Source organism: Chitinophaga solisilvae, assembly GCF_009928525.1.
Classification (GTDB): domain Bacteria; phylum Bacteroidota; class Bacteroidia; order Chitinophagales; family Chitinophagaceae; genus Chitinophaga; species Chitinophaga solisilvae.
The window spans coordinates 173,015-403,700 of sequence record NZ_JAABOK010000003.1 but is presented as its reverse complement, the minus strand read 5'-3'; the positions used below and the strand labels follow the sequence as shown (position 1 = coordinate 403,700).

Genomic DNA, 230,686 nt, shown 5'->3' with positions numbered 1-230,686 from the left:
CCTGCTGGTAGCGGGTTACTTCCTTTTCCGTACAGAGGCAGGCATCCAGTTCCATTATAATATGGTGCACATCCAGGTGCTGGCCAATAATGACGAGTTCGTTATACCGGTCGGCAAAGCGCTCGTCCCACCGCTGAGTAATCAGCATGCGGGTTTCTTCCTCCACATTCCATTCCCGGCGTGGGATAGCACACCACCAGTAGCCGGCTTTTTCAGCGCGCAGGGAACCGCCGGCCTGGCTCCAGTTAACAGCGATGCGGGGACGGGAAGCCAGCCAGAAAAGCCCTTTGCTGCGGATCACATTACCCGGCCAGCGTTCATTGATGTACTGCCAGAACCTTTCCGGATGAAAGGGTTTACGGCTGCGATATACAAAGGAAGATATCCCGTATTCCAGCGTTTCCGGTGTATGCTCCTGCTCCAGTTCTGCCTGCCACCCGGCGCTCTGTGAAGTGGTGTCGAAATCAAACAGGCCGGTGTTCAGTATTTCCGGCAGGGGTACGCGGCCAAAGGCAGATTCAATAATACGTGCGCCGGCGTTGAGTTTCCGCAGCAGCGCTTTCAGACTGCCCAGCTGAACAGCATCTACCAGGTCGCATTTATTCAGGATGATAACATTGGCAAATTCTACCTGGTCAGTAAGGAGGTTAACAATGGTACGCTGGTCGGCCTCATCTTCCGTCAGCCCCTGATCCTGCAGCAGGGAGCTGCTGCTGTAATCTTTCGTGAAGTTATAGGCGTCTACCACCGTTACCATGGTATCCAGCCGGCTAACTGCGCTGAGGTCAATACCATTGGCTTCATCCTGGTAGCAGAAAGTCTGCGCTACCGGAATGGGTTCGGAAATACCGGTGGATTCTATCAGCAGGTAGTCGAAACGCCCTTCTGCAGCCAGCTGCGCCACTTCCTTCAGCAGGTCTTCGCGCAGGGTACAGCAGATACACCCGTTACTCATCTCCACCAGTTTCTCCTCCGTTTTATGCAGGGTATTTTCATTCTTCACCAGCTGCGCATCGATATTCACTTCGCCCATATCATTAACAATAACGGCCACACGCAACTGTTCGCGATTGTGCAGCACATGATTCAGGAGCGTAGTTTTCCCTGCGCCGAGAAAGCCACTCAGCACCGTAACAGGTAATTTTTTCATGATGATATTGTTAGTGTTTGTGTACCCTGCAATGCCTGCTTTGCCGCAGGTTGATAAGATGCGCTGCGATGATGCCGGCGGCGCCGAAGCAGATCAGGTAATATTCAGCCAGCGCCGCCTGCGGAATAAAATGCCCTGCCAGCAACAGGGCGAAGCCTGCGGCAAATAACAGCAGTGGCATAAGCCTCCGGTGATGCCGGATATATCCGCGGCCCAGCGATATGCAGCCTATCAGAAACGATAACAGCAATAAGCCGTATTCCAGCATCTCATTTTCTGCCAGCTCAAATCCCAGTAATGGCAGCGCGCCCAGCAGCAAGGGCAGTACGGCGCAATGCACCGCGCACAACAATGATGCGCTGATGCCTAAAGTATCCAGATTCATCCTGCGTGATATATTCTCTCCCATACCTCCGTTTTTTCTTCTCCCTTACAAAGCTAAAATAATTTGCAACAATGTTGCAAATTTATTTTTATCTTTGCAGGGAGAAAGAGGTTTTTATCGGCCACCAACTTCACTTCCGGAGGAAAAATATCCGGCGGGGAAATGAAGAAATTCTTCATATGAAAATTTTAACAAACTATAAACAGCTGTCATACCTGCGAAAGAAGTGCAAGCAAACCTGTATGGTGAGCATCTGTGAACTATGTGCTACCTTTGTATATTGAATCAAAACAGGGGATATTTTACCTATGTCTAGTAAAGCGAAATTATTGATAGCATTTTTTGCATTGTTGAGTGTGGCGTTTCTGGGGTATGCCGGTTATCTGATTAAACAGGAGCGGGGCACCTTCCTGGGTAAGGAGAAATTACCGATATTAGGAGCGCCGGGACATACCGTTCAGGGATTTTCGTTTACGGACCAGGAAGGTAAAACCAAAACCAAGGCAGATGTACAGGGCAAAATATATGTGGCGGAATACTTCTTTACTACCTGTACGGGTATTTGTCCGAAGATGAATGCCAATATGGAAAAAGTATACGCCAGATATAAAAATTCACCCGACTTCCTGATTCTGTCACATACCGTGGATCCGGAACACGACAGCGTACCGGTATTAAAGGCATATGCCGAAAAACACGGTGCTGACGCTAAAAACTGGTGGTTCCTGACAGGCGAGAAGAAAGAATTATACCGCCTGGCCAGACAGGGCTATCTGGTAGATGACGGCACTTATACCGGCGACGAAGACTTCGTTCATACCCAATGGTTTGCACTGGTAGATAAAGCAGGGCAGATTCGCGGCCTGTACGAAGGCACCAAACTGCAGGATGTAAATAAACTGATGAACGATATAGACCGATTAATGGAAGAATAAAGTTTTTTCATCATGGCCACAAAACAACAAATTACAGAAAGAATAGGCACCTTGCTGCGTGACAGTAAACTGAGCGTAACCGAAACCCGGACCAAGATCCTGGAACTGTTCATGAAAAGTAACGGCGCACTGGAACACAGCGATTTTGAAAAGCTGGCAGGCAAATCATTTGACCGGGTTACGGTTTATCGTACCCTGCAAACATTTCTTGACAAAGGCATCATTCACAAAATACCCACTACAGATACGTCCATACGCTATGCAGTATGCAAATCGGAATGCTCCGAACACGATCACCACGATCATCATGTTCACTTCAAGTGTGAGGAGTGCGGCACCACCATTTGCCTGGACGATACTGATATTCCGCAGATACAGCTGCCTAAAGGCTATGCAGCCAGCAATGTGGAAGTGATTGTAAGCGGCGTATGCAAGTCCTGTAAATAAATTTATTGCTGTTATATCAAAGCCGCAGGGAGCAATGCTTCCTGCGGCTTTTTGTTACCTGTTATGCCTGTCAATAAAAAAGCAGGTTTGCCGCAACAAACCTGCCTTATATTTTTTAGCCGGAAGACTAGAGTTTTTCTATTTCCTGTTTCACAAAATCGGCCAGCTCCTTTACATAAGCCGGAGAGAAATCGAACCTGATACCTGCTGCTTTGTACAGTTCAGGTAAAGTTCTGGTATTACCTAAACTTAATGCCTGTACGTAGTTATCAAGCGCCTGCTGTTTATTCTCTTTGTATTGCTTCCACATGGCAATAGCGCCCAGCTGGGCTATACCGTATTCAATATAGTAGAACGGTACTTCAAAGAGGTGCAGCTGCTTCTGCCAGGTGATAGCCTTGTAATCTTCATGACCGCTCCAATCCACAACGGAAGGAGAGAATTCATTCAGTATTTCCACCCATTTAGCTGTACGTTCTTCAACCGTATGTTGCGGATGCTCATAGATCCAGTGCTGGAACTTATCAATAGTAGCTATCCACGGGAAGATGATAATAGCACGTTCCAGTTGCTGTAGTCTGGCGCGGCGCAGCTGTTCTGCATCATCAAAGAAGATGTTCCAGTAGTCCATGGTGAACAGTTCCATGCTCATGCTGGCTACTTCAGCAATTTCCATCGGGTATTCCTTGAAGGCGCTGAGCGGAAGATTATGGCTCAGGAAGGAGTGTACCGCGTGGCCGCCTTCATGGACCATGGTAGTCAGATCTTTCATCTGACCGGCGGCGTTCATGAAAATAAATGGTACGCCGGTTTCAGCAAGCGGACAGTTATATCCTCCGGGGGCTTTACCAATACGGCTTTCGAGATCCAGGCGTCCCATGGTTTTCATTACCCGCAGGCAGTCGCCGAAGAAGGGGCCCAGTTCATCGAAGGTAGCGATAGCTTTGTTTACCAGTTCATCGCCGGTCTGGAATGGCTCCAGGGGCTTAATACCGGCTGGTTCGGCTTCTGTATCCCAGGGTTTTAATTTATCTACTTTCAGTTTGGCTTTTTGTTTCTCCAGGATTTGCTGCACCAGTGGCACAATATGCGCTTTGATAGCATCATGAAACTGGAAGCTGTCTTCTTTGGTATAGTCAAAGCGGCCCAGTTCTTCAAACTTATAATCGCGGTAGTTGGCGAAGCCTGCGTTTCTGGCCACCTGATCGCGTTTCTGTACCAGGCCGGTGTAGAGTTTATCCAGCGCGTCTTTATCCTGCAGCCTGCGGGCACCTGTTTTCGTGAATACTTCTTCTCTCAGTGCGCGGTCTTCCTTTTCCAGGAATTTGGCCGCCTGCTGCAGCGTGTATTCCTGCCCGTTAACAGTGATCGTCATTTTACCGGCTATCACTCCGTATTGCTGGGCCATAACACTCAGTTCAGCCTGTATGGGCACATTCTCTTCGCGGAACAGTTTCACCTGTTTCTTTACATTGCGGAGATATGTTTTGTAGAGTTCCTGATCGAGGTCTTTCAGGAAGGGGCTGTCCAGCAGTTTTTTATTGAGCGCATCCGCGTAGGGTTGCAGCCTGGGCTGGATTTCCATACAGAAGTAGGTGAATGCTTCTTCCAGTTCTTTACTGGTAGTATCGCATGTCATGCGTATCTGGCGCCAGCAGGCATCTTCGCTTATTACTGCTTCCAGTTCGCTCATATCTTTCAGCCACTGTTCCAGCCCGGTTACGTTGTTGATTTCGCGCTGCTGCAATTTTTCAAAGTAAGGTTGCAGCGCATCCCAGGTAGTCACTGTAAATGACTCAGGCAAAAAGTGACGGGGAAGTTTTTTTATATCTGCGTTCATAATTAATTGTTTTCGGATTTCCGGAATTTGGAAATTACTGATTTTTAAGTTTCCGGCAGCACATTTTGTAAACAATCCAGGCTCCTGGTAACCGGAAATACCGGTGACACAGAAGCCTGGATTATTTAGTTATTTGGTTATTTTATTATTTGAGATTTTGAAAAATGCAGCAGAGATTTAAATTCTTAATTCATAATTTAAATCTCCGCTGCATTTTTTTAAATCTCAAATAACTAAATGAATAAATCTCAAATGATCATTATTCTTCGGTTTTTTTCTTGCGAGGTTTGGCTACTTTTTTAGGTTCTTCACCTTCAGCAGCTGGCGCGTCTTCTTTTTTAGCTTTTGCTTTCTTAGGTTTCTCTTCAGCACCTTCTTCAGCAGCCGCTTTTTTGGCGCGTGGTTTCTTTGGTTTTTCTTCTGTAGCTTCTTCAGCAGCATCAGCAGCCGGTGCGGCTTTTTTCTTTTTCTCCGCAACTGGTGCAGCTTCTTCAGCTACCTCTTCAACTTCTTCCTCACCGTCGGCCAGGATTTCCTCAAATTTCAGCAGATCATTTGCTTTGAGGATACCGAACCATTTCACCATTTTCTTCATATCGCTCACATATACCCTGTCTTCATCGAATTCAGGAAATACGTTCTTGAAATAAGCTTTGATAGCATTATTATCAGCTTTACCATCAGCCGGTGGGAAAGCACCTGCTTTTTCCTCCATAGCTTTGAAAACTTCTGCCAGGTTTACGTTCTCGCCGGTGGTGAAAACTTCAATACTTTCCAGTGGAGTAAAATTATGCACGCGGGAAGATACAAACCTTGTACTTTTATCTTCCAGTGACCTAACGATGGCGCCATCTTGTTTACTGGCAATTAACTGAAACAAACCGCCCAATCCGGTTACTGCAACAATTTCTCTGTACTGCATGTTCAAATTTTTAGGAAGCGCAAATATAAATAATTATAATAGATTGCCCGCTGACAAATTTTCACAAAAAAATGCCATTAGCAAGGGGCTGGCATCAACTCAACTTTCGTGCCATGACCAGACTCTGTTTCCAGCGTTTCACCCGGCCTTTGAGGTTAAATATCTCTATTAAAAATATATAAATCCCTGGCGGCAAAAGTACTGCATTTTCTCCAACTCCGTTCCAGGTCATACAACCTTTATTTCCGAGCATGATATTTCTGGCAAGATAGCGTACGGGCCTGCCACCAGCGTCAAAAACTGTCACATTGCCAATCCATCCGGGCTCCGGTAGCTGATAGGTGAGCCGGGCTTCATCATCAGTACCGTCGTTGTCGGGCGAGAAGAGCGCCGGCGTCAGGGAAACAAAAGTATCCGCTTCCCGCCATTGTTGCGAGTTTTCATAACCGGGCGTTGCGTAACCCGCTGTTCCTGCGGCAGACAACCAATTACCCGGCTCCGCTGCCGGTTTATTATTATCCAGTCTTTCCAGCGATACGCCTTTCTGTTGTGTAGCCAGTTCCAGGTGCATGGCCGCTGTGTATTGTACGGCGTCTATCACCTGGCTGTCTGCCCGCAGCAGCAGCAATGCTCCTGCCGCCGCAGGCATGGAAGGCAGGCTGCCTGTTTCCTGTATCTGTTGCCGTTGCCGGCATATGTAGTAATCGCAAAGCTGATCCGCCGCGGTAGTACAGGCCAGGTATTGACCTGGCATCAGGATACGGCTGCCGGCAGTTATTTTCTTTACAGGCCCGGGACTGCCGTCTGTCTTTCTGGCGCACAGGCGCAGCTGTCCGGCATCTATCGCCTTGTTACTGCGGTTATACACCTCTATGAATTCCGGAACGCCGGAAGGCGCATTAAACAGTAGTTCGCTGATGACAACATCCGCCGGTGCAGGCATCTGCGGGCGGGCAAATGACAGGTTGTTTTGCAGGAGGCTTTCATTGCCTGTACAATCGGTAACACCGGTAGCAGTCAGGTTACAAACAGCAGTACCAACCGGAGCGGCCAGTTCCAGTAGTACCTGTTTGAAAAGCGGAGGGATGACCGTCGCGGATTTTATGGAGGCACCTGTTATGTTGTACCGTAACGGATTTGCAGCCACGGCACTATCCAGTGTTTTACTGAAGTGCAATATCAGGTGAATACTGTCGGGCATCTCTGTAAAATACAGATCCGGCCTGGTGGCATCTGTTATTTTTTCTGCCACTGTATTATAGCGGCCGGGAGTGCCTCCGGCGGCTGCCAGGGAGGGCTGCCAGTTAAGCCGGCCGGAGCAGGGCAGGGACACATCTTTCATTTCCAGGCTGTAACCACCACCGGCCTTTTTCGTTTGTCCGTACCAGTGCTGCTGATAGGCCACTGCGTGCATCACCTGCCGGGAGGCATTATACAGCGCTACAGTGCCGGAATCATCTGTCAGTGCAGGGAAGCGGTCAACCGCCAGCACATTGGGAATATGAAAGCTGTCTGCCGCAGCAGGAGCGCACAATACCACCATACTATCCGGCGGCAGCAGACAGGCCGGCAGCACGGCTTCCCGTTTATTTATAACCAGGCGCCAGTAGTGCAGCTGCAGTGTATGAGTGCTGCTATTCCGCAGCTCTATATATTCGAACGGAGGCAGTCCGGCTACGGGTGTTGGTTTAGGCATTATCTCGTGAATCACGGCATCATAGATGTGGGGCCGGGTAGTATCGGGAACTGGCAGACAAGCCGCCATCCAGCAAACAATGGTCAGTAACATATTTTACATTTTTGGGGTATTCAAACATACTGATATTAACGTGTCCGGATGTTAATTACATCTTAATGGAATAAATAAATCACTTTACTATGAAAAGAGGGTTGTATATATTAATTTTGGGTCTCCAAAATTTAAAATGTAAAACAAAATGAAAGTTGCCGTAGTAGGAGCTACCGGACTGGTAGGCTCAAAAATGTTACAGGTGTTAACGGAAAGAAATTTCCCCGTCACTGAATTGATTCCCGTGGCTTCTGAGAAGTCCGTTGGTAAGGAAGTAACATTTAAGGGCAAGCAGTGGAAGGTGGTGAGTGCTGATACGGCTATTTCCATGCAGCCTAACGTAGCTATTTTCTCTGCCGGCGGCAGCACTTCCCTGGAATGGGCGCCTAAGTTTGCGGCTGCAGGTATTACTGTAATCGATAACTCCAGCGCCTGGAGAATGGACCCTTCCAAAAAGCTGGTGGTGCCTGAAGTAAACGGCGCTGCACTGACTCAGGAAGATAAAATCATTGCCAACCCTAACTGCTCTACCATCCAGATGGTGCTGGTACTAAAACCACTGCATGAAAAATATAAAATCAAAAGGGTAGTGGTATCCACCTATCAGTCAGTAACCGGTACCGGCGTGAAGGCTGTTACCCAGCTCATGAACGAAAGACAGGGTATCAGCGGCGAAATGGCCTATGCTTACCCGATAGATCTCAACGTTATTCCCCAGATCGATGTATTTCTCGATAACGGCTATACGAAAGAAGAGATGAAGATGGTGAATGAGACGAAGAAAATTATGGGCGATGACCAGATCCTGGTAACGGCCACGACTGTACGTATACCAGTTATGGGCGGCCACAGCGAATCTGTAAACATCGAATTCGAAAATGCATACGAGGTAAACGATGTACGCGGCTTACTGGCACAGACGCCGGGTGTTATAGTGGTAGATGATCCTTCCAGGGCATTGTACCCGATGCCGAAGGATGCGCATGATAAAGACGAGGTATTCGTTGGCCGTATCCGCAGGGACGAAACGCAGCCTAACACCGTGAATATGTGGATTGTGGCAGACAATCTGCGTAAGGGCGCTGCAACTAATGCGGTGCAGATTGCAGAATATTTGCAGCAAAAAAACTGGTTATAATCATACTGTTGTGCTATGTAATTAGGGCCTCTAATGACCTGTAAACGTATCCATCGTATATGACTATACGAAAACAAATTCATAACTCATTAAAAGCAAGCGTCTTACCGCTTGCTTTTTTTTACACTTTTCATAAAACCATAACATTCAAAGTGTAAAAATTACACGGAAGTAGTATTGATTTGTGGTTTATAAAATCCAATTTTGAAAGTAATAATCCTATGCCAACTAAGCTTTTTGCAAAAAGAGTAGTCCAATTTTAGAGTGATGCAGAGTATTTTCGTTATTTTCTAATCAGAAAACACCCTTTAATCCTATGAAAACCAACACCAATCGTGAGCTTTTGTTAATGCACAAGTTTACCGAAGAGTGGAGCACAAATTTCTCCTCACAGGTATCCCGTATAATGAACATCGTTGATCAGCAGGATACACTGGATGGAATCATTCCTATTATTGAGGTGGCTAATGTGTATAATCAGCGCTTTGCCCATGCGCGTACGGATAAAGAAAACCTGTTAAAGAACCGGAAGGCTCGTCCGTTCGAATTTCTCATCCACAAAAACTGATTCATTTGTTTATTTGTTTATTTGAGATTTATTCATTTGAAATGCAGCTGAGATAACAGCGGATATTGTTCTAAGCATTTCCGCCGCATTTCAAATGACCAAATCTCAAATAAGTAAATAAAAAAACAAACTCAGTCCATGGCCCTGTTCAGGAATTGAATAACGGGTTGCATCAGTGAAAATGATTTCAAAATATCCCTTACCAGGGAAGGCTGTACGCAGGCATCATCAGTGAACGGATGAGACATCAGGAGGCTTTTTAATTTGAGGTAAGCAATGGCGGGGTTGTCGGCCTGATAACCCTGGGGGACCGTTTTCAGGGCTTCTCCTTCAATTTTACCAAAGTGCCTGATAAACTCCTTACCGGAAATGATTTGTTCAAATTCCTCGAAGTTATAGTCTATTTCCTGCCGCACTTTTTTCAGCTGCGGTGCAGGTGGCATCCACAGGCCGCCCCCGGCGAAGCTGTTGCCGCCCGGTTCCAGGTGAAAGTAATAACCTGCCAGCGTAGATTTCTTTCCGCCGGATTGAAACGAGGCGGCGAGGTGTGCCTTATAAGGCGTTTTATCTTTTGAGAACCTAACGTCCTTATATATACGAAAAACACAGTCTTTCAGCTGCAGACCTGCCATCGCAGGGTCCTGTTTCGCCATACCATCTATCAGCTGCTGTACCATATTCTCAAAATCAGTTTTCGCTGTCAGGTAGGCCTCTCTATGCTCGTCAAACCACACCTTGTTATTATTCAGCCTGAGTGATTTCAAAAATTTCAACGTGGAAGGTTGTAACATCGCTTTTGTTTTTATAGCAAGATAATGCACATGAAGTTATGATGAAAATCGAATGGGACAAATATACTGACGGGAAAAACCATCCGTCTGGATGGTTCTCCGGTTGAGGTTTCCGTTGCTATTCTTTCAATATATACGAGCCCTTGTAAATACTAGAAATGATACACAGCCGCCAGCAAAACATTAGAAGTAATCCGGGAAGGGCTGCCGCCAGATCTGGTAAAAATATCCGCAGAAGCCTTATCCAACCTGAATTCCGGAATAATAGTCAGGTTTCCTGCCTTATAGGAAAATGACAAGGTACCTGCAATAACATCACCACCAGCAGGCACTGCCCCAAAAACTTTCAGTCCATCCTTATCACTGAAATATTCCCCACGCACCGTAAGTCCGAATTTATCCGTAAAATCACAATTCACATACAGCGCTGATCCCCACCAGCTGACGTTACTACGCTCTTCTTTGCTGGTGCGGGTGTCCAGGTAGGTACTGTAGGTACCATTATATCCCAGCCCCAGCACTTTGTTAACCTGATAGGTAGCTACCACATCTGCCTGATGATTCTGCACTCCCAGCGTATCCTTGCCCTCCAGGTAGTTGAGGTATAACTTCACAGGCGTTTCTGCAGGCGCAAAACCTAATTGCGCTCCGATATATTTATGACTGTTTAAGGTGACTGATTTAAGATCGGTAGGATTAAAAACGCCTACCATAGCGCTCAGGGAAGAAGTTAATGTAATATCTGCCTTAACCCCGGTATGAAAAAAAGGGCCGTAACTGAACATGTAGCTCATGCTGTAATTCCGGTTCAGATAAGCATCTACCAGCTCATACCCCACGTGGGTGGCGTAGCTACCGAGGCTCAGCTTAATTTTTTCTGTCAGCTGATAAGAAACAAACAGCTGCTTAATTGCCATCGATAAGCCGGTAGAAGGCGCCGGTACGTCGTTGTAGGAAAAATCGCCGGCTCTTTTACCAAAGCCCACATCTGCCACGATGCTTCCTTTCTTAAACCCATGCTCCACCTTGAGTGATACCATACCCAGTTCAAAGGAATTATGTGAATTGGTGAAGCTGGTTTTATTGTCTGTATAATTATTGTTCAGGTTATACTTGTAATACACATCAGCAGATCCGGATAACCTGAAACCCGGCGCCGGCAAGGAATCGGCAGATTGAGACCAGGCAACGGCAGCGTTACCCAAAGCGAATAAGGTCGTTAGCATTCGTTTCATGTACTTATGAATTTGGTTGATAAAATGGTAAGTAATGATATGCGGCCTTTTCTTGCGTGTTGTTTTGGGGAGCGTGCATGCGCAGGAATAGAAGGAATGGATAATCAATAACGGTAAGTTTAACAGCAGGTTTCACCGGTTACAGCAACATCGCTATTAATTATCCATTCCAGATCTTTCAAAACGTATATGGTTGCTACGTTTTAATAAAGTTTATACAGATCAGCATCGGACTCAAAGAACATTTTTTCACTATAAACTGATAAAGCAGGTGCTTTTCAGGAATGAACCAGTTCATCCTCTTCTTTGAGTGAGCCGGTTCCGGTAACCGACATCAATGCAGGGTGATAGTTTTCGTTGTGCTGCGTAAGATCCAGTCCAAGTGCCTCTTCATCTTCCGATACGCGCAGCGGGTGTATAAAATTGATCAGTTTGAAGATACCCATCGATACTACAAAACTGTAGCTTACCACCAGCAATAACCCCAGCACCTGATTCTTGAACAGTTCAAAGTTGCCGTAAAGCCAGCCGTTGTTACCGGCGTCGTTCATCGCTTTGGTAGCAAAGATGCCGGTGAGCAGCATACCTACCATACCTCCCAGGCCGTGGCAGGGGAACACATCCAGCGTATCGTCGATGCTGGTTTTAGATTTCCAGTGTACAGCCACATTGGAGATAATGGCAGCAATAAATCCGATGAATATACTTTGCGGGATAGCAACAAATCCGGCAGCAGGCGTAACAGCCACAAGGCCTACCACTGCGCCGATACAAAAACCAAGCGCCGACGGTTTTCTTCCGCGCAGCACATCAAAAAATACCCAGGACAAACCAGCGGCAGCAGTAGCCGTGTTAGTGGTTGCAAAGGCTGTTGCAGCCAGGGCATTAGCGCCCAGTGCAGAACCGGCGTTGAATCCGAACCAGCCAAACCACAGCAGGCCGGTACCTAACAGTACAAAAGGAATATTGGCAGGCTGCAGCTCTTTCTTCTCTAAATGATCTTTCCTGCGTTTCAGTACGAGCGCACCCGCCAGTGCTGCACAACCGGCAGAAATATGTACCACGGTACCACCGGCAAAGTCCAGCACACCAAGTTTGAAGAGTATACCCTCCGGATGCCAGGTCCAATGCGCAATTGGCGCATACACCAGTAAGCTGAACAATACCATAAACAATACATAAGAGGTAAAACGGATTCTTTCCGCTACCGCACCCACTACCAGCGCCGGCGTAATAATGGCAAACTTCATCTGGAAGAGCGCAAACAGCAGCAGCGGAATAGTGGGGGCCAGGCTCCACGGGGCGCCCGACCCTACATTTCTGAACATAAAAAAAGTGGTGGGGTCACCGATAATACCATTATATGATTTTCCAAATGCCAGACTGAAACCAACTACTACCCATACCACACTGATCAGCCCTGTGGCTATAAAGCTCTGCATCATGGTAGAAATTACATTCTTCCTGTTTACCATGCCTCCGTAAAAGAAGGATAAACCGGGAGTCATCAGAAATACCAGGGAAGAGGCAACCAGAATCCAGGCGATGTCAGCAGTATTATATTTACTTACATCTGAAAAATTGGGGATAGCCGGAATAAAAATTCCAATTATTGCTACTATCGCCAGAAAAATAAAGGGTAGATAGTCTTGGAATGCGTTTTTCTTCATAGCATTTGATTTTTAAATTTCTTAAATAAAAGTATATCCGGAATTTAAAACATCAAATAGAAGGCCTTAAAAATAGAAAAAATTGAATTTAGAGGGTATAAATTAGGATTAAGTCAATTATATAATATAAAATAATAATATTAATTCTATTCAGAGAGATTATATTGAAATAATGCAATCGATAACATTAACTCTTGTTAATTGATTATCAAATAAATATGAACAGTATGAATAGAAGTTAGCATTTTTCAAAAATCAGGTGGGCAAGATGTTACAGCAATGTAGAAACATGCTGTCTTATTATTTGTTTTATAATACTTTATATATAATCACAATAATATTTCATTATTTAAAATCACAATATGATATTATAAATAATTCTATATAATGTTTTGAAAGAAGTATCACTTATTGCTTCATCTCCTGCAGTTCCCGCTCCATAGCAAACATCTGATCGCGTAACCGCGCGGCCTCCATAAAATCAAGATCACGGGCAGCCTTCTCCATATCTTTCTTCACCTTCGTAATAGCCTTCTCCAGCTGCGGGATCGTCTTAGCCCCCGCAGAAGCACCTTTCGCATACTCCATCGCATCCTCAGCCACCAGCGTTACTTCATCATGTACAGCATATGGCGACTGCTCATCAAAATGCTTGATTTCCAGTACGGATGTCTGTCCCAGGATCTGTTCCTTCGTCTTACGCACCGTTCTTGGTACAATATTATGCTCTACATTGTAAGCAGCCTGCTTTTCCCGGCGACGGTCTGTTTCATCGATCGTCCGCTGCATACTGTCCGTCATTTTATCTGCATAGAAAATCACCAGCCCGTCCACATTACGCGCGGCACGTCCGGCGGTCTGCGTCAGTGAACGCTCATCACGCAGGAACCCTTCCTTATCAGCATCCAGAATAGCAACCAGCGATACTTCCGGCAAATCCAACCCCTCTCTCAGCAGGTTTACTCCTACCAGCACATCAATATTTCCCAGCCGCAGGTCGCGCAGGATCTCAATACGTTCCAGTGTATCCACCTCAGAGTGGATGTAACGGGATTTAATATTGATGCGTCCCAGGTACTTATCCATTTCTTCGGCCATACGCTTGGTAAGGGTAGTCACCAGTACGCGGTCGCCCTTCTGTACGCGTTTGTCTATCTCTTCCAGCAGGTCGTCCACCTGGTTTACACTGGGCCTCACTTCAATAGGCGGCTCCAGCAGCCCCGTAGGGCGCACCACCTGCTCTACTACTATACCTTCGGTTTTCTTTAATTCATATTCTCCCGGCGTGGCGCTTACAAAAATAGCCTGCGGTACCAGGTTCTCGAACTCATAGAAATTCAGCGGGCGGTTATCCATAGCGGAAGGCAGGCGGAAACCAAATTCTACCAGGTTCAGCTTACGCGAGCGGTCGCCCCCGTACATACCGCCTATCTGCGGGATGGTCACATGGCTTTCATCTATTACCAGCAGGAAATCTTTCGGGAAGAAGTCCATCAGACAGAACGGGCGGTCACCCGGCCGCCGGCGGTCCAGAAAACGGGAATAGTTCTCGATACCACTGCAGAAACCCAGTTCCCGGATCATTTCCACATCATAGTTCACGCGTTCGGATAAACGCTGTGCTTCTATCAGCTTGCCATTGGCCTTGAAATAATCTACCTGTGCATGCAGCTCGTCCTGAATTTCATACAGCACCTGCTGCATAATATCTTTCGGCGCCAGGTAAAGGTTGGCCGGGAAAATGGCTGCATTCTCCATGGTACTGATACGTTTTCCGTTCTGCACATCTATGCTTTCTATTTCTTCGATTTCATCTCCGAAAAACGTAATTCTGTAACCGAAATCAACATAAGGCAGGTTAATATCTACGGTATCGCCTTTCACCCGGAAATTTCCTCTGTTGAAATCGCCGGTAGTACGGGAATACAGGGAATTTACCAGTCCGTGCAGGAAAGCATTGCGGCTGAAAGTCATCCCCCGTTGAATACGGATGATACCTTTCTCATATTCCGTCGGGTTACCCATACCATAGATACAGGAAACGCTGGCCACCACAATGATGTCTCTCCGGCCGGAAAGCAGGTTAGACGTGGCTTTCAGACGTAGTTTATCCAATTCCTCATTGATAGCCAGATCTTTTTCAATATAGGTATCGCTGACAGGCATATAAGCCTCCGGCTGATAATAATCGTAATAGGACACGAAATACTCTACCGCATTATCCGGGAAGAACTGTTTCAGTTCCCCATATAACTGGGCTACCAGGGTTTTATTATGGGTGAGCACAAGGGTAGGACGTTGTACATTCTGGATAACATTGGCAACTGTAAAGGTTTTTCCGGAGCCGGTCACCCCCAGCAGGGTTTGGTATTGTTCTCCACTGTTCAGCCCCTCGGTTAATTGTTTGATTGCTTCCGGCTGGTCACCAGCAGGAGCATAAGGCGCATGTATCTGAAATGACATAATTGATGAATCGTTTGAGAAGTATGTAAAAATACTAAAGAACCGGCATCTTAAAGTGTTAAAAAAAGATGCTTTAATTTTGCAGCTTCAATCAAGGACTTACTTATGAGAAAAAAAATGCTGACTGGCCTTGTAGTGGCCTTTTTACTGCCGCTGGCCAGCTTTGCCTGGGGGCCGAACGGTCACCGCATTGTAGCGGAAATTGCCTGGCAACACCTGACTCCCAAAGCCAGGAAGGCAGTAGCCAACATCCTGGGCGGACAAAGTCTTGCGATGATCGCCAACTGGCCTGATTTCATCAAATCGGACACCACGCATCAATACGACAATACCAACCGCTGGCATTACCTGGATTTCCCCGGAGGCGTTGACAGGACTACCTTTGACGGTATGCTGAAAGCTGCCACCGGCGAAAACCTCTACACCCAGACGCAGGCCATGATGAAAGACCTGAAAAATACGCGCCTGGCGGCAGATAAGAAATGGTTTGCCCTCACTTTTCTGGCACATATGATCGGTGATATGCACATGCCCCTGCATGTTGGCAGAGACGAAGATCAGGGTGGTAACAAAATCAATGTGATGTGGTTCGACAAGCCTTCCAACCTGCACCGGGTATGGGATGAACACCTCATTGATTTTCAGCAGCTCAGCTACACCGAATACACCAAAGCCATTGATATTGCCACCCCTCAGCAGGTGAAAATCATGCAGAGCGGTTCCATTGCAGACTGGATGTTTGAATCTCATCTGCTGGCAGACAGGATCTACGGCTATACCAAACCGGATTCCAAGCTCAGCTACCGTTATAACTACGTATTCCTGAACGATCTGAATCAACAGCTCCTGAAAGGTGGTGTAAGACTCGCCTCCATCCTCAACAGCATTTTTATTTAGTTATTTGGTTATTTGAGATTTTGAATAAAATAGAGAAGCCCCCTGAGCAGTTCAGGGGGCTTCTCTATTTTATTCAAAATCTCAAATAACCAAATAATGAAATGGTACTAAACCAGGTCGATGTCAAAGTTTACCAGCTGAACAAATTGTTCGAGGCGGGCAGAGATTTCTTCCTGGGTTACTTCTCTCAGACGTTCAGTACCGAATTTTTCCACGCAGAAAGACGCCATGGCAGAACCGATGATGATGGCTGTTTTCATGTTCTCGAAAGAAACATCCTTTGTTTTAGCCAGGTGACCGATAAAGCCGCCTGCGAAAGTATCGCCGGCGCCGGTTGGATCGTATACATCGTCCAGCGGCATAGCAGGAGCAAAGAAAACATGGTTCTCGTGGAACAACAGCGCGCCATGTTCACCTTTCTTGATAATCAGGTAACGGGGGCCCATGGTCAGGATTTTGCGGGCAGCTTTCACGAGGGAATATTCACCGCTCAGCTGACGCGCTTCACTGTCATTCACCATCAATACGTCCACTTTCTTCAGCACTTTCAGCAGGTCATCCAGCGCTACTTCCATCCAGAAGTTCATGGTGTCCATCACAATCAGCTTAGGTCTTACCTTCAGCTGATCCAGTACGCTCATCTGCACCTGTGGCGTTAAGTTACCCAGGATCAGGAATTCGCTTCCCTGGTAGCTTTCAGGAATAACCGGGTTGAAATCGGCCAGCACGTTGAGATCTGTTACCAGTGAATCGCGGGTGTTCATATCCATATGATATTTACCGGACCAGTAGAAAGATTTTTCGCCTTTCTTGATCTGTACGCCATCCAATGCAACGCCTTTGGCAGTCAGTGCATCCAGTTCGGACTGCAGAAAGTCTTCGCCAACTACAGAAACCTGATTGATAGGCTTTACAAAGTTGGAAGCTGCCCACGCGATATAAGTAGCAGAACCACCGATAATTTTACCTGATTTCCCAAAGGGCGTTTCAATTTCATCGAACGCCATAGTGCCTACGACTGTGAGTGACATATTGTTTTTCTGGTGTTTATTAGTGTTAGGTTTAATGCAAAATCAGGCAAAGGTAATTACTTATGCAGAAAGCGTAAACTAAATCTTTATATGTTTCCAGGTACCTCTGCGGAACAGGAAAATGCCCACCACAGCTACGGTTGACTCAGAGATGGCGATGGCCCAGAATACGCCCTGCGGGCCTGCATTGAACCATATAGCCAATATCCAGGCCAGGGGCATCTGCCACATCCAGAGGGAGAACAGATTAATCAGTGTAGGCGTTTTCGTATCACCTGCACCGTTAAAGGCCTGGGTGATAACCATGCCATAGGCGTAAAACACGTAGCCAAGGCTCATCAGCCGCAGGCATTGCACGCCATAGTTTACAACTACCGGTTCTTCTGTGAACAGCCTTATAATAACCGGCGCTGCGGTGAGAAATACAATGGCAACAATACCCAGAAAAATCATATTCAGGAATGCCGCCCGCCATACAGAGCGTTCAGCGCGGTCTGGCTGCTGTGCGCCCAGATTCTGACCGACCAGCGCAGCCGCAGCGTTGGCCATTCCCCAGGCAGGCAGAATAGTAAATATCACTACCCTGATAGCAATCGTATAGCCAGCAACAGCATCCTTGCCGAAGTGGGAGATGATACGCACCAGGAAAATCCAGCTGGCAGAAGCAATCAGCATCTGCGCTGTTCCGCCGGCCGCAATCTTCAGGATAGCAGCCATCACTTTGCCGTCGGGTAACAGATGCCTGCGGGCAATACGTATCAGGTTTTTACCACCAAACAGATGATACAGCTGATAGGCAACACCTGCACCACGGCCAATGAAAGTAGCCAGGGCTGCGCCTTTCAGGCCCAATGCGGGTAAAGGACCCGGGCCTGTAATCAGCAATGGGCAGAGGATAATATTCAATCCGTTTGCAATCCAGAGCGAACGCATCGCCAGCGCAGCATCGCCGGCTCCCCTGAAAATACCGTTGATCAGAAACAGCAACACAATAACAACATTGCCACCGATCAATATTTTCGTATATACGTGACCGTAAGCTATGACTTCTTGCGAAGCCCCCATTACAGCAAGAATATTTTTCGCAAACAATATTCCTGCAATACCGATGACAACCGTAATAGCCAGTGCAATATAAATGGCCTGCACGGCAGCATGCGCGGCTTCGTCCGGATTCTTCTCGCCGGTTCTTCTCGCCACAACAGCAGTAGCTGCCATACTTAAACCCATACTGCAGGTATACACCAGGGTGAGTACAGACTCTGTTAAACCTACGGTAGTGATGGCATTGATACCAAGGTGGCTGACGAAAAATATATCCACCACGGCAAATAAAGATTCCATCGCCATCTCCAGGATCATAGGGATAGACAGCAGAAAAATGGCGCGGTTAATACTGCCGGTAGTAAATTCCTTTTCAGTACCGGCAACGGCTATACGAAATAATTTAATAAACGCTGAAATACGTGATACTATTGATGTGGACACGGGCATATAAACTCATTAAAGAAAATGAATGAAACATTGCAGGAAGCGCTGCAATACAAGATCAATAAAGTGGAAATGTGGTTAACGGGAGGACCGTTAGCAAATTAACAGAGCATATGCCGATAGTTTTTTGCACCTCAGTGCGGAACAAATGTAAAAGTTTTTTTTATACCCGCTAATTTTTTTACATAAAAGTTTAAAGTTGCAACATCAACCGTAGGTTATTCGATACCAGTGAAAAAATATTTCAGTATAAAATCAGCCCCAGCAAAGCATTTCACGACACACCATGTTGATATTTTCTTTTTTTATTACACGTACTGTAACTTTTTATTTTTAGCGTCGTTTAATATGCAGTAAGCGCCGAAAAACCTTGATTGTAATAAATGCCAAACTAATCGCAATCTTAAAACCTATATAAAAAACAGAAATCATGCTTATTTCCAACAAACGTGCTCTCAAAGTGGGAGTCATGACTGCCGCCGTATTGGGTATTGCCTTCACTTCCTGCAAAAAAGACGACGCTGTTACACCGCCGCCGCCGGCAGCACGCAGCAAGACTTTCCAGTTGAGTGGCGCAGGTGCTGATGCTGCCAAAACATTAGGTACTGTTACCATCCTGGAGAATAACGACAAGACGGTAAACGTTACACTGACATTGGCTAAAAGCACCAAAGATGCTGCACATCAGCTGTACTTCGTATTTGGTCCTAAAACAGCACCTACCACTGATACACTGTTAGCAAAAGAAATTAAAGGAACCGGCGCTGAAATGAAGGAGATTGAATTATTCAGCAAAGTAAGCACTATCAAGGTTCGCCAGGCTGCAGGCGCCAGTAAGGATACCGCCTTTAAGTTCGATAATGCTGTTGCCTATGCAGCACACCTGAAAGTAATGCAGAACAAGACTTCCACAGACACGCTGGCTATCGGCAACTTCGGTAAATCCGCCAACTAATTCATCTCTTTTATAACGTTTACGATTATACGTTTTTATCATGAAACGTAGTTACTATCGTATGCCCATTACGGAGTGATGATAAAAGAAATAGCCGGCATAACGCCGGCTATTTTTCCGTTTTGATTATAGGATATGGAAGTACCGGAACGGGTTCCGGCTACTTAAATGGTTTATTGTGTTGACTGTGTACTACCGCTGTCATCATTACTGGCTGGCACCTGTACCTGCCTGCGGAGTACCTTGAACTCTGTTCTTCTGTTCAGCTGACGGCCTTCAGGATTATCCTTATGGTTAGGCAGTGAGTTCGGCGCAACCGGGCGTGATTTGCCGTACCCTTTTGCAATCAGGCGGGCAGGTGAAATACCTCTGCTGATAAGATAATCCACGCATGACTGCGCACGGTCCTGTGATAATTTATCATTGAATTTCACAGAGCCTACGCTATCTGTATGCGCACTCATTTCAATAGTCATTTTGGGGTTATCATTGAGAATGCCCACTACAGTATCCAGTACAATTTTGGATTCAGGACGTAAGGTAGCCTTACCAAAATCGTAGTAGATATTATTCAGCACAATTGGTTTTTCAATTTCATAATGTTTGATACAAACAGTAGGATTATCCATAGAATCCACTCTGTTTAAAGTATCTGTATTGAAGTAAAATGCTTTGGTGAAATAGTTTTCCTTTTCGGCTACTACTTTATAGTAGCGCTGTACATCTACTTCGAAGGTGTATCGGCCACTAGGTCCGAGCGTTACCTTATTGATATTTTTCCTCCGTACTGTGTCTATCAGGGTAACGGTAGCACCTTCCAGCGGTTTCCGGGTATCGCAGTCGATAATCAGTCCGCTCGCTATTTTGCGTACCCTGTTCACGCCAAATACTTCCAGGCAGCAAACAGATTCTCTGTCGGAGCTGATGAAGCCTGCTGCAAAAGGATGTGAATTATCCAATGCGGTATAGTAGATATCATCTTTGGGAGAATTGAGTGGCATACCCATATTTACCGGTACAGACCAGGTACCGAAATCGCCTTCGCTGGAGAAGAAATCAAGTCCGCCGAGGCCTACACGGCCATCTGTGCTGAATACCAGCAGATTTTTCTCCTGGTCATAAAAGGGGGCTTGTTCTTCATCCTTGGTATTGATTGCTGTCCCCATATTACGGGCGCTTCCCGGCGTATTGCCGGTCATCACGCAATACCACAGGTCATTTTTACCCATGCCCCCTGGCCGGTTAGAAGTAAACAACAGGTATTTGCCGTCCGCTGTAATGAAAGGCTGCATGGAGTTATATCCTTCTACGTTCACGTTGCTGCCTAATACTTTGGGTTCTGCCCAGGCGCCATTCTGTTTAATGCTGATATAAACAGAAGCATGTCTTTCTCCATTTTTGGTATTCCACCGGGTAAGGTAGAGGGAATTACCATCCGGCGATAATGCAGATACGCCCTGATCTACACCTTTAGACAGGGGAATATTTAATTTCCTGCTGTTATCATACGTATTGTTGCTGCCGGTAGCGGTGTATAAATCGTTTACATAGGGAGTTCCTTTCCGGTTGGTGTTCTTTTTGTCGGCCGCCTTACCGGATGTAGGTAATGGTGGTGTTTCCGGGCGGGAAGAGGTAAACATCAGGGTATTCTGATCCAGCAGTACTGGTGCGTAGTTAGCGCCTCCTTCGTTCACATTTCCGGATGTTTTCTGTATCGTAAAACGCGGTTGTTTTTTAGATTCGTTGACTGCAAACTCACAGTTAGCAATTTCCAATGGTACGCGGGTGGCGATTTCATCGGATGTTGTATAATTTTTCTTGAACTCGGTAAACTGCTGCAGGGCCTGGTCGTATTTACCGTTGGCCCTCAGACATACGCCGTACCAGTAGCGGGCCTGCGGATAGGCGGGATTATTGAATCCTACCACCTGGGCATACCATGTTTCCGCGTTACCGAAGTCATTGTATAAGCGGTAGGATTCTGCCAGCCGGGCTACCACCTGTTGATAGTCCTTGAATTTACCTTTGGGTGCTGCCGCTTCACCAACGGAATAGGGCAGTACCTGCTCCGGCTTGATTTTAAAGGTACCCAGGGCTTTATTGTAATACTGTGCTGCCGAATAATAATCTTTTGCGCCGTAATAGACATCCGCCGTATGCTTGTAATCATACACATACTGCGCTTGTATGGAGTTAATTATGCCTGCAAAAATTACGAGTACAATGAGTGTAATTTTTTTCATGAGGGTTCCATTTCTATGTTCTGTATAAATATTTTCCTCCATTCTCATCAGTTCCAGCTTTTATAATCTTGGGCAGATAAAGTATTCTTCACCAAGTATTCTTCTTTTACGGCTGATAAAGGAAAGGGATACTTCAAAGCTCTGGCTTCCATTTACCAGGCGACGCATATTGGATGTGTTGGCATCGTAGCTGAGGCCCAGTACGAAACCTTTAAAGTGGAATCCGGCAAATGGAATTACAGCATCATTGAAGCGGTAGTTACCGCCCACCAGGAAGTCGAATTCCGGGTTAACCATCAGTGACGCATATGCGCCGGCCACTATTTCTTCTGCATTTCCCTGCCGCATGTATAATCCGGTAGGGGTGATGCTTACCGCGTCGTTTAATTTAATTCTGGTACCGCCATGTACCTGGTATCTTACGGGCAGTTTCTTTTCTTCTCCGTTAGAAGCAAACGGATCTTTCGGACTGGTAAGGTGTGCCGCAGCAAAGCCCACAAACGGGTTCAGTGTGTGGTTAGGGTTACCGTCGAAGAACATGGCGCCTGCACCGGCATCGAATACCGTGGAGGAGGTGGTGGTAACGTTCTCCCCGTTAGCGATGCTGGGATCATATCCTATCACCGGCTGATACTGGCTGCCTGTCTGGAATTTTGCAGGATCCACGCGGCGGTTGATGATACCACCCTGAATACCGAAGGTAATCTGGCTGGTTTTAGTAGCGCCAAATCTTACGCCCGTATAGGATACGCTTGCCATGGCATTGAAGTAATTATATCCTGCATCCCCGGCAGCCATATTGATGACATTCAATCCTACGCCGAGATTTTTGTTGGTAGCGGCATCTACGGAAATACCTGCAGTGGAGAACGGTTTACCATAGTTAGCCCATTGATTGCGGTAATCGCCGCTAATCCTGTAATCACCATCAATCACACCTGTCAGTGCAGGATTTAGCCACAGCGGATACGCATAATACTGTGAAAAGTGCGGGTCCACCTGGGCTTCGGCCAGCCTGGGCAACAAACTGCTCCAAAAAAGTATTGCAACAATAAAGATCCTTTTCATAGGAACATTTTTTACTTGTTCAAGATTAACCGGGATACAGGCAGATGCAACCTGCATCCCGGCTATAATTAATTCATTTTGCTTTCATTCTTTCCGTGACTATCTCATGAGGGTCACGTTACCTTTCTTCATAACTACAGTACCGTCGCGCATGGTAGCCTTCACGATGTATACGTATACGCCTACCGGTTGTTTCACTCCGCTCATGGTACCATCCCATCCCTGACGTTGATCTTTGGATGTGAATACCAGCTGACCCCACTGATTGTAGATCCTGAATTCCAGCTGAGCAATAGCGGTGCTGTATACATATTCGATATCATTCACACCATCTCCGTTCGGACTGAAGAGGTTCGGCACGTAGATGTTATTGCCCTGCGGGTTGGTAGTGGTACCGGTTACACCGTTAGACAAGGTGCTTGCCTGACAGTCTGCGTTTCCAATGGCTCTTACCCTGATCGTTGCCGTCTGATTAGGCTGCAGGCCGGATACGGTATGAGTGGTACCGGTGTTGCCGGAGCTTGGCGGGATGAAGGTGACACCATTATCGAGTGATACTTCATACCGTTGAGCATCTGGAACAGGGTTCCAGCGGAAGGTAATGCTGGTAGCTGTTGTATTATCCACCACTACGTTCGGTGTAGCCAGCGGTTGCAGGATGGTTACTTCTGCTGCCGTTCTTACTGTGCTTACACAACCTCCGGTAGTGAATACTTCCACATAGTAGGTAGTATTTGCTGTCAGTGCGTTGGTAGTAAATGTTGCTCCTGTGAACAACGGATTACCGCCTGTTGCTGCGCTGTACCAGCGGAAGTTTGCACCTGCAGTGGTTGATGTAGCCGTTAGTGTGGCTGTTTTGCCAGGGCAGATACCTGTTTCGTTACCTGTTACGGTCGGTGCTACAGGTGATCCGGTAGCAGTTACGCTGACAGCGGTGCGCGTTGCACTTGGGCAGCTGTTGCTGTTCACCGCTTCCAGGTAGTACATCTGGTTAGCAGTTACCGGCGGCGTAGTGTAAGTAGCGCCGGTTGCTACTGGTGTACCGCCTGTTGGCGTTGTATACCATCTGTAGGTGAGTGTAGCGTCAGGGTTGAGTACATTCAGCGTTGCGCGCTGGTTCAGACAGGTAGCAATGGTTGCATTGGCTACTGCCGGAACAGCAGGTGCAGGGTTTACGGTTACGATTACCGGTGTTCTGCTGGCGCTGGTGCATCCGCCGCTGGTAGCTGCGCCCAGGTAGTATGTGATGCCTGTATTTGGCGTGATGGTAAAGTCTGCGCCTGTGAATACCGGTGTACCGCCTGTGGCTGTAGTATACCAGTTATAGATGACACCTGCCTGTCTGCCTTTCACACTGAGTACTATTGTCTGGCCTGCGCAGGTAGTTGCCGGATCAGCAAGCGGCGGATCGATAGTGCTTACCACTGTTGCTGTCAAGCCTTTACGTACGCTGCTGCAGCCTGCACTGTTGATTGCTTCCAGATAGAAGGTAGTAGTGAGTGCCAGCGGTCCGGTGGTATAGCTGGTGCCGGTTGCCAGGAGCGTACCGTTGGATGGTGCGCTGTACCAGCGGTAGGTAACCGCAGGATCCGGGTTCTGAACGGCGAAGGTAGCTGTACCGCCTATGCAGGTTCTGACATTGTCTGATGATACTGTTGGTGTTGCCGGTGAAGGATCTACCGTTACTGTAACGCCTGTTCTTGTTGCGCTGGAGCATCCGGTACCTACATTGGCCTGTACATAGAAGGTAGTGTTGCTGTTAACAACCGGTACATTATAAACCGGACCGGTGAAGAGCAACGTACCACCGGTAGCTGCGTTGTACCATTGGTAGGTGATACCTGCCTGCTGGTTCTTCACGGATACTGTTACACCTGTACCTGCGCAAGCTCTCAGCGTGGTTGCTGTTACTTCCGGTGCTGCAGGCGCTGTTGTTACGGTTACTACCGCTTTCACCCTTGCAGACGGATTGCCACATTGGCCGGAATTTCCGGTAGCTTCTACATAGAAGTCCATGGAATTGGTGAGCGGATCCGTTGTGAATGTCGGGCCGGTGAATATTGCCGTACCACCTGTAGCTGTAGTATACCATCTGTAGGTTACATTATTGGCTGCAGATATTACACGCAAGGTTGCCTTACCACCCTGACATACTGTTACATTATTGGCTTCAAGTATTGGTGTTGGCGCCTGACCTACACCTATGGATACTTTCGCTCTAACCGTGCCTGCGCAGTTGCCGTTGCTGGCTTCTACATAGAAATCAGTGTTAGCTGTCAGCGCTCCGGTTGTGAAGCTGGTGCCTGTTGCCAGGAGCGTACCACCTGTTGCTGCATTATACCAGCGATAGATAGTGCCTGCCACCGGATTCTTAATACCCAGTGTTACGGTGCCGCCTGCACATACTGACAGGGAAGAAGCAGTGATTTCCGGAGTAGCCGGTACTGTATTCACTGTTATTGTTGCCACTGATCTGGTAGCGCTTGGGCAACCACCGCCAACAAGTGCCTGTACGTAGTAGGTCACGTTGCTGTTTGCAATTACATTGTAAACCGGACCGGTAAATACCAGGGTACCACCTGTAGCTGCAGTGAACCATTGGTAGGTGACGCCGGCCTGCGGATTCTGTATAGCCAGGCTTATGTTCTGACCGATACATGTACTCACGTTTGGCGTTACGATTACTGGCGCTGCCGGAACCGGTACAGCATTAACGGTAGCCGTTGCACGGGCTGATGGTTTACCACACTGTCCGGTACCTACTGCTTCCACATAGAACTGGGTAGTAGTATTAACTACAGGAGTGGTAAAGATTGGTCCGGTGAACAGGAGCGTACCGCCGGTTGCTGCTGTATACCATTTGTAGGTGATGCCGGTTGTGGAAGATGTTACTTTCAGTATGGCTGTACCACCCTGACAAACTGTTACATTATTGGATTCGAGGATTGGTACAGGAGCTGTACCAACACCTATGGATACTTTAGTTCTTGCCGCACCTGCACAGCTGCCGGCAGATACTTCTGCATAGAAGTCTGCGGAAGCAGTGAGTCCTTTCACTACATACACCGGTCCGGTGAACAGTGGCGTACCACCTGTTGCCGTGCTGTACCAGCGGTAAGTGAGTGATGGCAATGCATTTTTCACAGTAAGTGTTGCGCTGTCGCCTGCACAGATACTGATACTGGATGCATCAATAACCGGCGCTGGCAGACTTGTTACAGATACGGTTACCGCTTTGGCATTACCTGCAGTGTTTGCGCAGCTGTTGCTTCCTTCCACTGTTACGTAGAAAGTAGTGGTGGCTGTGATAGTACCGGTAGTATAAGTGGCGCCGGTTTGCAGCAGTGTTTTCAGCGCTGCGTCAGCGTACCATTTGAATACCGGGTTGGTAACTGTAGTGGAAGATGCTTTCAACGTTACTGTTGTCTGCGCACATACCGTTGTATCTGCTGCGATGATGTCGGTTGCGGCAGATGCTTTATTAACGGTTACTTTCACCGCTTTGAGTGCGCCTGCTGCGTTTTCACACTTACCGGCGTTGCTTACGCTCACATAATAAGTGTAGGTACCTACTGCAAGACCAGGGATGGTGAGTACGCCTGTAGCGCTTACACCGGTAGTGATTGGTCCTGTCTTATCAGGGTTAGCGTACCATTTGAATACAGGATTCTGAACTGTAGTGGTAGTTGGTGTCAGTACCGCAGTTCCGCCTGCGCAGATCACCTGGTCTGCCGCATTGATGTCTGCAGCAGTAGCTGCGCTGTCTACACGGAGAGTAATCTTCGCACGGGCGCTGTCATTGGTACAGTTGTTACCATTTACCGCTTCAATATAGAAGTTGTATGTACCTGCTGCCAGATTAGCCGGCGTTGTGTATGTATTGGTATTGGATGCCAGTTTAGCACCGCCGGTAGCTGCATCGTACCAGTTGAAGGTTACACCTGCTACCGGGTTTACGCTCAGTGTAACCGGCGTATTCAGACAGGTGGTAGCATTGTTACCGTTGGTTGGTACCGGCACTCCGGGAGCACCCAGTACTCTTACCTGAGCAGGAGCAGATGCTGCACCCTGACAACCGTTTCTGGTAGCTCTTGCGAAGTAAACGTAAGTACCGGAATCCAGTGTGGCCGGTGTCACATACGCTATGCTATCCAGCAGGCGGTTGCCTCTGTTGTCGAACCAGCTGTAGGTTACACCCGGAGCCGGGTTCACCACTTTCAGCGTTGCTCTTCCACCCTTACATACGCTGGCGCTGCTTACCTGTACAGTTGGTTGTACGAGGGCGCGTTGAGCGTAGTTAAATCCTATTTCTGTCAGAGCGCCCAGAATACCTGATTTCAGTTTCACTTCCACACCATCAAATGGTTTGGTTGGAACGAAGGACAGGAGCGCGCCTCTGTTACCGCTGAGTAATTCCAGGTGTAACAGCGGGTTGGACACCAGGATGGAGTCTCCCCGGGTGCTGCCGTTATAACTGGTCAGCTGAACACTTGCCAGTACTGCGGCAGAGAGTATTACACTTGGGTTGGACAGCAATACTTTCACGGTATCGCCCGGAGCAGATACACCACCGGAGAAGGTAGCCTTTTCCCAAACGGAGGCATTCAGTGCGCCCAGGTTGATGACCAGGGAAGCAGCCGTATTGGCGCTGTTATCTACAGCCAGTTGCGGGTTATAAACGTTACCCAGAACCAGCAGGCCGGAGCCGCCGATTGTCTGACCGGTTGCACCTTCACACGGTACCGGATCATTTCTGTCTGGTATGGTGATGGCCGTTGCAGGTACTCTTGCAGACTTACAAACAGTAGCACCCGGCAGGGCAGCTTCCACCCAGAAGGTTACAGTACCCGGAGTCGCTGAAGCAGGCGCCGCATAAACAGCTCCCTTGAAGAGCGTATCGGTGCTGGTCTGTGTTCTGAACCAGTAGAACACGGTATTGGCAGTAGCTGCACTTGCAGTGAATATCGCCTGCTGATTCACCACTACGGTGTCTGTTGCAGGAGTCACTTTCGGAACATCCAGTGCCGCAGCAGTGCTTACTTTCACCGCTGTTCTGGTGGCAGATATTGTTTTACAGCTATCATTCACTGCTTCTACATAGTAGGTAGCAGGTGCTGTTACATTCATTACTCTGAATACAAAGCCGCTGTCGGTATTCAGTTTGGTACCGCCGGTGGCTACATTGTACCAGTTATAGGTGTAACCTTTCGCCGGAGTAGCTATAGCCAGGTCGGCATTAGCGCCTGTGCAGACTTTAACATCTGCAGACAATACAGCAGGAGCTGCAGGAGCCGCTGCTACTTTCACGCTAGCCATCGATTTTCCTTTGCTGGCGCAACCATTACGGAATGCTTCCACAAAGAAGGTAGTATCCTTACTGAGCGCACCGGTAGTGAATGACGGACCATCTTTACCTGCCAGGTAGGTACCGTTGGATGTATACCAGCGGTACGTGATACCGGCAGCCGGATTCTGTACATTCAGTGTAGCGGTGTTACCTGCGCAGACAGCCACCTGATTAGCCTGTACTACAGGTTGTACCAGTGCACGCTGTGCGTAGTTGAAGCCTACTTCTGTCAGTGCGGCTACAATGCCGGACTTCAGTTTCACCTCAACTGCATCAAACTGTTTGGTTGGAACGAATTCCAGCAGTGCCTGAGAGTTGTTGCTCAGAAGCGTCAGTTTAATCAGCGGGTTGTTGGCCATCAGGGAATCACCCGGAGTGGTACCATTATAAGTAGTGAGCTGTATGCCACCCAGCAATTGTGCGGAGAGCACCACACTTGGATTGGAGAGTAATACCCTTACAGTATCACCCGCTACAGAAACACCGTTGAATTTAGCTCTTTCCCATACCTGTGCGTTCAGTGCACCCACATTGATAACCAGTGAGGATGCGGTTGTAGCATCATTATCTACAGCCAGCTGCGGGTTGTATACATTGCCCAGCACCAGCAGGCCGCTGCCGCCGATAGTCTGGGATGTTGCTCCCTCGCACGGAACAGGACGCGGGTTGCCGAAGTTGCCGTATACTACAGTAGCAGGTACACGTATTGACTTACAGGTTGCCCCTCCGCCAAGAGATGCTTCCACCCAGTATACTACAGTACCTGGTGTATTCTGCGTTGGCGGTGAATAGGTCGGACCTGTAAACAGACTATCATTTCCATTCTGGCTGCCATACCAGGTGTATACCAGGTTGGTGCCACTGTTAGAAGCAGTAAGTACCGCCTGTACACCCAGATTCACAGAATCAGGATTAGGTGTAACAATCGGCGCACTGAGAGAAGAAGATACTTTCACAGCGATCGCCTGTCTCGGAGACGCTACACCGCAACTGTTTACTGCTTCCACATACAGGATGGTATCCTTACGTACGTTGATAACATTGAATACAAATCCGCTGTCGGTATTCAGTTTGGTACCACCGGTTGGTGCATTGTACCAGCCATAGGTGTAATTGCGGTTAGGTGCATCCACTGCCAGCTGCGCATTGGAACCAAGGCAAACATTTACGGTTGCCGGCTGGCCCGGTGCAGGAGGTGCAGGTGCTATCACCACTTTCACCGCTTTACGGCGCGGATTCGGACAGTCTATATTTGATTTGGTAGCCTCAGCATAGTAAGTAGCGCCGTTTGTCAGTGCTGCCGCCCTGAAGGAAGTACCAGTACCCAATGCCACACCGCCGGATGCCTGGCTATACCATTTATAGGTAACACCTGCCACCGGATTCTTAATAGAGAGTGTAGCGGAATCGCCGGCACAAGCTATTACGGAATCAGCAGTTACTTCCGGTGCTGCCACAAAGCGGTTCGCGTAATTTACGCTCACTGCATTCAGGAGGGAAGCCAGGCCGGAGTTGAGCCGCAGTTCTACACGATCGAATACTGCATTAGGTTTAAAGCTCAGCACCGCCTGCTGGTTACCACTGAGTAATCTCAGCGTGAGCAGAGAGTTGCCGATAGACACACGGTCATTATTATAGGTAGCACCGTTGTAGGTAGCTACATCAAAAGAAGAGAGGAGGCCTACATCCGCCAGGGCAACCGGGAATGCCAGGTGAACATTCACACTGTCGCCCGGATTGCTGGCAGTCGGGAAGATCACGGTTTGTTGTACGTAACCACCCAGCAGCCCTGCAACAACGTGGAGAGTACCTCCGGTGGTGGTGCTGCCATCTACAGACAGTGCAGGATTATCTACATAACATCCTATACAGATACCGTTTGCGCTATTGGTTTCAGTGGTAGCTGCATCGCAAGGCACATCGTTGGTACCACCGCCCAATACATTCACTGTTACAGTGATCGGCGCGGATGCGCAACCGCCGGCATTAACGGCAGTTACTGTGTATGTGGTGGTTACCTGCAGCGGGCCTGTATTAAATGCAGGACCGGTGAAGACGCTGTCTCCCGCAGCATTGTACCATTTGAATATGATACCGGAACCGGTGCTGGAAGCATTGATCAGCGCTCCCTGTCCGCGGCTCACGGTGGTAGTTGTCGGCGTTACGGTGAAGTTGGCCGCAGCAGCTGTTACCGTTACCGGTACTCTTGTGCGTGTACTGAGACAGCCATTGTTATCAGCAGCTACATAGTAAGCTGTATCAGCAGTTACTGTTGGTGTCACGAAAGACGTACCTGTAGCCAGTATCGCTGTATCTGTGCCGCTCTTGTACCAATGGAAGATAACGCCTGGAGGCGCAGTGGCCACCAGCGTTGCTTTACCACCGGCGCAGAGTGTTACACCCGGAGCAGTCGGTGCGGCAGGGCCGGCGCCAACTGTTACCAGTACAGGCACTCTTACAGGGTTAGCACAATTGTACTTGCCTGATTGTACATAATAGGTTACTGAGCTTGTCAGCGCAGGAGTGATAAATATGTTGCCGGTTCCCAGTTGTGTACCGCCAACTGCCGCATCAAACCAGGCGATGTCAGCACCTGCAGGACCTGTTACTTTCAGGGTATCAGGCTTGCCGGCACAAGTGCTGTAGGTGGTCAGTTCAGGTGTTGGCCGTGGCGGGAATGCTGCGGCAAAGTATACTTTCACACTGGTGAGTAAGGATACTGCGGCACCATTGATACTGATCAGTACGCCGGTGAAGGCTTTGGTTACCGGGAAGGTGACTCTGAATTTATTACCGGTTGACAGTAATTCTACCCTTATCAGCGCAGCGTCCAGGAATCTTGCATCGCTATTGGCTGTGGCACCGTTGTAGGTTTCTACCCTGATACCGCCTAACAGGCTGGCGCCAATTACCTGACCTGGTACTTCCAGATCCATGGTAATGCTGTCACCTGCTGCATATGCATTCTGGAAGGTCAGCAACTGACCGATATATCCTACTGCACCCACCGTTGCATTAATAGTGGATGCAGAGTTAGCATTATTATCTACCGCGAGGGCAGGATTATCTACAGCACACAGCAGACATACGCCATTGATGATGGGGCTTTGCTGTTGGGTTGCAAAACTACACGGTACCGGTTCAGGAGACAGGTTAATGTCTGCTGTTACCTTCGTACGCTGTGAGCTGGCGCAGCCGGTAGCCTTATCCACTGCTTCCACATAATAAATCTTGGCAGCAGTCAGCGGCGGCGTAGTAAACGAGGTTACCTTGCTGGCCACCTGTGTACCGCCTGATGGCGCATCATACCAGTTGTAATCGTACTGCGGATTCGGATTGGTTACTGTAAAGGTTGCAGTGGCACCACTGTTCACGCTTACAGATTCCGGCGCTACAATCACTTTTGGTAAGCCTACCATTACATATACAGCCTTCCTTGCAGGATTAGCACAACCTGCTCCGGAAATTGCTTCTACATAATAAACCGCATTCGCAGTAACATTCGGAACAGATAAAGTTGCTCCGGTGCCAACAGGAGAACCGCCTGTTAACTGTGTATACCAGCGGAAGTTGGTACCCGGACCTGTAGCTTTCAGGGAAGCCGTAGCACCGCTACAAACGTATACGGTATCCTTTTCTACTGTTGGAGGTCCGGCAAATATCTGCGCATAATACACATTCAGGGATGTCAGTAATGCAGCCACTCCTGAATTCAGACGGATCACCACCCTGTCAAAGTCTGCACCTGTATTACCTCCGGGTTTAAAGGATATTACGCCTTTGGAGCCACTCAGTAATCTGAGATTAATCAGCGGATTATCCAGGGTAATCGCATCGTTATTGGAAGTAGCGCCTTTAGCAGAAGAAATCTGTATGGATGGCAGCACACCTACATCAGCCAGGCCAACGTTGGTAGACAATCCTATTCTCACGCTGTCGCCGGATTTTCCGCCTGTCGGGAAGATCAGTACCTGTTCTGTGTAACCACCCAGTAAACCTGCTACCACATGCATGGAAGAAGAAGTAGTGGTGTTATTGTCTACAGCAGAATCCTGTTTCTCAACGAAACAACCGATACATAATCCGTTGGCGCTGCTCAGCTGGGTAGTAGCTCCACCGCAATCAATGTCTCCAGGAACAGGCGTTCCTGGTCCGCCACCGCCGTTCAGTGTAACCGGCACTGGTGTACGCAGACTCTTACATGTACCATTGGTTTTACTTACCGCCTCAACATAGTAGGTGATATTGGCATTCACCGGCGGCACTCCGAAGGTAGTACCTGCAAATACCGGTGTACCACCGGTTGGTACGGTGTACCAGTTGTAAATATTATTAACATCAGGATTCACTACATTGAATGTTGGTGTTGATCCCTGCGCTACGTTGGCAGAAGCAGGTGTTACAGTTACGCTTGGCAAACCGGTAGTAACGGTAACAGGCGTACGGAATTCGCTGCCGCAACCATTTGCTCCTACAGCCTCTACAAAGTAGTTGGTAGTTCCGGTAACAGCCGGTGTGGTATAGCTGGGTGTGGTAGCTACCGGCGTACCACCTGAAGCAGTGGTAAACCAACGGAAAGAATATCCGGCCGGTCCGTTGGCAGTAAGTGTTGCCGGCTGACCACTACAAACAAACACGTTGGAAGCAGCTACTTTGGCTACCGGGGTAATCACCTTCACATAGTACACATTCAGTGCCGAGATAAGACCTACCGTACTGCCAAAGGCAATTCTCACAGAAGTAAACGGTTGTCTGGCCGGCAGTGTAATTGTTCCGGTGGTTGATCCGTTGAGCAGCATCAGCAGCGAGGAGTCCACTGTAATCGGACTTGGATTCGGTGTGGCTCCGTTGTAGGTGGTTACAACAATACCATTGGCGAGTCCCAGCAGCGCACCTCCTGATCCGATTTTGATACGGATACTGTCTGTGGCAGCTCCTGCCTGTGCAAATGGTATCTGCTGGTAGTATTTACCGGCAACGCCTACTCCCACGTTAATAGTGGAATATGTATCCGGAGAGCCATCGGTGGCCAGTCCGGGGTTAGCTACATTACAAAGCAGGCACAGGCCTTCCGCACCATCCGTGGATGGGCCGGTTCCTCCGCCGCAACCGACTGTTCCCGGTCCTGCAGCATTGGTTACCTTAACGGTAACGGCAGTACGTACCAGGCTTATCAGACCATCTGCCGGAGAAGTGGCTTCCACATAATAAGTGGTTGCCTGTGTCAGCGGTGGTGTTACAAAAGTATTGGTAGTGGCTATCGGCGCACCACCGGTCGGGGTGGTGTACCAGTTAAATGTAGCATCCGGAATTCTCGGAATAGATGCGTTGAAGGTAGCCGTCTGGCCAGATACGATAGTAGTATCAGTAGGTGTCACTACTAATGTTACCGGAATGCTGGCAGCTACTTCATAGATACTCAGAGAATTGCTGACACCTACCAGAGAGCCCAGGTCAACCTGCGCGGCATCAAACGGATTCTTAGCCGGGATAGCTACCCTGAATTTACGCTCGCCATTGGTGCCGAGGCCCAGCAGGCTTAATCCTACCGCATTATTGCTGAGAGTAGTCGGATCATTATTTTCAACGCCTCCATTGGAAGTTTTCACGGAAATGCTGCCCAGCAGTTGTACGCTGGCCAGCGGATCGTTACCGGGCACGCTGAGGAAGAGAATGATGCTGTCTCCTGCCAGATATGAACCCGGGAAGATGATTTTCTGTCCGACACTTCCTCCTATTGCAGCCGGCACAACCAGTTTGGATGCAGTGGTTGTATCACCGTCGATAGCTTTCATGGAATCGGTAACAGTACACAGTACGCAGGCAATACCACCTGTAATCGGGCTTTGCTGATCTGTACCGAAAGACCACAACGGACCAGCACCACCTTTCACTTTCACCGGTACGGCTGTACGGGTAAAGCTCTTCTTACCGGCAGGGTCAGTTGCTTCTACGTAGTAAATGGTATTCCTTGAAAGGTTAGGCGTAGTGAATGTGGCGCCCGTACCACCCGGAAGCGGCACGCCGCCGGTTGGTGCGCTGAACCACTGGAAGGTAGCGTTTGGCACCCTGATGGCAGCATTGAGTGTTGCCGTTTTATTATACTGAGCTGTAGCCGGAGACGGTGTTACCGTAATCGGAATAGCTGCTGTTACTTCATACAGGCGAAGCACGGAGGAAGCTCCCACCAGTGAACCCTGGCCAACCTGTACGGCGTCAAAGGTTTTTGTGGCCGGAATAGTTACCCTGAATTTGTTGGCACCGCTCAGCCCAACACCTAATACCTGTAACCTTACCAGTCCTGTATTATTGAGTAAAACTTCGTCATTATTATCAACCGGAGAACCGGAGATGGCATTATTGAAGGTTCTTACTTTAATATTCGGAATCAGTTGTGCATTGGCAATCGGATCTCCGGGCAGATCCATTATCAGCACAATGCTGTCGCCGGGCTGATAAACACCCGGGAATATTACCCGCTGGCTCAGCGTAGTACCAACACCTATACCGGTGATGAATTTGGAAGCAGTAGTACTATCGCCATCAGATGCCAGTTCAGGATTTTCTATAGTACAAGCCAGGCAGGCAAGGCCGGAAGTAAATGGTCCTGTCTGATCCTGACCGAAGCTCCAGATAGTACCTGGGCCACCGCCAACCTTAATATCCACAGGAGTCCGTACATAACTGTTCAGCCCATCTACCGGAGAGAATGCCTCTACATAGTAAGTGATATTGCGGCTTAAAGGCGGTGTAGTGAAGTTGGTACCTGTAAATACCGGTGTGCCGCCGGTTGGCGCTGTATACCATTTGAATGTCGGGTTAGTGACCCTGGTCAGGTCAATCGCCGGCGTGAGGGTAACCGTACCACCGGAAGGTGCAGTTGCCGGAGAAGGTGTTACGGTAACAGGAATAAAGGCAGTAGCTTCATAAATCCGCAGCGAGCCAAATTCGGCGAAAAGTGCTGCGAGATCTACCTGTACTGCATCAAAGTCCTTCGTTGCTTTCAGAATCACCCTGAACTTAGGCGTACTGCCGATACCCAGCCCGAGGGCCTGGAGTCTTATCAGGGAGTTATTCAGCGTAACAGGATCGTTATTGTCCACACCACCTTTCAGGGTGTGCATGGTGATAGCTGATAATAATTGTTTGGTATAGATCGCTCCCGGAATCTGGAGATCCAGTGCGATGAAGTCGCCGGCTTTGTAGTTACCGGGGAACTTCAATACCTGTCCGATAGAACCGGCAACCCCCACTGGTAATACCAGTTTAGAAGCCGTGGTTGTATCGCCGTCTACCGCCAGGTTGGCACTGTCTACAAAGCAAAGTGCGCAGGCCAGGCCGCCGGTTACCGGACTTTGTTCCTGGTCTGCATGTGTCCACAGCGGGCCAACTCCATTGGTTACAGTAACCGGAGCAGGTGTGCGGACAAAGCTTTTCAGGCCATCAGGGCCGGTTGCTTCTGCATAAAATACAGTGCTTCTATTAACAGGAGGAGTAGTAAAGTTCGGGCCGCTAGACAATGGCGTACCGCCCGCAGGGGTACTGAACCACTGTATAGAAGCTCCTGGAACGCGGCTTATATCGCCGGCGAATGTTACAGATCCACCACGCACCACGCTGCTGGAGTCCGGTGTGATCTTAATTGGTATGATGCCTGCAGCATCATATATTTTGAGGGAACCAAATGCGGAGAATAAAGAAGACAAGCTAACCTGTACTGCATCGAAATCTTTCAGCACAGGGAATATTACACGGAATTTATTGGTACCGCCTGTTCCAAGGCCCAATAACTGTACCCGTACCAGCGCCGGGCTGAGAGATCTGTTATCAGCATTGGAAATTTCATTATTGAATGTTTCTACCTGTATACCTGATAATGCCTGAGCAGAGAACAGTTTTCCTGGTATTTCAAGATCGAGGGAAACGTAATCGCCGGCCTTGTAGCCACCAGGGAAACGTAACCGCTGACCGGCAGAAGTAGCCACACCCACCGGCAGCACTATGGTAGACGCGGTGGTAGTATCTTCATCCACGGCCAGTTTCGGATCATTTACAAAGCACAGTGCACAACCGACACCGCTTGTAACCGGACTTAACTCATCATCTGCAAAGCTCCATAAAGAGCCGGCAGCCCTTCTTACTTTAATATATACCGGTGTGCGGACAAAGCTGCTCAGCCCATCCACAGCGGTAAATGCTTCTGCATAGTAGGTGGTGGTATCGTTCAAGGCAGGAGTTGTAAATGTAGCTCCCGTACCTACCGGCGTACCGCCTGTAGGGGTAGTATACCAACGGAACACCGGATTGGCAATACGCGGGTTGATGGAAGCCGTGAGCGTAGTGCTCTGGCCTTTGGTAATACGCAGTGTATCAGGCGTTACTTTCACCGGCACAAATGCAGTTGCTTCATAAATTTTCAGTGCGCCGAATTCTGCGAAAGCAGCAGCAAGACTAACCTGTATTGCGTTAAAGTCTTTTGTAACCGGCAGTACCACCCTGAATTTGCTGATACCGCCAGGCCCTACACCGAGCGCCTGCAGGCGGATCAGGGATGTACCGATAGTAGTTACATCTCCATTGGAAACATTATTGTTGAAAGATTCTATCTGTATACCTGACAATGCCTGTTTGGTGTATACCTTATCCGGTATTTCCAGGTCGAGGGCAACATTATCTCCCGCTTTATAACTACCGGAGAAAATAATACGCTGGCCTACAGAAGTAACTATACCTACAGGCAATACAATCCTGGAAGCAGTAGTAGTATCGCCGTCAATGGCCAGGCCCGGGTTATCCACAAAGCAGAGGGCGCAGGCAACACCACCGGTTACGGGGCTTACCTCTTCAGAACCGAATGTCCAGAGTGGTCCGGCCCCACCGCTTACTTTAACGCGAACGGGCGTACGAACATAGCTCTGGCCTCCCAGTGTTGCACCCGGAACAGTAGCTTCCACATAATAATCTGTTGTTCTGGTCAGAACAGGTGTCGTAAATGTGGCGCCGGTTCCCAGCTGCGTGCCGCCGGTTGGGCTGTTGAACCATCTGAAGGTAACATTGGGCACCCTTGGCATGGAGGCTGTCAGCGTTACGGTGCTGCCTACAGGAGTAACTGCCGGCGTATTCACGGTAACCGGAATAACAGCGGCCGCTTCATAAATCAGTAATGCGCCGAATTCAGCGAACAATGCGCTCAGATCTACCTGCACAGCATCGAAGTCTTTGGTTGCCGGGAACATCACCCGGAATTTAGGTGTGCTGCCCAGACCTATACCCAGCGCCTGGAGGCGGATCAGGGAGTTATCCAGGGTAATGGCGTCGTTGTTGTCAACGCCGTTATTTTTAGTATGAATTTTTATAGCAGATAATAATTGCTTGGTGTAGAGTTTATCCGGAATCTGAAGATCCAGCACCACGTAATCGCCTGCTTTGTAGCTGGCGGGGAATTTCAGCAGCTGACCTGCGGTGGTTACCAGGCCTACCGGCAGCACTATTCTGGAGGCTGTAGTAGTATCGCCGTCAATGGCAAGTGTCGGATTATCTACAAAGCACAATGCGCAGGCAACGCCACTGGTTACCGGGCTTTGCTCTTCAGCAGCATAGCTCCATAAAGCACCTGCGGCATTTCTGACTCTCACGTAAACGGGGGTACGAACAAAGCTCGTTAATCCGTCAGCCGGAGTAGTAGCTTCCACATAATAGGTAGTGGTAGCATTCATTGGAGGGGTAACAAAGCTACTGCCTGTGCCTACCAGCGAACCTCCGGTTGGAGCGTTGTACCAGCGGAAGGTAGCATTAGCCATGCGTGGATTGATAGCAGCATTAAGGGTAGCCGTCTGTCCTTTGGAAACAGCAATGGAGTCAGGTGTTGCTTTCACCGGAACGAAGGCGGTAGCTTCATAAATCTTGAGCGCGCCAAATTCTGCGAAAGTAGCTGCGAGGCTCACCTGCACTGCGTTAAAGTCTTTGGTCACCGGTAATATGACCCTGAACTTATTGATACCACCGGGGCCTACACCCAGCACCTGCAGGCGTATCAGGGATGTGCCGATAGTAGTTATATCTCCGTTGGAAGCGTTGTTGTTAAATGTTTCTATCTGTATGCCTGACAATGCCTGTTTGGTGTATACTTTATCAGGAATTTCGAGGTCGAGGGCAATATTGTCTCCGGCCTTATAGCTTCCGGAGAAAATAATACGTTGCCCTACAGAAGTAATTACACCTACGGGCAGTACTATTTTAGAAGCGGTGAGTGTATCGCCGTCAATAGCATAACCGGGGTTGTCTACATAGCAGAGTGCGCAGGCGATACCGCCAGTAACCGGGCTTACTTCCTCAGCACCGAAGCTCCAGAGCGGTCCGGCGCCGCCGCTTACCTTAACGTGAACGGGGGTACGTACATAGCTCTGTGCGCCCAGGGGAGCACCTGCCACACTGGCTTCAACATAATAATCAGTTGTTCTGGTAAGGGCAGGGGTGGTGAAAGTAGCTCCTGTAGCCAGCGGGGTACCACCGGTAGGGGTACTGTACCATTTGTAGGTAGCATTAGGCACCCTTGGCATGGAAGCCGTCAGGGTTACGGTGCTGCCTACAGGCGTTACAGCCGGCGGGGTTACTGTTACCGGAATAACAGCCGCAGCTTCGTAAATCTGTAAAGCGCCGAACTCTGCGAATAATGCGCTCAGATCTACCTGTACCGCATCAAAGTCTTTGGTTACAGGGAACATCACCCTGAATTTGGGTGTGCTACCCAGCCCTAAGCCCAGGGCTTGCAGGCGAATCAGGGAGTTATCCAGTGTGATAGCGTCGTTGTTGTCAACGCCGTTATTCTTCGTATGGATTTTTATAGCGGATAATAATTGTTTGGTGTAGAGTTTATCCGGAATCTGAAGATCCAGTACTACATAATCGCCGGCCTTGTAGGTAGCCGGGAATTTCAGCAGCTGGCCGGCAGTAGTTACCAGGCCTACCGGCAGTACTATTTTAGAAGCGGTGGTTGTATCGCCGTCAATGGCAAGTGTCGGATTATCTACAAAGCACAATGCGCAGGCCACGCCGCCTGTCACAGGGCTTTGTTCTTCTGCAGCATAGCTCCAGATGGCGCCTGCCGCGTTTCTCACTCTCACGTAAACGGGGGTACGCACGAAGCTGGTTAATCCGTCACCGGGGGTAGTTGCTTCCACGTAGTAGGTAGTGGTAGCGCTGAGGGCAGGTGTGGTGAAGCTGCTGCCGGAGCCTACCTGCGTACCTCCGGTGGGAGTGGTGAACCAGCGGAAAGTAGCATTGGCCATCCGGGGATTGATGGCAGCAGTCAGCGTAGTTGTTTGTCCTCTGGAGATAGCGACGGTGTCGGGTGTTGCTTTCACCGGAACGAAGGCGGCGGCTTCGTAAATTTTCAGTGCGCCGAATTCTGCGAAAGCAGCAGCCAGGCTTACCTGTACCGCGTTAAAGTCTTTGGTAACAGGCAGCACCACCCTGAATTTGCTGATTCCGCCGGGGCCAACGCCCAGGGCTTGCAAACGGATCAGTGAAGCGCCGATGGTAGTGGCATCTCCATTGGAAATATCGTTATTGAAGGTTTCTATTTTAATACCTGACAGTGCCTGTTTGGTATATATTTTATTAGGAATTTCCAGATCGAGCGATACGTTATCTCCTGCCTTGTAGCTGCCGGAGAAATAGATACGCTGACCGGCAGAGGTGAGTACGCCGGCGGGCAATACTATTTTGGAAGCCGTGAGGGTATCTCCGTCTACTGCCAGATCGGGGTTGTCTACAAAGCAGAGCGCACAGGCAACACCGGAGGTTACAGGGCTTAGTTCGTCAGCACCGAAGCTCCAGAGAGCGCCGGCGCCGCCGCTTACCTTAACGTGAACGGGCGTACGAATATAGCTTTGTAAACCGGAAGTGATTGCTTCCACATAATAGGTAGTGCTTCTGGTAAGAACAGGAGTGGTAAAAGATGCTGATGATGACAGCGGGGTACCTCCGATAGCGGTATTATACCATTTGAAGGTAGCGCCGGACACGCGAGGCAGAGAAGCGTTCAGGGTTACATTACCACCTACGGGGATAGTAGCCGGTGTGTTTACAGATATGGGAATAACCGCTGCTGCTTCATAGATCAGTAATGCGCCAAATTCCGCAAATATTGCGGAAAGGCCTATCTGTACTTCATCAAATGCTTTTGTGATGGGGATGGTTACCCTGAATTTGTTGGTGCTGCCGGGGCCTACGCCGAGGAGCTGAACTCTGACGAGCTGATTATCGAGTTTTACAATATCATTATTGGCAACGCCTGCATTGAATGTTTCAATCTGTACGGCAGACATCAGTTGCTTGGTATAAAATTTATCGGGTATTTCCAGGTCAAGTACTACCTGATCTCCGGCCTGGTAGCTGCCGGGGAATTGCAGTTTCTGTGCGATACCACCCAGTACGCCTACAGGCAAAACGAGTTTTGATGCCGTGTTGAGATCGCCGTCGATGGCGAAGGTTGGATTCTGGATATCACATAAGAAACAGGCCCCTCCAAACGTTACTTTACTTTGTCCGCCTGCATAGGACCATAATGGTCCGGCAGCGATGGTCCTGGCCCCAGGTTTGTATGTAACCAGGGGGGAGTGGGGGTGCCATTTCTGATAGTTGCGGATAAATGTCTCCCTGACAGGAAAGGCCATAGGTATGTTCTTTGTATAGGCTGACACGAAGTTGCTGATTGCAGCAATCAGCATGATCAGTACAAAGGAACAGGAAAAAACAAGCAAGGATCTTTTAGGAGTAGCGTTTGAATGCATAGCATCAAATATTTGAATAAACGATATTCATTTTCAATGAATTACAACGTACTCTGTGGGAAGGCAAGGCTAAGACGTGATTTTAGGGGCGGAGGCATGCAGGTTGATAGTGCTTACTTCCAGCTAAAACTGTTAAATGTTTGCAAAAAACAGTACGAAAGTATATTGTAGGTGTAAAATTCAGATGGTTCATTTTCGTTCATTTTCAACGATTCATCCAAGTTGTTCATTTGAAAATAAAACTGTTCAGTTTGTTCATTTAATAACCTCACCCGATGGGGGGATAATTGTTACCCCACTTATCACGGGAAGGAGTCCTTTTAAAAAAATTTTCAACTTTTTTTCGATTTATAAATAATTTTTTGGTCACTGCGCCCGTAGCGTACTGCCTACGCATTCTCCCGGTATATCCATCTGTAATTCTCATATTTATATATGAGAAAGGTTTTTACATTATCTCCCGGGACTTTTTTATTATCAATATTCATATATATAACCGCGCATAATATTACCTGTTCATTTTGTTCATTCATCTTTTCAAAAATCTAAACCCCTGAATCATACGTACTTAAAAAAGTATCGAAAAATTCCATAATCCATTTATTGTCCCCTATGATTGATCTATCCTATGACTTCATCATGACACTCCAGAAGGAAGTTCTGCGCAGATACGGTGTTGAAGTCATGTCCTCAGCAGATTGTAAGAATCTGGCTCAGTCCATATTGGATAACACCACTAAGCTGGTCAGTGAAACCACGCTTAAAAGGGTATTTGGGTTTGCTGTGACACAACACAGTTTTTCACGGTATACACTCAATACTCTTTCCCAATATTGCCGGTTTAAAGATTGGGAAGACTTCCAGCAGCATCATTACCAGTTACTGAATGAAGCAGGAAGAGACCAGCAGAAACTGGATACCAGAAAATGGGACGAGCTGAAAACCAAGGCGGATGCGGTTTCGCACTACACTATCCTGACGCTTAAAAACCGTTCCGGGATCTCTTTTCCGTTTACTGTACCCCGCCTTTTCTGTAATGCGCATATAGAGCGCTTCCTGGAAAGCGATTATGCTGCAACGGCGCTCATCGCCCCTTCGGGATGGGGAAAGTCTGTGGCACTGGTACATCTGGCGGAACATTTCTGGTTCTGTAAAGACGCCCGTTTCAAACATGATGTCTGCTGGTTTATTCATGCCCATGCTGCCGGAAGCCTGCTGCTGAAAGGCTTCTCCCTGGCTAACTGGCTGGATAACCAGATGGATCTGGGCAAAGGAGAAAACTTCCGCGAGTACTTCGCCAGTCACTTTAATAATAAAGGCGGACGCCTTATATTAATTATTGACGGGTTTGATGAGATTGCCGTATCCGGTGATAAACTGAAACTGCTTTACACCAAACTGGAAGATTTTGTATACTCCAATGACCGCTACCCCTGGGTAAAAGTTATTCTGTCTATCCGCAGCAGCACCTGGTCCGAAATATTCCAGCACTCCCATCAGTACCCGGCCTTCCGCCGCTACTGGTACCTGGGACCTGAAATGGACGAGGAAACCAATATCAATCTTCCTGCCCTCACCGAACAGGAAGTGAAATCTATCCTCTATAATCATCAGTTTGATCCTTCTACAGTCAGGATGTTTTCGGAAAGTTTCCTGCAAAAGCTACGGAATCCTTACTATCTGCAGCTGTTCTGTCAGCTGAATACGGGCCCGGATCAGACTTTTGTGGATGAACATCTGAGCCTCTTTGAAATTGTATCCCGGTTTGTACAAAACAGGGTATTTAATTCCCAGACCAATTCCTTCAAGATCAAGATCATTGAGAAACTACTGTCATTGCTCGATCTGGGCAGGTGTGGCATTTATACGGACAAGCACCTGTTACTGAACCAGAATGCAGAACTGTTTCCTGCCTATAAGGAGTTACTGGCAGATAATATTCTGGCGGAAGAGAATCTCAGCCAGGAAATCATGTTCCATGTGAAGGTACGGTTTGCCCATACCTTCCTGCTGGAGTACTTTGTAGCGATGCATTACCTGCAGAACAGCAACCAGGAAATCAATGAAAGCCTGCTGCGCAATATCCTGGATCACCTGCCGCAATCGCCCTACAGAATAGGCGTGTTCCGCTGGCTGCTCCGGTATGCCATTACCACCCGGCAAACGGAAGGCATTATCAAAATGCTGCATCTGCCGCTGGCTAACATTGAAAAATCCCATCTGCTGGAATACCTGATCCTGCATTATCAGCACGAAGGCAATAACCAGGTGGAACTGAAATCCATCTTCCCGGCAGGATTCTTCAAAAAGAATCCGCTGAGCCAGATCATCAATGACGAATTCATTCATTTCCGCAAGCGGAAAGTGCTGAATGCCTTACTCGGACTGGCGGAAGCGAAGGAAGACAAGCTGAAAATAAGAAACATGCTGTTCACCGTAGCGCTCCTCCAGCTGGATGCAGAACAGTGTGAACTGGAACTGAACAGCATCAAAAAATTATACAGCGCCGGAGAATTTGATGATGAATTGTGGGTAACACCGTATGAAATACTCCTCTTTATATATGAGTATCTGAAATTCGGCTTTATCAATGAAAGCATCCGTGCAAAAATTTATACGTACCAGCAGTATTGGGGCAACAGCACCCGGCAGCAGCTATCAGTGCCGCATGAAATTGTGTTCAGGAATATGTGTACTGTATTTCTGCTGCTGGAAGATTATGAGAACCTGCTGAACTTTACCCAGCGGCTGTTCCAGACATATCCGTCGCTGCCATACAAAAAAACGGATTCCTTCCGGCTCATGCTGCTGTGCTGGCAGGCGCAGGGGCATCTTGGCCTGGGAAACATCAAATCTGCCGAGCGCATCTGCCGTCATGCAGATCAGGTTCTCAAGAAATACTCTTCCGATTATTTCAGTGGCAAATACCTGGAATCTTTCCAGAAGCTGCTGTCTGCTACCGTATATTTCAACGAACACGAATTCCACAAAGCTATACGTACAGCCGAAACGGCGATTGAGAGTGCACAAAAGCTGGATATGAAAATATTGTCACTGATGAATTTCGGGCTTCTGAACAAAATCTACCAGGAGCTTAATATGGACAAACAACAGAATGATACCCTGCAACAGATTGAGCTGATCCGGAACAGTACCTCTTTTAAACAGGCGGTTCCCAATTTTGCGAAGTGATTCTGGCATAATTTTGCTTTATTGCATAATATAATGGCCATCGATGAAAGCAAATACTCAGCGTCGCAAAAATTTCTGCTCAATTTATTGAGTCTGTTGACGTTACTACCACTTGCACCTTATATAAACCGTTTTCTTCCGCCTATCGTTGCGGGAGGATTTCATATAGACCTGGCGGTTGCCGTAGTCATCAGCCTGTTGCTGGTATACGCCATCCGCTGGGTTTTCAGACCACTCATATTTCCCGTGTTCCTGCTCACCTGCGGTATGTTGCTGGTGAACAAATACCGCGACAGCTACACCTTCACCAATGTACTCAATGATTATAAAGGTATGGTGCAGGGGAACTGGGGCACCAAAGACAGTAAGCAGCTGGACATCCTCAGTCTTTATCCCCGGCGTGTGGAGAGTTACCGCGACAAAACCGTGCGGGGTATGCGGGAAAAAATCAATTTCCAGGATTCCGTAGTGCGCAATTTTTCTGTTCGTCATTCCCTGGAGTATTACGATGAATACTTTTACAAATACGGGAAGGTAACACGTTTCCTCTCTTTATTCCGGTATATCAACAGTCATTTTAAGTATGTATTGGATTCCCGCAGGGATGAGTATTTTGCCACACCGCAGGAAACCATTCAGAACGGGCTGGGAGGAGATTGTGATGACCATTCCATCCTGATGACCTCCTGCCTGCAGTCTATCGGCGCGCGTTGCAGGATTGTATTGATTAAAGGTCATGCCTATCCGGAGCTGTATTGTGGTGATAAAGAGGATTTTGAAATTATGAAACAGGCTATTATCACGCTTTTCCCCAAACCGGCCATCAAGGAAATCTATTATCACGAGCTGAAAGGGGAGTACTGGATTAACCTGGATTATACGGCCAGGCATCCGGGAGGTCCGTACATGAACGATAAAGTTTATGCCCTGATTGAGCTGTGATCCCTAAATTTGCTGCATGAGTCAATTTAGCCGCATCCGGAAATATCATAGCTTTTTCAGGTTTAAAAAGGATTTTGAGCAGTACAGCATGAAAAAAGCCAGAAGTTATGAGTTGATCATTCACTGGCTGCACAGCAAATTAAACAGGAGTCAGTTTCTGCTGTTATCGGGTATTATTGTGGGATGTGCCGCTGGTCTGGCAGGTGTAATCCTCAAAATGCTGGTGCATTATATTCACTATGTTATCACTTACAAGGTACATTTCAGCACACAGGTTATCTTCTATATTGTATTTCCATTTCTGGGGATAGTGCTCACGACCCTAATTGTGGTATTATTTTTCAGGGGGCAGTCCAGGAAAGGCATTCCGGCTATTCTGCACGAAATAGCGCTCAACTCCAGTTTCATTCCTCCGGTAAAGATGTATTCCCAGATATTGCAGAGTGCTGTAACAGTCGGGCTGGGAGGGTCTGCCGGGCTGGAAAGTCCGATTGCCGTTACCGGTGCGGCGCTGGGCTCCAATTACGCACGTACCTATCATCTGGGATATAAGGAACGTACCCTGCTGCTGGCAGCAGGAGCTACAGCGGGGATCGCTGCGGCTTTCAATGCACCGATAGCGGGGATGATGTTTGCATTTGAGATATTGCTGACCGGCGTGGTGTTTTCAGATTTCATGCCGCTGATAGTCGCCGCCGTATGCGGGAGTCTTCTTTCCAAAATAATATTGCAGGAGGAAGTCCTGTTTCATTTCGAAACGCGAACAGCCTTCAATTATTATAATGTACCATTTTACATAGTGCTGGGGGTGCTATGCGGATTTTATGCGCGGTATTTTGTGGTGGTTTCCCGGAAGGTAGAGCATTTCTTTAAAGGGCTTTCCTGGAGTGCATTGCGGAGAGCGATGCTGGGCGGTGTGCTGGTGTCTGTATTGTGCGTGGCGTTGCCGCCGTTATTCGGGGAGGGATATACAGCAGTAAAGGCGCTGGCTACCGGTCACGGGGAAACTATTCTGCAGAATAGTTTCTTCGGGTATTTTCCGCCGCAGAGCTGGATGTTGCTGGTGTTTACCGGTTGTGTATGTTTACTGAAAGCGTTTGCCACTTCCATTACCATACAAAGCGGCGGTAATGGCGGCAACTTTGCGCCATCGCTGTTTGCCGGCGGCTTCCTGGGCTTTTTCTTTGCCATGCTGTGTTCCCGGCTGGGATTCACTGAAGTGCCTGTTACCAATCTGGTCATTGTGGGTATGGCAGGGGTGATGGCCGGGGTAATGTATGCACCGCTGACGGCTATTTTCCTGATTGCAGAATCCAGTTCGGGCTATGACCTGTTTATTCCGCTGATGATCGTATCCACCACATCTTACCTGATGGCCAAGTGGTTTTCCCCGATATCACCGGAAATAAAGGAGCTGGCAGAAGAGGGGAAAGTGTTTACCAGGGCGCACGACAACAATATTCTATTGTTACTGAAGATGAATGAGCTGATTGAGACAGATGTACCGGTAATTGGTATAGACAAGAATCTGCGGCAGCTGGTAGAAGTTATCCGGGGGGCTGACCGGAATATTATAGCGGTGGTGAGTCCGCAGCAGATACTGGAAGGTATTATTACGCTGGATGATCTCAGGCCGGTGATGTTTAATCCTGAACTATATGACCGGCTGACTGTTAAAAAACTGATGAAAGCTCCGCCGGCAGTGGTGAGCCTGCATGACAATGTGAACCTGATTCTGAAGAAGTTTGACGAGGCCGATGTGTGGCACCTGCCGGTGGTACAGGACCGCAGGCTGGTAGGGTTTATTTCCAAATCCCGTATTTTAAATAAGTACCGGTTATTATTGCAGGAATATTCCGAAGGATAGTTCCATTTTCATTTTCACTTCATCTTCAGAGATTAATTTAGTTATATGGCCAGGGTCCTCATCAATTTTGCTCATCCCGCGCTGGAGAAATCCAGGATGCACCGCCAGCTGCTGATGGCGGTGAAGGGGATGCAGGGCATTACCTTTAATGATTTGTATGAGCAGTATCCGGAGATGGATATTGATGCGGCGAGGGAGCAGGATTTATTGCTGAAGCATGATGTAATACTCCTGCAGCATCCGTTTTACTGGTATAGTGCACCGGCGATTGTGAAGCAGTGGATGGATCTGGTGCTGGAACATGGATGGGCCTACGGCCATACCGGCAATGCATTGCAGGGAAAGTACCTTACGAATGTAATTTCAGCGGGCGGGGCGGAATCGTCGTATCAACGGGGCGGGCATCATGAATATACGGTACGGGAATTCCTGTTACCCTTCCTGCAGTCAGCAATATTGTGCAACATGCATTATGCTGCGCCATATGTGATTTACGGTGTACACAAAATGGATAATCAGGATATAAAGGAAGAAGCGCAGCGTTACCGGAAGATGCTGGAATTGCTGCGGGATGATAAAATTCCGCTGGCAGGTTTACCTGCGCTGAATACGATGAACCAGGTACTTCAACTTCCCACTACACAACCCGATAAAGTATGAACCAACATTCCCTGTTATTTCAGTCAATGATATACCTGGCGGCGGCTATCGTGTTTGTGCCTATTGCCAAGAAAATGGGACTGGGCGCGGTACTGGGCTATCTCCTGGCAGGCGTCATCATTGGTCCGTCTATCCTGGGCTTTATTGGCAAGGAGGGGGAAGACATCATGCATTTCGCAGAATTTGGTGTGGTGATGATGTTGTTTCTAATTGGAATGGAACTGGAGCCGACGTTACTATGGCGGCTACGCTCTTCCATACTGGGGCTGGGCGGACTGCAGGTAGTGGTGAGCGCGGCCGCTATTGCCGCACTGGCCTATTTCCTGGGACAGCCTGTCAATGCAGCACTGGCACTGGGCATGATATTATCCCTGTCATCGACCGCGATTGTGTTGCAAACGTTGAATGAAAAGGGGTGGATGGGCACCTCAGCAGGACAAAGCGCCTTTTCCGTACTGCTTTTCCAGGACATCGCCGTAATTCCTATGCTGGCCATTTTCCCGCTACTGGCAACGCAGGTGGCAACGGATGCGGAAACACATAGCCCGTCGTTACGGGACGGCCTCCCGGGATGGGGACAGACGCTGGTAGTACTCGGAGCGGTTGGTGTCATCATCATAGCGGGCAGATATCTTGTGCGGCCGCTGATGCGCATCATTGCCCGTACCAGGGTACGAGAACTGTTTACCGCCATGGCATTACTCATGGTGGTGGCCATCGCGGTACTGATGAGCCTTGTAGGACTCAGCCCTGCACTGGGCGCATTCCTGGGTGGCGTGGTGCTGGCCAACAGTGAATACCGCCATGAACTGGAAAGCGATATAGAACCATTCAAAGGACTATTGCTGGGATTATTCTTTATTGCCGTAGGCGCTTCCATAGATTTCAAACTCATCATGGAAGAACCCCTGCTGATATTCGGTCTGGTACTGGGATTGATGGCGCTGAAAGCCCTGGTATTACTGATGCTGGGAAAGATTTTTAAACTGAGCACCGATCAGAACCTGCTCTTTGCCTTCGCCCTGGCAGACATAGGCGAATTCGCATTTGTACTGCTTTCCTTCAGTAATCAGACCCAGCTGCTGGACGCCAGGCTCACCGATATGCTCACCGCCATTGTAGCCATCAGTATGGCGCTGACCCCACTCATCATGCTGCTCTATGAAAAAGTAGTACAGCCTTACTTTACCCGGTGTGTACCTGATGCCGAAGAAAGAAAGAATGACGAGATCAATGAAAAGAATGCCGTTATTATAGCAGGATTCGGAAGATTCGGAAGCATGACCGGCCGCTTTCTCCGTGCTAACGGTATAGCCTGTACGATACTGGATATGGATTCAGACAGGGTAGACGCCCTGCACAACCTGGGCATTAAAGTATATTACGGGGATGCATCCCGGTATGATATACTGGCAGCAGCAGGCGCCAAAGACGCCAGGCTGCTCATCATTGCCACCGATAACCATGAACAGACGCGTGAAATTGTTTCCCTGGCCAAAAAATACTTCCCCCATCTGCAATTACTGGTAAGAGCCGCACAGATGGAAGATACCTTCGACCTGATGGACCTGGGCGTACTGCACATCTACCGCGAAACCGTAGATACATCACTGCGCATGGGATCAGATGCCCTGCGCATGCTCGGAGTAAGAGCCTACTACAGCGAACGGGCAGCCAGAACATTTTTCCGCCAGGATGAAAGGGCACTGAAAGGGCTCTCCGCTTTACGCGATGATAAAAAACAGTACGTCAATATCATGAAGGAGCGTATTGATGAAATGGAGAAACTGATTTCCTCAGACCGTATCAAAACCTGGCTGGACGAAGGACAGGGCTGGAATCCGGAATCATTACGGGAGGAGATACGTGGAGAAGCCGACGATACGGTGCCGCAACCTTAATAGTTAACCGTAATACGTAACAGTAATAGTTAGCTTTAATAGCTCAGCTTAATAGTTAAGTTTAATAGTTAACAGCAGATATATGCAGGAAGAGAAAAATATGTTCGAGATAGGTCGGCAGCTCGCTATCATCTACCTCAAAAACATGGATGTCCTATAAAAGAAGCTGGTAAAATAACTATCTGACTCTGAAATAACTATATCTGACTCAGAAATATAGTACAGCAGTAATTAGTGGTTAGTACCCTGCAGTTAGGCATCTGTTAACATGTTCATCAGCTGATATGCTGAATAATAAGTTCTGCAACATGATGTAATAAAGCAACATCTACCGGGCGGGTGGTTTCGTGCATCGGCTTGTCAGCAATAGCGCGTACATAACCTTCTTCATCAGGCTCGTAGGTAATTTCATGTTCCTCAATAGCCACTTTATAAACAGTTTTATAAGCCTGGTGCATGGTTTTTACTTCCAGGATATGCGGATGACCTTTATATTCAAACTTCAGCGTGAAAATATCTGACATAATTAACGATGGTTGTCCGGCGGAAACCTACGCTTCTTTTTCGCTGTGCTGCTGATGATAATAACGCCTGATCTTATCCTTCTCATCTTTCGAAAGCTGATGAATAAACCACAGGGAAAAATATGCGAGTCCGCTAATAATGAATATGTACCCAAGGAAGCCCAGCGTGTGAAATACTTTAAACCACATCCAGTCATTGGTGTACGCGTACTGCGCTAAGGTAGCTAAAATCACTCCTGCTATCACCAAAAAGATTGCAATTTTTTTCATCGGGGGTTGAATTTTGGGATAAAAAATATTTGTCCATGAAAAGGGGTTCCAAACCAGATGCCATGATATATCTACGTGAAACACATGAACATAGATTCATGGTCACGTAGATATTTTTCTACATAACGTTACTATAACGGAGAAGTATATGGGATAGTTACAGCTGTAAGCGAATACCTGCTTTATTTAATCCTTTAACAAGCAACAGCATAGCGGCTGCGAAGAAAATGCACCAGATCACGCCGGGTAATCCTTCTCCCAGCACTGCCGGCAGACCTACGCCACACAGCATCATCCCGAAATAAACAATATCAGGCAATATATAGGTGAGCAGGGGGTTGGAGCCTGCAGGTCTGAAAAAGGTTGTCCAACGGCTGATATGCTTTACATCTATCAGGTAATATAATATTGAAAACACCGCTACGCATATAGCTGCGCTATACAGGCACCAGCTGGGAGTTGCATGGATCTTTGATATTTTATATGCCGGTCTCATCATCGCTGCGGCAATCAGCAGGATAGCCAGAAATCCCGTCACCCGTGCTACCAGCCGGCTACCTTTTAATCCGAGGCTTTCATCAAAATAAAATAATGTCAGCAGCATCCCGCACAAAACAACTGACGTGTGCGCCGCATTACCGGCCTGCCCGTCCAGCCAGCTCCATTGGCCATCCCTGATAAATGGTTGCTGACAAACAACATAATATCCTATGCAGACTACGATCATCAGCAGTATACCGGTAGGGTGCCCGTGAAAGAACTGGTAAATAATACAGGAATATAAATAAGCCCAGCCGATAAGTCCGAGAATACCCCACCATTGCGGTGCGAGATATGTAGTACCACTCTCTCCCCCACGATATATCAATGCCAGCACAATCAACCCTGCAACACCCGCTCCCTTGAAGCACCAGGCAAGCCACGACTGCCTGAAACGATAAACATTCCAGACGAGGATCACGCAGAGATAGAACAACACCGCCCACAACGCCCTGGATATGCCGGTGGCGGCCGGATTCAGATCCCCGGTATTTACCATAAACAGACCCAGTACCAGCAGGCCCAGGGTACGCCACAGGATATGTTTCTGCAGCTGCCAGAAGTTATCTCCCTTCGCCAGGCGGCTGTTAACCGCAAAAGGGATAGACATGCCAACGATAAAAAGAAATGCCGGGAATACCACATCCACAAAAGTCATCCTGTCTTCATTGGCATGGGCATGTTGCATCCACCCAGGAATGCCCTGCACCGCGGCAACGCTGTTAACAAAAATCATTACGAGAATGGTGATACCGCGAAAAGCATCAATGGACAGGATCCGGCCGTTGGATAGTTTGTTGATCATAAGGGATGAAAGTAGATTGACAATCTTACAAAATACAATATATAAATTGTATTCCTATACTCTTATCATGACAGATTAAGTGCTTTTTAATCGCTTCAATCGCCAAAAAAATTTACCTTTCCTGATAACAATACCCAGACAACTTATGATGAAATATTTATTTACCGGCATCGGAATGGCCAGTATGGCCTGTTTCGTAGCCTGTAACCAAGGGCACACTGACAGTCAGACATCTTCCCCGGATGCATTGTCAGTAAACGTAGACAGCACTGTAAATCCCGCCAACGACTTTTTTGATTATGCCAACGGCGGATGGATAAAGCGCAATCCTATTCCTCCGGAATACAGCGCATGGGGCATCGGTAACCTGGTACAGGAAGAACTGTACAAGCGGCTCCGGACTATCAATGAGCACGCGGTTGAAAAGCCTACCGACGATATCTCCAAAAAAATTGCCGCCTTCTGGAAGAGCGGTATGGACTCCGCAGCTATCAATGCCGCCGGTATCAAGCCGCTGGAAGCCGATCTCAAAGCTATCGACGCCGTTACCAATACCCAGGAACTCGTAGCACTGGCCGCTGCCCAGAATGTTATCAGCGGTGCTATGTGCAGTCCTTATATTGGCCAGGATGCCAAAAACAGCGAGGTGATGGCCCTGCAGTTCTACCAGGGCGGGCTCGGACTGCCTGACCGCGACTATTATTTCAATACCGACGCGCGGACAACAAAAATCAGGGAAGCCTACCCGGCGCATATCGCCAGGATGCTGCAGTTCACCGGCATGGACAGCTCTGCTGCCAAAGCCGCTGCCAGCAACATCTTCAAACTGGAAACCCTCCTCGCAAAATCCAGCCGCAAACTGGAAGCGCTCCGCGATCCCGAAGCCAACTACCACAAAATGCCGGTAACGGAACTGAATAAAATTGCAGGAAATATAGACTGGAGCAACTTTATCAGGCAACAGGGTATCACTGCACATGCAGATACCATCATCGTTGGCCAGCCCGAATTTTATACTGCCCTCAGCAATGCCATTAAATCCCAGCCGCTGGAAACATGGAAAAACTACCTGAAATGGCAGCTGATCGCCAGCAGCGCACAGGGCCTCAGTGATGAAATTGCCACCGCAGATTTTGAATTCTACGGCAAACTGATGAAAGGTCAGGAAAAACAGAAACCCCGCTGGAAGCGCGTTCTGGAAACAGAAGAAGGCGCTATGGGTGAAGCTCTCGGCCAGCTTTTCGTAAAAGAATTCTTCAACGCTACCGCGAAAAAAAGATATGAAACGCTGGTGGAAGATATTCGCGCGGCCCTTAAAGTCCGCATCGAAAACCTCACCTGGATGAGTGACAGCACCAAACAGAAGGCGTTGTACAAATTATCTAAAATCACCAAAAAAGTAGGATATCCTGACAAGTGGAAAGATTTCTCTGCCATGGAAATCAAGGAGCAATCCTATGCTGCCAATATCGCGGCCGCCCGCAAATGGTGGCATCATTATCAGCTGAACAAGCTGGGTAAGCCGGTAGACCGCAACGAGTGGGACATGACACCACAGACCTATAATGCCTACTATAATCCCAGCAACAATGAAATTGTGCTGCCGGCAGGTATCTTCACCGTACCGGGAAAACGGGATGAAGAACTGGACGATGCACTTGTATATGGCTACGCCGGCGCTTCTACCATCGGTCACGAAATCACACATGGTTTTGATGACGAAGGCCGCCAGTTCGATGCTGCCGGTAACCTGAAAAGCTGGTGGACAAAGGATGATGAAGCCAAATTCAATCAGCGTGCAGCCGTTATGATAAAACAATTCGACGGATACGTGGTGGTTGACAGCCTGCATATCAATGGTAAAGCAACCCTCGGCGAAAACATCGCTGACCTGGGTGGTATCCTCCTCGGCTGGGACGCGTTCCAGAAAACCGAACAATTCAAAAAAGGAGCACCCATTGCCGGATATACTCCTGCGCAACGTTACTTCATGGGCTACTCCCTCGGCTGGCTCAGTCATACTAAAAAAGAAGACCTCGCCAGACGTGTGCTCGTTGACGTACATTCACCCGCCAAATTCAGGGTGAACGGACCATTCAGCGATGTAGACGCTTTCTATCAGACCTATAACGTGAAAGAAGGCAACGGCATGTGGCGCCCTGACAGCCTGCGGGTACGCATCTGGTAATATTCCTTTTTTAAAACCCGGAGAAGCAGGACCATTTTTTTATTTAATTATTTGAGATTTACTAAGCGCGAAGACCTGAGCAGAATAATAACTGCTTAGGTCTTCGCTTTTAAGTAAATCTCAAATAATTAAATAAAAAAATACATTTATTATCTTGGCACTTCATAACCCATGACACAACTGCTGCATAGAGAGAAACTGCAGCCTGTTTAAATTATTTGCTTATCATGCTATATTCATCGTATCGTTATCTTCACAGGCTGATGGCTTGCACCATCAGTATCTTCGGTTTTCAATACTGTCAGGCTCAGGTCTTCTCTGAATCATTCAAACCATTTACTGGCACTCCTGAGCATTATGTCTGCTACCATATTACAGATAGTATTACGATAGATGGGAAATTAGATGAAGCCGCCTGGCAACAGGTTAACTGGACAAACGATTTCGTGGATATCGAAGGCAGCAAACGTCCCCAGCCACCTTTACAGACAAGGGTGAAAATGATGTGGGACCAGCAATACCTGTATATAGCAGCCACCCTCCGGGAGCCGCATATCTGGGCTACCCTGCGGGATCATGATGCTGTCATATTTCATGATAATGATTTTGAAGTATTTATTGATCCGGATGGAGATACCCACCAGTACTATGAGATAGAAATTAATGCCTTCAATACGGTAATGGATCTCTTTATGAACAAACCTTACCGTAATGGCGGCGCGGCCATGCTTAACTGGGATACCAAAGGGTTGAAAACCGCTGTGCATGTAAACGGCAGCATTAATCAACCCGGTGATACCGATAAAGAGTGGACGGTGGAAATGGCCATCCCATTCCAGGCTTTCCGTTACTTCAACAGTCCGGAAAGGCCGCAGGACAGCAGCATCTGGCGCATTAACTTCTCCCGGGTAGAGTGGGATACCGATATCCGTAACAACCAGTATGTTAAGCAACGCAAGCCTGAACATAACTGGGTGTGGTCTGCACAGGACATCATCAATATGCATGCGCCGGAAAGATGGGGTTACCTGCTGTTTACCACCCAACCTGCCGGCAACAACCATGTTCAGTTCCGGATGCCGCCCGCAGAACAGGCCAGACAGGTATTGTGGCAGCTGTATCACCAACAGCAGCAATACCGGCAGCAACACGGCAGATATGCCGCATCGCTGCAGCAACTGCAGCTACCAGCCAAACAAACCGCTGCCAACGGCGTTGTATATACGCTGGAAGTGGAAGGCATCTCTTCTCAATACAATGCCCGTATACAGGGCAGTAACTTCAAAGGATATATCAACATCAACCAGGAAGGACGCATTTACGAAAGCAGAAACTAACAAGTATGAATAAACGTCATTTCATCAAGGCGCTGGGCATAGGCGGACTTGCTATCTCCGGGCCTTCTTTACCTGCTATCGCCACAGGCAAAAAAGAGACAGCCCCGCAGAAAAAAGGGGTACAACACCGGGTATGGATCAATCCTGACCACAAGGACACTGCTGCAGAGCTGCAGCAGCGCTATGCCGCCTACCGCAAAGCCGGTATTGCTGACATCTTTTTTGAGGCAGACAGCGAACTGCATTTCAAAACGGCTAAAGCCAACGGCATCAAAGCTCACCGCTGGATGTGGACCATGAACAGAGGAGAAAAAGACCTGCTGGCGAGTCATCCGGAATGGTATGCCAAAAACAGGAAAGGAGAGTCCTGCGCGGATCATCCGCCGTATGTTGACTACTACCGCTGGTTATGCCCTTCCAAACCGGAAGTGGTTAACTATCTGAAAAATCAGGTAGAACAAATTCTTTCCAAGGATTATGTAGATGGCATTCACCTGGACTACGTACGCTTCTGCGATGTTATCCTGCCGGTGAACCTGTGGAGTCATTACGGTATTGACCAGTCAAAGGAACTACCGGAATACGATTTTTGCTATTGCGAACAATGCCGGGATGCCTATAAATCCAGCTACGGCGTTGATCCGCTGCAGATAGAGCATCCGGATCAGAGTCCCTCCTGGCGCAAGTTCCGTTACGACCGCGTTACCAACGTTGTGAAGAACCTGGCGCAGGTAGCGCAGCAACACAAAAAGCCTATTTCTGCCGCCGTATTTCCTACACCGGAAATTGCCAAACGTATTGTACGCCAGGATTGGACCAACTGGCCGCTGAATGCCGTATGTCCGATGATATATCATGGCTTCTACCGGGAAAATATTGTGTGGATCGGAGATGCCGTAGCAGAAGGAGTTAAAGCGCTCCACGGCGCATTCCCATTATACGCAGGGTTGTTCCTCCCGGATTTCAAAGGTAACTACGCCGACCTGCAGGAAGCTGTAAAACTGGCTGTGAATAACGGCGCTGCAGGCGTCTCTATTTTCGGGGATGTCAACGCAGAGGTGTTAAAGGTGCTGCAGCAAACCGCAAAAATGTAGTTATTTTTTTATTTGAGATTTGGAAATTTGATTGACGGATTTGGGAATTTTTTGATTTAGGAATTTATAAATGCAGCGAAGACCTGAGCGTAAATATTTGCTCAGGTCTTCGCTGCATTTATAATCTCAAATAATTAAATAACTACATAACCCCATTTCAAAGTGTGTTGGAGGGCCGGTCGGTAGTGGCTTTTCCGAAGTTGTAGTTAGGTTTGTTACCCATTTTCACTACCATTGTTCCACCTTTTACCAGATCCTGGTGAGTGATGAAACTTTTCGTATATGGCTTACCGTTAAGTGTAATACTCTGGATGTAAATATTTTCTTTGCTGTTATTCAGTGTCTGAACGGTGAAAGACTTACCACCGGCAAGTTTCACGGTAGCTTTCCCGAACAGGGGGCTGCCCAGTACGTAAACGCCGTTGGCGGGGTTTACCGGGTAGAAGCCCAGTGAGGAGAAAATATACCAGGAAGACATGGCGCCGCAATCTTCGTTGCCGGCAAGCCCTTCCGGCTTATCGAAATAAAAGTCCTGCATTACCTGTCTTACCTTTTCAGCTGTTTTCCACTGCTGGCCGGCAAAGGCATACATATAAGTGACATGGTGACTGGGTTCATTACCATGTGCATACATACCAATCAGTCCGGAGATATCGTCAGATGCCTGTGCGCCCATATCGCCCTTCGCGGTAAAGAGGCTGTCGAGCTTGCGGGTAAAGGCTTCGTCGCCCCCCATCAGGCTGATGAGTCCTTCTACATCCTGTGGTACCAGCCAGGTATATTGCCAGCCGTTGCCTTCTGTGAAGTCGCCTTTCTCATGGATGGAGTTGAAGGGATCGTATGGTGTTTTAAAGCTGCCATCGCTCATGCGCGGACGCACGAAGCGGATGGTGCTGTCAAAATAGTTTTTGTAGTAGCCGGCGCGTTTTTTATAGTATGCGTAATCTTCCTGTTTGCCCATTTTTTTGGCCATAGCAGCGATACACCAGTCGTCAATAGCGTATTCAAGCGCTTTGGATACAGATTCATATTCCTTATCGGCCGGGATGTATCCTCTTTCCTTCACATATTTTACACCCAGGTCATCGCGGGTGGAGGAAGCCTTCATGGCTTCAAATGCTTCTTCTGCACTGAAACCGGAGAATCCTTTCAGGTATGCATCTGCAATAGTGGGTACTGCGTGATAGCCCACCATACAATTGGTTTCGCTGCCTACCAGCGGCCATACCGGGAGCTTACCCTGTTGTTTGTGAATGGCAATCATGGAATTCACGAAGCTGTTCACCTTATCGGGATGCAGGATAGTGCTGAGCGGAGCGCAGGAACGGTAAATATCCCACAGGGAGAACGTAGTGTAATTGTCAAAGCCGGGATTGGAATATACTTTCTTATCGGTACCACGGTAGCTGCCATCATGATCATTGAACAAGGCAGGTGCAATCATGGTATGATACAGCGCAGTGTAGAATACGCGGCGGGTGGCAGCATCTTTTGTATCGATACTGATCTTGGACAATTCCTTATCCCATTTGGTATTGGCGTTGTTTACCACTTTTGCGAAATCCCAGCCGGGCATTTCCGCATTGATATTGGCGAGTGCATTTTCACTGCTGACAGGGGAGATGCCTACTTTAAGCATTACCTGTCCGGGAGATTTTTCAAAAGAGATCACACCTTTGACATCTTTTGCCTTCAGTGACTTACCTGACTGTTGTTTATCTCCTTCAAACACCATAAACTGTTTCAGGGGAACGGAAGATTTAATGGCGAACCAGAGGCGTTGATCTTCGGACCAGCCTTTGGAGAAGCGGTATCCTTCGAGGGTATAGTCATCCACCTGGCGGATGAATGTTTCTACCGGTGCATCCCATCCGATACCTTCTTTCAGGTCGATAATAATATGGGACGGCTGATCTTTCGGGAAGGTATATCTGTGCAGGGCAACTCTTTCCGTAGCGGAAAGTTCCACCTGTACGTTGTAATCATCGAGATGTACGGCATAATAGCCGGGGCGCGCGGTTTCCCGTGCATGGGAATAACGGGAGGCATAGCCGGAAGCGGGATTTTCCTGTGTACCGCGGAAAGTTTTCACTTTACCGGTGTAAGGCATTATCAGCACGTCTCCCAGGTCGCCGATACCTGTGCCGCTAAGGTGTGTCTGGGAAAAGCCGATTACCACACTATCAGAGTAATGATAACCAGAGCACCAGTCCCACCCTTTAACAATATTGGTAGGCCCTGCCTGTACGGCGCCATAGGGTACACTGGCACCTACAAATACGTGCCCATGACCGCCGGAACCGATAAGCGGATCTACAGCAGCTACTGATTTACTTTCAACAAAGCCTGTCGTTAGCGGTTGTTTTTTCTGTGCGTTGGCATTATTACCCAGCATCACCGCAGATAACGCGAGTGCGCTACCAATCCTGAATCGCGATTTCATCATCAAAAAAAGTTAAACAAGCAATATACGATATCATGACAACTTTTTCAGCCGGTTTTTTACAAATGGCTGGCTGGTTGTAGCACCGGCACAGGTTTTAGCGGCTGATGCGGAAGATCCAGGAATTTCCTGGTGAAGATCTCGTATGCTATTCGCAGATATAGAACCAGGCATGGCAAGGCTTTCAGCGCATAAGGCACCGCAATGTTCTTTCTTACCCAGGGCGTTACTACGTCTGAATGAGAGAAACTCACCAGCAGTATGGCGAAAAACAGGAATATGTTATTCCATTTCGACTCCGGCTGCATCACATACCAGATACAGATTGCCGGAATAGCGATGATATAGGTAGGTGATTCAGAGCTGGTGCTGAACAACACCGGGAACATCAGTACGGAACAAAGGATATAAAGGCGGTAACGTGAGTTATAGCGATAACTCAGAAGGCTGTACTGCGCCAGGAAAATAATCAGGGCAGGCAGCAGTACAGCGGTATTACTCAGCCATGGGATATGGAAAACACGTTTGATAAGGCCGCCGGCTGAAAGATCCTGAAACACAGTGGTTTCCATCACATTCAGCTGGTTTTTATATACCAGCGCCTCATACCAGTCAAAATAGGAGGCAATGATATACTGTGGACTGGAAATAAGCATGGGCAGCACAAACAACACCGCTCCCCAGATGAAAAGCCCTGCTATAAAGCGTTTCTGGTTACTGCTGAAGAAGAAGAAAGCCAGTCCGACTATGCCGTAAATTTTTGTAAGGGTTCCTGCTACAATCAGGAAGGCGGCCCACATATCCTTCCCTTTAAGAACGGAAGTGAATGTGAGGATAATGAACGCACCGATAAACTGATTCAGCTGAAACCAGCCACTGGCTCCCATCATTTCCTGGGCGCACAGCAGCAGGATAATATTCTGATGAAGCCGGGTAAGCGGCAGCTGCCGGATAGCGTAATAGAGGGTGGCTGCGCCGGTAAGCGACCATAATAAAGCCCCCAGCCTGGTTTCCAGGCCGGCAAAAGGCGCAATCATCACACTGAAGAGCGGCCCGTAATGGTTCACATCCAGGTACTCGTCAGGGTACGCCTCATATAAAGGCAGCTGGTGGATGACATGAAAGAAAACGTTCTTAAATATCAGGTAGTTATTGATATTATTCCTGGAAATCTCTGTGATGGCACCTATAAACGCCAGACCAAACCAAAGAAAGAGGATCAACCACTCTTTTTCTGCCAGAAAGGCCAGCACATTCCTTTTTTCGCGCATATCAGTATATTCTTATTGGCTAAATCAGTACGCTGATATAACGCATGAAACAGGCCCTTCCCCCTATAGAACTATATATTTAGTCCCGGGATGACCACTGTGCAGACTTAATATTAATGGCCGTAATACATCCGGCGATAGTCAGTACGATACCGATTACTGCAATGACAATGAGTGCTACCATTTACCTAGTTTTTTGCATTCTTTACAAACAAATATAATCTATTCCTGAAAAAACCCTCATCCGCCGGAAGGTTCGTAAAAAGGATTCCGGCGTGCCGGAAAAATATGTAAATTACTATTATGAGTTCAAAAGGAAGCCCAAGGAAGAAACGTCCCGGAGATGAAGATAAGTTAACCTTCAAAGAAAGACTGGCCGCACTACGTAATTTACCTGCCTTTTTCAGGATGGTATGGCAAACCAGTCCCGGTTTAACGATAGCCAATATACTGTTGCGCATTGCCCAGTCGGCCATGCCGCTGTCATTACTCTACGTGGGTAAGCTGATTATAGACCAGGTAGTGCTGCTGACGAAAGACGGGGAGCATTCTGCCCGCTTGCTGTGGGAACTGGTAGCGCTGGAGTTCATTATTGCCTTGTTGTCTGATGGACTGAGCCGGGTGATCTCGCTGATGGACAGCCTGCTTGGCGACCTGTTTGCCAATCATACCTCAGTAAAAATCATGGTACATGCTGCTGCGCTGGACCTGGATCAGTTTGAGGACTCCGAATTTTACGATAAGCTGGAACGCGCACGGCAGCAAACGTTCGGCAGAACGGTGCTGCTTTCGCAGGCGCTCAGTCAGATCCAGGACCTGATCACAATAGGGTTTCTTGCCGCAGGGCTTATCCTCTTTAATCCGTGGCTGATAGGCCTGCTGCTGATAGCTGTAATCCCGGCCTTCCTGAATGAGTCCCGCTTCAATGACCTCTACTATAAACTGCAGTGGGGGCAGACCTCAGACCGCAGGGAGCTGGATTATATACGCTACATCGGGGCCAGCGATGAAACCGCCAAAGAGGTAAAGGTTTTTGATCTTTCCAATTACCTGATACACCGGTTCCGTATTATTTCAGATAAATTCTATGCAGATAAAAAACGTCTGGAGGTGCGTCATGCTATCTGGGGTACCGTTTTCGCCGTGCTGGGAAGCGCCGGTTATTACGGCGCCTATATCATTATCATTCTGCAAACCATCAACGGCAGCCTGACTATTGGTAGCCTGGCCTTTCTGGCGGGTTCCTTCCGGCAGCTGCGCACTACCTTCCAGGGTATCCTGATCCGGTTTTCCAGCGTTACGCAGGGGGCCATGTATCTGCAGGATCTGTTTGACTTCTTCAAAATAAAACCGAAGATGACTTCTCCGGTTCATCCACGGCCTTTTCCCAATCCTATTGTACAGGGCTTTACCTTCGAAGATGTCGGGTTTAAGTATGTCAACTCTGAGAAATGGGCTATCCGCCACCTGAATTTCACCCTGCATGCCGGCGAAAAGCTAGCATTGGTAGGAGAGAACGGCGCCGGTAAAACCACGCTGGTAAAACTGCTGTCAAGGCTCTACGATCCTGTGGAAGGGCGTATCCTGCTGGATGGCGTGGATCTTCGCGAATACGATCTGGCGCAGCTGCGTGTAAACGTTGGCGTTATCTTTCAGGATTTCCAGCGTTACCAGATGACGGTGGCGCAGAACATTGCAGTGGGCAATATTGATCAGACGTATAACCAGCCGCTCATTGAAGATGCGGCCAGGCAAAGTCTGGCGGCGCCGCTCATTGAAAAAATGCCGCATGGCTATGAACAGATGCTTGGCCGCCGCTTTAACCAGGGCATAGACCTGTCCGGCGGCGAATGGCAAAAAATTGCGCTGGCCCGCGCCTATATGAAAGATGCACAGCTGCTTATTCTTGATGAGCCTACCTCTGCGCTCGATGCCCGTGCGGAATACAACGTCTTTCTCCGTTTCGCAGACCTCACCAGGAATAAAACCGCCGTGCTTATCTCTCATCGCTTTTCCACCGTACGTATGGCCGACAGAATACTGGTGCTGGAAAAAGGTGGTCTTGCGGAATTAGGAAGCCATGAGGAGCTGCTGGAAAGGAAAGGGAAGTATGCAGAGCTGTTTGAGTTACAGGCGTCAGGCTATAAATAAAGTTCCTTATTACCTATAAAAATTTCAGACAAATAAGAGACGCGATGGCGTCTCTTATTTGTTAGCGATCCTACCTGATTACATACCAGGCCACTCCCTGCCATCCTTCAGGATGATGAACTGATGCCCTCATATAACTATTGTTCAGGTCAAACCAGGGAAAGGAACTTCTCCCTGAGGGGTGGTACATGGTAGGATAGGCTTTATCGCCTGTAACTTCATACCATGGCTGCGGCTGGGGACCGGCGGCATGATGTACGGTAGTAAAAATCCTGCCGTCGCGCAGTTCATATTCTGCTTGTCCGCTCCATCCTTCCGGATGATGTAAGGTTCTGTAAAGGTACATGTGTTAAAATTTTTCTGGGGTTAAAAACGTATAATAAATTTACGTGAAAATTAATTGCAGGGAATAAAATAGTTAGCGTCATTTTCTTGTTCTCAAATACTAAAAACCAGCGGAGGAGACATAAAGACTTTTTTACATCCTTCAGAACATAATACCATACATCATTTCAGAGGATTTATTTTTTCACTCATCTTCTCCAGAAAAAAAATTTTTTGGAGATATTAAAAAAATATCTCCATCTTTGCATTGTTAAAAAAATCACAACATGTACCGCTTAAATAAACATACAGCATCAATAGGTGAGTACCTCTTCGCAGGAAGCGGTATCATCGGCGGGGCATGTTATGCTACAGAATAGTTGAACTGACGAATTCTATATAACATAAGCCCCGCAAGAGATTGCGGGGTTTTTTATTTTTACCGGAAGATGAAAATTTTATCGATAAATCACATATGGATTTTTAAGCTGCACAATGGCGGCAGTTATCCCTATACCCAAATGTATCAGCGACAATGGTATATTTCTGCGTGACAACATCACGCGTGAAAAGAAAAAACCGGTCGCTGTAAACGACCGGTTTTTTTGTTTTAATGGCCTGTAGCTCAATGGTCAGAGCGTCTGTCTTATATGCAGCGGGTTGCCGGTTCAAGCCCGGCCGGGCCAACAAAACGATGCTTGTAGCCAGCACCCTGCCGTGAGTGCCGCGAAGATGGTGTTTCGCAATGGACTGTAAATCCATCGCCTTCGGGCTTAGCAGGTTCGAATCCTGTCACTCACACATGGCGAAAGCCAGAACTGCTTCCTGTCAGGAAGATGAGAGCAGTGTCCCTGCATCGCAAACCAGGCGTAGGTTTCATGAAGCCCCGCAGTGCAACGGCAGTAGCCGGTTGTATGCTGTTGCGTCATGGCGCGTTCTCATAATTTATCTATGGGTCAAAGGTTCGATTCCTTTACAACGGATGCGTTGTTAGCTCAGCAGGTAGAGCAATAGACTTCAATCATGGTCTGAAAAACCAGCAAGCGAAGTACGCCGCTTCTCAAATGGCGACCACCGGGCCGGACTGCTGCCTGCCATGCGGTATCAAAAGGATGCCGCCGCCTTCAGCCGTTCACCAGCAGGATGTCTGCACCGGCGATGTACAACTATCACTTAGCACTTCCGCCCTAACTGATACGCCTACACGCCGGAATGACCACCTCCGTTAACCGCCGATGAAGCACCGGTACGGCCTGATTTTTATTAACCCCCAAAAGCAAACAACATGAAAAGAGTAACCATCAACGCGTACGAAAGAGGCCTGGTATTCAGGCGGGGCGTTTACCAGCGGATGCTCAGAGAAGGCCGCTACTGGCTGGATTTCGGAGAAGAAGTGAAAATATTCTTCATCATGACGCCCTTCGAAGCACCGGTAGAACTGAATATCCTGTTGCAGGATACCACCCTCGCAGAAGCGCTGCATGTCATCACCGTGAAGGAAACAGAGATTGTACTCATGTACCAGAACGGTTTGCTGCACCGCGTGCTCACCGCCGGCAGATATACCTTCTGGAAAAGCCAGATCAATTACGAATTCATCCGCGCTGACATCAGCAGCATCGACATTCCGGAAACAATTTCGCGGAATACACTCAGTCACAGGCTGGTAAACAGTTTCGTCAGAACTTATGTAGTTGAGTCTTACGAAAAAGCGCTCCTGCTGGTAGATGGTCACTATGTCCGGACATTGAAAAACGGCATCTACCACTGGTGGAGAAATGAAACCAGCATACAGGTATTGAAAGTGGATACCCGACAGCTGCAGGCAGAGATGAACGGACAGGAAATACTGACCCGCGATAAAGCGGCGCTGCGCATCAACGCGTGGATGCAATACCGCGTCAGCAGCATCGAAACGGCATTACTGCAAAACAAGGATTACGAAAGACAACTATACATCCTGTTCCAGCTGGCTTTGCGGGAATATGTAGCAGGGCTTTCCTTCGACGAATTACTGGAGAAGAAAGAAACCCTCGCCCCGTATATCCTGCAGGCAGTAAGCGATAAGGCAACCGCCCTCGGCGTAAGTGTTGCCGGCTTTGGTATCAGGGATATCATACTGCCGGGAGATGTAAAGGAAATTATGAACCAGGTGCTCGTGGCAGAGAAAAAGGCGCAGGCCAATATTATCACCCGAAGGGAAGAAACTGCCAGCACCAGAAGTTTGCTGAATACAGCCAAACTCATGGAAGATAATCCGATGCTCTTCCGTCTCAAAGAAATGGAATATGTGGAGAAGATCTCTGAAAAAATCAGCAACATCAGCGTCAGCGGAAACGGTGCATTGCTGGATCAGCTCAGGCAGATCTTTACCAGCAGATAAAAAACAGAAAAGAGTTAACTTTGCGGTTGACTCTTTTCTAATTTATCATATATGCACGGACGTAACCGAAACGATATATACACCGGCCTGGAAGTGGCTATCATCCTGAAAAAAGACCAACGTACCGGCAAGTTGACCTACGGTATTGTACAGGATATTCTCACTTCCGCACCCTATCACTCCCGTGGTATCAAGGTGAGGCTGGAAGACGGACAGGTAGGAAGAGTAGCGGAAATCAATGTAACAGAAGAAGACTGATAAACGCTTGTTATTGTTAAACCTGCTGCCGGAGCGCGGTAACCCATCCGGATCACCCGGAAAATGTCGTACTTTGAAACATTTTCCGGCGGACAAACAAAAATGCGAAATATATCCACCCTGAACGATGTTCATCAACAATTTGCCGAGTACTTCCAGATACCGGTACTGAAGCCATATGCCTGGCTGTTGTCGAAAAAACTAAGCGAAGGACATATATGCCTGGACCTGCATAGCATCCAGGCAGAAGCCGATGCGCTTCCCGCATTCTATACCATTTCCGAATCCGGCCCCGCACCGCTTTCAGCCGTGCCGCTGGTAGGGAAAGACGGCAACGACACGCAGCCGTTTGTACTTTATCAGAACAGGCTTTACCTGCAGCGGTACTATCGGTACGAAACCAGTTTCCTGCAACGCATTCAGGACTTCCTGGCAGCGGAAAACAATGCGCTGCCCGCCAGGACTGCCCTGCTGGAACAACAGCAGGCCCTTATCCATCAACTTTTTCCGGCCTCCGGCCCGCTCAATGAAGGTGACGATCCGGTGGACTGGCAGCTGGCCGCAGCCATTACCGGCGTCCTGAATAATTTCACCATCATCACCGGAGGGCCCGGCACCGGTAAAACCACCACCGTTGCCCGGATACTGGCTATCCTATATGCCACAGACCCCGGTCTGAAAGTAGCGCTGGCGGCTCCTACCGGCAAGGCCGCCGCCCGTATGGCGGAAAGTCTCCGCAACACCTCTATTCCGGTGGAACCAGCCATAGCAGGTAAGTTCCAGGAACTCACGCCAGCCACTATACACCGGCTGCTCAAACCCGTAAAGGACAGCCCGTACTTCCGCCATAATAAAAACAACCCGCTCACCGCCGATGTAGTCATCATCGATGAGTGCTCCATGATAGATGTAGCCCTGTTTGCCAAACTGCTGGATGCCATCAGTCCGCAGACCAGGCTCATTCTTCTTGGCGATAAAGATCAGCTGGCCTCCGTGGAAGCCGGCAGCCTGTTCGGCGACCTCTGTCAGGCACAGGAAAGGCTGAACGAATTTTCTGCCGCCCGCAGGCAACTCATCAATCAGTTCATAGCGGATCCGGCCAATAAAATCCCGGAGCGTTTCGAGGCGGCAGAGAATCACCATCCTCTATTCCAGCATCTGATAGAACTCAGGCGCAGTCATCGCTTTACCGGCCATACTGGTATCGGGAAGTTCAGCCGCGCCGTCATCAGCAACAACCAGGCGGTGATCAGGGAATTTTTTAAAGCAGATGCCGACCCGCAGATCTTTATTGACCACTCTTCTTCAGAACGGCTGTTTGAAAAATTCATTGACGGATACGAATCGTTTATCCGGGAACCTGATACGCTCACCGCACTGAAAAAACTGAATACCCAGCGCGTGCTGGTAGCCATCAGGGAAGGCGCCCAGGGATTATACGCCATCAACAGAAATATAGAAAAATACCTGCACGATAAAAAACTGATCAACGCAGGCACTACCTTTTATCAGAACCGACCCCTGATACTTACCCGTAACTATTATGAACATGGATTGTTTAACGGAGATACAGGTATTATCAGGAAAGATGAAAACGGTGTGCTCATGGCCTGGTTTGAAGACAGCAGCGGCGGCCTGAAAGGCGTATTGCCAGGCTATCTTACGCAGGCCGAAACAGCTTTTGCCATGACCATCCATAAAAGTCAGGGCTCTGAATTCGGTAAAGTACTGATTGTATTGCCCGACGCAGCAGATGTGCCTATTCTCACCAGGGAATTGCTGTATACTGCCGTCAGCCGCGCCCGGCAGAAAGTGTATATACAAGGTGCTGCCGACGTTATACTCATGGCGGCAGAACGCTTTGTGGAAAGAGCTTCCGGCATTGCAGCACGCTTCAATGCCATAGCGGACATCAAAACAGGGGAGTAAAAAAGATGGGATTATACTTAAAGGTTTCCAATTCACTTAACAGCCTGGCCGCAGGCTTGTCTGACGACCTGAAAGCAGCCGGCAACGGGGTTTTTCAGCCACACTACCTCATCACCCAAACAGAGGGGATGAACAACTGGCTGAAACTGCAGCTTGCCTACCGGATGGGCATTGCCGCCAACTGCCGTTTCATGAAACCCAATGATCTCCTCTTTCATCTCTACCTGCTGCTGGGCGGCCCCTTTACAGATGTACTCTCTCCGCAGAACCTCAGCTGGCTCATCTTCAAACTGCTGGGTGAACAGGAATTCATTTCCCGCTATCCGGCAGTAGCAGAATATTATCTGGACAACGGTCCGGAAAGCGATATTAAACGTATGGGCCTCGCAGAGAAGGTAGCCGATCTCTTTGACCAGTACCAGGTATACCGCCCGGAAATGATCCGGGAATGGAGTAATGCCAACCCCGACGCCCTTGCGGACGCCGACTGGCAGGCATGGCTCTGGGCCATGGTGAAAGCCCTTTCCGGCAACGCACTGCCAGACAAAACGCTGGTAGGCAACTACATCCTGGAAACGCTGGCCCGTAAAGGATATGCGGTGAATCTCTCCGCCAGGATGCCCGCAGTGCATCTTTTCGGTCTGTCTATCATCACGGCCTATCACGTGAAAATATTACATGAGCTTTCCCGCTTCATCGATATTCATTTTCATATCATCAATCCCGCACCGGTTGTATTCTGGTTCGAAGACCGTAGTGAAAAGCAACTCGCCCGCTGGCGGCAGAAAGGGCTGCAGCAACCGGACGAACTGCCCAACGCCGGCAACGCCCTGCTGACCGGCTGGGGAAAAGTGATTCAAAACAGCTTCGGGTTGTTCTTTGAATATGAAGATTTCTTCAACGCCTATGAAGAAATCGGTATCGAAGCGCCCGTTCCCGATACGCTGCTGCATAAAATACAACACGATATTTTCTCTGCTGCCACCCGCGACCGTAACCAGCTTTCCCTCGCCGATGTACGCGATGGGTCCATCACCGTTAACGCCTGCTACACCATTGCCCGCGAAGTGGAAGTACTGTATAACTACCTGGTGCACCTGGTAGACCAGAAACAGGAATCCCTTTCCCCGCGCGATATTGTGGTGATGGCCAGCGATATAGATGCCTATGCTCCCTATATCAAAGCGGTATTCAACAACGCACCCTACCGCTTTCGCTATACCATTGCCGACGAAAGCTATACTGATAACGATAACCTCTTTAACGCTCTGCAGGCCATTCTCAGCCTGAATGAAGAAAATTTCACCGCGGAAACGGTCATGCAGCTGCTGGACTTTTCATATATCCGTAACCGTTTCAGCCTGCATGATCCGCTGCGGACAAGAGCTGTTGTGCAGGCAGCCAATATCCGCTTCGGGATTGACGGCAACAAGGATGACGAAACCCACTTTGTCAGCTGGCGCTATGGCATACAACGCATCATGTACGGCATCTGTATGAGCGGAGAAGAAGAATATGGCAGGGGAGAAGACAGTTTCTTTCCGCTGGATATGCTGGAAGGTAACGACGCACACGAAACCATCCGCTTCTGCCATTTTGCCGAAGTGCTCATGAGCTCCATCCAGGAGCGCAGCCAGGCCCGCAATATAGCCGACTGGGTAAAATATGCCGAATCCGTTATCCACAACCTGGTATTTGAACAGCAGGAAGAAATTGATGAAGACTATACCGCCCTGCTGAAACAGCTGACGGATTATAACTCCCTCAATGAGTACATGCACGACAGGGTGACCTTCGAAGTATTCAGCCACAGCTTCCTGCAGGCGCTCACCCGCAGCACCCGCGCGGGCCTCTTCGTAAACGGCGGTATCACCTTCTGCTCGCTCATTCCCATGCGTAGTATCCCATTCAAGGTAGTAGCGCTCCTGGGGCTGAACTACGATAAATTCCCGCGCCGGGAAAACAAATCCAACTTCAACCTGATGGAAAAACAGCGGCAGCGGGGAGATCGTAATGTAAAAGAAAACGATAAGCACCTGTTTCTTGAAACCGTGTTGTCTGCCCAGCAATACCTGTACATCAGCTATGTAGGCCGCAACCCGAAGGATAACAGCATTATGCCACCCTCCGCCATGGTAGACGAACTGATTGATTATATAGAAGCCGGGGTACCCGATGAGCCGGAAGCCGTACGCGCGGAAATCATTACCCAGCAACCGATGCAGGGCTTCAGCCGTAAATACGGACTGGAAGACGAACGCCTGTACAGCTATCTGAATACAGGCCACACTTCCGGCAGAATTGTCATCAACCCGCTCAAAAAGCCCGATCCGCTTACCTTTGAAGAAATCACCCTGGACGAGCTGGTGAACTTCTTCAGAAATCCGTTCAAGGCATACTATAATAAAGTGCTCGGTATTTATTACAGCGATGAGCAGATCCTGCTGAGCGAAACAGAGCTGTTCAGCCTCAATAAGCTGCAGCAATGGGATATTAAAAATAAACTGCTGACCGTCAACGGCGGCGATGTAATTTCCCTGAAGTCCAGTCTGGTAAAGAAAGGCAGGCTGCCGCTCAGCAATATGGCCTACGTTGCCATTCAGCGCGTGGAAGATACGGTAACGCCTATACGTACCTTATACGAAACCGTTACCCTCGGCGCAGCAGAAAGGAAAGCCCTGATTGAACTGAAAATAGGGGATACCCTGCTCAAGGGCAGTATCAGCAACATCTTCCATGACAAACTGTTACAGATAAGCTGGTCGAAACGGGAAACAAAATACCTGGTAGAAGCCTATATCCGTTACCTGGCAGGCATCGTAGCCGGAGAACTGGCCGGTATGAACTTTATTTCCGCCAGCCAGGAAAACATCTACAGCAGTGTGAGGATTTCCAGGGAAACAGCGTATACCCGTCTGAGTGAGCTGATAAAAATTTATAAAGAAGGATTTTTTAATATACTGCCTTATTACCCGGACTTCGAGACAAAACCAAAGGACCTCGAAACGCTGGATAGTATTGAATTTAAGAACCTGGTAGAAAAAAGACTGAATAATTACGAATATCCCTGCAATGACAAATACATCATGCAGGAATATCAGAAAGGATATTTTGAAGATGATATTGTGCTGACGGTATACAAACAGATATGCCTGACCTTACTGGTACCGATGTCCGAAATTATTCCCGGATATTATGAATAGCATCATGGAGAACAGATATAAACACTTTGACGCAGCCACTGTAGCCCTGGAAGGGAGCAACCTGATAGAGGCCAGCGCCGGAACAGGCAAAACCTATTCCATCGCTATCCTGGTGCTGCGCCTGGTGCTGGAGAAGAAAATTTCCGTCAAGGAAATTCTGATGGTAACGTTCACCACCGCGGCGGTGGCGGAACTGCACGACCGTATCCGCCTGTTTATCCGCAAGGCTTACAAGGTGAGCTTTGGCTATGAAATAGATGACGACAACATCACCTCGCTGGTACTGAACGCCATAGAGCAATCCGATCCGGTTACCATCAACCAGCTACTCCGCGATGCCGTACTGCTGCTGGATGAAACTGCCGTGCTCACCATCCACAGCTTCTGCCAGCAAACGCTGAATGAATTTGCCTTTGAAACAGATCAGCTCTTCGACGCGCAGATGGTGCCGGATACTACCTCCATGGTAGAACATGAACTGAACAAGTTCTGGCGCAAATATGTGACCACACTCAGTTCTGCACTGCTGAACCATCTCTGGACAGAAGAGATGAAAGACAATATCCAGAAAGTATTGCAGGAACATCTCAGCGGAAAAAAATACCTGGGCTTTGATGAAAACGAAGATTATACCATCAGCGCCCGGCAGCAGGAAGACTGGATGCTGCAACTGCAGGTACTTTCCGATCAGCGGCTGGCGGCCGCAGAATCCCTGCAGCAGTATTTCGTTACCCATAAGGAAGACCTGACAACGGCCTGCGAAAGTAACGCCAATGCCCGAAAATCATTCCTGGAACTGGTTTCCAGGCCGAAAGACTTTATAAAGAAATTACGGGAAACCAAAGCCCAGTACGTACAGAAATTATTTCCGGACCTGCTGGAGCTGATAGCCCAGGTAGATAGCGCCGGCGATGCCATTGAAACGCACAACCAGGCTATCCGCCGGCAACTCAACTACCTCGCCATCCGGGAAGTGGAACAGGGTGTGAAGATCTACAAGGAACGCAATAACATGCAGAACTACGACGATCTGATCACCAACCTGAACACCGCGCTGGTAGAGCGCGAAAATCCTAATCTGGTAGCGGCGCTGCAACAGAAATACAAAGCTGTATTTGTGGATGAATTCCAGGATACGGACCGCGAGCAGTATGAAATATTCAACCGCGCATTCGGCGAAAATACCATTCTGTTCTACATCGGCGACCCCAAGCAAAGTATTTACGCCTGGCGTAAAGCAGATATATTCACCTATTTCAATGCCCGCAACAGCGTTCAGCACCTGTATGACATGAATCATAACTACCGGTCTTCCGAAAATATGATTGCTGCCATGAACCTGTTCTTCAAGCCCACACCGGATTTCGACACGTTCGACTTCACGGGGGAGCATGACAGCATAGCGTATATACCTGTAGAAAGTCCGGATAACAACAGCAAGGGATTTTTATATAAGGGAGAAGAGAAAGCTGTTCCTCTGACGGTTTTCACCTGTAAAAACAAGGATGAGATTGTCACCGGCGTAGCCACACAGGTAGCGCAGCTGTTGCTGAATCCCGGCTACCGGCTGGTAAAGGAAACGGCTACACGCCAGCTGTCGCCCGCCGACATTGGTATCCTGGTGCGCACCACCAGGGAAGGCCGGGAAATAAAGCATAAACTGGCGCTGATGGGTATTCCGGCGGTCAACATTGATGAGGCAAAAGTGCTGGACACCGCAGAAGCCCAGGAAGTGCTGTACCTGCTGGAAGCCATGGAAACGCCGGAGCGTTCCACCATCAACCGGGCGCTGCTTTCGCCGTTCACCGGCTTCAGCATACAGGACATCCTGCAGCTGGATGATGAAACCACCCTGAACCGCTTCGGCAAATACCGCGAACAATGGCTGCAGCATGGCGCTTATACCGCGCTGATGGCCTTCATCGCCGACTTCGGGGTAAGAAATGTATTACTGGAAGATAATACCGAAAACGGTGAACGTATTATCACCAACCTCCTGCAGCTGACAGAGCTGGTACATCAGGTGCAGAGCCGCAAGAACCTTTCCATGCGGGATCTTATCTCCTGGCTGAAACGTGGTATAGACGGCATGGCCACTGAAGGCGACGAATACGCGCAACGCGTGGAAAGCGATGAAGAAGCCGTGAACATCGTTACCATCCACAAAAGCAAGGGGCTGGAATATAAGATCGTACTGGCGCCCTTCCTGGATCTGGTAGAAAACAAAAATATTGAATTCATCTCTTTCCGTGATCCGGATACCGGCGATTATCTCAATGCAGAAAAAAGCAGGCTGACAGCAGAACAGCAGCACATCTACCGGCAGCAGCTGGAGCAGGAAAACAGGCGGCTGCTGTATGTAGCCATTACCAGGGCGGTATACAAATGCTACCTGTATAAAAACACTTACCACACTTACAAAACCTCCACGCTGGCCACATTTCTGCATGCATTGGGAGCTACCGTACCGGACCCGGCGCTGATAGACCTTACCGGACAGTTGCCGGAGAAACCTGAACAGCTGTACCGGAGAAGCAAGCTACCGGCAGGCAACGGCAGCCAGGCGGCCGTGTCATTCAGTTTGCAGGAAGAGAACTGGCGCAAGATGAGTTATACCATGCTCGCCGCCAAACCGGAACAGAAGCCGCGCATACGCACCCTGCAGCAGGAGGACGCCTACGATAACTTCATCTTTAATACGCTGCGCCGGGGTGCCAAAACAGGCAATCTGCTGCATTTCATTTTTGAAAATATCAACTTCTCCGACAACGCACAGTGGGAATACTGGCTGGATGAAGCCATCCTGCGCTTTGTTCCCGGCCAGCGGGAAATATATCTTCCCATGTTATACCAGCTGCTCGAACATGTCATGCATACCACCATTGAGATCGACAATACCCGTTTCCAGCTGGCCTCGGTAGGGCGTCATCAGCGGATGGCGGAATTTGAGTTCGATTTTCCGGTGCCGGTATTTCAGGCTAATCTGCTCAATGAGTTATCTGATGATGAGCTGACCGTGAACATCCGCCAGTTCCCGGAATACAGCAACTACAACGCTGAGCTGGAAGGTATTATGAACGGTAAAATTGATCTCTTCTTTGAATACAACCGGCGGTATTATATACTCGACTGGAAATCCAACTACCTGGGCAGCACGGTGGAAGACTATGCGCCACCTGCACTGGCGGCGGCCATGAATGAAAACAATTATCATCTTCAATATCTTATCTACACCGTAGCGGTGAAGAAATACCTGGAAAGCCGGCTGGAAGAATTTGACTATGAAACGCAGTTCGGGGGCGTGATATACTGCTTTGTGCGGGGTGTCCGGAATACCGGCAACTACGGCATCTTTACCGCGAAACCTGCTGTAGAACGCATTGCGCTGATAGAAGATATGCTTACCGAGAAAAACAGCAGGCTGTTATAGGCGTATGCCCGCTCCGGATATAACCTGAACGGGCATACGATATGATCACAGTAATTTCAGGTCTTTTGTTATCTTATCGATCTCTGTATTAAGATTAGGTCCTATAGCGCAGCAGGTTTTAGTAGGCACCCCGCCGAATTCCGTCAGGCCCGAATCTGTGATGAGCGTGGCATTCAGACCATCTTCCAGCGCCTGTTTGTATACGCGGTCTAGTTCCTCTTCAGAATCCACAGACAGGCAGATTTTAGTGAAGCCTTTCGTCATCCATTCGCTGACTTCTTCCGGGTTGCGCAGGGTAGTCTGCAGCTGATTGCCGTTCACAGCCGCGTGCCGTGTCAGGAATGCAATGGAGGCATGCGCACCCTGTGCTATCATTTTACCTTTCCGCATGTTCAGGTCTTTACGCATAATGATGACCTGTTTAATAATCCGCGATGACATAATAGAATATTTCAGCCGCTAAGCTACTGAAATTAAAATATTACGTACCCCACGCTGAGGCGTATATTAGGAATATCTTCCCAGCTGTTCTCCCGGTTATTCTTACTGAACTCCCATCCGAAGCGGCCTTCGAAGCTGATGCGTTTTCCCCAGTTGCGCTGAATGCCCCAGGCGGGAATCAGCATTACTCCGGCTCCGGGATCGGCGCCACTGTATGCCAGTGACTCAGTACGGAAGCCGGCGGTGAAGCTAAAGAAGTTCCCGGCATTGTTGCGGGAAGTTTTTCCTTTAGCCTGACGCCTGGCGAAGTTGTAATACTGCCGGAACTCCGCGGAGAACATAGGCGTAAGGGCGTAGCTCCAGTGAGAGCCGTTGTAATCATTGCCGGAATACCCCAGCGACGTGGAAATCTGCGCTTCCAGGTTTACGGTAGCGCTGTTGTAAATACGTTGTTCGTAGTTCAGACCAGCGCCCAGGAAGGTCAGGTTTCCTTTCAGTTGCCTTGCTTTCAGTGAAGCGGTGGAATCCTGTGCAAAGAGATAGTTGCAGGTAAGGCAGGCCAGCAGCCAGCATAGATGAAATTTCATAAGTACAGTTGTAGTATTGATTAACTTTTCCGGGATGCCAAAGGTATGATTTGTAAGATTAAAAAGAGCGGAAGACGGGACTCGAACCCGCTACCTACAGCTTGGGAAGCTGTCGCTCTACCAGGTGAGCTACTTCCGCAGGGTATGTACTAAGGTATTAAAAAAAGTAATGGGGAACAACACTCAGAAGTGGATTGTAAAATGATGCATCTGCTCCTGAAATCCGTACGTGATACGCCAGCGGTAACGGTGGCAGATCTGCTTTACCAGCGTTAATCCCAGACCGCTGCCACCGGTTTGCCGGGATACTGTTACAAAGCGACGGAATAACTTATCCTGATCGAGGGCTTCCGTGCCGCTGTTGGAGATACGGAAATAATGGGGCGCGAGGCGGATATTCAATATTCCTTCTTCCGGCGTGTATTTGGCGGCATTCAGCAGCAGGTTGTTAAACAATATCTCCAGCAGTATCCTGTTACCTTCAACAACCACATCTGCCTGTATCTGCTGATTGATAAACAGTTCTTTGAATGAAAACAGGTCTATCAGCGGATCAGTGCTTTCCGCTATCAGGGTGCTCAGGTCTATGATCTCGGAAAATACGAATTCATCATTTTCTATTTTGGTTAACAGCAGCAGGTTCCGGCTGATGTGCGTAACGCGCATCAGGGCTTTGACGGCATCTTCTACCAGATCCGACTGCTCAGCTGTTAATGGCTGATATTGCAGGAGCAGGTCCAACCGGGATTCTACGATCGCCAGCGGTGTTTGCAGTTCGTAGGCAGCATTTTCTGTAAACTCCCGCTGTTGCTGATATATCATCACATTGTTCATAGTCAGCTTATGCAGGCTTTCGTTCAGGGCATCGAATTCCTCGATGTCTGTTTTCTCCGGAAGGATAGGCTTCCTGTCATTCAGATCGAAGTCGGTAACCTTTTCCAGGGAATGATAGAACGGCTGCCACAACCAGCCTGACACCCATCGGTTCAGGATGATAAAGCCTGCCAGTAGTAACAGGAAAAACACGATAGTAGCGAGGGTGATGGCCATCATGGTATCGTGAGTTTCATCCTGGTTGGTTTCCACGGCCAGGCTGTAGGCTTTACCATCAACGGCAAACCAGGTAATCAGTCCCTGAAAGCGGCTGTGGTTCTCTATACGCTGATACAGGCTATCTGCCTTCAGCGTAGCAGCCGGGCGGATAATGGCATGTGGTTGTAACAGGTTCCAGGTATTGATATCGCGCTGCAGCGTGTTCCCGTTCTGGTACAACCTGATGATATTATTGCTGGTGGCGGTGGCAAACAGCTTGTTATGTTCCTGTATTTCGCGCTGCCAGATATTATCTACAATGAAGTAATACACAGGGATGCTGCAAAGCAGCACAAAAAAGGCATATAGAGAAAATACGGTCAGTGACCTGCTGAGTAACTTTTTCATACTGTCCGATCAGGATTCCCGAAGCTGGCAATTTATGGTATTGACAGTGATTTCATATGAAGATTAACAATCGGTCAGGATAATATCTTCCGAAAAATTTTTCGATACTTCACCTCTTCCGAAGCCTTCAGGATTTACGGGATGAATACTTTTTTTATTGAGATCAAATATTTTTCTTCCGAGGTAGATGGCTCGCTGGAGCAGCAGATTTTCCCTGAGCGGGCCGGCTTCGATACGATGAAAGCGGCGGTTATCGCTGGATTGCAGCTGCCCGTCCGGGCAGATGTAAAGTTGCATCCAGGCTTCTCCATTCTTTCTGAACAGCCGTATTTCATTGTCCGCCATTTCGTATTTGCCGTTGTAGAGATATTTCGGCATGCAGTCTTCATTGCTGACCTGCTGCCGGAGTAAGTCTTTCCGCACATAGAATCTTTCTGCTATATTATTTTCCTGCAGGTAAATAATTTCAGAGGCTTTATCGGCGCAGGCGATGAACATGTCTTTTGTTTTCCGGGCAGCCAGTCCGTCGGCAATACGGATATCATCATCATGGCAGATAGCGTGCAGAAAGGGTTCCGGTTTAATCAGCATTTTTCTTCTGCCGCCGGTTATCATCCGGTGTTTGAGATCCTGGTCTTCATAGCCGTATTCCAGTACTTTTTCATCGTAGCCTCTGAATTGGAGGAAATCTTCGCGGCGCAGGCAAATCCTGCCCTGTACATCCCACCACTTTTTTCCGGGGCCTATACCGACAGGAGAAAGGAAGATACCGGGTTCCCGGTTGAACATCTCATTCACATAGGCTGCGAAGCCGGCGCCGGTAAAATTATCCGCATCTATATTGCATAGTATATCGCCGGTAGCGAGGCGGAACACCATATTCTTGGAATGGCTCATATGAAAATGGCGGGGGGCGGTAGTACGCCAGTAGACCAGCTTTCCGTCGTTTATAAAAGATGACAGTTCCTTTCTGGCCCAGGGGTAGAGGTCATCGCGGGAGCCATAGTCCAGCAGCACAAATTCCACCTGCGGGTACTCCCTGTTATCCATGATATTCTGCAGAAGTGTTTTCTTCAGATGCATGGTGCGGTTCATACAGACAGTGCATAATGATATTTTATAATTTATCATTAGTCCTTAATGGTTAGAGGTTATGATTCAGGGTGATTTATGGATAACAACTGCTGAGCGCATTTGTTGACGGGAGAGGTGGGATTAACAACTACTTTACTTCATTATTTGTTAACGTTTTGCTGCTGAACTTAATCAGGCGGGGAATTGTTGTCATTATCTGTCTAACCGTAAAAAATTATTGGATTATGGCAAACAAAGTAAACATCGTATTAGTACATGGCGCCTGGGGAGATGGTGGCCACTGGCACAGTGTCATTCCTATTCTGCATGGTGCGGGCTACACGGTAGTAGCCTCACAGCATCCGTTAACCTCTCTCGCAGATGATGCAGAAACGGTCCGCCGCCTGGCGGAATCCCTCGAAGGGCCTACCTTGCTGGTAGGGCACTCCTATGGTGGCGCTGTAATTACAGAAGCTGCCAGCAAATGCCCCAATGTGGTGGGGTTGGTATTTATCGCCGCCTTTGCACCGGATGTAACAGAAAGCCTGGGTATATTGCTGGGCCGTACCGACCCGCCTCCGGGAGGCGCCAATATAGCGCCGGATAAGTACGGGTTCCTGTGGATCAACAGAGAAAAATTCGGAGAGAGCTTCTGCCAGGATCTGGACAAGGATTCTATCACCGTTATGGCGGCAGCACAGAAGCCTATTTCCGGCAAATGCTTTGAAGACAAGCCAACCAACGCAGGCTGGAAAAACCTGCCTAACTGGTACCAGATTTCGGAGCAGGACAGAATGATACCTCCGGCCACCCAGCAATTCCTGGCTGAAAGAATGAAAGCTACTACTATTTCGCTGGATACCAGCCATGCTTCGCTGGCTACAAGGCCCAAAGAAGTAGCAGAACTGATTCTGAAAGCAGCTGCAGAACTGGGAAAATAGTAAATGATAAAAATATGTGATGCCCGGCCAGCATAGGTTATCCGGACATCTTTACAACACGTAAAGGCAGCCGGTATGGCTGCCTTTACGATTTCCGGCAATAACAGTTATCGTATAGTCCTATACGATAGTATCCTGCTCATACCGCGGATCTGAAAAATTTCGATGGAACTACCTGCACTATCATACACAGTTATAAGTGACAGGGCAACCGGAAACATAAGTAGGCATGCAGTCAAGACAGGTAAGATCTCTAAAAGTAGGACAGTACTGCGTTAAGATTCTTGATCCGCCTTCAATGGCTGCCTGGGCATTGTTACTCAGCGGAGCTACAGTCATTTTTTTCAGGGTAATTTTCCTGGCGTTGTGCTTTTTTTTCATACGGGGATTTTTAGGGATTATAAATAATAGATATCGGGTATCTATGAAGATAAATAATATTTCAGGTACTTTCTTCCGGCAGTGAAAAAAAATCTCTCTCTTCATTTCCAGCCAAATAGATCAGTTATACTTTACAAGTAAGTTAGTTAACCTAAGCATAATACAGCAGAAGGAGGGTATACGTATTACTGCTGTATTTTTAGCATACCCTATAGGAGTCAGGTACCTGAAAACCCGTTATTATTTTAATTACCAGATTAATTATTCACAATGAAAATCAAACATCTGTTATTTGTAGCCATTAGCTCCGCTTTTATTGTTAGCTCATGTAAGAAAGATCAAACTGTTGAGACACCTGAGCAAATAACCCGGTTCAGCGATTTAAAAAAAGTACCTTCCCCGGTGGTAACAATCAATACCGGTGGTGGCCTTAGCTTACAGGATATCCTGAAAAACAATAAGAAAAGCGAAATTGAGTTCCTCAGAGACAGCGCCTGGGCGGGCAATGCCGGCAAAACGCTGATTTTCTCTTCCAATGAACAGGTAGCTCCAGACAACCAGCTGAGGCTGATCTATCCGGGCTCCCTCATTCAGGCAAGCGGCGTAGCTACGCTGAAATATGTGCCCATCGCCACGTATCAGTCAAAAGTGAAACCCATTACCGTGTCTATTTCTGCCCCCGGTAAATCTGTTTCCGGCGTTATCAGCAAACCCAGCGCCTCCGCTACGAGGGATTTCATCGGTAACATCTTCACCAATGTTTCCGGTACTGAACTCGCTGGTTTTCAGTTCGACATGAACCAGTTCACCTATTACGATGAGCTGAAACTCGCATTCGGCGCTAACGTTAACGTAGGTTCCGTTTTCTCTGTAGGCGCTTCCTATGGTAAAGACAAGGTAGAAAAAAGAACAGGTCTGGTAGCTAAGTTCATCCAGAAAAACTTCACCCTGGATATGGATATTCCGGATGGCGGCAACCTGCTGGATTCTACCGTTAACCCGGCTGCCTTAGGCCCTTACTCACCGCTGTACATAAGTTCTGTTACCTACGGAAGAATGGGTATCCTGAAAGTAGAATCTGATTACAGCTATGATGAAGTAAGATTCGCTTTCAACGTAGCCTTTAAAGCTGGCATCGTTGGCGGTACCGTTACTGTGGATGCCAAAACCAAAGAGATCATCGAGCACTCCAGCATCATGGTGAAAACCGTTGGTGGTGAAGGCGATGAAATTACCAAAGCTATTAACGGTTACGATGAATTCAGGAAGTACATACAGTCCGGCGGGAACTACTCTTCCCAGACACCGGGATTCCCGCTGTATTTCACCCTGAGCTATCTGAGCGATCATTCTGTTTACAGCACTGTTTTCAATGTTAATCTTCCGAATAAATAAGTAGCCCCATGTCCAGCAAGCAAATACTCATCCTATTTCTTGCACTCATAACGGCGGGCTGTAAAAAGAACAACGAAGTTATCAGCAATGACCGGCTGGCGGCCTTTTCGCGCACGTCGCTACCGGTCATTGACCTGACTACGCGCAACTATATTCCTGATGGAGCCGGCACGGTGAAATTCGGGACCGGCGATGCTGCGTTGTTTTCCGCCAATGATGTGTTCAGGAATCAGAAAGAAAGCACTGTAGAACTCCGCGACAGCATCTGGACAGATGGCTTCGGGAAAACAGTGATCGGCGTGGCCGATGAAATCAGTATCTCACAGAGCACGCATCAGCAGAGGGCTTTCGCCGGATCGCTGATACAGGGCAACACTGTCAGTGATCTGACTTTTAAACCTATCGCCACCTATCAAAGTAAAGTAAAGCCCCTGAAAGTATCTGTTTCTTTCCCTGCCAAAAAGGTAAGCGGCACTATCAGCAAAATCAGCTTATCCGGCACCCGGGAATTTATTTCAGATATCATGTACAATAACCAGCTGGGTAATCAGCTGGCAGCGTACTCGTACAGCATGGAGCGCTTCACCTCCTACGATGAACTCAAGCTGGCCTTCGGTTCCAATGTAAATACAAGAGCCTTGTTCTATAAAAGCTCCAGCTCTTCTTCTACCGAAGAACACCGGATTTCAAAACGCTCCGGCGTTTATGTACGCTTTATCCAGCGCAACTTCACCATCGACGTTGATTTACCCGATGGCGGCAACCTGCTGGATCCATCCGTGAATCCTGCTGATCTGCAGGACCTGTCGCCTGCCTACGTCAGCTCTATCACCTATGGCAGACTGGGCATCATGTCTATCGAATCTGATTCTTCCTACGAATCTACCTACGAAGCCTTTAACAAAGCCTACAAGGCGCTCTTCGTGAGTGGTTCCAGCTATCTTACCGAAAGCGAAAAAAGAATTATAGATCAGGCAGACATGAGGCTGTTTCTTGTTGGAACAGACGGCAACGCCACAGTACAGTCTGTAAACGGATTTGATGCTTTCGTGCAGCTGGCGCAATCCGGCAGAACATTTTCCGCAGATCAGCCCGGCGTACCTATTTACTTCTCCCTGAGTAATTTATATGACCACAGCCTGGTGAAACAGGCTTTCAGGGTGAGCGTTTACACAGATCCTATCTATGCCAGAATAGAGACAGAAAATGTAAAGGATCAGCGTACGAATTTCGGAGGAGAGCCATGGGGATACGAAATCAATACTACGGGTAACGTTTATATCCGTACGTATGCGGATGCCCTGGCTACCCAGCCAACCAATCCGCCTTTATATGTGCGGTTCAATCACCGGCTGCTGAAAAAAGTAATCTACAACGTGATGGGCGCGCCTTACGGCGGCGGCGGTTATTCTGAAGATACCAAAGAAGAAAAAGGTTTCAGGTATAATGTTTTCAGAAGTACCAACATACCGCTGGGCGTTCCGATGATGCTGAAAAATTTCAGCACCATCAGCAGAACCTATACGGATGATACCATGACGATGACAGAAACAACTGAAACCACCAATGAGCATACGTATGAATTGCTTCCGGGCGATTTCTACAAAGTGCTGGCACCGAAAAGACGCTGATATTGAATACGGGGATGCTACATGCATCCCCGTATTTATTGCTTTTAAATTAAGGAGAGATGAAAAATTATTTGTTGACCTTACTGCTTTTACTCACCGGCATATTTGCCTGCAAGAAAAATAATGCCACCGAAACACCGGCAACCAGGGAAACAGCTGTTATCCGCGTAGAAAAATCAGCTGACACCGTTGTACCAGGGCAACCACTTATATTCACCGCAGTATTGAAAGACAGTTCATTGCCCGTGCGCTTCTTCTATTCCCTCAAACAAGCCGGCAATATTATCTTCACACAGGAGCTGGCTACATCATCCTTTACCTGGAAGGCGCCTGCAAACAGCAAAGGCGCCTACACTATGGAAGTAACCATCCGGAAAAACGGGCAGCAGGAAAGCAGTGCGGAGACCGTATTCCAGGTGATTGCTCCCAACTTCGGAGTAGCGCTGACAGGCACGGAAAAATCCACGCTGCTAGCGATGGAAAAAGAGATAAACAGCCAGGAACCTGGTCAGCCTTTTGAACTCTTCTCCCGTTATCATCAGCAGAAAGGGATAGAAGTATTGTACTACCGCAACAAATGCGGGTTTAAAGAGTATGCCTACTTTATTAAAGATAACCGCTTGATAGGCGGCGAGGGATACTATGCTGCGCCGGATGACAACATCTATCAGTTCTTCCGCGATCAGCTGACAGGTGCCGACCTCCGGTGGTTCAGCACGGCCCCCGTACAGTCCTATGTATGGATACATAATATCATCAGCACCACGCAGCTTAACAGCTGGCTGCAGGCAAAAGACTATACATCCGTTTCAGGTATTGTCAACACAGGGAAATTCAGTGAGCGCTACCAGTGGAACGGCAAACGTGATAAAGCGCTTATCTCTGTATTCTTCCGGAACAACGCAGAAAAGGGCGTGGTCAACAAAATCTATCTGCAGGCAGATTATTCCTTCATTTCCCTTTAGTGAAAAAGTATGATGATAACCTTTTGTAACAGCAGGAAAAAATTATGGGTGCCTGTATTACTCCTGTATATCATTGCCTGCCGGAAAGATTCGCCGGCGCCGGCTGTCGCAGACCGCACCAACACGCTGCTGGCCGATTCCATCTTCCTGTATGCAAAGCAGGTATACCTCTGGAACGATCAGTTGCCGAAGCAATTCAACACAGCGCCATATCTGGCTGCCGATGGCTCGCTGAATTACAAGGCAGAGCTATCTGCCATCACCAGCATTGCTATCAATCCCGCTACCGGCAGGCCCTATGAATTTAACCGGTTAAGGCCATCCCTCCCTAAATACAGCGCAGTTTTCGGTCAGGCAGATAAAGCAGAAACAGATGCCGGCAGCCGGATGCTGAATATATCCGGCCGGTTTGGTATCAGCCTGGTAGCCATGGGAGAGCAGGAGCTGCGCATCAAATACATTGTAAAGGGCAGCGATGCCGCCCTGGCCGGTATGAGGCGCGGTATGCGCATACTCGCCGTTAATGGCAGGCCCGTGGAAATATCCCCTGCCTATTACAGGTATGTGGAAAAGATTTTCAATGAAGAAAACCGGCTGACATTATCCTGCTCAGATGGCGCTACTTCCAGGGATTTCAGTCTGCTGTACAGCAGAACCAATTACTTTGAACCGGTACTCGGCGACGCGTTGTTCGAGCCCTTGCCAGGCCATAAAACCGGCTACCTGGCATATCTGAAGTTCATAGACGTAACGCACGCCTACCGGGACCTGGATGAAATACTGACCGGTTTTTCGCGCCAGGGAATAGCAGATATCATCATAGATCTCCGGTATAACGGCGGTGGCAATCTTGCTGAACTGGATAAATTCGCCAACCTCTTAGTGCCGCAGCCGGCACACGGAAAGGTGATGAGAAAGGAACGCTATAATGCGCTGATGCAGTCGGGCCGGGCGAGCCTGCTGCAGCTCCAGCCGGTACTGGATAACAACGGACTGCCTTTTTACCAGAATGGCAAGCTCGTAACCTATGCCGATATCGATTACACCGAAGCAGGGAATACCGTGTACTTCAATAAGGTCAGCGGACCAGGCGCACTGAAGAAAGCTATTTTTATTGTCAGCGAAGAAACCGCATCGGCGGCGGAACTGCTTATCAGCTGTTTAAGCCCTTACCTCGAAACACAGATTATAGGGGTGCATGCAGGTAATGCAGGCACGGTACGGACCTACGGCAAACCAGTAGGATTTTTCCCGTTAAAAACCGGCAGCCTGACAGTTTACTATGCCCTGTTCAGCAACGTAAATGCACAGGGTGCGGGCGACTATTATGAAGGCATGACCGCCACCGTATCTGTATACGACGATCCCCGCTACAATTTCGGGGAAAGGGGAGAACCGGGACTGGAAGCCGCATTGGCCCTGATTGCAGGCAAAGGCGCACGCAGGGCATTGCCGGAATTGTTGCAACCACCTGTGCAATGGCAGGATGTAAATATTCATCCTGAAAAAACAGGTATGATAAAGTCCGTATTCAGGCTGAAAAGCGGCGCGCAGGTAACCACTGAGTAAACGCCGGATAACGGCATCAGGTATTGCCTAATACATTGGAAAGATGATTGCATTTTTCAGAGAAAGATGGGAAGGAAGGAGCCATTAATATTTTTGACGGAAAGCCTGCAATGATGCAGGCTTTCCTGTTGCTGACCATTAATCATTCCTGTTGCTTTTCCACATACATACGGGCAGTACTACAAATACCGCCACCCAGGAGAACAGCAGCCCACCGGTAGTACCTATCGCCAGCGGGTACCAGAACGGTTCCGGTTCAGCTTCCAGCAGGAAAGGCAGCATGCTGCCCATAGTGGCAATGGTGGTGAGCAGGATAGTGCGTCCCCTGTTAAAAATCACTTTCGTTAAGGCAAAATTGTAATTGGCAAATGATTTACGCTTCTTATTAAAATCGTGAACAATAAATATTCCTGCGTTTATGACCAGGCCTCCCAGCAGGATAAAAGCCGCAAATCCGCCCTGGTCAAAATCTGCCCCGCTGAAGGCAAAAGCCAGGAAAAGCCCGATAAACGATGCCGGCACTGTAATAAGTATATAAAATGGTTGCCGCAGGCTTTCAAACAGCATACTGCAGACAATAAAATTCCCTGCCAGCAGCAGTAATATCAGCCAGTAACGGCTGAGTGCCGACGCTGCTTCCTCCTTTTCATCATTGTCTTTAACGGCGTACCCCGGCGGCATTTCAGTCTTCATTTCTTCCAGGCATTTATCCAGAAATTTTTTCCCGAAAGAGGCGTCACCTTTATAGTCAAAGCTCACGGTGCCCACATACCTGCGGTCAATTTTTGCAATATCCGGCGTGATTTCCTGCGCCACCAGGCGCCCCAGCTGATTCAGTTTAACGATCTTCTTTCCGTTGATATTATTTCTTCCTTCCATGAGGTGCCAGCTGGTATAATCCCTGGCCTGCTGTTCCTGTAACAGCACCGGATAGGTTCTGTCTTCGCGCTTCAGGGAGGCGATCTGCATCTCGGTAGTATTCTGCTGCAATCCTTTAAAAAGCGCGCTGTTACTGATGCGGCTTAATGCCAGCTGCTGATTATCGATTTTCAGGTTGAGCAACCGCTGGTTGTCGGCGGGCTTATTGATATCTACCTGCTGGATTCTCTTGTGCCGCAGGAGTTTATCGGCCAGCAGCTGTTCCTGCTGCAACATTTCATCATAGTTATACCCCGTTACCATGACACTAAAAGAATGGCGCGCATCATTTACACTATTACTGAATGCATTGCCCTGTCCGTATATATCCCATTCCACGCCTCCCCATTGCTCTGCCATACTTATCATGCGGGATTTTACCGCGTATGGGATTCCCTGTATAGCGGCATTATCTGCAAAAGTAATTTCTATGTTTCCGGATTCTCCTCCGCTGATGTGCGTTACAAATCCAGTGATACCTTGTGTATTTTTTATTCCGGCTTCCATATGTAACATGATTTCGTTCATCATGGATATATCGCTTCCGAAGGGTAGCCTTGCCTTTACCATCAGTTTATCCGGCCCGTTGCCGCCTTGTCCGCCACCGCGGATCATTCCCCTGTAAAACAGGCCCATGCTACCTCCCAGCCATTTGTCCAGTACAGGCTTCACCTGTTTATGATAGATGACAGCATTGTTCATTTCATTGTACCACTCCTGCTTCTCCCACCGGTCGGGCAGTAGAAAGAAGGGTACGCCGAAAGCCAGTATCAGCAGGCACAGGAACAGTTTTCTGCGCCTGGCCAGGAAAGCGATACAACCGGCATAGCCATGCACGAACTGCAGCAGGCGTCTGGTACTACGCTTAATACGCGCTGTTTCAGCAGTTGCCGGCCGGAACAGATTATACAAACCCACAGTAAACCACAGGTTAGTGATAAGAGATGTAAACAGCGAGATACATATGATGACAGCGAAATCCTCCAGCTTCACCTTTTCACTCTCCGGCAACAGGAATACGAGCAGCAATGCCATGACAGTTGCCAGTGTAGCGGTCAGCAAAGCCATAAATACCCGCCGGTTGCGGTACTGGTGATAATAGTCGATTATTATTACTGCATGATCTATCATAATGCCGAATGCTACTGCAAGCCCTGACAGGGTATACATATGAATACGTATTCCCAGCAGGTATACCAGCAGTAAGGTAAGGCAAACATTCACCAGCAGGCTGAGTAACAGGTTCAGTACATGCTGCCACCTTCTGTAAAACAGGAATGATGACAGCAGCAGTATACTTACCGCCAGCAGAGTACGGTACTGATTTTTTTCCAGTTCTGTTTCAAGGTCGGCGGCCAGGTCTTTTCTCAGGCTGAGGTTATATCCGGATGGTAGTCCGGAGGCGATGGTATTCATGCAGTGGCGCACCTTCCGGGCAACCGTAATCATATTCCCCGTCTCATGCAGCAGCAGGGATATGGTGACAGAGTTATTGCCGTTAATACGGTAATACTCCGTAACATCGGGTTCTCCGGTAGTTATGGCAGCAATATTTTTCAAATAGTATACCTCCTGTAACTTATTTGACACGGGTATATCTCCGAGTTGCTCCACATCCGTGAGCGGGGCGTTCAGGCGTATAAAAAGCTGATCCGCGCCGGTAGTACTTACTGCGCCGGGGTAGGAGTCTTTTATCCGTTCCTGGATAGCGGCAACAATATCTGTTTGCTGCAGATGCAGCGCCAGCAGCTTTTTCCGGTCAAATAAAATCACCACACGCGCTTCTCCGGCGTTGGAGATACTTACTTTTTTAACACCCTGGATCAGGGAGAGCTCTTTAGCGAAAAATTCCTGCGCGTCTTTACTGACCGTCATAGCGGTACCTGGTCCGTTGATAGTATATACCAGCTGCGGCTCTTCCCTGTCTCCTTCTGCCGATCTGTCTTCCAGCAAGGGATAGGACATACCTGGCGGTCTTTCGCGGAAGTGCCTGCGGATAAGCGCCGCTACTTCAAAATGTTTCAGCTGCATATCTGCCCCATCTTCAAATTTCAGCGCAACGGTGCCGGCATTATTCAATGACCGCGAAGAAATACTGCTAAGCTGAGGCAGTTGTGCACAAACGGATTCAATGACGGATGTTCCATACTGCTCTACTTCTTCCGGTCCTGCATTGGTGAACGAAAAGCTGATATTAATGGTATTGGTGGACATTACCGGGCGCTGTGTTACCTGCAGGTAAGGGATCAGCAACAGGCATAACATACAGGCTGCTGAAAATATCAGCACTGTTCTGATAGGAGAAATCATGCAATATTATTCTATGGTTGGTGGTGTCTGGGATGCATTACTTAGCAGCTCTTTAATCTGTGCAATATCTTTACTGATATTCATCAGTAACATCTCTCCTTCCGCTTGTTCAGCAGGATGTATATCATTTTCTGCCAGTATAAGATTTATAAACTGTGTAAGTGACAGCTCATATAATTGCGCCAGCAATACCATTTTCGACAGTGGCAGATCTCCCGTATTCTGTTCCCACGAAACGTAGGTGGGACGGCTTACATGGACGTAATCTGCTACTTGTTGCTGGGTATAACACTTGCGTTTTCTTAGCCAACTTAATGTTGAACTGTAATTAATTTTCATTGCCTGTAATGGTTGTGCTCTTAAATAAGGTTCGGGACTGCCATCGGATTAACTGCTACTAAATAATACTCAATGGTCGGTTGGTTTTGTAAATAATTATGGACACAATGTAAAAAAAATCTACATAAATACAATCATACATTCAATACTTTTATGACCTGCGATTTTATTATAGCGTACGAATGAAAAAAAACTGAGAAACAAATAGCCCTTACCTATGCAACAACGTTGGTGGATAATATTACTCATATTATTGCAGATGTCCTGTGCCCCTGAAAAACCTGTATTCCTCAAAGGGAACCTGCAACAGGCTTTTATTACAGCCGCCAGGGAAAATAAATTATTATTTGTTATTCATACTGCCGACGGATGCCCTCCCTGTGATGATTTCATGCGGAAGATCACAACGGATAAAACATTAGCGAAGGAGTTATCAGACAAAGTACTGTTTATAAAAGCCAGTAAGAACAAGCCGGACGACCAGGCATTCCTTTACTCTTTCTACAGTATGGCAACTCCCTCCAGCTACCTGTTTTCACCTGATGGCAGATTGCTGACCATCATCACCGGTGATGCCCCTGTTAACTATGTTATCAACTGCACCGAAAGCTGCCTGTCCGGGAAAACGATACGACACGAATTTGATACCAGGCTTCAAACGAAGCAAGGGCAAGCCATACAGCTGTTTAACCGGATACTGAAAGCACAGGATATGATTATGCAGACAACTGCAGACAAATCAACACTTCAGGTGGCATTAAACATACTGGATACCACGCTGCAAAAGGAAGCCTTTTTTTACAATACTTATCTGGCAGCCAAAGCATATTACAAACTGGGAGATACCGCACATGCCAAAGAGCTGGCCATAAAAGCACTGGAATTCAAGAACAGTATGGATCTGGCATTATATGCGCCGCTGCGTAATGAAATGAAATTCACTGCAGACAATTCCTATTCAGCTGATAGTGACGCATTTATTACCCTGAGTGAAACAGCGCATCAGTACGGTACGGTAGCCACCGGATCCTACACTGTAGCGAATGTCCGGTTCCGTAACAGTGGCAAAAAGCCGCTGCTGATTCATCAGATGGTGGGATCATGCGACTGCATGACTTTCAGCTGGCCGAAAGAGCCTGTGCTGCCCGGCAGGGAAGACAGTGTAAAGATTACTTATCATGCCAGGGAAGAAGGAGAATTTTCCAAAATGGTATTTGTGAGCAGTAATGCTTCCAATGCACAAGTGCAGATTAATGTAAAAGGATTGGCAGAATAAATGAACTTATCAACTTAATATCCTGTGCAGATACGATAAATAATATCTCAACATAAGAAAGGATTTTTTTTCACCCTAAATTTTACGAAACATGAGAAGAGCATTCTCCGTATTTATCCTGATGACAGGCATTGCCTTAGTAACAGTTTTATCATGGCCTAAAAATGCCACAGCGGACGGCTTCTGCCAGACAGGACAGAATGGTTACTATGCAGATCCTACTGACTGCAGCAAGTTTTACCGTTGCATGGATGGAACCTATTATCCGTACACCTGCATGCCCGGAACTGTTTTCAATCCGGCTACAGTGCAATGCGACTGGCCGGAGAATGTTCCTGGTTGCGAAGCTGGCGGCGGCACCAAACAGTGCTATAAAAATCCCAACGACAGCAAAAACGACGGGAACTGCACAGTAAGACAGGATTCAGGCGGCTCCGGCGCTTACATCATGGAATGCAGAACTTCCTGGAGCAAGCCTAACCCTTGCGAAACAGGCGCCAGCATCTGATATTTCGTCATCAGCTGAGGTAAACTCATCATCTGCTTAATGCAGAAAGTTCAGCAGCAGTTTTCATCTGACAGTCATGGTGATAACTGCTGCTGGTATAAGTAGTTAATATGGATCCATTGCATTAAACAGGTATAGAAAGTTTCCGGATAAATTGGTAAAGCGGTTCTTCCACCGATATAGCATAAGATTTTTTTCACCTTTAAAATGTTAAACCATGAAAAAACTACTTTCATCTATTATCATGTTTATTGTACTGGTAATGGCCACTGCTTCCACTGTCAGCGCTATCTGCGAACAGGATGGGTATTATGCCGATCCGGATTACTGCAACACATTTCATGTATGCAAGGATGGCGTAATTATCACTACAGGTCATTGCCCTGACGGCACTTATTATAATCCGGAAACAATGATATGTGACTGGGCTGACAACGTAAACTGCACTGGCGGTCCAGGTAAACAATGCCTCAAAAACCCGGATGATAGCAAGAATAATGGCGATTGTTATTTAAGACAGGATACCAGTGGCAGTGGCTTTTATGTACAGGTATGCGAAACTTCCTGGATAAAATTCAAACCCTGCCAGACAGGCGCCAGTAAATAAATACGCTCATCTCCGGCAATCATTATTCACTGTCCGTTCCGGATATTAATTCCAGGTTACAACTCCCTATATACACAAGTCTTTTCTTTCACACTTAAAATCAAAAAACATGAAAAAACTGGTATCCATGATCGTTATGTTCATCGTTATTGTGCTGGCGTCAGCCGCAACGGTGAGCGCATTCTGCGATGAAGGTCAAATGTTTCCTCATCCGGAAGACTGCAACAAATTCATTAAATGCCATAATGGAGAAGCAGTTGAATTAACCTGCCCGGCAATGCTCCACTTCAATCCGACAACGCAGACCTGCGATTGGCCGGAGTCTGCTGGCTGCTCTTCCGGTGGCGGTACCAAACAATGCTATAAAAATCCCAACGACAGCAAAAATGATGGTAACTGCTCATTAAGACAGGACTCTGATGGCAGCGGTGCATACATCATGGAATGCAGAACTGCAAGCTGGAGCAAACCCAGCCCCTGCGAAACCGGTGTCAGCATCTGATGCAACATCATAAAATCCTTCCTGCGCATCCGTGTGCAGGAAGGTATTTTCAACTTCTATATCTATTTATTTCAACGATCAGCCATGCCCTTTTGTAAATCATCTTTAACTTTATTTTTATCCGGTATCCTGCTTACTTCCTGCCTGCAACGGAAAAATTCCTTCACTGAAACTATGCAGCTCGAAGCCGGGAAAGAATTTATCCTTCACCTGGACAGTGTTACGGCACCTTCCGGCGTGTGCCTGCAATACGTTAACGGCACTGATTCCATGCCGGGAAACTTCCTGGCGCAATACAACCCGGAAAACCGTGATATCAATATCTATGATTTTTCACAAGGCACCCTCCTCAAAAAAATTGCTTTCCCCCTGGAAGGCCCTAGCAGCCTGCCGAAAGTAGATGGCTTCCATTTCATTTCCCCGGACTCGCTGATACTGTATAACTACCCTACCAAGTCGTTTACCATTACTGACCTGAAAAAAAATACCCGTCTCCGGTTATACCCGCTGAATTCATTTAAAACCTACTTCGCTGACAGTTCTGCCATACTCCCGGCTGATCCGGTTGTATCTACCAACCAGCCTGTATGCTATCTGAACCAGCAGCTGTATACCTCCGGGCATATTCTGTACATAGGCCCCGGCATGGACAAAAAAACACTGAGCAGCGTTTGCCGCATTGATCTTAAAGATTCAATGGCTACCAACCTCTGTGTATCTGAAAAATACTTCAAACATAAAATGTGGTGCGGAGAACATTACAATATTTTCCAGACCATCAACAAAGAAAAACAAACGCTGGTGTTCAGTCTGCCGATGTCCGACTCCTTGTTTACCCTGGACATAAAAACCGGTAAAATCAGCAGCCATTACGCCGGCAGCCGGCATTTTACGGAAACAGACATACTCCCTTTCCGCAATGACCTGACGGGCAATAACATACCTGGTCAGCTGGCAGATCTGCAGTTTTTCTTTGATCACCCTTCCTACTGTATGGTAACCTACGATCCTTACCGGAAGGTGTATTACCGCATGGCCATCAAGCCAAGCGGGGCCACCAGCCGCGCGGGCCTGCAGCTGGCTACCTCCATCGTTATTATTCTCAATGAAAAATTTGAAAAAACAGGCGAAATAGTATTACCGGATACCTACTACGCTTTCAGCGGACATTTCATTACCCCGGAAGGATTATATCTGCGTAAGAAGGAAACAGAAAATGAAGATATCATGCGGTTCACCTGCTTTACCCTGAAGAAAAAATAATTATGAAATCATTATATATACTGCTGCTGCCCGTTGCAATGCTTGCCTGCAACAGCCGGCAGCATAAGGAACCGGAAGACAAGCTGGCAGCATTTATCAACACGGCCTTTCCCGGAGACGGGCCAAAAAACGTGATTGTCATCCCCGGAACAGGATGCGGCGGCTGTATCACCGGTGTAGAAAAAGAAGTGGTGAACCTTTGCCGTAAAGGCGATGTGAAAGTAATTTTCACCGGCATCAGATCACTGAAAATATTGAAATCAAGAATAGGAGACAGTGTGCTGCATCATAAGAATGTGTATGTAGACCAGGAAGATAAATTTTACAAGGTTACCACAGACAAACAGGATCTATGGCCTTATCCGGTCAGGGTTACCGTTGATGGAGATAAGCTGACAGGCATCTCCAAAGACAATGTATTACCCTGACAATAAAAAATATTTCAACAGGCCGGTATGGATATTCCAACCGGCCTTTCATCATTAGTATTGCTATAACATGTTAAGAATATTGCTGACAGGAATGGTGCTGATGCCTTTATTATCTGTTTCCTGCAGACAGGCCGCTGCAGACCAGCGGCACGAAGCCCCCGCCAGACAATACACAGAGCCGGAGAATATTACCGCCGTGAAAGTGCTTGTATTGCGCAAAGCGATGTTCAGTTATTACATTGAAAGTTCCGGTAAAATCAAAGCCAGGCAGAAAGAAGTTATCCATGCGGAACAGAGCGGCCCCCTGCGTATCTGTAATGTCTGGAACAATAAAATACTGGAAGCCGGGGAAACAGTCATCGCATTTGATCAGCGGGCGATTACCCTTCGCCGCGAACGCGCCTCGGAAGAACATTTCAACGCTTCCATCAACTACAAAAGCGAGTTGCTGAATCAGGCCAGCCTGCTCGAATCCAAATCGCAGCAAATCAAGGATACCGTTTACCATAAGCTGAAAAGCAATACTGGCCTGACAAATGCGGAATTAACCCTGAAAGAACTGGCGCTGGAACTGGAGAAAATGAGTATCAAAGCACCTTTCCGCGGGATGGCCGCCGATGTTAAAGTACAACAGGGTAGCACCGTAAGGGCCGGAGATGAATTATTTACCATTTATACCCCTGCAGATCTTTACCTGGAAGCCAGCATTCTGGAAAGCGATTTCAACATGATGAAGGCAGGCCAGCCTGCCACCCTGCAAACTGTTGCCGGCAGCCGGCACCACGCGGTTATCACGGAAATGAATCCTATTGTGGACGATAATGGTATGATGCTGGTAAAGCTGAAAATCATCGATCATCAGTCGCTGGTACCGGGTATGAATGCGATGGCTAAAATGGCTATCCCCTTGCAGCAGGTGCTGGCAGTGCCCAAAGAAGCAGTGGTGATGCGCAGCGGCAAACCGGTGGTATTTACTGTTCAGAAAAATCAGGCCAGGTGGCAATATGTGAAAACCGGCAGAGATAATGGCACTACAGTAGAAATCACCGAAGGGCTCAGCGATGGCGATAGCGTCATCATTTCCAATAATGTTCAGTTAACCCACAACTCTGCTGTCAGTATTATTCGTTAGTTCATGATCCGGTTCATTATCAGACGGCCGATTGCCATGTTGATGTCTTTCGGCGTACTTATTATCCTGGGAATCCTTGCGCTGCTTCACATTCCGGTGGCGCTGCTCCCCGACATTGACGTACCTGGAATTACCATTAAATGCATCTATCCGGGGAATACCGCCGCCGCTATTGAAGCCAATGTTACCGGTGTGCTCCGTGAAAACCTGGCAACGGTTGCCGGGCTGGAAGATATTGAAACCACTACCAGCAATCATACGGCATCCCTGTACCTGCGCTTCGGCTACGGTACCAATACCAACCTGGCCTATATGGCCATCAATGAAAAACTGGACCGGCTGGTGAATAGTCTGCCGGCAGATATGGAACGCCCGGTTGTTATCCGCAGTAACATGTCAGACATACCGGTGGCCCGCATCCAGGTTGTTCCCGTAAATATGACCGACTACCAGGAGTACTCCAATCTCAGTGAAAAGATTTTCAGAAAGCGGATAGAACAGCTACCCGGTGTATCTATGGCAGATATCAATGGGAAAAGTACGCCTGCCATTACCATTACGCCGGATGTACAGGCGCTGGCTGCAGTTAAACTGGATGTTATTTACCTCGCCAATGCCATACAGTCCGCCAACATGGACCTGGGAACAGTAACCGTTAAAGACGGCCACTACAGCCTGCGCGTAAATGTGAATAACCAGCTGCTCTCCATCGCACAGATAAAAAATATTCCGGTAAGCATTAATAACAACACCGCTGTGATGCCCTTGTCCCGCTTCGCCACAGTGGAGCACAGCATCAATGACCCCGATGGTTATCATTTATACGGCGGCCGGCAAGGGCTGGTACTGAATGTACACAAACAGTCCGGCGCCCGTATGCACACGCTCATGCCGGCAATCGACTCCCTGGTGAAGGAATTCAACCGTAATTATCCGAAGGCCGGGTTTTATATCTCCCAAAATCAGAACTACCTGCTGGAAGCAGGTATTGACAACCTGCAGCAGGATTTAATGTACGGCGGTATTCTCTGTGTACTGGTACTGTTCCTGTTTCTCGGCAATTTTATATCTCCTGTACTCATGAGCATCAGCATCCCGCTGTCGCTGATACTCACATTTATCTTTTTCTACCTGTTCGGTATTTCCTTCAATATTATCTCCCTTTCCGGGCTGGCATTGGGTATAGGCATGCTGATAGATAATTCTATTGTGGTGCTAGACAATATTTCCAGGAAAAGAAAAGAAGGGCTGTCGGTAGAAGACAGTTGTGTAGCCGGTACCAATGAGGTAATAGTACCGGTTATCAGCCAGGTGCTTACCACGGTGGCAGTATATCTGCCTTTAATATACCTGAGCGGGCTTGCAGGAGCCATCATCACCGACCAGGCTATCGCACTCACCATTTCCCTGGGTGTTTCGCTGCTGGTAGCATTTTTCCTGAATCCGCTGCTATTCCGCCTGTTCATTTCAGACAAAGCCGCGTCTATGCGGGAAGATACCCGGTTGTATAAATGGATATCCGGAAAATATCACCGGATGATACATCATATCTTCAGCAGAAAGAAACGCTATTTTTTCTTTACCATTGCACTGATGCCCGTTGGCATCATACTCTACCAGTTTATTCCCGTATCCGCGCTGCCGCATATCACGCAAACGGAAACATTACTGACCATCGACTGGAACAGCCCTGTAGACCTGGCAGAAAATCATCGCAGAATCAAGCAGCTGGAGGCGGTTATAGACAGCCACACGGTAGCGTGGGAAGCGGATCTTGGATTGAAACAGTTTCTGCTGGGGCAGCAGCACACCACATTACAACAGGCCGACATTTACTATAAATGCAAAAAGGAAGCTGACAAGCTACGGCAGGATGCCCTTATTCAGCAGTGGTTACAGCAGCACTACCCCGATGCCGTATGGAAGCTGGAAGACGCACCCAATGCGTTCACACAACTGTTCCGCGATAACAGCCCCTATTTTGAAGCCAGGCTGAAACCCATGAATCCCGCTACAGACAAGGGGTCTTATGCCGGTATATTGAAAGCCCTGCAAATGCTGCCGGCTCCTGCCTGGAAAAAAGGCGCCGCCTTCCAGGAAGAAACCAGCATCACATTTACGCCTGATACCTATAAAATGCAACTCTATGGTATCAGTATGGCCACCCTGAAAGAAACGCTGCAACGCCTGTTCGGCCAGTACACTATTTCAGAAATAAAGCGATTCGGAGAAATCAAAACCATCAGGTTTTCCAGGGACAATACCGACATCGCTACCGCCCTGAGTCATACCATTACCGGGAAAAATAATATCAGCTATCCGCTGTCCGCCATTATTTCCTGGAACAAAGACCATAGTCCGCGGTACATTACCGGCGACAAGACAGGTGCTTATCACGGTATCGTATACACGGAGCAGCTGCATTCCGACTACAACCGCCTGCAGGAAAGCATTACCGCCATAGCGGCCAGAGAGGGTTACCGCGTTAATTTCTCCGGCAGGTATTTCACAGAAAAACACCGTTCTCATGAAATTCTGATTACCGTACTGATAGCCATACTGCTGCTGTATTTCATACTGGCCGTACAGTTTGAGAACCTGGTGCACCCGCTTATCATTATGCTCACCATGCCGCTGGGCATTGCCGGTGCGCTGCTCATTGTTTACCTGGCAGGAGGTACACTGGATATTATGGCTGGCGTGGGCTTCGTAGTGGTGCTCGGCATTATTGTAGATGACCCTATTCTGAAAATGGAAACGCTGCGCCGGCTCCGGAGCCAGTATGAAGCTGCCGGTCTGAGCAAACGGGAAGCCATGACCAGGGCCATTCACGAAGCAGGGGAAATATGTCTGAAACCTTTGCTGATGACATCTCTTACCACCAGTCTGGCATTGATGCCCGTATTGTTTACCGGCGGTATCGGCAATGATCTGCAGAAGCCGCTGGTATATGTTATTGCCGGCGGGCTTACCATCGGCTCCTTTTTCACCCTCTGGTTTATTCCGCTGGCATACTGGTTCTTCACCAAGAAAGATTAATACATGAAAAGATATATACTGCTCACCGTTTTACAGCTTTGCTGTCTGCCGCTGCTGAAAGGTCAGCTACGCCGGCAATATCAGCTACAGGACTTTATAGCAACCGCGGCAGAACATTCCATTAACAAGAAACTGGCGGCCAGCACACGGCAGGCCAGCCATTACGAATATGATAACTTCAGGGCGTCCGTTAAACCTCAGCTGCTGCTGACAGGTACCCTGATTGACTACAGTAAGGATTACCTGGCCGTGCGGCAGCCTGATGGGAGCAGCTTATATCAGTATCGTATACAGAATACCGTTACAGCAGGGCTCAGTTTATCACAGATCATTACCGCAACGGGGGGAACTTTATCTGTCAATTCCTCCCTTAACCGTTTTGATGATATAGAGCGGAAATTCGGCCAGTTCAGTACTATACCAGCCAACATATACCTGCAACAGCCCCTGTTCGGATTTAATGCCTATAAATGGCAGAAAAAGCTGGCGCCGCTGCGACTTGAAGAAGCCAACAAAAACTATATACAACAGCAGGAAAATATTTCTGCGGATGTTGTCCGGTACTTCTTCGATGTGCTGGATGCACAGGTGAACCTTGACCTCTCCGGCAAAAATCTCCAGCATCAGCAACAGATCTATGATATAGAACTAAAAAAAGTGGACCTTGGCACCGCCTCCAGAGAGAAATTACTGCAGATAAGGCTGCAGATACTGAACTCCATACAGGATCAGAAACAGGCTGTGGTACTGCTGCAAACCGCTTTATTTAACCTTAACAGCTATACCGCTAACCCGGATACCACCAGTATGGAGCTGTTACTGCCCACGGAGCTGCCGGTACTGCATATTTCCATGGAAATCGCTTTACAGGAAGCCATACGTAACCGTGCCGCCTTCACCGGATTTATTCGCCGCCGCGAAGAAGCCATGCGCGATTTGCAACAGGCCCGTAAGGAACGCCTGACCGTTAACCTGACAGCCAGCTACGGCCTCAATAATGCCAGCCAGCAGTTCAGTAAACTATACCAGCAGCCCAACTCCCAGCAAAATGTAACGCTGGGCGTAGCCATACCTATCGTAGACTGGGGCCGGAACCGGGGGAAAGTAAACCTGGCCAGCAATAACCTCAAAACAACAGAATACACGATTGCCCAGGAAGAAATGAATATCCGCCAGGTAATTGTAACACTTGTAAAAAATGCAGACCTCATCAGGGATAATATCGAAGTCTCCCATCAGACAGATATGATCGCACAGGAAAGATATGCGCTGGCACAGGAACAGTTTAAACTGGGGAAGCTGTCCGTTACCGATCTGAATATTGCACTGCTGGAAAAAGATCAGGCCCGTAAGAAATATATTAACGCACTACGCACCTTCTGGGATGCATATTATCAGCTGAGATGCCTGACATTGTATGATTTCGCAACGGACAGAAGGATCTTGTGATTTGGTTATTGGGTTATTTGAGATTTGGTTATTGGGGATGCAGCGGAGATCTCAGCGTATGGAAGATTAAATCCTGATAATAAACTGCTTATTATATTCATAATATAGCAGGAAAAGGCCGTTATGAAAGCAGGCAGAAGTTAGATATACATTACAATCATTTACACATATAAATATTTACGCACACATCATAATACCCCAGTAGCGTCAAATCAAAATACGTCTCCGTAAATCGAATTAATTTATATTTAAGATCAGTTTATAAATTTCATCAGGTGATATTATAGACAAAAAGTAATGTAAAACCACTAAACTATTGGGCATGCATAACGCCATCCCGGATTGGAGGTAGTAGTACAGAAGGCAGAGGGGGGCGAATTTATCAGATTCGGAACCGGTTATGAACATGGATATAATTGATAATGTAAATAAGCTTTTCGGGGATGATCTTAAAGCTGCAATTAAGGACAAATCCAGGGTTAAAATAGCTGCTTCATGCTTTTCCATTTATGCCTATGAAGCGTTGAAGGCCGAGCTTTCCGGCATTGAGTCCTTTGAATTTATTTTCACTGCCCCTACATTCATCGCCAATGAAGTGACCGATAAAGTCCGGAAAGAACGTCGGGAATTTTTCATCCCTAAATCTAATCGTGAAACCAGTCTTTATGGTTCTGAATTTGAAATCCAACTTCGCAATAAGCTGACGCAACGGGCAATAGCAAGAGAATGTGCCTGCTGGATAAGGGATAAAGCTACCTTCCGTTCAAATAAGACAAGAGCCCAGATGCAGCAGTTTGTTTGTTTAACAAAAGGTGCTGATCGAATCTCTTATCTGCCCCTGCATGGCTTTACGGCAGTTGATTTAGGCTATCAGCAAGGGGATGCGGTTTCTAATTTCATTACCCGCCTGACTGATGAAAGCTCTACTGCGCAATACCTGAAGCTGTTCGATCAGATATGGAACGACCCCTCAAAGGTACAGGACGTAACTGAAGCCATCTGCGATCATATTGAATCCGTTTATCATGAAAACTCTCCCGAACGGATTTATTTTCTGATGCTGTACAGCTTTTTCAAAGAATTTCTGGAAGATATTAATGAAGACGTATTACCAAATGACCGCACCGGTTACCAGGATAGTCTTATCTGGAAGAAACTTTTTAACTATCAGCGGGATGCCGCAGTAGGCATCATCAATAAACTTGAAACATATAACGGGTGCATCCTGGCGGATAGCGTCGGATTGGGCAAAACCTTTACTGCGCTGGCTGTCATTAAGTATTATGAACTACGTAATAAATCTGTCCTGCTCCTGTGTCCGAAGAAACTGGCAGATAACTGGCTTAACTATAATAAGAATCTCAAAACAAATATTTTTGCGCAGGATCGTCTGGGATATGATGTGCTTAGTCATACTGATTTATCACGGACCTCAGGCGAATCTTTCGGGATACCCCTTAATCGCGTGAATTGGGGCAACTACGATCTTGTAGTCATTGATGAATCGCATAACTTCAGAAATAATGACGCTTACAAGGAACGGGAAACCCGGTACCAGAAACTTATGAACAGTGTTATCCGGGAAGGTGTAAAAACCAAAGTGCTGATGCTTTCTGCCACACCCGTAAACAACCGTTTTACTGACCTGCGGAACCAGCTTGCGCTTGCCTATGAAGGTGATTCCGATAAGTTGAATGAAAAGCTGAAAACCTCCCGCAGTATAGAGGAAATATTCCGTCGTGCTCAGTCTGCATTTAACCAGTGGTCAAAACTGCCGCCGGAAGAACGAACGGCAAGAGCCATACTGGATACACTTGATTTTGACTTCTTTGAGTTGCTGGACAGTGTTACCATTGCCCGTTCACGCAAACACATTGAAACATTCTACGATACAAAGGATATTGGCAGATTTCCCGAACGCCGGAAGCCATTATCTTTTCATTCGCCGCTGACAACACGCAGCGATGTAATGAACTTCAATGAAATATTTGGTGAGCTTTCCTTACTGAAACTCGCTGTATATGCACCCATTAGTTACATATTGCCCAGCCGCCAGCGGAAATATGAAGAAATGTATGATACCCGTGTGAGTGCAGGTGGTGGCAGATTCCGCCAGATAGACCGTGAAATCAGCCTGCAGGCACTGATGACAACCAACCTGCTGAAACGCCTGGAAAGTTCAGTTGAATCCTTCCGTATTACGCTCCGGTCTTTGAAGGAAAAACTACAGCATACCCTTCAGGTAATTGCAAATTTTGAATCCGGTCAGCACCTCAGCGTCAGCGATTTTACCGAGGGGATGGAAACATTGGAAGCCGAAGAAGATGATTTTTCTGATCTCGAGAGTACAACGGTTGGTGGTAAGATAAAGATTGCGCTTTCTGATATGGATGTGGAGCGGTGGAAGGGTGATTTAAACAACGACCTGCAGCTGATTGACGGCCTGCTTGATTCAATGAATAAAGTCACGCCCGAAGATGACAGTAAACTACAGCATCTCAAACAGCTGATTACTGACAAGATCAGCCATCCTATCAATCACCAGAATAAAAAGGTCCTCATCTTCACCGCTTTTGCCGATACGGCAAGCTATCTCTATAAAAATCTGGCGCAAGGTAGTCCGCTCCCTGACAACGACATTCATTTTGGCATGGTCACAGGTAAGGATAGCCCCAAATCCACATTAGGCACAGGCTTCGACTTTCAGTCTGTTCTGACGCTATTCTCACCCAGGTCGAAAGAAAAACAACTGGTGATGCCGGAAGTAACCGGCGAAATTGATATTCTCATAGGTACAGACTGTATTTCCGAAGGCCAGAATTTGCAGGATTGCGACTACCTGATTAACTACGATATTCACTGGAATCCCGTGCGGATCATCCAGCGCTTTGGTCGTATTGACCGTATCGGTTCTCCTAACAGATTCATTCAGCTGGTGAATTACTGGCCAGATATTTCCCTTGATGAGTATATCCGCCTGAAAGAACGAGTGGAGGCCCGCATGGTCATTGCTGATGTATCCGCGACGGGCGATGACAATGTATTAACGGCTAAAAGCAGCGATATTGCTTATCGCAGGGAGCAGCTCCGTCGTTTGCAGGAAGAGGTGATTGAACTGGAAGAACTCAAAACAGGCGTATCTATCACTGATCTCGGGCTAAACGATTTCCGGATGGATCTGATTAACTATGTCAAAGAACACGGCGATCTGGAGTCTGCTCCCAGGGGGATGCACGCCGTTGTGCCTGCACAGCCGGATCTTGGACTGATGCCGGGAGTTATTTTTGCACTGCGTAACCGCAATGGCGGGGTTAATATAAATCAGCAGAACAGGCTGCACCCATATTATCTCGTTTATATAGGTGACAATGGCGAAATTATTGCCAACCACACCGATGCGAAAAGGTTGCTCGACCTGGTGCGTACCAGCAGCAAAGGGCATAGTGAGCCGATTGTGCAGGTGTTCCGCCATTTCAATGAGGCCACGGATGATGGACGGAAAATGGGGAAATATTCCGGGCTTCTCAATTCCGCCATACGTTCGATTATAAGCGTGAAAGAAGAAAAAGACCTGGACAGCCTTTTTACCGGAGGTAAAACCTCGGCGCTGGTAAATACCATATCCGGGCTGGATGATTTTGAACTTATTGCTTTTCTCGTGGTACAGGAGGCCTCTTCCAGATGATACTTTTTGACTATCCCAGGCAATCATACTTTGGCCGCACATTGCCCAAGGCAAAGATTTATGCTCATACAGCAGCCAGTACCCGGCTTAAAGAGCTTTTTGTACGGCAGATAGATCAGATCGTCTGGAAGTTCAAGCTCGCCCCGGAAACAATCAATATACCCGCGACGGAAATAGTGTCTGAAATTCAGATATTTGCAGTCACGCTGAAAACAGGTGAACTTCATCCCGACGTTTTGCGAAGCATAGACATAGCCATTCCTTTTCCGATTGTCTATGAAGTCAGCTATGAAGGGAAAGTAAAGGTCATGGCCTGTTACAAACGTCCGCATGAATCCGGCGGAGAAAAATGGATATCCGGCGCCTGGCTGATATCGGATTGGATGCCGGAAAATGCCGGCAGGCAGGCTTTACCGGTAAAACTGGATCTGGCCGCCTTATATGACGAACTGCTGGGCACTTTGATACCTTATCCGCCCAGGCAGGGAGAAAGCCTGCAGCAACGCATCAGACGGGCAGAAGCCATTTCCCGGCAGCAAAAAGAACTGACGAAAATGGAAGCAGCACTGGAAAAGGAAAAACAATTCAACCGCAAGGTTGAAATCAATGCCGGTATCCGGAATACGAAACAACAAATTGACAGGCTCAAAGCCCTGACAGAAGAATAAAGCATGGAAAAATTAAAAATGCATACACCTGACCTGACACAAGACAATATCGCGCGTATCCGCGAATTGTTTCCGTCATGCGTTACCGAAGCAAAAGACGCACAGGGCAATACTAAATACGCTGTTGATTTTGACCAGCTTAAACAGGAACTGAGCGGCCAGATTGCCGAGGGACCGCAGGAAAGGTATCAGCTCAACTGGCCTGGCAAACGCGAAGCACTCCTGACAGCAAATGCTCCGATTGCTAAAACCCTCCGCCCGGCACGGGAAGAGAGCGTGGATTTTGACACCACAAAAAATCTCTTTATCGAAGGCGATAACCTCGATGCACTGAAACTTCTACAGGAAACATATCTTGGAAAAATCAAGATGATCTATATAGATCCTCCCTATAACATCGGGAATGACTATATATACAAAGACGATTTTGTTGAAGACGCTGAGGACTTTTTAATACGTTCCAACCAGAAAGACGAGAAGGGAAACCGCCTGGTATCAAATACGGAAAGTAATGGCAGATTCCATTCGGACTGGTTAAGTATGATCTATTCCAGAATCAAGCTGGCCCGCAATCTCCTCAAGGATTCAGGTGCATTGTTTATTTCCGTAGGAAATGACGAAATAGCGAATCTAAGACGGATTTGTGATGAGATATTCGGCGAAAATAATTTTGTTGAGTGTATTACCTGGAATAAAAGAATTCCAAAAAATGATAAAGGCATAGGAAACATCCACGAATACATTCTTATTTATCTGAAAAATTCGGCTGTCAGACAAGAATTTGTGATGCGGAAAGATGGGCTGGAAGATATCTACCAACTGGTAGAAAAACTCAAAAAAAACCAGGAGCCTATCGACCAGGCCGAAAAAGAAATTAAGAAGCTCTATAAAAAGCAGGGGTATGACCGGGGCATTACGCTCTATAACTCACTGGATACAGCATACCGGCTTTGGGGGAAAATTAATATGAGCTGGCCTAATGCCACCACATTCGGGCCGCGGTACGAAGTACCCCATCCCAAAACAGGGAAGCCTGTGGCGATACCCGACAGAGGCTGGCGCTGGAAAGAAGATACATTCAAAGAGGCGGCTAACTTTAAAAACGGAACATATCAGCAGATGACAGCGCTGCATGACGGCAGTTTCATGTGTGGCAAAATCTGGTTTGCAAAAGATGAAAACACCCAACCCAGCTCTATTACCTACCTCGATGAAGTAAATACCTTTTTGCTGAGGTCTGTATTATCATTAAAAAGTGATGGCGGTATTGAAGTAGAAAAAATTTTTGATGGGAAAAATTATTTCTCCTACCCGAAACCCACCACATTACTCCGTCTGCTGCTCAGCTCCATCAGCATGGAAGAAGGTGATATTGTCCTGGACTTTTTTGCAGGATCCGGTACCACCGCACATGCAGTTATGCAGACAAATGCAGAAGATGGGAAGAACAGGAAGTTCATTGTGATTCAACTGCCGGAAAAACTGGATACCAATCTTCCGGAACAAAAAATGGCTGCTGAACTATGCCGGAAAAAAGGAGTGCCCGAAAATATTGCAGAAATAAGTAAAGAACGTATCCGCAGGTCAGCACAAAAAGTGAAGGAAGACAATCCTGATTTCACGGGTGATACGGGCTTCCGCGTGCTTAAAGTGGACACGTCCAACATGGCGGATATTTACTATATCCCGGACAATGTAATACAAAAGAGACTGCTGGATGCCGTAAACAATATTAAGCCGGACCGCAACAACCCGGAAGATCTGTTGTTTCAGGTGCTGCTGGATTGGGGCGTGGACCTGACACTCCCTGTCCGTAAAGAAAAAATACAAGGCAAAAACGTATTCTTTGTGGATGAAGATGCGCTCATCGCCTGTTTTGATACAGGCATCTCTGAAGATCTGGTGAGTGAGCTGGCCGAAAAGAAACCGCTCCGCGTGGTATTCCACGACAACGGCTTTGAATCTGATGCCGTGAAGATCAATGTTGATCAGATATTCAGGCAATTGTCACCATCCACCGAAGTAAAATCCATCTAACGCCGCCGATGAAACTTAAATTCAAAGTTCAGCCGTATCAGACTAATGCCGTTGAGTCGGTAGTGGATTGCTTTGCAGGGCAGCCCCTTATCACCAATGCCAGTTTTCGTCTGGATCCGGGGAAGCAGGCCCAGGCCCGTCTGGAATTTGAGACCGGGTTTCGCAATGCAGATATCCAGTTATCAGACGCACAGCTTATCAGGAATATCCTGGATATTCAAAAGCGGCAGAACCTACCCCTTTCGGAGCAGCTGGTATCCGGTAAAGACATCAGGATCAACCTGGACGTGGAAATGGAGACCGGAACGGGAAAGACGTATTGCTATATCAAGACCATCTTCGAGATGAACAAGCGTTACGGCTGGAACAAGTTCATCATTATGGTGCCGAGCATTGCTATCCGGGAAGGTGTTCACCAGTCTTTTAAAAATACGGCAGAACATTTCAGCGAAAGCTACGGTAAAAAGGCACGGTTCTTTATCTACAATTCCAAACAGCTTCATCATCTTGAAAGCTACTCATCTGATGGCGGCATCAATGTGATGATCATCAACATACAGGCATTCAATGCCAAAAGTGCGGAAAACCTCCGTATTAATGCTGAGCTGGATGATTTTCAGTCGCGCAGACCTATTGACGTTATTGCCAGTAATCGTCCTATCCTGATTCTGGACGAACCGCAAAAGATGGAAGGCAAGGCCACTACAGACGCATTGCCGAAGTTTAAGCCGCTGATGCTTCTTCGCTATTCTGCCACACACAAAACCACCTATAACAAAGTTCACCGCCTGGATGCACTGGATGCCTACAATCAGAAACTCGTGAAGAAGATCGGCGTACGTGGCATCACCGTCAAAGGGCTGGCAGGTACGAATGCCTATTTATACCTGGAGTCCATTGAAGTGTCCAGGCAGGCGCCGGTGGCAAGGGTAGAAATGGAGATCAAACTGCAAAGCGGCGCTATTAAACGGGTGGTGAAACGCCTCGGCAGAGGGGATGATTTATTTGATCTCTCCAACGGACTTGATCAATACAAAGGTTATGTAGTTTCGCAGGTAGATGCCGGCAGAGACACCATAGAATTTATCAACGGCGCCATACTGATGGTAGGCGATGCTACCGGCGACGTAACAGAAACCGCCATCCGTCGTATTCAGATCAGGGAAACCATCAAGGTACATCTTGAAAAAGAGAGAAAGCTTTTCGCGGAAGGCATTAAGGTCCTGTCCTTGTTCTTCATCGATGAAGTTGTTAAATACCGGGATTATACCCGATCTGATGAAAGAGGGGAATACGCCCGCATTTTCGAAGAAGAATACGAAGCGCTGAAAAATGAAGTCCTGGCTGAAATGGTATTCAGCGAACAGGAAGCAGCCTATCATCATTACCTGAAAGGATTTGATGCCAGGAGTATTCATAATGGCTATTTCTCGATTGATAAAAAAACCAAACGCCTGACCGATCCGGGCGTGGTAACACGCGGGGAATCGGCGGGGCAGTCCGACGATGTAGATGCCTATGACCTTATCCTGAGAGACAAGGCCAAACTGTTGTCTTTTGAGGAGCCTGTCCGTTTTATCTTTTCCCACTCTGCTTTAAGAGAGGGCTGGGATAATCCGAATGTGTTCGTCATGTGTATGCTGAAACATAGCGACAATACCATTTCACGTCGTCAGGAAGTGGGGCGTGGCCTGCGTTTGTGTGTGAACCAGCACGGCGACCGTATTGATGATCCGGCCATTGTTCACGATATAAATGTGCTGACCGTCATTGCCAGTGAAAGCTATAAAGAGTTTGTCCGCAACCTGCAGAAAGAAATCAGTGAATCGCTTTCTGCCCGTCCGCGCAAAGCAGACGAAGCGTATTTCACCGGCAAAGTGATTCAGACCGCCTCCGGAACGATGGAAATCACCGCTGCCATGGCGAAGCAGATTTACAAGTATCTGCTGAAGCATGATTATACCGATGACGCAGACCAGATCACAGAAGCCTATTACACGGCACAGAAAGACGCCGCATTAGCGCCATTGCCGGCAGAACTCGCGCCCCATGCGGAACAGGTTTTCAAACTCGTTGACAGCGTATTCAATGAAAATCAGCTTCCGGAAGTAGATGATGACCGTACATCGAAGGTAAATCCGTTGAACGAAGACAGCTTCAGCAAAAAAGAGTTCCAGGAACTGTGGAAGCGCATTAACCGGCGCGCGGTATACCGCGTAGGCTTCGATGCCGCAGAACTGGTTAAAAACTGTATTAAAACGCTGAATGCAGATCTCCGTGTAACGCCCCTTCAATATACTGTGCAGGCAGGTATACAGGGTACCCATATTACCGATACGCAACTAAAGCAGGGAGAAACATTTGAAACCAAAGGCACTGTAACGGGTAGTCTGAGCGCTTCGGTGCACTCAGCCGTTACCTATGACCTGCTGGGGAAGATCGCAGAAAATGTGCAGCTCACCCGCAAAACGATAGCAGCAATTCTGACAGAGATAGATCCCATTGTGTTCAGTCAGTTTAAAAAGAACCCGGAGCATTTTATCGCGGAGGCCTCCCGCCTCATTCAGGAACAAAAGGCAACGCTTATTATTGAACACCTGTCCTATGACGAAATAGCCGGGACACATGATGTAAGCATATTTACAGCAGACAGGTCTAAAAAGGATTTCTCGAAGGCCACCAAACGGCTTAAAAAGCATGTTTACGATTTTGCCATAACCGACTCCAAGGTAGAGCGCGACTTCGCAGAAGAGCTGGATGCGAGCGATGAAGTAGTTGTTTATGCGAAGCTGCCCGGCAAATTTCTCATTCCCACCCCTGTCGGAGATTATAATCCGGATTGGGCCATATCATTTGTGACAGGCGCTGTCAGGCATATCTACTTCGTGGCAGAAACCAAAGGCTCCATGTCATCGCTGGAATTGAGAGGTATTGAAGATGCGAAGATAAAATGTGCGCGTAAGTACTTTGAAGCTATTAATACGAAGATAGCACATGATAAAGTGAAGTATGATGTTATCAGTGATTATTCAAAACTGATGGAGATAGTAGGAGGGGAGTAGGGAATTATTCCGCTAAAAATCAAGAAGGCCGCTTGTGCGGCCTTCTTGATTTTTAGCATACTTCTCAGGTAGAAAAAAACTTTAATAGACTGTCTGCTTTAATAGACTGTCTGCTTTAATAGCAACCTAAAGAAATATGAATACAATTGGAAAATTTAAGATCACTGATACTTTTAAACATAGACATGAAGATTAAAAGGGAATCCTTGTAGGAAAAGTTGTTGAAGGTTCTATTACTGCTGGTAGTTACATATACCTGCCGCTTCAAATGGGAGAGGCTATATTTAAGATACAGGCTATAGAAAAAATCATGACAATATCAGGAATTTCCTTTATAGGGCTGCTTTTTGAATTTGAAGATAAATTCGTGTTTGCTGAACTTAGGCCTTTAAGAGATACGGAAGTTGATATTAAAAATCATGTTTCAGCTTGATAGAAATATAACATATCTAAAAAGCTTGCAGTATTGCAAGCTTTTTACTCCTACCGAATAGTTATTAACCCTTTAGCTTTAATAAAAGCTGAAGAACTATTTACATTTTACAGGTTTACACTGAGTTCTGCACTTAGGGGCAAGACATCGTTTGGGTTTTGTTGGCTTTGCGAGATACTCGACATTGAATGTTTCAGCGTAAAGATTCTTCGTTTCCTCAAATGCATTAATCAACTTCTGTTCATCTTCCGGCCCATTCATTCCGAAGTAAGGATAATGATGCAACAAAAACCCAAATATTGCTTCACAATCTTCCGCATATTTCTTTGTATCAAGAATGTGCTGATGCCAGAAAAGATCAACATCTCTGTGCGGTACAATATCCTTTTCCGGGTATTTTCTTTTCAGCGCCAGAAATCTCTTATATTCAATTTCTGCGTTGTCCGCTTGAGCTGCAGACCAGCCATACCCTTCATAAGGAGGCTCTTGTAGCTTCAATTTTACCATTGTAAAATTAATTCCATTAATATCTTCCATAAATGGAGCAACAAATGGATTTGAAGAAATTATTGTTTCCATTGTTAAATTGATTGGAGAGTTAATAAAATAACACCTTGTATTCCAATCCAAAGTAAAAAGGTCTTACAAATAACTTTTACGGTAAACCGTAATAAGGTAGGCTCAAAAGTTTAGATAATGATTATGCTGTAATAAAGTAGAGTTGGTATTTCTTTTTTGTCATAGATGCTCTGGTAGTATTCCAGCTTTTGGGGTAGACTTTAATTTCTGTGCGTGTGCGGTAACATGAATTGAGAAGAATTTTCATGATAAGCATTTTTTTGTTCCGGAAATTGTTCCGTTTTGGGAAAAATGCTAAAAGCATAGAGAGAGATATTAAAAAAGAAACCCCGCATGGTGCGGGGTTTCGTAGTTGCTCCCCCTGCTGGACTTGAACCAGCGACCCTCTGATTAACAGTCAGATGCTCTAACCAACTGAGCTAAGGAGGAGTGTTGCCCGTATCGTTTGTTCGATTTGGGATTGCAAAAATAGGTAAATTTTCATTTTTGCAAAATCTTATTTCAACTTTTTTTAAAAATTTTTTGAATCATTCCTAAAACCAGCCACCACAGCTGGTTTTACGGAATAACTTTTTTTACCCGGATCAGCATTCTTTCTCCTAACGTACTGTTACGCGTCGCTTTACGCACAAAAGGAAGATCTAATTTGCTCACATAAAAGTTGGGAAAGGACTGCAGCAGGGTATAGCTATAGCCCTCCTGCTGCAAGGCAGGCAAATGTTCCGGCGTCGTCAGCAATACCCCTTCCCGCGCACTGTCGGTACGCGTTACCGGAGCATGCAGGTAAAATTCAAAGGAGTAGGTGTTGGTATTATACATGCTCACCGGCGTTTCCGGCAACGTGGCATTGGCATACAATGCAGCCTGGCTTCCGCTCTGGTACTGCATCATATCAGGATACAAGATAGTATTCACGTACAGATTCAGTAATATGCTGACCGCCGCAGTGCGATAAAACACCGCTTCCCGCGTGTTTTTATCCAGCCAGTAATGCAGCAGCAGGTACAATACAATCAGGGCGGCAGCGGGTATCAGCCAGGCGTAACCCATTGCTGGCTTATATAACAGGTCTATCACCACCCCGGCGATAGCCAGCAGGAAAATTATCACGTACTGCGTTACCCGGAAAAATTTCAGCTCCCCGGCAGTTTGTAAAGACAAGATATATTTTGCTGTAAGTATGGCGAAGAAAGGAAAGATGATGTTTAGATAATGCGGCAGCTGGAACCGGGACAGGGAAAAGAGCAGGAAGGTAGCCAGCGCCCCGCAGATGCAGTAATACTCCGGTTGCTGCTTCCACTTTTTTATGAAGATGAATATGGCAGCATACAACATCACCGGCCAGGGCAGAAATGCCCATAACAACGTATGAAAGAAAAAGAACGGATCGCCGGAACCCTTGATAGGCCCGGTGTTCATAAAGCGTCCGAATTGGCTGTCCCAGAAGAAAAACCGTAACCCCGAAACATGCGAGGTACCGAATACTGTCTTCTCCGGGTGCATATCAAACTGACGATACAGCGCATATAATTCCGGCGTGATGAACAGGGCCGTCAATATCCCCGCCAGCAGCCATTTCCAGGAGAATACCGCTTTCCACTGCCCCGTAAATGCCAGGTGCCCGCCAATAGCGGCGCCTACAGGCACCAGCGCAAATATGCCTTTGGTCATGACTGCACAGGCGGTAAAAATAGCGCCCGCTACCAGGTGCATCATGCCCATACGGGGTAACAGGCTGCGGTAAAAATGATAGACTGCAGCTATAATCAGCCCCGTCAGATAGGGTTCTGCACGCACGTCATTGTTGGAAATCACCAGATGCTCTGCAGTCAGCAGTATGCAAACACTCCATCGCGCAACGGTTTCGCCATACAGGGCCAGGGCAAACCGGTAGGTATACCAGGCGCCCATGAGCAGAAAAAGGATGGCAGGCAGCTTGTAGGACCAGGTATGAAACCCAAACAGCTGAAAGCTCAGCGCGGTCATCCAGAAAGGAAAATGAGGCTTATCCAGCCATTCATGACCATCTGCATACAGGTTCAGGTAGTCATGCTGCTGCACCATGGTTTTGGCAATGCCGGCATACAAAGCGCCGTCAGGCTCCAGGATGGGCACCTGCAGGGCACTGAACTGTAATAATACCAATAGTGAAACGAAGAAAAGCCAGATCTGCTTTTCCGTGAAGGCAAAAGGTTTTGCAGTTGTAGGTGTGACTAACATGGGTAAAAGTTACTGCATCCGGTGATGTGTTAACCTTGTACCGGCCTATTTAACAATTAAATAAACCTACCACAGCCACCCGCTCTTTTCCATCCCTACGTAGGGGCCGTCTTCCCTTTGCTCTATGGGATAGGTCTTCAGATAATAACCCTCCCCGCTGCAGTTGTAGCCGTTCTTCATACTGAACTTGTAACGGTGCAGCGGACAAATCACATTACCGGCCGCATCTATGAACCCATCGGCCATGATACCGCCGGCATGCGGACATTTATAGGCGAAAGCAAAAAGCTGGCCCTGATGCAGGGCACAGCATATCTTTTTGCCGTTTACCTCCTGCACCCGGATGGTGTTTTCGGCAAGCGGCAGGTATCCTTCGTCCAGTTTATACCAGGAGTATTCTTTTGCCATCAGTAGAAGAATTCTGTTTTATAAGGATAACGCTCCTTATACAGCTGGCTAACCTTATCCATAATGGTTTTACGCAGTTCTTCCACATTCCTCTTTTCCAGCGCGGCGATGAACACGGTATTACCCTGTGTTTTCACATCCCAGTTCTGTTTGAGAGAGTCGAGAATATCTTTTTTGACATCCTCTTCCAGCCATTTGTCAAAGGTGCTGGCTTCGTACAGGTCCATCTTATTGAAGACCATAATCGTTGGCTTTTCAAAGGCTTTCAGCTCCTGCAGGGTGCGGTTAACCACTTCTATCTGCTCTTCATACTGCGGATGGGAAATATCTACCACATGCAAAAGAATATCGCTCTCGCGGACTTCATCCAGCGTGGATTTGAAGCTCTCCACCAGGTGGTGCGGCAGCTTGCGGATGAATCCTACCGTATCGCTGAGCAGGAAGGGCGTCTGCTCAAATACTACCTTACGGGTAGTGGTATCCAGCGTAGCAAACAGTTTGTTTTCTGCAAATACTTCGCTCTTGCTGAGCATATTCATGATGGTGCTCTTACCTACGTTGGTATATCCTACCAACGCTACACGGATAAATTCACCGCGTTCCTTTCGCTGGGTCAGCGACTGTTTGTCAATCTCCGCCAGCCGCTTACGTAACAGGGCAATTTTGTCCTTTACGATACGGCGGTCCGTTTCAATCTCCGTTTCACCGGGGCCCCTGCTACCGATACCGCCCCCCTGGCGTTCCAGGTGACTCCACATACCACGCAGACGAGGCAGAATATACTGGTACTGCGCCAGCTCTACCTGCACCTTGGCCTGCGCTGTACGGGCACGGCGGGCAAAAATATCCAGGATCAGGTCACTGCGGTCTATCACTTTTACCTTCAGCACCTTTTCTATATTCGCTATCTGCGAACCGGTCAGCTCATCATCGAAGATGACCAGCGATATATCTCTTCCGGCTATATACTGATGTATTTCTTCCAGCTTGCCCTTGCCTACAAATGTGGCCCTGTCAGGGTGCGACAGCTTTTGGGTAAAACGCTTCAGAGTGGTGGCCCCGGCAGTTTCAGCCAGGAATACCAGTTCGTCCAGGAACTCCTGCACCTGCCGCTCTGTCTGGTCCTTCGTAATAACGCCTACGATGACCGCCTTTTCCTCTTTTTGAACTACTTGTTTCTTTTCAATCAATGTTTCTCAAAATTTGATGCAAAAATACTTGAATTTGACCAAAGCAGGATTAAATCCCATCCCGCTGTTTACACTGGCCATTTTATTCCTACATTTATACGATCCAAAACAATGCAGCAAATCATGTATAAACCATTTTTACTGACAGGATTATTAATTTCAACTATGGCATCAGCCCAGGAAAAGATGACTCCCGAACTGCTCTGGCAGCTGGGAAGAGTGAGCGGCGAAGCGGTAACGGCAGACGGTAAATCCGTTATCTACGGCGTTTCCCGTGTTAACATGGCAGATAACAAAAGTGAGAAGAATCTCTTTGTAGTACCATTGACCGGCGGACAATCCCAGCAACTCACCCGGACTCCCGGCGGAGAAGGCGATGTAGCCATCCTCCCCGGCAACCGGATTGGCTTCTCCCTCAAAGGCCAGTGGTGGGAAATGAATGCCGACGGCTCCGACGCGGTACAGAAAACCAAAGGCGCCGGCGATATGCAAAACATCCGCATCTCCCCGGATGGTAAACATATCCTGTTTTCCAGAGAAGTGAAGATCAAAAAAATTTCCGGCAGCGACCACTACACAGACCTGCCCAAATCAAACGTCCAGATCTACGACAACCTGAACTACCGCCACTGGGATACCTGGGAAGATGGTAACTTCTCCCACGTATTCTATGCCACCTACACCAACGGGGAAATAGGCACTCCCGTAGATATTATGGCAGATGAGCCATACGACTGCCCCCAGATGCCTCACGGCGGTGCGGAAGACATGATCTGGAGCCAGGACGGCAAAAGTATCGTATACGTATGCAAGAAAAAATACGGTAAGGATTATGCTGTCAGCACCAACACCGACATCTACGAATACGACCTGGCAGCCAAAACCACCCGTAACCTCTCCGAAGGCATGATGGGATACGATATGGCTCCCGCCTTCAGCAACGACGGCAAATTTATCTCCTGGCTCAGCATGGCCCACGATGGCTTCGAGGCAGACAAAAACGATATCATCCTCCTCAACCGCACCACCGGCGTAAAAACCAATCTCACCAAATCCTGGGATGGTACCGCCTCCGCTGTACGATTCAGCAACGATGGTAAAAAAATATTCTTCCTCGCCGTAGTAAAAGGTACCGAACAACTGCTGGAAATAGCCCTGCAGAAAGATCCGGCGCAGACTACGGACAAGCATATACGTCAGATCACCAGCGGCGACTTCGATATCAGCAGCATGGTAGCTCAGACCGGCAACACCATGGTGGTTACCCGCACCGACATGAATCACGCTGCGGAAATATTTACAGTAGACCTCCTGAAAGGCGCCGTACAACCCCTCACAAACGTCAATAAAGAAACCTACGATAAAATCGGCTCCTGCAAAGTGGAAAAACGCTGGGTAAAAACCAGCGACGGCAAGGAAATGCTTACCTGGGTGATATTTCCGCCTGACTTCGATCCGGCTAAAAAATATCCTACCCTGCTGTACTGCCAGGGCGGCCCTCAGTCCGCATTATCCCAGTTCTACTCCTACCGCTGGAACTTCCAGCTGATGGCCAACCAGGGCTATATCGTGGTGGCGCCCAACCGGAGAGGAATGCCCGGCCACGGCGTAGAATGGAACGCTTCCATCAGCAAGGACTGGGGCGGACAACCCATCCGCGACTACCTCGCAGCTATTGACGATGTGAGCAAAGAAAGCTATGTGGACAAACAACGCCTCGGCGCTATAGGCGCCAGCTACGGCGGATACTCCGTTTACATGCTGGCCGGGGTTCACGAAAACCGCTTCAAAACCTTCATCGCCCACGATGGCCTCTTTGATCTCAAAAGCTGGTACGGCACCACCGAAGAACTGTGGTTCGCCAACTGGGATATAGGCGCCTACTGGGATCCGGCCAACGCTAAATCCTACAGCCAGTTCAATCCCAGCGAACACGCCAATAAATGGAATACCCCCATCCTCATCATCCAGGGTGGTATAGACTTCCGTGTTCCCATCGAACAAGGCCTCCAGGCCTTCCAGCTGGCTCAGCTCAAAGGCATCAAAAGCAAACTGCTCTACTTCCCCGAAGAAAACCACTGGGTACTGAAACCCCAGAACGCCATCGTTTGGCAAAGAGAGTTTTTCTCCTGGCTCAAAGAAACGCTTTAATGGGAATTACGAATTACGAATTGCGAATTACGAATGAGGAACCCATTTTGATCAGGCAGGAATTGGAATTAATTATGAATTATGAGTTATGAATTATGAGTTAAAGCGAAGATCAGCGCGGTTGAACAACTGATATGATCCACGCTGATCTTCGCTTTAACTCATAATTCATAATTCATAATTCATAATTAATTCCAATTCCTGCCTGATCAAAATGGGTTCCTCATTCGTAATTCGTAATTTGTAATTCGTAATTAAACCTGATAACATATGTTTACCTCTTTAACCTTGGATTCCGCCAATGGTATTGCTACCATTACCTTAAACAGACCCGAAGTATATAATGCCTTTAATGATGCGCTCAGCTATGAGTTACAGGATGCGCTGAAGCAGGTGGAGCGGGACAAATCCGTGAGGGTAGTGGTATTAACCGGTGCAGGGAAGGCCTTTAGCAGCGGCCAGGACCTGAAAGCGTCTATGGAGGCAGGTAAGCGTAACCTCAGCGAATCACTGCATAAACGTTATAATCCTATTATACGGGCCATCCGCAATATGCCCAAGCCGGTGATATGCCGGCTTAACGGCGTGGCTGCCGGCGCTGGATGCTCGCTGGCGCTGGCCTGCGATATGATTATTGCCAGCGAAGCAGCTACCATGATTGAGATATTCGTAAATATAGCACTGGTACTGGATTCCGGCTCTTCCTATTTCCTGCCCCGTACAGTAGGCTACCACCGCGCCTTTGAGCTGGCAACAAAAGCCTCCAAAGTATCGGCTGCCGAAGCCCTGCAAATGGGACTGGTCAACAAAGTAGTACCTGCAGACGCGCTGGACGCCGCCGTTCAGGAGGAAGCCGCCTATTACGCCGCCGCCCCTACGAAAGCCATCGCCCTCATGAAAAAAATGCTGACCAAAGGCATGACAGAAAGCCTCGACGCCACCCTCGACTACGAAGCCTACTGCCAGGAAATAGCGGGCAACTCCGCCGATAACAAAGAAGGCATCACCGCCTTCCTCGAAAAACGCAAACCCGCCTTCCAGGGCGAATAACCAATTAAATTTTATTATTTAGCTATTTGAGATTTTGAATAAATAGAGAAGCCCCCTGAAGTGCTCAGGGGGCTTCTCTATTTATTCAAAATCTCAAATAGCTAAATAATAAAATTATAGACCACTGAGGCAGATACCAATCTGGTAGGGTCTGATATCCATGCTGCTGTTATCTTTCAGCATCGCGTTCAGGGAGTATGCGCCGAAAAGGGCGAAGTTACCGTAACCTACACGGGCAGTAGCGGAAAAGCGCCACGGATTAAAAAAGTTTTTGTTCAGGTCCTTGTCAAAGTTCTTACCGTTAGGAGTAGTGTTTTTACCTTTGGTATGAGCGTTTACCAGCGCGCCCACTTTCAGACCCAGCGCAGCTTTGAAGCCTTTATTGGCATTGTCGGGTACGCTGCGGTAACGTATCTCAATAGGAATTTCCAGGTAAGTAGTGGCCACCTTATACTTTTTGTAGGCACTGCTGGCCGGGAAGGTAGGCGTGGTAGGGTTTACCCTGCCGGAAATATCGAAAGTATGATCTTTCAGGTAAACGCCGCTGGTGCTGATACCCAGACCCGCAGCCACACTGAACGGAGATTTCTTAAACGGGAAATCATACATCAGTGCAATATTAAAGCCCCTGTTAAAGCCCGTTTTAATACTATCCGGAGCTCCGGCCCAGCCATCATAGGATAACTGAATCATCAGAAAATCCCTGGAATGGGTGGCCCTGTTAACTGCCTTGTTCATCGGAGAACCGCCATCCTGTGCAAAAACGCCGATAGAAACAGCTATCAGACCAAGGGTAAAAATTATTTTTTTCATAAAATACTTAATACTTAGGAAAAAGAATATTAGGCAAATATATTGGAATGATTGTAAAAGAATTGGTTAAAATATTGCAAAACATGATTTTCCTGATATACCTACTGGCGGGAAAGTTACATAAAAAGTCAAATTGATACCCATAATCTTTACATGATCGTACCGCCAATATGTACAAGAAGAATGACCGATTTGGCATAAATAATCCTTAATTTCAGGAAAGCAAATGCTTCCGCGGAATAATAACCCGCATCATCAAAATAACTGTTAAGTATTTATGGAATGTTATCGCCAAAGTCTCAAACCGCGTCTTGTGAAACCTTAGCATCAACATGAAAAAAATCGAACACGCCGTTATTATCCTGGTTATGGCATTACTGATGGCGCTCATTGGATTCATATTCTATGCCTGGATGGTGGAGAAACGAACCAGAGACGCAGCCAGCCTCGTTCAGAATGCCAGGCAGACCGTTAGCCAGGTCAACACACTGGTCAGACTGGATGATAAAATCACCGCCGGACTGAAAGACGGGCTGCTGCGCGGCGCCAACCCATTACGCCTGCCACAGCCGCTCATGGACAGTATCAACATCACCATGCAGCTGCTGCAACAGCAATCAGCCCCCGATGTACTCCAGCAAAAGAAATTCCCCGTTCTACAGCAACTCATTACCGCCAAAACCGCCATCTTCCGGCAGGTAGTACTGTCTCCGCCCGCAACAGCCGGCGCCATCATTTCCGGCAACGCCAGCCAAAGCCTCAGCGACTCCCTGAAACGGCTCACGGAAAGCTATATCCAGGTGGAACGCGATCATATCAATCAATACATCTCCAAATCACTGATATATACCCGGTACTCCTTCTGGGCCGCCCTCGTCATCTGCCTGTTGACCCTCACCCTCTTTATCGGGGAAACCCGGCTGATCTTCAGAACCCTCATCGGGTTCAGAGACTGGGCCCATCGCATGCAAAAAAGCGAACAATCCTTTAAAAGACTGGCGGAAGAAGCAGAACCCGTCATCTTTAAAGCCAATACCAACGGCATCTTTACGTATGTCAGCCAGCGCGCTGCAGATATTACCGGCTATTCCAGCCAATCCCTGATCGGCAAACACTTTTCCATATTCCTGGAAGAACATGAATTTGACCGGCTGCAGGCATTTTACCTCAACCAGCTGCAAAATAATGAAGACTACTCCTCCATACAGTTCGAAATCATTACCAGGGCGGGCGACAAAAAATGGGTGGAACAACTTGCCTTCGTCACTACTTCCGATGACGGAACGGTAAAGGAATTTCAGTGTATCGTAAAGGATATTGATAAGGAACGCCGCCAGGATGAAAGCATCCATTACCTGCAACACAGGATGGAAGCCATTCTCGATTATATGCCGTCCATGATGTTTGTAAAGGATATGCCCGGCAGATATCTGCTGGTTAACAACAGATTCATGGAAATAATGCAGATACAGAAAGAAGAAATTATCGGCAGAACAGACGAAGAACTGGATTACGAATGGATCTCCCGCTACGCGGAGATGGATAAGCGCGTACAGGCTACCGGTGCTAAGGAAAAACTGGAAGAAACCTTTGTGGTGGACGGAAAAACCTACCACTTCCTGCTCACCAAATTCCCGCTGCGCAACGCTGATAACGAAATGATAGGCATCTGCTGCATCGGGCAGGACCTGACAGAAAAAATGAATTACCTGCAGCAGGAAAAAGCTGCCCGCGAAAAAGCAGAAGATGCCAAACAAAGCCAGGAGATATTCCTCGCCAATATGAGCCACGAAATACGTACGCCCATGAACGGAATCGTAGGTATGACACAACTGCTCATGGAAGAAGAATCACTTACCCCCCGGCAGGCCAAATACCTGGACGCCATCACCCGGTCGGCCTCCAACCTGCTGGTGATCATCAACGAAATCCTGGACTTCTCTAAAATAAAAGCCGGCAAACTACACCTGGAAAATGCCCCTTTCCATATTCACGATGTCATCAACAGCACCGTATTCCCCCTGATGCTGCAGGCCCGTGAAAAAGGACTCTCGTTCAACGTTCAGATTTCCCCGGCCATACCGCCTCATCTGCTGGGCGATGAAGTACGGCTCAACCAGGTACTGATTAACCTTATTGAAAACGCTATCAAATTCACACATCAGGGCGCTATCACCCTCACGGTTACACTGGCAGCGGCTGATAAAGACAACTCCCGCATCCGGGTAGGATTTGAGGTGAAAGATACCGGTATTGGTATCCCCGCCGGCAAGCAGCACCTGGTCTTCGAGAGCTTCTCCCAGACACATAACAGTAACAGCCGCGAATTCGGTGGCACCGGCCTGGGACTGGCCATCTGCAAGGAACTCATCTCCCTCCAGCAGGGCACCTTACAGCTGAACAGCACGCCGGGAAAAGGTTCCACTTTCTATGTAGAAATTCCTTTTACCAAAAATCCCTTCCCACCCAAAACATCAAAGAAAGCGCCTACTGCAGCATCACAGCATAAACCGCTACTCGGCAAAACCCTGCTGGTAGTGGAAGACAATAGTATCAACCAGCAGGTAGCCTACTATACGCTCACCAGCGGCGGCGCTGCAGTTGACGTTGTGGAAAATGGTAAAACAGCACTGGAATTGTTACGCGTAAAAACATACAACTGTATCATTATGGATCTACAAATGCCCGGTATGGATGGCTATGAAACCACCCGTACCATCAGGAGCCATGGTATTACCACCCCTGTCATCGCCGTTACCGCCTCCGCCATCGAAGGCGAAAGAGAACGTTGCCTGCAGGCAGGGATGAATGATTACATCTCCAAACCATATCAGAAGGATGACCTCTTCAAAAAAATCCAATGCAGTACCGGAGATATTCCCCCCGAACCGCCATCAGCACCGGAACCGGCGCAGCAATTCGGAAACGGCGGAAACCCGCACCCACAACCCGCTCCGGAGCAGGAAGAAAACCTGCCACCCATCAGCTTTGAATTTATTCATGAGGTAGTACCGGAAGATGAAGTAAAAATCTTACTCATGGAACTGATCACCAGTATGCCCGAATATATAGACAAACTATTGAAAGCCGTGGACGGACAAAACTGGGAAGAAGCCGCCGGACTGGCGCATCAGCTCAAAGGTAACCTGGGATTCGTCAGGATGCATGAAGCCGTACAACTGGCGCACGATATCAACCGAAGCGTGAAATTTAACCGTGACATGGATGATATTCCCAGGAAAGCGGCAAAAATAAATGAACTCTTCATCCGCCACAAACCGGATATAGAGGCGCATATAGCGCAATGCATATAATCAGGAGGCAATGGGCAAAGTGAAATAAAACTGACTTCCTTTGCCCTCTTCACTTGTTACACCGATAACACCACCCTGCGCTTCAATGAACTCCTTGGAGATAGCCAGTCCGAGACCGCTGCCCTTATGGCCTTTCAGCCCCGGCACCTGGAAGAAACGTTCAAATATTTTTTCCCGGAAGGCGGCAGGAATGCCCTTTCCGTAATCACGTACAGTAAACGACAGCATATTGGTACCTGTAGGCGTCACCATTATATCGATAGCAGTATTTACTGCCGAGTAGCGGATTGCGTTGGTCAGCAGGTTCACCAGCACCCAGGCTGTTTTCTCTACATCGGCCAGTACCGGCGGTAGCTGGTCCGGCAGGGTGTGGCGTATGGTAATTTCCCGCTGCGCGGCCTGTTTCTGCACGGTATCCAGCGCATACTGCACAATGTTCTGCGCGGCCACCGGCTGCGGCTGCAGCTGTATATTCCCGCTTTCTACCTGCGACAGGTCCAGCAGCTCGCTCACGATCTTGATCATGCGGCGGTTGTCCTGCTTCATACTGTCTACCAGCTCTTTCTGCTCCGGATTTAACTGCCCGGTACGTTCATCTTCCAGCAGTTTAATGCTGAAGTCTGAAGAGGCGAGGGGAGTCTTCAGTTCATGGGAGATAGTAGCAATAAAATGGGTCTTGGCCAGGTCCAGCTCCTTGAAGGAGGTAATATTTTTCAATATCACCACATAGCCTATACGCTTGTCTTCGTGCTGTATGTCTACTACCTCTTTGGTGAAGAAACACTCCTTGCCGTCTACCACAATTTTCAGGGGGGCTGTTTCCCGGTTATTGATCAGGAACTGCAGCAGATCATTCTGCCGGGCAGCTTCTTCTGCCGGCTGGCCCAGCAATTCCTTCTCCGGAATATTCAGCAATTGCAATGCCTGGGTGTTGGCAAACAGAATGGTATTATTCACATCAAAGCCAATGGTAGCATCTTTCAGGCTGCTGATGACAGCTTCGGCGCGTTGTTTTTCAAAGGTAATACGCGCCAGGCTGCTGTGTTCATAATCATCCAGGCGCTGAGCCATGGTATTGAAGGCTGCAGCGAGTTCGCCGAACTCATCGCCGGTTTTGAAATGCAGCCGTTTGCTGTATTCCTTGTCCGCAATACTTTTGATAGCTGCCGTCAGGGCCTGGATAGGATTGGCGATGTAACCGGGGAAATTATAGACAAAGGTAAATCCCAACAGGAAGCATACTCCGCTGATGATCGCAATATATAACAGCGCATTGTCTGCCGTTTTCTTCACCAGTTCATTTTTACCGACGATGGCCGACATATTGAGGTCCATAATGGTAAAGATTCCTTTCTTGATAGCGGCTACATTGGCGGCGGAGCTAAGGGAATCTTTCCGGAGGCGGTCATATATCAGGCTTACTTCCACGGTGGCGGCTCTTTCTCCGCGTTCTGTTACGTTGGCTTCCTGTTTATGGAGGCTTGCCTCAAACAGCTGCAGGGCGGCAGTCCGGTTTACTGGCAGCTGTTCCAGCGCTACCAGCATGTCTTTGGAATATTCTATGGACTCATAGTTGTCCTTCAGAATAACTTTCGCTTTCTGATTCAGCCTGTTCAGGTAATAATACCCCAGCACACTTACTATCAGCAGCATGATATAAAGGAAAAGAACCCCTAATGTAATCTTGGTTTTTAACCTGAACATAATTATGATAGTATAATAAGATCAATATCGTTGGATGAAAGTGTTTTCAGCAGCTGGTTAAACAGGTTAGTCCGCAGTATGATCCGGAAGAGGCTGATGTGCGGCTTCCCGATACATACGGTGGTAATCCGTTTTTCCAATGCAATGTTAATGATAGCTGCTGATATGTTGGTATGTTGTTCCTGGATAACTTCTGCGCCCAGTTCTGTGGCTAGTTTGAGGTTATTGATCAGGTGGCGTTGGGCTGCCAGCGGAATTTTGTCAACGCTTTCACGGGGTGTCTGCACGTACAAAACGTACCAGTCCGCATGATAATAGGCGGCCAGGCGGGCCGTTTTCCGGATTACCTTGCGGGCTACTTCATCGTTGGAGGAGATACAGGCGAGAAAATTTTCGTGGCGCATCTGCTGGCTGCGCGGCACTTCTGTTTCTACTTTCCGTTCTACCTGCGTGGTTACTTCTTTCAGTGCCAGCTCCCGCAGCTGCAGTATTTTATCTGCCTGAAAGAAATTCCGCAGGGCTGTTTCCACTTTTGACTGATCGTAGATTTTCCCTTCTTTCAGGCGGGTAATCAGTTCATCGGCGGTGAGGTCAATGTTCACCACTTCGTCTGCCATATGCAGTACGCTGTCGGGTATACGTTCCTTTACCTCTATGCCGGTGATATGTTTTACTTCAGCATTGATACTCTCGATATGCTGGATGTTTACCGCGGAAATCACGTTAATGCCTGCATTGAGGAGGTCTACCACATCCTGCCAGCGCTTTTCATTTTTGGAGCCGGGGATGTTGGTATGCGCCAGTTCATCCACCACCACCCAATCCGGCGACAGCAGGAGAATGGCGCTGAGGTCCATCTCTTCCAGGCGCTTGCCTTTATAGAAGACCTGCCTGCGGGGAATAGCAGGCAGGCCGTCCAGCAGGGCGTGCGTTTCCACACGCCCGTGAGTTTCTATATAACCGATCTGGATATTAACACCATTGCGGAGCATGGCATGCGCTTCCTGCAGCATACGGTAGGTTTTACCTACGCCGGCGCTCATGCCGATATAGATTTTAAATTTACCTCTGCCGCCGCGGTTTGCCAGCTGCAGGTAATGTTGCACGGTATGTTCTTTCTCTGTCATGTTTTATCAGAACCATACTGCCAGCGATGCAGTGATGCTGGTATTGGTATTTTTGAGGTCAGCGCCTTTCTGGAATGTTTTATCTTTTCCGTCGAACATCTTTCCTTCTATCCTGAACATCACATTATTTACCGGTGTAAAATCCATGTTGAGTGAATATCCTGTAGTCTGAAAGCCGTTGGGGGTACCGGTTCCGATGATAACGCCGTCTTTATCGTTATAGTGTTCCACTCTTCCGGCCATGGCAAATTTGTCTGTAAAGGCATAGCGGCCGATGATGACCGGAGTATACCAGTTATACAGGTCGCTTTTACCTTTTGCCTTTTGTTGTAAGCCGTAGTCGATACCGGCAATCAGGCTGAATTTCTCTGTGATATTAAAGGTACCATAAAGGTTGTTAAAATAGCGCATGGCGCGCACGCTGTCAGGCATATCGTTACCTACATAGGTGCTCCAGTTCAGGAATACTTTTGCGGAAGGCTTAAAGGAGATCTGCGTGCCGAAGTTGGGCGTCTGATTGCCATCCACACGTTTGATACGCTGCCATCCGTTGAGGTACATCACTGCGAACGTCCATTTGTCGTTAGGCGTCCAGGTTACTTTGGCGCCGGTTTCGTAGTAAGGGGAGTTTTCGGCGGCGAGGCTGCGGGTCAGCGTATAGCAGTCTTTCCCGATGGCGCTCTCGAAGCCGATATGCGCGGGCATGATACCGGCGTCTATCCATACATTTTTTCCTACCCGGATACCTACGTTGGCTTCATACACATGCTGCAGTACACTGGGTTCGGCAGCCAGGTTATACTGTGCATAGGTGCCCGCCATCAGGGCTACGTTAGCTCTTACACGGTCTGCGGTATAGTTGGCTTTCAGCAGGGCCAGGTTCAGGTTCAGCTCATTGTGCCTGTTGTGGTTATAGATGAACCCTGGTTTGGTATGGTCCTGCGGCTGATTCATATCGTAGCTGTAATAGGCTTCTGCATAACCGGAGATAGTGAGTTTACCTTTATTCTTGTCTTCTTTTTCCTTTGTTACGTCCTGTGCAAAAAGGGTAACCGCTGCGGCCAGCAGGCCTGCCAGCAATAAAATTTTCTTCATTCTGATGATAGGTTAGGTGGTTGTTTTACTTATCCAAAGTGACATTCAGTTTTAATACATTTACGGTGGCAGGGCCAAACAGGCCAAGTACAGGGCGTTCTATGCCGGCGTCCACTATCTGTTTTACTTTTTCTTCGCTGATACCTCTTGCTTTGGCAACACGGGCAATTTGCACATAGGCGGCTGCAGGAGAGAGGTTGGGGTCAAGTCCGCTGGCAGAAGCTGTTACCAGTTCCGCCGGGATATCCTGTTTTTTCACGCCGGGATTATGGGCCATGAAGGTATCTATTCTCTCCTGAACAACTTTCAGGTAATCTTCATTGCCAGCGGCTTTGTTGGAGCCGCCGGAGCCGGCAGCATTGTAATCTGCAGTGCTGGGGCGGGACCAAAAGTATTTATCTTCTGTGAATTTTTGGCCTATATTTTCATACCCTACAACTTTTCCATTAGCCGTTACCGTTACACCATCGCCTTTTCCCGGGGCCATTTTGGCTACAGCAGAGAGGAACAGCGGATACAGGCCTCCCAGTAATACCAGGAGGAGAACAGTTAATTTTACAGACGGCCAGAGATACTTTTTCATAATTCAATATTTTTCAGATGATCTGTTTTACATAAAAAGAGCTATCAGCATATCAATCAGCTTGATACCGATGAAAGGTGCAATAACGCCGCCCACACCATATATCAGCAGGTTCCTGCGGAGCAGTGCGCTGGCGCCGATAGGCTTGTAGGCCACGCCGCGCAATGCCAGCGGAATAAGCATAGGTATAATGATAGCGTTGAAAATAACAGCGCTGAGAATAGCTGTTTCAGGACTATGCAGCTTCATGATGTTGATGCCCTGCAAAGCGGGAATGGAAGCCACGAACAGCGCCGGTACGATAGCGAAATATTTGGCTACGTCGTTTGCAATGGAAAAGGTGGTGAGCGTACCACGGGTCATCAGCAGCTGTTTACCGATTTCCACTATTTCAATGAGTTTGGTAGGGTCATTGTCAAGGTCTACCATGTTACCGGCTTCCTTGGCGGCCTGTGTACCGCTGTTCATGGCCACGCCAACATCTGCCTGAGCCAGCGCCGGCGCATCGTTGGTACCATCGCCCATCATAGCCACCAGGCGGCCATCCTGCTGCTCCCTGCGGATATAGGACATCTTATCTTCCGGTTTGGCTTCGGCGATGAAGTCGTCCACACCGGCTTTGGTGGCAATATATTTTGCAGTCAGCGGATTATCGCCGGTGACCATCACCGTTTTTACACCCATTTTGCGCAGCCGCTCAAAACGTTCGCTGATACCAGGTTTGATAATATCCTGCAGTTCTATGACCCCCTGCACTTTGCTGTTGAGGGCCACCACCAGCGGGGTACCACCATCTTTGGAAATAGCTTCTACCCGTTCTTTTGTTTCTGCCGGGAAATGAAACCCTTCTTTCTCTGTCAGCCTTTTGATGGCATCATACGCACCCTTACGGATACGGTTGCCATCGGGCATATCTATACCGCTGCTGCGGGTTTCGGCGGTGAATTTTACCAGCGTGGAACCGGAAACAGACAGCCTGCTTACCATATCTTTCCCTGCCAGCTCCACGATGGACTTACCTTCCGGTGTTTCATCCGATAAAGAGCTGAGGGCGCACAGACGGATAAATTCTTCCGGAGGCAAGCCATTGGTAGGCCAGAAATTGGTAGCCTTACGATTACCGATGGTGATGGTACCTGTTTTATCCAGCAGTAATACGTCAATATCACCGGCAGTTTCTACCGCCTTTCCGGATTTGGTGATTACATTCGCACGCAGCGCACGGTCCATACCGGCAATACCGATGGCAGACAACAAACCGCCGATGGTAGTAGGAATAAGGCAGACAAACAATGAGATGAAGGCCGCAATCGTAATAGGCGTTTGTGCATAGTCCGCAAAAGGTTTCAGCGTTACGCACACAATGATAAATACGATGGTGAAGCTGGCCAGCAGAATAGTGAGCGCTATTTCATTAGGCGTTTTCTGACGGCTTGCGCCTTCTACCAGGGCGATCATCTTATCCAGGAAAGATTCTCCCGGTTCAGTGGTTACACGTACTTTAATATGGTCGGACAATACCTTGGTACCGCCCACCACACTGGATTTATCGCCGCCTGCTTCGCGGATCACCGGCGCACTTTCACCAGTGATGGCAGATTCGTCAATGCTGGCCAGCCCCGCAATGATTTCTCCGTCTGCAGGAATAATATCTCCCGGATCACATACGAAAATATCGCCTTTGCGCAGGGTAGAAGAGGAGACCACTTTCACTTCATTGGTGAATATTTCACCGATCAGTTCAATTTTTTTGGCAGGCGTTTCTTCTCTTGTCTTACGCAGACTCTCCGCCTGCGCTTTACCACGGGCTTCCGCAATGGCTTCCGCAAAATTGGCGAACAATACGGTGAGGAACAGGATAACGAAGATGGCTATATTATAGGCAGCACTACCCTGATCCTTATTACCTGTGAACAGGGAATACAGCGCTACTATCAGCATCACCACGGTGCCTATCTCCACGGTGAACATCACCGGGTTTCTGAACATCAGCTTAGGATTCAGCTTCACAAAGGATTGTTTCAGGCTTTCCATCACCTGTTCCCTCGGAAACAATTTATTATCTTTCTTCATAGTAATTAGTCGTTATTGATTTATCATCTGTACAGGGAAAAATACTCTGCGATAGGACCTAATGCCAGTGCAGGGAAATAAGCCAGCGCTGTCAGTATCACGATTACGGCAAATGTCATTACACCGAAAGTGAGTGAGTCTGTTCTCAGCGTACCTGCCGATGCAGGCACATATTTTTTAGAAGCCATCAGGCCGGCAATGGCCAGCGGACCTACGATTGGCAGGAAGCGGCCCAGTATCAGCACGAATCCGGTAGACACGTTCCAGAATATATTTCCATCTCCCAGTCCTTCGAAACCGGAGCCGTTGTTGGCATTGGCAGAAGTATACTCATACAGCATTTCAGAGAAGCCATGATAGCCGGGATTATTCAGCCAGGCCGATGGTTTCACTGCCCAGTTGGCATCCGGATGATGCGCCAGTACATAGGATGACAGCGCCGTACCTGCCAGTATCAGGAAGGGAGACAGCAGTGTAATCAGTGCCGCAATTTTCACTTCCCGCGCTTCCAGCTTATGCCCCATGAACTCAGGCGTACGGCCCACCATCAGGCCGGAGATGAATACCGCAATGATGATATAGATGTAATAGTTGAGGATACCCACACCGCAACCGCCGTAGAAGCAGTTCAGCATCATGCCCAGCAGCTGCATCATACCGGTGAGCGGCATAGTGCTGTCGTGCCAGCCACACACAGATCCGGTGGAGATGATCGTAGTAACAGTACTCCAGTAACCGGTGGCAGCAGGGCCGAAGCGGACTTCCTTGCCTTCCATGGCGCCGGTAGCCTGCTGTACACCCATCTGCGCAATAGCCGGGTTACCATTGATTTCTGCCTGCATGGAAGGTATGAGCAGACATAACATACCGATGGTCATAATACCGAAGATGACATAAGCGAATTTGCGCCGGTTGATGAACATGCCCAGTGCAAACACCAATGCGATGGGTATGACCACCTGCGCCACCATTTCAGTAGCCCAGGTAATATAGGTAGGGTTCTCCAGCGGATGTGCCGAGTTGGCGCCAAACCATCCGCCCCCATTGGTTCCCAGGTGCTTGATGGCGACGAAACCAGCTGCAGGTCCTCGGGATACGTTAACAGTATCGCCCTGCATGGTTACCACAGTATCTTTACCGGCATAACTGGCAGGCGTTCCGTTAAATATCAGTATCAGCGCAATCACTACGCTGAATGGTAACAGTATACGGGTAATGGACTTCAGGAAGAACTCCCAGAAGTTACCAAGTTTGGTAGTAGTTTTTTCCTTAAAGGCTTTGAAAACCACTATCAGTGCAGCAATACCGGTGGCGGCGCTTACAAACTGCAGGAAGGCCAGCACAAATAATTGTGTGAAGTAGGTAACGCCGGATTCGCCGGAGTAGTGCTGCAGGTTGCAGTTCACCACAAAGCTGATGGCGGTGTTAAATGCCAGATCGGCGGACTGACCGGGATTTCCATCCGGGTTCAGCGGCAGCTTGTCCTGGAACATCAATGCAAAAAATGCATATACAAACCACACCATATTAATAGTCAGGAGTGCTTTGAGATGCTCTTTCCAGGTCATTTCCTCTTTGGGATTGATACCCGATATTTTATAGAACAGCCGTTCCAGCGGCGCCATAAAATCTGACCAGGTTCTCTCACCTTTGAATACTTTTACAATGTACCTCGCCAAAGGCCAGGCCAGTAGCAGTGTTAGTCCATAGGTGGCAATAACGCCTAAAATTTCTGTTGTCATTTCTATAGTTAGTTAAAACGTTGCGTGTAGCCGCATAGGTTAGGTGGCTCTCAGAATTTCTCAGGTTTCAGTAATACATAAATCATGTAGCCGAAAACAAGTATTGATAACACGAATAATGAAGTCATAAATGAAGAGGTGTTTATATCTTTTCGAAATAGTCTACTGATTTAAAGAATACTGCAAAACAAGCCAGTCCTGCCAGTACGAGCAAAATGGTCATCATCATAAAAAATGTTTTATATCGCGGTGGTTTGTAAATACTGTGTTCTTACCGATTTCAGGGATAATGGCAGCAGCGCGGAATGGCGGGTACACAGTACCGGAGACAGTGCAAAGAGAAACACGCTTTCGATGGCATTGCGCAGCACCCCGCTGCCATTGCGGTACAGCACCCCCGCAATGGTAAAGCAACGTTTAACTTCTTCCAGGTGGTTCTGCCGGATCATACTGCCGGTGTAATCAGCAAAGGTGTGGATAACGCTGGTGATCCTCTCTTTTGCCGCTATCTGCTGCATAGGAAAGGATAAAGCCGGAATCTGCTGACCGATTAACTGTGAGATTTTCGAATCTGGTAACATGATGATCAAATATTTTGATACAGTTACCGGTAATACCAGCGGGGTGCCAGTAATAAAAAAAGCATTGAAAAAAAGCGATATTCAGCTGATTTTCAATGCTATAAATAAATGGATAGGTAAAATAGGGAAGGATATAAAACGGATAAACCATGCAGAATCTGAAGGGTATCTTCAGAAACGGAAGGGTTTATAATTTCTTTTTTCCGAAGTGGTAGTTGATATGAAACATACCTACTGAACCGAAACGGAACTCATAAAATGTTTTATCTGCATCCGGATCAAATGACTTCGGGTCGTCCGGCAGGCTATAAAATGCATTCAGCGTTACCTCTGTAGAGAGAGAAATATGTTTGTTGAAAAAGTACTGCACTCCCACCACCGGACCTATTCCCAGCTTCCAGTAGGAACCGGAAAGATTATTATGATGCCCGAAAGCGGCATACAGGTCACCGCCGCCATATAAGCGCCAGTTATCAATAGCGGCTCCCCACTGGTGCCCCAGGCGGCCTTCCGGATATAAGCCCATAGAGCTTTTGTCGGACAATGCCATATTGAATGCGGCGCGCACAGCCCGGTTAGGCCGGTAATGCCAGCGGTAATTCAGCAGGTAAGAATCGGCATTACGTTTCAGGAAGGTGAGGATGTTCGCTACATCAATTCCCAGTTCATGCTGATAACGGTAACGCACCACCGTAGAATCCTGGGAAAAAACAGCGGTGCTGACGAACGTCAGTACCGCTGTAATCAATAGTTTCAGTTTATTTTTTGCCGATCCAGCCACTCACTTTGTTTTTAATGTTCACTATCTTCTTAGCGAAGCTACCTTTGGACTGAGCAGTGCGCTCAAACCAGTTTTCCACATCAGTACCAAAGTCAGGCTGCAGCACAGCTTTCAGGTCTTTGATAAAAGCCTCGGTGTATACAGATGCTTTCTCTGAGGTTTTGTCTTTGTAGAAGATCACCATTTCCTGACCGTTATTATTGTCTTTCAGTTTCAGCTGACCGATTTCCTGGTCTTTTGAAAATGCGCTGAGGTTGAATACGGTATTGAATTTATCTGCGCTGGCGCCATCGGGCAGCAGGAAGTAGCTTTTCGCATCCAGGGCGCCTTTCAGGGTCAGGTTACCTTGTTTCAGGGCGCCTTCTACAGCGATCAGGTCTTCTTCAATATCCAGGTTATTGTAGTCATTATCCTTGAAAGTCACTTTCGCATTGAGTGCGGTAGCGTTATCCCCAACGGCCAGCAGCCTGGTGGCTACGTCAAACTGAGTGTCGCTGAGTTTGGTCACTTTCACGGCAAAGTCTACCGGCTTCAGTTTCAGCAGCAGTTGAATATTGGAAGGGATAGGGAAGTTACCGGTGCTGAATTCAGCGTTGAAGGTCAGCGTCAGCAGTTCGTCGGCGCCTTTCTTCAGGTTTGCTTTAATAGCGGTAGGGAGGTATACATCTTTCATGTTTACCTTATACTTACCATCTTTATACTCGGAGATTTTGAATACGTAATCGTTGGTGGCAGAAGCCGGATCTGCCGGGAATTTCACGGTGATATCACTGGCGGCAGTTTTTACAAATTTCTTCGTTTGTGCGTTCCAGGTATATTCACCGGAATATCTGGAGAAGTCGAAACGGCTGGTTTCAGGATCCAGTTCAAAGCCTAAAAAAGCCATATCCAGAGCGTCTGTCAGGTCGTCCATCCAGACTTCATTCTTAATCTGACCATTTTCCAGGCCAATTGTTTTGAATAGGGAGCGTACCATCTGGCCATCGCTCAGGTTTTTAACCCCCTGTACCAGTTCTTTGCTGGTAGCGGTAATAGCGGCTTTGTCTTCTGCAACAGTTGTTGGCGGATTATCGATGTTACCATCCTTTTTGGAAGTACAGGCAGCCATTGCCAGCACCAGGCCAGCACCGGCCAGTGTTTTACTGAATCTGTTCAGCATCATAGGTAGAGATAATTAATATGGATAAAAATTAAGAACGCAAGATAGTGTTCCATTTTTTATTTTAGAATTATCCTACATGTATAAAAAAATCATGGTAAGTTGAATTTCAGCACCTACCTCATGTCAAACACTTACAAAAACCGCCGGAAAAAGAGCACTTTATCTAGTGCTCCAGCCAGCGTTGAAAACGTTTGGATAAAAAGGGAACGATAAAATATACCATCAGCGGCACTACTACCATAGTGGATACCAGCGTGCGCAGGGGTAATACAGGTATATGTTCCAGCAGACTGCCGGCAAGGGCAAAAAATATAGTGATGGTGGGGTAAATGGCTGTCCATACCAGCACAGCCATCTTCCATTTTTTAGGTGCTTGCATAATGAAAGGGTGTAATAATGGTGAAGAAAAAAATCAATTGAAAATATCGTAGGAAGAAGATGCCAGCTGCATTACTTCTATCTGAGGAGCTGTTTCCAGGCCGCTGTCATCGCGTTGCTGCTGGAAACTTTTAAAAACGGGCAGGTTCAGTAACAGCTGCTGAGCTGTGGCATTTTTGAATATAGCCAGGTGGGTAAACGTTTTGCCATCGTCGCCAATCAGGGCACTATAGCGGATATCAGGGTTATTCAGCGCACGCACTTCCTGTAAGGCGGCATCAATATTCTGCTGGTTCTGACGCGCAAAAGACGCTTTCACCGTATAGGTAACTTTTACAATAATCAGTTCGGAGACATTAATCTGTGTCATGTTCGTAATTTTTATGTTTTTAACGATTGTTCTCTGATAAGACACAACGGAAAAACAAAACGTGACAACAACAAGGAATTATTTGAGATTTGGTTATTTGAGATTTGGTTATTTAAAATGCAGCGGAGACCTAAGCATAAATATTTGCTCAGATCTCCGCTGCATTTTAAATAATTAAATCTCAAATAATCAAATCTCAAATAAAACGCTCTCCATTAACTGAAGAGATACAACACGTCTTCTTTGGTGAGTTTCTTTACGAAGCCGCTATCGTCGGAGATGATTTCTTTTACGAGTGATTTTTTACGCTCCTGGAGCTGCAGGATTTTTTCTTCTACGGTATCCTTACATATCATGCGGTAGGCAAAGATGTTCTTTGTCTGGCCAATACGGTGGGTACGGTCAATGGCCTGCTGCTCCACGGCGGGGTTCCACCAGGGATCTACGATGTATACGTAGTCTGCAGCGGTGAGGTTAAGACCTACGCCACCGGCTTTCAGGGAGATGAGGAATACGCGGCATTCATCATTATGCTGGAAGTTCTGGATGGCTTTTTCACGTTCCATGGTAGAGGTGCTGCCATCGAAATACTCGTATGGTATTTTCATGTGCTGCAGTCTTTCCCGGATCAGGCCCAGCATGCCCAGGAACTGTGAAAACACCAGTACTTTATGGTTGCCGATGTTCTCGGATATTTCGCGGGTCAGCTCATGGAGTTTCACTGAATGGTTCGGATACTGTTCCGTATCATTCAGGATAGCCGGGGAATCGCATATCTGGCGCAGTTTCATGAGGCCCTGCAGGATGGTGAGCTGGGAGCGTTCCATACCCTGGTCTTCAATAACACCCAGAATTTTGGAACGGTAAGTATTGCGGTAGGCATCATAGATGTGACGCTGTTCCGCATCCATCTCACAAAAGATGACGGTTTCAATTTTATCCGGCAGGTCTTTGGCTACCTGTTCCTTGGTACGGCGCAGTATAAACGGATATATCAGTTTACGCAGGTGTTCTTTTCTTTCCTCATCCTGGAATTTATCGATGGGGGTGGCAAATTCATTCCGGAAGAAATCAACGCTGCCCAGCATACCGGGGTTGAGGAAGTTCATCTGCGCGTAAATATCGAAGGTATTGTTCTGCATGGGTGTACCACTCAGCGCCAGCCTGTTTTTGGTGTGCAGCAGCTGGGCTGCTTTGGTCACTTTGGACTGCGGATTCTTGATCGCCTGGGATTCATCGAGTATCACATAGTCGAATTCCAGTTTCATGAGCGTCTGTATATCGCTGCGCAGGGTGCCGTAGGTGGTGATGATTACATCAAATTTGGCCAGCTCGCCGGAATCTTTCAGGCGGGTAGGGCCATGATGAATATGGTGTTTGATTTCCGGGGTAAATTTCCGGATCTCATTTTCCCAGTTATATATCAGGGTGGTAGGGCAAACTACCAGCGCCATGCATTTACCGCCGTTTTTGTTCTTGTAGTATTGTACGAAGGTAAGCGCCTGGATGGTTTTACCAAGCCCCATGTCATCCGCGAGGATACCGCCCCATTTGATTTCATCGAGGTAGTTGAGCCACTGGAAACCGCTTTCCTGGTAAGGGCGCAGGGTGGCCTGCAGGTTATGCGGCAGGGAGATGTTGCGGATTTCATCAAACTGCAGCAGCTTCTTGCGTTTTTGTTCCAGTTCTATTACTACGGCTTCATCATCGATAAACTCGTACAGTTCATCAATAACGCTGAAGTTGTATTTGCTGAGTTTAAGTCCTTTGTCTTTTTCTTCGCCGACTTTAAACAGCAGGGAGTATTTGCGCAGCCATTCTTCCGGCAGCAGCCCCAGGGAGCCGTCCGCCAGTTGCACATAGTTTTGTTTGTTGGCCAGCGCGTTTTTAATATCCTTGATGCTTACTTTCTGGTCGCCGTACAATACTTCAATCTGGGCGTCAAACCAATCGATACCGGAGCTGATCTGCAGGTTTGTAACGGGTTTATGCGAGCTGAATTTGAAGTTACGCAGGTTATCGAAGCCGAAAACGCGCACATTCATTTCTTTCAGGGCGTCGAAGAAGAGGAAGAACCAGTTGTTCTTCAGCGCTTCTTTGGCGCGCAGATAGAAGTAGTTGTGGTTATCGTGCTGCGCGAAGTTGGTATGCAGCGTGCGCAGTTTATTGACAAATTCTTCTTCCGCTTCCTTGTTCCGGTGGATGATCAGTACTTTATTACCTTCCTGAACGGTGATTTTGCTTTCATCGTTCCATTCCACTTCCTGTCCGCGGTAAGCGAACCCCGGCTGGATGATAAATGTTTCGCCCAGTTCTTTCAGATATACACGGCATTCCGGCGCAATATCGCTGACTTCCGCCAGCAGGCCTTTATCGAAGCGTATATCGTATTGTCTGCTGAGTGGCAGCAGATAATCTTTCAGGTAGGCCGGCCATTCCCGGTTGGGGATGAGCAGTTTTCCCTTCTGCCTGAAAAGCTCTACGTGCAGGGCATCCTGCGGGCTTTCAAAAAGGTAGATAACGTTCTGGTAGAGGAACAGGATAGGGCTGTCCCACATATTTTCAGACACATTGATCATTTCGCCTTCGATGGACACGAAGCAGTTCACTTCCACGTTGGTATTGCCCGTAGTGGTGGTGATGACGAGCTTCAGTCTTTCAGCGCCGATCTGCAAGTGCTGTAAGTTCTTTGTTTTAAACTGCTGCCTGTTGGGCAGGTAGAATACCAGGCCCTGTTCTGCCAGCTGCGGGAACAGTTTGGCCAGTTTAGGGTGCAGGTATTCGAGCATCAGTTCTTTCGTTTCAGTGGGAAGTTCTTCCGCATTTTCATGGGTGATATTTTCCCAGATGCCTGCAAACGGAGAATTTTTGCTGAGGAATTTGCTGACTTCCGCGCTCTGTAATTTTCGTATAGGCGCTATCAGTTCCCTGTCTTTTTCCTTGTATTGATAGAAGTCAACGTATTTGGTAAGGTCCAGTTTGCTGGCTAGGGTCACGAAGGCGTTTTGGTCTTCGTTTACTTCACCGCTGACGATATCTATTTTAAAGTAAGGGTATAATGTTTCGTTGGCATTGAAAACAGCTGCCAGCCGTTGAGATACGGTGATGGTTTCTTCCGGCGGGGGCGGAGCGGTCACCTGCTGCCGGCCTGCCGCCTGTCCGTCTACCCGTTTGATACTGGGATCCAGCACGCGCAGGAAGGGCTTGCCATCCATATAGGAGAAGGCAAATTTACCATCCAGGTCGTCTGTCAGTGAGTAACCGTATAAAGAGAGCAGTTTATTCTTTTCCTTATCCCAGTTGCGCAGGGTGTCAAAGTAAAACGGACCGTGTTGCTGCAGCAATTGCAGGAACAGGGCGGTTTTATGTACGCACAGGGCATGATCTGTTTCATCGCAGGTACAGTGCGTATCAAAGAAACGCTCTTCATTGCGCTGGATAATCAGGGGATATTCCTTTTTATCCACTTTGAGCAGGGCTTCCACCTTTTCGTCCTTAGCCTGTTTGATGACGGCAGGGTGCTGTTTGGCGATAGTTTCCGCCTGTGACAGGATAGTGCTGGAAGTGAGCAGTTTGATCGTTTTAATATCGATGGATTTCATTTTAATCAGCGTGTGCTGCTGATCAAACTGCGTATCAAAGCTTTCAAAGTGATTTTTGTCCAGCATCTCCTGAAGCTGGAACAGCGCAGCCGCCTCATGCCGGCAAATGTCGCCCAGGTTATAGGGACATTGGCAACGTATGGACATACCGCTGGTTTCTCCGTACTTATTGATGGAAACGCGGTAGTAATTGGCATGGGTGTCGCTCTTGACGCGGAAAGTAGCCGTTTTCAATACCGGGTCAGCTTCAATCAGTTCCACTCCTCCGGTAGAAAAAATACGCTTCCCCCTGCGGATCACTTCATCAGTGCCGTTATTGTAGACATATTTGAGCAAATGGGGTAGCGACATACTTTTATCGTTGTTGCCTGCTTTTATTATCAACCTACGGGGTAAATAAATATATCAAAAATCTTTAACCGCTGATAAAAAGGCAATCCACAAAAGTAAGCAGAAATCTGAAATAAACCGCAGCTATATCTCCCGGTTTCGCCAAGTTCCCTATGGCAGCATACCGGCTACAGGCTGCTGCCATAAAGCAACCGGAGAAATTTCCAAACAGTACTTTTTTACTACTGTTTATCAATAAATTACAATTGTATCATTCAAAAAATTAATTTTTCTACCGGATATGCTGCAGGTACCTTTTCACAGAAAAATCCATGGCATCCCTGGCTCCGCTGAGGATATATTTACCAAATGCGCCATACATGGCCGTATAATCCAGGGGCTGAACCGCCTCGTGGATGGTCCTGATTTCGGCAGCATTCAGCGGTACATTATTAGGATAACTATACATAAACGACACCGTTTTACGGTCTGTAGACACCTGAATCACATCACCTACCAGCAGCGCGCCCTTATTGGCCGGAGTATACAGCACATTGGCACCGGGGAAGTGACCACCGCAAAGTACCAGCTTCATACCACCCCACAATGACAGCTCACGGCCTTCCCATAGCTTAATTACGGCATCGTGGCGGCCCAGCCACTTTTCATCCAGCTTGTGCACATATACCGGCACATTGCCAAAGGCGTGGCTCCACTCCACAATAGTTGAAAAATAATGCGGATGCGAGAGGGCTATAGCCCGGATACCTCCCAGCTTGTTAATTATAGAAATCGTTGAGGCGTCCAGGTTAGTAATACAGTCCCACAGGATATTGCCCTCCGGCGTAATCAGCAGGTGCGCCCGCTGGCCTATACCAAAATCGGGCGTGGTGTAAATAGCATAGATATCCGGCGCTACCAGCTCTATAATATTCTTATGCCGCCTGGTTACCTGATCCAGCGTGGTCCAGCTCTGGCCGGCAGGGTTTACATACTGGCGGTCATCTTCACAGATCGGGCAGTGGGCAGGCGCTTCAGCGGTAGCATCATATTGTACACCGCAGGTGGTGCAAATGAAATGTTTCATCTTTCCGGGTTTATCAGTCAAAATTGATGGGTTGTTAAATAATAAAGGCAAGCCCATTGCTGCCAGACCGCTCTGTTTGATCCAGTTTCTTCTTCCGTTGTCTGTTGCCATAATAATAAATTTTATACCCAAAATTACTGGCAGTCACTGCCCCGCTCAAGGGACATTGTTACCAATTACTTGTACTTTTGGACATGGCAAGGACCAATATTCCCACACATGCAATCCGCGAGGATCAGACAGCAGTAGCTCCATCAGGCATAAAAGATGTGATGGTGGCTGCTGTAGAAGATGAAGGTAAAATTTTCCCCAGACAGTATCCTCATCGTCATAACTATTATGAAATATTGCTGCTGAATAACAGCAGCGGCGTACACCATATTGACTTCGTGGCTTATCCTTTTGAAGGGTCGGTAGTATTTATGTTATCGCCGGAACAGGTACACTTGCTGAACAGGGTAGGGTCTTCCGGATTTTCCGTACAGTTCAATCCTGCTTTTTTCAGCAGCGGCAATGACCCGGACAGCCAGCTGCTGGCACATTTTCTGTTCGACAACGTGCAGGCGTACCCGGTAGTATCGCTGGATGCCGCCGCCCTGACGCGGCTCTCCGGCCTGATGACGATGGCGCTGGAAGAATACAATAAGGCAGATGCCGATGCTACCGCCATGTTATTTTCGTATATCCGTGTAATACTGATGGAGATTATGCGCATCAGGCGCACACAATTGCAGGAGCCACATTTGCTGCCCGGGCTGCAGCAGACGCAGCTGCTGGAGTTCAAAAAGCTGCTGCACCGCCACTTTAACACCCTGCATGAAGTGCAGGACTACGCTGCTAAAATGCATATTACCCCACGGCAGCTGAACAGCCTGGCGCAAAAGCTGACTGGCCAAACGGCAGGCGCGCTGATCCGCGACCGCATCCTGCTGGAAGCCCGTCGCCTCCTGGTGCTGGAAGAATCATCTGTCAAGGAAATAGCCTACCAGGTAGGCTTTGAAGATCCCGCCTACTTCAACCGCTTCTTCAAAAAAAATACGGGGCAGTCGCCCCTGCAATTCCGGGAACAGGCCCGGCATGGTTGAAATGTCCTGTACAAACGCCTGTTTATCCATCTGTACAGCCCTGCGCCGGATTTAATTTTGCATCATCAATTAAATCCTACAAAATGAAAGAGAACAGACAGGCAGGCTCACTGATACTGCGTACAGGTATCGGCATATTATTTATTGTGCTGGGAATACTAAAACTGAAAGGCGGCATAGCCACCTGGACCTTCCTGGGCGGCACCCTGAAAACAATAGGTATCACGCAATGGCCCGCCTTCTGGGGATTTATGGCAGCTATCACCGAGCTGCTGGGAGGCCTTGCACTGGTAACCGGCTTCCTGATAAGGCCTTCCGCCCTCATCCTGCTACTGACCATGATAATGGCCACCATCTATAACATCTCCTCCGGAGCAGATTTCGGGCTGATTTCCTACCCCATAGCCATGTCTATTGTAATGGTCCACTTCATCGCCAACACCAGAAAAAACATTTAGTTATTTGGTTATTTGAGATTTTGTTGCTCATCATGATGTCTGCTGTACTTTCAAAGGACACCATGATGAGCAACAAAATCTCAAATAATCAAATAACTAAATGCCTATGAGTTCGCCGTCGCGGAACAGGGGGAGTATGTTGGCGCCGTCGGGGGTCAGGCAATATTGAATATCTTTTTCCAGACCATATTTAGCCAGGCGCTGGTAGTGGGAAGCCTGTTTCATGAAGGTGTGGATATCGGGTCGGGCGGCAGTATACAGGGTTTCGGCAGCGATGGCTGAATCGCAGTTAACATCGAAGTGTTGTTTGATGCGGTTTACCACAGCGCCGGCAAACAGGGTATCTTCCATGTTTACACGGTCTTTCCAGGCGGCGCAGCCCAGGATAACATTTTGTTTTTGTTCTACCAGGTAGTTGCACACGGCAGTAATATTAGGGAAGGAGCCGGTAACGATCTGAATGGCATCCTTAGCCATATGCAGCAGTTTGGTACCGTTGGTGGTAGTGAGCACCAGGGTTTTGTTTTCGATAAATTCCCTGGGATATTCGAAGGGGGAGTTACCGTGTACAAGGCCTTCGGCTACTCTGCCATCGCGTTCGCCGGCGGTGATGCCGTCGATAGCGCGGCCGATATTTACGCATTCTTCCACAGTAGCTACCGGTATAACCCTGGAAGCGCCGTTGTACAGGGCTGTGCAGATGGTAGAGGTAGCGCGCAGTACATCTATGATGACTACGATACTGTTTTTCACATCAAATAAATGTAACAGCGCCGGAGATAAACATACTTCCAGGCTCGGTTTGTTGCTTTCTGTCATTCAATAGCTTTTATGCATTAATCAAGGACTACCCGCCACTTCTCGCTCTCTGCGTAATCCTTAATAACTTCATTCCGGACCTGCAGCAGCTTTGTCATATATCTTTGCAGGTAAATCCGTTCAAATACTCTTCCGAACCAGCCGTAAGGCGTACCAAAATCCATGATATCTATCATTACCGTGCCGTTGCCGATTTCCCGGAAATGGTGCTGGTGCTTCATGTGGGTGAAGTCGCCCTCCGTCATTTCATCAGTGAAGGAATCATGTTCCTGCATGGCTGTAATTTTAGTTGTCAGCTCTCTCATCTTACCCAGGTGCTTGGCCCGCCAGGTGACAGTTTCATTGTATAATATGAGGCCGTTGGTGCGGCCTTTGACAGCTTCTTCCTGCAAATGAGTCATGCTGCGTTTATGCAGTGTAATGCTCCTGCTGAGGTCATACACCCTTGCCAGCGGGGCATGGATAACGGTGGTCAAATGAATAGTAGGCATAGATATGGTAATGATTATAATAACTCCTGTTATACGCAGGCTTCCCGTGAAATACAAAGGAGAGAAGGCGGCAGCGCATCAGCAGCGTTGCGGCTTTACCTGTTTTGCAATACAGCGGGAAGCCCGGCTAACGAAATTAACAACTTTCACCGGCTATTCCTAGCCCAGGAAAGGCACTTTCACCACTTTAGCCTTCAGCGCCTTGTCTCTTACGGCAATGAATATCTCTGAATCCAGCGCTGCAAACGGCGTTTTCACATAGCCCAGGCCAATAGCCTTTCCAAGAGAAGGGGATTGGGTACCTGAAGTTACGCGGCCGATGACATTGCCCTGTGCGTCTTTGATTTCGTAGTCGTGGCGGGCGATACCTTTATCCAGCATTTCAAATCCTACCAGTTTCTGCTGTGCACCTTCTGCTTTCTGTTTTTCGAAGATAGCGCGGGAAGGGAAGTCTTTGGTGAATTTGGTGATCCAGCCCAGACCAGCTTCCATAGGGGAGGTACGGTCATCAATATCATTACCATACAGGCAGAAACCCATTTCCAGGCGGAGGGTATCGCGCGCGCCCAGGCCAATTGGCTTCAGGCCTTTTGGTCCGCCTGCAGCGAAAATAGCATCCCAGATTTTATCAGCAGCGCCGTCGGTATCTTCAAAATAAATTTCGATACCACCGGAGCCGGTATAGCCGGTAGCGCTGATGATTACATTCGGTACACCTGCAAATACGCCTTTCGCGAAGGTGTAGTATTTCAGGTTTACAATGTCCACATCGGTGAGCGGCTGTAAAATGCTGGTGGCGTTAGGTCCCTGGATGGCCAGCAGACAGGTTTTATCGGAAATGTTGTGCATTTCCACCTGCTGTGTATTGAACTGGCTGATCCAGTTCCAGTCCTTTTCGATATTGCTGGCGTTTACTACCAGCATATAAACCTTGTTTTCTTCAATGCAGTATACGAGCAGGTCATCTACCAGACCGCCTTCGTTGTTGGGCAGGGAGCTGTACTGCGCCTTGCCGGCCGTCAGTTTGGAGGCATCGTTGGTGGTAACACGCTGAATGAGATCCAGTGCATTTTCACCTTTCAATATAAACTCACCCATGTGACTTACATCAAACACACCGGCGTTGGTACGCACCGCCTGGTGCTCATCGTTAATTCCGGTGTAGGATATTGGCATGTTGTAACCTGCAAATGGAGCCATCTTTGCGCCCAGTGCTATGTGCTTTGCTGTAAAAGGTGTGTTTTTCATACTTTGTTTTTAAAACGGGGCAAAAATAGGGATTTGAGCATTACTAAAAATGAATTCCCGGACGCTATGACTATTCCCAGACGAAGCAAACATATTATAATTACCTGAAATACAATATTTTCCCGAAAAGTTCTGCCGCTAAAATCGTGCATGACCGGCGGTAATTCGTAATTTTGCCACAGACCCAAAAAAAGATTGCGTGAAAACAATAACCTGGCTGTTACCATTGGTAAGTATTACCATGTTCGTAAGTGCACAGAAAAAAAGTGATCGTAAAACCCTGTCAAACCTGCAACTGCACATCAACTATCTGAGCAGCGATAAGCTGGAAGGTCGTAAATCCGGCGCTCCCGGCGAACAACTGGCTGCTGCCTATATTTCTTCCCAGCTGCAGCAGCTGAATGTAGCCCCCAGGGGCGACAGTGGCTTCATGCAGACATTCACCATCAAAGAGGGCAGGGAAGCGGCAGCCAACTGCAGCATGAAAATAAATCATGAACTGCTCACCGCAGGCAAACAGTTTATTCCACTGCCTTTCAGCCCTGATAAATCCGCCAAAGGCGAAGTACTCCCCGACGCCAATGAACCGGATAACATCTGGCTGATTAATATCAACGAACTGGAGGCCGACAATAAAAAAACAAGCCTTGAACAATATTACCAGCAAACGCAGATAGCCGCCAAATCAGGCGCTACCGGCGTGATCTTCTATAACGGGAAGGAAACAGCAGCAGACGCAGAACAATGGAGCGCCACACGCCTCCCTGCCACCGCTATTCCTGCCGTGTGGGTAAATACAGACATCAGCAGGAAGCTGAGCAGCGAAGATGCCACCACCTTTCTGATAGAGATGCAGCTGGCCTTTAAAAAAGTAAAACATACCGGCACTAACGTCATCGGCTTCATTGACAATAAAGCCGCCAAAACCGTTATTATAGGCGCGCACTACGACCATGCCGGTACAGGCTTCCGCGGGGCGGATGACAATGCCAGCGGCATCGCCGCCCTGCTGGAAATTACCCGCCTGCTGAAATCTTCTTCTGTCAAAAATCATAACTTCCTGATCGTCGCCTTTTCCGGAAAGGAACAGGGCCTGTCCGGCTCCCGGTACTTTACAGCCCACAGCCCGGTAGATCTGGCACAGGTAAATTATATGATTAACCTGGACATGATTGGCCGCCTGGACCCTGCAAAGGGCCTGCAGATAGGTGGTGTAGATACCTCCCCCGGATGGCCCGGCATCATCGGCAGCATCGCCGCCAGAGAAACCAAACTCGTCTATGAACCCGGTAATACCGGCACTTCCGACCATGCTTCCTTCTACAAAAAAAATATCCCGGTGCTTTACCTCTGTACCGGCAGCCATCATGATACGCCTGCATCCGATGACAGCGCAGATAAAATCAATTACGACGGTGCACTAACCGTTGTAAAACTGGTATATGACATCATCGGCAAAACTGACAACATGGAAAAACTGGCCTTCAACAGCAAATAATCCAGCTCCGCCGGGTCCGTTTGAGACAGGATTACTGCGAATTGTATAAATTCGCAGATTGCAATTTGCAATGCATTCATCATTCGTTATAAACACCTATCCCTGTAAATGGACGAGAAGCTGGCGCTGGTTTACCGCTATTTTCAGCTGCTGGAAAATTTTTCCGCAGATCCGGTAGCATTTGCCGCCATCTTTCATCCGAATATTATTCAGACAGAATATCCTAACCAGCTATCTGCTGAAATCAAACAACGGAATTTTGAAATCATGCTGGAAAGTATGGCCACCAACAAACAGATTCTGAAGGCGCAACACTTCACCGTGGTAAAAGCCATTCAAAACGGGAACACACTGGTGGTAGAAGCAAAATGGACCGGGGAAATAGGTGTTGACGCGGGAAAATTCCGCCGCGGACAAATAATGAATGCGTTTATTTGCACCGTGATCGAATTCCGGGACGGTAAAATTTACCGGCAACGCAATTATGATTGCTACGAACATTAAAGTACTCAGCTCATGAAAAGTATATTATCATGCATCCTCGCCGCCTGCGCATTATTTGCGTGTAACCCTACCCGTAATGACGGGCACCAGGTAAATAAGGAAGCGTACGACGTGATTACAGAGAAATGCTATGTATACCGGGAATCCAAACCCGCGCCGGGTCCGCTGACAGATTCTGTACTGGCGCTCCGCAGCCAGATTACCGGCTACCTGGAACAACAGGGGTTCAAGGCGCATATTGCCGGGAAAGACAGCCTGTTGTTTCACCGCGCCAACGGACAGGAAGTGATTATTGAGCTGCCCGTTCCCACCAACGTATGGGAACAACACACCATCATCGTTTTCGATCCGGTAAAAAATCCTTTATTCGTAAATTTACATAAAGGCACCGGCCAGATAGAACATTATATTCAAGCAAAATAATCTGTAATCAGTTTGCCAGTAAAACAGAACATCCGGCTAACCGTAGATGCGGTGGTATTCGGATATATTCCCAAAGAAGGTATCGTGGTGCTGCTGATCAAGCGCACCATAGAACCGTATCTCCACAGCTGGGCGCTGCCCGGCGGCTTCGTACTGGACGAAGAATCACTGGAAACCGCCGTTACCCGTGAACTGCTCACCGAAGCCGGCGTTAATATCAATTACCTGGAACAACTGTATACGTTCGGACTCCCCGGCCGCGATCCCAGAGGCAGAGTTGTGTCTATCGCCTACTTCGGACTGGTAAATCCTACCAATTTTAAGCTGGCAGCCAGTTCTGACGCTGAAGACGCCAAATGGTTCAACATCAAGGACCTGCCGGATCTCGCCTTTGACCACGCTACTATCATCGATGTTGCCGTACAGCGCCTCCGCAATAAAATCCGCTACGAACCTATCGGCTTTGAACTGCTCGATAAAAAATTCCCCATCGCCGATCTCGAAAAATTATACGAAACCTTACTTGACCGCCCCATTGACCGCCGCAACTTCCAGAAAAAAATAAATCACCTCGGCATCCTCATCGCCCATAATGAAAAGCAAAAACAGGTTTCCCAGGGACGCCCGGCTAAACTGTTCAGCTTCGATGAAGCCCGGTATTTTAAGCTGAAGAAAGAAGGGATGGCGTTTGAGATTTGAGTTATTTTATTATTTTATTATTTGAGATTTTGACACCAATACCGGTTTGCGTCTGTGCCTGTAGGTACAAGAGCAGCCCAGTATTGGTGTCAAAATCTCAAATAATAAAATAATAAAATAACTCTGCTATTCGTAATTCATGTATTATTTACACAAATAAATTTTGCGCTTTCAAATTCGCATTCTATATTTGTGTAACAATTACACAAAATAATGTGGATATGCAAAACACAAAGCCCACAGGAGTTATTATAGCCAGGTTCCAGACGCCCTCCCTTCATGAAGGACATCTGCAGCTGATCCGGCAGGTGAAGGCAAAACACAACAGAGTGCTCATCATTCTGGGCGTCAGCCCCGTAAAAGGCAGCAGGAAAAATCCGCTCGATTTCTACACCCGCGAACGCATGATCAAGCAATCCTTTCCGGAAATTATTGTGCTGCCCCTCAGCGATCAGAAATACGATGCGGTATGGTCAAGCAAACTGGATGAACTGCTCACCACCAACTTCCCCCACGAAACATTTGTACTCTACGGCAGCCGCGACAGTTTCATGGATACCTACTCCGGCAAATACCCCATCGAAGCGCTGCCTCCCGTACAGGACTACAACGCCACCGCTATGCGAGAAGCCATAGCAGACAAGGTTTTTGATACGGAAGAATTCCGCGCCGGCATCATCTACAATACCTATAACCTCTTTCCTTCTGTATACGCAACGGTAGATATCGCCCTGTTCAGAAATAATAAACAACAGCTCCTCCTGGGCCGCAAACCCAACGAAAATAACTGGAGACTGCCCGGCGGATTCTCCGACCCTACAGACGATAACTTCGAAAACGCCGCCCTCAGAGAATTACAGGAAGAATGCGGCCACATGGAAACAGGCAAAATGGAATATGTTATGTCCTACCGTGTAGACGACTGGCGCTACCGCTCCGAAGCCAACAAAATCATTACCACCCTCTTCAGCACAGACCTCCTCTACGGAGAACCCGCCGCCGGCGACGATCTCGCTGAAGTACGCTGGGTAACAGTAACGGATATACCAACAATGATCGCCACCGGCGAAATAGCAGACACACACATCCCCCTGCTGAATAAACTGGTTGAAAAATATGCTCATCAAGATTAAAAAAGAACTGTCATGACAACGGAAAATCTCATCCTCCTCGCTGATGCCTACAAATACTCTCACCACAAATTATATGTTCCCGGCACCCAGCTCATTTATTCCTACCTGGAAAGCCGTGGTGGAAAGTTCGATGAAACAGTGTTCTACGGATTGCAATACTTTCTGAAAGCATACCTCGAAGGCGAAGTCATCACCAAAGAAAAACTTGATGAAGCCGAAAGCACCCTGCTGGAAGTATTTGGCCGCACCGATGTATTTGACCGCAGCCGCTTCGAATATATCATCAGCAAACACGGCGGCAGGCTCCCCGTACGCATCAAAGCGGTAGCCGAAGGCACAGTAGTACCCGTACGAAACGCCATGATGACCATCGAGAATACCGACCCCGAATGTTTCTGGCTGACCAACTTCCTGGAAACCCTGCTCATGCAGGTCTGGTACTCCTGTACCGTAGCCTCTGTTTCCAGGGAGATCAAAAAAGTAGTAAAACAATATTATGATGATACTGCCAGCGCTGCAGCTTACGCCGGTATCGACTTTGTACTGAATGACTTCGGGTTCAGAGGCGCCAGCAGTGTGGAAAGCGCCGGCATAGGAGGAAGCGCCCACCTGGTCAGCTTCGCCGGCAGCGACACCATCCCCGGCTCTGTAGTAGCAAAAAAATATTATAACGCCGCCACTGCACCGGGCCTCTCTATCCCCGCCACCGAACACTCCATCTGTACCCTGCTCGGCGAAGCCGGCGAACTGGATATCTTCAGACACGTACTCAACAATTTCCCTACCGGTACCATCGCCTGCGTATCAGATTCCTATAATATCTTCCGCGCCTGCGAAGAATACTGGGGCACCGAACTGAAAGAACAGATCCTCAGCAGGGACGGTACGCTCGTTATCCGCCCCGACAGCGGCGATCCCGTTAAAACACTCCTCGCCATCTTCGACATCCTGATGAAAAAATTCGGATTCACCACCAACGAAAAAGGCTACAAGGTACTCCCGCCACAGGTGCGCGTCATCCAGGGCGATGGCATCAGCTACTCCTCCATCCCCGGTATATTTGAAGCCCTGAAAAATGCAGGCATCAGCGCCGAAAACCTGGTACTGGGCATGGGCGGCGCACTCCTTCAGCGTGTTAACCGCGACACCCAGGAATTTGCACTCAAATGCGCCTACGCGGAAGTAAACGGCAAAGGTATCAACGTGCAGAAAATGCCTGTAGAAATGGATGCCAGCGGTAACCTCCGCACTTCTTTCAAAAAATCAAAAGCCGGCAGACTCAAACTCGTGAAAGATAACGGCTCCTTCAAAACATTACCGCTACACGAATCACCGGAGCTGGAAGATGTGATGCATACCGTATTCGAGAACGGCGTAATTACCAGAAGCTACACCTTTGAGGAAGTACGCAAAGCCGCTGCACTGTAAAAAAATATCTCTTTCCTCCATATGTAAAATACCCCGCATACAGCCCCGGAACATACTTCCGGGGCTTTTATATACATGATTATCCTTTGTTCCTTAACTTCACCATATGTACTTACTCATTCCCGGCCGCCATCACCTGCTCACCGATTTCCAGTTCAAATACCTGAACAGGCTGATCAAATGCAGACTTGAAGGCGAAAAAGACGTATATGGGCAACCGTTAGCCCCGGCGGATATCACAGGCATCATCTTCGCAGTAACATCCGCCAACCACCTGGGCACCAAGCGCAACCCGGTACCATTCTACCTCCGCGCCATGATCATCCAGGAATTTTCCAACTCCCTCGACGTTCCCGCCTTTGTATACGGCATCGACGATGTAGGCGTGATCCACGATTTCGCGGAATACACCATAAAAACCATACGTCACTCCAGCGAAGGCACACACGCCCTCACACCGGAAAATACCGCCGTGATCTGCTCCACTGCCGTTAAAGATATGTACCTGCAACGCGGCTTCCGCGTACTGCCGGCAGAATGGGACCCCGCCACCAATTCCCTCACGCAGCCCATGCCATGGGATATAGTGAAACTCATTGCGCAGACCACCGCCTGGCGTAAACACAAAACAATCCTGGAACAGATGCATCCCGCATCATTCAAAATATGGTCGCTGTACGGCGTAGGAGAAAAAGTGCAGCAGATCCTGAAAGACCCGATCATAGGGGCCGACGGCGATCTGACCGCTACCCGCGACTATAACGTATACGTAAAACAGATGGACGATATTGCCGCACAGAAATACAAGGAAACAGCCCCTTACATTCAGCCGGGCAATATCGGGGACATCGGCTGTGCGGCAGGCTCCTGGATTAAAATGGGCTGCGCGGACGACCGCCTGCACGAATGCGATTTCTATGGTATTGAAGTGTCCAGACACCTGTACGACATCTGCCTGCAGCGCAGACACAATGGTGAATTCGCTAACCCTTCGGTATTCTTCTCCCAGAAAAATGCCGTTACCAGCCTGGTTTTTGAACCGGGCAGCATGAATACCATACACACCTCTTCCCTGACCCATGAAATTGAATCCTATGGCAGCAGGCAGGACCTGATAGCGTTTATTCATAACCGTTATCAGGAGCTGGTACCCGGCGGCGTATGGATCAACCGCGATGTAGTAGGACCGGAGAACAGGGAAGAAACAATACTCCTGTGGCTCAACCGGGAAGATGGTGAAAATGAACTGCCGTTGCCACCCAACGCCACTACACAGGAACTGGCAGCATATCTTGGTAAACTTTCTACGGAAGCGCTTTTCCGCCGCTTTGCACAGGACTTCCGCCACCACGAAGGCTATCAGCTGCCGCACGAATGGGTTACCATCAACGGAAAAACATACTGCAAACTATCTATGCAGGATGCCTGCGAATTCCTCTTTAAAAAAGATTACCACGACAACTGGCTCAGCGAAATGCATGAGACATTCTGCTTCTGGAATTATAATGACTGGAAATCAGCGCTGGAAGCCGCAGGGCTGCGGCTGGACAACCTTTCCCACACCTATCGCAACGAGTGGATCGTCCAGAACAGACTGGAAGGAAAGGTGCAGCTGTTACGCATAAACGAACACCAGGAAGCAGCGCCTATGCCCTTCCCGGTGTCGCACATGTTGTTGCTGGCCAGGAAATAATTAAATACCCAGGCTTTTCAGCGGAACTGCTTCCATCCTGTTATCCAGCAGGAACGGAATCAGCAGGGCTTTCCTGCGTTTATCCAGCGCCAGGTCGGCAGGAGAATGCTTTACCGGTATACGGCGGTAGGTATGCTGCTTCAGGTCATAGACGCAGAGGTAACCTGACTGCGGATTTTTTACCGTGATCCAGTCAGACAGCAGCAGATACCGGGCATCCAGCTGCACAATACCATCGAACAGCCCTACAGGAGATCCTTTCACCGGAACAAAAGCCTCTCCGGCATTGCCCAGCCGCTTCTGATACAGCAGTCCGGTACCATCCATATCACGCCCCATCGCGCACGCATACACGATATCCGTCTGGGCATCATACCACACCCCGTTAACGGCAGGCATCGTGCCCTGCAGTACCGTAACTTCCTTACTGCGGGTATTAATCAGCAGTACCTGGTCTTTTACGCAGTCGGATACCAGCAGCAGGCTGTCATTCACCCTGGCTACATCATTAAGCATACCGGCGCTGTTTTCAAGGTTGAGGTCAAAAACTTTTTTACGGCTGTTCAGGTCATACCCTTTCAGGTGATCAATATCTGCCACATACAATGTATTGCCAGCAATTTCCAGCCCTTTGGGCGCATGCAGGGTATCATTGAAATAACGCGGGGATTGTACGCGGCCGTTTTCAGTCCAGGCAATGGCGCCATCCCCGTCTTTGGCCGCAGGTTCCAGCTTCGGGCCCATGTTGGAAATAAAATAACCGTTCTTGTAGGCAACAGCGCTTTCCGGACTAAAAAGTCCGTCTACCGCTTGCCGGGCATAGGAAGAAACCGTGGATAACAGGAGGATGGATACAAATAGCTTTTTCATACTTGGGATTATTTACTCCCAAAGCTAATGCAAGGAAACAGCTTTCCGGTTATGAAAGGAAAAGGGATTCTTGTGAATATCAAAGTAAAAATAAAAGGCCGGAGTAGGATTACTCCGGCCATTACCTAAACCTACAACTGTTACACTGTTAGTAACATTTCTTTATAATAGCTTAATTAACATGCACTTCGTTGAGCGGCACTTCTTCGTAAGAAGCCACCATGCGTTGTCTGATATAACGTTTGGCAGATAATTTGCCGATGCCGAATTTCGCCATCACCTTATCCACGATCATGTATACCACCGGCACCACAATCAGCGTGAGGAACATGGAGCTGATAAGGCCACCGATGATAACCCAGGCCAGACCATTTTTAGTAGAGGCCACCCCGCCTGTTGCCAGTGCAATCGGCAACATACCAATCACCATCGCAATGGTAGTCATCAGGATCGGGCGGAGACGCGCGTTGTTGGCGTGTATCAGCGCCTGGTAGGTACTCTGTCCCTGTTCTTTCATCTGGTTCGTAAAGTCCACCAGGATGATCGCATTCTTCGCTACCAGACCAATCAGCATAATCATACCCAATATGGTAAAGATGTTCAGCGTGTTGTTTGTCAGTGCCAGCGCCAGCAACGCCCCGATAATGGCCAGCGGGATAGAGAACAGTACCACAAAAGGATAGATGTAGTTATCGTACAGTGCCACCATAATCAGGTATACCATCACAATAGAAATCAGCAGCGCAGCGCCCAGCGTACCGAAGGAATCACCCTGGTTCTCCGCATCGCCGCCAAACAGGAAGCTGATACCTGTGGGTCTTTCCATCTTCTCCAGTTTAGCTGCAAACTCCTGCGTAACCGTACCGGAAGGGCGTCCCATTACCTGCGCCTGTACAGACACAGAGGTGTTTTTATCCCTTCTTTCCAGGTGGCTCGGCCCGGAGCCTTCTGTTACATCTGCAAACTGAGATAATTTAATCAGCTGTCCTTTATCATTCACAAACTGTATATCAGCTACATCCTGCAAATTCTTCTTGTTAAATTCATCAAAGCGGATGTTGATGTCATATTCATAATCACCCTGGCGGAACTTCACTTTGGAATCATCGGCGGTACCGCTGAAAGCCGTTTGCATAGTACCTCCCACCATATCCAGCGTGAGGCCCAGGGCCGACATTTTATCGCGGTCTACCTGCACATTGATTTCAGGGTTACCTTCTTCTACCGATAATTTTATTTCCGTAGCGCCATTGATGGTTTTCAGCGTGTCCATCGCCTTTTTCGCGAAGGCCATTACACTGTCCATTTCACTGCCCATTACTACCAGTTCTACCGGCGCTCTTTCTGCTGTACCAAGGATGCTCACATCCGTGGTTTTTACTTTTACCCCCGGCAGTATGGCTTTCAGTTCTTTCTTCACTTTCGCGGCATAAATATCCGAGCCGTCTGTACGCTTTTCAGGCGCTACCAGCATCACGGTGATCTCTGCTTTATAAGCCGTGGACTGCGAGGTACCGAAACCATCTTCGCTTGTCTGACCTACCGTAGTAATCAGTCTTTGTACGGCAGTTTTTTTCGAAAGATACTGTTCTGCGGTGCGGGTAGCCTGGTTAGACTGCTGTACGGATGCATCTTTCGGCATTTCCAGCATAACGATGAACTGGCCGCGATCCCCTTTCGGGATGAACTCACCGCCGATATAACCTTTACCTATCAGCATGAAGGAGGCGAACAGCATACCTACTGCCACAATCAGTGTAACGGCTTTATGTGCCAGCGCCCATTTCAGCAACCCGGTCATCCAGTTGGTGAAACGTTGTAATTGTCGTTCAAACCAGAGAATAAATTTCTCAAACAGATTTTTCCCGGTGATATGTTCCAGCTTACCGAAACGGGAAGACAACAGCGGAACAATCATGAAGGAAGATAATAAACTGAGCATGGTAGAGATCATTACCACCACACAGAATTCACGGAGGATTTTGGATACCAGCTCATTGGTGAGGGAAATGGGGAGGAACACCACCACAATTACCAATGTAATGGAAGTTACAGTGAAACCTATTTCCTTCACCCCATCAAATGCAGCACGGACACGGTTTTTACCCATTTCCATGTGACGGTAAATATTTTCCAGTACTACAATGGCGTCGTCCACGAGGATACCTACCACCAGCGACAGACCCAGCAGGGACATGAGGTTGAGGGAGAATCCCATCATTTTCATTCCGATGAAAGTGGCTACCAGTGAAGCCGGGATGGAGATCATCACGAACAAGGCACTGCGGATGCTGTGCAGGAACAGCAACATAACAACTGCTACCAGCACAACCGCCAGGATAAGGTCATGAATTACGGAGTCTGCAGATTCCAGTGTAAAGTCAGAGGAATCGTTGGCTACCAGTATTTTCAGGTCATTGGTTTTATAATCCTTTTCGATACCGGCGATGGCCTTTTTCATTTCTTCACTTACGGTTACCGCGTTGGCATCCGTTTGTTTCTGCACCTGCAGGGCAATGGCGTTTACGCCGTCAACACGGGCAATACGTTCTGCATCCTTTTGTGCATCCTGCACATCGGCGATATCCAGCAGGCGCACCTGGGTGCCGTCTGCCGTGGTTTTCAGTACCAGGTTACGGAGCTGGTCCACATTTTTATACTTACCTGCCAGGCGGATCAGGATCTGCTCGTTGGCTGTTTTAACCTTACCGGTAGGGAAGTCCAGGTTGGCATTGGTGATGAGCTGCCGCACCTGTAAGATAGACAGGCCATAAGCCTGTAATTTCTTCGGATCAATGTTAACCTGGATTTCGCGTTCCTGGCCACCGATCAGTGAAACCTGTGCCACGCCCGGCAAGCGGGATAATAACGGCTGCAGTTTTTTATCTACCAGATCATAGAATTTTTTGTCGTCCATTTTAGCGGTGGCAGACAAGGTCATGATCGGCAGGTCATCGATGGAGAATTTATTCAGGGACGGTGGTTTCGCATCGCCGGGCAGGTCCGCCAGGATGGCGTTCACCTTACGTTGTGCGTCCTGCAGGGCAATATCAACGTTAGCATCGTTATTCAGCTCAACGGTAATAACGGAAAGGCTTTCAGAAGATTTGGAAATGATTTTCTTGATCTTTTCCATAGACGCCACCGCGTCTTCAATCTTTTTGGTGATGGTACTTTCCACCTCCCGCGGCGAAGCGCCGGGATATACCGTAGCAATGGTAACGATGGGGGAGCTGAACTTGGGCAGCAGCTCATAGTTCAGCGATTTATAGCTCATGACTCCCAGGAGGGTGAGGATGGTGAACACCACCACCACAATGGTAGGTCGTTTTATGGATACTTCAGTAATCTTCATGTTGCAAAATTTACAATTCCACGCTTATTTGTTCGCGGCCTGCACGGTTACGGCAGCGCCTTCGGTGAGGTTGATCTGACCGGTGGTGATAACAACATCGCCTTCGTTCAGCCCTTCCCGTATTTCTACCTGGTCGCCCAGGATGCGGCCGGATATTACCTTACGTTTCTTTGCCACATTGCCTTCCATGATATATATTTCATTACTGTTCACGCCGCCGATGAATGCGGTACGTGCAATAAAGATAGCCTGTGATGATTCCGGCGATTCAAAGTGGGCGGTGCCGTACATACCTGCTTTCAGCTGTTTGCCGGCAACGTTGTTCACTTCCATTTCCACCGGGTAATTGAGGGAGTTGTCGCCCTTGGCAGCAATGAAAGTAATAGTGCCTTCATAGCTGGTTTCGGGGAATACGTTGGAAGTTACCTTCACTTTCTGTCCTTTGGAAAGCGTTACTACCTGTCCTTCCGGTACGGCTACGGCGAGTTTCAGGCGGGATACATCCACGATGTCGAACATTTTGGTGCCGGGAGAAAGGTAGGCGCCCTGTTCTATATATTTTTTATTGATGATACCGGAAATCGGTGCTTTCACATAGGTATCGCTTACCCGGCGGCCGGCGGCTTCGTAGTGGGTTTTAGCGATATCGTACTGCAGTTTTGCATCATCTACCTGTTTCTTTGTAACGCCACCGGTCTGGAATGCTGCTTCATATCTTTCCTTATCTACCTTCAGCTGGTCCAGGTTAGCTTTGGCAGACTGGAGGTCGGTGTTTACAATCTGGCCGTCGATGTAGGCGATGGCCTGCCCCTGTTTCACGATGCTGCCTTCATCTACGAGCAGTCTGGTGATACGGCCTGAAGTTTCCGCCAGGTAGGAGAGTTCACGGACAGGCGCGAAGTTGCCATTAGCCAGAAATCCCTGCGCAAAAGCGTTGCGGGTAACTTTCTGTACCAGCACCGGCACTGCGCCCGTATTACTTTCTTTTACAAATTCAGTTTTAGCTTCGTTGGCTTTCTTGTTTGCATTCAGCTTCCACATAATCAGTACCACTGCACCTATAGTTACCAGGCCCCAGATAATAAACTTTTTCATCTGCAATATTTTGTGTGTTTAGCATCCGCTACTGCGGTCTATCGTTATTCGTTGTATGGGTTTAGTTCAGCAGGTCTTTCAGACTGCCTTTGCTTTTTATGATTTCCAGCTCTGCGAGCTTATATTGAAGCAGTGCTTCGTTGTAGCTGTTCTGCGCGTCTGCCAGGGATGTTTCTGCGTTGAGCAGATCTGTCAGACTGGCCAGGCCCAGTTTGTAGTTATTCTCGGTAGAATAGAATACTTCGTTGGCCAGGTCTACGTTTTCCTTTTGTGTGGTGATGGTGGAGAGGTTGCTTCTTACCTGCAGTTTTGCGTTTTCGTAATCAGCATTCAGGTTCAGTACTGTTTCTTCCTTTTGTTTGCTGAGCTGTTGCAGGGTAATGTTAGCCTGACTCACTCTGGAGCGGCGTGCAAAACCATCGAAGATAGGGATGCGCAGGGACAGCCCCACGGAAGCCGCACCATACCAGAAGGTAGCGTTGGAAGGATCTCTGGCGAATGCAAAATGTTCGCTCATACCGTTGTAGCTATATCTGCCGAAGAGAGAAAGCGTAGGATAATATTCTGCCTGATAAGCCTTCTTCTGTAAGAGCTGCAGTTCTTCCTGTTTCTTTACCAGTCTGAATTCTGTTCTGTTCTCCAGATTCATGTCATCATACTGGAGAAAAGAAGCGGCTTTGTTTTCTATCTCCTTCAGCGATGCCGGCGGAATAGCGAAAGCAGATGCCACTGGCATGCCCATCACCCTTTTCAGATTGTTGGACTGCGTCTGGTATTGATTCATCAGTTGTGTGCGTTGTGTGATACTGTTAGTAAGACTAACTTTAATACGATCCAGGTCAATCTTTTTAGCCAGTCCGTTTTCGAACTGGGATTTGGTCGCATTCACCAGCTGCGTCAGCTTTTCGATATTACCATTGATAGTGGTAATTTTTTCCTGTATGACGAGTAACTGATAGTAAAGCTGGGAAACGTTGTAGATAACGGTTTCCGTGCTTTGCTGCGTTTTCAGCGCATAGTATTCTTCACCTGATTTGGCCGCTTTAAGACCAGTGAATACGGCCTGATTGAAAACCTGTTGTTCCAGTTCAGCGCCTACGCTGGCGTTATACTGCACGCCGAAAGCAAGTACCAGAGAGCTGTCTGGCTTACCCAGCGTTTTCCCTGGGATGAGCGTTTTGGGAAGCTGCAGGTTATCCGTATAATTAGCGCTACCATTGATCTGAGGTAATGCCTGAGCGCGGACTTCCTTGGTTTTAAACTTTCCCATTTCCTCATCCATTTTGGTACGGGCGAGGCCCTGGTTATTATGCAGTGCAAATTTCAGGGCTTCCTGCAGTGTCAGTTGCGTTTGTGCATAGCCATTATATACCCCTATCCCCAGCAGGAGGACAAGCGTTAACTTTAATCGCTTCATACGTTACTTGTTAATCTTCTTCTTTGATTTGTAAATACTGGTTCGCCAGTTTATGCCCTTTCAGGGTGGCGATCCCCAGTATAAAGTGAGCGGTTACCTGTTCCATTACCTGTTGTTTATCGAATTGGTCAGCAGGGTACTGGATAGGGTCAAAAGCGGCTTCCAGCTGCAGCTGGCGCATACGGGCCACAATGTCTGTCTGCAGGTTCTGACGGTAAAGGCCTTCCGTCATGCCCCGTTTCAGATTTTCTTTGATACCCGTCAGAATACAATCGCCTTTAAATTTTTCGATGTTATTCCAGATATCAGGATGATACTTCTGGATTTCAAAAAGCATCACCGGGTTTAGTGTTCTGGCCAGGCCAACGATATACTGGCTCGCGCGTACCAGTTCATCAATAGCATTATCTGCCAATGCATTACACTCCTGTAAAAAGGCGGTATGATTATGCAGCAGCAATTGCATGCCTTCATCAATAAGCGCCTGTTTATCTACGTAATGTTCGTATACTGTTTTTTTGGAGATGCCACAATCGCGGGCAATGTCAAACATGGTAACACCTTTTACGCCATATACCCTGAACATTCTCAGGGCTGTTTCCAGAATTCTGTCCTTCACTACCATGATTGCTGATTTTTATGCCTTCATTGCTTTGATAAATATCTCCAGTAATAATTTCTGTTGTTCTATTACGGCGCCGAACATTTCTTCATCCAGGTCACTGTCATTCAGGGTGCAGTCCGGAACGGAGTAGCGGAGGCCCATGAGCGCCTGCACTAAGATTTCTGCTGTTTGTTCCGGGTGTTTCACCTTGAATTCACCGGATGCCACACCTTTTCTGATAATATCTGTATGCAGTTCTATTTCCCGGAGTTTAGCGCGTTTCATGCCTTCGTGAAACATCGAAGCGCTATCCTGCAGCACTTTGAAGAGTTCCAGCCGGGAAAACTTGCTGATAAAGGCTTTCCTGATGCCGATTATGTTCAGCAATGCCTTTGCCGCGGATGTTGTTGCGGCTGCTTCTTTCTCCATTTCCTGGAAGTAGGCTTCGCCTATTTTTTCCAGTACCGCGAAGTGCATCGCCTTTTTGTCGGGGAAGTAATAATATAAAGACGCCTTTGAGCAGTGAAGGTCATCGGCTATTTCATTCATCGTTGTTTTTGCAGCGCCAAAGTGCGTAAACCGCTTCAGAGCCGCGTCCAGGATTTTATCCCGCATTTCATCTTTTGTCTCTGCGTGCATTAACTTTTTGACTTTTTTAGTTTCAAGGTCAAAATTACAGTGTTTTTTTGAATTAGTAGCAATTGTTGACCATTTAACATGTATTTAACTTTTTGATGAGAAAAGTCAGAAAGTCAGCATAGAAAACACTAAATAGTTATCATTATTCATTATTTTCGGTATAAACAACTAATTAGTTTCTTATACGGAAAAACAGTATCTTTAGTAGAAAGATTTAACCCCGGTTCAGAATGGAAAAAATGGAAGATGTGAAGAGATTTCTGACAGATTTCAGCATTAAACTGAATTTATGGAACATCATTTACCGTAATGACAGGGGAAAAAATCTGCAGGCGCTGCTTGATCTGGATATTACACCCGACAAAAGAACAGCCATCATCAGGCAGCTGCTGGCTACTGATTACAGTCAGGGCCCCGTCAATGATACTTTACACGGAGGAACCCAGATGTGGGTATTTGGTAAAATGCACAACGAAGTAGAAATATATATCAAGATCACTTTAGGAAATCCGGGCGCCAGTGTTATCTGCATCTCTTTCCACAAAGCTGAATTTCCCATGAAGTACCCTTTAAAACAATTATTATGAAAAGTCCATTTACCGGCGGAAGTGTCAGACTGGAAAAAGAAACCCGCTCTTTTGAATACAGAAAGGAAGCATTCGGAATAGTTTATCATTATTATATCTGTAATGATACGGGAGAAGAATTCACCACAGCAGAACTGGATACATTAAATATCAGCCAGGTGCATAATAAATACAGATCCAGGTATGGCATTCCTCCGGTAGAAGAAATAAAGCAAATCCGGACAAAATACGGACTCAGTGCTGCAGGGATGAGTGAAATCCTGGGTCTGGGCATCAACATCTACCGCAATTACGAGGCAGGAGAAATGCCCAGCATTTCTATAGGCCGCTATATCAGGCTAATAGCTGAGCCGCAGGAATTTCTGAAACTGGTGGAGATCAATAAGTATAACCTGGAACCAGCCACCTATACAGAGATTACCGGAAATGTGCTTCGTTTCCTGGAAGTACATCCGGAAACAGCCGGCCAGTCAGAACTGGCGCTTTTCAACAACGTGCTGCCCAATATTTACAATGGTTTCAGGGCACCGGAAACGAAAAGAATAGGAGAGATGATCCGGTATTTTGCCAAAGAGCTGCAACCGTTTACTACCGCACTGAATAAACTGCTGTTTTATGCTGATTTCAGTCATTATAAAAAATTCGGGAAAAGCATCAGCGGCCTTACCTATAAGGCATTTCAGATGGGGCCTGTACCCACCAATTATGCCGGTCTATATAATCAGATAGTGAACAACGGATATGTGCAGGTGTGTGAAGTAGATTTCGGTGATTTTATCGGAGACAGGTTTCAGACACTCCGGGAAGCGGCAGAAGCAATAACACTAACGCCTCAGGAGCTCCAGACAATAGCAGCCATTACGGAAAAATTTAAAGGAATCAGCACCAGTCAGCTTGTCCGGCTAAGTCACGAAGAATCTGCCTGGATGGAAAATGTGGAAAAAAGGGCTGAAATCAGCTATGAATATAGCTTTGAGCTGAAACACGATTAATTTTCCGATATAAAAAAAGCCCCGCAGAAACAACTTCCGCGGGGCCGGTATTCAAAATTGCATTATCCTTATTTCAGTTTCTCCAGTGCTGCTTTCAGCTTTTCCAGCATTTCAGGAATTTCCTGTTTCACGCAGGTACCTACGCTGAGGCGGTACCATGGAGAGCTTTTGGAAGCGCCGAAGGCATAGAATGGCACCAGCGCCAGTTTGGCTTCGTTCAGCAGATAGGAGGTAACAGCCGCCTGATCCTGCAGGGTGGCGCCATCTGCGGTGGTTTTACCGGCCAGGTCCAGCTTAACAGTCAGGTAGATGGCTGCCTGCGGAGCAATACACTCCACATTATGGCCTGCTTTCTTCAGGCTGTCAAAGCCTTCGTATATCTTCACCAGTCTTTCTTCAATTTCAGCTTTGAAGTGCTGGAGGTATTTATTCACATTTTCTTTTTGCACCAGGTAGCGGGCAGCAGCTTTCTGTTCTGCCATCGGGCTCCATGCGCCTACGTGGGAGAGGATAGCTTTCATTTTGCCGATTACGTGGGCAGGACCAAGTGCCCAGCCAACTCTTACACCGGTAGCGGCAAAGGCCTTACTCATACCGTCGATGAAGATGGTGTAGTCTCTCAGCTCAGGACGCAGGGAAACCGGATTGTAGTGATGTGTCTGTCCATAGGTCAGCACCCAGTACATCTGGTCAAACATGAGATACAGCGGTTTTTCGTCTGCACCCCTGCTTTTATTCTCAGCGATAACGAGATCACAGATTTCTTCCAGCTGATGTTTGTGGAACGCAGTACCGGTTGGGTTCTGCGGGGAGCAGAGCGCCAGGAGGGTAGCACCTTTCAGCAAAGGTTTCAGTTCTGCTGCCGTAGGCATGAAATCATTTTCTGCTTTGGTTTCCAGTACTACGTGTTCCGCTTCCAGGAAGTGCGTGTAGTGGTTGTTGTTCCAGGAAGGGGTAGCATATACTACTTTCTCGCCGCGGTCAACAATGGTCCTGAAGGTAGCGTAAATGATAGGGCGGCCGCCGCAGGAGATTACAATCTCCTTGGCAGGATCATAGGTCAGCCCTTCCCGTTCTCCTATAAAGTCGCCTACTGCCGCTCTCAGGTCAGCGATACCGTCTGCCGGAGGGTAATTGGTCAGGTGTTCCTTATAGGCGGTTATGATTTCCTGTTCAAATTCAACCGGAATAGGAAATACCTTCGGGTCAAAATCGCCGATGGTGAAGTTGTAGATCTTCTCGCCCTTTGCCTGTTTCTCCTTGACTTCCGCTGCTAACTTAATAATTTCGGATCCAATCAGTGTTTCGGCTAAATGAGACAGTTTCATAACCTGCTTTTTTATGTTGTTTGGAATGTTTTTTAAGCGCGGCAAAAGTAACCGATTTGAAGATAATTTAAAAGAAACCCATCATTCTTTTTATATCTTTTAAATAATTGCCACCTACATTCGATTTCATCTAATCAAATGTGCAATATTTATCTGTACTTCTAGCATAGCGTTTTTTGCTCATGTGTTTAATTTGCCGGAAGCCTGTGTAAAACCGGTATTTTTTAGTGTATAAGATGTGATGAAATTAGGGGGAATGACAAAACTTTCTATCTTTGTTTACAGTACATTTACACCTTTTATACAGGTTTTCATGTGAAACCGAGGCAGCATAGGACGCCTGTAAGCTAACCGCCAAGGCCTGACAGCTCAAAACTAAGAATGACAAGCAAACTTTTATAAACCATGAAATTTATTGTTTCTTCCTCTACTTTATTAAAACAATTACAGCAGATCAGCGGAGTTATCAATTCCAATACAGTATTGCCGATACTGGAGGACTTCCTTTTCCTCATTGATAAAAATGAGCTGACCGTAGTTGCAACTGATCTTGAGACCGTGATGCGGGTGAAGCTGGAGGTGGAAGCCAAAGAAAACGGACGGATCTGTATCCCTGCGAAAATTTTGATGGACTCCCTGAAAAATCTGCCTGATCAGCCGCTGACCTTCCACATCGATCTGAATTCCTACGCCGTGGAAATCACCTCTGACAATGGTAAGTACAAAGTGATGGGTGAAAATCCGGAGAACTTCCCGAAAGAACCCGCTGCAGACGATACCACTTCCTTTACCATGACCGCTACCGGACTGGTAACCGCTATCAACAAAACTTTATTTGCCGTAAGTAACGACGACCTCCGCCCGGCTATGACAGGCGTGTTCTTCGAAATCAATACCGACAGCCTCACCTTTGTAGCTACTGACGCCCACCGCCTGGTGAAATATGTCAGAACAGATGTGAAATGTCCTAAAGCCGACAGCTTCATCGTTCCGAAAAAACCGCTGAACCTGCTCAAAACCGCCCTGCCTGATAACGATACTGAAATCAAGGTATCCTACAGCCAGAACCACTTCTTCGTACAGCACGAAGGCGCCCAGATGATCTGCCGCCTCATCGATGCCCGCTTCCCGGACTATAAAGTGGTTATACCAAAAGATAATCCTTACCGCCTTACCGTGGTGAAAAGCGATTTCCAGAACGCCCTCAAACGCGTAGGGGTATTCGCCAACAAAAGCACCAACCAGGTAGCGCTCAATATCACCGGCAGCGAATTACAGCTCTCTGCGCAGGACGTTGACTTCTCCTTTGAAGGTAACGAACGCATGAGCTGCCAGTACACCGGCGACGACATGCAGATCGCTTTCAATGCCAAATTCCTCATCGAAATGCTCAACGCCGCCGAAGGGGATGAAATCTCCGTGGAACTGGCTACCGCCACCAAAGCAGGTATCCTCAAACCTTCTGAAAAAGAAGAAAATGAAGACCTCCTCATGCTGGTAATGCCATTACTGCTGAATAACTAATCCGGCAACCTGCCGGTGATAATATGCACCACAAGGCTTGTTGCATAAAACTTATATATAAAGCAATCTCTTACAAAGAGGTTGCTTTTTTCTTTGTCTGTAGCGGAAAAGAGCCGGGATTAATTCCCCGAAATGTTGTAATTTTTCACTGGAAATAACACAAAAATAACACCTGAGAAGAGGATCATTGGCAGTTGTTCCCTCATATCCCCCTGTAGAAACTGACCCTGTTGGCCTGGATAGAAAAACCTCATAATGAATTAGCAGAGAAATAGTTTTTCCCGATATAGATACCGGCATATGGTTTCATTTTTCGAAAATATTCCGTCATACTACCGTACCGCCATCTTAGCAGGTGGCCTGTTGCTGCTGTGGATTATCGAAGGATTAATACCCAGGTTCCGGTTCAAAGGCAACCGGTACCGTCATGCCGGCTCCAACCTGTTCTTCACCCTCACCACCATCGTGGTTAACACCACTTTCGCCTTTCTCATCGTAAAAGCTTCGCAGTGGACCAGCGAAGCAAAGTTCGGCCTGTTGTACTGGCTGCAGCTTCCGTTATGGCTGCATACCATCCTGGCAGTATTAATGCTGGACCTCATCGGGGCATACCTCATTCACCTGGTACAGCATAAAACCGCGTGGATGTGGCATTTTCATAAGATACATCATATAGATACCCAGATAGACGCTACCACCGCGCTGCGGCATCACCCGGTAGAAAGCCTCTTCCGGGTCGGCGCTTTATTTATTGCCATCCTCACCATGGGCGTACCTTTCTGGATGGTCATGATGTATCAGTCACTCTCTGCATTCATGTCGCAGTTTAATCATGCCAACATACACCTCCCTAAATGGCTGGATAATGCCCTCAGCTGGGTCATTGTATCACCTGATATGCATAAGGTGCATCATAGCCATTACCAGCCGGAAACCGACTCTAATTATGCCAATATTTTCTCTGTTTGGGACCGGCTGTTCGGTACGTTTGTAGTTATCCCCGACACCACCTCCATCCGTTACGGCCTGGACGAATACCAGGAACCCCGGTACCAGGAAATAGGGCCTTTGCTGAAAGTGCCCTGGGAACAAACGCTTGCGGGAGAAGATAACAGGAGCGGACAGCAAAAGCCTGCGGACAATACAATTATTCCTTAACCTGTTTTTTAAAAATCCGAATATATGCAACACTCAACAACACTAACAAAAACCGCCTGTATAGCAGCGCTGATCATCGGCGTACTCTCTGCAGCCTTTGCCTTCACCACCAAAACGCCGGCCTATGCAGTAACTTCCGGAGCTATTGCCGCAGTAATAGGACTGGTTTCCCTTTTTATAGGCAGAAAAAATATTGATGACATGCAGCTCGCCGCTGCCGGCATCTTTATGGCTGTAGTAGCCTGCCTGGTTGGCTTGTGGCAGATCTATAACTGAGATCTGCGTTAATTGCGCCGTATGTATTTTTCGGTATACCCTTCTGCGGCCTTCACCGGAAATAATACCAGAGAAGTATCTGACAGCTCTTTGATGATAGTGGTATCAATCACAAAAGAAGAATCCTTCGTGCCTTCTGAATGACTCCACAGTAAAAGGGAGTCATGCGTAAGCTGCCACTTGTCATATACCAGCGTATACATATTGATGGAACGGGCAGTTCCGTTCTTTCTAAGCTGAAAACCCTGCATTTCCTTATCCAGACCAGCCACAGGCTGTATCCATTTCCCTATGAGCTTAGCTGTATCCACATACAGCGTATCTGTTACAGCAGTGATGCTGTCGGTAACGCCGGCATTACTGCTGTCTGCTATTCCTACCAGGCTGCTGTCATGCACCACCTCTTCTTCAGGAACACCTTGCTTTGTTCCACATGCAACCAATAAAAGAATGAAAAATAAAAGACCCTTTTGCATGGTTTAAAATTACGAATTACGAATTATGAATTGCGAATTAAAATGCAGCGGATGATGTGAGCGGATAAAAAGAACATAATCATCCGCTGCATTTTAATTCGCAATTCATAATTCGTAATTCGTAATTTATCCAAAATTCTATTACATTTACAGTCACTTTAGGGGTGTTTATCCTCAATAAGAGGATAAACTGAGATGATACCCTCAGTACCTGAAGCAGTTCATACTGCCGTAGGGAAAAGTAACTGAACCTTCTTCATCTTTCCACACATCCTTAAAGTTTATTGTTTCACTTAAATTCCAACACTCATGGAAGTGCTTGTAAACAATAAACTTTATGCGGTGCAGCAGGGAATTACAATTGCTGCACTCTTACAGTTTATTCAGCTATCCGCTCACAAAGGCATTGCCGTCGCCGTTAATAACCAGGTAGTCCCGAAAACAGCCTGGGATCAGCAACAGGTTGAACCGGCCGATAATATTACCATCATAAGGGCAACACAAGGCGGGTAACCACCTGCATCCTTTCTGCCTGCCATCAAATTTTCCGTAGTACACAGCTGCAGGAACAGACTTCCTGTGCCTGAAAAAAATTACCATTATGCAACAACAACCCGCGGCCATCAGCCGTACACCCTTTCCCGCGTCTGAAAAAATTTATGTAGACGGTGAACTGCATCCCATCAGCGTAGCCATGCGCAGAATAACGCTCACGGATACACGCCTGCATGGAAGAAACGGCGAATCCACACCCAATGAGCCTGTAGTAGTCTATGATACCAGCGGCCCCTATACAGATCCCGCTATTGCCATAGATGTTACCCGCGGCATTCCCAAACTCCGCGAATCCTGGATCACCGGCAGGGGAGATGTGGAACAGCTGCCGCAATATTCCAGCGAAAAAATCAGACAGCTCATTGCCCAGGAAGGTGGCCGCATGCCGCTCATGAGTACTACCAACAGGCCGCTGCGGGCTAAAGCCGGCCAGAATGTTACCCAGCTGTTTTATGCCCAGCAAGGCATTATCACACCGGAAATGGAATACATCGCCATCAGGGAAAATCAGTATGCAGATAAACTTTTCCGCGAAAACAGTGTACTGTGGCAGCAGCATAAAGGCAACAGCTTCGGCGCCAACACGCCGGTGAAATTTATTACACCGGAATTCGTCAGACAGGAAGTTGCCGCAGGCCGCGCTATCATTCCATCCAACATCAATCACCCGGAAAGTGAACCCATGATTATCGGACGTAACTTTCTCGTGAAAATAAATGCCAATATCGGTAACTCTGCAGTTACGTCCAGCATTGAAGAAGAAGTGGAAAAAGCGGTATGGTCCTGCCGCTGGGGTGCAGACACCATCATGGATCTGAGCACCGGTAAAAACATCCACGAAACACGCGAGTGGATATTGCGCAACTCTCCTGTGCCCATCGGCACCGTCCCCATCTATCAGGCACTGGAAAAAGTGAACGGCAAAGCAGAAGCACTCACCTGGGAACTGTTCCGCGATACACTGATAGAACAGGCAGAACAGGGCGTGGACTACTTCACCATTCATGCCGGCGTATTACTGAGATATATACCGTTAACGGCTAAACGAACAACCGGTATCGTTTCCCGCGGCGGTTCCATCCTCGCTAAATGGTGCCTTGCCCACCACAAGGAAAACTTCCTCTATACCCATTTCGATGAAATCTGCGAGATCATGAAAGCCTACGATGTGGCCTTCTCTCTCGGCGACGGCCTCCGGCCCGGCAGCATCGCGGATGCCAACGACGCCGCCCAGTTTGCAGAACTGGAAACCCTCGGCGAACTCACGAAAAGAGCCTGGAAACACCAGGTACAGGTGATGATCGAAGGCCCCGGACATGTGCCGATGCATCTTATCAGGGAAAATATGGACAAACAGCTGGAACACTGCCACGAAGCGCCCTTCTATACGCTCGGCCCGCTGACGACCGATATTGCTCCCGGCTACGACCATATCACCTCCGGCATCGGAGCCGCTATGATCGGCTGGTTCGGCACTGCCATGCTCTGCTATGTAACGCCGAAGGAACACCTGGGACTACCCAACAAAGAAGATGTACGCCAGGGCGTAATCACCTATAAAATTGCTGCACACGCCGCAGACCTTGCAAAAGGCCACCCCGGCGCGCAACACCGGGATAACGCCCTGAGCAAGGCCCGTTTTGAATTCCGCTGGGAAGACCAGTTCAATCTCTCCCTCGATCCTGAAACCGCCAGGTCCTACCATGACGAAACACTGCCTGCGGAAGGCGCCAAAATAGCGCACTTCTGCTCTATGTGCGGACCCAACTTCTGCTCCATGAAAATCACGCAGGAAGTACGCGACTTCGCCGAACAGCAGGGGCTGGAGGCTGCAGAAGCTCTCTCCGCCGGCATGGAAGAAAAAGCGAAGGTTTTTGCAGAACAGGGTGGAGAGATTTACAAATAACAAATTATGATCTGGATCCTCACCTCACCTGAACGCATACACGAAGAAGCAGTCATCATCGATGCACTGCTACAGGCCGGCGTTGACCGCATCATGCTACGCAAGCCACAGTGGCGCGCACCGGAATATGATGCACTGATGGAAGAAATAGATCCCGCCTGGTTCCCGCGTATCATTGTACACGACAATTTCAGCGTGTGCAACAAATACCCGGTGGGCGGTATCCATCTGAGCGGCAAAACGCGCGACCACATGACCGGTTGTGAGCTGGACCTCTGCCTGCAACGCTATCCAAACAGCAGCACAGGCATCCATGATACCGCAGCCATAGCGCTCATGCACCGGCAGTTTGATACACTCCTGCTCAGTCCTGTTTTCAACAGCATCTCCAAACTAGGCTACTATGGCAGGTTTGCGGGCAGCTTACCGGAAAAGCAACGCCGTGTATTCGCCATGGGTGGGGTAGACGCCGGCAATATTCACCAGGTGTGGCAATGGGGCTTTGATGGTGCAGCACTGCTGGGCGCCATCTGGCAGGATCCGTTTAAAGCAGTGGAAAATTATCAACGCATTCAGGAAATATGGAACAGGAACGCCCGTACGTAATGAGCTTCGCCGGACTGGATCCCAGCGGCGGAGCGGGTTTACTGGCAGATATAAAAACATTTGAACAACATAAGGTCTACGGGCTGGGCGTTTGCACAGCCATCACCGTACAAACGGCGCACGATTTTATTTCGGCAGACTGGCTGCCGGTAACGCAGATACTGGCGCAGGCGCGGCCATTGCTGGCTGCGCATAAAATCAGTGCCTGCAAAATCGGAATCATGTCCGACGTGCACGCCCTGCTTGAACTGGTACGCACCATCCGGCAACTTTCCCCGGAAACGAGCATCATCCTCGACCCTGTGCTAAAAGCCTCTGCAGGATTCACTTTTCACGGAAGCATACAGCAGCAGTCCTGGCAGGAGCTATTATCGGAAATCGACCTGCTGACGCCGAATTATGACGAAGCATCGCTGATTTCCGGATACTCCAACGGAGACGCAGGCGCACATTCGCTGTCAGACTATTGCGCCGTACTGCTGAAAGGCGGGCACCATACTTCCAGACCCGGAGTGGATACTTTATATGCCAGCGGACAAATACAATGTTTTGAACCATGTACGGAAACAGTATTTCCCAAACATGGCTCCGGATGCGTGTTATCCGCCGCCATTACCGCCTGCCTGGCATTGGAGCAGTCGCTGCCGGAAGCATGTTATAACGCCAAAGCCTATACGGAAAAAGTACTGGGCAGTCATTCATCATTAACAGGTTATCATCATCTATGATACATACATTACATTATATATCGCAACACAGCACCGCCAACGGCCACATTGAAAACATCCGCCAGGCCTGTGAGGCCGGATGCAGATGGATTCAGCTGCGCATCAAGCAGGAAACGCAGGAACAGGTATTGCCTGTAGCCGAAGCAGTAAAGAAAATCTGCGACAGCTACGGTACGGCGCTCATCATCAATGACTATCCGGCCATAGCCGTTGCCGTAGGAGCTGCAGGGGTGCATGTCGGCAAAAACGATATGACCGTGAAAGCTGCACGCGCCGTAACAGGTCCGGATATGATTGTTGGCGGCACCGCCAACACCACGGAAGATATTCTGCAACATGTGGCAGATGGCGCCAGCTATGTTGGTGTAGGGCCATACCGCTTTACCTCCACCAAGCAGAACCTTAGTCCTATCCTTGGTCTTGAAGGCTATCAGCGTATTTTGCAGGAGCTGCGTCAGCAGCGTATAAGCATTCCCGTTATAGCCATAGGAGGCATACAGGAAGAGGATATTCCGGCGCTGCTGGAAACCGGCGTTCACGGCGTAGCGGTGAGTGGGCTGATATCCGGAGCAGCCGACAAATCCGCGACTGTACAACGTATTTATGAACTTGTAAACAGGCAGACAATATGGAACCATTAATCATTGCAGGCAGGGAATTCAGTTCCCGGCTGTTTACCGGCACCGGCAAATTTTCTTCCGCCAGCATGATGGAAGAAGCGCTGCTGGCTTCAGGAACAGAGCTGGTTACCGTTGCGCTCAAAAGAGTAGATATGCATAACAAGTCAGATGACATGCTGCTGCATGTATCTCATCCGCATATTCACCTGCTGCCGAATACATCCGGCGTGCGCACCGCCGCAGAAGCGGTATATGCCGCCCAGCTGGCCCGCGAGGCGCTGGAAACCAACTGGATAAAGCTGGAAATACACCCGGATCCCCGTTACCTGATGCCTGATCCTGTAGAAACCCTGCAGGCCGCAGCAGCACTGGTAAAGCTGGGCTTTGTGGTATTGCCCTACATACATGCCGATCCTGTATTGTGCAAGCGGCTGGAAGAAGCCGGCGTAGCTGCAGTAATGCCGTTGGGCTCGCCCATAGGCAGCAACAAAGGGCTGCGCACAGCCGATTTCCTGGAGATTATCATCAGCCAGAGTAATGTACCGGTTATTGTGGATGCAGGCATCGGAGCGCCATCGCATGCTGCGCAGGCCATGGAAATGGGCGCTGCCGCCGTGCTGGTAAACACCGCCATTGCCGTAGCCAAGGATCCGGTGAGAATGGCCGCTGCATTCAAAACAGCCGTAACAGCCGGTCGCATGGCCTATGAAGCCGGATTACCTGCCATCAACAGCAAGGCCGTTGCTACCAGTCCGCTGGTTGCTTTCTTAAATGAATAATGATAACGAAGATGACATTTAAAAGCATATTTGAGCAACATAACTGGGAAGAAGTAAAAGCGGGCATCTATGGCAAAACCGCTGCCGATGTGGAACAGGCGCTGCACAACCCGCGCCGTACCCTGGAAGATTTTGCCGCGCTCATTTCTCCCGCCGCCGCCGCTTACCTGGAGCCGATGGCTGCATTAAGCCATGAGCTTACCTTACAGCGCTTTGGTAATACCATGCAGCTGTACATTCCCATGTACTTATCCAACGAATGCCAGAATATATGCACCTACTGCGGCTTCAGCCTGGATAATAAGATTAAGCGCAAAACGCTTTCTCATGCTGAAATTATGATGGAAACTGCGGCAATCAAGGAGATGGGATATGACCATGTGCTGCTGGTGACCGGAGAAGCCCATCAGCTGGTAGGAGTGGACTACTTTAAAAATGTACTGCAGCTGCTGCGGCCTCACTTCGCCAATATTTCCATGGAGGTACAGCCGATGGATGAAGCAGACTACGCCGCCCTGATTCCGCTGGGATTACATGCTGTACTGGTTTACCAGGAAACCTATCATCAGGAAGATTACAAAAAGCATCATCCGAAAGGGCGTAAATCTTCTTTTGATTACCGGCTGGAAACACCGGACCGTCTGGGACGTGCGGGTATACATAAAATGGGGCTGGGCGTGCTCATTGGGCTGGAGGACTGGCGAACAGACAGCTTTTTCACTGCTATGCATTTACAGTACCTGGAAAAGCGTTACTGGCAAACGAAGTACAGCATCTCTTTTCCGCGCCTCCGGCCCTTTTCCGGCGGCCTTGCCCCGAAAGTAGTGATGGATGACCGGGAGCTGGTGCAGCTGATCTGCGCTTACCGCCTGTTAAATCAGGAAATAGAGCTGAGTATCTCTACGCGTGAGAAGGAAGTCTTCCGCGATAACATAATACGGCTGGGCATTACGACTATGAGCGCGGGCTCGCGTACTAACCCCGGCGGCTATACGGTGGACCGGCAGTCGCTGGAACAGTTTGAGATCTCTGATGAGCGGAGTGCGGCAGCTATTGCTGCTATGCTGAAACGTAGCGGTTATGAACCCGTGTGGAAGGATTGGGATAAGGTATTTTCCTGAAATATAAAAGGTGGCACGATGCCACCTTTTGTTGTTTTTCATAGTGGTTAAAAATATTATCAGGGGGTAACTTCTCTCAATCCTTTTAAAGATAATAAGGATGATTATACCAACAACAACCATCTATGGAATGAACAAAATGAACAAATAGCAAGACAATGAACGAAGTCAGGCATAAAACCCTGTTTTCAACGGTTATTCCAGGCGGCCATCCTGCTCCCGGAGGCATTAAAAAGGGCTGCTTTCAACGATGAAAAAGCAGCCCTGTACCGAAAAATCCCGTAGTTGCCATATTACTTATTAAGATAAGTATGATTGGAATACCGTCTCTCAAAAGTAAAACGGTATTACTGAACAACCGCGTTTCCTCACGGCTTGAACAAAATGAACAATCCATCTCCGGATGCACAGATTCTACCTTGCTATGAATGTACTACTGCCGCCAGATCTCTGTAAGTTTTGATAGTATCATGCGCATTTCTCAGCGATATCTGCTGATTGGCGATCATCTCCCGCATGCTGTATGGCATGCCGGTATCGCTTCTCAATGTAGTATAGTATGCGCGTTGCGCAGCATCTTCGCCGTATTCACAGGAAGAAAGTATGGCATAGCGGTTATGGCCGGTAAAAATTATTTTCATATCCATCCAGGCACGGTACAGCTTACCCGCCGTGGTGGTGCCCGATTTCACGGGTTCTCCCATAGATACCAGCTCTGCATTTAACTGGGAAGCATAATGTTCGCTGTCATCAATCATGCGCTGGAACAACGCTTTCAGATCGGCATCGTCCGTTGCTTCCTTTGCTTTTTCATATCCTTCCACGCGGTCGTTATTGATTTTAACGAGGTCTTGCAATACTTCAGCGAGCATCTCCTGCTGTTCCATGATTAAGAAATTTTTAGGATTAAAAAATAGTGTTTTCCATCTTCCCTTAATCAGTCCCAAAAATACTACCAGTTTGCAGAACCTTTACTATCAAGCCTTTCAGAGATATTTTTTTTGACACCTGTCCTTATTTGTCTCATATGGGGGAATCCGTTCCACAAAAATTACAGTATGTCATTCGCGATATATATTGTATATAAAGCGTTTGTGGTGTTGGCATAAATTTTAAAGTATTATCCGTGAACCAAATCTTTAACAACATGAACAGTCTATTGTATATAATCGCTGTAGTGCTCATCATCGGATGGTTGCTTGGCTTCTTCGTTTATTCTGCCGGCGGACTGATACATGCATTACTGGTACTGGCTATTATCGCCATTCTTGTCAACATCATCAGAGGAAGAGCCGTTTAAAGAACACATCAGCTTATAATGAAAACCGGAGGTATGGAAGATGCCGTCATCTTTTGTATCTCCGGTTTTTCCATTTTTATAAAACCATTCTCTCCATAACTCCGTATATGTCCATCAGGTGTTTGCGCGAGCGTACCTGCAACACCTGTGAAACCCGTTGCTGTTAAGTAACAGCGCGAATCGTGTATTACCTCATCATTAAAAATTTCATGTATGAAGATTGTAAAACCCAATCCTCCAAAAGAGGATCAGGAAGTTGCGTCCCGTATTCACCGCCGCAATTTTCTCAGGTACCTTGGTGCAGGCTCCGCGTTTCTGACTGCTGCAACCCTTGCCAGTGGCTGCCATAAGGATGACGATGATTTTAATATGGGTGGAGAAGGTGTAAGCCTCGGTAGCGGCGATATTGCCGTACTTAATTACGCTTATGCGCTGGAACAGCTGGAAGCAGCATTCTATACGCAGGTTGTCAATGCACAGTTCAGTGGCATGACAGCTACAGAGCTGGCTTATTTTACTGACATCAGGAATCATGAGATAGCACATCGCGAATTCTTCAAAGCTGCGCTGGGCGCTAATGCCATCGGTTCGCTGGAAGTAAATTTCAGTGCAGTGGATTTTTCAAAACGCGACAGCGTGCTGGGTACAGCCAAAGCCTTTGAAGACCTCGGCGTATCTGCCTATAATGGTGCGGGGCAGTATCTGTCCAATACCGACACCGGAAAAGTATACCTGGGGCTGGCAGGCAAAATTGTTTCCGTAGAAGCCCGCCACGCGGCCTACATCCGCGATCTTATCTCCAACGGCACATTTGCGGCAGACGATGTGGTGGATGCCAACGGGCTGGATAAAGTACGGACTCCTGCTGAAGTATTCACTATTGCCGCTGCATTCATCAAAACAAAAATCAATACCAGTACACTTCCCCGGTAAATCATTTTCTCACTGCTAAATCTGATTATATGGATCTGCTGAATATATTCCGTGAAATAGAAAAAATTGACCCTGAAGTATACAACAGGCTTGATTCACGCCGGAATGCCATGAAACAGTTCACCAACCTCAGCGGAAAAATAGCGCTGACAGCGCTGCCGTTTGCACTGGGCAGTATGCTGAACAAAGCATACGGGCAGGCTGCCGGCACTGATGTTAAAAGCGTTTTGTCCCTCGCATTGACGCTGGAATACCTCGAGGCCGCCTATTACAGTACGGCGCTGGCTAAGCCGGGCCTTATCCCGGCATCCGGAACAGGGGCTATTACCACCATCAGCAAACATGAAACAGCGCATGTGAAATTTCTGCAAAATGCCCTGGCCGGCATGGGTGGCTTTCCTCCCAGTCCCACGTTCGACTTTACCGCCAAGGGCACCTTCCCGGCGGTGTTCAGTGATTACGATTACTTCCTGGCGGTATCGCAGGCATTTGAAGATACGGGTGTACGCGCCTACAAGGGTCAGGCGCCTAACCTTGCCGGCGCCGGCACTGTGCTGACAGCTGCGCTGAGCATTCATTCCGTGGAGGCACGCCATGCCGCTCATATCCGGCAGATGCGGAAAACCCGTGGTACGCTGGGCGCTACCGCCAGCCTGAAACCCTGGATCACAGGCAAACAGAGCGGTATTGCCACCACCGCTACCGATCCGGTGTATGCGGGAGAAGAGGTCACTGTTCAGGCAGGCATAAACATCGCGGCGATTAACAATATGGGAGCTGACAGCGCATCAGAATCATTTGACGAACCGCTTACCGGCCCCCAGGCAGTGGCTATCGCCAGTTTGTTCATCAAAGCTTAACAAAAACACCTTCATTTTATTTCATCTTTCTAAAACCATCTGGTAACAGATGACGTATATCACATTTGTGTATTGCAGAATGAAAGTTGTGCAATATAGTTGGTCAGATGGATATGAGCTGGCTCTTTTGGGCCGGCTCGCTTATTTCTGCAGATTTCCTAAATTGCCGCCATGAAAAATTTATGGCTTTTCCTGGCAGCTCCGTTGATAACAGGAGTGATGAGCTGTTCAGGTCCCCGCAAATCAACGGCAACCACTGCTGCAATAAAGCAACTCCGGTTTATAGGGCAACAGGTTATTCCGCATAACATGCCGTTTAACGGCACTGTTACCGGCGGCTTATCGGGCATAGACTATGATGCGGCAAAGCAGCAGTATTATATGATATGCGACGACCGCTCCGAGCATAATCCCGCCCGTTTCTACACCGCAAAACTCTTTTTCTCCGATAAATCGTTCGACAGCGTGCAGTTCACGCAGGTAACCACGCTGCTGCAGGCTAACGGCAACGCCTATCCTGGCAATAAAGTTAATGCCGCCCTGACGCCCGATCCGGAGGCCATGCGTTATAATGCCGGCAGGAATTGCCTGGTCTGGAGCAGCGAAGGAGAACGTATTGTGAACAGCAGAGATACCATTCTTACCAATCCCGGTATATATGAAATTACGCCTGACGGACATTACATCGACTCCTTTGCGCTGCCCCCGCAGTTCCGTATGCAGGCATCCGAAAACGGTCCCCGGCGCAATGGCGTGTTTGAGGGCCTTGGCTTCACTCCCGGCTACCGCTATACATTTGTAAGCCTGGAAGAACCTCGCTACGAAGATGGTCCGCGGGCCGGCCTGCGCGATACTACCGCCTATACCCGGCTGATAAAGTTCGATAACAATACCCGCCGTGCAGTGGCCCAGTATGCCTATAAGCTGGAACCTATTGCCTTTCCGTCCACGCCCGCCGGTGCATTTAAGGTGAACGGCATTTCGGATATCCTGGTTTTGTCGGACCATCAGCTGCTGAGCATTGAACGTTCCTTCTCTACCGGTGTAAAGGATTGTACCATCAAGGTGTTCCTGACAGATACAAAGGATGCCACCAACATCAATGATATCAACAGTTTACAGACGGATACCCGTTTCAGGCCCGTTACCAAATCTTTACTTTTTAACTTTGCCAGCCTGGGAAAATATATTGATAATATAGAAGGCGTAACTTTTGGCCCGGTGCTTCCCAACGGACATCAAAGCCTGATATTTGTTGCCGACAATAATTTTTCGCCGGCAGAAGAAAGCCAGTTTTTCCTTTTTGAAGTGATTCCCTGAAAAAGATAACAGCCCCGGTACGGAAAGCAGGTTAACCAAATGATGGTTTCTTTGTTATAATAAAACAAATAATCTCATATGAAATACCCCGCTATTTTCGTACTGGCGCTGGCTTTAGCCGGTAGCGCCGCCTGTAAACAGGGAGGTTCCGCAACCGGCGGTGGCAATCATGCAGACAGTGCGCAGGCCGACAAATGGACGGTTTACTCCGGCACATTGCCCTGTGCCGATTGCAGCGGTATTGCCACCGAACTGAAACTACATGAGCAGGCCAACGACCCCGATTATGCCTTCACCCTCCGGGAAACCTACCAGGGTGTGAGCAATGGAAAAGACCAGACCTTTAACAGTGAAGGGTCCTATAAAATTATCCATGGCAACGGCGGAGATAAAGACGCCGTCATCATTCTGCTGAACCCCGACAAAGACAGGAACCTGCAGCGTTACTTTCAGAAAGTGAGCGATACAGAACTGAAGCAGCTGGATAAAGATATGCGGCAGGTACAAAGCACCCTGAATTACAGCCTGAAAAGCAATCAGTAGGATTGATTCCGGCCACTGGCTCAAAATACCGTTTATTCAAAAAAGTCGCTTAATTTTAGCGTTGCCAGTGACCTTTTATCATCCAATTTTGCTATGAATCGAATTATAGGCTGCCTGATTGTATTGCTGACTTTACAGATCGCTGTGTCCGGAAAAGGCCGGCAGGATAGCTTACTGAAGGAGCTGAATCTCAATATAGAAAAGGCAGCCGCTTATGATGCCCTCAAAATCAGGGGGATAGACAGCATCAGGCATACGCTGTCTGCCACCGGCAACGATCTGCACCTTCGTTTTCAGATCTATCAGCACCTGTACGAAGCCTATAAAGTTTTCAATTTTGACTCCGCCTTTGTATATGCTCATCTGATGGAGAAGACAGCCACAGAGCTGCATGACCCGGTGCGGGTAACCTACGCTAAAACCAGGCTGGGATTCATTCTGCTGTCGTCCGGAATGTTTACGGAAACAGCCTCCTTCCTGAGCAGCATAGATGTTACCGGCATGCCGGATAGTATCCGGGCGCAGTTCTACCTGATGAAGAGCCGCTTCTATTATGATCTGGCAGATTATAACCAGGACAGGTATTATACCCCGGCCTATATACGCCAGGGCAGCACCTATGTGGATTCGGCGCTGCACCTGATGGACCCTTCCTCTTTTGAATACAGGTATAACAAAGGACTGCAGTATTACAAAATGGGCAACCTGGCTGCTGCAAGGGCCAGCTATCCCAACCTGGATCAGCCGGGCCTGAATTACCGCCAGCTGGCCATCGGAGCCTGTACCCTGGGATACATCTATCTGCAGAGCCATCAGACGGATACCGCTATTACGCTTATGTTCCGGTCAGCCATAGCGGATATAAAGTCTTCTACCAAAGAAACCATGGCGATGTATACCCTCGCCACCCTGTTATTCGAAAGGGGAGATATTAAAAATGCTTCCCACTTTATTGAGAAGGCTATTGCGGAGGCAGTCTTCTACGGAGCACGGCAGCGGAAGGTGCAGGTTAGCAGTATTTTACCCATTATTGAACAGGAGCGGATCAATACAGCTGAAGAAAGAACCAGGTCCTTACTGATCTATGCAGCTATTGTGACCCTGCTGCTGATAGCAGTAGGTATACTGGTGATCACCGTTTTGCGGCAGGTAAGGAAACTCAAACTGGCGCAGCAGGAAATCACCGCCGCACATCTTAAACAGCAGGAAATCAATAATCAGCTGACAGAAGCCAACAAGATCAAAGAAGAGTATGTAGGCTATTGTTTTAACATCAACGCTTCCTATATCGGGAAGATAGAGAAGCTGAAACATTCCCTTGAGCAAAAATTATCAGAAAACAAACCCAATGAGTTAAAATACCTTGTAAATAATATCAATTTAAGACAGGAGCGGGAGGAGTTATTCACAAACTTTGACCGGGTATTTCTGAAGATATTCCCGCATTTTGTAGAAGAGTTTAACACCCTGTTTGACAAAAGCAACCAGGTGATGCTGAAAGAAAATGAGTTACTGAATACAGATATCAGGATCTTCGCTTTAATTCGTATAGGCATCTCCGATAATGAAAAAATTGCACGCATACTGGAGTATTCTGTCAACACGATATATGCCTATAAAACCAAAATAAAAAAGAGGTCCCTGCTTCCTAACGAAGCCTTTGAAGAACGGATTATGGCCATCAAAGCGCTCTGAAACAGGTAAAAAAACGTCTTATATCATCAATATATAAAAAATTTATATTTGTATATAATCAATTAATTTTCAAAAAGATATATTTCCCTATTTGTATAAAAACCCAAATATTTTCTATATTTATCTTGTATTTGTTGTTCACCTGATGATTGCTTTTTTATTTTGATCAAAATCGAAAAGCATTAAACCAATAATCTAACTAAGGATTCTTTAAAAAGCCAGAAAAAAGAAAACAAAGGCGCGTAGCCACCCACGTAAAAAAACCGGAAATAGAATTTAATCCACGTTGTAAAAATGCTGAGCGTTCCTCCGCAGGTGCAACTATTGTTTCTATCTAAGTCTAACATTTAAAATCCACGGTAATCAGAACAGTTATCACTGCTCAAAAAATCCACATTATGACCAAAACACGACTTCTCAAGCATTTTTTGCTGTGTACTTTCCTGTTGTTGCTGCAGGGCCTAGCCATAGCACAGAACAAAACCGTAACAGGGAAAGTCACAGATGATAAAGGCGTCGCTATTCCCGGCGCAACTGTCCAGATAAAAGGTACCAAAAGCGGTACTACCGCCGATGCGGATGGTAACTTCAAGGTATCCGTACCTCCCGGCGCCACCGCACTGATTATTTCCTTCATCGGGCAGGTGGCCCAGGAGGTGAGCATTACCGGCAAAACCCATGTGGAAGTAAAGCTCGCAGCAGAGAACACCACCCTCACCGACGTAGTGGTAGTGGGTTACGGCACCACCCGTAAAAAGGATGTTACCGGCGCCATTTCCCAGGTGAAAGCGGCGGAATTTAACCGTGGTATCACCACCGCCCCCGATCAGCTAATTCAGGGTAAAGTATCCGGCCTGATGGTACTCAACAACAGCGGCGCGCCCGGCGCATCCGCCACCGTACGTATCAGGGGCGTATCTTCTGTAAGGTCCGGCAACCAGCCGCTGTATGTGGTAGACGGAGTACCGCTGGACGGACGTGTAGCCCGCCCGGCTATCAATGTAAGCGGCCTTGGGCAGACTCCCGACGCTAACCCCCTCAACTTCATCAACAACAGCGACATTGCGTCCATGGACGTGTTAAAAGACGCTTCCGCCACAGCGATATACGGCTCCCGCGGCGCTAACGGGGTGATTATTATCACCACTAAAAAAGGTACTCCCGGCCCTACTCACCTGGATGTGAACTACTCCGCCGGCGTCAGCAACATCATGAAACAACTGAAAGTACTGAACGCGGAAGAATACCGTTCTGCACTGAAACAATATAACCAGACCGGCGGCGACTTCGGCTCCAGCTCCAATGGTATGAACTCCATCCTGCAGACAGGCGTTACACAGAATGTAAACGTAGCCATGAGCGGCGGCACAGAAACCAGCCGCTACAGAGCCTCCTTCGGCTTACAGGACCAGGAAGGCATCATCAAAAAATCAGGACTGAAAAAATATACTGCGACCCTCAACGGTCAGAATAAATTCCTGGAAAGCCAGAAGCTGGGACTGGACTATAACCTGATGGTAGCGCAGACAACCGAACAGCTGGCGCCCATCACCAACGATGCCGGCTTTACCGGAAGTCTTATCGGTATGGCCCTGCAATGGAACCCTACCATGCCCATCAGAAAAACCGACGGCTCCCTGAACATCCTGGAAGAGGGTAAATCCGTCAATCCGCTGGCCATGTCTGAAGCCTACGATGATAAAGTGAATATTACCTACGTACTGGCCAGCATCTCCCCGTACTATAAATTCAATGATAACTGGGAGTACCGCGCCATGTACAGCATCAATCATCAGGTAGGTAACCGCAGGTCACAGGTAGCCTCCTTTATCAATATTCCCGGTATAATGAAGCAGGGCTCTGCCTACTATGGCGATGCCGAACTGAATACCCAGCTGTTCAACAATACACTGACTTTTAACAAACAGCTGACCTCCGCCTTCAACCTGAATGCCATGGTGGGTTATGAGTATCAGAAATTCGATTACGCAGGGATGGGTCTGGGCGCCAACGGCTTCCCTACCTATGCCATCAAATACACGGACATTCTCCAGGCGCCTTCACAGGCCAATACCTCCATCAGCTCTTTCCGTAACCCTACCTCCGAGCTGCAGTCCTATTTCGGCAGGGCCACCCTCAACTTCCTGGACAAATACCTGATTACAGGAACCATGAGGGTAGACGGTTCCAGCAAGTTCGGAAAGAACAATAAATACGGTTACTTCCCTTCCTTTGCTGCGAAATGGAACCTCAGCAACGAAGACTTCCTGAAAGGCAATAAAACCATCAACAACCTGGCGCTGCGTGTAGGCTATGGCGTTACCGGCAACCAGGAATTCCCTGCCGGCGCAGCAGAAGAACAATATGGCATTTTCGCCAACGGGTCTTCTGCACTGACCAATGTGGCCAACCCTGACCTGAAATGGGAAACATCCAAACAGTTCAACGCGGGAGTGGACTTCAGCGTTTTACAGGACCGCATCTCCGGTAGTGTGGACTACTTCTATAAAAACACCAGCAACCTGCTGTTCAGTTTCCCTGCCATACAGCCGGCTCCGGCTTCTACCTATTGGATTAATCTGCCGGGAAATGTGATTAACAACGGCGTGGAATTGTCGCTCAGAGGTGATATCGTAAAAACTAAAAACGTTACCTGGAACCTGGGCGTTAACGCTACCTTCCTGCGTAACGAGCTGAAAAATTATGACGGTCCGCCGGTACTCACCGGCGCCATCAACGGACAGGGTGTTTCCGGCGCCACCGCACAGCGCCTGGCCAACGGCTATCCGCTGAATACCTTCTACGTACGTCAGTTCCTTGGCTTCGATGACAAGGGCCAGGGCATGTATACGGACGATGGCAGAACCCTCTTCTACCTGACCAATCCCAATCCGAAAACATTACTGGGTATCAACACAGCAGTGAGCTGGAAGAAATGGGAGCTGCGTGCCAGCGCGCACGGCGCATTCGGCCATCAGGTGTATAACAACACGGCCAACACCGTACTGCCTATCGGCAACATTGGTTCCAGAAATATCGCCAAATCCCTGCTGGGCAATGGAGAAAGCCTTTCCAACCCCATCACGGTATCTTCCCGTTACCTGGAAAGCGGCAACTTCCTGAAACTGGATAACGTCACTATCAACTACAGCCTGGGCGGCATCGGCAGGGTATTCAAAAATGTAAACTTATCGCTCACCGGTCAGAACCTGTTGGTGATAACCCGGTACACCGGCTTCGATCCGGAAGTGAATACGGACAAAAACGTGAATGGTGTTACTTCTTTCGGTATTGAGTACTCTCCGTACCCGACTGCCAGAAGTGTGATGTTTGGCTTACAGTTCTCTTTATAATCTCTATTCACGCAAAAACTACTATCATGACTAAAAATATTTTCCGGTCTGCATTAATAGTCGCTACCATAACAGGTTTCCAGGCCTGTGGCTTAAATGAAAAACTGGGTTCCACGCTTACCAGGGAAGAAGCGGATTCTGTTATCACCGCCTCCTCACTGCTGCAGAGCGCCTATGATAACCTGCAGATGCCTTACCAGGATTTCGGCAACACCTGGGGGCTTTCGCAGATGACTACCGATGAAACCGTTGGTCCTACCCGCGGCGGCGACTGGGACGATAACGGTGTATGGCGCGCGCTCCATGAACACTCCTGGAACTCCGATCATGCGCATATACAGAATGCCTTTACCAACCTGCTGACCCTGCAGTTCAGCGCCAGCAACGTACTGAACTTCCGGCCCAGTGCCAACCAGGCCGCACAGGCCCGCTTCCTCCGCGCACTTTCCATGTTCTCTGTACTGGATCTCTGGGGGCAGGTACCTTTCAGAAAACCTACAGACACTCTGCTGAAAGCGCCGGTAGTCATGAAAACACAGGAAGCCTTCGATTTCATTGTGGCGGAACTGAATGACATGATGAAAGATCTGGGCGACCGCCCCGTTACAGAGGCGTATGTAGCTAACAAGGATGCCGCCCGCTTCCTCCTCATGAAATTATATCTCAACAAAGGCGCCTTTCTCAACAGGAAAGCACCCACCTTTGACGCAGCAGATATGCAGAAAGTTATTGCTATCGCCGATCAGATCAGCGGTACCGGTAATTACTCCCTCGCAGCGGATTATTTCGACAACTTCGCGCGCGACAATGATGTAAAATCAAAAGAAAACATCTTCACGCAGCAGAACGGACCCGGCTTCAGCACCGTGCGCGGCGGTAATTCCACCTATGCGCGCACCAAATTCACCGTGCATTACAACCAGGTGCCCAGCGGCTGGAACGGATTCACCACACTGTCTGACTTCTATGATAAATTCGAGTCAGCAGACAGAAGAATCGGCGGCCCGTACAAAGGCGTAACCGATACCAGCGGCATGAATGTAGGCTTCCTCATCGGTCAGCAGTACGATGTAAACCATAACCCGCTGAAAGACAGGAAAGGCAACAACCTGGCCTTCACACGGGAGGTGCAGCTGAAAGAATCCGGCAACAACCTGGAAGTAACCGGCATCCGCGTGGTAAAATATCCGCCAGATTTCTTCACGTCAAAGAAATCTATTGAAAACAATGAAGCCAGCAATGATTACGTTTTCTTCCGTTATGCAGATGTACTGCTGATGAAAGCAGAAGCCCTGCTGAGAACAGGCAATGCCGGCGCCGCACAGGCAATCGTGGATGACCTGCGCCATAAACGCGGTGCTTCCGCCATCGGGGCACTCGATCTCAACAAGCTGCTGGACGAAAGAGGACGCGAATTGTATTGGGAAGGATGGAGAAGACAGGACCTCATCCGCTTTGGTAAGTTCCTGCTGCCATGGCAGCTGAAACCCAGCGATGATCCTAAGTATCTGCTGTTCCCCATTCCTACCAGCGACCTGGCTGTAAATCCGAACCTGGTGCAGAATCCAGGCTACTGATAAGTATTCTTCAGCCACGCCTGCGGGCGTGGCCAATCCCCTGTCATACAGACTTTAACCCGTATTCCGCATTATGCAAATAATGCGGCAGGGGATTTTTTATACTAAAATTTCGCTCATGATATTCAGAAAATCATTTCCCGCCATATGGCTCATACTTTTGTCTGCATTGCATTTCCAGGCATCTGCACAACAGGTAAAAACACCGGGAAAGATAAAAACCGTCAGCATCTCCGGCCAGCAGGTAAAAATCAGCACAGAGCATGCCTTTGCAGAAATCACCGTGTATAGCCCGGCTATCATCCGCGTGCGCATGGATAAACAGCCGCTTGGAAATGATTTCTCCTATGCTGTAATTGCCCGGCCCGTAGCTACCGCGGCGCAGATTACACAGAACAGTAACGAAATCAGCATCACTACAGATTCCCTGCGTATGCGCATCAGCAAGCATCCATTTGCCATCAGCTTTTTCAGCCCTTCGGGAGATGTTATCAGCGAAGACGAAACCGGCCTGACTACCTCCTGGATAGGCGATGAGGTAACCACCTATAAAAAGATGCAGGAGCAGGAAAGATTTATTGGCCTGGGTGAAAAAACGGGTAACCTCGACCGTAAAGGTGAAGGCTATACGAACTGGAACTCCGATGTGTTCGGATATGCGGCCAACCGGGATCCTATTTATGCCACCGTTCCCTTTTACATTGGCATACATCATCATCATAACTACGGCATCTTCTTCGATAACAGCTTCCAGAGCGATTTTAACTTCGGCGCCAGTAACAACAGGTTTTCTTCCTTCGGCGCAAGAGGAGGGGAGATGAACTACTATTTCATCTATCATCAGCAGATGAAAGATATTATTTCTTCCTATACCAGCCTTACCGGCCGCATGCCCATGCCGCCGCTCTGGAGCCTGGGATACCAGCAGAACCGCTACAGTTACTACCCGGACACTGAAGTATTACGCATTGCGCAGACATTACGGGAAAAGAAAATACCGGCAGACGGCATCACCCTCGATATTCACTATATGGATGCCTATAAGCTGTTTACCTGGAACAGGGAGCGTTTTCCACAACCCAAACAACTCACTGACCGTTTGAAGGATATGGGCTTCCGCGTAACCGTGATAGTAGATCCCGGTATCAAGGCTGAAGCGGGCTATGCCGCCTATGAAAGCGGCAGGAAGGAAAATATCTTCATCAAATACAGTGACGGACAGAATTACACCGGTCAGGTATGGCCCGGCTGGTGCCACTTCCCGGACTTTACCAGTGAAAAAGGCCGTCAATGGTGGCGCGGACAGATAAAATCGTATATCCGTGAGGGTGTGAGCGGCATATGGAACGACATGAACGAAATAGCTACCTGGGGCCAGAAGATGCCCAACAACGTTGTATTTGACTACGAAGGGCATCCCATAACACATCTGCAGGCGCACAACCTGTATGGCCTGCAGATGGTACGCGCCAGCTACGACGGTGCACGGGAAGCGCTGCAGCAGCGGCCATTCCTGCTCACCCGTGCAGCCTATGCCGGCAGCCAGCGCTACAGCGCCCTCTGGACCGGCGACAATCGCGCGGAAGAAGATCATATGTTACTGGGCATCCGGCTGATGAACAGCCTCGGAGTAAGCGGATTTTCATTCACCGGCATGGATGTGGGCGGCTTCACCGGCAATCCTGGTGTTAGTCTGTACGCCCGGTGGATGCAGATAGGCGCCTTCATCCCTTATTTCCGGAATCATACCGGCATCAATACCAAATCTGCCGAGCCGTGGGCTTTCGGCGAGGAGGTACTGGAAATATCGCGTAACTATATCAACCTCCGGTATAAACTGCTGCCTTATCTGTACAGCAGCATGTATGCATCTACGCGTACAGGCGTTCCCGTTATGCAGACGCTGGCGCTGAACAATGCCTTTGACTCCAGCGTATATGACACCCGCTTTCAGAACCAGTACGGATTCGGGCCGGCTTTCATGATAGCGCCTTTCGAAAGCACCAGAGAATTCGGAAAGATCTACTTCCCCGAAGGCAGATGGTATAATTTTTATACCGACGCCATTACCGGCGGCAGGCAGGAAATCACCGCCGACCTCAACATCAGAACATTACCGGTATTTGTTAAGGAAGGCAGCATCATTCCCATGCAGTCTTTGATACAATCTACCCGTGAGAAGCCCTCAGACACGCTTTCACTGCACGTCTACCAGGGCGGCAGCACCAATACGTTCATTTATTATGAAGATGACGGAGAAAGTCTGGACAATGAAAAAGGCATCTATTACGAGCGGGCCATCACCTACGATGCTCCCGGAAAGCAACTGACGCTGGCTAAGCCCGCAGGCGCCTACAACAGTCAGTTTCATTACATCAGAGTGATATTACATGGTTTCCCGGCACAGAAAAGTATAACCGTTAACGGTAGTCCCGTATCATTGCAATCCGCGGCATTATCTTTTCTGTCGCCCATTTCCAGGTTTGATCCCCAGGGCTCATTTATCCCAGCCGAAAGCTGCACGGTGCAAGAGGCAGTATTTGCCAATACCAATCAGCTTATTAACGTGGGTTTATAAGAAAAGAACGGCGCCCTGGTTTACCGGGGGGCCTTTTTCTTTTCAATTACGAATTGCGAATTACGAATTACGAATTACGAATGAAAAGCGAAGACCTGAGCAGATGTCGCTCAGGTCTTCGCTTTTCATTCGTAATTCGCAATTCGTAATTCGTAATTATTTACAACCGTATTACTTTCGCTGAAGACACCTTACCAGTTTGCTGGTTGGTAACCCTGATAATCCAGGTTCCCTGTGGTATCCTGGTCATATCGATGCGGATAGGTTGCGTTCCTTTGTGGCTGGAAGCATGTATCTGGCGGAGAAGTGGTGCACTACCTTTCAGATCCAGTACTTCTACCAGCAGTTTATCGTTATGAGCTGCCTCTACCTTAATCTGTACATCTGTGCCGGATACCGGATTCGGATATACGATAACCGGAGCGGAGCCTTGTGCAGCGGTAAGCGGAGCGTCGTTAACGGCGTTAACCGGAGCGCCGGCGCTTCTGGCTGTGGTAGTACCACCGGAGCAAGGGCCTACCAGTGTCCACCACCACCATGCGCTGGTTGGGGATACGTTGTAGATACCGTCTGCCTTGCATTCGTACAGATTATTATTTTCTACTACGCGCTCGCCTTTTGAGTAGATTTTCGGATAAGGCTGGTAAGCAGGTACGCCTGCGCAGTTACCGCCGCCACCGCCGTTAACGGTGATGCTGATGACGCCGGAGGTCGTAGTAGCGTTACTGTTATCTGTAGCCCTGGCAGTGATGCTGTAGCTGCCTGCAGCCACGTTGCTCCAGGTGTAGGTGTACGGAGCGGTGCTGTCTGTTCCCAGCAGGGTGCTGCCGTTGTAGAAGGCTACGCGCACCACAACGCCGTCGCTGTCAGAAGCGGCTGCCGTGATGTTTACAGTAGCCGGCGCCGTATTATATACGGTATTATTGGCCGGTGCGGTGATGCTTACCTGCGGAGGCTTATTATTAACAACACCATTTACAGTTACGTTAACTGTAGCAGAGGTAGTGGTAGCGCCGCCGTTATCGGTAGCGCGGGCGGTGATAGCATAGTTGCCAGCAGGAACGTTGTTCCATGCATAGCTGTAAGGCGCCACGCTGTCTACTGCCAGCAGGGTGCCGCCATTGTAGAAGGCTACACGTACTACTACGCCGTCTGAATCAGAAGCAGCTGCAGTGATGTTGATATTAGCCGGCGCGGTGTTATACACGGTATTGTTGGCCGGTGTGGAGATGCTTACGCGCGGAGGCTTGTTACCAGGAGTACCACCGAAGAAGTATTCGTAGTAGTTGTTCGCGAATTCATTGTTGTTGGCCTTATCCCAGTTGACAGACCATGTCATGATACCGCGGAAGCCAGGATAGCCGGCCGGGTTACGGAGCTGATAAGCGCCACCGTAGGACTGTCCTTTGATGAGATAATCCAGTGCTTTCTTCACATTGGCTGGTGAGATATAACCACCGCCGGCAGCGCTGGTAGTAGCCGGAATACCGAAGGCCACCTGATCCGGGCGCAGGGCCGGGAATGTCTGGCTGGTACCGGATACAGGGAATCCTTTCAGCAGCATTTCAGACATACCAACGATGAAGTCGGAGGTACCCTGGTTGTATACGCCGTTATCCAGCGCCATCACAGAACCGGTATTGTAATATTGTGTCTGGATGAAAGTAAGCTCGTTACGCAGACCGTAGATGATAGGCAGGTAGGCGCCTACCAGCGGGCTGTAGTTAGAGCCGTAAGCAGTTTGTACGTAGTAAGTTTCAGGCGCCATGGTGAGCCAGCCGTTTTTGCCCTGTCCTTTGCGGTAGGCCAGGATTTCCTTACAGGCGGCAATGAGGTTCACCACTTTCGGGGTAGTGGGGTTGGTGAAGTCTTTATCGCCATTGTCCAGCTGCAGGCTGGTACCGCCTTCAATATCCAGATCGAAACCATCGAAATTGTATTGATCCAGTATTGCTTTCATGGAAGTAACAAAAGCCTGTTTCTGAGCAGCGGTAGTGAGGTTCAGGGAACCGTTTTGTCCGCCGATGGAGAGCAGTACTTTTTTGCCCTGACCCTGCAGATACTGAACATCAGCCAGGAACTGAGCGGAAGTCTGGTTTTCAGGCACGAAGGAAATAGTAGCCTGGTCAGTACCACTTGTCGGGAAGGCGATTTCAATCACATTATATTTCGGATTGACATCACGGAGAGGGATATACGGAGATGGGTCAGAAGGGGAGCCCCAGTTCTGCCAGTATCCGACAATCACTTTACCGGAAGTATCAATTCCGCCGCCACCGGTGTTTACGGTTACACTTACGAGGGAAGAGTTGGTAGCAGCTCCTTTATCATCTGTAGCAACAGCTTTCAGTGAATAGGTGCCGGCAGGTACGTTGTTCCATGCGTAGGTGTAAGGAGAGGTACTGTCTACTCCAAGTTTGGTAGCGCCGTTATAGAATTCCACTCTTACTACGCGGCCATCCGGATCTGCGGCATTAGCCTGTATGTTGATAGTGGCGGGCGCTGTATATACGGCATTGTTAGCCGGAGCGCTGATGCTGATGGTAGGAGGGTTATTACCAGTACCACCGGCAGCAAAGGTTTCATTGATTTTATTAACGAGCGGGTGAATGGTATTAGGGCAAAAGATCAGTTTTCCTTTCGGAACGGTGGAAGTGGTCATGTTGGTCATGTCACCGTAAACCTGCCAGATGATAACGCCGGCGAGGCTGTTATCCTTGATGTATTGCGCTTTTGCTGCTACTGAGCGCTCGTTGTCGTAGCTCAGGAAGAAGTTGCCTTTTGTTTTGTAAGGCACTTTGGCATTATCGTCCCAGTGTTCTGTCCAGCCGGAACCGGAGCCTGTCTGCTGCTGGATGTAGCTGTAGTTGGGTGTTCCGTCCCATACATCTTTTGTCCAGTTGGTGTAGTCCGCGCAGGTCTGGATAGGACCATCCGGTTGTACGGTTTCGGGGCGTTTGGTGGTAGGGCCGTTCAATGCGGCAGCGCCGGTAGTGATTACGCCACGGCCATAGAAGGCAGCGCCGAGGTTCACTTTGTTCATGTTTACACCGAGGGCGCGTACTGCTTTGGTGGTAGCGTCCAGGGAGAAGCCGGCTACTTCCTGACCGGGATAATCGTACAGTGGGGAGTTATGGCCGGCAATACCAGACCATCCGCCGTTGTAGTCATAGGTCATCATGTTGAAGTAGTCCAGGGTGTTGTTCACACGGGGCCAGTCGAAGCCGGGAAGTTTACGGCCGGCGGCGGAGAAGCAGCTGGTCATCAGTTTGTTGGGACCAATAGCGGTTCTTACCTGTTCAATCAGTATGGCAAAGTTGGTGTAGTCTGCCGTGCTGTAACGTTCGATGTTCATACCGGGATCGTTAGGATACTCCCAGTCGAAATCAATACCATCAAAGCCCATGCTGATCAGCTGCTGACAGCCGGCAACGAATTTAGCGCGTTTGGTGGCATCGGCAGCAACTTCAGGATAATGTTTACACATGCTCCATCCGCCGATAGATGCCAGCACTTTTACACCTTTCTGGTGGGCCAGGTCGATAAGGCCGGGAGCACCACCCTGTTTGGGTACAGACAACGGAAAACTGCCGGATCTGCCGGTATTTACGTTGTTCCATCCGCTGCCGGAATTACGGTATCCCAGCGTGTAGGCGTAACTGTTATCTGATATGTAATACAGGACTTCCAGTTCACCATACAGCAGATACAGATCCCAGCTGCTGTAGATGTCTTCATTCAATAAGGCAGCAGGCTCCTGTACCGCGCCTACTGACCAGATGTTCTTGTTGCGGAAGTCGCCGCTGTGCAGCGATCCGTCTTTTGCTACGCCGAAAAAGGAAAAATTGAGAATGGTGTACTGTGAGTAATCCACGTTGAGATGATTGTAGCCGCCGAGCGGAGTAATGCCGGCAACATTTTTCCACGCATCCCATTGTGTGATGTACCCAATTACCTGTTTGTTGTGTGAACGGGTGGTAGCTGGCACATTCGGGCTAACCTGTGCGTTGCTGCTGCCACCGAGTAAAGTCAACAAACAACAGGTTGCTGCAATACAGCGGAGTACCATCCCTCCAAAGGTAGATTTTGGTGTCATAGATGTTTAATTGTTGATAATGGTTATTAAATACTAGTGCTCGTCTAATAGGATTTTCGTCTTCTGCTGACAGGTATGTGCTAAGCTATCGTAAGGTTTTTCTGTTCAGGATTTTCGATATGTAATTGAATTACAGATTCTGTTTCCACAAAGGAAAGGGCTACACGGAAGGGGAGTCGGATGATGAAGACAATGGTACTATCTTATCTGAAAAAAATATAGCTGCAAAAAGGCTGCAGCCTTTTTATTTTTTTATTTTCTTATTTTCTTATTTGAGATGTAAATAGAAGCGAAGACATGAGCGAAATAATATTCTTTATCCGCTTAAATCTTCGCTCCTCATTCGTAATTCGCAATTCGTAATTCGTAATTAACCCAAACGCATATCCTGTGCGTAGTACCTTGTTATCTTCAGAAAGAGTTCATTCGATAATCTTAAAAGTGAAAAAGATGACAGTAGTAACGCTGAATGATTTAAGAACTGCCACCTCTCTGGTACTGACGGAGGCCTGCCATGTACTGCAACACAGTCTGCCCGGAGACGGAGGCGGAGGTGTTTTTACCTGGGATGCCACAGATACCGTTTCTGTTGATAACAACGGTACGATTATTAAAAATATTAACAATGCCAACGGACGCTGGAAGAGAGTTTACGACGGGCGAGCTGTAAATGTGAAATGGTTCGGCGCCCGTGGCAATGGTATTGCTGATGATACTACCGCGCTGACACAGGCGTTTCGTTATAACACATTTATACCTGCCGGCAGGTACAAACTCACTTCTCTTATTATAGTGAGTAATGACATAATCCTTCACTGTGATAAAGATGCAGTGATAGACATCAGTGATATTACGACCGATACAGCATTGGTTTTTAAGGGAACCGTTGTCAGCTCCAGCCCGCTGCTGGCTGATCTGAACCCTGGCAGCAAGGAAATTAATTTTGCCGGCAGTGTGCAGAGAGGAGATGTTATCCGGCTGCAAACCAAAACAATACTATGGAATCCACTCAATTCACAACATTTTAAAGGAGAGCTATGTGAAGTTGAATCACAGGCTGGCAGTATCCGAATTACCAGCGGTATCTACGACAGCTACCCGGCAGCTGACACGATCGTTTCTGTTATCAGGCCCGTAGCGGTAGAAATAAATAACCTGACGATATTCAGCAACAGCGGTGGATATCGCCTTGGATTGCGTGTAATAAACGGCAGAAACGTACTGTTAAGAAACTGTACGGTTACAGGGGTTAATGAACGTGCTTTTGATTTGACAGAATGCCTGGGCGCGCGTGTGGAAGATGGCACTGCTATTTGCGATAATCTGCCCGCCAACGGCACCAATTACGGGCTGGCTGTTAACAGCAGCCAGGATGTTATTATACACGGTGGTTACTATAAGGGAATAAGACATGGTATTGCCACCGGTGGTACCTTTCCCTGCAGAAACATTAAACATATTGCGGTGACGGTTGACAATGTCAATCCTCCTCCGGAGAAGCCCGGCACAGTCTTTTATCCTGTTGGCGCCCTTGATTCCCATAGCAACGGAGAATTTTTCGAATACCACCAGGTGAAATGCCTGAATGGCGCATTATTACAGTCCAGGAACATTAAAATAAGCGACTGTTTTTTCAGGTCTTGCAATTACCGCAGCTGCCTGGAATTTTACCCGGAAGTAAGCGGTGGTTATTACACCCTGAATAACGTTTCTTTCGAAAATCTAATTGACAACTGTGCGGTAGCTGTACTTGCCGCCAGGGAGGGCAATACGCTTGACATGCTGGCAATGAATAACCTTACCGCCATCGTTGCGGGTGATGGTGTGCAACCTGCTGTATACAACATTGATCAAAGCGCCGGCGCCTTTCATCTCAAACAGGTACAGATATCTGATTTATCGGCTACTGTGCTGAAAGATGGTCTCCCGGCTTTAAAAAAACACCTGTTTGCCATCGGAAGGGGCACCAATGGCATCTCCGTTGGCAGCCTGACTTTAAGCAGCAGCTACCTCAGCTGCGATAAACAGAACTGGGGAGTATACTATATCCGTGTACAGCGGGGAGAACTGAACATCTCCAGATGTCTGATGTCTTCTATCGTAACGCAGGATGCCTCCTTCCTGTTATCCTATACACCGGCCACCAACGTTACCTTCAGCGAAAATGTAATGGATGGCGGTAACCAGTTTAACTTTTATCAGTTCCTGGGTATGGGCACATTGCGGTTATCGCAGAATATTATCCGCAACAGTACACGCTCCGGCGTGATGGTAAATAATGTTCCACTGTTTATCGCTTCAGACAATATCATCTCCAATGTTACTTCTCCGTTTGAGATAACGAATGTTGAAAAATTTGTAACTGGTATTAATCAGTGGGGAAATTATGTGCTGTACGCCGATAATGCCCCTTCAACCGGTGTCTGGAAAGCCGGGGATCAGGTAATCCATAAAGCACCTGCTGCCGGTAGCCAGAAAGGGTGGCGTTGCATAGCTTCCGGAACACCGGGAACGTGGAAGGCTGAAGGTGCCTTGTAAGGTAGCTCCCCGGTCTCCGGCAGGCGGAATCGGAGACCGGGAGCTGATTATTGTTGTAGTTCCGGCATTTCCAGCACCATCATTTTACCGGTGGCTGTAACGCCCAGTGCCGGTGGCGCTGACTGCAAAGTGGCTTCCAGCAAGTCTTTAGCCCCGTCAATGGGAAATGATAATTTAAACCCTATCACCTGCGGACTGATAATAACGCCTTTCGCATCGTAGATTTTTGACTTGATAGTAGCCAGCGCCTGCATGGCAGACTGGATAGTACTTTCATTGATCTGATCCGGCATTGGCATCAAAGGGGATATGTTTTCCCCGCTGATGCCGAGTGTCTGAATAATCATGGTGCCGTTCAGCTTTTTCTGCGAGGCGGCCAGGCCCAGCGAGTAAAAGGAGCTTAAATTAATGGAGTCGCTTAATACAGTAATAGATGCCTGTATACGCAGGCCAACGCCCATATATACCGGTACTTTGATACGATTGGATACTTCGCGGTCATGAAGCGGCCCAAGCGCGGCCGTTTTCACCTTCCGTATCTTTACGCCATTCACTACACCATAATTGGTGAGTAATTCCTGCTTGAGTTTAATGATACTGGTATCTCCTGACAATACACCCACTTGTTCATTTTCACCATATCTGGCCGGCATACTGGCCGTCGTATATTTAATGTAGTCAAGGATTATAGAATAACTTTTTCCGGCTCTGGCAATACTGAAAGGCCCGAAAGAAATGGTACCGTTCTGTCCTATTTCTCCGATAGCCAGCCTGGTAGCCTCATTGGGGAACAAGGCGAGCATCTCTTCCCGGTTAATGGTATCACTTCTTCTTTTATTATCTGTTTCATGTTTTATCGTCACCTGAATAGGGTCTATAGGCTGATAGCCAACCATTGTCAGGGATTCTTCATTTGCAGCTGCATTAAGATTTTTCAGGTCTGCATTTTTTTTCACCACATTACATCCAAAGGTGGTAATAAGGGATACCGCTAAAAGTAACTGATTACGGAAAGTCATGTGTGTACGTTTTGGGGAATAGTTAAATAATCAGGTATGTCCGGGAATGCTTGCTGCAACCCGATTCTACATGCCGTTGGTTATAACAGTCTGCTCAGATAAATTGAGGTTTAATAAAGGGTATGGGAAAAATCCGGGGCATTGATATGATGATTAAATATAAAGCAAAAATTTCAACCGGAGAAATTAGTTTGAAAGGAGAGATGAAGTATTATCGTAGTTACATCCTGAGAAGGCAGGTGAAAAATAAAACTTTGGAATCTGCAACAACAATCGTAATATTGCGATAATAAGGATCATATGGGTGCAACAAAGACGACGTTGTTTACCAGGCAACAAAATGATATAGCCAATATGGCAAAGGCGCTGGCTCATCCGGCACGTATTGCCATACTGCAATATCTTGTAAAAAAGAATGCCTGTGTATGCGGAGATTTAGTAGAGGAGTTGGGGCTTGCGCAGGCTACTACCTCCCAACATCTGAAAGAATTAAAAAATGCAGGCATCATCCAGGGAACAATTGAAGGGGTGAGTATTTGCTACTGTATCAATCCTGCCGTGTGGAAGCAGTACAGGGAATTATTCAACAGTTTCTTCAAGGATGTAACGTTAGCAGGCAATAAGTGCTGCTAAAATTTTTTGGCTTCAATCATCGCAATATTGCAATAATACATTTAAAGCAAAAATTATGGAAAAGGAACAACAGATAAAAGATCTGGTAAAGCAGAAGTACAGCGAGATAGCGATGCAGGATAAGGCTACCAATCAGGCCTCCTGCTGCGGCTCCGGCTGCTGTTCTACTGAGGTATACAATATCATGAGCGACGACTACACGCAGCTGGAAGGATATAATTCAGATGCTGATTTAGGTCTTGGCTGCGGCCTGCCCACTCAATTTGCAGCCATAAAAAAGGGAGATGTGGTAATAGACCTGGGCAGCGGTGCAGGGAACGATGCCTTTGTAGCCCGCTCGGAAACCGGCGAAACAGGCAAGGTAATCGGAATAGACTTTACTCCTGCCATGATTGACCTGGCGCGCCGGAATGCTGAAAAAGCAGGATTTCACAATGTAGAATTCCGTCAGGGAGATATTGAACAAATACCTGTAACAGCCAATACTGCAGATGTTATTGTAAGTAATTGCGTGCTGAACCTCGTGCCTAATAAAGCAGGTGTATTCAAGGAAATTTTACGTGTATTAAAACCAGGAGGCCACTTCAGTATCTCTGACATTGTTCTGGAAGGAGAACTGCCTGCCAGCATTCAGCAGGCGGCTGAAATGTATGCGGGCTGCGTATCTGGCGCCATTCAGAAAGAGGAATACCTCGGCCTTATTAATACTACCGGATTTACGGATGTAACTATTCAGCAACAGAAAGCGATTATTATACCTGACGATATTCTCAGCAATTATCTGTCACCCGAACAAATCGCAGCTTTCAGGTCATCACCAACAGGAATTTACAGCATAACCGTCTATGCTGCAAAACCAGCCGAAGCAGGTTGCTGCGCCCCCGGCTGTTGCAGTTAAACTTATAAATCAACCACCATGAAAAAAATACTGGTCCTGTGTACCGGCAATAGCTGCAGAAGTCAGATGGCAGAAGGATACCTGAAACATTTTGCAGGAGATAAAGCTGAAGTCTACAGCGCCGGCGTGGAAACACATGGCGTAAATCCCCGAGCCATTGCAACCATGCAGGCTGATGGTATTGATATTGCTGACCATACATCAAACAATATTGATGAGTACAGGTCCATTGATTTCGACTTTGTAATTACAGTGTGCGATAATGCAAAGGAACGTTGTCCGTTCTTTCCTTCGGGAGCCCGGAAGTTTCATTACAACTTCCCGGACCCGGCAAAAGCCACCGGTACAGAAGCCGAAATTATGGAGCAATTCAAGGCAGTACGCGAAGAAATAAAAAAATACAGCCGGAACTTCATTCAGGAAAATATAGCATAATATGAGCGCGAACAATTGCAACCCTGCAGCGGAAAGGAAACGGCTTGGCTTTTCAGACAGATACTTAACACTATGGATATTCCTGGCTATGGCTGCCGGGGTGGCGCTGGGATACTTTATACCTGCCTCAGTTACGTCTGTAAACAGCCACGGCAGCGGAACAACCAATATACCACTGGCCGCCGGATTGATCCTGATGATGTACCCGCCATTGGCTAAAGTACGCTACGAACAAATTGGCAAAATCTTCCGCAATGTGAAAATACTGACCACTTCATTAGTGTTAAACTGGGTGATTGGTCCTGTACTGATGTTTACATTGGCGGTACTGTTCCTGAGAGATTATCCTGCATACATGACAGGACTGATACTGATCGGGCTTGCGCGATGTATTGCTATGGTAATTGTATGGAATGAGCTGGCAGAGGGAAACAGGGAATATGCAGCCGGACTGGTAGCGCTAAACAGTATTTTTCAGATACTGCTTTATAGTTTGTACGCTTATGTATTCATTACCGTACTGCCGCCGCTTTTTGGTATCAAAGGCATCAACGTAAACATTACTGTAAAAGAGATTACAACCAGCGTCGGCATCTATCTGGGTATTCCTTTCGCTGCCGGTATAATCAGCAGGTACACGCTGATTGCACTTAAAGGTGAAAACTGGTATCATCGGAAGTTTATCCCTTTCATCTCTCCTGTAACACTTGTCGCTTTATTATTTACCATCGTGGTAATGTTTAGTCTGAAAGGAGCACTTATCATAGAGCTACCACTGGATGTTTTACGCATTGCATTGCCGCTGGCAATATACTTTGCATTAATGTTTGTGATGAGCTTCATTGCCGGAAAGAAAACGGGCGCCGATTACCCGCAAACCGTCTCGATTGCGTTTACTGCTGCCGGCAACAATTTTGAACTGGCGATAGCAGTTGCTATCGGGGTATTTGGCATCAACAGTGGTGAGGCCTTTGCCGGAGTAATAGGGCCATTGGTAGAAGTACCTGCATTAATTGCCCTGGTACATGTTGCCTTCCGGCTCCGCAAAAAATACTATCCCATTCCGGCCTGATATACTAGGTAAGCTCACCAATTACGTGAAGCCGGTCATCTGATCGGCTTCACAGATATACCTACAGCGATTCCATAACATTATTCTCCACATTATACACCGGCAGCCCCTTTATACACGCATATCTTTCATCGCCGGACAAATAGTTTAACTGCCCTTTTCTATCCCTGCTTTCCCGGAAATGGGACTTCACATAACCTGCTTCTGCACTAAATACCTGCAGCTCTCCTACATGTTCTTTCCTGACGAAATAGGCATTGTTGCCATAGGAGTTTGAGCCTACAAAAGCATATCCCTTTTCTTCTGCCAGCACACATAACGCCTTGAGGGAGGCGCCAAAGTAAAGGTGACTGTAATGGGCATGCTCCCTGATAAAATCCGCCTTATAGGGTACCGTAAGCGCCCGCTCTTTTCCCAGAACACTGTTATATTCAACTACCACAATTACGGGTTGTACCGCCTGGATGGCCTTCCATATCCAGTAATCATTACCGTCTATATCTATAGACAACAGACCGATTTCACCGGATAAACCGCCCGCAGTAATCAGGTCATTGATATTTTCGGCGGTGATAAAAGACTGCACCACTTCCAGGTTGTGCTGGTAATAAATATCGTCTGATTTAATGTAGTCAATACTTTTCTGGCCGCCATCGATCAGCAGCCCGCTCCAGTTATCGTTTTTGAGGAGAAACCGGGTATTGGATTCAACATAGTTTTCTACACCGAATTCTATAAATATCTTATTGGGAATAGCTATTTTATGAATGAGGTACTGAATAATACCGTCATCGCCCGATTGGGAAAACACCTTGAATTCAGCTTCAGCAAGATCACGCAGGATAGGTAATTGCTTATTCTGCCTGGCGAGCAGTTTTCCCAGCAGCAGGATATCTGTCTGCTGAATCTTTCTGGAAGTATACAAGGAATGATACAAAACATTTACTAGTTTCCTTAGTCGTTTCATCTGGAATGAAGAGGTAGTTTAAAAAATCTCTTGCTCCCATTCACAACATAATATATAAATTATTGTTCATTTCGTTGGATACCGGAATATGGCAGAAAGACGAAAGGCCTCCAGCCGTAATCCGCTGAAAGCCTTTCGTGTAGTGTGGTCCCACCAGGGCATGATCCTGGGACCCCCTGATTATGAGTCAGGTGCTCTAACCAACTGAGCTATAGGACCTGTTCCGAAGAACTGATTTCCCCTTTTCAAGGGACGGCAAAGTTAATTATTTCCCCGAATTATCCTAAATTTTTTTTAACATAAAACGGTAACGCCTCTACTTTAATAAAAACCTCCTTTCTTTGCAACGTCATTACCTATTACAGATTGAGTATGCAAGGCATTAAAAATATCATTTTCGACCTCGGAGGCGTTATCCTCAACATCGATTATAAACTTACCAGCGAGGCTTTTCAGAAACTGGGCGTCACTAATTTCGACGAATTATATTCTCAGTTTCATGGCTCTGACCTCTTCAACGGATTGGAAACCGGACACGTTAGCACTGCAGAATTCCTGCAGGAAATGCAGCAACACGTGCCCGCAGGCGTAACGCCGGAACAGATCACAACCGCGTGGAATGCCATGCTGCTGGACTTCCCCCTGCAACGCCTGCAACTGCTCCAGCAACTCAGACAATACTACGGCCTGTATCTGCTCAGTAACACCAACGCCATCCACCTGGATGCCTTTCATAAAATTCTGCAGGAAAGCCGCGGAATCCCGTCCCTCGCAACCTTCTTCGACAGAGCCTATTACTCCCACCTGATGGGGCACCGGAAACCCGATGCTGCTTCCTACCAGATGGTGCTGGATGAAAACGGCCTGAAAGCAGCAGAAACACTATTTATTGACGATACCCTGCCCAATATAGAAGGCGCTAAGGCAGTAGGATTACAAACACTCCACCTGCAGGCGCCTAAAACAATAACAGACATCTTCAGACCGCAGAACGGCTGATAAATAAAAGCGGGGCCGCTCTTCAGCAGCCCCGCTTTTATTTATCAGGATATTCATTACCGCTTCGCGGCATCCCGTATACCCTTAAACAGCGCCTTAAAGGTGTCAGCATTATCTTTCGCTCCCGGCCGGAATTCGCCCTTGCCATAATAGGCATTGATAAATTCCCGGGTACTGATCCACATCGTTTCAAAAACACCTTTCATCCGCTGTGCCACCGGCAAAGCAAATTCTGCACGGGTGCCATCTTTCCGGCCAGCCAGTATCTGATCCAGCTGTGCCAGCGCCACGTCTGTATTGGCACAGGCGCTTGCCAGCACATTAAACCCTTTCAGCGCAAAATAAGCCGGAGTAGGAGGGGCACTTTCATACTTCCAGTCACAGATCACAATATCTTTCGGAATACGGTCTATCGCCCGGTGCGTATCATTCATACTCGCCTGCCAGGCCAGCAGATTAGTGGTTTTGCCGTCTATCAGACGATCGCTCCACATCCACATCTCACAGCCCTTCTGCTTCAGATGCGCATGCAGCATATTAATGTATTCCGCTAATATGTCGGATTTATCGCGGCCACCGCAGCGGGGACATTTATCATAACCCACAATCCATGCTTCATCCAGTCCCACATGCAACGCATCGGCCCCGCATACGTCTATCAGTTCGTCCATAAGAGGAAACAATATCCCGGGTAAATCCGGATGCGCCGGACAAAGACTTTTGCTGTAGAAATCAAACATCCCTCCGTTCTTCCAGGGCACCGGCGGATTATAGTCCGGCGATTCATCAAACTGCGGATAATGCTTCAGCAAAGGACCAATCTCTGTCTGCTCGCTCTGATGCGCCAGCAGATTCATGGTCGGAATAAACCGGATATTGACATCTCGGCACGCCTGTACAATCTGCAATAACCCTTCTTTGGAAATCGCATTCGGTTCGGCCAGTTCCGGGTGCGACTGAAACTGGTACCAGTATTCAATCCGCAGCGCCAGCGTATTAACGCCTTCTTTAGGCAATGCCTTCCTGATAAAGTCACACAACATCGGTATGTCCTGCTTCTGGGGCACACTCAGCAACAATCCTCTTACCGGCAGCTCCTGCCATTTAAAAGAGCGGAAATCCTGTGCATTGAGTTGCAGGGCAACCATAATGCTTCCCCATAATAACATCCATTTTAAAGATCTTTTTCCCATAGTTATTCTGCGATTACTTTTCTGATACGATTATTCTTTCTGTCTACAACATATGCGGTGCCGTCTTTCCCGATGGTGATACCGGTAGGCGCATAAAACAAGGCTGCTGCACCGGCGCCATCTGCAAAGCCGGCCGTACTGCCACCGCTATAGGTACTTACCTGCCATGTACCGGTTGTAATAAGACGGATGCACTGGTTGGTATTCACCGATGATCCGTCCCACGTACCATTGCCGGCAACATAAAGATTGTCATTGGCATCTGCTGCAATGGCCCACGGATATTCAAACCTGGCAGTGCCGGCCGCACCGTTCACCAGACCGGTGACGCCCGCCTGCCCGATGGTAACCCCTTTCTCCCAGGTACCGTATTTGTATTCCTGAATGACGGAGCTGCCATTTACTACCACGAAAAGATTGCCTTTACTGTCTACCGTTACATCTGAAGGATAGGACAGTCCGGTTATAATCTGCTCCGCGCTTCCATCCGGCTTTACTTTGAAAACACTCCCATTGCTGCGCGCATCTGTGTAATAGAGCGTGCCATCTCTTTTGTCAATGCCGATACCCCAGGCTTCCATCCAGCCCACCAGAGAGGTGGTGCCGTCAGGCGTGATTTTACGGATGGTCCAGGCAGCAGGATCAGAAGTGAAGACATTACCGGCTTTATCCACCACTACGTCCAGCGGCAGGTAAAACGATGCTGCAGTGCCTTTACCTTCTGCGTACTCATTTTTGCCGCTGCCGGCCAATGTGGTAACAGTGCCGTCGGGCGCTACTTTGCGGATACGCCGGTTCTCCGCTTCGGCTACATAGAGGTTACCGTCGGCATCAATATCCAGCCCGCAGCGGTTGCCGAAGTTAAAGGCGGCCGCTGCCCCCTTTCCGTCGGCATATCCGGCGGAGCCGTTGCCGGCCAGCGTACTCACCACATACGATGTCTGATAACCGAAATCTTCCTTACTGATGCCTGCCTGCCCGTCTATTGTAACGGTGATCTTGCCGGTACCGGCTTTACGGGGAACCACAATAAGCAAGCGATCTTCCACAACGCCCTCTACATAAGCTCTCACCCCGTTCACGGTAACGGTTATACGACTGGTATCCGGACTGAAATTACTGCCGTATATCAGCACTTCGGTACCGGCGCCGCCGGTAGCCGGCGTAAACCTGTCAATGACCACCGGCGACGAAGAATCATGTTCAAACGTTTTCTCTTTTTTGCAACTGCTGAATGCCAGTATGCTCGTCAGCAGTAACAGATAATATCGGATGTGTTTCATGTTGTCTTTGTTTATGAGATGAAGCCATTATCACCAGCCCGGGTTCTGAACAAACTCAGGATTACGGCCGCTCACCTTGTCCATTTCCGCCTGCGGAACGGGCAGCCAGTAAGCGCGTTTCGGATCGAATACGCGTTTCTCTACAACCGGATAACTGTAGGTTACATTACCGCTGCCGGTAACGGTAACCCCGTGTATCTCGCGGTTATCTGTGACCTCTGCTACTTTCCAGCGCCGTACATCCCAGAAGCGATGCCCTTCCAGCGCCAGCTCTATCCTTCTTTCATGACGGATACGTTCGCGCAGGGCTTCCCTGTTACCTCCGCTGACGGCAGGTATGCCGGCACGGGTCCTGATGGCATTGAGTGCATTATATACCTCTGCACCGGGCCCGGTGGCTTCATTCTGCGCTTCTGCATAGTTGAGGTACAACTCGGCAGTCCGTATCAATACCCACTTACGATCGGTAGCGCCGGTACTGGAAAAGAGGTTCACCCCCTCCAGCAGATATTTACGGGGCCAGTAGTTGGTAGCATGCTGCCCGGGACGCGGAGCGTCTTCCCCGTTCGGGTTCAGCGGCCGGCCTTTCCACATACTGCCAGGGAACAGGATGGTAGCATAAAACCGCGGATCACGGTCTTTGTAAGGTTGCTGCGGATTATAACCGGAAGCCGGATCTGTAATCGGCAACCCGGTACGCTCCATCTCATAATCATCTACCAGCTCCTGTATAGGGTTTACATTACCATAACCATTGGCGCCCCGCGGATTCATCTCCCGGTCTATACCTCCATCACCGTAAGCGCCCGGCGCCGGCCGGCTCCAGATCACCTCCCTGTTGAAATACTGGGTGAAAATCTCAGAATAGTTTTCATACAGCGTATAGCCGTTAACGAGAGCAGAGTCAAGCGCGGCCTTACACGCTGCAGCTGCCTGCGTCCAGCGTTGCTGGTCGTTGGCGGGATTATACAACGGACTGGCATAATACAAAAGGGCGCGGCCTTTCAGCGACAGGGCTATTACCCGCGAAGCCCGCCCCCAGTTGTTGGGCCGCTCTGCATATGTTGGCGGCAGCAATGCCATGGCATCGTCCAGGTCCCTGACAACAGCACCCATCACTTCCGTGATACTGTTACGCTTAAAGTAAATGCCATCCGGATTGTCAAACGGATTCTCCACCTGCTGCAACAACGGTACATCTCCCCAGCGGCTGATCAGCTGGAAATAATAAAAAGCCCTCAGTACCAGTATTTCTCCCTTCAGCCGGGATCGCCGGCCTGGGTAATTAGGATCGTTGGGCACCTTATCATAATTCTTCAGAAAGAGGTTACAGGAGCGGATCTTCCCGTAATATTCATTCCATTGCCCGCTAAGCGGAAAGTTAGAGGGACTCATAGAACCGGTATTAAAACTTCCGGCATCAGCGCTCGAATTATCGATGGCCTGGTTGGTTTCATCTGTAGCGCTGCTGAGCGGCCATCCCCAGGGCTGAAACATATTAGGCAGACTTTGATACGTGGTATTTACAAAACGCTCTGCATTCTCAATATTCTTAAACACCTCTTCTTCCGTAATCAGGTCACTGGGTTTCCGGTCAAGGTAATTTTTCTTGCAGGCACAGATACATAGTATCAGTACTGACAGCATACCTGTTCTAATATTCACTGTTAGTTTCATGATCTAGGTTTAAAGGTTGATGGTAATACCGGCATTATACACCCGCATAATAGGGTAGGGCTGCCATCCCCAGCGGTCTGCTGTATTGGCCTCCGGATCTACGCCCAGGTCTTTGACATGATCCCAGCTCACCAGGTTCATACCGTTCACGTATACACGCGCACTTTTCAGCTTGACTCTCTTCACCCATTCGCGGGGCAGACGATAGCCTACCTCCACATTCTTCAGCTTGATATAATCTGTTTTTCTGATCCAGTAGGTAGAACTGATGAAGTTGTTGGACATATTGCTTTCTACGAGATGCAATGCGGGAAAAGTCGCCTTATCTGCAGTTTCAGGCGTCCAGCGGCCCTCATGCACAGGGCGGTAGCTTTCCCGGTAATTGAATACCAGCTGGGCCGAATACATCTGACGGCCGCCGGTAGCACCCTGCAGCAGCGCGCTCACATCAAGCCCCTTGTAGTCAACCCCCAGCGTAATCCCAAAATAACCTGTCGGTACATTCAGCATGGGCAGCATCACCCGGTCTGCTTCGTTGATAATCCCGTTCCCGTCGATGTCCCGGTATTTAATATCTCCCGGTATCAGCGGAGCAAATGTCTGCTTCGGACTTTTCGCGATTTCATCCTTACTCTGGAAAAGCCCTTCGGCAATGTATCCAAGCCCGTAGCCGATAGGATTGCCAACCTGGCTCTGATAGGCATAAGCCAGCTTAGGCTCATCCATCTCCAGTATTTTATTTTTTACATATTGATAGTTGGCTTTTGCGAAGATGCCCACCTGTTTGATGTTGGTGTTGACATTCAGCTCTACCTCCACACCCCTGTTTACTACACGTCCCAGGTTTCGGTTCAGCGCGGCGGTTATACCCAGATAACCGGGTATAGATCCGGCTTGCGTAAGAATATCGCTCCGCAACTCGCGGAACACGTCCAGATTCAGTTTTATCTTGTCTTTCAGAAAACCTGTTTCTACGCCAATGTCTGTCTTGGAGGCTTTTTCCCAGGTAATAGCGGTGTTACCGATCCTGTTTTCCACATATCCGCCGGTGCCGGATGCAACGCTGCCGAAGGTAAAGCCGTCTGTTTTGGCAAAGTCGGAGATATACAGCCAGCGGCCATTCCCAACCAGGTCGTTACCTACATAACCATGTGACAAACGCAGTTTCAGGTAGCTGAGTGCAGCTTCTTTAGGCATAAAACGTTCATTGCTGATCATCCAGGCGGCAGATAGGGCGGGGAAGAAACCATAGCGGCGGCCGGGAGGGAAGTTCTCAGAACCGTTGTAACCGGCATTGAATTCGAGGTAATATTTTTTGTCGTAGTTGTAGGTTAAACGCCCTACATAACCTTCGTATACCCGTGGCAGGTCACCGGACTGGGAGCGGTAGTTGCGGTTGAACAGCAATAGTCCGCCCAGTGAATGCCGGGCGAAATCGCGGTCATACATCAGTTTCACATCGTAGTAGTAATAACGTTCGCCGCTGGTGGCGCCGGAGCGTTGCAGGCTGGTGGCTGTCCGGTGCTGGGTATACATTCCGCCGCCGGTACCGGGAACAGATTTGTAACGATAGGAATCGTACTCCTGGTCAAAAGCGACGTTGATGGAGCCATAGTTCTCGAAAGTAAAAAGGCCTTTCACTTTCAGGCCGGGAGTGATGAAATCCAGTTTGCGCGTCAGCGCCACGCTGCCGTTGGTGCTGTGCCAGTAAGCATCCAGGTAACCGTTGCGGGTGAGCAGGCCATATGGATTATAGAAGTCTTCCCGCATATTGCCGGAAGCGATGCTGCCATCAGGATTCTTCACCGGTGTGAGGTTGTTGGTCATCTGCGACAGCACGACCCACAGAAATTCAAAGTCAGCCCTGTCTGACGACGGGCCGGTACGGTTTTCCAGGCGGGAGGCCAGGTCTACCTGCAGGTCGGTGTTCTTGTCCAGCGTAATATCTACATTGGACCGGAAGTTGAAACGGTCGTACTTATACTTGATGCCGTATACGTTTTCGTTGGCATGCTTGTAAAGCGGCTCCTGGCGCAGGTAAGAGCCGGATACAAAATACCGCACATATTTGGACCCGCCGCTGATATTCATATTCAGCGTCTTTTGGGGAGAAAAATTTCTGATCAGTTCATCATACCAGTCAGTGTTGGGATAATCATAGGGTTTAAGCCCTGTGCGGAAATATTCCAGTTGCTGGTCGGTCCATACCGGTGGCATACCGTCATTTTTCGCCGCTTCATTCTGCAGCATGCCGGAACGGTAGGAGTCCAGGAAGCGGGGAAAAATAACCGGCTGCTGCAGGGCATACTGTCCGTTGACCTGTATGTTGGGCGGGCCGTCCTGTCCGCGTTTAGTGGTAACGAGTACAATTCCGTTGGCTCCCTGGATACCATACAGCGCTGTGGAGGACGCATCTTTCAGGATGGTCACGGATTCAATTTCATTGGCATCCAGCTGCCCCAGGTCGGCATTACCGCGGGGAAGCCCATCGATCACTATCAGCGGATTGGTGGCGCCGGTAGTATTGATACCTCGGATAAACAGCTGCGAATAGTCGGAGCCGGGACGGCCGGAGCGCTGCGCGGTAATCAGGCCGGGCAGGCGGCCTGCCAGCGCATTGGTCAGGTTGGCCACCGGACTTTGCTTCAGCTCTTTGGTCTGTATGCTGCTCACAGCACCGGTAACACTCTGCCGGATCTGTTTCTGGCCATAGCCCAGCACTACCACTTCATTGAGGCCCGCTTCGGAGGCCTTGAGGGTGATGGTATTCAGCTGAGTCCGGCCGTTGATGGGCACTTCCTGGGAGGCATATCCCACATAGGAGATAATGAGCACGCCTTTGGCGGGGGCGCTGATAGAAAAGTTCCCGTGTTCATCTGTGGTAGTACCGCGGCTGGTCCCTTTCAGCTGCACGTTCACGCCTATCAGCTCTATTCCGTTGCTGCCCGCAATCTTACCTTTTATGGTAACATCCTGCCGTTCACCGGCAGGAGAGATGACCACCAGACTGTCTTCCAGGATGCGGTAGGTATAAGCCTGCTGCAGTACCTTATCCATGATAGCCGGCAGCGTGGCATTCTCAAAATGCACCTCTACCTTGTCTGTAGCGGGAAATGTTTTATAGTTGTACAGAAAGCGATAGCTGCTCCTGGTTTCGATCCATTCCAGCAACCGGCGCATTTCCATCTGTTTATTACTGATGGAAAACCGGGTTTGTGAATAAACCGCAGCACGCAGTTGCAGCACAAAAGCAGTCATCAATATCAGGCAAAGCTTCATACACAATAGTGTTTTTCTCAATAAGGACCTGGGAATGGCTGGTTGTGGACACAGCTTTTTTTTCATACATTTGGTTTGAATGTTAGGCAATTGGAACACATGACTTCCCGCACGGAAATGAAGTTTCCATGTTTGACAGTAAAGGGGAGTGTAGCAGCACTTCCCTTTTTTAACGGATGTATAGGGGCGCTGTTAGCCCGGTAGTGGAATAGTCGTGGATACTGGCATTGTTCTGTTCTTTTGGCTGATTATTTATAAATGATTACGGTATCTCCCTTGATTTTGTAGTTAAAGTCGGCAGTCAGCTGCAGCGCCTTCAGCGCCCGGTTAATGTCTTCCCGGCGGAAGGTGCCCTTAAACCTGTTGCTGTTCAGCGATGCATCTTTCAGAATAATAGTTTTACCATACCATCTTTCCATAATTATGGCCAGTTCGGAAAAAGATTTGTCGTAGAATTCCATCCGTTCTTTCTGCCATAAGGTTTCGGTTTCACCTTCCCGTTCAACCGGTTGTACGGCGGCAATAAAATCGCCCCAGTCCTCACCGGTGGCCTGAGCTGCACCGGATTTACGGGTAAGGATCAGTTTATGTTGCGGTGACAGCTGCAATGATTTCTCCGGCAGGCGGTTCAGACTTACTGCTACCTTACCTTCCATCAGCGTGGTTTCCAGTGGCTCGCCGGTATATGTCTTCAGGTTAAACCTGGTGCCCAGCACTTTAACGGTAATTTCTTTGGTATGAATGATAAAAGGATACCGGGAACTGCCGGCTACATCAAAATAACCTTCACCATCCAGATATACTTCGCGCCGGCCGTTTTTCATTCCTCCGCTGTATTTAAGGCTGCTGCTTACATTGAGCCATACCTGCGTGCCGTCCGGCAGGGTTACCTGCCGGTGATCCCCTGCCAGAGTGCTTATTTCCTTCATGCCGGAAGGACGTAAAATCCAAACCAGCAGGCTGCCCGCAATCAGTAGCAGTACTGCGGCAGCGGCTTTCCACCACCCGCGCCATTTTTTTGCCGGCACCACCCATTCCTGTTCTGCCTGTAATTGCAGCACCATGCTGTCGTAGAGCGCAGGCAGCCCTGCGGGCGCCTCTTCTGACAGCCCGGACTCAAAAGTCTCGTACCAGGATTCCAGCTGCTGCCGCTCCTTTTCTGTACAGTCTCCTTTCAGGTATTTGTCCAGCAGCTGCAGCAGCTGCCTGTCGGTTGTTTCTGGTTGCATGTCTATATAAGACACATAATTTTTTAACTACCCTACCTCTTCTTCCTTCTTTTTTAAAAAGGTAATTATCAACATCTCTTTTATTTTTTTACCTTTTGCCCCGAATGACCACGTATTCCACCTTATCAGACCAGGAGCTGACGGCCCTGCTGGCGCGCGATGACAACAATGCCTTCCGGACGTTGTACGAGCGCCATGCGCAGGAGCTGTACCTGACAGCCTTCAAAAAGCTGCCGGTACCACATTTGCTGGAAGACCTGCTGCAAGAAGTGTTTCTAAACCTTTACCGGAAACGCGCCACTTTGGGAGAAATCACCAATATCAGGGCTTATCTGCACAGCGCCCTGCGCAACCGCATCTTCAACGAATTACGCAACTCCCTGATTCATGAACAGCACCACCAGCAGGTCATCATCCCGGAGGCGGCGGAAAGCGCCTGTAACTATGACCTGCAGCTACTGGAAAAACGTTTCGGAGCAGCCCTGGACCGCCTGAGTGCCCGCAGCCGGGAAATTTTTCTCCTCAGCAGAAGAGATGAGTTATCCTATAAGGAGATAGCAGCGCGTTTAGGCATTTCCGTAAAAGCCGTGGAAAAGCATATGGGTAAAGCATTACAGGTGATGCGGAGCGAGTTTAAGGATTACAGTGTGGTAGCGGCAGTATGCCTGGCAGTAACAACACATTGGAAATAAAAAAAATCCCCGGCTGCTATGGCAACCAGGGAGAAAATTTCGTCTGTTGTAACTGTCAATGGATGTCAGTACAAACGCTGTTATTTAATTTCTTCAAAATCAATATAGTCGTCCTTACCCGGTTTCTGAGCCGGACGGGAAACGGGAGGCTGCTGGGTATAGCCATTCTGGGCCGCCTGCTGCTCCTCATATTGCTGGCGCATATGCTGTTGCATATCGCTCATCTGTTTGCGTACGACTTTAGTGGATCTGTAAACCGGTATGATAAAATCAAATACCAGCTTGTACAGCAGCCACGCAAAAAACATATAAAGCAAAAATCTCAACATAATGCGACAAAGATAGCGGATTATATCTTCCCCGATTCCGGCGGCTATCTGGTTTTAAGGTTTCTTTAACTTTCCTGTTTTACAGGCCCAGCAGTCCGGCCGCTTTCAGCGCTTCCTGCTTGTTGTATTCCCAGGTGAGCTTCCGGTAGTTGACAGCATCTATAATAGTTCCTACACAGCAAAATCCCAGGGTAATCATGTAGAGGATACCCATCACGATCTGGCCGAGCAGAAACCGCTGGATGCCGGCTACCGCCACCAGCCCCAGCAGGGAGCAGATCAGGATGACTTGCGGGTCTTTGCGTCTGGACTGATAAACGGCCAGAAAGCGCTGTTTGTTCTCCAGACTGTAGTTTTTAGTGATTTCCTGCAGCCACAGCATCTCTTCGGGCTCTATTCCCGGAAGCATAGCGAAAGAAAAGTCTGTCATAATTCAGGGGTTTTTGAAGGTGGAATATTGTAATATAGACAGTTGTGCGATCCGGTAAATCAGCCCTGCTACTACAAAAGGCGCCAGCCAGTGATGGCGGATGGCAGTTTCCCACTGGCCGTGTAACAGGTAATGTATGCTGTGGCCCAGGCCGCAGCCGGGGCAGAAGGGGAGTCCTGCATTTTTAAACAGGCAGAGCGAAGCACCTTGCCGGCCGGGTTGAAAAAAGTATAGCAGCAATAATCCGGCAGGCCAGGCCAGAAGTTCAGGATATATCTTTTTTATCAACGCCATGTGCATTAAATATTTTTAAAAGATATATGACAGGTGGGACAGCTTCTGCATACATATATTTATATACAAGTTAAAGAATTTGTTTTTCAATCAAAATAAAATCCTAAATTTGCGTAGGAAAAATGATTCAAACGAAGGGGACGAGACATTGTCCCCTTCGCGCTTTTTGTATGGCAAACGAACACGTGATAAACGCTATCCGGGAATTAGCAGAAGGACTGCTGGCAAATGATCCCGATAATTTTTTGGTAGACATCAGAATTAAGCCCACTAACAACGTAAAGCTCTTTTTAGATGGGGACAAAGGTGTGCCGGTAGATAAGCTGGTATCCTTTAACCGAAAGCTCTATCCTTTGCTGGAAGCTGCTGAACTGTTTCCCAACAACGATTTCTCCCTGGAAGTTTCTTCCCCCGGCCTGGATGAGCCCCTGAAATTGCACAGACAATACCTTAAAAATATTGGACGTAAAGTGGAAGTGACCCTCCTTGACGGAAGCGTTAAAGAAGGGAATCTGGTGGCGGTAACTGAAGAAACCATCACGATTGAAGAACTGATTGGCAAAAAGAAGGAAATTAAATCAACCGACTTAAAACTTAATGAAATAAAGCACACTAAAGTGTGCATCGTGTTTTAAAATATAACAACTAAACATGGCTAGTATTAACCTGATTGAGTCATTCACCGAGTTTAAAGAGGCGGAAAACATTGACCGCCCTACGTTGATGAAGGTATTGGAAGATGTGTTCAAAACACTGCTGCGGAAAAAATATGGCTCGGATGAGAACTTTGATGTCATTGTAAATACAGAGAAAGGCGACCTTGAAATATTACGCCGTCGTACCATTGTGGCCGACGGAGAAGTGGAAGATGATAATGCGCAGATTGCATATGCTGATGCAATTAAAGTAGAACCGGACTACCAGATCGGTGAGGATCTTTACGAAGAAGTGGAAATCCTGGATTTCGGCCGCAGGGCAATCCTGGCAGCCAAACAAACACTGTCTGCCCGTATCGGCGACCTGAAAAAAAATATCCTGGTGAAGAAATACGCCGATAAAGCAGGCGAAATTGTGAACGGGGAAGTGTACCAGGTTTGGAAAAAAGAAGTTTTATTGCTTGATGATGAAGGGAATGAGTTAATTTTGCCTAAATCTGAACAAATACCCACAGATTATTTCAAAAAAGGGGAAAATGTCAGGGCGGTAGTGAAGAAAGTAGAAATGAAGAATAATGCTCCGCTCATCATCCTCTCCCGCACTCACCCATCCTTCCTGGCCAAACTCCTGGAGATTGAAGTGCCTGAAATATTTGACGGTCTTATTGTCATCAAGAAAATCGTCCGCGAACCGGGCGAAAGAGCAAAAGTTGCCGTAGAATCCTACGATGACCGTATTGACCCGGTGGGCGCCTGTGTGGGTATGAAAGGTAGCCGCATTCACGGTATTGTTCGTGAACTCAGAAACGAAAATATTGATATCATTAACTATACCACCAACATTCAGCTGCTGATCCAGCGCTCCCTCACGCCGGCAAGGATCAGCCGTATGGAAGTGGATAACGAAAACAAATACGCTTCTGTTTACCTCAACCCTGACCAGGTATCACTGGCCATCGGCAAAAAAGGCGTAAACATTAAGCTCGCCTGCGAACTGACCGGCTACGAAATAGATGTGTTCCGCGATGAAGCTCAGGAACAGGCTGAATTTGATATCGATCTGGAAGAATTCTCAGATGAAATCGAAGAATGGATCATAGATGAACTGAAAAGAATAGGTTGTGACACTGCCCGCAGCGTATTAGAGCTGACCACTGAAGAACTGGTTCGCCGTTCGGATCTGGAAGAAGAGACAGTGCAGGATGTAAGAAGAATATTACAGGAAGAGTTTGACAAAGAATAAAGCCCAGCCAGAACCCTTCCCAGGTAAAGGGCTTATAAGAAGGGGAATTGATTTTTTCGAGTTATTGTTTAAACGTAAAAAAACATCCCGTTTGGAAAAAACGGGAAACAGGGGAGGCCCGAAATACGATATGCCTGAAACAACAAACAACACACCACGATTGCTGGCTGCAGCCAAAGAGTTTAATATTGGTAAGGAAACCCTCATAGATTTCCTTAGCAATAAAGGCTTTGATATGGGTGGCTTTGGTTCTCCAAATGCCCGCCTCACGGCTGTTATGTACTCAGCGCTGCAGTCGGAGTTCCAACAGGACAAGGCTAACAAACGCAAAAGCGATCAGATAGCCCTGCCCAAAGGAAGCGTGTTAGAAACGAAGATGAAGAAGGAGAAGGAGGAAGCGGAGGCTGCGGCTAAAAAGAATAATACGAAAGACAAAGACGATGCTGCACCCGTAGCGGAAGCTCCTAAAGCAGAACCAGCTCCTGAAACTAAAACAGAACCTGTCAGGGAAACCCCTAAACAGGAACCGCAGGCTGCTGCCCCTGCAACACCACCTCCTGCCAAAGAAAAAGAGAAGGAAGAACCGAAACCCAAAGTGGAACAACCCGTTGTTACAGCTCCCCCTGTTGCGGAAGTTCCCAAAGCGCCGGTTACTCCGCCTCCTGCCGAACAGGAAGTAGTGAAAACTGAATCACCTAAAATTAACGGGCCGAAAGTCATTACTACTATTGATCTCGACGCCATTAACCGTAAAAAAGCTCCCGCGAAGAAAGAACCGGATACCCCGGCTCCTCAACCGGAAGCTGCTACTCCGGCTCCGCCTGCCAGAGAGGAAAAACCGCAACCGGTTACTCCTCCGCCTGCCGCAGAAAAACAACCGGAACCTAAACCGGCGCCTGTTACTCCTGCCCCGGCAGCTACCACTGCCCCGGCCGAAAAAGCAGAAAAACCGGAGATAGCTACACCTAAAAAAGAGGAAAAGGCGGAACCCGCCCAACCTGCGCCGCAAGCAGAGAAAGCAGCGAAAACAGAAACAACCGATACGACAGAAAAAACGGAGAAAGCCGCACCGGTTCAAGATAAACCTGTAGTTAAAAAAGTGGAAGAAGTATTACAAGAGGCAAAACCGGCTGCAATCAAAGAACCGGCGACAATTCCTGTTAAACAACCCGTAAAGGAAGAAAATCGCAATACTGCTGCTACCGATAATAACAGCCAGCAAACACCTCCTCCTGCTCAGGACGAGCAAACACCTGCTGTTATTACAAACATCCAGGCCGAAAAATTAACCGGCCCGAAAGTAATCGGTAAAATTGAACTGCCAGTTCAGTCTGACAGACGCGATAATAACAAAAACAACTTCAGCAGAGACGAAAAACGCAAACGCAAGCGTATCATCGTTGAGAAAAAACCGGAACCTATCCAGTCCAAAGATTTTCCTAAAGAAGGAGATCGTAAGGAAGGCGGAGCCCCCGGCGAACATCGTCAGCAAGGCAACCGTCCGCACGATAACCGCGGCGGCGGCCATCAGGGTGGTAATCGTCCACAGGGCGATAACCGCAACCGTCAGGGCGGCGGTAATACCGGCGGATTCAACAGACAAGGCCAGGGTCAGGGCCAGGGCGGTCAGAACCAGGGCGGCGGCTTCAACAGAGGCGGCGGTCAGGGTGGTAACCGTCAGGGCGGCGGTCAGGGACAACAAGGCGGCGGCTTCAACAGAGGCGGTGGCCAGGGCGGTAACAGACCAGGCGGACAAGGCAACTACAACCGGCCAGGCCAGGGCGGTAACTATAACAGACCCGGCCATGGTAACCGTGATGATAAACGTCCTGTTGAAGAAAAAGAAATCGACAAAAACGAGATCCAGAATAAGATCAAGGAAACAATGGCCAAACTCGGTGGCGGCGGTCGCGGTAAAAACGTGAAAGCCAAACACCGCAGGGAAAAACGTGAGGAAAGAGCTTCCCTCAAAGCTAAAGAAGGTCAGGAAGACAACAAGCTCCAGGTAACGGAATTCGTTTCCGTGAGCGAGCTGGCCAACCTGATGGACGTTAGCTTCGCAGAAGTAATCTCCAAATGTATGGGCCTCGGTATCATGGTATCTATTAACCAACGCCTCGATGCGGAAGTAATAGAACTGGTGGCCGGCGAATTCGGTTACGAAGTGGAATTCATTGGTCTGGATGCTGTAGAAGAAACCGATGAGGAAGATGAAGTAGATGCACCGGAAGACCTGCTCCCACGCGCCCCGATCGTTACGATCATGGGTCACGTAGACCACGGTAAAACCTCCCTGCTCGACTACATCCGCAGCGCTAACGTGGTAGCCGGCGAGGCCGGTGGTATCACCCAGCACATCGGGGCATACCAGGTAACCACCGCTAACGGTAAGAAAATTACCTTCCTCGATACCCCGGGTCACGAAGCGTTTACCGCCATGCGTGCCCGTGGTGCGAAAGCAGCGGATATCGCCGTAATCGTTGTAGCTGCTGATGACGCCATCATGCCGCAGACCAAGGAAGCCATCTCTCACTCTCAGGCAGCAGGCCTGCCAATGGTCTTCGCTATCAACAAGATAGATAAAGACGGCGCCAACCCTGAGAAAATCAAGGAACAACTGGCCGGTATGAACCTCCTGGTGGAAGACTGGGGCGGTAAATACCAAAGCCAGGAAATCTCTGCAAAAAGCGGGTTGAACATCGACGTTCTCCTCGAAAAAATACTGCTCGAAGCAGAACTGCTGGAACTGAAAGCCAACCCTGACCGCGAAGCATCCGGTTCTATCGTGGAAGCATCCCTGGATAAAGGCCGCGGTTACGTTGCCTCCCTCCTGGTACAGAATGGTACCCTCCGTCAGGGCGATACCATCGTATCCGGCTCCTTCTACGGTAAAATCAAAGCCATGTTCAACGAACGCGGCCAGAAAATGGACATCGCCGGACCTTCCATGCCGGTACAGGTACTCGGTCTGAATGGCGCCCCTCAGGCAGGTGAGAAGTTCAAAATGTACGAAGACGAATCTGAAGCTAAAGAAGTGGCTAACCGCAGAGCCCAGATCGTTCGCGAACAAGGTATCCGTACCAAGAAACATATCACTCTGGATGAAATCGGCCGCCGTCTGGCACTGGGTAACTTTAAACAGCTTAACCTCATCATCAAGGCCGACTTTGACGGTTCCGTTGAGGCATTGAGCGACTCCCTGCAGAAACTGTCTACCGAAGAAATCGTTATCAGTATCGTACACAAAGCCGTAGGTCAGATCACCGAATCCGACGTATTGCTCGCTACCGCTTCTGATGCCATCATCCTCGGTTTCCAGGTGCGTCCTTCTTCCCAGGCAGGCAAGCTGGCGGAAAAAGAAAACATCGAAATCCGCAACTACTCCATCATCTACGACGCGATCGAAGAAATCAAGAGCGCGATGGAAGGGATGCTGGAACCAAAAATCGAAAAGAAAGTGGTGTGCAACGTTCAGGTGCGCGAAACCTACAAATTCGACAAGGTTACCGTTGCAGGTTGCTTCGTACTCGATGGCAAGTTAGCCCGCAATACCCGCATCAACGTGGTAAGAGACGGTATCGTAGTATTCACCGGAGAACTCGCCTCCCTCAAACGTTATAAAGATGACGTGAAGGAAGTAGCCTCCAACATGGAATGCGGTCTCAGCGTACGCGGTTACAGCGACCTCAGACCAAACGATATCATCGAAGGCTTCGAAGAAGTAGAAGTAAAAAGAACACTCTAAAATAATATCTCCCCGCCCGCCGGGGAGATATTGACAATATCCCTGATTGAAAGGCTGCCGGAATAGAGAAACCCAACGGTAACTCTATACCGACAGCCTTTCTTCTTACAAATAAGAATAATAACAGCCCTGTAACCGGCTGAAAGCTAAAATCTATTTCTAAACTTTTGTTAAATCAGTCTTAATCTACTACAGTACTGATCTTTAATTGGTTATTTTTGAATTTTACCGCTTTAGTATGAAGAAACTTTTGGCATTATCTGCATGTACATTGCTGTTATGGCAGGCTTCTACCGCCCAGCAAAAACTGGTGGCAGACAAAATCATCGGTGTGGTGGGTGATAAAATCATCCTGAAATCCGATATGGATGGCGCGCTCGCTGAAATTCAGCGCAACACCCCGGATGGCAACATCCCTCCGCAGGCTGCCTGTAACACCATGGAGATGCTGATATCCCAAAAAGTAATGGTTCTCCAGGCTGAACGTGACAGCTTACCTATCACAGACGGCGAAATTGAAGCGCAAATGGAAAACCGTATCCGCTACTTCGAACAGCTGTACGGCTCCAAAGAAAAAATGAAGGAAATAACCGGATATTCCGTTTATCAGCTCCGCGAACGCTTCCGTACCCCCATCAGGGAAAACCTGCTGGCACAAGCCATGCGGAATAAAGTAATCGAATCCGTTAAAGTAACCCCCTCCGAGGTAAAACGTTACTATGATGCCATCCCGAAAGACAGTCTCAAATTCTACGAATCTGAGCTGGAAGTAGGCCAGATCGTTATTACCCCTAAAGCTACCCGGGAAATGGATAACTACGCCATCGACCGCTTACTCGATTTCAAAAAACGCGTACAGAATAAAGAATCAGATTTCGGTTCCCTAGCCATTCTCTACTCCGAAGATCCTGGCGTAAAGGAAAACAAAGGCGTTTACGTGCTTAACCGCAACGAAAAAAACACCTGGGATCCCGACTTCCTCGCCGCAGCCTTCCGTCTGAAAGAAGGAGAAATCTCTTCTCCGGTAAAATCCCAGCACGGCTACCACCTGATTCAGATGGTTAAACGCCAGGGCGACAACGTTACTGTACAGCACATCCTGGTAAGAGCAGCCGTAACCAAATCCGACCTCTCTTCCTGCATGACCAAACTGGACTCTATCCGCAGCGGTATCCTCAACAATAAATACACGTTCTCCGAAGCCGTTACCAAGTTCAGTGACGCCCCATCCGCCAAATTCGACGGCGGTATGATCCAGTCAAGAACCGGCGAAGGCGGTACCCTGATCACGATCGATCAGCTGGACGACCCTTCTGAAAGAGACATCGTTATGATGCTGGATACCCTGAAACCAGGCAAAATCTCCGCTCCGGTACAATTCACCGACGATAACGGCCGCACTGCCACCCGCATCGTTTATCTGAAAACACGTACCCAGCCACACCGGGAAAACCTCACTGACGATTATTCCCGCGTGCAGCAACGTACCCTGGACATCAAAAAGGCAGAAGCCATCAACAAATGGCTCACAGAAAAGATCCCAACCTTCTACGTACACGTAGATGAAGATTATAAAAACTGCACCCACATCAGTCAGTGGATGGCAGGCCTTGCAAAACAGTAATTACGAATTACGAATTGCGAATTACGAATGTAAAAGCGAAGACCAGAGCGGATACTGCTCTGGTCTTCGCTTTTACATTCGTAATTCGCAATTCGTAATTCGTAATTTAAAGCCTCATAGTTATTCCCTTAAACCACCGCTTAAATCTCCGCTCCTACATTCGTCATTCGCAATTCGTAATTCGTAATTATTTTGCCGTAACTTTGCGTCTTCAATTTTCTGCGATGAGTGATGCGATCAAACATGAATGCGGTCTGGCATTTATTAGGTTAAGAAAGCCGTTCTCCTATTACCAACAAAAATATGGAACCGTTTTCTATGGGCTGAACAAACTGTACCTGCTCATGGAAAAACAACACAACAGGGGCCAGGATGGGGCAGGGGTTGCCTCCGTTAAGCTGGATACAGAACCTGGCGTTCCATTTATGCACCGGATCCGTAGCGCTGCTCCCCAGGCTATCGGCGATATTTTCGGAAAGATTCGTGAAGAAATACAGGAAATAGAGAAATATCAGCCTGAAATTACCAAATATCCCGGCCTGATGAAAGGGCATGTGCGCTATTTGGGAGAACTGCTGATGGGGCACCTGCGTTATGCCACCCAGGGTAAAAATAACGTGGAACTCTGCCACCCGTTTGTACGCTACAACACTATTCCTGCCCGCAACCTGACCATGGCAGGTAACTTCAACCTGGTGAATGCCGATGAACTGTTCAAGTTCACCAAGGCTGAGCCCGGCGAAGTACACAAAAACAGCGACCTCGCGGCCATGCTGGAAACCGTACACCACTTCCTCAGCAAAGAAGATGAAGAACGCCGCAACGGCCTGGATGTAAAACGCATCCTGCAACAGTCTTTCTCTCTCTTCGACGGTGGTTACCACGCCTGCGGCCTGATCGGCTCCGGCGACGCCTTCGTGATCCGCGACCCGCACGGTATCCGCCCTTCCTACTACTACATTAACGATGATGTGATTGTTGCCGCCTCCGAAAGAGCCGCTATCCGCACCACCTTTAACGTAGGAGAAAATGAGGTGCTGGAACTCATGCCCGGCAATGCGCTGATCGTGAAAAATAATGGCGAATACGCCATAGAACAGATCCTGGAACCGAAGGAACGTAAAGCCTGCAGCTTCGAAAGGATCTACTTCTCCCGCGGAAACGACGAAAAAATCTATAAGGAACGTAGTGCCCTCGGCCGTAACCTCTCGGCTACCGTGCTGAAAGCTATCGATAACGACCTGCGTAATACCATCTTCTCCTTTATCCCCAACACAGCTGAAGTTGCCTTCTATGGACTGCTGAAAGGCCTGGAAGACTACCTCAACAAAATCAAGGTGGAAAGGATTCTGTCATGGGGTAACGATTTTGATGAGGAAAAACTCACAGAAATGGTCAACCGCCGCATCCGTATTGATAAAATAGCTATCAAGGATGTGAAGATGCGCACCTTTATTACCGAGGATTCCAGCCGTAATGAGATGGTACAGCACGTGTATGACATCACCTACGGTACCGTAAGACCCGGAATTGACTCCCTCGTGGTAATAGACGACTCTATCGTACGCGGTACCACCCTCCGGGAAAGTATTGTGAAAATGCTGGACCGCCTCGGCCCGAAACGTATCATCGTGGTTTCTTCTGCTCCGCAGATCCGCTACCCCGACTGCTATGGTATCGATATGAGCAAAATGGGTGATTTCGTTGCCTTCCAGGCTGCTATCGCCCTGCTGAAAGAGCAAAACAAGGAACACATCCTGCAGGAAGCGTATGGCCTCTGTAAAGAACTGCAACGTACCAACACCCTGCACGCACAGAACGTTGTTAAAAATGTTTATAAGCCCTTCACTCCGGAAGAGATCTCCGCAAAAATTGCCCAGATTCTCACCCCCGAAGGTATCGGCGCCAAGGTAGAGGTCATCTACCAATCCATCGAAAGCCTCCACGAAGCCTGCCCCAATAACCTGGGCGACTGGTACTTCACCGGCGACTACCCGACACCGGGCGGTAACCGCGTGGTAAATAAAGCCTTCATGAACTTCATGGAAGGTAAAAATGAAAGAGGCTATTAGTACGGGAATTACGAATTATTAATTACGAATTACGAATGAAAATGCAACGGAGATCAACATATATTATGTTTTTCTTCGTTGCATTTTCATTCGTAATTCGTAATTAATAATTCGTAATTCATGTTAATTTTGTCTTAAATCCCCCTCTTTGTGCAAACTCTATTGCATCTACACATTAACTTCCTTTAAAATCTTTATTTTCGTTCCGGTAAATTATTCGTTTTCAGTTCAGCCCATGAAAACATTATTACTTATTCGTCACGCCAAATCGAGTTGGAATAATCCGGATATGGATGATTTTGACAGGCCGCTGAATAAACGCGGCAAGCAAAATGCTCCGGAGATGGCCAACCGTTTGGTTTCCAGAGGCATGGTTCCTGAGCTGATCATCGCCAGCCCCGCCAAGCGTACCCGCACCACCGCAAAAATTATGGCGGAAGAGTGGAGATACCCCAAACAGGCTATCCTCCTCGAAGAAGAACTCTATTTATGCTATGCATCTACTTTCCTCAAAGTGATCACTAAAATTGATGATGACTTCAGTACCGTAGCCATCTTTGCCCATAATCCCGGCATCACTGATTTTGCTAACTATCTCACGGAAGAAATCAGGATCGATAATGTGCCCACTACCGGTATCTTCGCCATTCAGGCGGATACAGACAACTGGAAAGATTTTGATCTCGCTAAAAAGAAGTTTCTCTTCTTCGACTACCCGCGTAATAATTAACCTTTGATGATTTTGTTGTAGGACGCCGTTATCCCTTTGATCAGTGATGAACTGAAGCCCTGATGCTCCATTTCATTCAGGCCGGCAATTGTGCAGCCTTTGGGGGTGGTAACCTTATCAATTTCTTCTTCAGGATGGCGGTTTTCCCGTATCAGCAGCTCTGCTGCGCCTTTAACTGTCTGCGCGGCAATAAGACTGGCCGTACGCACATCAAAACCTATTTCTATACCGCCCTGAATATTGGCGCGTATATAACGCAGCGCATAGGCAATACCACAGGCGCCCAGCACCGTGGCTGCATCCATCAGCTTTTCGTCAATGCTGACAGTAGCGCCCAGCTGGTCAAACATGGTTTTTACATACCGGATCTGCTCTTCGGAAGCATTCTTCGCGCAGATACAGGTAATAGACTCCTGGATGGCGATGGCGGTATTGGGCATGGCACGCACAACGGCCATACCCGGCAGTATATGGTCAAGATCGTCTATACTGACACCGGTAACAACACTGATCAGGATTTGCCTCGCGGGGTCAAAGGATGCGCGGAACTCCTGTAATACTTCGCGTACATTATATGGTTTCAACGCTACTACCACCACTTCCGCCTCCCGGATGGCCTTTGCATTATCCGTTTCTATCTGTACCCCGGCCGCTTTCAGCGATGCCAGTGTAGCGGTATTTCTTTTGGTAACCGTTATATCGGCGGCATTGGAAAAACCACTCTTCAGCAGGCCCTGTGCTATGGCTGATCCCAGATTTCCTCCACCTATAATGGCTATTTTCTTTGCAGACATACAAAATATGTTTTCATTATAAATCCTACGGAAGGTATAACAATTGCGGCATCAATGCAAACCCTTAACTTGCAGATATGCAGGCAAAACAAAAGGCAGCAGCGTTTTACGCGAGAATCAGGGAAGCATGTCATACCTCCGCTCCGGAAGAAAAAATACGGCTATATAAACTCATTCTGGAAAGCCTTTTCAGGGAACTGACACGGGAAGAAACCCGGTCTTTCGGCAACCTGTTTGCCCGCATGCAATTCTATTTTGATAAAAACACGGTTCCGCCGGAGCTGTACAAACAGCTCTCCGCATTACGCATCCTAACGAATAAGGCTATACGCGGATTGTTTCCGCTGCAGGATACAGAGCACCTGTTATGCATCAAGGCGCTGAGCAACGCTGTTGCCTGGTGCTTCCGGGAGCCGGAACCGGCGGCCCTGCAGGAACTGTACGCTGCCTGTGGCAGCATGCAGCTGTCGTTTTCCGGACAATACCGTCCGGCAGATGTTCCGCTGCTTAAATGTATGATTACTGCGGTAGGTCCGCTCGCCTTCGATAATCAGGGCAGACAAACTTTTTCCCTGGAAGTCAGAAACGACGAGCATGGAGCGTTCTGCCTGCAGCTGCATCAGCTGCACCCTGCTGTAATACTGGCACTGCATCCGTTGCTGCGTCCCTATGATACTATTATGGTACATCATTGCCGCCGCGGGGAAGACGACCATACCTATGCTACCATTACGGAAAGCCAGGTAATACTGGAACCCGATCTGCTCATCGATATCAGCGACCTGGCAGAATGCTTCACCCATAAAGGCGCCAGCAAGCTGCTATATCTCGTCAGGAAGCTCACCCCGCAGCAGTCCGCCGCAGCGGCATTCCGGGGAAATCTCGTAAACGCCCTGCTGGATGAGATGTTGCGGAACAAAGACATAGATTTTAAAACATCTTTTGTTGAAGCGGTGGCAGAGAATGTTTTACAGGCTGCCGCCTATGGCCGGGAGAAGATCAACGAGATGTTCCGTGATATACGGGGCCAGCACTGGGGCAACCTGCACAACACGGTGCGCGACCTCCAGGATAAGCCGGTACGTATAGAGCCTACTTTTTTCTCTGCCCGCTACGGGCTGCAGGGGCGGCTTGACCTCATGGCGGAAGACGAGCAGGACCCGTCCAGGAAGGAAATTTTTGAGCTGAAAAGCGGTAAGGCGCCAGACTTCAATACCTGGAAGAACCATGAGATGCAGGTAATCGGCTATAACCTGCTGCTGCACTCCACTTTCGGGAAGCAGCGCAAAGGCAGCTCCGCCATCCTGTATTCCGCAGCGGCAGCGAACCCGCTCCGGAACGTCAGCAGTACGCATAACGGAGAAAACGACCTGCTCATGCTCCGCAATGAAGTAGTAGCCATGCTGCTGCGCCTCGCCGCCGGCGATGCCGGCATATTGTCCGCTATCACCGAAACTGCTGCCACCGGCCTGCCACCATTCAGCGCCACACATTTTATCTCTTTTGAAAAAGCCTGGGAAACGGCGCCACCCGTAGCCAGAACCTATTATACAGCGTTCCTCGCCTTTGTGTTGCGGGAATACCTGCAGGCCAAGTGCGGAATGTTTTCTGAAGTGAACCGCGAAGATGACGCGGACGGATTCTCTGCCCTGTGGCTGCATCCGGAGCAGGAAAAGATGGCCCGGTTCAATATTATTCCCGGGCTCCGCTTCCGCGAATTTGATGAAGTAAACAGCGCCGTGCTATTTGATATAGTCGTTCCCGTTAGTCACAATTTTCGTACAGGCGATACCGCTATTATTTATCCGCGTACCGGTGAAACCCTGCAGCCTCTGCGGCAGCAGCTGCTGAAAGGCCGTATCGACGATCTCGGAAAAGATACACTGACCTTTTCGCTCAACAACCGCCAGATGACGCTGGACTTTTTCCGTCGCTTCGATGAGTGGATTATTGAACATGATATCTATGAATCCAACTACTGGACGGCGGCATCTTCCCTGTTTTATATTATTTCCCAACAGTACCGGCAACGTACGGATATGTTGCTCGGACAGGCTACCCCCCGCTGGCAGCCTTTGTCCTACGCAGCCCCCGCCATGTTCAACAGCAACCAGGAGCAGATCGTCAGGCAGGCGCTCGAAGCGCAGGACTATTACCTGCTGCAGGGGCCGCCGGGAACCGGTAAAACATCTTCCTTACTTACTACCATAGTAGGGGAGATGATAAAACAGGACCGCCACATCATTATAGTAGCCTTTACCAATAAAGCGGTAGAAGAGATATGCGCCAAGCTGGAAGCAAAACAGATTACCCATCTGCGGCTGGGCGGGCGCAATTCCGGCGCGGCCTTACAGCTGCGGCAATACTGCCTGAGCGGCTCCCTGGACAATGCCCGCACCTATATAACCAGCCATCGCGTATTTGTGGCTACAGTAGCGACTATGGCTACCCGTCTGGAATGGCTGCTGATGATGGGCATTCCGGCCGATACGCTGATTGCCGATGAAGCCTCCCAACTGACGGAGCCCCAGCTGCTGGGATTACTCATGCCTTTCCGCAAATTTATCCTGATAGGGGACCAGAATCAGCTGCCGCCGGTAGTGGCACAAGAAGCATTTTTCTGCGAGGTGAAAGACCCCGTGCTGCTGGCGCTGGGCATTCATGACCTGAGGTCCTCTATCTTTGAAAGGCTGATGCAGCGCTGCAAACAGGCGGGCTGGCGGCATGCCTGGGGCATGCTGAATACGCATTTCCGCATGCACGACACCATTGCAGACCTGGTCAATCATTATTACGCCGGGCAGCTGGCATCGGGAAAACCCATGCAGCGGGAAGCATTTGACCCTGGTGTGATTACCGCTGATACTGAATGGGAGCGGGTGCTGGCGCTGGGCAGGAAGGTATTTATTCCCAGCCCGTATGAACCCACCTCCAAGATGAATACTACAGAAGCCGCCAGGGTAGCGTCTTTACTGCAATACCTGAAAGGTCGCTACGGTAATGAGTTCACCAGGGATACGGTAGGCGTGGTAACTCCCTGGCGCACGCAGATCAGCCTGATACGCGAGCTGCTGGCAGAAGATAAAACGCTGCAGCAGGTGAACATTGATACAGTAGAGCGTTTCCAGGGTTCGGAGAATGACATTATTATCGTGTCACTGGCAGTGTATCATGCAGCACAGGTACACACGCTGCAATGCCTGGGGCAGTTTAAATGGGAAGAGGAGGAGATAGAGGTAGACAGAAAACTGCTGGTAACGTTGTCGCGTGCACGAAAACAGGTGATCCTGCTGGGCTATGAGCCGGTGCTGCAGGAAAGCCCTCACTACAGGAAGGTACTGGCGGAAATGAGCAGGGGGCAGTTACGTACATAACAATGGCCATACTTGCTGTATGGCCATTGTCAGACAACATCATATATGATCATTCCTGGAAAACCAGGCTTTAATCCAGTGTTACGTGCGCCCAGTTTTCGCCGCTTTTGATACGGTACAGCTGCATTTCACTGATATCAAACTGTTCGGCGATCTGTTTCATGGTTTTTTTACCGGGCTTATTAAGCAGGCGTTTGATATTCTTCACCTTGCTCACGTTCAGTTTCAGCCCTTTGAGGCGGTTACGCTGCTTTTCCTTGTAAGCGAGTTTCGCCGGGCTGTTTTGCTGATGATCTTCCATTTCCTCTTTGGTGGCCCATTTGAGGTTGCTGGCTTTATTATTCTTTTTGTCGTAGTCGATGTGTATCACATACCTGTGTGCACGTCCCGGCCTTTTACTGAAAAGCTTGGCTACCTCTCGGTGCAGGTAGAGTGACTGGTAGCTGTCGGCAGGTTTTACATTCAAAACCGTATAGCCTTCAACGGTAGAACCCGTGAGCAGCTTACCATCTTCCGTACTTTCATGATAACTGATCACTCTCCCCATGTTGGAAACAGCGTATTTTTTACGCAGGGCAGATTTGTTTTTAATCTGTAAGTCTTTCCAGACTTCGTTTTTCAGATTTTTAATTGTGGTCATGTGAAAGTAATTTTTGTTTTTTGTTTTTCTGGGGGTTAGTCCGTTTATACGTAAACGTTACAACCAGCCATTTCATTATTAGCCGGTGGGTAATTATGTTCAGCTAATGGGGAGGCAGTCCTTTCGAAAATATGATCCTTATATTGTAATACAACCGCGTCCAGTACTTCTTCTATCTCTGCTAATGTCTTGTAAGTTACTAATTGTTGTCTGAATTCTTTGATATGCGGCAGTCCTTTCAGATAATTTGTGTAGTGGCGGCGCATTTCGAGGATTCCAACCACATCGCCTTTCCAGGCAACTGACTGGCGCAGGTGCTTTTTACAAACTTCCACTCTTTCCAAAACAGTTGGAGGCGGCAAATGTTCGCCTGTCTTCATAAAATGCTTTATCTCCCTGAAGATCCACGGATAGCCTATAGCAGCGCGGCCGATCATGACGCCATCCACTCCGTATTTTTGTCTTGCTGCAATGGCCTGCTCCGGCGTACATATGTCACCGTTACCAAAGATAGGAATTTGTATGCGGGGATTGTTCTTAACTTTTCCGATGAGGGTCCAGTCCGCGCTGCCTTTGTACAGCTGCGTACGTGTGCGGCCGTGAATGGTAAGTGCTTTGATACCCACGTCCTGCAGGCGTTCCGCTACTTCTTCAATATTCTTTGAATTATCGTCCCAGCCCAGGCGGGTTTTTACCGTTACCGGCAGCCGGGTGGCTTTCACCACAGCTTCGGTGAGCTTTACCATTTTGGGAATATCTTTCAGGATACCGGCTCCGGCCCCTTTGCAAACTACTTTTTTTACCGGGCAGCCGAAGTTGATATCCAGCAGATCCGGGTTGGTGGCTTCCACAATCTGGGCTGCCATGGCCAGTGGTTCTTCATCTCCGCCGAAAATCTGGATCCCTACCGGTCTTTCATAATCGAAAATATCCAGTTTCTGCCTGCTTTTGATAGCATCACGGATAAGCCCCTCCGAAGAAATAAACTCGGTATACATCAGGTCGGCTCCGTTATCCTTGCATACAGCACGGAATGGCGGATCACTCACATCCTCCATGGGCGCCAGCAACAGCGGGAATTCCCCCAGCTCTATATTTCCTATCTTCACCATAAGTTATAGCCTGCATACAATGCAGCCTCTAGTTATTATTTTAATACTATATATTTATTCTTTTATACAACGGAAGTTTGCAGCTATTTTGCTGACTGGTATCATCTGTAGTGTTCTCCGATATCCGGGCATTATGGAAATGTGCCATATCACTGCAAAACTGAATTTCGTGCTGTAAATTTACGCAAAATAATACAGTATCTATTTATGACCGGTTATCTGAAACAGTCTCCGACATCCCTTCAATTTGTTACCTTCATCGGTTTTTTCATCGGCTTCATGCTGCTCTATATCGTTGCTATGCAGCTGCTGATGGAGCCTCTGACAGGGCATTCCCTCGTGGAACTACAAACCGGCGATTTATCTGATCCTAACCTGCTCGGCTATGTGAAAATTACGCAGTTTTTTTATTCTATCGTTGTTTACTTTGTTCCCGCAGCCATTTTCAGCTATCTGTGGCAGCCTTACCCGTTTCGTTACCTCGGCCTGAAAACCGCGCCCAATGCCTGGCAGCTGCTGCTTTCCGTGATGGCCATGTACAGCGTGTTATGGTTCGCCGGGCTGCTGAACGACTGGAACCAGACCTGGAATGTACCTAAAGAATTCCGCGACATGCAGCAACAGGCGGAAAAACTGGTAACTGCCATGCTCCGCATGCCACGCCTGCAGGACCTTTTCATCAACTTCATACTCGTTGCCATTGTACCGGCCATCGCGGAAGAACTCTTCTTCAGAGGCGTATTACAGCGGCTTGTCATCAAAAGCACCGGCAAGGTGTGGCTCGGCGTGTTTATTACAGCCATCATCTTCAGCGCCATCCACGGCGAAATGCTGGGCTTCCTCGCGCGCGTGGTACTGGGTTTCACCCTCGGCGCCATCTATGTGCTGACCGGCAATCTCTGGCTGTGTATCCTGGCGCATGTGCTCAACAACGGCTCACAGGTGGTAATGATGTATCTTTTTCAGCATGGCCTGATGAAGACAGACCCCACCAAAGACTCCCCCGTAGCCTGGTATATCGGTATACTGAGTGCGGTGGTTACCGTTGGGCTGCTGTGGGCATTACGCCAAAAGTCATCTCCGGAAGATATGACCGACCGCACAATGGCTGCCCGGGAAGAAGCAGACAGGATCGGTATGGATGAAAATCAGTAATTTAACGGAGAGAAAACTGACAATATCATGGAAAAAGACTGGAAAAAAATATTTTCAAGCAACACGCCGTTTGAGGCGGAAATTGTAAAAGGCATGCTGGCAGACAACGGAATTGTTGCGGTTTTACTCAACCGGCAATCATCTTCCTACAATATTACCCTGCCGGGGCTGGTGGAATTGTATGTACACGAGTCTGATGAGGCTGCTGCCAAAGACCTCGTGCATAACCATAATAACCTGCCAACCGGAGATCCCCTGGGAGACCCGGACAATAACTAATCCTTTCCGGGGAGATTTGCTCCTACGGGTAATTTTGTACACTTTTGCGTCACAGAATTATCTAACAGAATTACGCATAATGAAGACATTCTTTACCCGCACGGCCTCTGCGCTGGTGTTTGTGGCAGTCATGCTGGGCGGCATCCTATGGAGTCCCTTTACTTTCTTTCTGCTCTTTTTCCTGATCAGCATTTTTGCCTTACAGGAATTTTATAAACTGATGCGGCTGATAGATGGCGATTACGCCAGCATCCCCAACTGGCACAGATGGGGCGTAGCTATCGCCGGCGGCGCTGTGATGCTGGCCTTTACCGGCAACCACTTTTCTCTCGGAGCTGTGTCTACCGGCTTCATCGGATGGTGGATAGCTATTATCTTCCTGCTGGTATTGCCTTTGGGAGAAATATTGCTGGAAAAGGATTTTGCGCCCAAAAACCTGGGCTACTCCTGTATGGGGCTGCTGTATGCTGTGATTCCATTCAGTCTGCTGACAGATATCCGCTTAAACGCCATCGATATTCACTACACCGCCACCGGTGTAGGTACAGCCCCGGGATGGCTGATCCCATTGCTGCTCATCGTCTTTATCTGGATCAACGATACCATGGCCTACATTGTAGGCTCTCTCATCGGCCGCACGCCTTTCTTCCCGTCCATTTCACCTAAAAAAACCATTGAAGGCACCGTTGGCGGTATGATACTGGCCGTGGCTGCCGCCGGTGTGTACGGTTATTATTTCGGACAGGAAATACTGGCACTGCAACACTGGCTGGTACTGGCGGGTATTGCTGCCATTTTCGGCACCATAGGCGACCTGCTGGAATCCAGACTGAAACGGATGGCCGGCGTAAAAGACTCTGGCCGCATCATGCCGGGCCACGGCGGCTTCCTGGATCGTTTTGACTCCCTGCTGCTGGCAGCGCCCTTCGCCTGGATGTACGTGCATTCTTTTATGATGGGCTAATTTGAAGTACCTTCGTATAATGATTTAACGATTCCGGCACACCGGAACATATATAAACAACTTAACAAATAAAGAAACAATGAAGATCCATCGTGAAGGATTTGCTACCATTTCCCTTGTATTCCTTGTACTGGCATTAGTTAACGGGGCAGTATTCTACTGGCTGGGCCATCTGCCCGCTCTCAGCTGGACAATACTGATCGTTTCCGTACTCTTTTTCCTTTTTATCGTTTCCTTCTTCCGGGTGCCGGCAAGGCAGTACACCACCGGAGATAACCTGGTGATTTCCCCCTGCGATGGTAAAGTAGTAGTGATAGAAGAAGTTACTGAACCGGAATATTTCAAGGATAAACGCCTGCAGGTGTCCATCTTTATGAGCCCTGCCAACGTACACGTAAACAGAAACCCGATGAGCGGGGAAGTGAAGCTGTCCCAGTACCACGCCGGTAAATACCTGGTAGCATGGCATCCTAAATCATCTACAGAAAACGAAAGACACTCCGTAGTGATCGATAACGGTAAAACAGCTATCCTCGTAAGACAGATCGCAGGAGCACTGGCCCGCAGGATTGTCAACTATCTGAAACCAGGTATGCAGGTGAATCAGAACGAAGAGATGGGCTTTATCAAGTTTGGCTCCCGGGTGGATCTGTACCTCCCGATCGGAACAGCAGTGACCGTTCAGCTGGATCAGGTGGTGAAAGGCGGACAGACCGTAATCGCAAAAATCTAGTATCTCAATATCGTAAATGGCTTGTATGAAAAAAGTATTCAGCGCAGCAATTATACTGTTATTCGCCACAGCAGCGGGAGCACAGGAACAACCCAAAGAAAAGGAGAAAGCGGGTCAGGCTACTGCCGCCGCGCAGCCTAAACTTTGCGGTACGCCACATGCAGCCATGCTGGCAAAACAGGATACTGCCATGAAAACTTTAAACGGGAAGAAACGCTGTTGTACCCAACCCTCCCGTACATCCGCCATCAGAGCGAAAAAAACAAAATAGGAATTATTTTATTATTTAGTTATTTGAGATTTAAAATGCAGCGGAACATCAAGCGTAAATAACAATCGCTCCGTGGTCCGCTGCATTATAAATCTCAAATAACCAAATAATAAAATAAATAAATACTTTATAATATTTGTCTGAGTTCTTTCAGATGGCTGATGGTGTAGGTTGGTACAAAATCTACCGGTGGTTTGGCCGGATTGAAATATACCTGATCCATACCTACGCTGTGCGCCCCTTTGATATCCAGTTCCATGGCATCTCCTACCATGATACTTTCCGCCGCAGTAGTGCCCGCCTTAGCGATCGCATAATCAAAAATTTCACGATAGGGCTTGAGACTGCCCGCCACTTCAGAGGTGATGATATGGGTAAAGAAATGCTCGATGCCTGAACTTTTCATTTTCAGCAGCTGAGTTGCCTCAAAGCCGTTGGTAATCATATGCATCGGGTAATTCTTTGCGGCCAGGTACTCCAGCGTTTCCTTCGCTTCCGGGAAAAGGCGCTTCTTTACGGGAAGGATTTCCAGAAAGCCTTCGCTGAGCGACTGACATAATTTCTCATCGCCAATCTTGAAATCCAGCAGGGTCAGGCGGAAGCGCTTGTCGCGCAGATCGTTGCGGGTAATAAATCCTTTGCGGAAGCGATCCCACAACCGTTCGTTGTGATCTACATAAGAAATAGAGAAAGCCTCGAAAGATGGTATGCCTCTGTTCTGCAACTGGTGGGTATTAAACAACTCCAGCAGTGTTTCCTGTTCGTTTGTTTCAAAGTCCCAGAGCGTGTGGTCCAGGTCAAAGAAAAGATGTTTATACTTCATGGCAGCGCAAAGGTACGAAACGGGGAGCAGATGATCGCCGGGCTACCTTTACCATTCAACTAAATTCACTATTTTACCGTTTTAATCAACAAGTTATGAACGCAGTTATAACAGGCGCCAGTAAAGGCATCGGAAAGGCTATAGCAGAAAAACTGGCAGCAGAGGGATTCAATGTAATGATCTGTGCGAGGGGCGCTGCATCACTGGAAGCGGCAAAGGAAGCCATACAGCAGAAAAATCCGGCTGTAACGGTAACGGCTGTATCCGTGGATATGGGCGATAAAGCCCAGGTGCTGGCCTTTGCACAGCAGGTGAAATCCACCTTCGATACTGTTGATATTCTCGTCAATAATGCAGGTATCTTTATCCCGGGCGCCCTTCATGAAGAAGCGGATGGCCTTCTTGAAAAGTTGATGGCGGTAAATGTTTACAGCGCCTATCACCTTACAAGAGCGCTGCTGCCAGCCATGATGGCACGCCGCAGCGGCCACATCTTCAACATGTGCTCTACCGCCAGCCATCATGCCTATCCCAACGGCGGCTCCTACAGTATCACCAAATACGCACTGCTGGGCTTCAGTAAAAACCTGCGCAGGGAACTGACAGGCAACAATATCAGAGTTACCTCCATCAGCCCCGGCCCTACGCTCACTGCTTCCTGGGACGGATTTGAAGCGGCTCCTGACAGAATGATGCCCCCCGAAGATATTGCCGGCGTTGTATGGTCTGCCTGGTCTATGGCTCCGCAAACCGTAGTGGAAGATATTACGCTGAGGCCTATGCTCGGAGATATATAATGTGCAGGTATTACGAATGACGAATGGGAGCGGAGATATAAGCGAAATTCTTACTGCGGTGGCACTGAAAAAAATGTTCCTGCATACTACCCGCCATTCATCATGCGTAATTCATAATTCCCCCCAAATATTAATAATCTTTTAACTAAGTTTTAACGGGTCTTAACACCGCTTTGGGGGCGGCTTTGGTAAATTTGTTGACATTAATTATGAAGGACAGATTTAGTATAAAAAAATATTTTTTCTCCGTTTTGTGTTGTTTACTGGTAGTAGCCTGCGCCCATGCGCAGGAATTCCGGTTTACAACCACTGTGAGCAGTAATACGGTAGCGCAGGATGAACCGTTTCAGATACAGTTTATGCTGGAAAACGGTGTGAATGTTACCAGCTTTAACCCTCCCAGCTTCAAAGATTTCGAAGTATTACAAGGCCCTTCGCAAATGCAGGGGCAGTCTATTTTCAATGGCCGCCGCTCAGAATACATCGCGCTTACCTATGTGCTGCAACCACGGCATGTGGGCAGTTTTACCATTGCAGGCGCGCAGGCAAGGGTAAACGGCAATGTCGTAAAATCTAATCCTGTGCTGATTGAGGTGAGAAAAGGCAGCACCCAGGCGCAGTCGCCCCAGGCCATGCAGCCCGCCACACCGCAACATCGCGGTCAGCAGGGAGGAGAAGACCTCCCCGAAGGCGTACTCAAAAAAGGAGAGGACGTCACCGAAAAATTACGGAAGAATATATTCCTGAAAGTAGAAGTAGATAAGAAAGACCTGTACGAAGGCGATCAGCTAACGGCAACGTATAAACTCTATACCCGCCTGCCTACCAATTCCAGCGTTACCAAAGTACCGGCCTTCAAAGGCTTCTCCGCCAAAGATATTGAACTGCCCAACCCACCCCAGGCTACTGAAGAGCGGGTAAACGGCATCCCTTTCAAAGTATTTACCATCCGCAAAACATTACTCTTCCCTCTGCAGTCCGGCACCCTGGAACTGGACCCCGTGGAAGTGGATAACCAGGTGAGACTTGTGAAGCTGGTGAGCGGCAAACGTAACACCCGCTCCAAAGATCCGTTTGAGGACTTCTTCAACGATCCCGCTTTCAAAGATCCTTTCTTTGATGACTTCTTCAACAGGCCGGAAGTAGAATACCAGGATGTACCGTATAAAATTCAGAGTGCGGCCATCAGCATCAATGTAAAACCGTTGCCGCTGGACAGCCGCCCTGGCAGCTATAATGGCGCAGTAGGGCATTTTAACATGTCTGCCACCGTAGACAAAAACAAACTCAGCACCGACGATGCACTCACCCTTAAAGTGACTATCAGCGGCCAGGGTAACGTAAATCTGCTCAACTCCCCTAAGGTGGAAACACCTTCAGGATTTGAAAAGTACGATCCCAAAATGACCGATGATATTGAGAAAAACAGCAACCCGCTTTCCGGCAGCCGCACCTTCGAATATGTGCTGATGCCGCGGGAAGCAGGTACACACACCATCCCGGCGGTTGAATTCTCCTATTTCGATCCGGTTGCCAACAGCTATAAGACATTGCGCTCAGAGCCTTTCGTGATAAATATCTCACAGGGTAAGCATACCCGTGAAGACAAGCACGACTTTGGCGCAGGCAAGAACGACCTGATAAAACCAGACGGCAGCATCCTCACCTGGACCAGGACCCACGGCTGGTTTATCACCAGCGTATGGTTCTATATATTACTGCTGCTCCCGTTGCTGATAGCTGCGGGTGTTATCTGGTACAAGCGCAGAAAAGATTATAACACCACCAATGCAGCGCTGCTCAAACACCGCTACGCCAACAAGGTAGCGTTGAAAAGACTGGAGCTGGCAGCCCGTTACCTGAAAGAAGGAAAAGATAAATCCTTTTATGAAGAAACCTCCCGCGCTGTATGGGGATACCTGAGCCATAAACTCAAAATTCCGTTTGCTGACCTCAGCAAGCAACTGGTGCAGGAAAAGCTGGCAGCCCGGCAAATCAACGGCAGCAATGCCAGCGACCTGTTTGAACTGATCTCTAACTGTGAGGTGGCCTTATATGCTCCCGCACATGATAACAATAAAATGCAGGGCACTTATGCACAGGCGGTGAATATTATCAGTAACCTGGAAGATGCGTTGAAGAATTAATCAGTATGATGAATCAAAGAATTATGAAAGCTTTTTTTTCTGCCATAACGATGATTGTTTTGCTGATAACCGGTTCGGCGCAGGCGCAGCAGGCCGGCCCGCAACAACGCTTTGATGCGGCCAACAGCCTTTATCAGCAAAGCAAATTCACCGAAGCGGCGGCAGCCTATCAGCAGTTAATTGATGAAGGATACCAGCAAAAATCCCTGTACTTCAATGCAGGCAACGCTTACTATAAGGCCGGAAAAACCGGTGATGCCGTTTACAGCTATGAAAAAGCATTACAACTGGCACCCGGCGATGAAGCCGTCAAACATAATCTTTCCCTCGCCAACCAGAAAGTAAGCGGCTACGTAGAGGAATTACCGTTAGTATTCTTCCAGCAATGGTGGCAGCAGCTGCAGCAGGTACACAAGGCCAACGGCTGGGCGGTGGGCACCGTGGAGCTTTTCTGGCTGCTGGTAGCCGGTATTATGCTCAACAGTTTTCTTCCCGGCTGGAAAAATAAGTTCCTGCGCTGGGGTAACTATGCGCTGGGCACCTTGTGCGCCCTGTACCTCATTATGGCCATTGATACTTACCTGGTAGCCAACAATCACAGCCAGGGTGTTATCATGCACAGTAACATCAAGGTAAAAACAGCACCGGACGATAACAGCAAAGATGCCTTCGAAATACAGGAAGGTATGAAGGTTCAGGTGGCGGATGCTACGAAGGACTACTGTAAAATTTCGCTGGCAGATGGCAAAACCGGCTGGGTAAGCTGCAACTATATCAAACGATTGTAATTATACCGCCAGAGACTGGCGGGCAGGGATGTATTGCATACTGATAGTAAGTCTGTTACCATTGGGGTTCCGCTGCTCGTCGAACAGCTGCTGGGTTTTTATGCTTGCCTGCATATGATATTTTTCACTCATCATATATAATCTTTCCGCTGCAATATCTACCCCGGCAGACTGCCGCCCGGTGGTATCACCGGGTATTTCCGCGAGGGTTCCGTTATCTTCTATTCCGTTATCTTCTATTTGAATAAAAAGCCTGTTTTCTGCTTTTTCAATATTGATGATGAGGCGTCCGCCACCTTGCTGTGGCCGCAACAGAAGCCTGTTCCAGATAGCATACTGCACATAGGGCTGGATAATCAGCGGGGGTATCAGGGTAAACTGCTGGTTAACACCAGGCACCATCCGCACCTGGTAGGTAAACTGGTTATCGAAGCGCAGCTGTTCCAGCTGAATATATAACTCCAGGGCTTCCAGATCTTCCTGCAGCGTTACCCATTCCTTGTTGAAGTTGCCTATCATGAGGCGCATGAGCCGTGCAAACCGGGTCAGGTAAAGCGAGGCCATATCCGTACTTGTTGTAAGGATATAATGGTGAATGGCATTCAGGCTGTTAAAGATAAAATGAGGGTCCATATGTGCCTGAAAAGCATGGAGTTCCAGGTTTATCAATGTATGATGTATGGTTATTTCTTTCGCTGAGGCTCTTTTAATTCTTCTTTCCCGCAGGATAAAAAATGCTACAAGCGCAATGAGACTTAACAAAAAAAATAGCCAGTACTGCCAGCCTGCAGCTAAAACTATTTCATTGTAATGTTGTACCACATTTAATGTTTACAAGGAGATCAACGTGTTCCCGATAAGCACATTAAATATCGGTTAATTAGGTTCGACGGGAAAGTGAGAATTATCTGAAGGCAGGAATTTACAGGCAACCGGGGAGAAAACGCGGAAAACTGGCAGGCCGTCCCATAAAACGGGCAGCTTTCAGTCATCATGCCTGTGGGCATCATCACTGAAAGCCGGCCGCTGTGGATTATTCGGTGAATTTATATCCTACGCCCCTGACGGAGTGGAAGTATTTCGAATTCCGGCTGTCTTCCTCAAAGTA

Annotated in this window: 169 protein-coding genes, 5 tRNA genes and 1 riboswitch (2 of these 175 cut by a window edge); of the genes, 96 read left to right on the top strand and 78 right to left on the bottom strand. The window is 48.2% G+C overall.

Annotated features, from left to right (window positions below):
• Both GWG06_RS07550 and GWG06_RS07545 read right to left on the bottom strand, forming a co-directional pair.
• On the bottom strand, nucleotides 1-1,150 hold the 5' portion of the coding sequence (locus GWG06_RS07550; RefSeq protein ID WP_160712359.1) for a GTP-binding protein. It extends 35 nt beyond the left edge of the window; the window shows 1,150 of its 1,185 coding nt (coding positions 1-1,150); it begins with the start codon at nucleotides 1,148-1,150; its stop codon lies off the left edge, out of view.
• Nucleotides 1,151-1,160: 10 nt separating this feature from the next.
• The gene (locus tag GWG06_RS07545) at nucleotides 1,161-1,559 is read right to left on the bottom strand and encodes a MerC domain-containing protein (RefSeq protein ID WP_160712357.1); all 399 of its coding nucleotides are present in this window, start codon (nucleotides 1,557-1,559) and stop codon (nucleotides 1,161-1,163) included.
• 305 nt (nucleotides 1,560-1,864) lie between these two features.
• Here GWG06_RS07545 and GWG06_RS07540 point away from each other — a divergent pair, with 305 nt between their 5' ends.
• Both GWG06_RS07540 and GWG06_RS07535 read left to right on the top strand, forming a co-directional pair.
• Nucleotides 1,865-2,470, top strand: coding sequence for an SCO family protein (locus GWG06_RS07540; protein WP_235938208.1), 606 nt, complete (start codon nucleotides 1,865-1,867; stop codon nucleotides 2,468-2,470).
• Between the two features lie 12 nt (nucleotides 2,471-2,482).
• Nucleotides 2,483-2,917 carry a Fur family transcriptional regulator gene (locus GWG06_RS07535; protein ID WP_127042873.1) on the top strand — a complete coding sequence of 145 codons (435 nt, stop codon included), beginning with the start codon at nucleotides 2,483-2,485 and terminating at the stop codon, nucleotides 2,915-2,917.
• 127 nt (nucleotides 2,918-3,044) lie between these two features.
• Here the strand turns inward: GWG06_RS07535 and GWG06_RS07530 are convergent, their stop codons facing one another.
• From GWG06_RS07530 to GWG06_RS07520, 3 genes are all read right to left on the bottom strand, one after another.
• Complete coding sequence (locus tag GWG06_RS07530) at nucleotides 3,045-4,757, bottom strand: M3 family oligoendopeptidase (RefSeq protein ID WP_160712355.1); 1,713 nt, start codon at nucleotides 4,755-4,757, stop codon at nucleotides 3,045-3,047.
• Between the two features lie 259 nt (nucleotides 4,758-5,016).
• On the bottom strand, nucleotides 5,017-5,679 hold the full coding sequence (locus GWG06_RS07525) for a DUF5606 family protein (protein WP_160712353.1): 663 nt from the start codon (nucleotides 5,677-5,679) through the stop codon (nucleotides 5,017-5,019).
• 94 nt (nucleotides 5,680-5,773) lie between these two features.
• Complete coding sequence (locus tag GWG06_RS07520; RefSeq protein WP_160712351.1) at nucleotides 5,774-7,468, bottom strand: lamin tail domain-containing protein; 1,695 nt, start codon at nucleotides 7,466-7,468, stop codon at nucleotides 5,774-5,776.
• A 148-nt stretch (nucleotides 7,469-7,616) separates the two neighbouring features.
• Between GWG06_RS07520 and GWG06_RS07515 the strand changes: the two genes are divergently transcribed.
• Entirely contained in the window at nucleotides 7,617-8,606 is a 990-nt protein-coding gene (locus GWG06_RS07515) for an aspartate-semialdehyde dehydrogenase (RefSeq protein WP_127042881.1), read from the top strand.
• 316 nt (nucleotides 8,607-8,922) lie between these two features.
• The gene (locus tag GWG06_RS07510; protein ID WP_079471700.1) at nucleotides 8,923-9,174 is read left to right on the top strand and encodes a hypothetical protein; all 252 of its coding nucleotides are present in this window, start codon (nucleotides 8,923-8,925) and stop codon (nucleotides 9,172-9,174) included.
• Nucleotides 9,175-9,305: 131 nt separating this feature from the next.
• Here the strand turns inward: GWG06_RS07510 and GWG06_RS07505 are convergent, their stop codons facing one another.
• The 4 genes from GWG06_RS07505 to uvrB all read right to left on the bottom strand — a co-directional run bounded on the left by GWG06_RS07505 (nucleotide 9,306) and on the right by uvrB (nucleotide 15,333).
• On the bottom strand, nucleotides 9,306-9,965 hold the full coding sequence (locus GWG06_RS07505) for a DUF2461 domain-containing protein (protein WP_127042885.1): 660 nt from the start codon (nucleotides 9,963-9,965) through the stop codon (nucleotides 9,306-9,308).
• A 152-nt stretch (nucleotides 9,966-10,117) separates the two neighbouring features.
• On the bottom strand, nucleotides 10,118-11,200 hold the full coding sequence (locus GWG06_RS07500; RefSeq protein ID WP_160712349.1) for a porin: 1,083 nt from the start codon (nucleotides 11,198-11,200) through the stop codon (nucleotides 10,118-10,120).
• Between the two features lie 278 nt (nucleotides 11,201-11,478).
• Entirely contained in the window at nucleotides 11,479-12,870 is a 1,392-nt protein-coding gene (locus GWG06_RS07495) for an ammonium transporter (RefSeq protein ID WP_160712347.1), read from the bottom strand.
• A 408-nt stretch (nucleotides 12,871-13,278) separates the two neighbouring features.
• Nucleotides 13,279-15,333 carry an excinuclease ABC subunit UvrB gene (gene uvrB / locus GWG06_RS07490; protein WP_127044550.1) on the bottom strand — a complete coding sequence of 685 codons (2,055 nt, stop codon included), beginning with the start codon at nucleotides 15,331-15,333 and terminating at the stop codon, nucleotides 13,279-13,281.
• A gap of 105 nt (nucleotides 15,334-15,438) precedes the next feature.
• Between uvrB and GWG06_RS07485 the strand changes: the two genes are divergently transcribed.
• Entirely contained in the window at nucleotides 15,439-16,230 is a 792-nt protein-coding gene (locus GWG06_RS07485; protein ID WP_235938203.1) for a S1/P1 nuclease, read from the top strand.
• A gap of 107 nt (nucleotides 16,231-16,337) precedes the next feature.
• Here the strand turns inward: GWG06_RS07485 and GWG06_RS07480 are convergent, their stop codons facing one another.
• Both GWG06_RS07480 and GWG06_RS07475 read right to left on the bottom strand, forming a co-directional pair.
• Nucleotides 16,338-17,261, bottom strand: coding sequence for a PfkB family carbohydrate kinase (locus GWG06_RS07480; RefSeq protein ID WP_127037423.1), 924 nt, complete (start codon nucleotides 17,259-17,261; stop codon nucleotides 16,338-16,340).
• Between the two features lie 78 nt (nucleotides 17,262-17,339).
• Entirely contained in the window at nucleotides 17,340-18,755 is a 1,416-nt protein-coding gene (locus GWG06_RS07475; RefSeq protein WP_127037425.1) for an MATE family efflux transporter, read from the bottom strand.
• 427 nt (nucleotides 18,756-19,182) lie between these two features.
• Between GWG06_RS07475 and GWG06_RS07470 the strand changes: the two genes are divergently transcribed.
• Nucleotides 19,183-19,707 (top strand): hypothetical protein, encoded by a 525-nt coding sequence (locus GWG06_RS07470; RefSeq protein WP_127037427.1) that lies wholly within the window; start codon nucleotides 19,183-19,185, stop codon nucleotides 19,705-19,707.
• Between the two features lie 173 nt (nucleotides 19,708-19,880).
• Here GWG06_RS07470 and GWG06_RS07465 read toward each other — a convergent pair whose 3' ends face one another.
• From GWG06_RS07465 to GWG06_RS07455, 3 genes are all read right to left on the bottom strand, one after another.
• Nucleotides 19,881-21,950, bottom strand: a complete 2,070-nt coding sequence (locus GWG06_RS07465) for an OmpA family protein (protein WP_160712345.1) — start codon at nucleotides 21,948-21,950, stop codon at nucleotides 19,881-19,883.
• Between the two features lie 60 nt (nucleotides 21,951-22,010).
• Complete coding sequence (locus tag GWG06_RS07460; protein WP_127037431.1) at nucleotides 22,011-23,018, bottom strand: PorP/SprF family type IX secretion system membrane protein; 1,008 nt, start codon at nucleotides 23,016-23,018, stop codon at nucleotides 22,011-22,013.
• 99 nt (nucleotides 23,019-23,117) lie between these two features.
• Nucleotides 23,118-41,159, bottom strand: a complete 18,042-nt coding sequence (locus tag GWG06_RS07455) for an Ig-like domain-containing protein (protein ID WP_160712343.1) — start codon at nucleotides 41,157-41,159, stop codon at nucleotides 23,118-23,120.
• A gap of 612 nt (nucleotides 41,160-41,771) precedes the next feature.
• Between GWG06_RS07455 and GWG06_RS07450 the strand changes: the two genes are divergently transcribed.
• The 5 genes from GWG06_RS07450 (at nucleotide 41,772) to GWG06_RS07430 (ending at nucleotide 49,721) form a co-directional block, all read left to right on the top strand.
• Nucleotides 41,772-44,351, top strand: a complete 2,580-nt coding sequence (locus GWG06_RS07450; RefSeq protein WP_127037434.1) for an NACHT domain-containing protein — start codon at nucleotides 41,772-41,774, stop codon at nucleotides 44,349-44,351.
• 96 nt (nucleotides 44,352-44,447) lie between these two features.
• Nucleotides 44,448-45,293, top strand: a complete 846-nt coding sequence (locus GWG06_RS07445) for a transglutaminase domain-containing protein (RefSeq protein ID WP_235938202.1) — start codon at nucleotides 44,448-44,450, stop codon at nucleotides 45,291-45,293.
• A gap of 16 nt (nucleotides 45,294-45,309) precedes the next feature.
• The gene (locus GWG06_RS07440) at nucleotides 45,310-47,160 is read left to right on the top strand and encodes a chloride channel protein (protein WP_127037436.1); all 1,851 of its coding nucleotides are present in this window, start codon (nucleotides 45,310-45,312) and stop codon (nucleotides 47,158-47,160) included.
• Between the two features lie 45 nt (nucleotides 47,161-47,205).
• A complete protein-coding gene (locus tag GWG06_RS07435) occupies nucleotides 47,206-47,820 on the top strand; it encodes an NAD(P)H-dependent oxidoreductase (RefSeq protein WP_127037438.1) in 615 nt (204 codons plus the stop codon).
• The gene (locus GWG06_RS07430) at nucleotides 47,817-49,721 is read left to right on the top strand and encodes a monovalent cation:proton antiporter-2 (CPA2) family protein (RefSeq protein ID WP_127037440.1); all 1,905 of its coding nucleotides are present in this window, start codon (nucleotides 47,817-47,819) and stop codon (nucleotides 49,719-49,721) included. Before GWG06_RS07435 ends, GWG06_RS07430 begins: the two co-directional genes overlap by 4 nt.
• Before the next feature lie 275 nt (nucleotides 49,722-49,996).
• Here GWG06_RS07430 and GWG06_RS07425 read toward each other — a convergent pair whose 3' ends face one another.
• From GWG06_RS07425 to GWG06_RS07415, 3 genes are all read right to left on the bottom strand, one after another.
• On the bottom strand, nucleotides 49,997-50,245 hold the full coding sequence (locus GWG06_RS07425) for a hypothetical protein (RefSeq protein WP_127037442.1): 249 nt from the start codon (nucleotides 50,243-50,245) through the stop codon (nucleotides 49,997-49,999).
• A gap of 27 nt (nucleotides 50,246-50,272) precedes the next feature.
• Nucleotides 50,273-50,515 (bottom strand): hypothetical protein, encoded by a 243-nt coding sequence (locus tag GWG06_RS07420; protein WP_127037444.1) that lies wholly within the window; start codon nucleotides 50,513-50,515, stop codon nucleotides 50,273-50,275.
• Nucleotides 50,516-50,672: 157 nt separating this feature from the next.
• Entirely contained in the window at nucleotides 50,673-51,860 is a 1,188-nt protein-coding gene (locus GWG06_RS07415; protein WP_160712341.1) for a DUF5009 domain-containing protein, read from the bottom strand.
• 145 nt (nucleotides 51,861-52,005) lie between these two features.
• Here GWG06_RS07415 and GWG06_RS07410 point away from each other — a divergent pair, with 145 nt between their 5' ends.
• The 3 genes from GWG06_RS07410 (at nucleotide 52,006) to GWG06_RS07400 (ending at nucleotide 56,479) form a co-directional block, all read left to right on the top strand.
• Nucleotides 52,006-54,048, top strand: a complete 2,043-nt coding sequence (locus GWG06_RS07410; RefSeq protein ID WP_202182973.1) for a M13 family metallopeptidase — start codon at nucleotides 52,006-52,008, stop codon at nucleotides 54,046-54,048.
• Between the two features lie 227 nt (nucleotides 54,049-54,275).
• Complete coding sequence (locus tag GWG06_RS07405; protein WP_160712339.1) at nucleotides 54,276-55,385, top strand: carbohydrate-binding family 9-like protein; 1,110 nt, start codon at nucleotides 54,276-54,278, stop codon at nucleotides 55,383-55,385.
• 5 nt (nucleotides 55,386-55,390) lie between these two features.
• On the top strand, nucleotides 55,391-56,479 hold the full coding sequence (locus tag GWG06_RS07400; RefSeq protein WP_160712337.1) for a family 10 glycosylhydrolase: 1,089 nt from the start codon (nucleotides 55,391-55,393) through the stop codon (nucleotides 56,477-56,479).
• 157 nt (nucleotides 56,480-56,636) lie between these two features.
• Here GWG06_RS07400 and GWG06_RS07395 read toward each other — a convergent pair whose 3' ends face one another.
• Complete coding sequence (locus GWG06_RS07395; protein ID WP_235938201.1) at nucleotides 56,637-58,925, bottom strand: GH92 family glycosyl hydrolase; 2,289 nt, start codon at nucleotides 58,923-58,925, stop codon at nucleotides 56,637-56,639.
• 56 nt (nucleotides 58,926-58,981) lie between these two features.
• Entirely contained in the window at nucleotides 58,982-60,193 is a 1,212-nt protein-coding gene (locus tag GWG06_RS07390) for a glycosyltransferase family 87 protein (RefSeq protein ID WP_160712335.1), read from the bottom strand.
• Between the two features lie 303 nt (nucleotides 60,194-60,496).
• Here GWG06_RS07390 and GWG06_RS07385 point away from each other — a divergent pair, with 303 nt between their 5' ends.
• Nucleotides 60,497-62,344: an ABC transporter ATP-binding protein gene (locus GWG06_RS07385; RefSeq protein WP_160712333.1), complete on the top strand. Its 1,848-nt coding sequence runs from the start codon at nucleotides 60,497-60,499 to the stop codon at nucleotides 62,342-62,344.
• 70 nt (nucleotides 62,345-62,414) lie between these two features.
• On the opposite strand, the gene GWG06_RS07380 is transcribed toward GWG06_RS07385, so the two are convergent.
• Nucleotides 62,415-62,690 (bottom strand): hypothetical protein, encoded by a 276-nt coding sequence (locus tag GWG06_RS07380; protein ID WP_160712331.1) that lies wholly within the window; start codon nucleotides 62,688-62,690, stop codon nucleotides 62,415-62,417.
• A gap of 592 nt (nucleotides 62,691-63,282) precedes the next feature.
• On the opposite strand from GWG06_RS07380, the gene GWG06_RS07375 reads away from it, so the two are divergent.
• The 7 genes from GWG06_RS07375 to recB all read left to right on the top strand — a co-directional run bounded on the left by GWG06_RS07375 (nucleotide 63,283) and on the right by recB (nucleotide 73,871).
• A tRNA-Ile gene (locus GWG06_RS07375) sits at nucleotides 63,283-63,355 on the top strand.
• Between the two features lie 30 nt (nucleotides 63,356-63,385).
• Nucleotides 63,386-63,469 (top strand) — tRNA-Tyr (locus GWG06_RS07370).
• 484 nt (nucleotides 63,470-63,953) lie between these two features.
• Nucleotides 63,954-65,051, top strand: coding sequence for a slipin family protein (locus tag GWG06_RS07365; RefSeq protein WP_160712329.1), 1,098 nt, complete (start codon nucleotides 63,954-63,956; stop codon nucleotides 65,049-65,051).
• Between the two features lie 51 nt (nucleotides 65,052-65,102).
• On the top strand, nucleotides 65,103-65,309 hold the full coding sequence (locus GWG06_RS07360; protein ID WP_127038481.1) for a YwbE family protein: 207 nt from the start codon (nucleotides 65,103-65,105) through the stop codon (nucleotides 65,307-65,309).
• 102 nt (nucleotides 65,310-65,411) lie between these two features.
• Nucleotides 65,412-67,238 carry an exodeoxyribonuclease V subunit alpha gene (gene recD / locus GWG06_RS07355; protein WP_235938200.1) on the top strand — a complete coding sequence of 609 codons (1,827 nt, stop codon included), beginning with the start codon at nucleotides 65,412-65,414 and terminating at the stop codon, nucleotides 67,236-67,238.
• A gap of 5 nt (nucleotides 67,239-67,243) precedes the next feature.
• The gene (gene recC / locus GWG06_RS07350; RefSeq protein WP_160712327.1) at nucleotides 67,244-70,441 is read left to right on the top strand and encodes an exodeoxyribonuclease V subunit gamma; all 3,198 of its coding nucleotides are present in this window, start codon (nucleotides 67,244-67,246) and stop codon (nucleotides 70,439-70,441) included.
• Nucleotides 70,442-70,445: 4 nt separating this feature from the next.
• On the top strand, nucleotides 70,446-73,871 hold the full coding sequence (recB, locus tag GWG06_RS07345; protein WP_235938197.1) for an exodeoxyribonuclease V subunit beta: 3,426 nt from the start codon (nucleotides 70,446-70,448) through the stop codon (nucleotides 73,869-73,871).
• 45 nt (nucleotides 73,872-73,916) lie between these two features.
• On the opposite strand, the gene pth2 is transcribed toward recB, so the two are convergent.
• The 5 genes from pth2 to GWG06_RS07320 all read right to left on the bottom strand — a co-directional run bounded on the left by pth2 (nucleotide 73,917) and on the right by GWG06_RS07320 (nucleotide 77,470).
• Nucleotides 73,917-74,312, bottom strand: coding sequence for an aminoacyl-tRNA hydrolase (gene pth2, locus GWG06_RS07340; protein WP_202182972.1), 396 nt, complete (start codon nucleotides 74,310-74,312; stop codon nucleotides 73,917-73,919).
• Nucleotides 74,313-74,344: 32 nt separating this feature from the next.
• Nucleotides 74,345-74,899 carry a hypothetical protein gene (locus tag GWG06_RS07335; RefSeq protein WP_160712323.1) on the bottom strand — a complete coding sequence of 185 codons (555 nt, stop codon included), beginning with the start codon at nucleotides 74,897-74,899 and terminating at the stop codon, nucleotides 74,345-74,347.
• A 66-nt stretch (nucleotides 74,900-74,965) separates the two neighbouring features.
• Nucleotides 74,966-75,038, bottom strand: a tRNA-Gly gene (locus GWG06_RS07330).
• 44 nt (nucleotides 75,039-75,082) lie between these two features.
• Nucleotides 75,083-76,339 carry a sensor histidine kinase gene (locus GWG06_RS07325; protein WP_160712321.1) on the bottom strand — a complete coding sequence of 419 codons (1,257 nt, stop codon included), beginning with the start codon at nucleotides 76,337-76,339 and terminating at the stop codon, nucleotides 75,083-75,085.
• A gap of 63 nt (nucleotides 76,340-76,402) precedes the next feature.
• Entirely contained in the window at nucleotides 76,403-77,470 is a 1,068-nt protein-coding gene (locus GWG06_RS07320) for a glycosyltransferase family A protein (protein ID WP_262888678.1), read from the bottom strand.
• Nucleotides 77,471-77,658: 188 nt separating this feature from the next.
• On the opposite strand from GWG06_RS07320, the gene GWG06_RS07315 reads away from it, so the two are divergent.
• Entirely contained in the window at nucleotides 77,659-78,354 is a 696-nt protein-coding gene (locus tag GWG06_RS07315) for an alpha/beta fold hydrolase (protein WP_160712317.1), read from the top strand.
• A gap of 183 nt (nucleotides 78,355-78,537) precedes the next feature.
• Here the strand turns inward: GWG06_RS07315 and GWG06_RS07310 are convergent, their stop codons facing one another.
• A complete protein-coding gene (locus tag GWG06_RS07310) occupies nucleotides 78,538-78,735 on the bottom strand; it encodes a class I lanthipeptide (protein ID WP_160712315.1) in 198 nt (65 codons plus the stop codon).
• A 402-nt stretch (nucleotides 78,736-79,137) separates the two neighbouring features.
• Between GWG06_RS07310 and GWG06_RS07305 the strand changes: the two genes are divergently transcribed.
• The 4 genes from GWG06_RS07305 to GWG06_RS07290 are packed head-to-tail and all read left to right on the top strand — an operon-like array spanning nucleotide 79,138 to nucleotide 84,295.
• The gene (locus tag GWG06_RS07305) at nucleotides 79,138-80,130 is read left to right on the top strand and encodes a thiol-activated cytolysin family protein (RefSeq protein ID WP_160712313.1); all 993 of its coding nucleotides are present in this window, start codon (nucleotides 79,138-79,140) and stop codon (nucleotides 80,128-80,130) included.
• Between the two features lie 8 nt (nucleotides 80,131-80,138).
• On the top strand, nucleotides 80,139-81,761 hold the full coding sequence (locus GWG06_RS07300) for a thiol-activated cytolysin family protein (protein ID WP_160712311.1): 1,623 nt from the start codon (nucleotides 80,139-80,141) through the stop codon (nucleotides 81,759-81,761).
• A 59-nt stretch (nucleotides 81,762-81,820) separates the two neighbouring features.
• Nucleotides 81,821-82,726, top strand: coding sequence for a hypothetical protein (locus GWG06_RS07295; protein WP_160712309.1), 906 nt, complete (start codon nucleotides 81,821-81,823; stop codon nucleotides 82,724-82,726).
• A gap of 9 nt (nucleotides 82,727-82,735) precedes the next feature.
• Nucleotides 82,736-84,295: a S41 family peptidase gene (locus GWG06_RS07290; protein WP_160712307.1), complete on the top strand. Its 1,560-nt coding sequence runs from the start codon at nucleotides 82,736-82,738 to the stop codon at nucleotides 84,293-84,295.
• Between the two features lie 138 nt (nucleotides 84,296-84,433).
• Here the strand turns inward: GWG06_RS07290 and GWG06_RS07285 are convergent, their stop codons facing one another.
• Nucleotides 84,434-87,523 carry an efflux RND transporter permease subunit gene (locus tag GWG06_RS07285; protein ID WP_160712305.1) on the bottom strand — a complete coding sequence of 1,030 codons (3,090 nt, stop codon included), beginning with the start codon at nucleotides 87,521-87,523 and terminating at the stop codon, nucleotides 84,434-84,436.
• Nucleotides 87,524-87,529: 6 nt separating this feature from the next.
• The gene (locus tag GWG06_RS07280; protein WP_160712303.1) at nucleotides 87,530-87,862 is read right to left on the bottom strand and encodes a helix-turn-helix transcriptional regulator; all 333 of its coding nucleotides are present in this window, start codon (nucleotides 87,860-87,862) and stop codon (nucleotides 87,530-87,532) included.
• Between the two features lie 217 nt (nucleotides 87,863-88,079).
• On the opposite strand from GWG06_RS07280, the gene GWG06_RS07275 reads away from it, so the two are divergent.
• The 13 genes from GWG06_RS07275 to GWG06_RS07215 all read left to right on the top strand — a co-directional run bounded on the left by GWG06_RS07275 (nucleotide 88,080) and on the right by GWG06_RS07215 (nucleotide 107,521).
• Nucleotides 88,080-89,138, top strand: a complete 1,059-nt coding sequence (locus GWG06_RS07275) for a DUF1573 domain-containing protein (protein WP_160712301.1) — start codon at nucleotides 88,080-88,082, stop codon at nucleotides 89,136-89,138.
• Nucleotides 89,139-89,229: 91 nt separating this feature from the next.
• Nucleotides 89,230-89,646 carry a chitin binding peritrophin-A domain-containing protein gene (locus GWG06_RS07270; protein ID WP_160712299.1) on the top strand — a complete coding sequence of 139 codons (417 nt, stop codon included), beginning with the start codon at nucleotides 89,230-89,232 and terminating at the stop codon, nucleotides 89,644-89,646.
• Nucleotides 89,647-89,863: 217 nt separating this feature from the next.
• Nucleotides 89,864-90,253: a chitin binding peritrophin-A domain-containing protein gene (locus GWG06_RS07265; protein ID WP_160712297.1), complete on the top strand. Its 390-nt coding sequence runs from the start codon at nucleotides 89,864-89,866 to the stop codon at nucleotides 90,251-90,253.
• Nucleotides 90,254-90,362: 109 nt separating this feature from the next.
• Nucleotides 90,363-90,755 (top strand): carbohydrate-binding module family 14 protein, encoded by a 393-nt coding sequence (locus tag GWG06_RS07260; RefSeq protein ID WP_160712295.1) that lies wholly within the window; start codon nucleotides 90,363-90,365, stop codon nucleotides 90,753-90,755.
• A 174-nt stretch (nucleotides 90,756-90,929) separates the two neighbouring features.
• The gene (locus GWG06_RS07255) at nucleotides 90,930-92,018 is read left to right on the top strand and encodes a DUF4221 family protein (RefSeq protein WP_235938196.1); all 1,089 of its coding nucleotides are present in this window, start codon (nucleotides 90,930-90,932) and stop codon (nucleotides 92,016-92,018) included.
• Between the two features lie 2 nt (nucleotides 92,019-92,020).
• Nucleotides 92,021-92,446, top strand: a complete 426-nt coding sequence (locus GWG06_RS07250; RefSeq protein WP_160712291.1) for a hypothetical protein — start codon at nucleotides 92,021-92,023, stop codon at nucleotides 92,444-92,446.
• Nucleotides 92,447-92,516: 70 nt separating this feature from the next.
• Complete coding sequence (locus tag GWG06_RS07245; protein WP_160712289.1) at nucleotides 92,517-93,581, top strand: efflux RND transporter periplasmic adaptor subunit; 1,065 nt, start codon at nucleotides 92,517-92,519, stop codon at nucleotides 93,579-93,581.
• Nucleotides 93,582-93,584: 3 nt separating this feature from the next.
• The gene (locus GWG06_RS07240; RefSeq protein ID WP_160712287.1) at nucleotides 93,585-96,620 is read left to right on the top strand and encodes an efflux RND transporter permease subunit; all 3,036 of its coding nucleotides are present in this window, start codon (nucleotides 93,585-93,587) and stop codon (nucleotides 96,618-96,620) included.
• 3 nt (nucleotides 96,621-96,623) lie between these two features.
• Nucleotides 96,624-98,069, top strand: a complete 1,446-nt coding sequence (locus GWG06_RS07235) for a TolC family protein (protein ID WP_160712285.1) — start codon at nucleotides 96,624-96,626, stop codon at nucleotides 98,067-98,069.
• Nucleotides 98,070-98,469: 400 nt separating this feature from the next.
• Complete coding sequence (locus GWG06_RS07230) at nucleotides 98,470-101,754, top strand: helicase-related protein (RefSeq protein WP_235938195.1); 3,285 nt, start codon at nucleotides 98,470-98,472, stop codon at nucleotides 101,752-101,754.
• Nucleotides 101,751-102,422, top strand: a complete 672-nt coding sequence (locus tag GWG06_RS07225) for a DUF4391 domain-containing protein (RefSeq protein ID WP_160712281.1) — start codon at nucleotides 101,751-101,753, stop codon at nucleotides 102,420-102,422. Before GWG06_RS07230 ends, GWG06_RS07225 begins: the two co-directional genes overlap by 4 nt.
• A gap of 3 nt (nucleotides 102,423-102,425) precedes the next feature.
• A complete protein-coding gene (locus tag GWG06_RS07220) occupies nucleotides 102,426-104,459 on the top strand; it encodes a site-specific DNA-methyltransferase (RefSeq protein ID WP_160712279.1) in 2,034 nt (677 codons plus the stop codon).
• Between the two features lie 8 nt (nucleotides 104,460-104,467).
• On the top strand, nucleotides 104,468-107,521 hold the full coding sequence (locus tag GWG06_RS07215) for a type III restriction-modification system endonuclease (protein ID WP_160712277.1): 3,054 nt from the start codon (nucleotides 104,468-104,470) through the stop codon (nucleotides 107,519-107,521).
• A 529-nt stretch (nucleotides 107,522-108,050) separates the two neighbouring features.
• Here the strand turns inward: GWG06_RS07215 and GWG06_RS07210 are convergent.
• The 5 genes from GWG06_RS07210 to hflX form a co-directional block, all read right to left on the bottom strand.
• Complete coding sequence (locus GWG06_RS07210) at nucleotides 108,051-108,533, bottom strand: glycine-rich domain-containing protein (protein ID WP_202182971.1); 483 nt, start codon at nucleotides 108,531-108,533, stop codon at nucleotides 108,051-108,053.
• A 355-nt stretch (nucleotides 108,534-108,888) separates the two neighbouring features.
• Nucleotides 108,889-108,962: transfer RNA gene (locus tag GWG06_RS07205), tRNA-Asn, on the bottom strand.
• Nucleotides 108,963-109,091: 129 nt separating this feature from the next.
• Nucleotides 109,092-110,753 carry an ArnT family glycosyltransferase gene (locus GWG06_RS07200; RefSeq protein ID WP_160712275.1) on the bottom strand — a complete coding sequence of 554 codons (1,662 nt, stop codon included), beginning with the start codon at nucleotides 110,751-110,753 and terminating at the stop codon, nucleotides 109,092-109,094.
• Nucleotides 110,754-110,819: 66 nt separating this feature from the next.
• Nucleotides 110,820-111,161, bottom strand: coding sequence for a Rieske (2Fe-2S) protein (locus GWG06_RS07195; RefSeq protein WP_127042705.1), 342 nt, complete (start codon nucleotides 111,159-111,161; stop codon nucleotides 110,820-110,822).
• A complete protein-coding gene (gene hflX / locus GWG06_RS07190) occupies nucleotides 111,161-112,351 on the bottom strand; it encodes a GTPase HflX (RefSeq protein WP_127042703.1) in 1,191 nt (396 codons plus the stop codon). Before hflX ends, GWG06_RS07195 begins: the two co-directional genes overlap by 1 nt.
• A 165-nt stretch (nucleotides 112,352-112,516) precedes the next feature.
• Between hflX and GWG06_RS07185 the strand changes: the two genes are divergently transcribed.
• Complete coding sequence (locus tag GWG06_RS07185) at nucleotides 112,517-114,502, top strand: S9 family peptidase (RefSeq protein WP_235938193.1); 1,986 nt, start codon at nucleotides 112,517-112,519, stop codon at nucleotides 114,500-114,502.
• A gap of 270 nt (nucleotides 114,503-114,772) precedes the next feature.
• Nucleotides 114,773-115,552 (top strand): enoyl-CoA hydratase-related protein, encoded by a 780-nt coding sequence (locus tag GWG06_RS07180; protein WP_160712271.1) that lies wholly within the window; start codon nucleotides 114,773-114,775, stop codon nucleotides 115,550-115,552.
• A gap of 114 nt (nucleotides 115,553-115,666) precedes the next feature.
• On the opposite strand, the gene GWG06_RS07175 is transcribed toward GWG06_RS07180, so the two are convergent.
• Nucleotides 115,667-116,365 (bottom strand): porin family protein, encoded by a 699-nt coding sequence (locus GWG06_RS07175; protein ID WP_127034784.1) that lies wholly within the window; start codon nucleotides 116,363-116,365, stop codon nucleotides 115,667-115,669.
• A gap of 332 nt (nucleotides 116,366-116,697) precedes the next feature.
• Between GWG06_RS07175 and GWG06_RS07170 the strand changes: the two genes are divergently transcribed.
• Nucleotides 116,698-119,679: a hybrid sensor histidine kinase/response regulator gene (locus GWG06_RS07170; protein WP_160712269.1), complete on the top strand. Its 2,982-nt coding sequence runs from the start codon at nucleotides 116,698-116,700 to the stop codon at nucleotides 119,677-119,679.
• Here the strand turns inward: GWG06_RS07170 and GWG06_RS07165 are convergent, their stop codons facing one another.
• From GWG06_RS07165 to GWG06_RS07100, 14 genes are all read right to left on the bottom strand, one after another.
• Complete coding sequence (locus tag GWG06_RS07165; protein WP_235938191.1) at nucleotides 119,680-121,332, bottom strand: sensor histidine kinase; 1,653 nt, start codon at nucleotides 121,330-121,332, stop codon at nucleotides 119,680-119,682. It lies immediately after the preceding gene.
• A gap of 53 nt (nucleotides 121,333-121,385) precedes the next feature.
• On the bottom strand, nucleotides 121,386-122,510 hold the full coding sequence (locus GWG06_RS07160; RefSeq protein ID WP_160712267.1) for a sensor protein KdpD: 1,125 nt from the start codon (nucleotides 122,508-122,510) through the stop codon (nucleotides 121,386-121,388).
• A 6-nt stretch (nucleotides 122,511-122,516) separates the two neighbouring features.
• Nucleotides 122,517-123,605, bottom strand: a complete 1,089-nt coding sequence (locus GWG06_RS07155; protein WP_160712265.1) for a porin — start codon at nucleotides 123,603-123,605, stop codon at nucleotides 122,517-122,519.
• 25 nt (nucleotides 123,606-123,630) lie between these two features.
• Nucleotides 123,631-124,188 (bottom strand): K(+)-transporting ATPase subunit C, encoded by a 558-nt coding sequence (locus tag GWG06_RS07150; RefSeq protein ID WP_160712263.1) that lies wholly within the window; start codon nucleotides 124,186-124,188, stop codon nucleotides 123,631-123,633.
• A 27-nt stretch (nucleotides 124,189-124,215) separates the two neighbouring features.
• Entirely contained in the window at nucleotides 124,216-126,261 is a 2,046-nt protein-coding gene (kdpB, locus tag GWG06_RS07145) for a potassium-transporting ATPase subunit KdpB (RefSeq protein ID WP_160712261.1), read from the bottom strand.
• Nucleotides 126,262-126,284: 23 nt separating this feature from the next.
• Nucleotides 126,285-128,003, bottom strand: a complete 1,719-nt coding sequence (kdpA, locus tag GWG06_RS07140; protein WP_160712259.1) for a potassium-transporting ATPase subunit KdpA — start codon at nucleotides 128,001-128,003, stop codon at nucleotides 126,285-126,287.
• A 50-nt stretch (nucleotides 128,004-128,053) separates the two neighbouring features.
• Complete coding sequence (locus GWG06_RS30815) at nucleotides 128,054-128,131, bottom strand: potassium-transporting ATPase subunit F (protein ID WP_160712615.1); 78 nt, start codon at nucleotides 128,129-128,131, stop codon at nucleotides 128,054-128,056.
• Nucleotides 128,132-128,242: 111 nt separating this feature from the next.
• Nucleotides 128,243-128,584 carry a DUF7674 family protein gene (locus GWG06_RS07130; RefSeq protein WP_127034768.1) on the bottom strand — a complete coding sequence of 114 codons (342 nt, stop codon included), beginning with the start codon at nucleotides 128,582-128,584 and terminating at the stop codon, nucleotides 128,243-128,245.
• A gap of 187 nt (nucleotides 128,585-128,771) precedes the next feature.
• Nucleotides 128,772-129,365 carry a hypothetical protein gene (locus GWG06_RS07125; protein ID WP_160712257.1) on the bottom strand — a complete coding sequence of 198 codons (594 nt, stop codon included), beginning with the start codon at nucleotides 129,363-129,365 and terminating at the stop codon, nucleotides 128,772-128,774.
• Complete coding sequence (locus GWG06_RS07120) at nucleotides 129,343-130,527, bottom strand: hypothetical protein (RefSeq protein WP_127034764.1); 1,185 nt, start codon at nucleotides 130,525-130,527, stop codon at nucleotides 129,343-129,345. The genes GWG06_RS07125 and GWG06_RS07120 overlap by 23 nt, the downstream gene beginning before the upstream one ends.
• A 163-nt stretch (nucleotides 130,528-130,690) precedes the next feature.
• The gene (locus GWG06_RS07115; RefSeq protein ID WP_127034762.1) at nucleotides 130,691-130,906 is read right to left on the bottom strand and encodes a putative antibiotic biosynthesis monooxygenase; all 216 of its coding nucleotides are present in this window, start codon (nucleotides 130,904-130,906) and stop codon (nucleotides 130,691-130,693) included.
• Nucleotides 130,907-130,939: 33 nt separating this feature from the next.
• Nucleotides 130,940-131,275: a hypothetical protein gene (locus GWG06_RS07110; RefSeq protein WP_202182970.1), complete on the bottom strand. Its 336-nt coding sequence runs from the start codon at nucleotides 131,273-131,275 to the stop codon at nucleotides 130,940-130,942.
• Between the two features lie 215 nt (nucleotides 131,276-131,490).
• Nucleotides 131,491-135,228, bottom strand: coding sequence for an SNF2-related protein (locus GWG06_RS07105; RefSeq protein WP_127034760.1), 3,738 nt, complete (start codon nucleotides 135,226-135,228; stop codon nucleotides 131,491-131,493).
• Between the two features lie 271 nt (nucleotides 135,229-135,499).
• Nucleotides 135,500-136,294 (bottom strand): MBL fold metallo-hydrolase, encoded by a 795-nt coding sequence (locus GWG06_RS07100; RefSeq protein ID WP_160712255.1) that lies wholly within the window; start codon nucleotides 136,292-136,294, stop codon nucleotides 135,500-135,502.
• Nucleotides 136,295-136,488: 194 nt separating this feature from the next.
• Between GWG06_RS07100 and GWG06_RS07095 the strand changes: the two genes are divergently transcribed.
• A complete protein-coding gene (locus GWG06_RS07095) occupies nucleotides 136,489-137,379 on the top strand; it encodes an AraC family transcriptional regulator (protein ID WP_127034756.1) in 891 nt (296 codons plus the stop codon).
• Nucleotides 137,380-137,462: 83 nt separating this feature from the next.
• Nucleotides 137,463-137,837 (top strand): DoxX family protein, encoded by a 375-nt coding sequence (locus tag GWG06_RS07090; RefSeq protein ID WP_160712253.1) that lies wholly within the window; start codon nucleotides 137,463-137,465, stop codon nucleotides 137,835-137,837.
• A gap of 96 nt (nucleotides 137,838-137,933) precedes the next feature.
• On the opposite strand, the gene GWG06_RS07085 is transcribed toward GWG06_RS07090, so the two are convergent.
• Both GWG06_RS07085 and GWG06_RS07080 read right to left on the bottom strand, forming a co-directional pair.
• The gene (locus GWG06_RS07085; protein WP_127034752.1) at nucleotides 137,934-138,656 is read right to left on the bottom strand and encodes a 2-phosphosulfolactate phosphatase; all 723 of its coding nucleotides are present in this window, start codon (nucleotides 138,654-138,656) and stop codon (nucleotides 137,934-137,936) included.
• Between the two features lie 17 nt (nucleotides 138,657-138,673).
• Complete coding sequence (locus tag GWG06_RS07080; protein ID WP_127034750.1) at nucleotides 138,674-139,147, bottom strand: SRPBCC family protein; 474 nt, start codon at nucleotides 139,145-139,147, stop codon at nucleotides 138,674-138,676.
• A gap of 10 nt (nucleotides 139,148-139,157) precedes the next feature.
• On the opposite strand from GWG06_RS07080, the gene GWG06_RS30555 reads away from it, so the two are divergent.
• A complete protein-coding gene (locus GWG06_RS30555; protein WP_235938189.1) occupies nucleotides 139,158-139,310 on the top strand; it encodes a hypothetical protein in 153 nt (50 codons plus the stop codon).
• Here GWG06_RS30555 and gcvT read toward each other — a convergent pair.
• The gene (gene gcvT, locus GWG06_RS07075; RefSeq protein ID WP_160712251.1) at nucleotides 139,307-140,395 is read right to left on the bottom strand and encodes a glycine cleavage system aminomethyltransferase GcvT; all 1,089 of its coding nucleotides are present in this window, start codon (nucleotides 140,393-140,395) and stop codon (nucleotides 139,307-139,309) included. The two genes, GWG06_RS30555 and gcvT, sit on opposite strands and share 4 nt — an antisense overlap.
• A gap of 199 nt (nucleotides 140,396-140,594) precedes the next feature.
• Here gcvT and GWG06_RS07070 point away from each other — a divergent pair, with 199 nt between their 5' ends.
• The 7 genes from GWG06_RS07070 (at nucleotide 140,595) to GWG06_RS07040 (ending at nucleotide 147,773) form a co-directional block, all read left to right on the top strand.
• Nucleotides 140,595-141,893, top strand: coding sequence for a M28 family peptidase (locus GWG06_RS07070; protein WP_160712249.1), 1,299 nt, complete (start codon nucleotides 140,595-140,597; stop codon nucleotides 141,891-141,893).
• A gap of 108 nt (nucleotides 141,894-142,001) precedes the next feature.
• Nucleotides 142,002-142,397 carry a nuclear transport factor 2 family protein gene (locus GWG06_RS07065; RefSeq protein WP_127034744.1) on the top strand — a complete coding sequence of 132 codons (396 nt, stop codon included), beginning with the start codon at nucleotides 142,002-142,004 and terminating at the stop codon, nucleotides 142,395-142,397.
• Between the two features lie 12 nt (nucleotides 142,398-142,409).
• Nucleotides 142,410-142,820, top strand: a complete 411-nt coding sequence (locus tag GWG06_RS07060) for a hypothetical protein (protein ID WP_127034742.1) — start codon at nucleotides 142,410-142,412, stop codon at nucleotides 142,818-142,820.
• A 12-nt stretch (nucleotides 142,821-142,832) separates the two neighbouring features.
• Complete coding sequence (locus tag GWG06_RS07055; RefSeq protein ID WP_127034740.1) at nucleotides 142,833-143,519, top strand: NUDIX hydrolase; 687 nt, start codon at nucleotides 142,833-142,835, stop codon at nucleotides 143,517-143,519.
• 221 nt (nucleotides 143,520-143,740) lie between these two features.
• A complete protein-coding gene (locus tag GWG06_RS07050; protein WP_160712247.1) occupies nucleotides 143,741-144,652 on the top strand; it encodes an NUDIX domain-containing protein in 912 nt (303 codons plus the stop codon).
• Nucleotides 144,653-144,664: 12 nt separating this feature from the next.
• Nucleotides 144,665-146,080, top strand: coding sequence for a nicotinate phosphoribosyltransferase (locus GWG06_RS07045; RefSeq protein WP_160712245.1), 1,416 nt, complete (start codon nucleotides 144,665-144,667; stop codon nucleotides 146,078-146,080).
• Between the two features lie 106 nt (nucleotides 146,081-146,186).
• Nucleotides 146,187-147,773 (top strand): class I SAM-dependent methyltransferase, encoded by a 1,587-nt coding sequence (locus tag GWG06_RS07040; RefSeq protein ID WP_160712243.1) that lies wholly within the window; start codon nucleotides 146,187-146,189, stop codon nucleotides 147,771-147,773.
• Here the strand turns inward: GWG06_RS07040 and GWG06_RS07035 are convergent, their stop codons facing one another.
• The 6 genes from GWG06_RS07035 to GWG06_RS07010 form a co-directional block, all read right to left on the bottom strand.
• Entirely contained in the window at nucleotides 147,774-148,643 is an 870-nt protein-coding gene (locus GWG06_RS07035) for a hypothetical protein (RefSeq protein WP_160712241.1), read from the bottom strand.
• A 172-nt stretch (nucleotides 148,644-148,815) separates the two neighbouring features.
• Entirely contained in the window at nucleotides 148,816-151,998 is a 3,183-nt protein-coding gene (locus GWG06_RS07030; protein ID WP_127034730.1) for an efflux RND transporter permease subunit, read from the bottom strand.
• Nucleotides 151,999-152,022: 24 nt separating this feature from the next.
• Nucleotides 152,023-153,093, bottom strand: coding sequence for an efflux RND transporter periplasmic adaptor subunit (locus GWG06_RS07025; protein WP_160712239.1), 1,071 nt, complete (start codon nucleotides 153,091-153,093; stop codon nucleotides 152,023-152,025).
• Between the two features lie 61 nt (nucleotides 153,094-153,154).
• Nucleotides 153,155-154,510, bottom strand: coding sequence for a TolC family protein (locus GWG06_RS07020; RefSeq protein ID WP_127034726.1), 1,356 nt, complete (start codon nucleotides 154,508-154,510; stop codon nucleotides 153,155-153,157).
• A 10-nt stretch (nucleotides 154,511-154,520) separates the two neighbouring features.
• On the bottom strand, nucleotides 154,521-155,135 hold the full coding sequence (locus GWG06_RS07015) for a TetR/AcrR family transcriptional regulator (RefSeq protein WP_160712237.1): 615 nt from the start codon (nucleotides 155,133-155,135) through the stop codon (nucleotides 154,521-154,523).
• A gap of 12 nt (nucleotides 155,136-155,147) precedes the next feature.
• The gene (locus tag GWG06_RS07010) at nucleotides 155,148-155,753 is read right to left on the bottom strand and encodes a TetR/AcrR family transcriptional regulator (protein ID WP_127034722.1); all 606 of its coding nucleotides are present in this window, start codon (nucleotides 155,751-155,753) and stop codon (nucleotides 155,148-155,150) included.
• Nucleotides 155,754-155,983: 230 nt separating this feature from the next.
• Between GWG06_RS07010 and GWG06_RS07005 the strand changes: the two genes are divergently transcribed.
• Both GWG06_RS07005 and GWG06_RS07000 read left to right on the top strand, forming a co-directional pair.
• Complete coding sequence (locus tag GWG06_RS07005; RefSeq protein WP_160712235.1) at nucleotides 155,984-156,340, top strand: type II toxin-antitoxin system MqsR family toxin; 357 nt, start codon at nucleotides 155,984-155,986, stop codon at nucleotides 156,338-156,340.
• Nucleotides 156,337-157,332 carry a type II toxin-antitoxin system antitoxin SocA domain-containing protein gene (locus tag GWG06_RS07000; RefSeq protein WP_160712233.1) on the top strand — a complete coding sequence of 332 codons (996 nt, stop codon included), beginning with the start codon at nucleotides 156,337-156,339 and terminating at the stop codon, nucleotides 157,330-157,332. Before GWG06_RS07005 ends, GWG06_RS07000 begins: the two co-directional genes overlap by 4 nt.
• Before the next feature lie 68 nt (nucleotides 157,333-157,400).
• Here GWG06_RS07000 and GWG06_RS06995 read toward each other — a convergent pair whose 3' ends face one another.
• Nucleotides 157,401-158,660 carry a pyridoxal phosphate-dependent aminotransferase gene (locus tag GWG06_RS06995; RefSeq protein ID WP_160712231.1) on the bottom strand — a complete coding sequence of 420 codons (1,260 nt, stop codon included), beginning with the start codon at nucleotides 158,658-158,660 and terminating at the stop codon, nucleotides 157,401-157,403.
• 405 nt (nucleotides 158,661-159,065) lie between these two features.
• Between GWG06_RS06995 and dnaN the strand changes: the two genes are divergently transcribed.
• The 3 genes from dnaN (at nucleotide 159,066) to GWG06_RS06980 (ending at nucleotide 161,618) form a co-directional block, all read left to right on the top strand.
• Entirely contained in the window at nucleotides 159,066-160,184 is a 1,119-nt protein-coding gene (gene dnaN, locus GWG06_RS06990) for a DNA polymerase III subunit beta (RefSeq protein ID WP_127034714.1), read from the top strand.
• 300 nt (nucleotides 160,185-160,484) lie between these two features.
• The gene (locus GWG06_RS06985; protein ID WP_160712229.1) at nucleotides 160,485-161,342 is read left to right on the top strand and encodes a sterol desaturase family protein; all 858 of its coding nucleotides are present in this window, start codon (nucleotides 160,485-160,487) and stop codon (nucleotides 161,340-161,342) included.
• 24 nt (nucleotides 161,343-161,366) lie between these two features.
• Nucleotides 161,367-161,618: a hypothetical protein gene (locus GWG06_RS06980; RefSeq protein ID WP_127034710.1), complete on the top strand. Its 252-nt coding sequence runs from the start codon at nucleotides 161,367-161,369 to the stop codon at nucleotides 161,616-161,618.
• A gap of 8 nt (nucleotides 161,619-161,626) precedes the next feature.
• Here the strand turns inward: GWG06_RS06980 and GWG06_RS06975 are convergent, their stop codons facing one another.
• Nucleotides 161,627-162,094, bottom strand: coding sequence for a lipocalin-like domain-containing protein (locus tag GWG06_RS06975; RefSeq protein WP_127034708.1), 468 nt, complete (start codon nucleotides 162,092-162,094; stop codon nucleotides 161,627-161,629).
• Nucleotides 162,095-162,244: 150 nt separating this feature from the next.
• Nucleotides 162,245-162,349, top strand: a riboswitch (TPP riboswitch).
• A 54-nt stretch (nucleotides 162,350-162,403) separates the two neighbouring features.
• On the opposite strand from GWG06_RS06975, the gene thiS reads away from it, so the two are divergent.
• The 7 genes from thiS (at nucleotide 162,404) to thiH (ending at nucleotide 168,409) form a co-directional block, all read left to right on the top strand.
• Entirely contained in the window at nucleotides 162,404-162,607 is a 204-nt protein-coding gene (gene thiS, locus GWG06_RS06970; RefSeq protein WP_127034706.1) for a sulfur carrier protein ThiS, read from the top strand.
• An 88-nt stretch (nucleotides 162,608-162,695) separates the two neighbouring features.
• A complete protein-coding gene (thiC, locus tag GWG06_RS06965) occupies nucleotides 162,696-164,555 on the top strand; it encodes a phosphomethylpyrimidine synthase ThiC (RefSeq protein ID WP_160712227.1) in 1,860 nt (619 codons plus the stop codon).
• A 6-nt stretch (nucleotides 164,556-164,561) separates the two neighbouring features.
• Nucleotides 164,562-165,161 (top strand): thiamine phosphate synthase, encoded by a 600-nt coding sequence (locus GWG06_RS06960; protein WP_160712225.1) that lies wholly within the window; start codon nucleotides 164,562-164,564, stop codon nucleotides 165,159-165,161.
• Nucleotides 165,137-165,889 carry a hydroxymethylpyrimidine/phosphomethylpyrimidine kinase gene (locus tag GWG06_RS06955; RefSeq protein ID WP_160712223.1) on the top strand — a complete coding sequence of 251 codons (753 nt, stop codon included), beginning with the start codon at nucleotides 165,137-165,139 and terminating at the stop codon, nucleotides 165,887-165,889. Before GWG06_RS06960 ends, GWG06_RS06955 begins: the two co-directional genes overlap by 25 nt.
• Nucleotides 165,886-166,530 carry a thiamine phosphate synthase gene (locus GWG06_RS06950; RefSeq protein ID WP_160712221.1) on the top strand — a complete coding sequence of 215 codons (645 nt, stop codon included), beginning with the start codon at nucleotides 165,886-165,888 and terminating at the stop codon, nucleotides 166,528-166,530. The genes GWG06_RS06955 and GWG06_RS06950 overlap by 4 nt, the downstream gene beginning before the upstream one ends.
• The gene (locus tag GWG06_RS06945) at nucleotides 166,518-167,288 is read left to right on the top strand and encodes a thiazole synthase (protein WP_160712219.1); all 771 of its coding nucleotides are present in this window, start codon (nucleotides 166,518-166,520) and stop codon (nucleotides 167,286-167,288) included. The genes GWG06_RS06950 and GWG06_RS06945 overlap by 13 nt, the downstream gene beginning before the upstream one ends.
• 11 nt (nucleotides 167,289-167,299) lie before the next feature.
• Nucleotides 167,300-168,409 carry a 2-iminoacetate synthase ThiH gene (gene thiH, locus GWG06_RS06940; protein WP_160712217.1) on the top strand — a complete coding sequence of 370 codons (1,110 nt, stop codon included), beginning with the start codon at nucleotides 167,300-167,302 and terminating at the stop codon, nucleotides 168,407-168,409.
• Between the two features lie 422 nt (nucleotides 168,410-168,831).
• Here thiH and GWG06_RS06935 read toward each other — a convergent pair whose 3' ends face one another.
• Nucleotides 168,832-169,296, bottom strand: coding sequence for a ferritin-like domain-containing protein (locus GWG06_RS06935; protein WP_160712215.1), 465 nt, complete (start codon nucleotides 169,294-169,296; stop codon nucleotides 168,832-168,834).
• A 260-nt stretch (nucleotides 169,297-169,556) separates the two neighbouring features.
• On the opposite strand from GWG06_RS06935, the gene GWG06_RS06930 reads away from it, so the two are divergent.
• The 9 genes from GWG06_RS06930 (at nucleotide 169,557) to GWG06_RS06890 (ending at nucleotide 182,568) form a co-directional block, all read left to right on the top strand.
• The gene (locus tag GWG06_RS06930; RefSeq protein WP_160712213.1) at nucleotides 169,557-169,709 is read left to right on the top strand and encodes a lmo0937 family membrane protein; all 153 of its coding nucleotides are present in this window, start codon (nucleotides 169,557-169,559) and stop codon (nucleotides 169,707-169,709) included.
• Between the two features lie 213 nt (nucleotides 169,710-169,922).
• Nucleotides 169,923-170,642 (top strand): ferritin-like domain-containing protein, encoded by a 720-nt coding sequence (locus GWG06_RS06925; RefSeq protein WP_127034688.1) that lies wholly within the window; start codon nucleotides 169,923-169,925, stop codon nucleotides 170,640-170,642.
• 29 nt (nucleotides 170,643-170,671) lie between these two features.
• Nucleotides 170,672-171,502, top strand: a complete 831-nt coding sequence (locus tag GWG06_RS06920) for a ferritin-like domain-containing protein (protein WP_160712211.1) — start codon at nucleotides 170,672-170,674, stop codon at nucleotides 171,500-171,502.
• A gap of 171 nt (nucleotides 171,503-171,673) precedes the next feature.
• Nucleotides 171,674-172,822, top strand: coding sequence for an esterase-like activity of phytase family protein (locus tag GWG06_RS06915; RefSeq protein WP_160712209.1), 1,149 nt, complete (start codon nucleotides 171,674-171,676; stop codon nucleotides 172,820-172,822).
• A gap of 78 nt (nucleotides 172,823-172,900) precedes the next feature.
• On the top strand, nucleotides 172,901-173,365 hold the full coding sequence (locus tag GWG06_RS06910) for a copper resistance protein NlpE (RefSeq protein ID WP_160712207.1): 465 nt from the start codon (nucleotides 172,901-172,903) through the stop codon (nucleotides 173,363-173,365).
• Nucleotides 173,366-173,458: 93 nt separating this feature from the next.
• Nucleotides 173,459-175,060, top strand: a complete 1,602-nt coding sequence (locus GWG06_RS06905) for a DUF6377 domain-containing protein (protein WP_127034680.1) — start codon at nucleotides 173,459-173,461, stop codon at nucleotides 175,058-175,060.
• Nucleotides 175,061-175,458: 398 nt separating this feature from the next.
• Nucleotides 175,459-178,413 (top strand): SusC/RagA family TonB-linked outer membrane protein, encoded by a 2,955-nt coding sequence (locus tag GWG06_RS06900; protein WP_160712205.1) that lies wholly within the window; start codon nucleotides 175,459-175,461, stop codon nucleotides 178,411-178,413.
• Nucleotides 178,414-178,439: 26 nt separating this feature from the next.
• Entirely contained in the window at nucleotides 178,440-179,990 is a 1,551-nt protein-coding gene (locus GWG06_RS30915; protein WP_160712203.1) for a RagB/SusD family nutrient uptake outer membrane protein, read from the top strand.
• 118 nt (nucleotides 179,991-180,108) lie between these two features.
• Nucleotides 180,109-182,568: a glycoside hydrolase family 31 protein gene (locus GWG06_RS06890; RefSeq protein ID WP_160712201.1), complete on the top strand. Its 2,460-nt coding sequence runs from the start codon at nucleotides 180,109-180,111 to the stop codon at nucleotides 182,566-182,568.
• A 160-nt stretch (nucleotides 182,569-182,728) separates the two neighbouring features.
• On the opposite strand, the gene GWG06_RS06885 is transcribed toward GWG06_RS06890, so the two are convergent.
• Nucleotides 182,729-186,664: a glycosyl hydrolase family 18 protein gene (locus GWG06_RS06885; RefSeq protein WP_160712199.1), complete on the bottom strand. Its 3,936-nt coding sequence runs from the start codon at nucleotides 186,662-186,664 to the stop codon at nucleotides 182,729-182,731.
• A 450-nt stretch (nucleotides 186,665-187,114) separates the two neighbouring features.
• Between GWG06_RS06885 and GWG06_RS06880 the strand changes: the two genes are divergently transcribed.
• A complete protein-coding gene (locus tag GWG06_RS06880; protein ID WP_160712197.1) occupies nucleotides 187,115-189,202 on the top strand; it encodes a phage tailspike polysaccharide lyase family protein in 2,088 nt (695 codons plus the stop codon).
• Nucleotides 189,203-189,249: 47 nt separating this feature from the next.
• Here GWG06_RS06880 and GWG06_RS06875 read toward each other — a convergent pair whose 3' ends face one another.
• Nucleotides 189,250-190,221 (bottom strand): hypothetical protein, encoded by a 972-nt coding sequence (locus GWG06_RS06875; protein ID WP_160712195.1) that lies wholly within the window; start codon nucleotides 190,219-190,221, stop codon nucleotides 189,250-189,252.
• A 300-nt stretch (nucleotides 190,222-190,521) separates the two neighbouring features.
• On the opposite strand from GWG06_RS06875, the gene GWG06_RS06870 reads away from it, so the two are divergent.
• From GWG06_RS06870 to arsB, 4 genes are read left to right on the top strand one after another with little or no spacing between them, the layout of a single operon-like run.
• Nucleotides 190,522-190,854 carry an ArsR/SmtB family transcription factor gene (locus GWG06_RS06870; RefSeq protein WP_160712193.1) on the top strand — a complete coding sequence of 111 codons (333 nt, stop codon included), beginning with the start codon at nucleotides 190,522-190,524 and terminating at the stop codon, nucleotides 190,852-190,854.
• 55 nt (nucleotides 190,855-190,909) lie between these two features.
• The gene (locus tag GWG06_RS06865) at nucleotides 190,910-191,752 is read left to right on the top strand and encodes an arsenite methyltransferase (RefSeq protein WP_160712191.1); all 843 of its coding nucleotides are present in this window, start codon (nucleotides 190,910-190,912) and stop codon (nucleotides 191,750-191,752) included.
• An 18-nt stretch (nucleotides 191,753-191,770) separates the two neighbouring features.
• Entirely contained in the window at nucleotides 191,771-192,187 is a 417-nt protein-coding gene (locus GWG06_RS06860) for an arsenate reductase ArsC (protein WP_160712189.1), read from the top strand.
• A gap of 1 nt (nucleotide 192,188) precedes the next feature.
• Complete coding sequence (arsB, locus tag GWG06_RS06855; protein WP_160712187.1) at nucleotides 192,189-193,259, top strand: ACR3 family arsenite efflux transporter; 1,071 nt, start codon at nucleotides 192,189-192,191, stop codon at nucleotides 193,257-193,259.
• A 61-nt stretch (nucleotides 193,260-193,320) separates the two neighbouring features.
• On the opposite strand, the gene GWG06_RS06850 is transcribed toward arsB, so the two are convergent.
• Together GWG06_RS06850 and GWG06_RS06845 are read right to left on the bottom strand one after the other, a co-directional pair.
• Nucleotides 193,321-194,196, bottom strand: coding sequence for a hypothetical protein (locus GWG06_RS06850; RefSeq protein ID WP_235938187.1), 876 nt, complete (start codon nucleotides 194,194-194,196; stop codon nucleotides 193,321-193,323).
• Nucleotides 194,197-194,371: 175 nt separating this feature from the next.
• Nucleotides 194,372-194,445 (bottom strand) — tRNA-Ile (locus GWG06_RS06845).
• 153 nt (nucleotides 194,446-194,598) lie between these two features.
• Here GWG06_RS06845 and GWG06_RS06840 point away from each other — a divergent pair.
• Nucleotides 194,599-195,225, top strand: coding sequence for an HAD family hydrolase (locus GWG06_RS06840; RefSeq protein ID WP_127038339.1), 627 nt, complete (start codon nucleotides 194,599-194,601; stop codon nucleotides 195,223-195,225).
• 56 nt (nucleotides 195,226-195,281) lie between these two features.
• Here the strand turns inward: GWG06_RS06840 and GWG06_RS06835 are convergent, their stop codons facing one another.
• From GWG06_RS06835 to GWG06_RS06815, 5 genes are all read right to left on the bottom strand, one after another.
• Nucleotides 195,282-196,418: a family 20 glycosylhydrolase gene (locus tag GWG06_RS06835; protein ID WP_160712183.1), complete on the bottom strand. Its 1,137-nt coding sequence runs from the start codon at nucleotides 196,416-196,418 to the stop codon at nucleotides 195,282-195,284.
• 2 nt (nucleotides 196,419-196,420) lie between these two features.
• Nucleotides 196,421-197,701 carry an IPT/TIG domain-containing protein gene (locus GWG06_RS06830; RefSeq protein WP_160712611.1) on the bottom strand — a complete coding sequence of 427 codons (1,281 nt, stop codon included), beginning with the start codon at nucleotides 197,699-197,701 and terminating at the stop codon, nucleotides 196,421-196,423.
• Nucleotides 197,702-197,731: 30 nt separating this feature from the next.
• Nucleotides 197,732-199,378: a RagB/SusD family nutrient uptake outer membrane protein gene (locus GWG06_RS06825; RefSeq protein ID WP_160712181.1), complete on the bottom strand. Its 1,647-nt coding sequence runs from the start codon at nucleotides 199,376-199,378 to the stop codon at nucleotides 197,732-197,734.
• A gap of 9 nt (nucleotides 199,379-199,387) precedes the next feature.
• Nucleotides 199,388-202,657, bottom strand: a complete 3,270-nt coding sequence (locus GWG06_RS06820; protein WP_160712179.1) for a SusC/RagA family TonB-linked outer membrane protein — start codon at nucleotides 202,655-202,657, stop codon at nucleotides 199,388-199,390.
• Between the two features lie 248 nt (nucleotides 202,658-202,905).
• The gene (locus GWG06_RS06815; protein ID WP_160712177.1) at nucleotides 202,906-203,886 is read right to left on the bottom strand and encodes a FecR family protein; all 981 of its coding nucleotides are present in this window, start codon (nucleotides 203,884-203,886) and stop codon (nucleotides 202,906-202,908) included.
• Nucleotides 203,887-203,990: 104 nt separating this feature from the next.
• Here GWG06_RS06815 and GWG06_RS06810 point away from each other — a divergent pair, with 104 nt between their 5' ends.
• Nucleotides 203,991-204,578 carry a sigma-70 family RNA polymerase sigma factor gene (locus GWG06_RS06810; protein ID WP_160712175.1) on the top strand — a complete coding sequence of 196 codons (588 nt, stop codon included), beginning with the start codon at nucleotides 203,991-203,993 and terminating at the stop codon, nucleotides 204,576-204,578.
• A gap of 80 nt (nucleotides 204,579-204,658) precedes the next feature.
• On the opposite strand, the gene GWG06_RS06805 is transcribed toward GWG06_RS06810, so the two are convergent.
• From GWG06_RS06805 to GWG06_RS06795, 3 genes are all read right to left on the bottom strand, one after another.
• On the bottom strand, nucleotides 204,659-204,886 hold the full coding sequence (locus GWG06_RS06805; protein ID WP_148128177.1) for a hypothetical protein: 228 nt from the start codon (nucleotides 204,884-204,886) through the stop codon (nucleotides 204,659-204,661).
• A 100-nt stretch (nucleotides 204,887-204,986) separates the two neighbouring features.
• Nucleotides 204,987-205,337, bottom strand: a complete 351-nt coding sequence (locus GWG06_RS06800; RefSeq protein WP_127038324.1) for a TM2 domain-containing protein — start codon at nucleotides 205,335-205,337, stop codon at nucleotides 204,987-204,989.
• 3 nt (nucleotides 205,338-205,340) lie between these two features.
• Complete coding sequence (locus tag GWG06_RS06795; protein WP_127038322.1) at nucleotides 205,341-205,631, bottom strand: DUF2752 domain-containing protein; 291 nt, start codon at nucleotides 205,629-205,631, stop codon at nucleotides 205,341-205,343.
• A 170-nt stretch (nucleotides 205,632-205,801) separates the two neighbouring features.
• On the opposite strand from GWG06_RS06795, the gene GWG06_RS06790 reads away from it, so the two are divergent.
• The 6 genes from GWG06_RS06790 (at nucleotide 205,802) to GWG06_RS06765 (ending at nucleotide 215,701) form a co-directional block, all read left to right on the top strand.
• Complete coding sequence (locus GWG06_RS06790) at nucleotides 205,802-206,266, top strand: ribosome maturation factor RimP (RefSeq protein ID WP_235938185.1); 465 nt, start codon at nucleotides 205,802-205,804, stop codon at nucleotides 206,264-206,266.
• Between the two features lie 16 nt (nucleotides 206,267-206,282).
• Entirely contained in the window at nucleotides 206,283-207,530 is a 1,248-nt protein-coding gene (gene nusA / locus GWG06_RS06785) for a transcription termination factor NusA (RefSeq protein WP_127038318.1), read from the top strand.
• A 91-nt stretch (nucleotides 207,531-207,621) separates the two neighbouring features.
• The gene (gene infB, locus GWG06_RS30685) at nucleotides 207,622-211,275 is read left to right on the top strand and encodes a translation initiation factor IF-2 (protein ID WP_262888676.1); all 3,654 of its coding nucleotides are present in this window, start codon (nucleotides 207,622-207,624) and stop codon (nucleotides 211,273-211,275) included.
• A gap of 238 nt (nucleotides 211,276-211,513) precedes the next feature.
• On the top strand, nucleotides 211,514-212,899 hold the full coding sequence (locus GWG06_RS06775; RefSeq protein WP_127038316.1) for a peptidylprolyl isomerase: 1,386 nt from the start codon (nucleotides 211,514-211,516) through the stop codon (nucleotides 212,897-212,899).
• Nucleotides 212,900-213,243: 344 nt separating this feature from the next.
• Nucleotides 213,244-214,971: an amidophosphoribosyltransferase gene (locus tag GWG06_RS06770; RefSeq protein ID WP_235938183.1), complete on the top strand. Its 1,728-nt coding sequence runs from the start codon at nucleotides 213,244-213,246 to the stop codon at nucleotides 214,969-214,971.
• A gap of 235 nt (nucleotides 214,972-215,206) precedes the next feature.
• Nucleotides 215,207-215,701, top strand: coding sequence for a SixA phosphatase family protein (locus tag GWG06_RS06765; protein WP_127038312.1), 495 nt, complete (start codon nucleotides 215,207-215,209; stop codon nucleotides 215,699-215,701).
• On the opposite strand, the gene proC is transcribed toward GWG06_RS06765, so the two are convergent.
• The gene (gene proC, locus GWG06_RS06760) at nucleotides 215,698-216,495 is read right to left on the bottom strand and encodes a pyrroline-5-carboxylate reductase (protein ID WP_160712171.1); all 798 of its coding nucleotides are present in this window, start codon (nucleotides 216,493-216,495) and stop codon (nucleotides 215,698-215,700) included. The two genes, GWG06_RS06765 and proC, sit on opposite strands and share 4 nt — an antisense overlap.
• Nucleotides 216,496-216,572: 77 nt before the next feature.
• Between proC and GWG06_RS06755 the strand changes: the two genes are divergently transcribed.
• Nucleotides 216,573-219,869 carry a DEAD/DEAH box helicase gene (locus tag GWG06_RS06755; RefSeq protein ID WP_160712169.1) on the top strand — a complete coding sequence of 1,099 codons (3,297 nt, stop codon included), beginning with the start codon at nucleotides 216,573-216,575 and terminating at the stop codon, nucleotides 219,867-219,869.
• A gap of 70 nt (nucleotides 219,870-219,939) precedes the next feature.
• Here the strand turns inward: GWG06_RS06755 and GWG06_RS06750 are convergent, their stop codons facing one another.
• Together GWG06_RS06750 and dusB are read right to left on the bottom strand one after the other, a co-directional pair.
• Nucleotides 219,940-220,509 carry an NUMOD4 domain-containing protein gene (locus GWG06_RS06750; protein WP_127038306.1) on the bottom strand — a complete coding sequence of 190 codons (570 nt, stop codon included), beginning with the start codon at nucleotides 220,507-220,509 and terminating at the stop codon, nucleotides 219,940-219,942.
• Between the two features lie 44 nt (nucleotides 220,510-220,553).
• Complete coding sequence (gene dusB, locus GWG06_RS06745; RefSeq protein WP_127038304.1) at nucleotides 220,554-221,621, bottom strand: tRNA dihydrouridine synthase DusB; 1,068 nt, start codon at nucleotides 221,619-221,621, stop codon at nucleotides 220,554-220,556.
• Between the two features lie 207 nt (nucleotides 221,622-221,828).
• On the opposite strand from dusB, the gene GWG06_RS06740 reads away from it, so the two are divergent.
• The 5 genes from GWG06_RS06740 to GWG06_RS06720 all read left to right on the top strand — a co-directional run bounded on the left by GWG06_RS06740 (nucleotide 221,829) and on the right by GWG06_RS06720 (nucleotide 225,023).
• On the top strand, nucleotides 221,829-222,776 hold the full coding sequence (locus GWG06_RS06740) for a CPBP family intramembrane glutamic endopeptidase (RefSeq protein ID WP_160712167.1): 948 nt from the start codon (nucleotides 221,829-221,831) through the stop codon (nucleotides 222,774-222,776).
• A 27-nt stretch (nucleotides 222,777-222,803) separates the two neighbouring features.
• Nucleotides 222,804-223,055 carry a putative signal transducing protein gene (locus tag GWG06_RS06735; RefSeq protein WP_127038300.1) on the top strand — a complete coding sequence of 84 codons (252 nt, stop codon included), beginning with the start codon at nucleotides 222,804-222,806 and terminating at the stop codon, nucleotides 223,053-223,055.
• Between the two features lie 79 nt (nucleotides 223,056-223,134).
• A complete protein-coding gene (locus GWG06_RS06730) occupies nucleotides 223,135-224,019 on the top strand; it encodes a phosphatidate cytidylyltransferase (RefSeq protein ID WP_127038298.1) in 885 nt (294 codons plus the stop codon).
• 79 nt (nucleotides 224,020-224,098) lie between these two features.
• Nucleotides 224,099-224,752 (top strand): phosphatidylserine decarboxylase family protein, encoded by a 654-nt coding sequence (locus GWG06_RS06725; RefSeq protein WP_127038296.1) that lies wholly within the window; start codon nucleotides 224,099-224,101, stop codon nucleotides 224,750-224,752.
• 25 nt (nucleotides 224,753-224,777) lie between these two features.
• Nucleotides 224,778-225,023, top strand: a complete 246-nt coding sequence (locus GWG06_RS06720) for a hypothetical protein (RefSeq protein WP_160712165.1) — start codon at nucleotides 224,778-224,780, stop codon at nucleotides 225,021-225,023.
• Between the two features lie 127 nt (nucleotides 225,024-225,150).
• Here GWG06_RS06720 and GWG06_RS06715 read toward each other — a convergent pair whose 3' ends face one another.
• Nucleotides 225,151-225,846, bottom strand: a complete 696-nt coding sequence (locus tag GWG06_RS06715) for a YjjG family noncanonical pyrimidine nucleotidase (protein WP_127037521.1) — start codon at nucleotides 225,844-225,846, stop codon at nucleotides 225,151-225,153.
• Between the two features lie 95 nt (nucleotides 225,847-225,941).
• On the opposite strand from GWG06_RS06715, the gene GWG06_RS06710 reads away from it, so the two are divergent.
• From GWG06_RS06710 to GWG06_RS06700, 3 genes are all read left to right on the top strand, one after another.
• On the top strand, nucleotides 225,942-226,643 hold the full coding sequence (locus GWG06_RS06710) for an SDR family oxidoreductase (protein ID WP_127037519.1): 702 nt from the start codon (nucleotides 225,942-225,944) through the stop codon (nucleotides 226,641-226,643).
• Between the two features lie 209 nt (nucleotides 226,644-226,852).
• Nucleotides 226,853-228,790, top strand: coding sequence for a BatD family protein (locus GWG06_RS06705; protein WP_160712163.1), 1,938 nt, complete (start codon nucleotides 226,853-226,855; stop codon nucleotides 228,788-228,790).
• Nucleotides 228,791-228,813: 23 nt separating this feature from the next.
• Nucleotides 228,814-229,578: a tetratricopeptide repeat protein gene (locus GWG06_RS06700; RefSeq protein WP_160712161.1), complete on the top strand. Its 765-nt coding sequence runs from the start codon at nucleotides 228,814-228,816 to the stop codon at nucleotides 229,576-229,578.
• On the opposite strand, the gene GWG06_RS06695 is transcribed toward GWG06_RS06700, so the two are convergent.
• Both GWG06_RS06695 and GWG06_RS06690 read right to left on the bottom strand, forming a co-directional pair.
• Nucleotides 229,579-230,400: a sensor histidine kinase gene (locus GWG06_RS06695; RefSeq protein WP_127037512.1), complete on the bottom strand. Its 822-nt coding sequence runs from the start codon at nucleotides 230,398-230,400 to the stop codon at nucleotides 229,579-229,581. It abuts the gene before it with no gap.
• 211 nt (nucleotides 230,401-230,611) lie between these two features.
• Nucleotides 230,612-230,686 carry the final stretch of a response regulator transcription factor gene (locus GWG06_RS06690; protein WP_127037510.1) on the bottom strand. Its footprint extends 633 nt past the window's final position, so 75 of the gene's 708 nt are visible here — the last part of the coding sequence; its start codon lies beyond the right edge, outside the window; it ends in the stop codon at nucleotides 230,612-230,614.

Bases quoted from the DNA above. Each gene is read 5' to 3' on its own strand.
- GWG06_RS07545 (WP_160712357.1), bottom strand. From the start codon at position 1,559: ATGGGAGAGAATATATCACGCAGGATGAATCTGGATACTTTAGGCATC.
- GWG06_RS07535 (WP_127042873.1), top strand. From the start codon at position 2,483: ATGGCCACAAAACAACAAATTACAGAAAGAATAGGCACCTTGCTGCGT.
- GWG06_RS07530 (WP_160712355.1), bottom strand. From the start codon at position 4,757: ATGAACGCAGATATAAAAAAACTTCCCCGTCACTTTTTGCCTGAGTCA.
- GWG06_RS07525 (WP_160712353.1), bottom strand. From the start codon at position 5,679: ATGCAGTACAGAGAAATTGTTGCAGTAACCGGATTGGGCGGTTTGTTT.
- GWG06_RS07520 (WP_160712351.1), bottom strand. From the start codon at position 7,468: ATGTTACTGACCATTGTTTGCTGGATGGCGGCTTGTCTGCCAGTTCCC.
- GWG06_RS07515 (WP_127042881.1), top strand. From the start codon at position 7,617: ATGAAAGTTGCCGTAGTAGGAGCTACCGGACTGGTAGGCTCAAAAATG.
- GWG06_RS07510 (WP_079471700.1), top strand. From the start codon at position 8,923: ATGAAAACCAACACCAATCGTGAGCTTTTGTTAATGCACAAGTTTACC.
- GWG06_RS07505 (WP_127042885.1), bottom strand. From the start codon at position 9,965: ATGTTACAACCTTCCACGTTGAAATTTTTGAAATCACTCAGGCTGAAT.
- GWG06_RS07500 (WP_160712349.1), bottom strand. From the start codon at position 11,200: ATGAAACGAATGCTAACGACCTTATTCGCTTTGGGTAACGCTGCCGTT.
- GWG06_RS07495 (WP_160712347.1), bottom strand. From the start codon at position 12,870: ATGAAGAAAAACGCATTCCAAGACTATCTACCCTTTATTTTTCTGGCG.
- uvrB (WP_127044550.1), bottom strand. From the start codon at position 15,333: ATGTCATTTCAGATACATGCGCCTTATGCTCCTGCTGGTGACCAGCCG.
- GWG06_RS07485 (WP_235938203.1), top strand. From the start codon at position 15,439: ATGAGAAAAAAAATGCTGACTGGCCTTGTAGTGGCCTTTTTACTGCCG.
- GWG06_RS07480 (WP_127037423.1), bottom strand. From the start codon at position 17,261: ATGTCACTCACAGTCGTAGGCACTATGGCGTTCGATGAAATTGAAACG.
- GWG06_RS07475 (WP_127037425.1), bottom strand. From the start codon at position 18,755: ATGCCCGTGTCCACATCAATAGTATCACGTATTTCAGCGTTTATTAAA.
- GWG06_RS07470 (WP_127037427.1), top strand. From the start codon at position 19,183: ATGCTTATTTCCAACAAACGTGCTCTCAAAGTGGGAGTCATGACTGCC.
- GWG06_RS07465 (WP_160712345.1), bottom strand. From the start codon at position 21,950: ATGAAAAAAATTACACTCATTGTACTCGTAATTTTTGCAGGCATAATT.
- GWG06_RS07460 (WP_127037431.1), bottom strand. From the start codon at position 23,018: ATGAAAAGGATCTTTATTGTTGCAATACTTTTTTGGAGCAGTTTGTTG.
- GWG06_RS07455 (WP_160712343.1), bottom strand. From the start codon at position 41,159: ATGCATTCAAACGCTACTCCTAAAAGATCCTTGCTTGTTTTTTCCTGT.
- GWG06_RS07450 (WP_127037434.1), top strand. From the start codon at position 41,772: ATGATTGATCTATCCTATGACTTCATCATGACACTCCAGAAGGAAGTT.
- GWG06_RS07440 (WP_127037436.1), top strand. From the start codon at position 45,310: ATGAGTCAATTTAGCCGCATCCGGAAATATCATAGCTTTTTCAGGTTT.
- GWG06_RS07435 (WP_127037438.1), top strand. From the start codon at position 47,206: ATGGCCAGGGTCCTCATCAATTTTGCTCATCCCGCGCTGGAGAAATCC.
- GWG06_RS07430 (WP_127037440.1), top strand. From the start codon at position 47,817: ATGAACCAACATTCCCTGTTATTTCAGTCAATGATATACCTGGCGGCG.
- GWG06_RS07425 (WP_127037442.1), bottom strand. From the start codon at position 50,245: ATGTCAGATATTTTCACGCTGAAGTTTGAATATAAAGGTCATCCGCAT.
- GWG06_RS07420 (WP_127037444.1), bottom strand. From the start codon at position 50,515: ATGAAAAAAATTGCAATCTTTTTGGTGATAGCAGGAGTGATTTTAGCT.
- GWG06_RS07415 (WP_160712341.1), bottom strand. From the start codon at position 51,860: ATGATCAACAAACTATCCAACGGCCGGATCCTGTCCATTGATGCTTTT.
- GWG06_RS07410 (WP_202182973.1), top strand. From the start codon at position 52,006: ATGATGAAATATTTATTTACCGGCATCGGAATGGCCAGTATGGCCTGT.
- GWG06_RS07405 (WP_160712339.1), top strand. From the start codon at position 54,276: ATGCTATATTCATCGTATCGTTATCTTCACAGGCTGATGGCTTGCACC.
- GWG06_RS07400 (WP_160712337.1), top strand. From the start codon at position 55,391: ATGAATAAACGTCATTTCATCAAGGCGCTGGGCATAGGCGGACTTGCT.
- GWG06_RS07395 (WP_235938201.1), bottom strand. From the start codon at position 58,925: ATGATGAAATCGCGATTCAGGATTGGTAGCGCACTCGCGTTATCTGCG.
- GWG06_RS07390 (WP_160712335.1), bottom strand. From the start codon at position 60,193: ATGCGCGAAAAAAGGAATGTGCTGGCCTTTCTGGCAGAAAAAGAGTGG.
- GWG06_RS07385 (WP_160712333.1), top strand. From the start codon at position 60,497: ATGAGTTCAAAAGGAAGCCCAAGGAAGAAACGTCCCGGAGATGAAGAT.
- GWG06_RS07380 (WP_160712331.1), bottom strand. From the start codon at position 62,690: ATGTACCTTTACAGAACCTTACATCATCCGGAAGGATGGAGCGGACAA.
- GWG06_RS07365 (WP_160712329.1), top strand. From the start codon at position 63,954: ATGAAAAGAGTAACCATCAACGCGTACGAAAGAGGCCTGGTATTCAGG.
- GWG06_RS07360 (WP_127038481.1), top strand. From the start codon at position 65,103: ATGCACGGACGTAACCGAAACGATATATACACCGGCCTGGAAGTGGCT.
- recD (WP_235938200.1), top strand. From the start codon at position 65,412: ATGCGAAATATATCCACCCTGAACGATGTTCATCAACAATTTGCCGAG.
- recC (WP_160712327.1), top strand. From the start codon at position 67,244: ATGGGATTATACTTAAAGGTTTCCAATTCACTTAACAGCCTGGCCGCA.
- recB (WP_235938197.1), top strand. From the start codon at position 70,446: ATGGAGAACAGATATAAACACTTTGACGCAGCCACTGTAGCCCTGGAA.
- pth2 (WP_202182972.1), bottom strand. From the start codon at position 74,312: ATGTCATCGCGGATTATTAAACAGGTCATCATTATGCGTAAAGACCTG.
- GWG06_RS07335 (WP_160712323.1), bottom strand. From the start codon at position 74,899: ATGAAATTTCATCTATGCTGGCTGCTGGCCTGCCTTACCTGCAACTAT.
- GWG06_RS07325 (WP_160712321.1), bottom strand. From the start codon at position 76,339: ATGAAAAAGTTACTCAGCAGGTCACTGACCGTATTTTCTCTATATGCC.
- GWG06_RS07320 (WP_262888678.1), bottom strand. From the start codon at position 77,470: ATGATAAATTATAAAATATCATTATGCACTGTCTGTATGAACCGCACC.
- GWG06_RS07315 (WP_160712317.1), top strand. From the start codon at position 77,659: ATGGCAAACAAAGTAAACATCGTATTAGTACATGGCGCCTGGGGAGAT.
- GWG06_RS07310 (WP_160712315.1), bottom strand. From the start codon at position 78,735: ATGAAAAAAAAGCACAACGCCAGGAAAATTACCCTGAAAAAAATGACT.
- GWG06_RS07300 (WP_160712311.1), top strand. From the start codon at position 80,139: ATGTCCAGCAAGCAAATACTCATCCTATTTCTTGCACTCATAACGGCG.
- GWG06_RS07295 (WP_160712309.1), top strand. From the start codon at position 81,821: ATGAAAAATTATTTGTTGACCTTACTGCTTTTACTCACCGGCATATTT.
- GWG06_RS07290 (WP_160712307.1), top strand. From the start codon at position 82,736: ATGATGATAACCTTTTGTAACAGCAGGAAAAAATTATGGGTGCCTGTA.
- GWG06_RS07285 (WP_160712305.1), bottom strand. From the start codon at position 87,523: ATGATTTCTCCTATCAGAACAGTGCTGATATTTTCAGCAGCCTGTATG.
- GWG06_RS07280 (WP_160712303.1), bottom strand. From the start codon at position 87,862: ATGAAAATTAATTACAGTTCAACATTAAGTTGGCTAAGAAAACGCAAG.
- GWG06_RS07275 (WP_160712301.1), top strand. From the start codon at position 88,080: ATGCAACAACGTTGGTGGATAATATTACTCATATTATTGCAGATGTCC.
- GWG06_RS07270 (WP_160712299.1), top strand. From the start codon at position 89,230: ATGAGAAGAGCATTCTCCGTATTTATCCTGATGACAGGCATTGCCTTA.
- GWG06_RS07265 (WP_160712297.1), top strand. From the start codon at position 89,864: ATGAAAAAACTACTTTCATCTATTATCATGTTTATTGTACTGGTAATG.
- GWG06_RS07260 (WP_160712295.1), top strand. From the start codon at position 90,363: ATGAAAAAACTGGTATCCATGATCGTTATGTTCATCGTTATTGTGCTG.
- GWG06_RS07255 (WP_235938196.1), top strand. From the start codon at position 90,930: ATGCAGCTCGAAGCCGGGAAAGAATTTATCCTTCACCTGGACAGTGTT.
- GWG06_RS07250 (WP_160712291.1), top strand. From the start codon at position 92,021: ATGAAATCATTATATATACTGCTGCTGCCCGTTGCAATGCTTGCCTGC.
- GWG06_RS07245 (WP_160712289.1), top strand. From the start codon at position 92,517: ATGTTAAGAATATTGCTGACAGGAATGGTGCTGATGCCTTTATTATCT.
- GWG06_RS07240 (WP_160712287.1), top strand. From the start codon at position 93,585: ATGATCCGGTTCATTATCAGACGGCCGATTGCCATGTTGATGTCTTTC.
- GWG06_RS07235 (WP_160712285.1), top strand. From the start codon at position 96,624: ATGAAAAGATATATACTGCTCACCGTTTTACAGCTTTGCTGTCTGCCG.
- GWG06_RS07230 (WP_235938195.1), top strand. From the start codon at position 98,470: ATGAACATGGATATAATTGATAATGTAAATAAGCTTTTCGGGGATGAT.
- GWG06_RS07225 (WP_160712281.1), top strand. From the start codon at position 101,751: ATGATACTTTTTGACTATCCCAGGCAATCATACTTTGGCCGCACATTG.
- GWG06_RS07220 (WP_160712279.1), top strand. From the start codon at position 102,426: ATGGAAAAATTAAAAATGCATACACCTGACCTGACACAAGACAATATC.
- GWG06_RS07215 (WP_160712277.1), top strand. From the start codon at position 104,468: ATGAAACTTAAATTCAAAGTTCAGCCGTATCAGACTAATGCCGTTGAG.
- GWG06_RS07210 (WP_202182971.1), bottom strand. From the start codon at position 108,533: ATGGAAACAATAATTTCTTCAAATCCATTTGTTGCTCCATTTATGGAA.
- GWG06_RS07200 (WP_160712275.1), bottom strand. From the start codon at position 110,753: ATGTTAGTCACACCTACAACTGCAAAACCTTTTGCCTTCACGGAAAAG.
- GWG06_RS07195 (WP_127042705.1), bottom strand. From the start codon at position 111,161: ATGGCAAAAGAATACTCCTGGTATAAACTGGACGAAGGATACCTGCCG.
- GWG06_RS07185 (WP_235938193.1), top strand. From the start codon at position 112,517: ATGGCATCAGCCCAGGAAAAGATGACTCCCGAACTGCTCTGGCAGCTG.
- GWG06_RS07180 (WP_160712271.1), top strand. From the start codon at position 114,773: ATGTTTACCTCTTTAACCTTGGATTCCGCCAATGGTATTGCTACCATT.
- GWG06_RS07175 (WP_127034784.1), bottom strand. From the start codon at position 116,365: ATGAAAAAAATAATTTTTACCCTTGGTCTGATAGCTGTTTCTATCGGC.
- GWG06_RS07170 (WP_160712269.1), top strand. From the start codon at position 116,698: ATGAAAAAAATCGAACACGCCGTTATTATCCTGGTTATGGCATTACTG.
- GWG06_RS07165 (WP_235938191.1), bottom strand. From the start codon at position 121,332: ATGCTGCTGATAGTAAGTGTGCTGGGGTATTATTACCTGAACAGGCTG.
- GWG06_RS07160 (WP_160712267.1), bottom strand. From the start codon at position 122,510: ATGACAGAGAAAGAACATACCGTGCAACATTACCTGCAGCTGGCAAAC.
- GWG06_RS07155 (WP_160712265.1), bottom strand. From the start codon at position 123,605: ATGAAGAAAATTTTATTGCTGGCAGGCCTGCTGGCCGCAGCGGTTACC.
- GWG06_RS07150 (WP_160712263.1), bottom strand. From the start codon at position 124,188: ATGAAAAAGTATCTCTGGCCGTCTGTAAAATTAACTGTTCTCCTCCTG.
- kdpB (WP_160712261.1), bottom strand. From the start codon at position 126,261: ATGAAGAAAGATAATAAATTGTTTCCGAGGGAACAGGTGATGGAAAGC.
- kdpA (WP_160712259.1), bottom strand. From the start codon at position 128,003: ATGACAACAGAAATTTTAGGCGTTATTGCCACCTATGGACTAACACTG.
- GWG06_RS30815 (WP_160712615.1), bottom strand. From the start codon at position 128,131: ATGACTTCATTATTCGTGTTATCAATACTTGTTTTCGGCTACATGATT.
- GWG06_RS07130 (WP_127034768.1), bottom strand. From the start codon at position 128,584: ATGTTACCAGATTCGAAAATCTCACAGTTAATCGGTCAGCAGATTCCG.
- GWG06_RS07120 (WP_127034764.1), bottom strand. From the start codon at position 130,527: ATGATGCTGAACAGATTCAGTAAAACACTGGCCGGTGCTGGCCTGGTG.
- GWG06_RS07115 (WP_127034762.1), bottom strand. From the start codon at position 130,906: ATGCAAGCACCTAAAAAATGGAAGATGGCTGTGCTGGTATGGACAGCC.
- GWG06_RS07110 (WP_202182970.1), bottom strand. From the start codon at position 131,275: ATGACACAGATTAATGTCTCCGAACTGATTATTGTAAAAGTTACCTAT.
- GWG06_RS07105 (WP_127034760.1), bottom strand. From the start codon at position 135,228: ATGTCGCTACCCCATTTGCTCAAATATGTCTACAATAACGGCACTGAT.
- GWG06_RS07100 (WP_160712255.1), bottom strand. From the start codon at position 136,294: ATGAAACATTTCATTTGCACCACCTGCGGTGTACAATATGATGCTACC.
- GWG06_RS07095 (WP_127034756.1), top strand. From the start codon at position 136,489: ATGGCAAGGACCAATATTCCCACACATGCAATCCGCGAGGATCAGACA.
- GWG06_RS07090 (WP_160712253.1), top strand. From the start codon at position 137,463: ATGAAAGAGAACAGACAGGCAGGCTCACTGATACTGCGTACAGGTATC.
- GWG06_RS07085 (WP_127034752.1), bottom strand. From the start codon at position 138,656: ATGACAGAAAGCAACAAACCGAGCCTGGAAGTATGTTTATCTCCGGCG.
- GWG06_RS07080 (WP_127034750.1), bottom strand. From the start codon at position 139,147: ATGCCTACTATTCATTTGACCACCGTTATCCATGCCCCGCTGGCAAGG.
- GWG06_RS30555 (WP_235938189.1), top strand. From the start codon at position 139,158: ATGATTATAATAACTCCTGTTATACGCAGGCTTCCCGTGAAATACAAA.
- gcvT (WP_160712251.1), bottom strand. From the start codon at position 140,395: ATGAAAAACACACCTTTTACAGCAAAGCACATAGCACTGGGCGCAAAG.
- GWG06_RS07065 (WP_127034744.1), top strand. From the start codon at position 142,002: ATGGACGAGAAGCTGGCGCTGGTTTACCGCTATTTTCAGCTGCTGGAA.
- GWG06_RS07060 (WP_127034742.1), top strand. From the start codon at position 142,410: ATGAAAAGTATATTATCATGCATCCTCGCCGCCTGCGCATTATTTGCG.
- GWG06_RS07050 (WP_160712247.1), top strand. From the start codon at position 143,741: ATGCAAAACACAAAGCCCACAGGAGTTATTATAGCCAGGTTCCAGACG.
- GWG06_RS07045 (WP_160712245.1), top strand. From the start codon at position 144,665: ATGACAACGGAAAATCTCATCCTCCTCGCTGATGCCTACAAATACTCT.
- GWG06_RS07040 (WP_160712243.1), top strand. From the start codon at position 146,187: ATGTACTTACTCATTCCCGGCCGCCATCACCTGCTCACCGATTTCCAG.
- GWG06_RS07035 (WP_160712241.1), bottom strand. From the start codon at position 148,643: ATGAAAAAGCTATTTGTATCCATCCTCCTGTTATCCACGGTTTCTTCC.
- GWG06_RS07030 (WP_127034730.1), bottom strand. From the start codon at position 151,998: ATGAAGATTACTGAAGTATCCATAAAACGACCTACCATTGTGGTGGTG.
- GWG06_RS07025 (WP_160712239.1), bottom strand. From the start codon at position 153,093: ATGAAAAAGTTTATTATCTGGGGCCTGGTAACTATAGGTGCAGTGGTA.
- GWG06_RS07020 (WP_127034726.1), bottom strand. From the start codon at position 154,510: ATGAAGCGATTAAAGTTAACGCTTGTCCTCCTGCTGGGGATAGGGGTA.
- GWG06_RS07015 (WP_160712237.1), bottom strand. From the start codon at position 155,135: ATGGTAGTGAAGGACAGAATTCTGGAAACAGCCCTGAGAATGTTCAGG.
- GWG06_RS07010 (WP_127034722.1), bottom strand. From the start codon at position 155,753: ATGCACGCAGAGACAAAAGATGAAATGCGGGATAAAATCCTGGACGCG.
- GWG06_RS07005 (WP_160712235.1), top strand. From the start codon at position 155,984: ATGGAAAAAATGGAAGATGTGAAGAGATTTCTGACAGATTTCAGCATT.
- GWG06_RS07000 (WP_160712233.1), top strand. From the start codon at position 156,337: ATGAAAAGTCCATTTACCGGCGGAAGTGTCAGACTGGAAAAAGAAACC.
- GWG06_RS06995 (WP_160712231.1), bottom strand. From the start codon at position 158,660: ATGAAACTGTCTCATTTAGCCGAAACACTGATTGGATCCGAAATTATT.
- dnaN (WP_127034714.1), top strand. From the start codon at position 159,066: ATGAAATTTATTGTTTCTTCCTCTACTTTATTAAAACAATTACAGCAG.
- GWG06_RS06985 (WP_160712229.1), top strand. From the start codon at position 160,485: ATGGTTTCATTTTTCGAAAATATTCCGTCATACTACCGTACCGCCATC.
- GWG06_RS06980 (WP_127034710.1), top strand. From the start codon at position 161,367: ATGCAACACTCAACAACACTAACAAAAACCGCCTGTATAGCAGCGCTG.
- GWG06_RS06975 (WP_127034708.1), bottom strand. From the start codon at position 162,094: ATGCAAAAGGGTCTTTTATTTTTCATTCTTTTATTGGTTGCATGTGGA.
- thiS (WP_127034706.1), top strand. From the start codon at position 162,404: ATGGAAGTGCTTGTAAACAATAAACTTTATGCGGTGCAGCAGGGAATT.
- thiC (WP_160712227.1), top strand. From the start codon at position 162,696: ATGCAACAACAACCCGCGGCCATCAGCCGTACACCCTTTCCCGCGTCT.
- GWG06_RS06960 (WP_160712225.1), top strand. From the start codon at position 164,562: ATGATCTGGATCCTCACCTCACCTGAACGCATACACGAAGAAGCAGTC.
- GWG06_RS06955 (WP_160712223.1), top strand. From the start codon at position 165,137: ATGGAACAGGAACGCCCGTACGTAATGAGCTTCGCCGGACTGGATCCC.
- GWG06_RS06950 (WP_160712221.1), top strand. From the start codon at position 165,886: ATGATACATACATTACATTATATATCGCAACACAGCACCGCCAACGGC.
- GWG06_RS06945 (WP_160712219.1), top strand. From the start codon at position 166,518: ATGGAACCATTAATCATTGCAGGCAGGGAATTCAGTTCCCGGCTGTTT.
- thiH (WP_160712217.1), top strand. From the start codon at position 167,300: ATGACATTTAAAAGCATATTTGAGCAACATAACTGGGAAGAAGTAAAA.
- GWG06_RS06935 (WP_160712215.1), bottom strand. From the start codon at position 169,296: ATGGAACAGCAGGAGATGCTCGCTGAAGTATTGCAAGACCTCGTTAAA.
- GWG06_RS06930 (WP_160712213.1), top strand. From the start codon at position 169,557: ATGAACAGTCTATTGTATATAATCGCTGTAGTGCTCATCATCGGATGG.
- GWG06_RS06925 (WP_127034688.1), top strand. From the start codon at position 169,923: ATGAAGATTGTAAAACCCAATCCTCCAAAAGAGGATCAGGAAGTTGCG.
- GWG06_RS06920 (WP_160712211.1), top strand. From the start codon at position 170,672: ATGGATCTGCTGAATATATTCCGTGAAATAGAAAAAATTGACCCTGAA.
- GWG06_RS06915 (WP_160712209.1), top strand. From the start codon at position 171,674: ATGAAAAATTTATGGCTTTTCCTGGCAGCTCCGTTGATAACAGGAGTG.
- GWG06_RS06910 (WP_160712207.1), top strand. From the start codon at position 172,901: ATGAAATACCCCGCTATTTTCGTACTGGCGCTGGCTTTAGCCGGTAGC.
- GWG06_RS06905 (WP_127034680.1), top strand. From the start codon at position 173,459: ATGAATCGAATTATAGGCTGCCTGATTGTATTGCTGACTTTACAGATC.
- GWG06_RS06900 (WP_160712205.1), top strand. From the start codon at position 175,459: ATGACCAAAACACGACTTCTCAAGCATTTTTTGCTGTGTACTTTCCTG.
- GWG06_RS30915 (WP_160712203.1), top strand. From the start codon at position 178,440: ATGACTAAAAATATTTTCCGGTCTGCATTAATAGTCGCTACCATAACA.
- GWG06_RS06890 (WP_160712201.1), top strand. From the start codon at position 180,109: ATGATATTCAGAAAATCATTTCCCGCCATATGGCTCATACTTTTGTCT.
- GWG06_RS06885 (WP_160712199.1), bottom strand. From the start codon at position 186,664: ATGACACCAAAATCTACCTTTGGAGGGATGGTACTCCGCTGTATTGCA.
- GWG06_RS06880 (WP_160712197.1), top strand. From the start codon at position 187,115: ATGACAGTAGTAACGCTGAATGATTTAAGAACTGCCACCTCTCTGGTA.
- GWG06_RS06875 (WP_160712195.1), bottom strand. From the start codon at position 190,221: ATGACTTTCCGTAATCAGTTACTTTTAGCGGTATCCCTTATTACCACC.
- GWG06_RS06870 (WP_160712193.1), top strand. From the start codon at position 190,522: ATGGGTGCAACAAAGACGACGTTGTTTACCAGGCAACAAAATGATATA.
- GWG06_RS06865 (WP_160712191.1), top strand. From the start codon at position 190,910: ATGGAAAAGGAACAACAGATAAAAGATCTGGTAAAGCAGAAGTACAGC.
- GWG06_RS06860 (WP_160712189.1), top strand. From the start codon at position 191,771: ATGAAAAAAATACTGGTCCTGTGTACCGGCAATAGCTGCAGAAGTCAG.
- arsB (WP_160712187.1), top strand. From the start codon at position 192,189: ATGAGCGCGAACAATTGCAACCCTGCAGCGGAAAGGAAACGGCTTGGC.
- GWG06_RS06840 (WP_127038339.1), top strand. From the start codon at position 194,599: ATGCAAGGCATTAAAAATATCATTTTCGACCTCGGAGGCGTTATCCTC.
- GWG06_RS06835 (WP_160712183.1), bottom strand. From the start codon at position 196,418: ATGGGAAAAAGATCTTTAAAATGGATGTTATTATGGGGAAGCATTATG.
- GWG06_RS06830 (WP_160712611.1), bottom strand. From the start codon at position 197,701: ATGAAACACATCCGATATTATCTGTTACTGCTGACGAGCATACTGGCA.
- GWG06_RS06825 (WP_160712181.1), bottom strand. From the start codon at position 199,378: ATGAAACTAACAGTGAATATTAGAACAGGTATGCTGTCAGTACTGATA.
- GWG06_RS06820 (WP_160712179.1), bottom strand. From the start codon at position 202,657: ATGAAGCTTTGCCTGATATTGATGACTGCTTTTGTGCTGCAACTGCGT.
- GWG06_RS06815 (WP_160712177.1), bottom strand. From the start codon at position 203,886: ATGCAACCAGAAACAACCGACAGGCAGCTGCTGCAGCTGCTGGACAAA.
- GWG06_RS06810 (WP_160712175.1), top strand. From the start codon at position 203,991: ATGACCACGTATTCCACCTTATCAGACCAGGAGCTGACGGCCCTGCTG.
- GWG06_RS06805 (WP_148128177.1), bottom strand. From the start codon at position 204,886: ATGTTTTTTGCGTGGCTGCTGTACAAGCTGGTATTTGATTTTATCATA.
- GWG06_RS06800 (WP_127038324.1), bottom strand. From the start codon at position 205,337: ATGACAGACTTTTCTTTCGCTATGCTTCCGGGAATAGAGCCCGAAGAG.
- GWG06_RS06795 (WP_127038322.1), bottom strand. From the start codon at position 205,631: ATGGCGTTGATAAAAAAGATATATCCTGAACTTCTGGCCTGGCCTGCC.
- GWG06_RS06790 (WP_235938185.1), top strand. From the start codon at position 205,802: ATGGCAAACGAACACGTGATAAACGCTATCCGGGAATTAGCAGAAGGA.
- nusA (WP_127038318.1), top strand. From the start codon at position 206,283: ATGGCTAGTATTAACCTGATTGAGTCATTCACCGAGTTTAAAGAGGCG.
- GWG06_RS06775 (WP_127038316.1), top strand. From the start codon at position 211,514: ATGAAGAAACTTTTGGCATTATCTGCATGTACATTGCTGTTATGGCAG.
- GWG06_RS06770 (WP_235938183.1), top strand. From the start codon at position 213,244: ATGGAAAAACAACACAACAGGGGCCAGGATGGGGCAGGGGTTGCCTCC.
- GWG06_RS06765 (WP_127038312.1), top strand. From the start codon at position 215,207: ATGAAAACATTATTACTTATTCGTCACGCCAAATCGAGTTGGAATAAT.
- proC (WP_160712171.1), bottom strand. From the start codon at position 216,495: ATGTCTGCAAAGAAAATAGCCATTATAGGTGGAGGAAATCTGGGATCA.
- GWG06_RS06755 (WP_160712169.1), top strand. From the start codon at position 216,573: ATGCAGGCAAAACAAAAGGCAGCAGCGTTTTACGCGAGAATCAGGGAA.
- GWG06_RS06750 (WP_127038306.1), bottom strand. From the start codon at position 220,509: ATGACCACAATTAAAAATCTGAAAAACGAAGTCTGGAAAGACTTACAG.
- dusB (WP_127038304.1), bottom strand. From the start codon at position 221,621: ATGGTGAAGATAGGAAATATAGAGCTGGGGGAATTCCCGCTGTTGCTG.
- GWG06_RS06740 (WP_160712167.1), top strand. From the start codon at position 221,829: ATGACCGGTTATCTGAAACAGTCTCCGACATCCCTTCAATTTGTTACC.
- GWG06_RS06735 (WP_127038300.1), top strand. From the start codon at position 222,804: ATGGAAAAAGACTGGAAAAAAATATTTTCAAGCAACACGCCGTTTGAG.
- GWG06_RS06730 (WP_127038298.1), top strand. From the start codon at position 223,135: ATGAAGACATTCTTTACCCGCACGGCCTCTGCGCTGGTGTTTGTGGCA.
- GWG06_RS06725 (WP_127038296.1), top strand. From the start codon at position 224,099: ATGAAGATCCATCGTGAAGGATTTGCTACCATTTCCCTTGTATTCCTT.
- GWG06_RS06720 (WP_160712165.1), top strand. From the start codon at position 224,778: ATGAAAAAAGTATTCAGCGCAGCAATTATACTGTTATTCGCCACAGCA.
- GWG06_RS06715 (WP_127037521.1), bottom strand. From the start codon at position 225,846: ATGAAGTATAAACATCTTTTCTTTGACCTGGACCACACGCTCTGGGAC.
- GWG06_RS06710 (WP_127037519.1), top strand. From the start codon at position 225,942: ATGAACGCAGTTATAACAGGCGCCAGTAAAGGCATCGGAAAGGCTATA.
- GWG06_RS06705 (WP_160712163.1), top strand. From the start codon at position 226,853: ATGAAGGACAGATTTAGTATAAAAAAATATTTTTTCTCCGTTTTGTGT.
- GWG06_RS06700 (WP_160712161.1), top strand. From the start codon at position 228,814: ATGAAAGCTTTTTTTTCTGCCATAACGATGATTGTTTTGCTGATAACC.